Annotated in this window: 207 protein-coding genes, 7 tRNA genes, 3 rRNA genes and 1 riboswitch (2 of these 218 running past the window's edge); of the genes, 157 read left to right on the forward strand and 60 right to left on the reverse strand. The window is 56.9% G+C overall.

Features of this window, described 5'->3' with window-relative positions; translation table 11 throughout:
- From ACO06L_RS17570 to dksA, 5 genes are all read right to left on the reverse strand, one after another.
- Positions 1–1,385, reverse strand: partial view of a sigma-54-dependent transcriptional regulator gene (locus ACO06L_RS17570; RefSeq protein WP_064228546.1) — the 5' portion only. Its footprint begins 19 nt before the window's first position; only the first 1,385 of its 1,404 coding nucleotides appear in the window; it begins with the start codon at positions 1,383–1,385; its stop codon lies off the left edge, out of view.
- A 7-nt stretch (positions 1,386–1,392) separates the two neighbouring features.
- Positions 1,393–4,356, reverse strand: coding sequence for a sensor histidine kinase (locus tag ACO06L_RS17575; RefSeq protein ID WP_064228547.1), 2,964 nt, complete (start codon positions 4,354–4,356; stop codon positions 1,393–1,395).
- Positions 4,346–4,522: a hypothetical protein gene (locus tag ACO06L_RS17580; protein ID WP_048497702.1), complete on the reverse strand. Its 177-nt coding sequence runs from the start codon at positions 4,520–4,522 to the stop codon at positions 4,346–4,348. The genes ACO06L_RS17575 and ACO06L_RS17580 overlap by 11 nt, the downstream gene beginning before the upstream one ends.
- 50 nt (positions 4,523–4,572) lie before the next feature.
- On the reverse strand, positions 4,573–5,445 hold the full coding sequence (gluQRS, locus tag ACO06L_RS17585; RefSeq protein ID WP_064228548.1) for a tRNA glutamyl-Q(34) synthetase GluQRS: 873 nt from the start codon (positions 5,443–5,445) through the stop codon (positions 4,573–4,575).
- 61 nt (positions 5,446–5,506) lie between these two features.
- Positions 5,507–5,947 (reverse strand): RNA polymerase-binding protein DksA, encoded by a 441-nt coding sequence (dksA, locus tag ACO06L_RS17590; protein ID WP_008940629.1) that lies wholly within the window; start codon positions 5,945–5,947, stop codon positions 5,507–5,509.
- 179 nt (positions 5,948–6,126) lie between these two features.
- On the opposite strand from dksA, the gene sfsA reads away from it, so the two are divergent.
- The gene (gene sfsA / locus ACO06L_RS17595) at positions 6,127–6,858 is read left to right on the forward strand and encodes a DNA/RNA nuclease SfsA (RefSeq protein ID WP_202347933.1); all 732 of its coding nucleotides are present in this window, start codon (positions 6,127–6,129) and stop codon (positions 6,856–6,858) included.
- Here sfsA and ACO06L_RS17600 read toward each other — a convergent pair.
- Genes ACO06L_RS17600 through ACO06L_RS17610 form a run of 3 tightly spaced genes read right to left on the reverse strand, consistent with a single transcriptional unit; the run spans position 6,842 to position 9,170 of the window.
- The gene (locus tag ACO06L_RS17600; protein WP_104323324.1) at positions 6,842–7,213 is read right to left on the reverse strand and encodes a Rieske (2Fe-2S) protein; all 372 of its coding nucleotides are present in this window, start codon (positions 7,211–7,213) and stop codon (positions 6,842–6,844) included. The genes sfsA and ACO06L_RS17600 overlap by 17 nt on opposite strands.
- Positions 7,210–7,578: a pentapeptide repeat-containing protein gene (locus ACO06L_RS17605; RefSeq protein ID WP_064228551.1), complete on the reverse strand. Its 369-nt coding sequence runs from the start codon at positions 7,576–7,578 to the stop codon at positions 7,210–7,212. Before ACO06L_RS17605 ends, ACO06L_RS17600 begins: the two co-directional genes overlap by 4 nt.
- 41 nt (positions 7,579–7,619) lie before the next feature.
- The gene (locus ACO06L_RS17610; RefSeq protein ID WP_227716047.1) at positions 7,620–9,170 is read right to left on the reverse strand and encodes an AAA family ATPase; all 1,551 of its coding nucleotides are present in this window, start codon (positions 9,168–9,170) and stop codon (positions 7,620–7,622) included.
- Between the two features lie 187 nt (positions 9,171–9,357).
- Between ACO06L_RS17610 and mrcB the strand changes: the two genes are divergently transcribed.
- Both mrcB and ACO06L_RS17620 read left to right on the forward strand, forming a co-directional pair.
- Entirely contained in the window at positions 9,358–11,658 is a 2,301-nt protein-coding gene (mrcB, locus tag ACO06L_RS17615) for a penicillin-binding protein 1B (protein ID WP_413816177.1), read from the forward strand.
- Positions 11,655–12,236 (forward strand): tetratricopeptide repeat protein, encoded by a 582-nt coding sequence (locus ACO06L_RS17620; protein ID WP_202347930.1) that lies wholly within the window; start codon positions 11,655–11,657, stop codon positions 12,234–12,236. Before mrcB ends, ACO06L_RS17620 begins: the two co-directional genes overlap by 4 nt.
- A 59-nt stretch (positions 12,237–12,295) precedes the next feature.
- Here ACO06L_RS17620 and ACO06L_RS17625 read toward each other — a convergent pair whose 3' ends face one another.
- Positions 12,296–13,231 (reverse strand): DUF4382 domain-containing protein, encoded by a 936-nt coding sequence (locus tag ACO06L_RS17625; protein ID WP_064228554.1) that lies wholly within the window; start codon positions 13,229–13,231, stop codon positions 12,296–12,298.
- 224 nt (positions 13,232–13,455) lie between these two features.
- Between ACO06L_RS17625 and ACO06L_RS17630 the strand changes: the two genes are divergently transcribed.
- From ACO06L_RS17630 to ACO06L_RS17645, 4 genes are all read left to right on the forward strand, one after another.
- Positions 13,456–14,043 (forward strand): RNA polymerase sigma factor, encoded by a 588-nt coding sequence (locus ACO06L_RS17630; protein WP_162841251.1) that lies wholly within the window; start codon positions 13,456–13,458, stop codon positions 14,041–14,043.
- A gap of 10 nt (positions 14,044–14,053) precedes the next feature.
- Positions 14,054–14,746, forward strand: a complete 693-nt coding sequence (locus ACO06L_RS17635; RefSeq protein ID WP_202347929.1) for an anti-sigma factor family protein — start codon at positions 14,054–14,056, stop codon at positions 14,744–14,746.
- On the forward strand, positions 14,743–15,117 hold the full coding sequence (locus tag ACO06L_RS17640; RefSeq protein WP_064228556.1) for a hypothetical protein: 375 nt from the start codon (positions 14,743–14,745) through the stop codon (positions 15,115–15,117). Before ACO06L_RS17635 ends, ACO06L_RS17640 begins: the two co-directional genes overlap by 4 nt.
- A gap of 104 nt (positions 15,118–15,221) precedes the next feature.
- Positions 15,222–16,493, forward strand: a complete 1,272-nt coding sequence (locus tag ACO06L_RS17645) for a tetratricopeptide repeat protein (protein WP_227716039.1) — start codon at positions 15,222–15,224, stop codon at positions 16,491–16,493.
- 34 nt (positions 16,494–16,527) lie between these two features.
- Here the strand turns inward: ACO06L_RS17645 and ACO06L_RS17650 are convergent, their stop codons facing one another.
- The 6 genes from ACO06L_RS17650 to ACO06L_RS17675 form a co-directional block, all read right to left on the reverse strand.
- Positions 16,528–17,448 carry a lipase family alpha/beta hydrolase gene (locus tag ACO06L_RS17650; protein ID WP_064228558.1) on the reverse strand — a complete coding sequence of 307 codons (921 nt, stop codon included), beginning with the start codon at positions 17,446–17,448 and terminating at the stop codon, positions 16,528–16,530.
- A gap of 329 nt (positions 17,449–17,777) precedes the next feature.
- Positions 17,778–19,058 carry a glutamate-1-semialdehyde 2,1-aminomutase gene (gene hemL / locus ACO06L_RS17655; protein WP_202347927.1) on the reverse strand — a complete coding sequence of 427 codons (1,281 nt, stop codon included), beginning with the start codon at positions 19,056–19,058 and terminating at the stop codon, positions 17,778–17,780.
- Between the two features lie 15 nt (positions 19,059–19,073).
- The gene (thiE, locus tag ACO06L_RS17660) at positions 19,074–19,733 is read right to left on the reverse strand and encodes a thiamine phosphate synthase (RefSeq protein ID WP_227716038.1); all 660 of its coding nucleotides are present in this window, start codon (positions 19,731–19,733) and stop codon (positions 19,074–19,076) included.
- Entirely contained in the window at positions 19,730–20,488 is a 759-nt protein-coding gene (gene thiD / locus ACO06L_RS17665) for a bifunctional hydroxymethylpyrimidine kinase/phosphomethylpyrimidine kinase (protein ID WP_202348038.1), read from the reverse strand. The genes thiE and thiD overlap by 4 nt, the downstream gene beginning before the upstream one ends.
- A 41-nt stretch (positions 20,489–20,529) precedes the next feature.
- Positions 20,530–20,952: a protoporphyrinogen oxidase HemJ gene (hemJ, locus tag ACO06L_RS17670; protein WP_064228562.1), complete on the reverse strand. Its 423-nt coding sequence runs from the start codon at positions 20,950–20,952 to the stop codon at positions 20,530–20,532.
- A gap of 3 nt (positions 20,953–20,955) precedes the next feature.
- Positions 20,956–22,731: a chloride channel protein gene (locus tag ACO06L_RS17675; protein WP_064228563.1), complete on the reverse strand. Its 1,776-nt coding sequence runs from the start codon at positions 22,729–22,731 to the stop codon at positions 20,956–20,958.
- Between the two features lie 154 nt (positions 22,732–22,885).
- Here ACO06L_RS17675 and argC point away from each other — a divergent pair, with 154 nt between their 5' ends.
- From argC to erpA, 4 genes are all read left to right on the forward strand, one after another.
- Positions 22,886–23,923 carry an N-acetyl-gamma-glutamyl-phosphate reductase gene (argC, locus tag ACO06L_RS17680; RefSeq protein ID WP_202348037.1) on the forward strand — a complete coding sequence of 346 codons (1,038 nt, stop codon included), beginning with the start codon at positions 22,886–22,888 and terminating at the stop codon, positions 23,921–23,923.
- 16 nt (positions 23,924–23,939) lie between these two features.
- Positions 23,940–24,680, forward strand: a complete 741-nt coding sequence (locus ACO06L_RS17685; RefSeq protein ID WP_202347925.1) for a DUF6776 family protein — start codon at positions 23,940–23,942, stop codon at positions 24,678–24,680.
- Position 24,681: 1 nt separating this feature from the next.
- A complete protein-coding gene (locus ACO06L_RS17690; protein ID WP_064228565.1) occupies positions 24,682–25,167 on the forward strand; it encodes a bactofilin family protein in 486 nt (161 codons plus the stop codon).
- Positions 25,168–25,251: 84 nt separating this feature from the next.
- The gene (gene erpA / locus ACO06L_RS17695) at positions 25,252–25,584 is read left to right on the forward strand and encodes an iron-sulfur cluster insertion protein ErpA (protein ID WP_198412821.1); all 333 of its coding nucleotides are present in this window, start codon (positions 25,252–25,254) and stop codon (positions 25,582–25,584) included.
- 12 nt (positions 25,585–25,596) lie between these two features.
- Here erpA and ACO06L_RS17700 read toward each other — a convergent pair whose 3' ends face one another.
- Both ACO06L_RS17700 and ACO06L_RS17705 read right to left on the reverse strand, forming a co-directional pair.
- A complete protein-coding gene (locus ACO06L_RS17700; RefSeq protein WP_202347924.1) occupies positions 25,597–26,694 on the reverse strand; it encodes an anhydro-N-acetylmuramic acid kinase in 1,098 nt (365 codons plus the stop codon).
- Between the two features lie 7 nt (positions 26,695–26,701).
- Complete coding sequence (locus ACO06L_RS17705; protein WP_202347923.1) at positions 26,702–28,111, reverse strand: OapA family protein; 1,410 nt, start codon at positions 28,109–28,111, stop codon at positions 26,702–26,704.
- Positions 28,112–28,415: 304 nt separating this feature from the next.
- Between ACO06L_RS17705 and tyrS the strand changes: the two genes are divergently transcribed.
- The 60 genes from tyrS to rplQ all read left to right on the forward strand — a co-directional run bounded on the left by tyrS (position 28,416) and on the right by rplQ (position 75,569).
- Entirely contained in the window at positions 28,416–29,618 is a 1,203-nt protein-coding gene (gene tyrS, locus ACO06L_RS17710) for a tyrosine--tRNA ligase (protein WP_064228569.1), read from the forward strand.
- Positions 29,619–29,683: 65 nt separating this feature from the next.
- Positions 29,684–29,890 carry a hypothetical protein gene (locus ACO06L_RS17715; protein WP_064228570.1) on the forward strand — a complete coding sequence of 69 codons (207 nt, stop codon included), beginning with the start codon at positions 29,684–29,686 and terminating at the stop codon, positions 29,888–29,890.
- Positions 29,891–30,091: 201 nt separating this feature from the next.
- Positions 30,092–31,631: ribosomal RNA gene (locus ACO06L_RS17720) — 16S ribosomal RNA — on the forward strand.
- Positions 31,632–31,871: 240 nt separating this feature from the next.
- Positions 31,872–31,948, forward strand: a tRNA-Ile gene (locus tag ACO06L_RS17725).
- A 133-nt stretch (positions 31,949–32,081) separates the two neighbouring features.
- Positions 32,082–32,157 (forward strand) — tRNA-Ala (locus tag ACO06L_RS17730).
- Positions 32,158–32,479: 322 nt separating this feature from the next.
- Positions 32,480–35,372 (forward strand): 23S ribosomal RNA (locus tag ACO06L_RS17735).
- Positions 35,373–35,458: 86 nt separating this feature from the next.
- Positions 35,459–35,573: ribosomal RNA gene (rrf, locus tag ACO06L_RS17740) — 5S ribosomal RNA — on the forward strand.
- The 16S, 23S and 5S rRNA genes sit together here with 2 tRNA genes alongside, the layout of an rRNA operon.
- Before the next feature lie 319 nt (positions 35,574–35,892).
- Positions 35,893–37,005, forward strand: a complete 1,113-nt coding sequence (locus ACO06L_RS17745) for a hypothetical protein (protein ID WP_227512741.1) — start codon at positions 35,893–35,895, stop codon at positions 37,003–37,005.
- 10 nt (positions 37,006–37,015) lie between these two features.
- Positions 37,016–38,095, forward strand: a complete 1,080-nt coding sequence (locus tag ACO06L_RS17750; protein WP_064228501.1) for a hypothetical protein — start codon at positions 37,016–37,018, stop codon at positions 38,093–38,095.
- Positions 38,092–38,640 (forward strand): hypothetical protein, encoded by a 549-nt coding sequence (locus ACO06L_RS17755; RefSeq protein WP_202348129.1) that lies wholly within the window; start codon positions 38,092–38,094, stop codon positions 38,638–38,640. The genes ACO06L_RS17750 and ACO06L_RS17755 overlap by 4 nt, the downstream gene beginning before the upstream one ends.
- Positions 38,641–38,660: 20 nt before the next feature.
- On the forward strand, positions 38,661–41,063 hold the full coding sequence (locus ACO06L_RS17760) for a DUF6160 family protein (protein ID WP_202348128.1): 2,403 nt from the start codon (positions 38,661–38,663) through the stop codon (positions 41,061–41,063).
- Positions 41,064–41,165: 102 nt separating this feature from the next.
- The gene (locus ACO06L_RS17765; RefSeq protein ID WP_202348127.1) at positions 41,166–42,131 is read left to right on the forward strand and encodes a biotin--[acetyl-CoA-carboxylase] ligase; all 966 of its coding nucleotides are present in this window, start codon (positions 41,166–41,168) and stop codon (positions 42,129–42,131) included.
- Positions 42,128–42,862, forward strand: coding sequence for a type III pantothenate kinase (locus ACO06L_RS17770; RefSeq protein ID WP_202348126.1), 735 nt, complete (start codon positions 42,128–42,130; stop codon positions 42,860–42,862). The genes ACO06L_RS17765 and ACO06L_RS17770 overlap by 4 nt, the downstream gene beginning before the upstream one ends.
- Positions 42,859–43,527, forward strand: a complete 669-nt coding sequence (locus tag ACO06L_RS17775; RefSeq protein ID WP_064228497.1) for a hypothetical protein — start codon at positions 42,859–42,861, stop codon at positions 43,525–43,527. Before ACO06L_RS17770 ends, ACO06L_RS17775 begins: the two co-directional genes overlap by 4 nt.
- Before the next feature lie 31 nt (positions 43,528–43,558).
- Positions 43,559–43,634 (forward strand) — tRNA-Thr (locus ACO06L_RS17780).
- A 39-nt stretch (positions 43,635–43,673) separates the two neighbouring features.
- Positions 43,674–43,758, forward strand: a tRNA-Tyr gene (locus tag ACO06L_RS17785).
- 11 nt (positions 43,759–43,769) lie between these two features.
- Positions 43,770–43,844, forward strand: a tRNA-Gly gene (locus tag ACO06L_RS17790).
- Positions 43,845–43,858: 14 nt separating this feature from the next.
- A tRNA-Thr gene (locus ACO06L_RS17795) sits at positions 43,859–43,934 on the forward strand.
- A 51-nt stretch (positions 43,935–43,985) separates the two neighbouring features.
- Positions 43,986–45,182: an elongation factor Tu gene (gene tuf / locus ACO06L_RS17800; RefSeq protein ID WP_202348125.1), complete on the forward strand. Its 1,197-nt coding sequence runs from the start codon at positions 43,986–43,988 to the stop codon at positions 45,180–45,182.
- Positions 45,183–45,219: 37 nt separating this feature from the next.
- Positions 45,220–45,295: transfer RNA gene (locus ACO06L_RS17805), tRNA-Trp, on the forward strand.
- Between the two features lie 33 nt (positions 45,296–45,328).
- Positions 45,329–45,697, forward strand: a complete 369-nt coding sequence (gene secE / locus ACO06L_RS17810; protein WP_064228582.1) for a preprotein translocase subunit SecE — start codon at positions 45,329–45,331, stop codon at positions 45,695–45,697.
- A gap of 12 nt (positions 45,698–45,709) precedes the next feature.
- On the forward strand, positions 45,710–46,243 hold the full coding sequence (gene nusG / locus ACO06L_RS17815; RefSeq protein ID WP_202348124.1) for a transcription termination/antitermination protein NusG: 534 nt from the start codon (positions 45,710–45,712) through the stop codon (positions 46,241–46,243).
- 118 nt (positions 46,244–46,361) lie between these two features.
- Positions 46,362–46,793, forward strand: coding sequence for a 50S ribosomal protein L11 (gene rplK, locus ACO06L_RS17820; RefSeq protein WP_064228580.1), 432 nt, complete (start codon positions 46,362–46,364; stop codon positions 46,791–46,793).
- Position 46,794: 1 nt separating this feature from the next.
- Positions 46,795–47,493, forward strand: coding sequence for a 50S ribosomal protein L1 (gene rplA, locus ACO06L_RS17825; protein WP_064228579.1), 699 nt, complete (start codon positions 46,795–46,797; stop codon positions 47,491–47,493).
- Between the two features lie 225 nt (positions 47,494–47,718).
- Entirely contained in the window at positions 47,719–48,249 is a 531-nt protein-coding gene (gene rplJ / locus ACO06L_RS17830; RefSeq protein WP_064228578.1) for a 50S ribosomal protein L10, read from the forward strand.
- A 40-nt stretch (positions 48,250–48,289) separates the two neighbouring features.
- A complete protein-coding gene (rplL, locus tag ACO06L_RS17835; RefSeq protein ID WP_008174836.1) occupies positions 48,290–48,667 on the forward strand; it encodes a 50S ribosomal protein L7/L12 in 378 nt (125 codons plus the stop codon).
- Between the two features lie 241 nt (positions 48,668–48,908).
- Positions 48,909–52,988: a DNA-directed RNA polymerase subunit beta gene (gene rpoB / locus ACO06L_RS17840; protein ID WP_064228583.1), complete on the forward strand. Its 4,080-nt coding sequence runs from the start codon at positions 48,909–48,911 to the stop codon at positions 52,986–52,988.
- A gap of 76 nt (positions 52,989–53,064) precedes the next feature.
- Positions 53,065–57,279: a DNA-directed RNA polymerase subunit beta' gene (gene rpoC / locus ACO06L_RS17845; RefSeq protein ID WP_008174840.1), complete on the forward strand. Its 4,215-nt coding sequence runs from the start codon at positions 53,065–53,067 to the stop codon at positions 57,277–57,279.
- Positions 57,280–57,446: 167 nt separating this feature from the next.
- Positions 57,447–57,821, forward strand: a complete 375-nt coding sequence (rpsL, locus tag ACO06L_RS17850; protein ID WP_008174844.1) for a 30S ribosomal protein S12 — start codon at positions 57,447–57,449, stop codon at positions 57,819–57,821.
- A 114-nt stretch (positions 57,822–57,935) separates the two neighbouring features.
- Positions 57,936–58,406, forward strand: a complete 471-nt coding sequence (gene rpsG / locus ACO06L_RS17855; RefSeq protein WP_008174847.1) for a 30S ribosomal protein S7 — start codon at positions 57,936–57,938, stop codon at positions 58,404–58,406.
- Between the two features lie 18 nt (positions 58,407–58,424).
- Positions 58,425–60,530, forward strand: a complete 2,106-nt coding sequence (fusA, locus tag ACO06L_RS17860; protein ID WP_064228577.1) for an elongation factor G — start codon at positions 58,425–58,427, stop codon at positions 60,528–60,530.
- A gap of 35 nt (positions 60,531–60,565) precedes the next feature.
- Positions 60,566–61,762, forward strand: coding sequence for an elongation factor Tu (gene tuf, locus ACO06L_RS17865; RefSeq protein ID WP_202348123.1), 1,197 nt, complete (start codon positions 60,566–60,568; stop codon positions 61,760–61,762).
- A 185-nt stretch (positions 61,763–61,947) separates the two neighbouring features.
- Positions 61,948–62,259 (forward strand): 30S ribosomal protein S10, encoded by a 312-nt coding sequence (rpsJ, locus tag ACO06L_RS17870; RefSeq protein WP_004580743.1) that lies wholly within the window; start codon positions 61,948–61,950, stop codon positions 62,257–62,259.
- A 76-nt stretch (positions 62,260–62,335) separates the two neighbouring features.
- On the forward strand, positions 62,336–62,974 hold the full coding sequence (gene rplC, locus ACO06L_RS17875; protein ID WP_104322380.1) for a 50S ribosomal protein L3: 639 nt from the start codon (positions 62,336–62,338) through the stop codon (positions 62,972–62,974).
- Positions 62,975–62,985: 11 nt separating this feature from the next.
- Positions 62,986–63,591 carry a 50S ribosomal protein L4 gene (gene rplD / locus ACO06L_RS17880; RefSeq protein ID WP_064230340.1) on the forward strand — a complete coding sequence of 202 codons (606 nt, stop codon included), beginning with the start codon at positions 62,986–62,988 and terminating at the stop codon, positions 63,589–63,591.
- A complete protein-coding gene (rplW, locus tag ACO06L_RS17885; protein ID WP_064230339.1) occupies positions 63,588–63,881 on the forward strand; it encodes a 50S ribosomal protein L23 in 294 nt (97 codons plus the stop codon). Before rplD ends, rplW begins: the two co-directional genes overlap by 4 nt.
- A gap of 17 nt (positions 63,882–63,898) precedes the next feature.
- A complete protein-coding gene (gene rplB, locus ACO06L_RS17890; RefSeq protein WP_421846065.1) occupies positions 63,899–64,726 on the forward strand; it encodes a 50S ribosomal protein L2 in 828 nt (275 codons plus the stop codon).
- Positions 64,727–64,749: 23 nt separating this feature from the next.
- The gene (rpsS, locus tag ACO06L_RS17895) at positions 64,750–65,025 is read left to right on the forward strand and encodes a 30S ribosomal protein S19 (RefSeq protein WP_007154011.1); all 276 of its coding nucleotides are present in this window, start codon (positions 64,750–64,752) and stop codon (positions 65,023–65,025) included.
- A gap of 16 nt (positions 65,026–65,041) precedes the next feature.
- Positions 65,042–65,374 carry a 50S ribosomal protein L22 gene (rplV, locus tag ACO06L_RS17900; RefSeq protein WP_069185081.1) on the forward strand — a complete coding sequence of 111 codons (333 nt, stop codon included), beginning with the start codon at positions 65,042–65,044 and terminating at the stop codon, positions 65,372–65,374.
- 11 nt (positions 65,375–65,385) lie between these two features.
- Complete coding sequence (gene rpsC / locus ACO06L_RS17905; RefSeq protein WP_064230338.1) at positions 65,386–66,069, forward strand: 30S ribosomal protein S3; 684 nt, start codon at positions 65,386–65,388, stop codon at positions 66,067–66,069.
- A 12-nt stretch (positions 66,070–66,081) separates the two neighbouring features.
- Positions 66,082–66,495 (forward strand): 50S ribosomal protein L16, encoded by a 414-nt coding sequence (rplP, locus tag ACO06L_RS17910; RefSeq protein WP_008174875.1) that lies wholly within the window; start codon positions 66,082–66,084, stop codon positions 66,493–66,495.
- Entirely contained in the window at positions 66,495–66,686 is a 192-nt protein-coding gene (gene rpmC, locus ACO06L_RS17915) for a 50S ribosomal protein L29 (protein WP_008174877.1), read from the forward strand. Before rplP ends, rpmC begins: the two co-directional genes overlap by 1 nt.
- A gap of 1 nt (position 66,687) precedes the next feature.
- Positions 66,688–66,954 (forward strand): 30S ribosomal protein S17, encoded by a 267-nt coding sequence (gene rpsQ / locus ACO06L_RS17920; protein WP_008174879.1) that lies wholly within the window; start codon positions 66,688–66,690, stop codon positions 66,952–66,954.
- Positions 66,955–66,969: 15 nt separating this feature from the next.
- The gene (rplN, locus tag ACO06L_RS17925; RefSeq protein ID WP_007154005.1) at positions 66,970–67,338 is read left to right on the forward strand and encodes a 50S ribosomal protein L14; all 369 of its coding nucleotides are present in this window, start codon (positions 66,970–66,972) and stop codon (positions 67,336–67,338) included.
- 17 nt (positions 67,339–67,355) lie between these two features.
- Entirely contained in the window at positions 67,356–67,676 is a 321-nt protein-coding gene (gene rplX / locus ACO06L_RS17930; protein ID WP_008174881.1) for a 50S ribosomal protein L24, read from the forward strand.
- 15 nt (positions 67,677–67,691) lie between these two features.
- On the forward strand, positions 67,692–68,231 hold the full coding sequence (gene rplE, locus ACO06L_RS17935) for a 50S ribosomal protein L5 (RefSeq protein ID WP_064230337.1): 540 nt from the start codon (positions 67,692–67,694) through the stop codon (positions 68,229–68,231).
- Positions 68,232–68,243: 12 nt separating this feature from the next.
- Positions 68,244–68,549, forward strand: coding sequence for a 30S ribosomal protein S14 (gene rpsN, locus ACO06L_RS17940; RefSeq protein WP_008174884.1), 306 nt, complete (start codon positions 68,244–68,246; stop codon positions 68,547–68,549).
- 88 nt (positions 68,550–68,637) lie between these two features.
- Complete coding sequence (gene rpsH, locus ACO06L_RS17945; protein ID WP_008174886.1) at positions 68,638–69,030, forward strand: 30S ribosomal protein S8; 393 nt, start codon at positions 68,638–68,640, stop codon at positions 69,028–69,030.
- A 9-nt stretch (positions 69,031–69,039) separates the two neighbouring features.
- The gene (rplF, locus tag ACO06L_RS17950; RefSeq protein ID WP_064230336.1) at positions 69,040–69,573 is read left to right on the forward strand and encodes a 50S ribosomal protein L6; all 534 of its coding nucleotides are present in this window, start codon (positions 69,040–69,042) and stop codon (positions 69,571–69,573) included.
- Between the two features lie 9 nt (positions 69,574–69,582).
- Complete coding sequence (rplR, locus tag ACO06L_RS17955) at positions 69,583–69,930, forward strand: 50S ribosomal protein L18 (protein ID WP_008174890.1); 348 nt, start codon at positions 69,583–69,585, stop codon at positions 69,928–69,930.
- 12 nt (positions 69,931–69,942) lie between these two features.
- A complete protein-coding gene (rpsE, locus tag ACO06L_RS17960; protein ID WP_008174892.1) occupies positions 69,943–70,443 on the forward strand; it encodes a 30S ribosomal protein S5 in 501 nt (166 codons plus the stop codon).
- Positions 70,444–70,447: 4 nt separating this feature from the next.
- Positions 70,448–70,636, forward strand: a complete 189-nt coding sequence (rpmD, locus tag ACO06L_RS17965; RefSeq protein WP_008174894.1) for a 50S ribosomal protein L30 — start codon at positions 70,448–70,450, stop codon at positions 70,634–70,636.
- A 1-nt stretch (position 70,637) separates the two neighbouring features.
- The gene (gene rplO / locus ACO06L_RS17970; RefSeq protein ID WP_008174897.1) at positions 70,638–71,072 is read left to right on the forward strand and encodes a 50S ribosomal protein L15; all 435 of its coding nucleotides are present in this window, start codon (positions 70,638–70,640) and stop codon (positions 71,070–71,072) included.
- A gap of 17 nt (positions 71,073–71,089) precedes the next feature.
- A complete protein-coding gene (gene secY, locus ACO06L_RS17975) occupies positions 71,090–72,412 on the forward strand; it encodes a preprotein translocase subunit SecY (protein WP_064230335.1) in 1,323 nt (440 codons plus the stop codon).
- A 30-nt stretch (positions 72,413–72,442) separates the two neighbouring features.
- Entirely contained in the window at positions 72,443–72,556 is a 114-nt protein-coding gene (gene rpmJ, locus ACO06L_RS17980) for a 50S ribosomal protein L36 (RefSeq protein ID WP_008174902.1), read from the forward strand.
- A gap of 142 nt (positions 72,557–72,698) precedes the next feature.
- A complete protein-coding gene (rpsM, locus tag ACO06L_RS17985) occupies positions 72,699–73,055 on the forward strand; it encodes a 30S ribosomal protein S13 (RefSeq protein WP_008174904.1) in 357 nt (118 codons plus the stop codon).
- A 13-nt stretch (positions 73,056–73,068) separates the two neighbouring features.
- Positions 73,069–73,458 carry a 30S ribosomal protein S11 gene (rpsK, locus tag ACO06L_RS17990; RefSeq protein ID WP_007153992.1) on the forward strand — a complete coding sequence of 130 codons (390 nt, stop codon included), beginning with the start codon at positions 73,069–73,071 and terminating at the stop codon, positions 73,456–73,458.
- Positions 73,459–73,476: 18 nt separating this feature from the next.
- On the forward strand, positions 73,477–74,097 hold the full coding sequence (gene rpsD / locus ACO06L_RS17995; RefSeq protein WP_008174909.1) for a 30S ribosomal protein S4: 621 nt from the start codon (positions 73,477–73,479) through the stop codon (positions 74,095–74,097).
- Between the two features lie 35 nt (positions 74,098–74,132).
- Positions 74,133–75,137, forward strand: coding sequence for a DNA-directed RNA polymerase subunit alpha (locus tag ACO06L_RS18000; protein ID WP_008174911.1), 1,005 nt, complete (start codon positions 74,133–74,135; stop codon positions 75,135–75,137).
- 33 nt (positions 75,138–75,170) lie between these two features.
- Entirely contained in the window at positions 75,171–75,569 is a 399-nt protein-coding gene (gene rplQ, locus ACO06L_RS18005; protein WP_064230334.1) for a 50S ribosomal protein L17, read from the forward strand.
- Positions 75,570–75,791: 222 nt separating this feature from the next.
- Here rplQ and uvrA read toward each other — a convergent pair whose 3' ends face one another.
- Positions 75,792–78,614, reverse strand: a complete 2,823-nt coding sequence (gene uvrA, locus ACO06L_RS18010; protein ID WP_202348121.1) for an excinuclease ABC subunit UvrA — start codon at positions 78,612–78,614, stop codon at positions 75,792–75,794.
- Positions 78,615–78,799: 185 nt separating this feature from the next.
- On the opposite strand from uvrA, the gene ACO06L_RS18015 reads away from it, so the two are divergent.
- The 19 genes from ACO06L_RS18015 (at position 78,800) to ACO06L_RS18105 (ending at position 98,577) form a co-directional block, all read left to right on the forward strand.
- Entirely contained in the window at positions 78,800–80,170 is a 1,371-nt protein-coding gene (locus ACO06L_RS18015) for an MFS transporter (protein ID WP_064230332.1), read from the forward strand.
- Between the two features lie 57 nt (positions 80,171–80,227).
- Complete coding sequence (ssb, locus tag ACO06L_RS18020) at positions 80,228–80,752, forward strand: single-stranded DNA-binding protein (protein WP_008174919.1); 525 nt, start codon at positions 80,228–80,230, stop codon at positions 80,750–80,752.
- Between the two features lie 230 nt (positions 80,753–80,982).
- Positions 80,983–81,915 carry a biogenesis protein MshI gene (locus tag ACO06L_RS18025; RefSeq protein WP_202348120.1) on the forward strand — a complete coding sequence of 311 codons (933 nt, stop codon included), beginning with the start codon at positions 80,983–80,985 and terminating at the stop codon, positions 81,913–81,915.
- Positions 81,912–82,517, forward strand: coding sequence for a PilN domain-containing protein (locus ACO06L_RS18030; RefSeq protein ID WP_227716069.1), 606 nt, complete (start codon positions 81,912–81,914; stop codon positions 82,515–82,517). The genes ACO06L_RS18025 and ACO06L_RS18030 overlap by 4 nt, the downstream gene beginning before the upstream one ends.
- A complete protein-coding gene (locus ACO06L_RS18035; protein WP_202348119.1) occupies positions 82,517–83,206 on the forward strand; it encodes a type II secretion system protein GspM in 690 nt (229 codons plus the stop codon). Before ACO06L_RS18030 ends, ACO06L_RS18035 begins: the two co-directional genes overlap by 1 nt.
- Position 83,207: 1 nt before the next feature.
- Entirely contained in the window at positions 83,208–83,555 is a 348-nt protein-coding gene (locus tag ACO06L_RS18040; RefSeq protein WP_202348118.1) for a hypothetical protein, read from the forward strand.
- Positions 83,556–83,572: 17 nt separating this feature from the next.
- Positions 83,573–85,285: a pilus (MSHA type) biogenesis protein MshL gene (mshL, locus tag ACO06L_RS18045; protein ID WP_082905247.1), complete on the forward strand. Its 1,713-nt coding sequence runs from the start codon at positions 83,573–83,575 to the stop codon at positions 85,283–85,285.
- A gap of 1 nt (position 85,286) precedes the next feature.
- Positions 85,287–86,126 (forward strand): ExeA family protein, encoded by an 840-nt coding sequence (locus tag ACO06L_RS18050; protein WP_202348117.1) that lies wholly within the window; start codon positions 85,287–85,289, stop codon positions 86,124–86,126.
- Positions 86,123–87,265, forward strand: a complete 1,143-nt coding sequence (locus ACO06L_RS18055) for an MSHA biogenesis protein MshN (protein ID WP_202348116.1) — start codon at positions 86,123–86,125, stop codon at positions 87,263–87,265. Before ACO06L_RS18050 ends, ACO06L_RS18055 begins: the two co-directional genes overlap by 4 nt.
- Positions 87,265–89,034: a GspE/PulE family protein gene (locus ACO06L_RS18060; protein ID WP_064230324.1), complete on the forward strand. Its 1,770-nt coding sequence runs from the start codon at positions 87,265–87,267 to the stop codon at positions 89,032–89,034. The genes ACO06L_RS18055 and ACO06L_RS18060 overlap by 1 nt, the downstream gene beginning before the upstream one ends.
- Positions 89,034–90,263, forward strand: a complete 1,230-nt coding sequence (locus ACO06L_RS18065) for a type II secretion system F family protein (protein ID WP_064230323.1) — start codon at positions 89,034–89,036, stop codon at positions 90,261–90,263. The genes ACO06L_RS18060 and ACO06L_RS18065 overlap by 1 nt, the downstream gene beginning before the upstream one ends.
- Positions 90,264–90,302: 39 nt before the next feature.
- A complete protein-coding gene (locus ACO06L_RS18070) occupies positions 90,303–90,845 on the forward strand; it encodes a hypothetical protein (protein ID WP_227512881.1) in 543 nt (180 codons plus the stop codon).
- A gap of 36 nt (positions 90,846–90,881) precedes the next feature.
- Complete coding sequence (locus ACO06L_RS18075) at positions 90,882–91,391, forward strand: type II secretion system protein (protein ID WP_202348115.1); 510 nt, start codon at positions 90,882–90,884, stop codon at positions 91,389–91,391.
- A gap of 41 nt (positions 91,392–91,432) precedes the next feature.
- Positions 91,433–91,915 carry a type II secretion system protein gene (locus tag ACO06L_RS18080; protein ID WP_064230320.1) on the forward strand — a complete coding sequence of 161 codons (483 nt, stop codon included), beginning with the start codon at positions 91,433–91,435 and terminating at the stop codon, positions 91,913–91,915.
- Between the two features lie 103 nt (positions 91,916–92,018).
- Positions 92,019–92,480, forward strand: a complete 462-nt coding sequence (locus tag ACO06L_RS18085) for a type II secretion system protein (protein ID WP_138103213.1) — start codon at positions 92,019–92,021, stop codon at positions 92,478–92,480.
- Positions 92,477–92,968: a type IV pilus modification PilV family protein gene (locus ACO06L_RS18090; protein WP_064230318.1), complete on the forward strand. Its 492-nt coding sequence runs from the start codon at positions 92,477–92,479 to the stop codon at positions 92,966–92,968. Before ACO06L_RS18085 ends, ACO06L_RS18090 begins: the two co-directional genes overlap by 4 nt.
- Positions 92,968–93,753, forward strand: coding sequence for a PulJ/GspJ family protein (locus ACO06L_RS18095; RefSeq protein ID WP_202348114.1), 786 nt, complete (start codon positions 92,968–92,970; stop codon positions 93,751–93,753). The genes ACO06L_RS18090 and ACO06L_RS18095 overlap by 1 nt, the downstream gene beginning before the upstream one ends.
- Positions 93,743–94,156 carry a hypothetical protein gene (locus ACO06L_RS18100; RefSeq protein WP_064230316.1) on the forward strand — a complete coding sequence of 138 codons (414 nt, stop codon included), beginning with the start codon at positions 93,743–93,745 and terminating at the stop codon, positions 94,154–94,156. Before ACO06L_RS18095 ends, ACO06L_RS18100 begins: the two co-directional genes overlap by 11 nt.
- Positions 94,153–98,577, forward strand: coding sequence for a DUF2341 domain-containing protein (locus ACO06L_RS18105; protein WP_202348113.1), 4,425 nt, complete (start codon positions 94,153–94,155; stop codon positions 98,575–98,577). The genes ACO06L_RS18100 and ACO06L_RS18105 overlap by 4 nt, the downstream gene beginning before the upstream one ends.
- A 61-nt stretch (positions 98,578–98,638) precedes the next feature.
- Here ACO06L_RS18105 and ntrC read toward each other — a convergent pair whose 3' ends face one another.
- From ntrC to glnA, 4 genes are all read right to left on the reverse strand, one after another.
- Positions 98,639–100,066 carry a nitrogen regulation protein NR(I) gene (gene ntrC, locus ACO06L_RS18110; protein ID WP_202348112.1) on the reverse strand — a complete coding sequence of 476 codons (1,428 nt, stop codon included), beginning with the start codon at positions 100,064–100,066 and terminating at the stop codon, positions 98,639–98,641.
- The gene (glnL, locus tag ACO06L_RS18115; RefSeq protein WP_202348131.1) at positions 100,063–101,157 is read right to left on the reverse strand and encodes a nitrogen regulation protein NR(II); all 1,095 of its coding nucleotides are present in this window, start codon (positions 101,155–101,157) and stop codon (positions 100,063–100,065) included. Before glnL ends, ntrC begins: the two co-directional genes overlap by 4 nt.
- 254 nt (positions 101,158–101,411) lie before the next feature.
- The gene (locus ACO06L_RS18120; RefSeq protein WP_064230313.1) at positions 101,412–101,936 is read right to left on the reverse strand and encodes a DUF4124 domain-containing protein; all 525 of its coding nucleotides are present in this window, start codon (positions 101,934–101,936) and stop codon (positions 101,412–101,414) included.
- A 174-nt stretch (positions 101,937–102,110) separates the two neighbouring features.
- Positions 102,111–103,514, reverse strand: a complete 1,404-nt coding sequence (gene glnA / locus ACO06L_RS18125) for a glutamate--ammonia ligase (protein ID WP_064230312.1) — start codon at positions 103,512–103,514, stop codon at positions 102,111–102,113.
- A 561-nt stretch (positions 103,515–104,075) separates the two neighbouring features.
- Between glnA and typA the strand changes: the two genes are divergently transcribed.
- From typA to ACO06L_RS18150, 5 genes are all read left to right on the forward strand, one after another.
- Positions 104,076–105,887, forward strand: coding sequence for a translational GTPase TypA (gene typA, locus ACO06L_RS18130; protein ID WP_104322402.1), 1,812 nt, complete (start codon positions 104,076–104,078; stop codon positions 105,885–105,887).
- A gap of 113 nt (positions 105,888–106,000) precedes the next feature.
- Positions 106,001–106,963 (forward strand): prolyl aminopeptidase, encoded by a 963-nt coding sequence (gene pip, locus ACO06L_RS18135; protein ID WP_064230310.1) that lies wholly within the window; start codon positions 106,001–106,003, stop codon positions 106,961–106,963.
- A 92-nt stretch (positions 106,964–107,055) separates the two neighbouring features.
- A complete protein-coding gene (gene dtd / locus ACO06L_RS18140) occupies positions 107,056–107,514 on the forward strand; it encodes a D-aminoacyl-tRNA deacylase (protein WP_202348111.1) in 459 nt (152 codons plus the stop codon).
- Positions 107,515–108,002: 488 nt separating this feature from the next.
- The gene (locus ACO06L_RS18145; protein WP_064230308.1) at positions 108,003–109,016 is read left to right on the forward strand and encodes a porin; all 1,014 of its coding nucleotides are present in this window, start codon (positions 108,003–108,005) and stop codon (positions 109,014–109,016) included.
- A 100-nt stretch (positions 109,017–109,116) separates the two neighbouring features.
- Positions 109,117–109,980, forward strand: a complete 864-nt coding sequence (locus ACO06L_RS18150; RefSeq protein ID WP_202348110.1) for a CYTH domain-containing protein — start codon at positions 109,117–109,119, stop codon at positions 109,978–109,980.
- A 27-nt stretch (positions 109,981–110,007) separates the two neighbouring features.
- On the opposite strand, the gene ACO06L_RS18155 is transcribed toward ACO06L_RS18150, so the two are convergent.
- Entirely contained in the window at positions 110,008–111,186 is a 1,179-nt protein-coding gene (locus ACO06L_RS18155; RefSeq protein ID WP_202348109.1) for a potassium channel family protein, read from the reverse strand.
- Between the two features lie 80 nt (positions 111,187–111,266).
- On the opposite strand from ACO06L_RS18155, the gene glnE reads away from it, so the two are divergent.
- The 3 genes from glnE (at position 111,267) to ACO06L_RS18170 (ending at position 115,673) form a co-directional block, all read left to right on the forward strand.
- The gene (glnE, locus tag ACO06L_RS18160) at positions 111,267–114,173 is read left to right on the forward strand and encodes a bifunctional [glutamate--ammonia ligase]-adenylyl-L-tyrosine phosphorylase/[glutamate--ammonia-ligase] adenylyltransferase (RefSeq protein ID WP_202348108.1); all 2,907 of its coding nucleotides are present in this window, start codon (positions 111,267–111,269) and stop codon (positions 114,171–114,173) included.
- A 77-nt stretch (positions 114,174–114,250) separates the two neighbouring features.
- Entirely contained in the window at positions 114,251–115,177 is a 927-nt protein-coding gene (locus tag ACO06L_RS18165) for a branched-chain amino acid transaminase (RefSeq protein WP_202348107.1), read from the forward strand.
- Positions 115,178–115,265: 88 nt separating this feature from the next.
- Positions 115,266–115,673 carry a DUF6165 family protein gene (locus ACO06L_RS18170; protein WP_202348106.1) on the forward strand — a complete coding sequence of 136 codons (408 nt, stop codon included), beginning with the start codon at positions 115,266–115,268 and terminating at the stop codon, positions 115,671–115,673.
- Between the two features lie 88 nt (positions 115,674–115,761).
- Here the strand turns inward: ACO06L_RS18170 and ACO06L_RS18175 are convergent, their stop codons facing one another.
- Positions 115,762–116,826: a glycosyltransferase family 9 protein gene (locus tag ACO06L_RS18175; RefSeq protein ID WP_202348105.1), complete on the reverse strand. Its 1,065-nt coding sequence runs from the start codon at positions 116,824–116,826 to the stop codon at positions 115,762–115,764.
- A gap of 121 nt (positions 116,827–116,947) precedes the next feature.
- Between ACO06L_RS18175 and ACO06L_RS18180 the strand changes: the two genes are divergently transcribed.
- Genes ACO06L_RS18180 through ACO06L_RS18195 form a run of 4 tightly spaced genes read left to right on the forward strand, consistent with a single transcriptional unit; the run spans position 116,948 to position 120,976 of the window.
- Positions 116,948–117,700 (forward strand): 3-deoxy-D-manno-octulosonic acid kinase, encoded by a 753-nt coding sequence (locus tag ACO06L_RS18180; protein ID WP_320407646.1) that lies wholly within the window; start codon positions 116,948–116,950, stop codon positions 117,698–117,700.
- A complete protein-coding gene (locus ACO06L_RS18185) occupies positions 117,697–118,815 on the forward strand; it encodes a glycosyltransferase (protein WP_202348103.1) in 1,119 nt (372 codons plus the stop codon). The genes ACO06L_RS18180 and ACO06L_RS18185 overlap by 4 nt, the downstream gene beginning before the upstream one ends.
- The gene (locus ACO06L_RS18190) at positions 118,816–119,895 is read left to right on the forward strand and encodes a CDP-glycerol glycerophosphotransferase family protein (protein WP_202348102.1); all 1,080 of its coding nucleotides are present in this window, start codon (positions 118,816–118,818) and stop codon (positions 119,893–119,895) included.
- A 34-nt stretch (positions 119,896–119,929) separates the two neighbouring features.
- The gene (locus ACO06L_RS18195; RefSeq protein ID WP_202348101.1) at positions 119,930–120,976 is read left to right on the forward strand and encodes a polysialyltransferase family glycosyltransferase; all 1,047 of its coding nucleotides are present in this window, start codon (positions 119,930–119,932) and stop codon (positions 120,974–120,976) included.
- On the opposite strand, the gene ACO06L_RS18200 is transcribed toward ACO06L_RS18195, so the two are convergent.
- The 3 genes from ACO06L_RS18200 to ACO06L_RS18210 are packed head-to-tail and all read right to left on the reverse strand — an operon-like array spanning position 120,935 to position 125,261.
- Positions 120,935–122,944, reverse strand: a complete 2,010-nt coding sequence (locus ACO06L_RS18200) for an O-antigen ligase family protein (protein WP_202348100.1) — start codon at positions 122,942–122,944, stop codon at positions 120,935–120,937. The genes ACO06L_RS18195 and ACO06L_RS18200 overlap by 42 nt on opposite strands.
- Positions 122,938–123,843 (reverse strand): lysophospholipid acyltransferase family protein, encoded by a 906-nt coding sequence (locus ACO06L_RS18205; protein ID WP_202348099.1) that lies wholly within the window; start codon positions 123,841–123,843, stop codon positions 122,938–122,940. Before ACO06L_RS18205 ends, ACO06L_RS18200 begins: the two co-directional genes overlap by 7 nt.
- A complete protein-coding gene (locus ACO06L_RS18210; protein ID WP_064230296.1) occupies positions 123,840–125,261 on the reverse strand; it encodes a mannose-1-phosphate guanylyltransferase/mannose-6-phosphate isomerase in 1,422 nt (473 codons plus the stop codon). Before ACO06L_RS18210 ends, ACO06L_RS18205 begins: the two co-directional genes overlap by 4 nt.
- Positions 125,262–125,393: 132 nt before the next feature.
- On the opposite strand from ACO06L_RS18210, the gene ACO06L_RS18215 reads away from it, so the two are divergent.
- Entirely contained in the window at positions 125,394–126,188 is a 795-nt protein-coding gene (locus ACO06L_RS18215) for a glycosyltransferase family 2 protein (RefSeq protein WP_202348098.1), read from the forward strand.
- A 17-nt stretch (positions 126,189–126,205) separates the two neighbouring features.
- Here ACO06L_RS18215 and ACO06L_RS18220 read toward each other — a convergent pair whose 3' ends face one another.
- Genes ACO06L_RS18220 through lpxL form a run of 4 tightly spaced genes read right to left on the reverse strand, consistent with a single transcriptional unit; the run spans position 126,206 to position 130,366 of the window.
- Positions 126,206–127,267, reverse strand: a complete 1,062-nt coding sequence (locus ACO06L_RS18220) for a glycosyltransferase (RefSeq protein ID WP_202348097.1) — start codon at positions 127,265–127,267, stop codon at positions 126,206–126,208.
- Entirely contained in the window at positions 127,264–128,379 is a 1,116-nt protein-coding gene (locus tag ACO06L_RS18225; protein WP_064230293.1) for a glycosyltransferase family 4 protein, read from the reverse strand. The genes ACO06L_RS18220 and ACO06L_RS18225 overlap by 4 nt, the downstream gene beginning before the upstream one ends.
- Positions 128,380–128,381: 2 nt before the next feature.
- The gene (locus tag ACO06L_RS18230) at positions 128,382–129,371 is read right to left on the reverse strand and encodes a mitochondrial fission ELM1 family protein (protein WP_202348096.1); all 990 of its coding nucleotides are present in this window, start codon (positions 129,369–129,371) and stop codon (positions 128,382–128,384) included.
- A gap of 47 nt (positions 129,372–129,418) precedes the next feature.
- Positions 129,419–130,366: an LpxL/LpxP family Kdo(2)-lipid IV(A) lauroyl/palmitoleoyl acyltransferase gene (lpxL, locus tag ACO06L_RS18235; protein WP_202348095.1), complete on the reverse strand. Its 948-nt coding sequence runs from the start codon at positions 130,364–130,366 to the stop codon at positions 129,419–129,421.
- 121 nt (positions 130,367–130,487) lie between these two features.
- On the opposite strand from lpxL, the gene waaA reads away from it, so the two are divergent.
- The gene (waaA, locus tag ACO06L_RS18240) at positions 130,488–131,741 is read left to right on the forward strand and encodes a lipid IV(A) 3-deoxy-D-manno-octulosonic acid transferase (RefSeq protein WP_202348094.1); all 1,254 of its coding nucleotides are present in this window, start codon (positions 130,488–130,490) and stop codon (positions 131,739–131,741) included.
- Between the two features lie 49 nt (positions 131,742–131,790).
- Here the strand turns inward: waaA and ACO06L_RS18245 are convergent, their stop codons facing one another.
- The gene (locus ACO06L_RS18245) at positions 131,791–133,173 is read right to left on the reverse strand and encodes a TolC family outer membrane protein (RefSeq protein WP_202348093.1); all 1,383 of its coding nucleotides are present in this window, start codon (positions 133,171–133,173) and stop codon (positions 131,791–131,793) included.
- Positions 133,174–133,355: 182 nt separating this feature from the next.
- Positions 133,356–133,478: riboswitch (TPP riboswitch) on the forward strand.
- Between the two features lie 88 nt (positions 133,479–133,566).
- Between ACO06L_RS18245 and thiC the strand changes: the two genes are divergently transcribed.
- From thiC to cpdA, 4 genes are all read left to right on the forward strand, one after another.
- Positions 133,567–135,444, forward strand: coding sequence for a phosphomethylpyrimidine synthase ThiC (gene thiC / locus ACO06L_RS18250; protein WP_202348092.1), 1,878 nt, complete (start codon positions 133,567–133,569; stop codon positions 135,442–135,444).
- 61 nt (positions 135,445–135,505) lie between these two features.
- Positions 135,506–136,129, forward strand: coding sequence for an NUDIX domain-containing protein (locus ACO06L_RS18255; protein ID WP_202348091.1), 624 nt, complete (start codon positions 135,506–135,508; stop codon positions 136,127–136,129).
- On the forward strand, positions 136,122–136,607 hold the full coding sequence (locus tag ACO06L_RS18260) for a DUF1249 domain-containing protein (protein ID WP_064230287.1): 486 nt from the start codon (positions 136,122–136,124) through the stop codon (positions 136,605–136,607). The genes ACO06L_RS18255 and ACO06L_RS18260 overlap by 8 nt, the downstream gene beginning before the upstream one ends.
- A gap of 202 nt (positions 136,608–136,809) precedes the next feature.
- Positions 136,810–137,616, forward strand: coding sequence for a 3',5'-cyclic-AMP phosphodiesterase (cpdA, locus tag ACO06L_RS18265; protein ID WP_064230286.1), 807 nt, complete (start codon positions 136,810–136,812; stop codon positions 137,614–137,616).
- On the opposite strand, the gene metE is transcribed toward cpdA, so the two are convergent.
- The gene (gene metE / locus ACO06L_RS18270; RefSeq protein ID WP_202348090.1) at positions 137,610–139,889 is read right to left on the reverse strand and encodes a 5-methyltetrahydropteroyltriglutamate--homocysteine S-methyltransferase; all 2,280 of its coding nucleotides are present in this window, start codon (positions 139,887–139,889) and stop codon (positions 137,610–137,612) included. The two genes, cpdA and metE, sit on opposite strands and share 7 nt — an antisense overlap.
- Before the next feature lie 118 nt (positions 139,890–140,007).
- Here metE and ACO06L_RS18275 point away from each other — a divergent pair, with 118 nt between their 5' ends.
- The 3 genes from ACO06L_RS18275 (at position 140,008) to ACO06L_RS18285 (ending at position 142,739) form a co-directional block, all read left to right on the forward strand.
- Positions 140,008–140,898 carry a LysR family transcriptional regulator gene (locus tag ACO06L_RS18275; protein ID WP_202348089.1) on the forward strand — a complete coding sequence of 297 codons (891 nt, stop codon included), beginning with the start codon at positions 140,008–140,010 and terminating at the stop codon, positions 140,896–140,898.
- A gap of 46 nt (positions 140,899–140,944) precedes the next feature.
- Positions 140,945–141,337 carry a glycine cleavage system protein GcvH gene (gene gcvH / locus ACO06L_RS18280; RefSeq protein WP_064230283.1) on the forward strand — a complete coding sequence of 131 codons (393 nt, stop codon included), beginning with the start codon at positions 140,945–140,947 and terminating at the stop codon, positions 141,335–141,337.
- A gap of 205 nt (positions 141,338–141,542) precedes the next feature.
- Positions 141,543–142,739 carry a class I SAM-dependent rRNA methyltransferase gene (locus ACO06L_RS18285; RefSeq protein WP_202348088.1) on the forward strand — a complete coding sequence of 399 codons (1,197 nt, stop codon included), beginning with the start codon at positions 141,543–141,545 and terminating at the stop codon, positions 142,737–142,739.
- A gap of 54 nt (positions 142,740–142,793) precedes the next feature.
- Here the strand turns inward: ACO06L_RS18285 and ACO06L_RS18290 are convergent, their stop codons facing one another.
- Positions 142,794–143,450 carry an HAD family hydrolase gene (locus ACO06L_RS18290; RefSeq protein WP_202348087.1) on the reverse strand — a complete coding sequence of 219 codons (657 nt, stop codon included), beginning with the start codon at positions 143,448–143,450 and terminating at the stop codon, positions 142,794–142,796.
- 172 nt (positions 143,451–143,622) lie between these two features.
- Between ACO06L_RS18290 and ACO06L_RS18295 the strand changes: the two genes are divergently transcribed.
- The 3 genes from ACO06L_RS18295 (at position 143,623) to ACO06L_RS18305 (ending at position 147,838) form a co-directional block, all read left to right on the forward strand.
- On the forward strand, positions 143,623–144,153 hold the full coding sequence (locus tag ACO06L_RS18295) for an RNA pyrophosphohydrolase (protein ID WP_064230280.1): 531 nt from the start codon (positions 143,623–143,625) through the stop codon (positions 144,151–144,153).
- Between the two features lie 15 nt (positions 144,154–144,168).
- Positions 144,169–146,475 (forward strand): phosphoenolpyruvate--protein phosphotransferase, encoded by a 2,307-nt coding sequence (ptsP, locus tag ACO06L_RS18300; RefSeq protein ID WP_202348086.1) that lies wholly within the window; start codon positions 144,169–144,171, stop codon positions 146,473–146,475.
- Positions 146,476–146,596: 121 nt separating this feature from the next.
- Entirely contained in the window at positions 146,597–147,838 is a 1,242-nt protein-coding gene (locus ACO06L_RS18305) for a patatin-like phospholipase family protein (protein ID WP_202348085.1), read from the forward strand.
- Between the two features lie 53 nt (positions 147,839–147,891).
- On the opposite strand, the gene hslU is transcribed toward ACO06L_RS18305, so the two are convergent.
- From hslU to ACO06L_RS18335, 6 genes are all read right to left on the reverse strand, one after another.
- Positions 147,892–149,220 (reverse strand): HslU--HslV peptidase ATPase subunit, encoded by a 1,329-nt coding sequence (gene hslU, locus ACO06L_RS18310; RefSeq protein ID WP_064230277.1) that lies wholly within the window; start codon positions 149,218–149,220, stop codon positions 147,892–147,894.
- 12 nt (positions 149,221–149,232) lie between these two features.
- Positions 149,233–149,763: an ATP-dependent protease subunit HslV gene (gene hslV / locus ACO06L_RS18315; RefSeq protein WP_202348084.1), complete on the reverse strand. Its 531-nt coding sequence runs from the start codon at positions 149,761–149,763 to the stop codon at positions 149,233–149,235.
- A 90-nt stretch (positions 149,764–149,853) separates the two neighbouring features.
- Positions 149,854–150,492 (reverse strand): SPOR domain-containing protein, encoded by a 639-nt coding sequence (locus ACO06L_RS18320; protein ID WP_202348083.1) that lies wholly within the window; start codon positions 150,490–150,492, stop codon positions 149,854–149,856.
- Positions 150,493–150,497: 5 nt separating this feature from the next.
- The gene (gene argS, locus ACO06L_RS18325) at positions 150,498–152,183 is read right to left on the reverse strand and encodes an arginine--tRNA ligase (RefSeq protein ID WP_202348082.1); all 1,686 of its coding nucleotides are present in this window, start codon (positions 152,181–152,183) and stop codon (positions 150,498–150,500) included.
- Between the two features lie 140 nt (positions 152,184–152,323).
- Positions 152,324–154,201: an Ig-like domain-containing protein gene (locus tag ACO06L_RS18330; protein WP_202348081.1), complete on the reverse strand. Its 1,878-nt coding sequence runs from the start codon at positions 154,199–154,201 to the stop codon at positions 152,324–152,326.
- Positions 154,202–154,398: 197 nt separating this feature from the next.
- Entirely contained in the window at positions 154,399–156,573 is a 2,175-nt protein-coding gene (locus ACO06L_RS18335) for a primosomal protein N' (protein WP_202348080.1), read from the reverse strand.
- 265 nt (positions 156,574–156,838) lie between these two features.
- Between ACO06L_RS18335 and rpmE the strand changes: the two genes are divergently transcribed.
- Entirely contained in the window at positions 156,839–157,060 is a 222-nt protein-coding gene (gene rpmE, locus ACO06L_RS18340; protein WP_064230272.1) for a 50S ribosomal protein L31, read from the forward strand.
- 215 nt (positions 157,061–157,275) lie between these two features.
- Positions 157,276–158,541, forward strand: coding sequence for a malic enzyme-like NAD(P)-binding protein (locus tag ACO06L_RS18345; RefSeq protein ID WP_064230271.1), 1,266 nt, complete (start codon positions 157,276–157,278; stop codon positions 158,539–158,541).
- Positions 158,542–158,608: 67 nt separating this feature from the next.
- On the opposite strand, the gene ACO06L_RS18350 is transcribed toward ACO06L_RS18345, so the two are convergent.
- Positions 158,609–161,137 carry a penicillin-binding protein 1A gene (locus ACO06L_RS18350; RefSeq protein ID WP_202348079.1) on the reverse strand — a complete coding sequence of 843 codons (2,529 nt, stop codon included), beginning with the start codon at positions 161,135–161,137 and terminating at the stop codon, positions 158,609–158,611.
- Positions 161,138–161,332: 195 nt separating this feature from the next.
- Between ACO06L_RS18350 and ACO06L_RS18355 the strand changes: the two genes are divergently transcribed.
- The 12 genes from ACO06L_RS18355 to ACO06L_RS18410 all read left to right on the forward strand — a co-directional run bounded on the left by ACO06L_RS18355 (position 161,333) and on the right by ACO06L_RS18410 (position 177,713).
- Positions 161,333–162,394, forward strand: a complete 1,062-nt coding sequence (locus tag ACO06L_RS18355) for a pilus assembly protein PilM (protein ID WP_064230269.1) — start codon at positions 161,333–161,335, stop codon at positions 162,392–162,394.
- Positions 162,394–162,957, forward strand: a complete 564-nt coding sequence (locus ACO06L_RS18360; protein WP_064230268.1) for a PilN domain-containing protein — start codon at positions 162,394–162,396, stop codon at positions 162,955–162,957. Before ACO06L_RS18355 ends, ACO06L_RS18360 begins: the two co-directional genes overlap by 1 nt.
- Positions 162,957–163,568 carry a type 4a pilus biogenesis protein PilO gene (locus ACO06L_RS18365; RefSeq protein ID WP_064230267.1) on the forward strand — a complete coding sequence of 204 codons (612 nt, stop codon included), beginning with the start codon at positions 162,957–162,959 and terminating at the stop codon, positions 163,566–163,568. The genes ACO06L_RS18360 and ACO06L_RS18365 overlap by 1 nt, the downstream gene beginning before the upstream one ends.
- Positions 163,569–163,570: 2 nt before the next feature.
- Positions 163,571–164,119: a pilus assembly protein PilP gene (locus ACO06L_RS18370; RefSeq protein WP_064230266.1), complete on the forward strand. Its 549-nt coding sequence runs from the start codon at positions 163,571–163,573 to the stop codon at positions 164,117–164,119.
- Positions 164,120–164,184: 65 nt separating this feature from the next.
- Positions 164,185–166,251 (forward strand): type IV pilus secretin PilQ, encoded by a 2,067-nt coding sequence (gene pilQ / locus ACO06L_RS18375; RefSeq protein WP_421846092.1) that lies wholly within the window; start codon positions 164,185–164,187, stop codon positions 166,249–166,251.
- Between the two features lie 136 nt (positions 166,252–166,387).
- On the forward strand, positions 166,388–166,954 hold the full coding sequence (gene aroK, locus ACO06L_RS18380; protein WP_064230264.1) for a shikimate kinase AroK: 567 nt from the start codon (positions 166,388–166,390) through the stop codon (positions 166,952–166,954).
- Complete coding sequence (gene aroB, locus ACO06L_RS18385) at positions 166,947–168,041, forward strand: 3-dehydroquinate synthase (RefSeq protein WP_202348076.1); 1,095 nt, start codon at positions 166,947–166,949, stop codon at positions 168,039–168,041. Before aroK ends, aroB begins: the two co-directional genes overlap by 8 nt.
- Before the next feature lie 55 nt (positions 168,042–168,096).
- Positions 168,097–169,629: an AAA family ATPase gene (locus tag ACO06L_RS18390; protein ID WP_421846095.1), complete on the forward strand. Its 1,533-nt coding sequence runs from the start codon at positions 168,097–168,099 to the stop codon at positions 169,627–169,629.
- Positions 169,630–169,841: 212 nt separating this feature from the next.
- Entirely contained in the window at positions 169,842–174,290 is a 4,449-nt protein-coding gene (gltB, locus tag ACO06L_RS18395) for a glutamate synthase large subunit (RefSeq protein WP_202348074.1), read from the forward strand.
- Positions 174,291–174,363: 73 nt separating this feature from the next.
- The gene (locus ACO06L_RS18400) at positions 174,364–175,782 is read left to right on the forward strand and encodes an FAD-dependent oxidoreductase (protein ID WP_064230260.1); all 1,419 of its coding nucleotides are present in this window, start codon (positions 174,364–174,366) and stop codon (positions 175,780–175,782) included.
- A gap of 128 nt (positions 175,783–175,910) precedes the next feature.
- Positions 175,911–176,975 carry a uroporphyrinogen decarboxylase gene (gene hemE, locus ACO06L_RS18405; RefSeq protein WP_104323170.1) on the forward strand — a complete coding sequence of 355 codons (1,065 nt, stop codon included), beginning with the start codon at positions 175,911–175,913 and terminating at the stop codon, positions 176,973–176,975.
- Between the two features lie 369 nt (positions 176,976–177,344).
- Positions 177,345–177,713 carry a PilZ domain-containing protein gene (locus ACO06L_RS18410; protein ID WP_202348073.1) on the forward strand — a complete coding sequence of 123 codons (369 nt, stop codon included), beginning with the start codon at positions 177,345–177,347 and terminating at the stop codon, positions 177,711–177,713.
- A 6-nt stretch (positions 177,714–177,719) separates the two neighbouring features.
- Here ACO06L_RS18410 and radA read toward each other — a convergent pair whose 3' ends face one another.
- Entirely contained in the window at positions 177,720–179,096 is a 1,377-nt protein-coding gene (gene radA / locus ACO06L_RS18415) for a DNA repair protein RadA (protein WP_202348072.1), read from the reverse strand.
- A gap of 117 nt (positions 179,097–179,213) precedes the next feature.
- Entirely contained in the window at positions 179,214–180,875 is a 1,662-nt protein-coding gene (gene ettA / locus ACO06L_RS18420; RefSeq protein ID WP_202348071.1) for an energy-dependent translational throttle protein EttA, read from the reverse strand.
- A gap of 311 nt (positions 180,876–181,186) precedes the next feature.
- Here ettA and glyA point away from each other — a divergent pair, with 311 nt between their 5' ends.
- The 8 genes from glyA (at position 181,187) to ACO06L_RS18460 (ending at position 187,812) form a co-directional block, all read left to right on the forward strand.
- On the forward strand, positions 181,187–182,440 hold the full coding sequence (glyA, locus tag ACO06L_RS18425) for a serine hydroxymethyltransferase (RefSeq protein ID WP_202348070.1): 1,254 nt from the start codon (positions 181,187–181,189) through the stop codon (positions 182,438–182,440).
- Positions 182,441–182,517: 77 nt separating this feature from the next.
- Positions 182,518–183,036, forward strand: a complete 519-nt coding sequence (gene nrdR / locus ACO06L_RS18430; protein ID WP_202348069.1) for a transcriptional regulator NrdR — start codon at positions 182,518–182,520, stop codon at positions 183,034–183,036.
- Positions 183,033–184,148: a bifunctional diaminohydroxyphosphoribosylaminopyrimidine deaminase/5-amino-6-(5-phosphoribosylamino)uracil reductase RibD gene (gene ribD / locus ACO06L_RS18435; RefSeq protein ID WP_202348068.1), complete on the forward strand. Its 1,116-nt coding sequence runs from the start codon at positions 183,033–183,035 to the stop codon at positions 184,146–184,148. Before nrdR ends, ribD begins: the two co-directional genes overlap by 4 nt.
- A 64-nt stretch (positions 184,149–184,212) precedes the next feature.
- Positions 184,213–185,328 (forward strand): bifunctional 3,4-dihydroxy-2-butanone-4-phosphate synthase/GTP cyclohydrolase II, encoded by a 1,116-nt coding sequence (gene ribBA, locus ACO06L_RS18440; RefSeq protein ID WP_202348067.1) that lies wholly within the window; start codon positions 184,213–184,215, stop codon positions 185,326–185,328.
- Between the two features lie 47 nt (positions 185,329–185,375).
- A complete protein-coding gene (ribE, locus tag ACO06L_RS18445; protein WP_008170762.1) occupies positions 185,376–185,852 on the forward strand; it encodes a 6,7-dimethyl-8-ribityllumazine synthase in 477 nt (158 codons plus the stop codon).
- Positions 185,852–186,328 carry a transcription antitermination factor NusB gene (gene nusB / locus ACO06L_RS18450; protein ID WP_202348066.1) on the forward strand — a complete coding sequence of 159 codons (477 nt, stop codon included), beginning with the start codon at positions 185,852–185,854 and terminating at the stop codon, positions 186,326–186,328. Before ribE ends, nusB begins: the two co-directional genes overlap by 1 nt.
- 3 nt (positions 186,329–186,331) lie before the next feature.
- Positions 186,332–187,288 carry a thiamine-phosphate kinase gene (gene thiL, locus ACO06L_RS18455; RefSeq protein WP_202348065.1) on the forward strand — a complete coding sequence of 319 codons (957 nt, stop codon included), beginning with the start codon at positions 186,332–186,334 and terminating at the stop codon, positions 187,286–187,288.
- Complete coding sequence (locus tag ACO06L_RS18460) at positions 187,285–187,812, forward strand: phosphatidylglycerophosphatase A (protein WP_202348064.1); 528 nt, start codon at positions 187,285–187,287, stop codon at positions 187,810–187,812. The genes thiL and ACO06L_RS18460 overlap by 4 nt, the downstream gene beginning before the upstream one ends.
- A gap of 17 nt (positions 187,813–187,829) precedes the next feature.
- Here ACO06L_RS18460 and ACO06L_RS18465 read toward each other — a convergent pair whose 3' ends face one another.
- Positions 187,830–188,033, reverse strand: a complete 204-nt coding sequence (locus ACO06L_RS18465; protein ID WP_064230225.1) for a DUF6316 family protein — start codon at positions 188,031–188,033, stop codon at positions 187,830–187,832.
- A gap of 405 nt (positions 188,034–188,438) precedes the next feature.
- Between ACO06L_RS18465 and ACO06L_RS18470 the strand changes: the two genes are divergently transcribed.
- On the forward strand, positions 188,439–188,999 hold the full coding sequence (locus ACO06L_RS18470; RefSeq protein WP_413772197.1) for a DUF2057 family protein: 561 nt from the start codon (positions 188,439–188,441) through the stop codon (positions 188,997–188,999).
- 33 nt (positions 189,000–189,032) lie between these two features.
- Here ACO06L_RS18470 and ACO06L_RS18475 read toward each other — a convergent pair whose 3' ends face one another.
- Together ACO06L_RS18475 and ACO06L_RS18480 are read right to left on the reverse strand one after the other, a co-directional pair.
- Complete coding sequence (locus tag ACO06L_RS18475) at positions 189,033–190,562, reverse strand: WS/DGAT/MGAT family O-acyltransferase (protein WP_064230224.1); 1,530 nt, start codon at positions 190,560–190,562, stop codon at positions 189,033–189,035.
- Between the two features lie 116 nt (positions 190,563–190,678).
- A complete protein-coding gene (locus tag ACO06L_RS18480) occupies positions 190,679–191,590 on the reverse strand; it encodes a LysR substrate-binding domain-containing protein (protein ID WP_064230223.1) in 912 nt (303 codons plus the stop codon).
- A 115-nt stretch (positions 191,591–191,705) separates the two neighbouring features.
- Here ACO06L_RS18480 and ACO06L_RS18485 point away from each other — a divergent pair, with 115 nt between their 5' ends.
- Positions 191,706–192,692 (forward strand): glutathione S-transferase family protein, encoded by a 987-nt coding sequence (locus ACO06L_RS18485; protein WP_202348063.1) that lies wholly within the window; start codon positions 191,706–191,708, stop codon positions 192,690–192,692.
- 128 nt (positions 192,693–192,820) lie between these two features.
- Here the strand turns inward: ACO06L_RS18485 and ispB are convergent, their stop codons facing one another.
- Entirely contained in the window at positions 192,821–193,789 is a 969-nt protein-coding gene (gene ispB / locus ACO06L_RS18490) for an octaprenyl diphosphate synthase (RefSeq protein ID WP_064230221.1), read from the reverse strand.
- Between the two features lie 243 nt (positions 193,790–194,032).
- Here ispB and rplU point away from each other — a divergent pair, with 243 nt between their 5' ends.
- From rplU to proB, 4 genes are all read left to right on the forward strand, one after another.
- Positions 194,033–194,344: a 50S ribosomal protein L21 gene (gene rplU / locus ACO06L_RS18495; RefSeq protein ID WP_008170744.1), complete on the forward strand. Its 312-nt coding sequence runs from the start codon at positions 194,033–194,035 to the stop codon at positions 194,342–194,344.
- A 36-nt stretch (positions 194,345–194,380) separates the two neighbouring features.
- On the forward strand, positions 194,381–194,641 hold the full coding sequence (gene rpmA, locus ACO06L_RS18500; RefSeq protein WP_064230220.1) for a 50S ribosomal protein L27: 261 nt from the start codon (positions 194,381–194,383) through the stop codon (positions 194,639–194,641).
- Between the two features lie 144 nt (positions 194,642–194,785).
- On the forward strand, positions 194,786–195,979 hold the full coding sequence (gene cgtA, locus ACO06L_RS18505) for an Obg family GTPase CgtA (protein ID WP_202348062.1): 1,194 nt from the start codon (positions 194,786–194,788) through the stop codon (positions 195,977–195,979).
- Between the two features lie 36 nt (positions 195,980–196,015).
- Positions 196,016–197,140: a glutamate 5-kinase gene (gene proB, locus ACO06L_RS18510; RefSeq protein WP_202348061.1), complete on the forward strand. Its 1,125-nt coding sequence runs from the start codon at positions 196,016–196,018 to the stop codon at positions 197,138–197,140.
- A 63-nt stretch (positions 197,141–197,203) separates the two neighbouring features.
- On the opposite strand, the gene rpsT is transcribed toward proB, so the two are convergent.
- On the reverse strand, positions 197,204–197,473 hold the full coding sequence (rpsT, locus tag ACO06L_RS18515) for a 30S ribosomal protein S20 (protein WP_064230217.1): 270 nt from the start codon (positions 197,471–197,473) through the stop codon (positions 197,204–197,206).
- 261 nt (positions 197,474–197,734) lie between these two features.
- Here rpsT and murJ point away from each other — a divergent pair, with 261 nt between their 5' ends.
- From murJ to ispH, 6 genes are all read left to right on the forward strand, one after another.
- Positions 197,735–199,315: a murein biosynthesis integral membrane protein MurJ gene (murJ, locus tag ACO06L_RS18520; RefSeq protein ID WP_202348060.1), complete on the forward strand. Its 1,581-nt coding sequence runs from the start codon at positions 197,735–197,737 to the stop codon at positions 199,313–199,315.
- 81 nt (positions 199,316–199,396) lie between these two features.
- Entirely contained in the window at positions 199,397–200,368 is a 972-nt protein-coding gene (ribF, locus tag ACO06L_RS18525; protein ID WP_202348059.1) for a bifunctional riboflavin kinase/FAD synthetase, read from the forward strand.
- A gap of 74 nt (positions 200,369–200,442) precedes the next feature.
- Complete coding sequence (gene ileS, locus ACO06L_RS18530) at positions 200,443–203,262, forward strand: isoleucine--tRNA ligase (protein ID WP_202348058.1); 2,820 nt, start codon at positions 200,443–200,445, stop codon at positions 203,260–203,262.
- Positions 203,262–203,786 (forward strand): signal peptidase II, encoded by a 525-nt coding sequence (lspA, locus tag ACO06L_RS18535; RefSeq protein WP_202348057.1) that lies wholly within the window; start codon positions 203,262–203,264, stop codon positions 203,784–203,786. The genes ileS and lspA overlap by 1 nt, the downstream gene beginning before the upstream one ends.
- 5 nt (positions 203,787–203,791) lie before the next feature.
- Positions 203,792–204,244: an FKBP-type peptidyl-prolyl cis-trans isomerase gene (gene fkpB, locus ACO06L_RS18540; protein WP_064230213.1), complete on the forward strand. Its 453-nt coding sequence runs from the start codon at positions 203,792–203,794 to the stop codon at positions 204,242–204,244.
- An 18-nt stretch (positions 204,245–204,262) separates the two neighbouring features.
- Positions 204,263–205,216 carry a 4-hydroxy-3-methylbut-2-enyl diphosphate reductase gene (ispH, locus tag ACO06L_RS18545; RefSeq protein WP_064230212.1) on the forward strand — a complete coding sequence of 318 codons (954 nt, stop codon included), beginning with the start codon at positions 204,263–204,265 and terminating at the stop codon, positions 205,214–205,216.
- 31 nt (positions 205,217–205,247) lie between these two features.
- Here the strand turns inward: ispH and ACO06L_RS18550 are convergent, their stop codons facing one another.
- From ACO06L_RS18550 to ACO06L_RS18595, 10 genes are all read right to left on the reverse strand, one after another.
- Complete coding sequence (locus ACO06L_RS18550; RefSeq protein ID WP_064230211.1) at positions 205,248–205,679, reverse strand: type IV pilin protein; 432 nt, start codon at positions 205,677–205,679, stop codon at positions 205,248–205,250.
- A gap of 31 nt (positions 205,680–205,710) precedes the next feature.
- Positions 205,711–206,076 carry a hypothetical protein gene (locus tag ACO06L_RS18555; protein WP_202348056.1) on the reverse strand — a complete coding sequence of 122 codons (366 nt, stop codon included), beginning with the start codon at positions 206,074–206,076 and terminating at the stop codon, positions 205,711–205,713.
- A gap of 31 nt (positions 206,077–206,107) precedes the next feature.
- On the reverse strand, positions 206,108–209,605 hold the full coding sequence (locus tag ACO06L_RS18560) for a pilus assembly protein (protein WP_202348055.1): 3,498 nt from the start codon (positions 209,603–209,605) through the stop codon (positions 206,108–206,110).
- 65 nt (positions 209,606–209,670) lie between these two features.
- Entirely contained in the window at positions 209,671–210,180 is a 510-nt protein-coding gene (locus tag ACO06L_RS18565) for a pilus assembly PilX family protein (protein ID WP_064226920.1), read from the reverse strand.
- Positions 210,180–211,304, reverse strand: a complete 1,125-nt coding sequence (locus ACO06L_RS18570) for a PilW family protein (RefSeq protein ID WP_202348053.1) — start codon at positions 211,302–211,304, stop codon at positions 210,180–210,182. Before ACO06L_RS18570 ends, ACO06L_RS18565 begins: the two co-directional genes overlap by 1 nt.
- Entirely contained in the window at positions 211,301–211,792 is a 492-nt protein-coding gene (gene pilV, locus ACO06L_RS18575; RefSeq protein ID WP_192875803.1) for a type IV pilus modification protein PilV, read from the reverse strand. Before pilV ends, ACO06L_RS18570 begins: the two co-directional genes overlap by 4 nt.
- On the reverse strand, positions 211,789–212,271 hold the full coding sequence (locus ACO06L_RS18580) for a GspH/FimT family pseudopilin (protein WP_082905125.1): 483 nt from the start codon (positions 212,269–212,271) through the stop codon (positions 211,789–211,791). Before ACO06L_RS18580 ends, pilV begins: the two co-directional genes overlap by 4 nt.
- 163 nt (positions 212,272–212,434) lie before the next feature.
- Positions 212,435–213,007, reverse strand: a complete 573-nt coding sequence (locus tag ACO06L_RS18585) for a GspH/FimT family pseudopilin (protein ID WP_202348052.1) — start codon at positions 213,005–213,007, stop codon at positions 212,435–212,437.
- Positions 213,008–213,126: 119 nt separating this feature from the next.
- Complete coding sequence (locus tag ACO06L_RS18590; protein ID WP_202348051.1) at positions 213,127–214,515, reverse strand: sigma-54-dependent transcriptional regulator; 1,389 nt, start codon at positions 214,513–214,515, stop codon at positions 213,127–213,129.
- 56 nt (positions 214,516–214,571) lie between these two features.
- Positions 214,572–216,227, reverse strand: coding sequence for a sensor histidine kinase (locus ACO06L_RS18595; RefSeq protein ID WP_064226924.1), 1,656 nt, complete (start codon positions 216,225–216,227; stop codon positions 214,572–214,574).
- A gap of 93 nt (positions 216,228–216,320) precedes the next feature.
- Here ACO06L_RS18595 and ACO06L_RS18600 point away from each other — a divergent pair, with 93 nt between their 5' ends.
- Positions 216,321–217,991, forward strand: coding sequence for an NAD+ synthase (locus ACO06L_RS18600; protein WP_202348050.1), 1,671 nt, complete (start codon positions 216,321–216,323; stop codon positions 217,989–217,991).
- A 60-nt stretch (positions 217,992–218,051) separates the two neighbouring features.
- On the opposite strand, the gene ACO06L_RS18605 is transcribed toward ACO06L_RS18600, so the two are convergent.
- Positions 218,052–218,885, reverse strand: a complete 834-nt coding sequence (locus tag ACO06L_RS18605) for an outer membrane protein assembly factor BamD (protein WP_064226926.1) — start codon at positions 218,883–218,885, stop codon at positions 218,052–218,054.
- Between the two features lie 134 nt (positions 218,886–219,019).
- Between ACO06L_RS18605 and rluD the strand changes: the two genes are divergently transcribed.
- The 3 genes from rluD to clpB all read left to right on the forward strand — a co-directional run bounded on the left by rluD (position 219,020) and on the right by clpB (position 223,641).
- Entirely contained in the window at positions 219,020–219,997 is a 978-nt protein-coding gene (gene rluD, locus ACO06L_RS18610) for a 23S rRNA pseudouridine(1911/1915/1917) synthase RluD (protein ID WP_202348049.1), read from the forward strand.
- Complete coding sequence (pgeF, locus tag ACO06L_RS18615; RefSeq protein WP_202348048.1) at positions 219,987–220,745, forward strand: peptidoglycan editing factor PgeF; 759 nt, start codon at positions 219,987–219,989, stop codon at positions 220,743–220,745. The genes rluD and pgeF overlap by 11 nt, the downstream gene beginning before the upstream one ends.
- 319 nt (positions 220,746–221,064) lie before the next feature.
- Positions 221,065–223,641 (forward strand): ATP-dependent chaperone ClpB, encoded by a 2,577-nt coding sequence (gene clpB / locus ACO06L_RS18620; RefSeq protein ID WP_202348047.1) that lies wholly within the window; start codon positions 221,065–221,067, stop codon positions 223,639–223,641.
- Between the two features lie 59 nt (positions 223,642–223,700).
- Here clpB and ACO06L_RS18625 read toward each other — a convergent pair whose 3' ends face one another.
- Positions 223,701–224,162 (reverse strand): DUF4124 domain-containing protein, encoded by a 462-nt coding sequence (locus ACO06L_RS18625; protein ID WP_202348046.1) that lies wholly within the window; start codon positions 224,160–224,162, stop codon positions 223,701–223,703.
- 521 nt (positions 224,163–224,683) lie between these two features.
- Between ACO06L_RS18625 and ACO06L_RS18630 the strand changes: the two genes are divergently transcribed.
- From ACO06L_RS18630 to msrP, 5 genes are all read left to right on the forward strand, one after another.
- Complete coding sequence (locus tag ACO06L_RS18630) at positions 224,684–226,402, forward strand: acetolactate synthase 3 large subunit (RefSeq protein WP_202348045.1); 1,719 nt, start codon at positions 224,684–224,686, stop codon at positions 226,400–226,402.
- Between the two features lie 2 nt (positions 226,403–226,404).
- Complete coding sequence (gene ilvN, locus ACO06L_RS18635; protein WP_008170692.1) at positions 226,405–226,896, forward strand: acetolactate synthase small subunit; 492 nt, start codon at positions 226,405–226,407, stop codon at positions 226,894–226,896.
- A 64-nt stretch (positions 226,897–226,960) separates the two neighbouring features.
- A complete protein-coding gene (gene ilvC / locus ACO06L_RS18640; RefSeq protein WP_202348044.1) occupies positions 226,961–227,977 on the forward strand; it encodes a ketol-acid reductoisomerase in 1,017 nt (338 codons plus the stop codon).
- An 89-nt stretch (positions 227,978–228,066) separates the two neighbouring features.
- Positions 228,067–228,885, forward strand: a complete 819-nt coding sequence (gene pssA / locus ACO06L_RS18645) for a CDP-diacylglycerol--serine O-phosphatidyltransferase (RefSeq protein WP_153637182.1) — start codon at positions 228,067–228,069, stop codon at positions 228,883–228,885.
- Between the two features lie 97 nt (positions 228,886–228,982).
- Positions 228,983–229,824 carry the 5' portion of a protein-methionine-sulfoxide reductase catalytic subunit MsrP gene (msrP, locus tag ACO06L_RS18650; protein ID WP_202348043.1) on the forward strand. It continues 133 nt past the right edge of the window, so the window shows 842 of its 975 coding nt (coding positions 1–842); it begins with the start codon at positions 228,983–228,985; its stop codon lies beyond the right edge, outside the window.

The following is a 229,824-nucleotide window of genomic DNA, read 5'->3' on the forward strand; positions in this document are numbered from 1 at the left end:
TTCCGGGGGATGCCGAGACGCTGGCGACGCTCCCACAAAGATTTTCGGCTGATGCCCAATTTCTGGGCCAGCTCTGTTTCACTCATGCGATCCTGGTTTTCCAGAACGAAATGCTGGAAGTAGTCCTCCAGGGAAAGGTCGTTGGAGGAATCCACCTCTCGGGTGCGAGTCTGCTCGTTGTTGCCGTCTACCAGGGTTTCGGGAATGTGTTCGTCGCCAGCTTCGCTGTCCAGGTCCAGCAGGGCGGGCGTAATAACGTCGCCATCGCACAGGATAGTGGCGCGCTCGATCGCATTCTCCAGTTCCCTCACGTTGCCCGGCCAGCGGTGGCGTTCGAGGACGCGCATGGCCTCCGGGCTGAGATTGAGATTGGGTTTGCCCATTCTCTCGCCCTGGCGTTTCAGGAACCGGCGGGCGAGCCCGAGGATGTCGCTTTGGCGCTCACGTAAAGGAGGGATCCGGATCTGCATAACGTTCAACCGATAATACAGGTCCTCACGGAACTCCCCGGTTCGTGTCATGGCTTTGAGGTTACGGTGAGTGGCCGCAATCATCCGCACATTCACGGTGCGGCTCTGGGTCGAGCCAACTTTCCGGATCTCGCTCTCTTGCAAAACCCGTAGCAGCCGGGCCTGGGCTTCGGCCGGCAGTTCGCCGATTTCATCCAGAAACAGGCTGCCGCCATCGGCGGCCTCTATCAGACCGGTTCTTGCCGAGACCGCGCCGGTGAAGGCGCCTTTTTCATGGCCGAACAGTTCCGACTCAATCAGGCTCTCCGGGATGGCCGCGCAGTTTACCGAAATCAGTGGTTTGGCTGCGCGTGGGCTCAGCAGGTGCAGGGCGCGGGCGGCCAGCTCCTTACCGGTACCGGATTCGCCCTGAATCAGCACGGTGGTTTCTGTCGGAGCCACCTTCCGGATCAGGGTAAATACCCGCTGCATTGGCTCGCACTGGCCAAACATGATGTTGGCCGGATCACTGCTTTCGGGCGTTTCTGTGGCTGGTGCCGAGTCATCATCCGCGTTGCGGGCAGAGGGCCGCCGGGCCAGAATGTTCTCCACAGCGGCCAGCATCTCATCATGGTCAAACGGCTTGGCGATGTACTCAACGGCGCCCATTTTCATGGAGTCCACGGCGGATCGCAGGCTGGCGTAGCTGGTCATGATCAGCACCGGTGTATTGGGTGCACGGTTGATCAATTCGGTGCCTGCCGCTCCTGGCAGGCGAAGATCGGAAATGATCAGATCAAACTGATCCGGTTCGTGGTGCTGTTCGGCTTCCTCAACGGAGGCCGCATCGGCGACTTCATAGCCGGCATGCAGCAACAGTTTGCGCACTGCCGAGCGAATAATGTCTTCGTCTTCCACGATCAGAATGCGAGGCATAGGAGTCTCAAGACCTTTGGTTCTGGCTGATGGCAATGTTGCCGGTTTCCGGTTCGTAGGCTGGCAATCTCAGCCTCACGCAGGTTCCTCGGCCGGTGTCGGCGTTCGCCGGGCTGTCCACCTGAATGTTGCCATAGTGCTCTTCAATAATGCTGTACACCAGCGACAGGCCAAGACCGGTTCCTTTGTTGGGGGCCTTGGTGGTGTAAAACGGCTCGAAGATATGATCGAGCTGATCCCCGGGGATGCCGGAGCCTTCATCAACCACTTCGATAATAGCGGAGTAGCCATCGCCCTTTCCACTGACCCGGATGGTGCCGCCTTCCGGTGACGCATCCCGGGCGTTTGCCAACAGGTTGACGAAGACCTGGACCAGACGCTGCTCATCGCCCAGTACCTGTAACGAGGGTGGGCAGTCATTGATGTAGTGAATGCCCAGCCCCTTGTCACTCAGGGAAAGCAGGTTGATCGATTCTTCGACACAGCGGTGTATCGTCACCGGCTCGTACCGGTTGGCCTGGGCATGATTGCCGGTGCGGGCAAAGTTCATCAGCGACTGCAGGATGGTGGAGATACGCCGGGTCTGCTGCTGGATCTGGTCTGCCGTGTCGAGAATATCCGGGTTATCGGTTTCCAGTTTCAGGTTCTGGGCCAGCGATGAGATACCGGTCACGGGGTTCCCTATCTCATGGGCGACACCGGCCGCCAGCCTGCCCACCGATGCCAGCCGTTCGCTGTGCATCAATTCATCTTCCAGCAGCCGGGTTTCGGTCTGGTCTTCCACCAGGATGATGCTTCCGCCTTCGGTGTGGTCCGGTCCGCTCAATGCGGCTTTGTGAAGGTTCAGCCAGTGGGGCTTGCCCCGCAGGTCCAGTCGGTGCTTGTAGCGATGCAGGTCCGGCCCACGGTTGAAGTCCTCAAGCAGCAGGTGCCAGTGCTCGGGCAGGGCCATCAGCCTGGCGCCGACCACATCATCGGCGGTAATGCCGGTGAGTTCCTCCATGGCGTGGTTCCACATCAGAATTTCACCGTCTTCGCCCACCGAACAGGCGGGAATGGGCAGGTTCTGCAGGGTCTGGCGGTAATGCCGGCGAAGGTTGTCCAGCTCACCGGCCAGTCCGGTCAGTCGATTCTGGTAGTCACCGAGGGCGCGTTCGACATAGCGAATGTCCTGAGCCGTGCCACCCTGGGCCATGGGCTTGAAGCCGAGGTGGCGTTTGACCATATCCCGGGCGACAGAAGGGCCGAGCAGGCCGGACAGGTTGATTTCCACCTGGTCCCGTAGTCGTCTGAGCTGATACGGCCGGTACTCCACATTGGGCAGTTTCAGTTGACCCAGTGCCCGCTCCACTTCCCGCCGGGCGACGCCATAGCCCAAAGGCTCCGCCAATTGCCGGACAAAATCAGAGGAGGAGGTGGCCAGCAGTTCACGGCGTTGCGGGCGCGAAAGGGCACCCAGTGAACAGGCCTGGGCTGCGCTGTTCTCTTCACTGGTACTGGTGCTGAGGATGGAAATCAGCGCGAACACGGTAATGTTGGCGGTCAGGCTGACGAACGTGAAGATATGCCAGTTGCTGTAATCCGGTATCAGTGGAGCATCGAGCCAGGCCAGCAGGTTGGCGGTATGTGAGAACGGCAGTACCAGAGTAACCACCCAGATGGTCAATCCGACAATCAGGCCGGCAATCAAACCGCGACGGTTGCCCTCCGGCCAGTAAATCACCCCCAGGGCACCCGGCAGTAGTTGCAACGTGCCCGACAGGGAAATAGCGCCGAGAATGGACAGATCCAGATTCTTGCCCACGGCCTCATGAAACAGCAACGCCAGGAAGATGATCACCGCGATGAGCAGACGTTTGATCCACTGCAGCCAGCGATAGATGTCGCCCTGGTCTTTCGGGGTTTTCAGTGGCAACACCACGTGGTTCAGGGCCATGCCCGCCAATGCCAGGGTGCTGACGATCATCAGGCCGCTGGCTGCGGACAGGCCGGCGATGTACATGAGCAGTGTCAGTGCAGGGCTTTCCAGTGCCTGGGCGGCCCCGATGGCGAAGAAGCCGGGCCCTGTCGTGACTTCCAATGCCTGGCCGCCCCAGAGGATGAGGGGCACCGGCAGGCCGAGCAGTAACAGGTACAACGGCAGGCCCCAGCTGGCTTTGGCCAGTGCCTTGGGCGAGGGGTTTTCGCTGAAGGTCATGTGATACATGTGTGGCAGTACCAGGGCTCCTGCAAAGGACATCAGCATCAGTGCCCGCCAGCTGCCGTCGTCAATGCTCAGGGTCATGGTGGCGGCTGGCGAGGTGCGGTTATCCAGCCAGCGCTCCAGGCCGTTCATGCCGTCAAAGACCCCGAACAGGATCACGCCCCCAAGCACCAGCAGGGCTGTCAGCTTGACCAGGGAATCGAAGGCGATGGCCAGGACCAGGCCCTGGTGGTTTTCGGAATTTTGGTCACGACGCGCCCCGAACAGCATGGCGAACAGCACCACGATCATGCTGAACATCACACTGATCAGCTTGGGGGAAGTGTCCGGCGCCAGGATGCTGGCAGAGGTGGCGACCGCCTGAATCTGCATGCTCAGCAGAGCCAGAATGGCGCCGCCGGAGCAGAGGGTGACCAGGGTTCCCGCCCACTGGCTCCGGTAGCGGTAGGCAAACAGGTCGGCCAGGGAGGTTAGCTGGTAGGCGCGGCCAATCCTCATGACCGGGTTCAGAAGTACCGGTGCTAGCAGAAAGGCGCCGCTGATCCCCAGGTAGTAGGCGAGGAAGCCGTAGCCGGATTCGGCGGCCATGCCAACGGCGCCGTAGACTGCCCAGATGCCGGCGTACACGCCCAGGCTGAGCACGTAAACCAGAGGGTGGCGAACCCAGCGTCTGGGCACCATGCCCCGCTCGGTAAGCCAGGCAATTCCGAACAGCAGAATCAGATACAGCAGGCTGGCGAGCAGCAGGCCGGAGGCACTAAAACTCATTGGGGTCCCGCCGCCATTCCAGCCAGAAACCGATGGCAATCAGCCCTGCCCAGATAATGTAGGGGCTGTACCAGACGTTTCCCGGCGAAGTCCACCAGTCAAGGATGTTGGGCGAAAAAATATAGATGGCCAATACCAACAGGAAGACCAGACGGTAGATATACATCAGGCATGCTATCCGCGCTGAGGTGTGAGAAGGGCTTTATACCATGTCCCTCACCGGGATGTCAGGTGGATGGCGCCCCGTTGCCAGTTCTTCCGGCCCCATTCCAGCAGGGATTCCAGCGAGCCGGTTGCCAGGTCAGCAGGCGGATTCTGGCCAAGGGCAACAAGCGCACCGAACAGGTTCTCGACAGGCGTTGTGTCGTTCAGAGCCGGGGCATGGGTCTGCTTGCTGAGTTTCTGGCCCTGCTCATTGAGTATGACCGGGATGTGCAGCCAACGTGGGGGATGGGCGCCCAGGGCCCGGTAAATCTGCTGCTGTTGCGCCGTCATGTCCAGCAGGTCGGAGCCACGCACCACGTCCGTGATGCCCTGATCAATGTCATCAACGACCACAGCAAGCTGATAGGCGTAGAATCCTTCCTTGCGGAGGATTACCGGGTCATCAAGCTCTGCCTTTACGACCTGCTGTTGTGGCCCGAGCAGCAGATCCTGCCAGTGGCAGTCCTCGTCTTCGAGGGCAAAACGGATGGCGTATGGGCGGTCACCGTCCAATGCTGTGCGGCTACGGCAGTGATTGGGGTGGCGCCCCGCGTTGGCTTGCAACTCCTTGCGTGAGCATTGGCAACGATAGGCGTGGCCGCTTTCGAGCAATCGGTCGATGGCATCCTGATAGGCGTCGTGGCGTCTGGACTGGAACCGCACCGGCTCGTCGGGAAACAGGCCGTGGGCGTCCAGGCTAGCGAGAATTTGCCCGGTAGCTTCCGGCGGCTCTCTCAGAGGATCCAGGTCTTCCAGGCGGATAAACCACTGGCCGCCCTGACTGCGGGCTTCCAGGAAACTGGCAAGTGCGGTAACCAGTGAGCCGAAATGCAGCGGGCCGGTCGGGGAGGGCGCAAAGCGGCCCCGATACAAAGGGTTGTTCATGGCGGTCAGTCAGCCGGCGGGGCGGGAATTGCCCACGGCCGGCAGCTGTTGAGTGGTTGGCTCAGATGCCGGTCTGGCGTTCGCGAATCTCGGCCAGAGTCTTGCAGTCGATGCACAGGGTTGCAGTCGGGCGCGCTTCCAGACGGCGGATACCGATTTCCACACCGCACTGATCGCAGAAGCCGTAGTCGTCCTTGTCGATGCGGTCGATGGTCTGGTCAATCTTCTTGATCAGTTTCCGCTCCCGGTCGCGGGTGCGCAGTTCCAGGCTGAATTCTTCCTCCTGGGTTGCGCGATCGCTGGGATCCGCGTAATTTGCGGCGTCTTCCTGCATGTGGTGCATGGTGCGGTCGACTTCTTCCATCAGCTCCTGCTTCCATTGCAGCAGCAGATCCTTGAAGTGCTGGAGCATTTCCGCACTCATGTACTCTTCACCCTTCTTCATTTCATAGGGGGTGAAGTTGGTAAAACGTTCGCGTGGTTGTTCTGCAGTATTTGCCATTGAACCCGGCCTCTTGTTTGTACTTCACAAGAACGGTTTGCTTCCCTCCGCTTGAGCCCCCGTGGCTGCGCGGTTATACCCTGGATGAAGCATTCGTCCTGAAACGGGAATTTGCGGAAAATAGCAGATTAGTCACGGGGGTGCCAGCCTTGTGACATCGACTTTTGTACGGAGATCACATGAAGTTTCCAGAACCCCTCGTTGAAGGCCGGCTTATCCGCCGCTACAAACGCTTCCTGGCAGACGTGCGGCTGCCGGATGGCTTGGAGGTAACCGCCCACTGCCCGAACACCGGCTCCATGCTGGGCTGTCAGCCGGAGGATGCCCGGGTCTGGCTCAGCCGAAGCGACAACCCCAAGCGCAAGCTCCAGTACACCTGGGAACTGGTAGAGACGTCGCCGGGGCAGCTGGCCTGCGTCAACACCGCCCGGCCTAACAATCAGGCCCGGGAGGCCGTGCTGGCGGGTACTGTGGTTGAGTTGGCCGGTTATCCGGAGTGCCGCGCCGAGGTCAAATATGGCACGGAGAAAAGCCGGATTGACCTGCTGCTTTCCGGCCATGACACGGCGGCCGAAGCCTGGGTGGAGGTCAAGAATGTCACGCTGGCGGAGGATGGTCAGGGCTTCTTCCCCGATGCGGTGACGGAGCGCGGCCAGAAACACCTCCGTGAGCTGATGGCCCAGGTCCAGCAGGGTGATCGCGCGGTGTTGTTTTTCGTGGTCAATCACACCGGCATTCAAACCGTCCGTCCGGCCGACCATATCGATCGCAAATACGGTGAGCTGCTGCGGCAGGCCTGCGATGCGGGTGTGGAAGTGATCGCCTATCGCGCCGACTTGAGCGAGAGCGACGGCACGCCAACGGGCGTGTTGACCCTTACCGAATCGGTGCCGGTTATTCTGGAAGTCTGATTTCGATCTGCCCATCCCGCTCTCGCAGGTCCAGCTGGGTGAGTGCATCGCCCTGGCAGGGGCCGGCAATGCATTCGCCGTCGGCGGGCTTGAACAGGGCGCCGTGGGTCGAGCACTGGATGAACAGGTTGTCGGAATCCATGAACCGGCCCGGCATCCAGTTCAGCTCGACGCCCAGATGCGGGCAGATATTCAGATAGGCGCGGGGCGTACTGCCATCGAGGAACAGGAAGCCGGTTAACGGCATGCCTTCGGGCTCCCGGGCCTTCTCCCGGAGCCGGAATTCGACAAACTGGCCCGGTGCCAGTTCGGATGCGGGACAGACGGGCTGCCAGGCGTTTGGGTTACTGCTCATTTTGGCAAGATGGCGTAGCGCATGCGCGTCCCGTGGTTCAGGGACATGACGATTTCATCGGCGTCCAGGCGGTGCGGGAAATAGCAGCCGGAAATCTTGGCGCTGGCGATGCTTGAGCCTTCCATCCTGGATTTCGAGAAGTCCACACCCCGCAGGTCGGCTCCGCGAAAGTAGGCGTGACGGAAATCCAGCCCTTTGGCGTCCATCCCCCTCAGATCCAGGCCCCGGAAATCGCCATGGGCAAAACTGGGCAACTCTGTGAGCTTTGCCTTTTCGGCATTGAATGCCTGAATGTCCTCGCTACGAAGAATATCGTAGAGCGGGTGGCTGATCTGATGTACTTCGTGTTCGCTTTTATCGTCCATACCGAACCTCGCACTCGCCCCATAGGCGCCTGATGTTGTTCTTAACTGGCTTTGCCGCCGGGAATGCCCAGATGTTGCCGGATACGGTCAGCCACGGCTTCCGCAACATGCTCCTGATCGGTGTGAAGATGGATGGTGTGGCTCTTCTCATCCGCGGTCAACGGTTCAAACCAGGTTTGCTGGGCGTCCAGCAATTCCTCGGTTGCCTCGGAGGCATCACCCTTGCGATTGCGGATCCATTCCCGGCGCAGATCTTCCGGTGCCTCGCAATGAATAAGGGCAAAGGGTACACCTTGATTTTCGGCTACGGATGCCAGCAATGACCGCTCTTTCTGTTTCAGGCTGGCGGCGTCCACAATCACCGGGAAGCCGGCTGCCAGAACGTGACTGGCAAGCTCGGCCAGCCGCTGATAGGTCTTCTCTGTTGCTTCCTCGGTGTACAGGTTGCCACCGCTCGGTGAGCGCGAGCTTTCCAGCGGCGCCAGCCCGTGCAGGCGCTTGCGCTCGACATCGGAGCGCAGGCGTATCAGCCCCAGCTCGTTTGCCATGGCGGCGCTGACACAGGTCTTGCCGCTGGCGGACAGGCCGGTGGTTGCCAGCAAGTAGTGGTTGGGAATAGTGCCGTAATCCTCTGCCAACTGGGCGTAGGCTCGATAGCGCTGCATCAGGTCGGCTTTTTCTGTGTCGGTGATTCCGGGATTGCCCATGGTGAACAGGGCGATCTTGGCGCGGACCATGGCGCGGTAGGCCTTGTAAAGAGGCAGCAACGGCAGCGCCTCGAAGTCGTCGCGGTATTCCAGGTAGGTATTGAGTACCTGATTGGCCAGGGCACTTTCCCCACGGGACTCCAGATCCATCAGCAGGAAGGCGAGATCGTTGATGACATCGATCCAGCGGAAGGGTTCGTTGAATTCGATGCAGTCGAAAACGGTGACCTCGCCCTCGAACCGGGTGATATTTGCCAGATGCAGGTCGCCGTGGCACTCCCGGACCATACCGCTGGCGCGGCGATGGGCAATCAACTCCCGGTGCCGCTCGAAGGTGGATTCGGTCCAGGCCTTTAGGTTGTCGAGCTGCATAAGCAGATCCGAATCGTCAATCATCGGACGGATCTGGTCGAAGTTTTCTTGCATGGCGGCAAACACCGCTTCCGGGGTGCCGAGCGGTTTGTCATCCGGGACTGGCGGCAACTGGTCGTGGAAGGTGGCGACCTGACGGGCAAGATCGGTCAACAGTTCGGGTGCCAGATACCCCTGTTCCTGCAGGCGATCGAAAAGCTGATCCTGGCCGAACTGGCGCATCTTGATGGCGTATTCGAAAGCTTCGCCCTCGCCACCGAGGACCGGGTTTTCCGGCGTACCAGTGATGGGCACAACCTCTAAATACAGTTTTTCGGCGAGCCGTCGATTGAGCCTGAGCTCCTCCTCGCAGAAATGCTTTCGGCGATCAAGGGTGGAGAAGTTCAGGAAGCCGAAATCCATGGGCTTCTTGATTTTGTAGGCGTAGTTACCGGTCAGGATCACCTGAGAGATGTGAGTTTCGATAACCTGAAAGCCATCGACAGGATGGTCGTACAGGTCTGGATTCTGCATCGACAGAATCAGATTGCCTGGGGATGTCTCACTCACCGTGTTCTCCTCGCGTTCCCTGAACTCATTGATTTTTCTTGCCCTATCATAACGGGCAGATTACAGAAATAACACATGGTTGGCCTGCCTTACTCACCGCTCCCTTCGTTATAATCGCGCCATGAAAAAATCTAAAGCATCCTCCAGCCCCATGCGAAAGCCCTCCAGACGCTCTTCAAACAACGGTCGTCGGCCGTGGTTCTGGCGTTTTATGTTCCGGTTATGTGCCATCGGTCTCGTTTTGCTGGCAGGCTGGATGGTTTACCTTGATGCCGTGGTGACCTCCCGTTTCGAGGGCCGGCGTTTTGAAGTCCCGTCCCGGGTGTACGCCCGTCCGCTGGAGCTTTTCGATGGTGCCAGCGTCAGTGCCAGTGCTCTCGAACGGGAGTTGAGCCTCTCCGGTTTCCGCAAAGGCGACGGAAAAAAATCCGGCAGTTACCAGCGCAGTGGCAATCGCTTCGTCATCAGTACACGGGGCTTTTCGTTCCCGGACGGCGATGAGCCTCGGCGCCGGATCTCTTTGTCGATCTCGGGCGATCGGGTTCAGGGCTTTTCGGTGATTGAAGGCGACAACGCCCCGATTGTCCGGCTTGAGCCCGCCCAGATTGGCGGTATTTATCCGGCACATAAAGAAGATCGGGTACTGGTTCAACTGGATGAAGTGCCTGCGTTATTACCAACCACCCTGATGGCGGTGGAGGATCGCAACTTTTACGATCATTTCGGCATCGCCCCCCTGTCTATCGGCCGGGCCATGCTGGCCAACATCCAGGCCGGGCGAATCGTTCAGGGTGGCAGCACGCTGACCCAGCAGTTGGTGAAGAACTTCTTCCTTACTCGCGAGCAGACGCTGGTGAGAAAGGCCAACGAAGCCCTGATGTCGGTGTTGCTGGAGTTGCACTATGAAAAAGACGACATCCTGGAAACCTACCTGAATGAGGTCTACCTCGGACAGGCCGGCACACGCAGCATTCATGGTTTCGGTCTGGCCAGCCAGTTCTATTTTGGTGAATCCCTGAAGGATTTGGATGTGCATCAGATCGCGTTGCTGGTTGGCATGGTAAAGGGGCCCAGCTACTACAATCCGCGCCGTCATCCGGAGCGTGCTACAGAGCGGCGGAATCTGGTGATTTCTGAAATGGAACAGGCAGGCCTGATTGAGCCGGGCCGCGCGGCCAGGGCCCGTGGATTGCCGCTGGGCGTCAGCGAGAGGCCGTCTTACTCAGAAAATCGTTACCCCGCCTACATTGATCTGGTCAGAAGGCACTTGGCGCGTGACTACAAGGAAGAGGATCTCCGCAGTGAAGGTCTGCGAATCTTCACTACCTTGAACCCCGCTATCCAGTATGCGGCGGAGTATGCGGTAACCGATACCCTCCCGAGGCTGGGCGGCGGGCAGAATGCCGAAGCGCTGGAGGCCACTCTCGTGGTAACCGCGAAGGATTCCGGGGAGGTGCTGGCCCTGGTGGGTGGCCGGGACCCGCAATTCGCCGGTTTCAATCGGGCACTGGATGCCAACCGCCCCATCGGCTCGCTGATCAAGCCGTTTATCTACCTGTCGGCCCTGCAGGAGCCGGAAAGGTATACCCTGACCACGCCGGTGCTGGATAAGAGTTTTACCCTGGAATTCGATGATGGCAAACGCTGGCAGCCCAAGAACTACGATGGTGAGGAGCGGGGCGAAGTTCCCTTGCATAAGGCTCTGTCACACTCCTATAACCTGCCGGCCGTGCGCGTCGGGCTGGATATTGGTGTGGACCGGGTGCGAGAGACTCTGACGGCGTTCGGGGTTGATACCCCGATTTCCCGTTACCCGTCGATGCTTCTGGGCTCGGTTTCAATGAGCCCGGTGACGGTTGCGCAGATCTATCAGGGGCTGGCGACCTCAGGCTTCAATACCCCGCTGCGAACCATCCGGGAAGTGACGGATGCCGGCGGTGAGGCCTTATCCCGTTACAGCCTGGAAGTTGAGCAGGTTGCCGATCCCTCCGCCGTGCACCTGGTGCAATACGCTATGCAGGAAACCATGCAGGAAGGGACGGGCCGTTCTGCCTACTACACAGTGCCCCAGGAACTCACCCTCGCAGGCAAGACCGGAACCACCGACGATGGCCGGGATTCCTGGTTTGCCGGATTCAGTGGCGACCTGCTTGCAGTGGCCTGGGTCGGGCGCGATGATAACGGCCCCACATCATTGACCGGGGCCAGTGGCGCCTTGCCGGTTTGGTCGAGGTTTATGGCGCAGGTTCCACAGCACGGCTTTTCGCCTGTGGTGCCCGACGGAGTAAATTATCACTGGGTGAATTCGGAGCAGCAGGCACTGACGGACGAATACTGCGATAATGCCCGACTGTTGCCGTACATTGCCGGCAGCGAACCCACGCAGACAATTTCGTGCTCCGGAAATCTGGAACGTCGTATCCGGGGCTGGTTTGAAGGACTGTTTCAATGATTGACCGTATTTCGTTCAGGGCCGCCCTGATTACTTTGCTGCTGTCAGTGGCCGGCTGTGCTTCCGGGCCGGGAGGCGGAATCTACGTGCCGGCTGGTGGTGAGCCGGCCAAGGCACCCGAACCGCCCAGAACCAGTACTGATGCCGAAGAGAGCGAAGCCCCGGTCTGGCGCAAGAGCGAACAGCCGGAAGCGACGGAGGAAACCCGGGAACCTTCCCGTTCCAGTTCCCCCAGCTATCGGGAAACCGGGGATGGCCTTTCGCCTGCGGCGCTCAGCCTGGTGCGTGAGGCCGACCAGCTGTTGGCACAAGGTAACGTCTCAGGGGCCATCGCCCGTCTGGAGCGTGCACAGCGGATTGCTCCCCGTTCTGCCGAGGTGTATTTCAAACTGTCTGAAGCCTATGTGGCGGGTGATCAGCTGGGCTCAGCAGAGCAGTTCACTTTGAAGGGCTTGTCGCTGGCCGGAAGTGATACCCGATTGCAGAGAGCAGGTTGGCTGTTGCTGGCGGATATCCGTCGGGCTCGCGGGAATGTGGCGGGTGCGGATCAGGCGGAGGCGAGAGCCGCCGCGCTGTGACTCTTTTTTGCTCGGCAGGCGGTGCCCGTTGTTCAGAGACCGCCTGCCGGGGAAGCGGCTTATTCTACAAGAGGAATCAGCTCGGCTTCGGTTGTCTGGTTGGCAACAACCTCAAGGCTCTGTGTTCCCTCGAAGTCTAGGTTGTCATCCTGCTCGTTGTTATCCTCTTGGCAGCTGTAACTGATGGTGTAGTTACCCTCTGGCAGGAATGCTGCCGTGTAGCTGTAGAGGCTTGATTCATCGTCGAGCTCAACCGGTACAATCATCAGAGGATTGCCTTCCTCGTTGTTTACGTTCAGATCCGAGGTTTCGGCATTCTCACCGGAGAAGACGTAAACAGCGCCGTCGTACTGACAGTCAGCCAGAGTTTCATCCGCCATACGAGTGGAAGTGATTTGGGCGACGTCCACCTCACCACGTATAGAGCCAACCTCAAGGTTATTGACCAGTCTCAGGGACGGTTTCAGCATATAGTTAGCCAGGGCGTTACCCTGCGGGTCGACGATGGACTTGCGCACGTCGAAGTCGATGGTGAAATTGGTAGTTGTGTCTGCGGCCACCAGGAAATTGCCCTTCAGCTTTAGGCCACTTTGCTCGCCAGACGGCACTGCCAGTGTGTACTCGCTGTCACCTGTAGATTCGAGCTTTACGAAGGAGTTGTCCGTGTCGACAATCAGCCGAAGCTCGGTGTAGGTGCCGGCAGGTACTTCTTCATCCGTAATCAGTGGTTCGCTCAGGCCACCCTGAAGATCCAGCAGGTTTACCTGTTCGAACCCCTCAAGAGGAAATTCCACCCATTGACCATTCTCGGGCTTCAAACGAATTTCCGTGAACGCAATGGTGACATTGCTCAGGTCCATGGCCGGGGCATCGGTAATTCCGAAGGAAACCGTGCCGGTGCCCGAAGACGCTGAACTGTCGCTACCACTGCCACCACAGGCCGCCATGCCTGCAGCAAGCGTCGAAATGGCAAGAAGTTGGATCGAACGTTTCATATAAACCTCCAAGGTTTATTTGCTGGAATCATAGCGAAGCAACATCGCTACCTGACCCCTATACCACGCACTTGTTGGGAGCAGAGTTCCGGGATTTTTGTTAACGTTCCCTAATGTCCCGGCAATCGTTGAATTGTCAGATCGGGAATTCGGCAAATGCATCGGCCCAGCTATTTGATATAGACTGCGCCGCTGGCATGAACCCACGCAGGTAAACAACGGCTTTGGCAATTTTTCCTTTCAAGCCCTCGAAGTCCCGGCGTTTTGACGCCCTGGTGAAGCCCCACTTGGACGCCATGTACCGGTTTGCCTACCGTTTGGCCGGTCAGCAACAGGATGCCGAGGATCTGGTTCAGGATGTCGTGGTCAAGCTATTCCCAAAGCTTGATGAGCTGGAAAGCGTTGACCAGTTACGGCCCTGGTTAAACCGGGTGCTCTACCGGCAGTTTATCGACCAGGTTCGGCGTAAGAACCGTCAGAGTGACCGCCCGTTGACCGAGTTGGTCGGTACGGAAAGCCAGGCTGACTGGCTGGACAGTCTTGAGTCGGACAACGTTGGACCGGATCTGCAACTGGAGCAGTCTCGCCTGGGGCCGGTTTTGGACCGGGTGATGATGACCCTGACACCCGATCAGCGAACCCTGTTGTTGCTTCATGATGTGGACGGCTGGCGCCAGGAGGACATCGCGGAGGTGCTGGACATCCCGCTGGGGACCGTAAAATCGCGGCTACACAGGTGTCGGGCGGCCCTGCGAAAGAAATTGCAGCGGGAGCTGGAACCAATTGAACCGGCTGGACGTGTGGGGGAGTGAGGTGAAGACAATGTCCTGCAACGAAATCCGGGTGGATCTACCTGCCTACATCAACAACCAGCTTTCTGCCCCCGCTCATGACCGGGTGGAAGAGCATATTGCTGGCTGCCTGGCGTGTCGCGAGTGGCTTGCCTCGGAGCGCGATCTGAACCGGGCGTTGCAGGAGCAATTTAGCATCCCTGAGCCGTCTCCTGATTTCCACAACCGTGTCTTGTCGTCTGCCCGAGGCGCAGCCAATCCGAAGTCTGGATGGAGTCACGGGGTGTTGGGTGGTGCCATTGCGGCGGCTCTTGCCCTGGGTATTGGCCTGGGTTTTCTGTTCCAGCCCGATAAAGTGAATGACAACGCCGAGCCTGTTGTCGCGTCGTCGGAAAATGCCGCTGAAAACCCGGTATCCGGCATTACCGAACCTGTTGAGAAAACCGTGCGCCTTGCCTTCCGTTCCGGTGAAGCCCTGGAAAACGTTACGCTTACCCTGGAGCTACCACCGAATGTGGAGCTGGCCTCCTGGCCAGGGCATCGTGAACTTAGCTGGAAGGTAAGCCTCAATGCAGGGGAGAACGTCTTGTCGCTACCCCTGAAGCTCCTCTTTCCCGGTGCCGGTGAGTTGGTGGCCCGACTGGACACCGGAGATCGCCAGAAAACCTTTCGGGCCCCGATTCCCGACTACCCACAACGAACGGGCGAGGATCCCGAATCATGACAGGTGACAGGTTTGCAGTGAGCGTAAAAGTGGTCGGGTTGCTGGTGATCGGGTTTGGGGTGCCAGCGACAACACTGGCTAATGATGATCTGGATGTTACCATGCGCATGGTGACTGACGATGCAGAGCTCACCGATTCGGTCGTGCGGGAAATTGAGTTGCCCCGTGCTATTGAAAGACCCGACAATCCGGGTAAGTCTGGCTCCCCGGGGCTGGATGCGGCGAGTGAAGCCCGAGAAAGGGGGCGCGAGTTTGGTGAATCCATGTCCGAAAAAGCCAGGCAATCCCGGGAACTGATCAAGGGTAAGCCTGAGTTGCCGGAGCGTCCGGAACGCCCGGAGCTGCCGGATGCACCAGGGCTGGATCGCTGAAGCCGGAGATGTAACCGTTCCTGCCCCGCGTGGATTAATCCGGAGAAACCTGTTTGCTGGTATTTTGGCGCGCCCTGTCCCTGTTCCTTTTTTTAGTGCCCACAATGAATCTTCAGGCGGCGGAAACAGAAGCCGGCATGGAGGATTTCCGTGCCGGCGTTGAAGCCTTTGAAGCAGGAGACCTGAACGCTTCGAAACAGCGCTTCCAGAGCGCCATTGATGCAGGCCTCTCATCCCCCTCTCTTTTCTACAACCTCGGCGTTGTCTGCTATCAGCTGGGCGATTATGTCGCCGCTGAATCGGCCTTCCGTGCCTTGCTGGATGACTCCGACGGCGCCCTGGCGCGTTATAACCTTGGTCTGGTCGCGCTTGCCCGGGACGAGCCTGTCGAAGCCCGGCTCTGGTTCGAACAGGCATCGGCGGAGAGTGCTCCGGATAAAATCCGGGCGTTGGCCCGGGCCCAGCTGAATAAACTGGCCGGCGGAGTCCCGCCGTCGGCCAGCGAGCCCTCCTTTCGTGGCTATCTGGGCATCTCCGGCGGTTACGATTCCAATATTGCCGGCTTGCCCGAGGATACGGCGTCCAGTGAGGGTGGCGGTTTCCTCGAAGCACTGGCTGCGGGAAACTACGAACGACCAGTCGGCGCCCGCTCCAGAATCGCGCTCGATGTGGCCGCCTATTCCCGCGAACACCCATCCAACCACGAATACGATACCGAGGTATTGCAGGGACGGATAGGCTGGTCTGAGACCCTGACAGCCGTTGAGCGAGGGGCGCTGGTGTCGTTGGTGAAATCCTGGTTCGACAGTGAATCCCTTGAAACCCGATCCGGCATTGAGGGGTTTTATCGTTGGCGGCAGTGTTCGCTACCGGCAGCCCCTGACCAGTGCGGAATAATTCTGGCCGCCGCTACCGTGAACGGTGGTTCCGGTTTCGAGGCCTATGACGGCCAGTGGTATCGGGCGCGCCTCCATGCGCTCAAGCACCTTGGATCCTGGCGGTTCGACGGCGAATACTCCCTGGAGATCAATAACCGTCGGGATCTGCGAACCGCCGATGAATTTGTCAGTGTCTCTCCCACCCACCACACCCTGGAGGTTGCCGGTCGCTATCGCTGGCATCCTGACCTGGCTCTCGGAACAACAGGCTCGGTTCGCCACAGCCGATACCAGGATGCCCATCAGGTGGTGACCGCAGTTGGTGAGAGCGGCCTCCGGGAGGATAGCCGTCTGGAGATCGGATTGCTGGCGGAGAAGTCTCTGGACAGCCGTTGGCTGGTCCGGGGGGAGTGGCTGGTTCGGGACAACAGAAGCAGTCTGTCCCAGTATGATTATCAGCGCCAGACGCTGATGTTGACCCTGGAAGGGGCCTTCTAGCTCTGCAACGCAAAGCCAGAAGGCCAGCTAACCATTACAGTCCGGCGTTCCTCAGGCGATTGGCGTGTTGCTTGAAAACCGCTTTCGGGTCTGTCTCGAACAGGCTGTGCAGCCCCAGCGCCTGATTCACTTCGTCCAGATGGTTCATGAAGTAATTATCCCGGATCACCTTGCCAAATCGACTGCTGCAGCGGCCCACCAGGCCGTCGTTCTGGCTGAAGCCGAAGGCCAGGCTGGTGGTGCCCAGAAGCGCGTCGGACGGATCCAGGACGTTGGTCAGAACCCCCGTACCGCCCCAGGAATAGAAGCGGACGCCGTTTGCCGAGTAGGCACCTTCACCGCAGGCGGTGGTTGGAATGCCGGCAGGGGCAAAATTGTTGAACTCGGCGCTGCCCTGGGTGGTCAGGGACTGCAGGCTGGAACGCAGGTCCTGGTTGTAACCGCCACCTGAGAGCAGGTCGATCAGCCCGCCCAGTGCATTACCCAGACTGGCTGCGAGGCTTTCGGCAGGGGAGCCGTAGATCAGGTCGGCAACCGGCGAGCCTTTATGGGGCGAGCCAACGGACGTTACCGAGGCAACCAGATCCGGCCGCACCCTGGCAATGTAACGGGCCGTGGGGCCACCATGGCTGTGGCCAATCAGATTGACCTTGCCATGCACCGCGGCGATGGCCTGTACCTGCGGCAGCAGGGCTTCCCCGCGAGCGATGGTGCTGTCCAGGGCCGGCACCTGGGTGGTGTAGACATCGGCGCCGTATTTGCGGAGATCCTCCGCGACCCCGTACCAGTAATCCACGCCGGCAATGGAGTCAAAGCCGAACATACCGTGCACCAGCACAACCGGGTAACGGGTATCTGTGTAGTTTGAAGGGGTAGAGTCCCACCACCAGGCGGCAGAGGGTGCGGACCAGGCCACAGTGAGGGCGAGGGCCAGTGCTTGGATCCAGAGTTTCATTGTCGTTCCTACAGTTTGATGTTGTGTTTGTTATTCAAACTGCGGCTCAACCTAACGGGTTGCTCCAGAGACTATCTTCTCGTACTGCATCTGCAACATGGCAGATCGAGTGCTTCCGTGCGCTGACTTGATTCTTGTCTTTGTTAGATTGGTGCCGTCAGAGCATCTCGGTAGAGATTAGATCAACATTTGATCAGTCGGGGTGGTAAGTCAACGGCAGAAGAGGCCAGGAGGGTGTGTTCGCCGTAGAAGTGTGACGCTCGTCACTGAGGTGGCCCCGCAGGACAGGCTGAGACCTGCGGGGTCGTCGGTGGGGAAGAGTCGAAAGATCAGAGCGTCGCCATAACCTTTTTTGCTGCCGCTATGGTATCGGCGATGTCCTGTTCTGACAGTGCAGCCGTGGTGAAGCCGGCCTCAAAGGCTGAAGGTGCCAGATAGACGCCTTCCTTCAGCATGCCCTGGAAGAACTTCTTGAAGCGTTCGACATCACAGGCCATTACCTGGTCAAAGCGGGTGACAGAGGTTTCCTCGGTGAAGAAGAACCCGAACATGGCGCCGGCACTCTGCACCGTCAACGGGATGCCGGTGGCGTCAGCGGCTTCTTTCAGGCCATCGCGAACGGCATTGGTTTTCTCGGTCAACCGGTCGTGGAAACCGGGTTCGGAGATCGCATTCAGCGTTGTCAGGCCGGCACACATGGCCAGGGGGTTGCCGCTCAGGGTACCTGCCTGGTAAACCGGGCCGAGTGGCGAAATGTGCTCCATGATTTCCCGTTTGCCGCCAAAGGCGCCGACCGGAAGGCCGCCACCGATCACCTTGCCCAGGGCCGTGAGATCGGGGGTAACACCGTAGAGTCCCTGGGCACCGCCGAGGGAAACCCGGAACCCGGTCATCACCTCGTCGAAGATCAACACAGTGCCATGCTCGTCGCACACTTCCCGAAGCCCTTCCAGGAAACCCGGAACCGGCGGAATGCAGTTCATGTTACCGGCCACCGGCTCAACGATAATGGCAGCGATCTGGTCGCCCATCTCCCGGAAGCATTCCCGAACGCTGTCCATGTCGTTGTAAGTCAGCGTGATGGTGTGCTCGGCCAGGTTGGCTGGGATGCCCGGGGAGTTCGGTACACCCAGGGTGAGCGCGCCGGAGCCGGCTTTTACCAGAAGTGAATCCACGTGGCCGTGGTAATTACCCTCAAATTTCACGATCTTGTCGCGACCGGTGTAGCCCCGGGCGAGTCGAACGGTGCTCATGGTGGCCTCGGTGCCGGAGTTGACCATGCGTACCAGTTCGATGGAGGGCACCAGTTCGCACACCTTCTTGGCCATCTCGGTTTCGAGAGCCGTGGGTGCGCCATAGCCAACGCCCAGGTCGACCTGCGCGTGCAGGGCATCCTTGATGCGTTGGTCGCCGTGACCAAGAATCATGGGGCCCCAGGAGCCGATGTAATCGATGTAGCGTTGATCGTCTTCGTCGTACAGATAGGCGCCCTGGGCGTGCTTGAAGAAAATGGGCGTACCACCGACACCGCGAAACGCCCGGACCGGAGAATTCACGCCACCGGGGATGTATTTCTGGGCCTGCTCGAACAGGGTTTCGGAGTGCGTCATGGATCTGGGCTCCTGTTATTCGGGAAGTGAAAAAAGTGGGTGATGGCTTGCGAACAGGCGTTCAAAACCTTTGGCTCGCAGCTCAATGTCATCAGTGGTTCCGCCAAACAGGCCGCCAACCACGGCAAGCATGTCGGCCCCGGCGCGAATCAGGGGTTCGCCGTTTTCCACAGTCACACCGCCAATGGCGGTCAGCGGGCGCCCGAAATTCTTGGCTTCGGTCAGCACCCCGGGGGATGCTGCCGGTGCACCGGGTTTGGTCGACGACGTATAGAAGCGCCCGAACGCCAGGTAGTCGGCGCCTGCCTTCAGTCCGGCTCGTGCCAATGCCAGATCGGCGTGGCAGGTTATGCCGATAATGGCCTGGTCACCGAGTAGTTCGCGGGCGGCGGTCAGCGAGCCGTCCGTCTGCCCCATATGGACTCCGGCAGCGCCCACGCGTTTCGCCAGCTCCGGATCGTCGTTGATCAGCAACGGGACGCCTGCGTTCTGGCAAACTGCCTGCAGGTTCCTGGCCTGGCTAAGTCTCTCGGCCATCGGCGCGTGTTTCTCGCGATATTGTACCATGACCGCGCCGCCGCGAAGCGCTGCCTCAACCGATTCGATCAGTGTTTCCGGTGGAGTGAGCGCGCTGTCCGTGATGGCGTAGAGGCCCGGACAAAGCCCTTTACTCATCGTTCCCACAGAATACCTCGATCCGGGACCGGCTGGCCTTTGCCCACTTCCAGAGCGTGCAGTATGGCGCGATGAACGTAGTTCTGGGCCTGGGAGATGGCGGCGCGTGGGGACAGACCGGAGGCCCTGCCGGCGGCAATCGCCGCGGCCAGGGTACAGCCGGTGCCGTGATACTCGCCGCCGATACGTTCAACCTCCCAGCGCATGGGTTCAGGCGCGTGATTGTACAGGGTGTTGATAATGTGAACGCCAGTGCCGTGCCCTCCGGTGGCCAATACCGATTCACAACCGCCTTGCAACAGGTTGTCGGCGGCCTGATCAGGGGTATCGCTGCCCCCGAGCATCGCCAGCTCGATACCGTTTGGCGTAATCATCTCTGCCAGAGGAAACAACTTCTCTTTCATGGCGCTGACCAGTGCGTCATCGGCCAGGTCACCTCCACCTGCGGCCTTGATCACCGGGTCGGTAATCACTGGTATACCGGGGTGTTCACGGATGAACTCCACCAGCACATCCACCACCGCTGCGTTGCCCAGGGCGCCGGTTTTAATGGCGTGAATGGGGGTGTCTTCAGCAAGGCACTGGAGTTGCTGGCGAATCAGGTCTGCGGATACCGGCTCGGCGCCATACACGTTGCGGGTATCCTGAACGGTGAGGCACGAGAGAACCGGCAAGGGATGGCAGCCCAGCGAGGTGACTGCCTGAATGTCGGCCTGAATCCCGGCGCCGCCGGATGGGTCGAGGCCGGAAAGAATAAGAACCTGGGGTCGGGTAAAACGTTTAATGACTCAGCTCCTCAAAACGGTTTGACAACTGCCAGGATAACAACGGCCAGCAGGATCAGGACCGGCAGCTCATTGAACCAACGGTAAAACACGTGGCTTCTGGTGTTCTGGTCGTCCCGGAAGACCTTTACAAGGTGTCCGCAATAAAAATGGTAAACAATCAGAATTGCCACCAGTAACAGCTTGGCATGCATCCAGCCCTGGCTGAAATAGCCGGATGCATTGTAACTGATCAGCCAGACGCCGAAGACAAAGGTTGCGACCATCGAGGGTGTGGTAATGCCGCGGTAAAGCTTGCGCTCCATGATCTTGAAGCGCTCACGACCGGGCTCGTCCTCACAGGCGGCATGGTAGACGAACAGCCTGGGCAGGTAGAAGATGCCGGCGAACCAGCACACCAGTGAAATAATATGGAAGGCTTTCACCCAAAGCATTCGTCAGCTCCGTCGGTATTGGTAGTAACTCTCGATATCGGCTTTCAGCACCACGCCATAAACCCGCTGGATCATGGGCGCCACGTGACGTTGTACGTAAAGGGCCTCGGCGTTAGTTGCATCGAACTCATTCAAGGCTTCCTCCAGGGTGGCCTGGTACTGTACCGGGGCAACGTCACGACGATTGGCGGGAATGTCCATCAGGTCGATGGACTCCGGTGGTTCGACTTCCTCCTCGGCCACCAGCTTTTCCGTATCCTCCAGGTATCTCGCCAGATCGACGGCCGGTAACAGGGCGGTGGGCCCGCTACTGCCTTCAACGACCAGCCACTTTGGCTCGGATTTCAGGGCCTTTCGTGCCTCTTCGACGCTCAGGTGCCGCTCGGTGCGTAGTATACTTCGGTCCATGATGGCACCAACCGATACCCGCCGGAGGGCCTGAATTACCGGGGAATTCTGGTAGCTCAGCCCCTGGTTCTTGAGGATGGTCAGGAACAGTGATTTCTTGCCGAAGGCCTCGCTGGTGACCAGGCTCGAGGTGGTAATGATAAGCATACCCGGAAGGATGATGTTGGGATTTCGCGTGAGTTCCATCAGCGCCATCAGGGCAGCGAGCGGCGCCTGAAGCACGGCACCCATCATGGCGCCCATTCCCAGCATGGCGTAAAAGCCAACCGATGATGCGTGTTCCGGCAGAATCTGTGCGCCAATCAACCCCATGGCACCGCCCAGGGTTGCCCCCATGAACAGCGTGGGACCAATCACTCCACTTGGCATGCCCAGGCCAATGGAAAGCGAGGTGATCACCAGCTTGGCGGCGCCAGCTCCGAGCAATAGCCAGAACCCCAGCTCACCGTTAATGGTTTCGTTGACGGTGTCGTACCCGATACCCATGGTTTCCGGAATGAAAATGGCGAATGGCACCATCAGAAGGCCCGCAATGGTAATGCGCAACAAAACCGGACGGTGGTGGTGCTTGCCCATGGTGTCGACCAGCTGGATAAACAGCGCCGCAGCGATGCCGATAATCACGGCAATGGCCAGTATCCAGGGGATCTCTGTCAACGAGTTCATGGTCAGCGCCGGCACGCTGAAGGCCGGTTCCGCGCCATACACCGCCTGGGTAACAATCGCTGCGCTTACCGCCGCCAGAATGATTGGTGTGAAACCCGCAATGGTGTATTCCATCATCACCACTTCCATGGCGAAAATGACACCTGAGATCGGCGTGTTGAATGACGCTGAAATGGCCGCCGCACAGCCGCAGGCCACCAGTGTCCGGATGCTGTTGTTCGGCAGGCGCATCCATTGTCCCATCAGGCTCGAAAAGGCCGCGCCCAGGTGCACGGCCGGCCCCTCACGACCTGCCGACTGGCCGCTGACCACGGTGGCCACCCCCGAGATAAACTGCACAATTGCGCTGCGTATGGAGATGTAGCCCTGATGGTAGTTCAGGCGCTCCATAACGTGAACGATCCCGACCTTGCGGTCGTGGGTGGCCAGGCGGTGCATCAGCAAGCCCAGGCCGAGCGCCCCGGCGAGCGGGAGAAGCCCCCGGGTCAGCAGATTCAGTTCCTCGAAGGATTCGGAGCCATTGCCTGGAAGAAAATGCTCGAGCGGCCACTCAATGGCCAGGCGGAACACCAGGATGACGCCACCGGTAATCAACCCGGACAGCAGGCCGAGCACGGCCAGTTGCGGCAAAGCATCAACACCGGATAACCGGCGCCGGAAAACAGGGATCAGATGCTCGGTAATCTGGTGCCAGATTTTCTGCATGAGGCCAGAGGTCCGGTGGATTTGGGTGGACTGTCAGAAGGATTCTGACAACATTGTAACGGTCGCCCTGAGGGCTGCAATAAGTCATTGGTTTATCATGGTAGACTACGGCGTTAAAGCTCTTAATTCTGATACGACGTCGCTGGAGAAAATGGTGATTAAAGTAGGCATCGTTGGTGGCACCGGCTACACCGGTGTGGAACTGCTGAGAATCCTCGCGGTTCACCCTGAAGTTTCGGTCAGTTGCATTACCTCAAGGTCTGAGGCGGGCATGCCGGTAGCGGATATGTACCCCAATTTGCGAGGGCACTACGACGTGGCGTTTTCTGAGCCCGACGTAGCCGTGCTTGGAGCCTGCGATCTGGTGTTCTTCGCAACACCCCATGGCGTAGCCATGAGAATGGTTCCGGAACTGATGTCGGCCGGCGTGCGTGTAGTGGATCTGTCCGCCGATTTTCGTCTGAAGGATCTGGATGTCTGGGCTAATTGGTACGGCATGGCCCATGAAAGCCCGGAATGGGCTGAAAAAGCGGTCTATGGTCTGCCGGAAGTGGTGCGGGACGAAATACGTGCGGCTCAGCTGGTTGCCAACCCGGGTTGTTACCCCACCGCGGTTCAACTTGGTTTCCTGCCTTTGCTGGAGCAAGGGTTGGTAGATCCTGCCCGGTTGATTGCGGATGCCAAATCCGGCGCCAGCGGCGCCGGCCGGCAGGGCAAGATTGGCATGCTGCACGGTGAGGTTGGTGAAAGCTTCAAGGCCTATGGTGCCTCTGGCCATCGCCATCTGCCCGAGATCCGACAGGGACTGTCCGGCGCGGCCGGCGGCGATGTGGGCGTGACTTTCGTTCCCCATCTGATTCCAATGATTCGTGGCATTGAAGCAACACTCTACGCCGAGCTGAAAAATCCGGCCGATTTTGATCGGCTGCAGGCGTTGTTTGAGGAGCGTTTTGCCGACGAGCCCTTTGTCGATGTGATGCCTTTTGGCAGCCATCCGGAAACCCGCAGTGTGCGCGGGGCGAACCAGTGCCGTATGGCGCTGCACAGGCAGGAACAGAGCAACATCGTGATTGTCTCCTCTGTGATCGACAATCTGGTGAAAGGCGCGGCGGGGCAGGCGGTTCAGAATATGAACATCATGTTCGGCCTGAAAGAAACCATGGGGCTTGAGGCCCCGGCGCTGCTGCCTTGATGCACAGGGAAAGATTGTGAGCGAACAGCGAAAGCCTGCTGAAGAGTATGTCGTTATTCGCCATCGCCCCGGTTATCGCCTGCGCAGAACGGCCATTCTGCTGGTTTTTACCGTTGTTGCGGCGATTGCCGGCTATGCAACCGGTCTGGCTCAGGGTGGTTTCCGGTTCTCCAGTGCTGAGGAGTCCAACCAGGTACTGGAGAATGAAGTCGAAACGCTGCGAGAGGATTTCCGCAAGGCCCGGCAACAGCTGATCAACCTGGAACGAGGGCGTGCAATTGATGAGCAGGCTCTCAACCAGGCGCGAAAAACCATCGTCGATCTGGAAACCCGCATTGGATCACTGCAATCGGACCTGACCTTCTATAAAAACATCATGGCGCCTTCGGAAACCAGCAAGGGGCTCCAGGTTGACAGTTTTACGCTGGTTCCGGCCCGTAATCGGGATAGCTATGACTTCAAGTTGGTGCTGACCCAGGTCGGCAACAACAAGAGCTACATTTCCGGTGTGGTGGCGGTCAATGTCATCGGTTTGCGTGATGAAGAAAAAGAGGTCATCGCTTTGCGTGATCTCTCGGAGGATATAGCCGATCTCGGTGTGAAATTCCGTTTCCGGTATTTTCAGGACGTTGAAGGTTCTCTGAAATTGCCGGAACAATTTGAGCCGCTTGAGATCCAGGTGGTAGCCCAGGCGGAGGGAAGAAAATCCTCGCAAGCCGAGCGCACCTTTAACTGGGACGATTTAACGGAGAACTGACATGCTTGGCAAGAAAAAGCAGAAACCGCGCCGGCCCACCGGCCATTTTGACACTCTGATTTCCTCTCGGACTACCGTGGAAGGGGATGTGCATTTCAGCGGTGGGCTTCACGTGGATGGCCGTATTCGCGGGAAGGTAGTTGCTGATGAGGGCACTGACGCGGTGCTCAGGGTTTCGGAAGTTGGCGAAGTGACAGGCGATATCAACGCGCCCCACGTCATTATTAACGGTACTGTGAACGGTGATGTTTACGCATCGGCGCATCTTGAACTGGCGGAAAAAGCCTCTATCAATGGTAGCGTGTACTACAACCTGATCGAGATGGCGATGGGTGCCTCGGTGAACGGAAATCTGGTACATCAGCGGGAACCTGTCGGTCTGCTATCCCAGGATGCCAAATCTGCCGGATCCGGGCACAAGCAGGTTGCCAACGGTGATGAGGACTCGGGATCCGAGGAGTCGGCCGATGGTGGAAAGTCCGAATAGTTGATTGTTTTAGTCAGGAATACCATAATCGCCTGAGTTGTTCACGATAATCCGGAGGCGAACTTGAGCGCAGTTCAGCAACAAATGGCCACACCGCTGTTCTTTAGTGACAGTGCCGTTGCCAAAGTACGTGAGTTGATCGAGGAAGAAGAAAACCCCGAACTCAAACTCCGTGTCTTTGTCACGGGCGGGGGCTGTTCCGGATTTCAATACGGCTTCTCGTTTGATGAAAACCAGGATGAGGAAGACACTGTGATTGAGCGCGATGGCGTCTTTCTTCTGGTTGATCCGATGAGCTACCAGTATCTGGTGGGCGCCACCATTGATTATCAGGAAGGCCTGCAGGGGTCTCAGTTTGTGGTCCAGAACCCCAATGCCAGCTCCACTTGCGGGTGTGGCAGTTCCTTCTCGATCTGATTGGAAAAGGCTTCAGGCCGGGTAGATGGCTCCCAGGATGCGAGGGCCGGCCGCCCCGGTCACGTCCGGCAGGTTCCCGGGCTTCCCTTCGAGCGCCTGCTTTGCCAGCCATGCGAACGCCACAGGTTCCACCATTTGAGGGTCCACACCCAGTTCCGAGGTTAGTGAGAGTCGGGCTTCAGGCAGTGCCTTGCCCAGCTCTTCCATCAAGAGCGGGTTTCGCGCCCCACCGCCGCATACGTAAACCCGAAGGTCTGCGGTCTCAGGCAGCTGATTAACGACGCTGGTAACGGTCAGTTGTAGCAACGTCCTCTGGATATCTTCCGCTGGAATGCCCGGGTGGCGACTTACCAGTGTTTTGACCCAATCAAGATTGAACCGCTCTTTGCCCGTGCTCTTTGGGGGTGCCTTCGAGAAGTAGGCATCGGAAAGCATGTCTTCAAGCAGCTCCTGGTTGACTGAACCTTCTTTGGCCCAGTGGCCATCGCTATCAAACGGAAGCCCGGTCTGGTCCAGACACCAGGCATCCATCAATGCATTGGCTGGGCCCGTGTCGAATCCGGTTGCCGGCAGGTCCGCGCTTGCCGGAAGCCAGGTGATGTTGGCAATGCCCCCGAGGTTGAGAATGCAGCGGTTCTCGGTATCCAAACTGAAAAAGGCCTTATGGAAGGCTGGAACCAGCGGAGCACCCTGGCCTCCCGCGGCCATATCCCTTCTTCGGAAATCTGCGACCGTTGTGATGTTTGTGGCTTCGGCAACCACGGAAGGATTGCCGATCTGGATTGAGAAAGGGGCTGTGCCGGAGGGTTGGTGGCGAATCGTTTGGCCGTGGCTGCCAATGCCGCGAATCGTCGTTCGGTCAAAGCCGGAAGATTGAATAACCTCATGCGCCGCCTCGGAAAACAGCGTGCCGACCAGAGTGTCTAGCTCACCGACCTCGTCGGGTGCGGCCTGATTCTGGCTGGCGGCAAGCAGGCGATGGCGAATATGATCGGGGTAGGGGGTGGTGTGCGAGGCGTGGATCTTAACGGTGTTGTTCTGGAAAGACACCAGCACGGCATCAATGCCATCCATGCTGGTGCCCGACATCAACCCTATCCAGGCTTCCATTCTTAGTTCAGTCGTCTGAAGCCAGTGCGAGTTGCTGGTAGCTCTCGCGGAAAACGTCAAACTGGGCGATTCGTTGTTCGGTGAACTTCTTGAATCGAGCCATTTCGGAAGAAGGAATGGGCTTGGCGTCCGGTAACTTAACGGTGCGTGAGTTACGTGGCGACCCGTTCAGCCTGAACTCGTAATGCAGGTGTGGGCCAGTGACCATCCCAGAGGAGCCGACGTGGCCGATAGTCTGGCCCTGCTTGACCCGGGTGCCATTCTTGATGCCTTTACCCAGGCGGCTCATATGAGCATACAGCGTAGTGATGTTGTCACCGTGCTGGAGGATAACGGTTCTTCCGTAACCACCCTTCCAGCCGGCGAATTTCACCCGACCGGAACCTGCCGCCTTGATGGGGGTGCCGGGAGGTGCTGCGTAATCGGTGCCTTCATGCGGGCGCACAACGTCCAGAACGGGATGGCGGCGCTGAAGGTTGAATGGAGAAGAAATCCTGGCATTGATGGGGGTTCGCAGGAATGCCTTGCGCATGCTTTTGCCATCGGGGGCGTAGTAATCGCTGTCGCCATTGCTGTCGGTATAAAGCAGTGCGAGATTTTCTTCGCCGCGGTTAACAAATCGTGCAGACAGGATCCGACCGGTGTCGAACTTTTCGCCGTCCAGGTAGAGCTCTTCATAAACCACTTCGAACTGGTCGCCCTTCCGGACATCGTAAACAAAGTCGATATCCCAGCCAAAGATGCCTGCCAGCTCCATTGTCAGGCGGTCATTGAGACCCGCATCACGAGCGGCAAGATACAAAGAGCCGTCTATAGTGCCGGACGCAAAGGCCGGCCGTGCTTCCGGTTTGCGAACTTCAGTCTCGCCGCTGAAGCTATCACCCTCTTTCGTAATCTTCAGAGTCTCCAGAAGGTTTCGTTGCAGATCAATGGCTGCTAGTGAGCCGTCTTCGGAGGTGGCAAAGCGAATAGTTTCGCCAGCGTACAGTCGCTGTAGCTTGTCCGCCTCGCCGTCGCCGTGAATCACGGAGAGCATAATGCCGTCATTGAAACCGGCTTTCTTGAACAGAGAAGAAAGGGTGTCGCCGGACTTGACTGCGAAGGTTTGCCAGTCGAGCTCGGGCTCTTTCGGGGCGGCGGGCAATTCCGGCGCAGCAAGGTTCGCCTGCTGGCTGGCTTCTGTCGCAACCTCTGATTCGGATACTTCCGGCTGGGTTTCTGTGACAGGGGCGGCCGGGGTTGTCGCCTGCACTGTCGAGGCGCCTGTTTCAGAAACGGTGCCCTGCTCCAGATCCAGAGCGTAGGACATCCTTTTCGCTTCAACGTTGCTGCTTGGGCTCATAAGGACGGCGGCGGTAACAACAACCGTGGCCGCAGCAGCAATGGTAATGTGAGTTTTGGGAAACATTTTTAGCACGTATCGCACCCGTTTTAATCGGCATTACGGCAGCTTGTACTACCTAATTAAAGCTGTTGTTCAAGTATAGTCCAACAGATTACCGTATAAAATGCATGCGGGACAGCGTGGAACATTACGGTTACTGTTCCATCCTCCGGATTTCTTTTGACAGCGTTGTTATAATGCGCCGCCCTGCAAACTCGGTGTTGGTCAATTTCTGGTCAGCTTACTGTAGCAGGGGGACAGGTAACTCACAGATTTCTTTTGTTGAAGTCTGTAACTGACAGAATCTTTCCAAGATCAAAGCGGGGACGTGTTGTTCATGGCATCCATTGATGAAGCGTTGGCGATAATCAAGCGAGGCGTAGACGAACTCATTCCGGAAGATGAGCTTATCGAGAAACTGAAGGAAGGTCGTCCGCTCCGGATCAAGGCGGGTTTCGATCCCACGGCGCCCGACCTTCATCTTGGGCACACGGTTCTTATTAATAAGCTTCGCCAGTTCCAGGATCTCGGTCACGAAGTGATGTTTCTGATTGGAGACTTCACCGGGATGATCGGGGATCCCACTGGCAAGAGTGCCACACGCCCTCCTTTAACGGAGCAGCAGGTTGCCGAGAACGCAGTTAGCTATAAAGAGCAGGTGTTCAAAATCCTGGATCCTGAAAAGACGCGCGTCATGTTCAATTCCGATTGGATGAACAAGATGAGCGCCGCCGATATGATCAAGCTGGCGGGGCAGTACACCGTTGCCCGCATGCTGGAGAGGGATGACTTTACCAAGCGTTACAGGGCTGAGCAGGCGATCGCGATTCACGAGTTCCTCTATCCGTTGGTTCAGGGGTATGACTCTGTTGCCATGGAGGCCGATGTTGAGCTGGGTGGGACCGACCAGAAGTTCAATCTTCTGATGGGGCGAATTCTTCAAAAGCACTACGGCCAGTCGCCCCAGGTGATTCTTACCATGCCGATTCTGGAGGGGCTCGACGGTGTTCAGAAGATGTCCAAGTCTCTGGGCAACTATGTGGGCGTGAATGACTCGCCAGGTGAGATGTATACCAAGCTGCTTTCCATGCCGGATGATCTTCTATGGCGTTACTTCGAGCTGTTGAGCTTCCGGCCGCTTGCGGAGGTGGAGGAGTTCCGTAAGGCTGTCGCCGATGGTGCCAACCCGCAGGACTATAAGAAGTTGCTGGCGGAAGAGATTATTACCCGGTTCCACGATGAGGAGGCAGCGCGCACTGCCCACAAGTCTGCCGGTAATCGCGTTGCTCTTGGCGAGATTCCTGATAATGTGCCGACTGTGGAGGTGCCACTGGAAGGGCAGTCAGAGATTCCGATGGCGTCAGTGCTTCGTCTGGCAGGTTTGGTAAAGAATGGCGCGGCAGCCAGAGACGTCCTGGGCCGTGGTGCGGTCTTTGTGGATGGTCAGAAATTCGAAGGCGATCGGATGTTTGTAGAGGGTGATGATTGTGTCATCCAGGCGGGCAAGAAGAAGATCGCCCGCGTTCTGATTACTGCGTGATCGATTTTGGGCGATTTTGAGTTTTTTTCAGAATCGCCGTTGACACCCCCAGGCAGGTCTGTAGAATGCGCATCTCTTTCGAGGGGAGCACCGCTGAGGTGGCTCAGAAATCGAAAGATAACTGTTTGAAAGCGCTGAAGAAAATGAGTTTTAAAAATCTTCAGAAAGCAGTTGACAGGCAAGCAGTTCGCTGTAGAATGCGCGCCTCGAAACAAGCAGTAAGCCGGGTCATTTTTCGGCGCTTTCCGGAAGCGGAAAACATCGAAAAATAAACGGTTGACAAGGCAGCGGAACGATGTAGAATACGCGGCCTTGATTGAGCAACAGCTCAAACGCTCTTTAAAAAGTTGACCAAGTAATTCGTGTGGGCGCTGGCCGAGGTATTTCGGATACGAAATATCAGGACAGTGACTCGTCGAAATTGAGTTTTGTCTTGAGCAAGAATAGAGAATCTTCGGATTCTTGTATGATTTAAACTGAAGAGTTTGATCATGGCTCAGATTGAACGCTGGCGGCAGGCTTAACACATGCAAGTCGGGCGGTAACAGGGGGTGCTTGCACCCCGCTGACGAGCGGCGGACGGGTGAGTAATGCATAGGAAACTGCCCAGTAGTGGGGGATAGCCCGGGGAAACCCGGATTAATACCGCGTACGCCCTTCGGGGGAAAGCAGGGGATCTTCGGACCTTGCGCTATTGGATGTGCCTATGTCGGATTAGCTAGTTGGTGGGGTAAAGGCCTACCAAGGCGACGATCCGTAGCTGGTCTGAGAGGATGATCAGCCACATCGGGACTGAGACACGGCCCGAACTCCTACGGGAGGCAGCAGTGGGGAATATTGGACAATGGGGGCAACCCTGATCCAGCCATGCCGCGTGTGTGAAGAAGGCTTTCGGGTTGTAAAGCACTTTCAGTGAGGAGGAAAACTCTGCGACTAATACTCGTAGGGCTTGACGTTACTCACAGAAGAAGCACCGGCTAACTCCGTGCCAGCAGCCGCGGTAATACGGAGGGTGCAAGCGTTAATCGGAATTACTGGGCGTAAAGCGCGCGTAGGTGGTTTGATAAGCGAGATGTGAAAGCCCCGGGCTTAACCTGGGAACGGCATTTCGAACTGTCAGGCTAGAGTATGGTAGAGGGTAGTGGAATTTCCTGTGTAGCGGTGAAATGCGTAGATATAGGAAGGAACACCAGTGGCGAAGGCGGCTACCTGGACCAATACTGACACTGAGGTGCGAAAGCGTGGGGAGCAAACAGGATTAGATACCCTGGTAGTCCACGCCGTAAACGATGTCTACTAGCCGTTGGGACTCTTGAAGTCTTAGTGGCGCAGCTAACGCACTAAGTAGACCGCCTGGGGAGTACGGCCGCAAGGTTAAAACTCAAATGAATTGACGGGGGCCCGCACAAGCGGTGGAGCATGTGGTTTAATTCGACGCAACGCGAAGAACCTTACCTGGCCTTGACATGCAGAGAACTTTCCAGAGATGGATTGGTGCCTTCGGGAACTCTGACACAGGTGCTGCATGGCCGTCGTCAGCTCGTGTCGTGAGATGTTGGGTTAAGTCCCGTAACGAGCGCAACCCCTATCCCTAGTTGCTAGCAGTTCGGCTGAGAACTCTAGGGAGACTGCCGGTGACAAACCGGAGGAAGGTGGGGATGACGTCAGGTCATCATGGCCCTTACGGCCAGGGCTACACACGTGCTACAATGGTGCGCACAGAGGGCTGCAAACCCGCGAGGGGGAGCCAATCTCACAAAACGCATCGTAGTCCGGATCGCAGTCTGCAACTCGACTGCGTGAAGTCGGAATCGCTAGTAATCGTGAATCAGAATGTCACGGTGAATACGTTCCCGGGCCTTGTACACACCGCCCGTCACACCATGGGAGTGGATTGCACCAGAAGTGGTTAGTCTAACCTTCGGGAGGACGATCACCACGGTGTGGTTCATGACTGGGGTGAAGTCGTAACAAGGTAGCCGTAGGGGAACCTGCGGCTGGATCACCTCCTTAAACGAAGCCGAATGCTTCGGTCAGAGTCCACACGAATTACTTGGTTGGCTAATAAAGAGAGCAAAAGGGTCTATGCAGGCCCGATGGCTGCGGCACTTTAAAGTGAAGCAGGCATTAGCGCTGTAGGTTGTGACAGCTGACAAGGCGCAGGCTGAGAGAGCGAGGGAGCGTACATAAGTACGTGACCGAGTGAACGAAGACTGCAACGCAGCTCAGGTGGTGCAAGATGCAGTGATAATTGGGTCTGTAGCTCAGGTGGTTAGAGCGCACCCCTGATAAGGGTGAGGTCGGTGGTTCAAGTCCACCCAGACCCACCAAAATCGCTCAGCTCGTCGTTGCTTCCAGGCTCACGTGCTACTCGCACGCTACACCTGAAAGCGCCTAGATCTGAACGATTTTCCGAGTTCGGCGAGAATGGTAGGGCGCCGAGTCGGTGAGTGGTTTCGATGAGGGGCTGTAGCTCAGTTGGGAGAGCGCCTGCCTTGCACGCAGGAGGTCAGCGGTTCGATCCCGCTCAGCTCCACCAAAAGCCTGAACGATCGATGCTTTAAACTGACTAACTCCGGTTAGTAGTGTACAGAAACGAATGTTTCACGTTGATGAAGCCTTCCTTTCTGATCACTGGGTCAGATTTGCTCTTTAACAAATTGGACGAGATAGAGCACGATTGATGGATTCCATTATCTCCGGAATTCATTGATCAGAGTGATAACGATTTCAAGCGTTATCCGGTGTTGTCGTTGAAGTGGTTGTTCTATTGCTTCAAGTGGCTGTCTCGAAACAGGGTTCTTTATCAGGCTTGCCTGGTGAGGGATGTTGAATCGTGATCAGTTGTCTTGGGGTTATATAGTCAAGCAACTAAGCGCATACGGTGGATGCCTTGGCAGTCAGAGGCGATGAAAGACGTGGAAGCCTGCGATAAGGTTCGGGGAGCTGGCAAACAAGCTGTGATCCGGGCATTTCTGAATGGGGAAACCCACCGACTTTCGGGTCGGTATCTTACACTGAATCCATAGGTGTAAGAGGCGAACCGGGGGAACTGAAACATCTAAGTACCCCGAGGAAAAGAAATCAACCGAGATTCCCTAAGTAGCGGCGAGCGAACGGGGACTAGCCCTTAAGCTAGACAACTGGTAGGAGAAGGCTCTGGAAAGTGCCGCCATAGTGGGTGATAGCCCCGTATCCGAAACCTGAGTCTGGTGAAATCGAGTAGGACGGGACACGTGATATCCTGTCTGAACATGGGGGGACCATCCTCCAAGGCTAAATACTCCTGACTGACCGATAGTGAACCAGTACCGTGAGGGAAAGGCGAAAAGAACCCCTGTGAGGGGAGTGAAATAGATCCTGAAACCGTATGCGTACAAGCAGTCGGAGCGGACTTGTTCCGTGACGGCGTACCTTTTGTATAATGGGTCAGCGACTTATGTTCAGTGGCGAGGTTAACCGTTTAGGGGAGCCGTAGGGAAACCGAGTCTGAATAGGGCGATTTAGTCGCTGGGCATAGACCCGAAACCGGGCGATCTATCCATGAGCAGGTTGAAGGTGCCGTAACAGGCACTGGAGGACCGAACCCACTGTCGTTGAAAAGCCAGGGGATGACTTGTGGATCGGAGTGAAAGGCTAATCAAGCCCGGAGATAGCTGGTTCTCCCCGAAAGCTATTTAGGTAGCGCCTCGGACGAATACCACAGGGGGTAGAGCACTGTTTCGGCTAGGGGGTCATCCCGACTTACCAACCCGATGCAAACTCCGAATACCTGTGAGTACTATCCGGGAGACACACGGCGGGTGCTAACGTCCGTCGTGAAGAGGGAAACAACCCAGACCGCCAGCTAAGGTCCCCAAGTACCAGTTAAGTGGGAAACGATGTGGGAAGGCTCAGACAGCTAGGAGGTTGGCTTAGAAGCAGCCATCCTTTAAAGAAAGCGTAATAGCTCACTAGTCGAGTCGGCCTGCGCGGAAGATGTAACGGGGCTCAAACTGGTCACCGAAGCTGCGGCTGCATACTTTGTATGCGGGGTAGGGGAGCGTTCTGTAAGCCTGCGAAGGTGTGTTGAGAAGCATGCTGGAGGTATCAGAAGTGCGAATGCTGACATGAGTAACGACAATGCGGGTGAAAAACCCGCACGCCGGAAGACCAAGGGTTCCTGCGCAACGCTAATCGGCGCAGGGTGAGTCGGCCCCTAAGGCGAGACCGAAAGGTGTAGTCGATGGGAAACGGGTTAATATTCCCGTACCTTGGATAGCTGCGATGGAGAGACGGAGAAGGCTAGGTGAGCCGGGCGACGGTTGTCCCGGTTTAAGCGAGTAGGGAGTGGACTTAGGCAAATCCGGGTCCACAATCTCGAGACGCGACGACGACTGCTCTTAGAGCGGGAAGTCATTGATGCCATGCTTCCAGGAAAATCTTCTAAGCTTCAGGCTATTCGAGACCGTACCCCAAACCGACACAGGTGGTCAGGTAGAGAATACCAAGGCGCTTGAGAGAACTCGGGTAAAGGAACTAGGCAAAATGGTGCCGTAACTTCGGGAGAAGGCACGCTGGTGGTAGGTGAGACCCCTTGCGGGTGGAGCTGACGCCAGTCGAAGATACCAGGCCCCTGCGACTGTTTATTAAAAACACAGCACTGTGCAAACACGAAAGTGGACGTATACGGTGTGACGCCTGCCCGGTGCCGGAAGGTTAATTGATGGGGTTAGCGCTTGCGCGAAGCTCTTGATCGAAGCCCCGGTAAACGGCGGCCGTAACTATAACGGTCCTAAGGTAGCGAAATTCCTTGTCGGGTAAGTTCCGACCTGCACGAATGGCGTAACGATGGGGGCGCTGTCTCTACCCGAGACTCAGTGAAATTGAAATCGCCGTGAAGATGCGGTGTATCCGCGGCTAGACGGAAAGACCCCGTGAACCTTTACTATAGCTTCACAGTGAACTTTGAGCATGTTTGTGTAGGATAGCTGGGAGGCTTTGAAGTGGGAACGCCAGTTCTCATGGAGCCAACCTTGAAATACCAGCCTGACATGTTTGAGGTTCTAACTTGGTCCCCTTATCGGGGATGAGGACACTGTGTGGTGGGTAGTTTGACTGGGGCGGTCTCCTCCCAAAGCGTAACGGAGGAGCACAAAGGTGGGCTAAGCATGGTCGGACATCATGCGGTTAGTGTAATGGCACAAGCCCGCTTAACTGCGAGACAGACACGTCGAGCAGGTACGAAAGTAGGTCATAGTGATCCGGTGGTTCTGTATGGAAGGGCCATCGCTCAACGGATAAAAGGTACTCCGGGGATAACAGGCTGATACCGCCCAAGAGTTCACATCGACGGCGGTGTTTGGCACCTCGATGTCGGCTCATCACATCCTGGGGCTGAAGCCGGTCCCAAGGGTATGGCTGTTCGCCATTTAAAGTGGTACGCGAGCTGGGTTTAGAACGTCGTGAGACAGTTCGGTCCCTATCTGCCGTGGACGTTGGAGATTTGAGGAAAGCTGCTCCTAGTACGAGAGGACCGGAGTGGACGAACCTCTGGTGTTCGGGTTGTGACGCCAGTCGCATTGCCCGGTAGCTATGTTCGGACAGGATAACCGCTGAAAGCATCTAAGCGGGAAGCCCCTTCCAAGATGAGATCTCCCTGGACCCTCGAGGTCCCTGAAGAGCCGTTCAAGACCAGGACGTTGATAGGTCGGGTGTGTAAGCGCTGCGAGGCGTTGAGCTAACCGATACTAATTGCTCGTGCGGCTTGACTATATAACACCCAAGACAATTGCGGATAACGCAGCAAAGAAATCAATATCACTCAGCTCCATCTCGTCCCCCAGTGATCAACCGTTTTGCCTGACGACCATAGCGGTCTGGAACCACCTGATCCCATCCCGAACTCAGAAGTGAAACAGACCAGCGCCGATGGTAGTGTGGCGTTGCCCATGTGAGAGTAGGTCATCGTCAGGCTCCTAATACCAGAAACCCCAGCATCCTCGATGCTGGGGTTTTTTATTGCCTGAAATTTGGCAAATGCCAAAACCATGACGCTGCGCACAGTGACAACATGTAACTGGAGTTACACTTCTGTAAAAGAACTGGCTAAAACAACATCAAAAATCCAAGCCAGCCTCAGAGACGCTCATCAGTCATCTTTAAATCAGCCGCCAACAACAAAAAGCGGCAGCGGTGAGATGTGACTATGAGTAAAATAATTCCTTCGCTTCTCCTCCTGCCTTTACTGGCCTCGGGGGTCAACGCCGAACTGCGCCCGATTTCAGATCAACAAATGTCTGAAGTCACGGGTCAGGCATTTGTCTCGGTTGACCGCCAGTATCATCCTGATGCCAACGACAATACCGCCTATACCCGGATCAATCTTGGAATGGATATCGACATCCAGACCAATGTGGATGTCCTTGAAATGGGCCGTTACGAACGGGATGGAGAGAAGCCGGGCACTTCGGATGTCTATATCGAGGATTTCGCCCTTGGCTATATAAACAACCAGGCCTACTTTGACGCTAACCCCAAAGCCCCGAAACAACGAAAGCCAGATGGCAGTACCTATGCCGAGGGTGAGATAGTCCCGTTTACTATCGAGAATCCGTTCCTGGAGTTTGCCTTCGACGAACAGACGGAAGAAGTTGTCGGTTTCCGTCTGGGCTTCGGCGAATCCATGGGTGTCCTCTCTGGCAAGATTGAAACCCTGACCGGCAATGTAAACGTGGATATCATTGATCGTGGTGAGGGGCTTTCCCAGGCAAACTCCTCCGGTAACCTATTTGATCAACTGATTGTTCTATTGACGCCTCTCCTTGAGGGTGGAAGTCCCTTATCTACCAAAGCTGAGTTGGTCTATGGCGCGGAGGGTGATCCAAACATTGGCGAGCTGGATCCCATAAGAGCCGAATACATTGGCATTCCAAATGGTGAGCGTTTCATTCTTGAGGGCGCTAGCGGTTTTACCCGATGGTCGGTAAAGAACCTGATCGGCTGGGGATCGAGCTCCCGCATTGAAGTTCCCGATTGTTCCTTTTTCAGCTGTTCCGGCGGTGACATATACGTCTATGCCCAGGACTGTCTTGTGCTGGGAATAGACTCCTGCTTCGACCTGGATATCTACAACAGCTTCCCGGTAGGCGAAGTCGGCGAGGTGAACGGCGAGCGACGTATTACAGGCCCGGTCGATGGCGCCTTTATTTCATTCCAGACCAAGGATCTGGACTGGCTGAAAGATGTAAAGAAAACAGACTTCACGCCGGAGGATTTCATCAGGGCAACATCAGGAGCGTTCTTCAATATCCCGAACGGAGCGACTGAAGTGAATCTCAATGAAGCGCTCTATGGTACCCAGCGTTACCGCACCGAATACATCGACCGCGGCAAGGGTCTGTTCTAAGGAGTTTCTTATGAAATGGTCCGCTTTCAGTCAGCTTCCCGTTTCCGCGCGCGTCCTTTTCATGATGGCGGCCGTTCTGACTGTGCCCGAGCAGGTTGAGGCAGAGCTTCAGGGCCTTTCGGAAACTGAAATGTCCGCGATTGATGGAGCCGGCATCGGCCTGGTGTTGGAGAATTTCAAATTCTCCCATGGAACGGATGAGCCGGATGCCTCCGGAGAGCAGGCACGGATTTTTCGAATCGGGGGAATCAAGAGTACAGATGGACGTGATGTCGATATTACGGTGAACCACCTTTACATCTCCGGGGCCAATAGCAACTACGGCGAGACTTTGGGGCCGGTCAATCTGGGGAGGCTTCTCAATCCCTGGCGCATTGATGTGGTGGATGGCAATGATATTGGAATCGCCAATAAGGCGGTTCTGGAGTTTGCGGCCAGTACCAAAGTTGCTGCCGGGCAGGGTTACGATTGCATGGATTCCGCCGCTGGTCCCGGAAGTGGTACCTGTTCGAGCCGCCCGGCGACGGCGGATTACATCGGAGAGCGTGCGGATGTTGGCATGCAGATGAACGTGGCGGTTGGTGACGACCGATCTGCCAATATCAACATTCACGCAAAGAGTGCTGTCATCGACGGTAGCTATCTGCGTCTCTGGGGCGACAACGATCGGCGTCAGATGGTGGGGCAGTTCAAGCTCAATTTTTATTCTCCGGAGCTTTCGATAAACGCCTGCGCCCAGGACGGCTCCAGCTGCGGCTCCCGAATTCGGATGAGCGATTTTGCGCTGGAGCTGGCGATTGGCAACCAGCTTCAGCCGGTATTCTTCGACGTTGATGGCAGTGGAAACTTTGTAGTGGAAGTGGCTGCGATCCGGCGTCCCCAGCCGGGCGAGATTGGCGCCGACGGTCTCAGGGCAAGCAGCGATGCTGAAGCCTGGGATTTCTACGAGTCCTATTACACCAATCCGGAATTCCGCAGCAACCTGAAGATCGGGAATTTCAGTGTTGGCGACCGTGATTTCGGCTCTGCCCGTGTACAGGGAATGCTTATACAGCATCTGAACATCAAAACGAGGGATCTGAGCCAATGATAGCCATCCTGCAAAGAACGTCGCTCGCTCTCTATGTTTTGCTGCTTCCACCACCGACCCTTGCGGAACTCTCCCGTCTCGGTGATGAAGCGCTTTCAGGGATCTCGGGCCAGGGGGGGATCTACCTGTCCGGCGACATCAGCATCAATGAAATGGGTGGTCCGGTTGAAAACAGCTATTTCGGACGCTGTGACGATGCCGACAAAAAGTGTGGCGCCCGCTTCGCCTACCGGTTGAAGGAAAACGGGGGATGGATGGTTCTTGATGATATCCGCGGCAATTTCGCGTTTGAGGGGCTGACACTGAGGGTACGCAAAGTTGATTCGGGGTTTGGCGGCGATGGGGAGCTGTTCAATCGGGATGTCCTGGAGCTGGGGCTGCCCAATACCGTCCGGTTTAACGATGTTCAATTCAAGATATCCGCAAGCAGCACCGCTCGCCCCACCGATCCGGGTTTTCAGCAGACCGACATATTTTCTGTAGATATGCGGGGGGAGGTTGTGATGGAAGGCAACCTGCTCGTGTTTCCGGCAGGTAATCCGTAATCATGGAGGGGGTGAGGGCTGTGAGTGCTTCAAACAGAATCAAGCCAGCTGCCTTGATAGCCAGTGGGCTGGTCTGGGTGATCATCACCCCGTCGGTGGTTGCCGACATGAAAAGCCTGGACGATTCTGCGCTGGCCAACATCAGTGGCCAGAGTGGCTTGACCATGGAGTTGGACCTTGGCCTGGCCGCCGATCGGTTATCGTACTTTGACGATGGTAACGGCATTCATCTGGAAGGGTTCCGGGTTGGTTCAGCAATCGATTCTTCAGGGCAGGCATTTCATCTGGTTCGAGTCGATATTGAGGAAGATGCGTCCCTCAACCTCGACTACCTGGTTGAGGACCGGAGAATCGAGTTCGGCGATATCCGCCTCGCCGGTGCGCCGGGAGTCAGCATGGGAAGTGTCTTCTTCGACCATTCCCTGGCGGGTTATCTGAATATCAGCCAGGGTGGCTCCGTTGGAGGCGGCGGGTATACCTTTGATTCTGCCTACACCATGACCGGTGGTCGTCTGGGATACCGCACCAACGGCAATGAAGTTTTCCTGGACGATATCACCATGAACGTGGAGGCGCTGGGGATAACGCTGGATGTGGTTGGCGACACTCTGGCCTTGAATGCGCCCAGGATTACGGGAGAGTGGGCTGTCGGTGCAATTCGTTTCAGCGGCAACCCTCTGAACCATGGAGTATCCGTCGATTCCGGCACCGGTCAGCTGCTACCCAGTTATGGCAGTCTGAGTGGAAGCTATGACCTTTCATCCAACACCAGAATTACTGCCGGCGGGCGCTCCGGTGAGGGCCTTCGAATCGATAATGAGACCGTTATTCATTCGGCCTCCTTTCTCTATAAGGATGACGGGAGGGCCCTTGCGCTTCGGGACATCACCGGCGCCTACCGCATCAATGATCTCAGGCTCGATGTGGCGACCGACTGGGAGAATCGGCCGGCACTTGCCCTGACCCTTGGCTCCATGGATGGGCAGTTCAACATCGGTGCCATTGAGATGGGCGGCAATGGACAAAGTATCGGAGAGGTGAATGTCAGCTTTCTGCTTGAGGACCAGGTGTTCAATGGCCGCAATTACTCCAATGCGATCTATCTGCAGGGGGGTGGCCACCCTGATGCCGGCCCCCAGGGCTTGCGGCTTGCGACGGAATGGAGTCTGCGCCTGGCCGATTTCAGCTATACGGAAGACGGAAACAGGGTGATCTTCAGCGGCCTGCAGTCGTGGGGGCAGGGCGATGTAACGGTCAACGTGACTCGGGATGGCGTAATCAACGGCACAGAATTCTTCGATGGTCTGCGCATCGGCTTTGAGGGCATCCGTGCGGGTTACCGGATCAATGGCCTGCGGATAGGCAGTGAAGATGCCCCCTTGCAGGGGGGCACGGAACTGCTGCTCGCGCTGGGCTTCTATCCCGCCTATGAGTTCGAGCTGGATGGCCATATGACACTTGGTGCGGGTGGTGCCTCAGGTGAGGGTATTACCATCAATTCCGATGTCCGGATTCGGGATGGCAAGGCCGCAATTATCGCAGTGCCCTATGATGAGGGTAACGGTGAGGTCCCCCAGAAGGGTCTCTGGATTACCGAGCTGGATTACGACTCCCACGTTAGGGATATGACGGTCGATGTCACTCAGGAGGGGCTTGCGATTATCAAAGGTGAAGCCTGGAGCACCATGGACATCGGCAACCTGCGGATCGGCGACAAGGAATCAGGCCGGAGTTTCGGTCGTTTCGTGGTTCAGAAATACGAGACCGGCAGCAGTATGACGGTCGTGCCCGGAGGTGCCGGTGATGTCTGTGCCGGTGGCATGGGCGATAGCCCATCGGCCTGTGCCGACTCCGGAGGCGTCTGGGAAACTCGGGGTGAGGAAGGGCTGACTGTCCGCCTGAAGCAAGTATTTGCCAAGGCCGCCGGAGAGTCCCGGAAAAACGCCCTGACGTGGGAAACCAATCGGCAAACCAATGGCGCTGGCGAAGCCATGAACGGAACGGGCACGCGTCTGGTTCTGAATGATATCCACACCAGCGACGGCGGCGACTTCGATGGTGACGGTGTCGACGACAACTCGTTTGGCGTGCGCACCGATCTCTCCGTGGATGTCTACCAGACCCGGGTCGTGAAAAAGGCAGACGGCCCGGACGCTATGGGCGTGGTTGGCAATCGGGGTGACGAGAAAATCATGGATGGCTCATCAGCGGCCGGTTACCGCTATGTCGCCAATCCGACCCTCCAGGAAACCGAAAATCGACCGCTCGGTTTTGCGGTGAAAGCGAGGAGCCAGTTCAAGGAACTCTCCATCAATAATATCGATCTGGTCCATCCGGTTGGTGGTGCACAGACTGCCGTATATGGTGTGAAAATGCAGAACTTTGATATCAAGGCGAACCTCACCGCAACACCGATTCCCTGATTTGTCGGCAGCCATTTCGCAAAGGCCGGCTGCCGACTTTGTCTTTTTCCTTCCCCTGGTGTTTAATCCGGCCTTACCCACTCTCATGGCTGGATGCGTGTTATGAAATCCAAAGCACTTATAGAGTTGCTCAGTGACGGACAGGTCCACTCGGGGGCTGCGTTGGCCGAAAAACTCGGGGTCAGTCGCACGGCGATCTGGAAGCAGATCCGTCGCGCAATGGAGGAAGGTGCTGATATTGCCACGATCCGTGGGCGCGGGTATCAGCTGGTATCGAGGGTTGACCTGCTCGACCGTGTGGCGGTGCTTGATGGAATTGCTTCCGGCCGGGAAGAGGAACTGGCGCTGACCGTGCTCGATGAAGTGGATTCAACCAATGCCGAAGTGGTCCGGCAGATTACGGCCGGGACAAAAGGTATTCCGGTGGTCATGGCCGACTGCCAGACCTCGGGGCGCGGGCGACGAGGGCGAGTATGGCAAAGCCCTCGGGGCGAGAACCTGTACCTCAGTATGGGGCTGACTTTCCACGGTGGCTTCGGGGTACTGGATGGATTGAGCCTGGTGCTGGGTGTTGCAGTAGCCAATGCACTTGAGCGACTCGGTGTGCCAGAGGTTGGGCTCAAATGGCCAAACGATATATTTCTGCCCGACGGAAAGCTTGGCGGCATTCTGGTGGAACTGCAGGGCGAGCTGGAGGAGGGGGTTGTGCAAGTGATTGCCGGCATTGGCCTGAATGTCCACATGTCCCGGGCCGACGGTGTCGATCAGCCCTGGAGCAGCCTTGCCAGGGTTTGCCCCGAAACGGACTGGTCGCGGAACCAGGTCGCCAGCGCCATTATCGACGCCGTTCTGGATGTGGTACCCCTGTTTTCAGATGTCGGTTTCGCAGATTTCCGGGAGCCCTGGCAGCGCCGGGACATCTTTATGGGAAAACCGCTTCAGGCTCGAGGCGGTGATGTGGAAGGCGTCGGCTGCGGTATTGATGACGCCGGGAATTATCAGATCCGGACCCAAACCGGAGTTGTTCCGGTACGCGCAGGGGAAATCAGTCTGCGAGTGATGCCATGAAGCTTTTTATTGATGCAGGCAATACCCGGTTGAAATGGTGTCTCGATGATCAGGGCCGCACCCTGGTATCAGGCACAGGTTCACTGGAAGAGGAGAATCCAGTGAGCTCAGTCGGAGAGCTCATCAGGCACGTCAGCAGTGTTGCCATATCCACCGTTGCTTCCGAGGAACGACGCGCTTATTTGCTGGATTCTCTTGCAAAGCTCTGCCCTGCGCCGGTGCAGTTTTACTGGTCCGAGCAGGCCCGTAACGGTCTGGTAAATGCCTACCAGGATGTCTCGAGAATGGGGGCAGATCGATGGCATGCCATGTATGGCGCCTGGCTCGACCACAAACAGGGCTTCGTGGTGGTAGATGCCGGCAGTGCCGTCACCGTCGATTATGTGGATTCGCGTGGCCGGCATCTGGGCGGTTATATCCTTCCTGGACTACAGATGATGTTGCGGAGCCTCAGGACCGATGCGGCGCGAATCTGGTTCGACCCCGATCAGGGGCTGGCGACAGACCCGGGCAGAAGTACCGGCGAATGCGTGAACCACGGTCTTGCCTGGCTTTCGGGTGCCATGGTCGAGCGGGTTATCGCTGACGTTCGTAAGCACAGCCTGTCTGATGTGTTGGTGACTGGCGGCGACGCGAACCGCCTGATCGGTCTTGGCCTGTCTGGTGTCCATCGCCCTGACCTTGTGTTGTCTGGCTTGCGTGCGATCCATGCCGAGGATACATCCGAATGAGGTGGTTGGCGTTTGTGCTGGTCCTGGTGAGTATTGGTATTTATTACCTGCCAGACTTCGCCGGGCCTTCGGGCGGAATGGCCAAAGTCGCCAGTGGCAGTTTGCCGAGGGTGGCCAGCCTGAAATCATCGGAGCCCCGGAATGTCGAGGTTGGCGAGGCGACGGGCCAGTCTGGGCCCTCCTGTGTGCGCCTTGGCTGGATAGAAAGTGCGGAGCGCGCTCACAGGCTCGTGGATAATCAGCCCCTTGCTGAAGAGGCAGGTTTTACCGTTGAGGAAGTCGAGAGAGAGTTGCCGCCCTTGCACTGGGTTCTTATCCCGCCCCAGCCTGAAGATGTTGCGTTGCGGCAGTTCCGCGACATTCAACGTCAGGGCATTGATTCCTACCTGGTTACTGAGGGAGAGAATCGCAATGCCATTTCCCTGGGCCTGTTCGAGTCCCGGGAATCTGCAATTTCCGTGCTGGAAGAAAAAAAACGCCAGAATCTTAATGCGGTACTGGTCAACTTCCCCCGAAATCAGATAAGCTACGCGCTCTCTTTTGAGGCTGAACCGGAACTCGCTGAGGAACTGGTTCAGGCGGTGAAAGCGGATTACGGCAGCAATTTTGATTTCGTTGAAATCAGGCCTTGTGAAGGTGTTGCAACGCCAGAAAAAAATCCGTAGTATACCGCCCTCGCTGACGAGGCGAATGTGAGCTGGCGTAGCTCAGTTGGTAGAGCAGCTGACTTGTAATCAGCAGGTCGGGGGTTCGATTCCGTCCGCCAGCTCCACTTTAAGTTTTGACGGATTTGCGTAAGCAAATTCGACTCGGAGGGGTTCCCGAGTGGCCAAAGGGATCAGACTGTAAATCTGACGGCATCGCCTTCGCAGGTTCGAATCCTGCCCCCTCCACCACTAAATTGCTCGCGGGCATCGTATAGTGGCTATTACCTCAGCCTTCCAAGCTGATGACGCGGGTTCGATTCCCGCTGCCCGCTCCAATTTGTTTTGCAATGCTCATGTAGCTCAGTTGGTAGAGCACACCCTTGGTAAGGGTGAGGTCGGCGGTTCAAATCCGCCCATGAGCTCCATTATTTATCCGGTCAACGTTACGATCCTGGTTGATTAGGGAGATTGGTCGAATGTCTAAGTCAAAGTTTGAACGTAATAAGCCGCACTTGAATGTGGGCACCATTGGTCACGTTGATCATGGCAAGACCACTCTGACCGCAGCTCTGACTCGTGTATGTCACGAAGTTTTCGGTACCGGTGAGAGCCGTGCGTTTGACCAGATCGATAACGCACCGGAAGAGCGTGCGCGTGGTATCACCATCGCCACCTCCCACGTTGAGTACGATTCTCCGACCCGTCACTACGCTCACGTAGATTGCCCGGGCCACGCTGACTATGTGAAGAACATGATCACTGGTGCGGCGCAGATGGACGGCGCGATCCTGGTTTGTTCCGCAGCTGACGGCCCCATGCCGCAGACTCGTGAGCATATCCTGCTGTCCCGTCAGGTTGGTGTACCTTACATCGTTGTGTTCCTGAACAAAGCGGACATGGTAGACGATGAAGAGCTGCTCGAGCTGGTCGAGATGGAAGTTCGTGATCTGCTGAGCCAGTACGACTTCCCGGGTGACGACACCCCGATCGTTACCGGTTCCGCTCTGATGGCGCTGGAAGGCAAAGACGACAACGAGATGGGTACTACCGCTGTCAAGAAGTTGGTAGAAGCTCTGGATGCTTACATCCCTGAGCCGGAGCGTGCGATTGATCAGCCGTTCCTGATGCCGATCGAGGATGTCTTCTCTATCTCTGGTCGTGGTACCGTGGTAACCGGCCGTGTTGAGCGTGGCATCATCAAGGTTGGTGACGAAGTGGAAATCGTGGGTATCAAGGATACCGTGAAGACCACTTGTACCGGTGTTGAGATGTTCCGCAAGCTGCTGGACGAAGGTCGCGCGGGTGAGAACGTTGGTGTTCTGCTGCGTGGTACCAAGCGTGACGACGTTGAGCGTGGTCAGGTTCTGGCGGTTCCGGGCTCCATCACTCCGCACACCAAGTTCGAGTGCGAAGTGTACGTACTGTCCAAAGAAGAAGGTGGTCGTCATACTCCGTTCTTCAAGGGCTACCGTCCGCAGTTCTACTTCCGTACCACCGACGTAACCGGTTCTTGCGAGCTGCCGGAAGGTGTGGAAATGGTTATGCCGGGTGACAACGTCAAGATGAGTGTTACCCTGATTGCTCCGATCGCCATGGAAGATGGTCTGCGCTTCGCGATTCGTGAAGGCGGCCGTACCGTTGGTGCCGGCGTAGTCTCCAAGATCATCGAGTAATAGGCTCGAGAGTAAGTGCGCTGAGTTGTTTCGGTGCAGGCCAGTAGCTCAATTGGCAGAGCAGCGGTCTCCAAAACCGCAGGTTGGGGGTTCGATTCCCTCCTGGCCTGCCATTTTTTAACATCCGGATACATAAGTTGATTCCTATGGAGTCAAAAGCCGTTCAGTCAGCCAGCCGTTTCGATTTCCTGAAGTGGCTGGTTGTTTTCGTTCTGATCGCCATCGGTGTGGTGGGGAATCAGTATTTTAGTGCCGAGTCTCTGCTGTATCGGGTTCTGGCTCTTGTAGGTCTCGCCATTGTGGCGGCGCTTGTTGCCCTCCAAACCGACCGCGGCCGTCGTTTCGCGACGCTGTTGAAGGAAGCGAGAGTAGAGATCCGGAAAGTGGTATGGCCCACCAGGCCTGAGCTCGTGCAGACGACAGCTATCGTTGTAGTGTTTGTGCTGGTTGTGGCTCTGTTGTTGTGGGGTATGGACTCGCTGATCAGTTGGCTGGTCGCCGGGTTTATCGGTTAACAGGAGTGGGCAATGGCTAAGCGCTGGTACGTCGTTCATGCGTATTCTGGCTTTGAAAAGCAGGTAATGCGCACTCTCAAGGAGCGCGTTGCGCTGCACGAGATGGAAGACCGTTTCGGCGAAATCCTGGTTCCGACCGAGGAAGTCGTCGAGATGCGAGAAGGGAAGAAGCGCAAGAGTGAGCGCAAGTTCTATCCCGGGTACGTACTGGTCCAGATGGAAATGGACGATGCGACGTGGCACCTTGTGAAGAATACTCCGCGAGTCCTTGGCTTTATTGGTGGTACCAAGGATAAGCCCGCGCCGATCACCGAGAAGGAAGCGGAAGCGATCCTGCGTCGGGTGGAAAGCGGTGCGGATAAGCCCAAGCCGAAGACTCTGTTCGAGCCGGGTGAGGTTGTTCGCGTTGTTGAAGGTCCCTTTGCGGACTTCAATGGTGTGGTTGAAGAAGTCGACTACGACAAGAGTCGGGTCAAGGTTGCCGTTCTTATTTTCGGGCGTTCAACTCCGGTAGAGCTGGAGTTTGGGCAGGTCGAAAAAGACTGATCGGTAACGAGAAATCTGAAAGCTCGCGCGCTAAAGCGACGCGGGCTTTTTGTGTCTGCTGTTAGCAGTTGTAAAAACCGGGGAGCCGAAAGGCGTTTGAACCCATAGGAGAGCTATCATGGCAAAGAAGATTGAAGCGTACATCAAGCTTCAGGTTGCTGCCGGTAAGGCCAACCCGAGTCCCCCCGTTGGTCCCGCACTGGGTCAGCGTGGCGTGAACATCATGGAATTCTGTAAGGCGTTCAACGCCCAAACCCAGGACATGGAGCCTGGTCTGCCGATTCCGACTGTGATCACCGTCTACAGTGATCGTAGCTTTACCTTTATTACCAAGACTCCGCCTGCACCGGTTCTTCTGTTGAAGGCTGCTGGTATCAAGAGTGGCTCTGGTCGTCCGAACACTGACAAGGTCGGTACCGTGACCCGTGAGCAGCTTGAAGAGATTGCCAAGACCAAAGAGCCGGATCTGACTGCAGCCGATATGGACGCAGCGGTACGTACCATTGCAGGAACAGCCCGCAGCATGGGCCTGAACGTGGAGGGCCTGTAACATGGCAAAGCTGAGCAAGCGTCAGAAGCTTATTCGTGAAAAGGTAGACTCTACCCGTTCCTACTCTGTAGACGAGGCAGTTGCACTGCTGGTTGAACTGGGCCAGAACGTGAAGTTCAAGGAGTCTGTCGACGTTGCTGTCAATCTGGGCGTTGATGCACGTAAATCCGATCAGGTTGTTCGTAGCAGCACTGTTCTGCCTCACGGCACTGGCAAGACCGTTCGTGTTGCTGTGTTTACCCAGGGCGCCAACGCTGAAAAAGCAACGGCTGCTGGTGCAGACATCGTGGGAATGGACGATCTGGCGGACGAAGTTAAAAAAGGCAACATGGATTTCGACGTAGTTATCGCTACTCCGGACGCCATGCGTGTTGTTGGTCAGCTGGGCCAGATTCTTGGTCCCCGTGGCCTGATGCCGAACCCGAAGGTGGGTACTGTGACCCCTGACGTCGAGACTGCAGTCAAAAACGCCAAGGCCGGTCAGGTTCGTTACCGCACCGACAAGAACGGCATTATCCACGCTCCGCTGGGTAACGTTGAATTCTCTGCCCAGAACATCAAGGAAAACCTTGAAGCTCTGGTAGCAGATCTGAAAAAGGCCAAGCCGTCGTCGGCGAAAGGTGTGTATCTCAAGAAGATCACCATTTCCTCGACTATGGGTCCTGGCCTGACTATCGATCAGAGCGGTCTCGCTATTTGATCCTTTGATTGGTGGTTACTTTGTAGTCTGGGCGGAAGCCAAGGCTGTCAAAGACCGCAGGCCCCCGAAGCACTTCCGGTCTGACCGGAAGTGCTGCAAGGGTTAAAGCAACGCCTGCGCAGACGGTGTGAAGACGTTCTCTCTGAACCCAAACACCGTTAGGAGCCCCGCGAGGGGTATATGTGGGTTTGCCGGGAAGACCCGGCGAAATCGAGGAGAAATCCAGTGGCAATTAGACTCGAAGACAAGAAAGCGATCGTCGCTGAAGTCAACGAGACTGCCGGTGGTGCTCTGTCTGTGGTGATGGCTGACTACCGTGGTGTTACCTCTGGTGACATGACGGCGCTTCGTGCCAAAGCTCGTGCCGAAAACGTGCGTCTGAAGGTTGTTCGTAACAACCTGGCGAAGATCGCGATTCGCGGTACCGAGTTTGAGTGTATCGACGAAGCTCTGGTTGGTCCTACCATTCTGGCATTCTCTATGGAAGATCCGGGCGCGGCAGCGCGTCTGCTGAAGGATTTTGCCAAAGAGAAAGAAGCGTTCGAGATTAAAGGCCTGGCCGTCGGCGGAGAGCTGATGGGTGCAGACCAGATCGACCGTCTTGCCAAGCTGCCAACACGTCACGAAGCGCTGACGATGCTGGCTGCTGTAACACAGGCACCGATCACCAAGCTGGCACGGACACTGAACGAAGTTCCTTCGAAAGTGACTCGTGCTGTAGCGGCAGTTCGCGACCAGAAGCAAGAAGCTGCTTGATTCTGTTGAACACCATTTTTTATATTTTTGGGAGAAAGTCATGGCTCTGTCTAACGAAGACATTTTGAACGCAATTGCTGAAATGAGCGTAATGGACGTTGTTGCGCTGGTTGAAGCAATGGAAGAGAAATTCGGTGTTTCTGCCGCTGCAGCCGTTGCTGCTGCTCCGGCTGCTGCTGGTGGTGGCGAAGCCGCTGCTGAAGAGCAGACCGAGTTTGACGTTGTACTTACCGGTCCTGGTGAGAAGAAAGTAAACGTAATCAAGGCCGTTCGTGAACTGACCGGCCTGGGTCTGAAAGAAGCCAAGGAAATGGTCGACAGCGCTCCTTCCGTGATCAAGGAAGCAGCTAGCAAAGACGACGCTGAAGAAGCCAAGAAGAAGCTCGAGGAAGCAGGCGCTTCTGTTGAGCTCAAGTAAGAGTCGGCTGTTGATCGAAACCGTGCGATAAGCATGGACAGGCTGGTGGCTTTGGGCCACCGGCCTTTTTCTGTTGTATATGCTATAGAGTCTGGTGAGCAATTGCAGGTTGATGTCAGATCTATAACCTACAGCCAGAGTCTTGTTCAAGACGGCGCGATAAGCCGAGCAATTCGGCCCCGAAGCAGAACAATGGTTGCTTCTTGATACCAGGTATCAGGTCTAAAGCTGGGGAATGCAGATGACTTACTCCTACACTGAGAAAAAGCGGATTCGCAAAGATTTTAGTAAATTGCCTTCCGTGATGGACGTCCCCTATTTGCTGTCTATTCAGCTGGATTCGTTCCGGGACTTCCTCCAAATGGAAGCCGCTCCTGAAGACCGCCGGGAAACCGGTCTTCACGCAGCATTCAAATCCGTATTCCCGATTGTCAGTTACTCTGGCAATGCCGCGCTCGAATACGTTAGTTACCGTATTGGCGAGCCGGTTTTTGATGTCAAGGAATGCCAGCTTAGGGGCGTAACCTATGCAGCGCCGCTGCGGGTGAAGGTCCGCCTTATCATTTACGATAAGGAATCGTCCAACAAGGCGATCAAGGACATTAAAGAGCAGGAAGTCTACATGGGCGAAATGCCCCTGATGACCGAGAACGGTACCTTCGTTATCAACGGTACCGAGCGCGTTATTGTTTCCCAGCTCCACCGTTCTCCGGGTGTGTTCTTCGATCACGACAAGGGCAAGACCCACTCCTCAGGCAAGCTGTTGTATTCTGCCCGGGTGATTCCTTACCGTGGTTCCTGGCTGGACTTCGAGTTTGATCCGAAGGACTCCGTGTTCGTTCGTATCGACCGTCGTCGTAAGCTCCCGGCATCCATTCTGTTGCGTGCCCTGGGCTACACCTCTGAGCAGATGCTCGAGATGTTCTTCGAAACCAGTAAATTCAGCCTGGGCGCGGAAGTGTGCAAGCTGGAGCTGGTACCGAGCCGTCTGCGTGGCGACATCGCGACCTTCGATATCAAAGACAATGACGGTAACGTGATTGTCGAGGAAGGCCGCCGTATTACCGCTCGTCACATCAAGCAGCTTGAAAAAGCCGGAATCAACGAGCTTGAGGTTCCAACGGAGTACCTTTACGGCCGCGTACTGGCCAAGGACATGATCGATCAGGCTTCCGGTGAAGTTCTGGTTGAGTGTAACTCCGAGCTGACGGAAGAGCTGGTTACCAAGATCCTGGACGCTGGCGTGAAGGAAATTGAGACCCTTTACACCAACGATCTGGACTGTGGTCCGTTCATGTCCGATACCCTGCGCATCGATCCGACCCGCACGCCGCTGGAAGCGCTGGTTGAGATCTACCGTATGATGCGCCCGGGTGAGCCGCCCACCAAGGAGTCGGCTGAAAATCTGTTCAATAACCTGTTCTTCTCCGAAGAGCGGTACGACCTGTCTGCGGTTGGCCGGATGAAGCTGAACCGTCGCCTGCGCCGTGAAGAGAGCACAGGTGAGGGCACGCTGACCCACGAAGACATCATCGATGTTCTCAAGACCCTGATCGATATCCGTAACGGCCAGGGCAATGTCGATGACATCGATAACCTGGGTAACCGTCGTGTTCGTTGCGTTGGCGAAATGGCTGAAAACCAGTTCCGTGTTGGTCTGGTGCGGGTTGAGCGTGCAGTTCGTGAGCGTCTGAGTCTTGCTGAAAGCGAAGGCCTGATGCCGCAGGATCTGATCAACGCCAAGCCGGTGGCTGCTGCGGTTAAAGAATTCTTTGGCTCCAGCCAGCTGTCCCAGTTCATGGACCAGAACAACCCGCTGTCCGAGGTCACGCACAAGCGTCGTATCTCTGCGTTGGGCCCAGGTGGTCTGACCCGTGAGCGTGCGGGCTTTGAGGTACGTGACGTACACCCGACCCATTACGGCCGTGTGTGCCCGATCGAGACGCCGGAAGGTCCGAACATTGGTCTGATCAACTCGCTGGCGACTTACGCCCGCTCCAACTCCTACGGCTTTCTTGAGAGCCCGTACCGGAAGGTTGAGAACGGCGTGGTAACCGATGAAGTGGTTTACCTGTCCGCTATCGAGGAGAGCAACTACGTCATCGCCCAGGCCAGCGCCGCCATGGACGAAAAGACCAAGCGTCTGACCGACGAGCTGGTTACCGTCCGGCATCAGAACGAATTTACCGTTACTCCGCCGGAAAGCGTCAACTTCATGGACGTTTCACCGCGCCAGGTAGTGTCGGTTGCCGCATCGCTGATTCCGTTCCTGGAACACGACGACGCCAACCGGGCCCTGATGGGTGCGAACATGCAGCGTCAGGCAGTTCCGACCCTGCGTTCCCAGGTCCCTCTGGTAGGTACCGGCGTTGAGCGCACGGTGGCACAGGACTCCGGTGTCTGTGTAACGGCCCGTCGTGGCGGTGTGATTGAGAGTGTCGACGCGGCCCGTATAGTGGTTCGTGTCAACAATGAGGAAACCGAAGCGGGTGATGCAGGTGTGGATATCTACAACCTGACCAAATACACCCGTTCGAACCAGAACACCTGTATCAACCAGCGCTCCATCGTGCGTCAGGGCGACGTAATCGCCCGTGGTGACGTGCTGGCTGACGGTCCGTCCGTGGATCTGGGTGAGCTGGCTCTGGGGCAGAACATGCGCATAGCGTTCATGCCCTGGAACGGTTACAACTTTGAGGACTCCATCCTCATCTCCGAGAAAGTGGTTCAGGAAGACCGGCTGACCACCATCCACATTCAGGAACTGACCTGTGTGGCTCGGGATACCAAGCTGGGTAGCGAAGAAATTACCGCGGATATTCCGAACGTTGGTGAAAGTGCGCTGTCTAAGTTGGATGAGTCCGGGATTGTTTACATCGGTGCCGAGGTGGGCCCGGGCGACATTCTGGTAGGCAAGGTAACACCGAAAGGTGAAACCCAGCTGACACCGGAAGAGAAGCTGCTGCGTGCCATCTTTGGTGAGAAGGCGTCTGATGTGAAGGACACCTCCTCCCGTGTGCCGACTGGCACCCGCGGCACCGTTATCGACGTGCAGGTCTTTACCCGCGACGGTATCGAGAAGGATCAGCGTGCCCAGTCCATCGAGAAAGAGCAGTTGGACCAGTATCGCAAGGACCTGAAGGACGAATACCGGATTGTTGAAGGTGCGACTTTCGAGCGTCTGAATAGTGCGTTGAAAGGACAGGAAGTGATCAGTGGGCCGGGCCTGAAGAAAGGCGCCACCCTCGAAGAGAGCTACCTGGCCGAGCTGCCGCGTTCTGACTGGTTCAAGCTCCGGATGAAAGACGAGAGCCTGAACGAGCTGCTGGAGAAATCCGAGCAGGGTCTGGAAGACCGCAAGAAGGAACACGAAGCACGCTTTGACGACAAGAAAGGCAAGCTTCAGCAGGGCGACGACCTCGCACCGGGCGTACTGAAGATCGTCAAGGTATACCTGGCTATCAAGCGTCGTATCCAGCCGGGTGACAAGATGGCCGGTCGTCATGGTAACAAGGGTGTTATTTCCTCGGTTATGCCGATCGAAGACATGCCTTACGACGAGCACGGCAACACGGTTGACGTGGTTCTGAACCCGTTGGGTGTTCCCTCGCGGATGAACGTAGGTCAGGTGCTTGAGACTCACCTGGGTGCTGCAGCTAAGGGTCTGGGTGAGCGTATCAGCCAGATGCTGGACGAGCAGCGCAAGGTGGCTGAATTACGCAAGCTGCTGGATGAGATCTACAATCACTCAGACGAAGTGTTCAAGGTGGACCTGGATTCCCTGTCCGACAAGGAAATCCTGGAGATGTGCCACAACCTTCGCGGCGGTGTACCCATGGCAACGCCGGTATTCGACGGTGCCAAGGAAGCCGAGGTCAAGCGCATGCTTGAGCTTGCGGGACTGAGCACCACCGGTCAGACCATGCTGTATGACGGTCGTACTGGTGATATGTTCGACCGCCCGGTGACGGTTGGCTACATGTACATCCTGAAGCTGAACCACCTGATCGACGACAAGATGCACGCTCGTTCCACCGGCTCTTACAGCCTCGTTACCCAGCAGCCGCTGGGTGGTAAGGCGCAGTTCGGTGGCCAGCGCTTCGGTGAGATGGAAGTGTGGGCTCTCGAGGCCTACGGTGCAGCTTACACGCTGCAGGAGATGCTCACCGTCAAGTCTGATGACGTGAACGGTCGGACCAAGATGTACAAGAACATTGTCGATGGCGATCATCGGATGGAGCCGGGCATGCCCGAATCCTTCAACGTTCTTGTCAAGGAAATCCGCTCGCTGGGTATCGACATCGAGCTGGAATCCGAGTGAGCCGAATTGTTTTTGGCAGCGTGAGCGGGCACGACCAGTGCCCGCCCGAGATTAACGCCATCCGGAGCTTTTACTGATGAAAGATTTGCTGAATCTTCTCAAGAGCCAGAACCAAAGCAAGGAATTCGACGCCATCCGCATTGGCCTGGCGTCGCCTGACATGATCCGTTCCTGGTCCTTTGGCGAAGTGAAGAAGCCTGAGACCATTAACTACCGTACCTTCAAGCCGGAGCGCGACGGTCTTTTCTGTGCCAAGATCTTCGGCCCGATCAAGGACTACGAGTGTCTGTGCGGTAAATACAAGCGCCTCAAGCATCGCGGTGTCATCTGCGAGAAGTGTGGCGTTGAGGTTGCGCTGGCCAGTGTCCGCCGTGAGCGGATGGGCCATATTGAGCTGGCCAGCCCGGTCGCGCACATCTGGTTCCTGAAGTCACTGCCGTCCCGTATCGGTCTGATGCTGGACATGACCCTGCGCGATATCGAGCGGGTCCTGTACTTCGAATCCTTTATTGTTATCGATCCGGGGATGACCACCCTGGAGAAGGGCCAGTTGCTGAACGATGAGCAGTACTATGAAGCTCTGGAAGAATTCGGTGACGAGTTCGACGCCCGCATGGGTGCCGAAGCGGTCAAGGAGCTCCTTGAAGGTATTGACCTGCAGGAAGAGGTCGATGCCTTGCGTGAGGAGATTCCGCAGACCAATTCCGAAACCAAGATCAAGAAGTTCAGCAAGCGTCTGAAGATTCTTGAGGCGTTCCTGTATTCCGGCAACAAGCCAGGCGACATGGTCATGACCGTGCTGCCGGTGCTTCCGCCGGATCTGCGCCCGCTGGTACCGCTGGACGGTGGCCGCTTCGCGACCTCTGATCTGAACGATCTTTACCGTCGGGTGATCAACCGGAACAACCGTCTCAAGCGCCTGCTGGAGCTGAACGCTCCGGATATCATCGTGCGTAACGAGAAACGGATGCTGCAGGAAGCCGTTGACGCGCTGCTGGACAACGGACGCCGTGGCCGGGCCATTACCGGCACCAACAAGCGCCCGCTGAAGTCCCTGGCTGACATGATCAAGGGTAAGCAGGGTCGTTTCCGTCAGAACCTGCTTGGTAAGCGTGTGGATTACTCCGGTCGTTCAGTGATCGTGGTCGGTCCTTACCTGCGCCTGCACCAGTGTGGTCTTCCAAAGAAGATGGCACTGGAACTGTTCAAGCCGTTTATTTTCTCCAAGTTGGAGCACCGCGGCCTGGCGACCACCATCAAGGCCGCCAAGAAAATGGTCGAGCGCGAGGAAGGCGTGGTCTGGGATATCCTGGACGAAGTCATCCGTGAGCATCCGATCATGCTGAACCGTGCGCCGACCCTGCACCGTCTGGGTATCCAGGCGTTCGAGCCGGTTCTGATCGAAGGCAAGGCGATCCAGCTGCATCCGCTGGTGTGTGCGGCCTACAACGCCGACTTTGACGGCGACCAGATGGCGGTTCACGTACCGCTGACCCTGGAAGCCCAGCTCGAAGCCCGTGCGCTGATGATGTCCACCAACAACGTACTGTCGCCGGCCAACGGCGAGCCGATTATCGTGCCTTCCCAGGACGTGGTGCTCGGCCTGTACTACATGACCCGTGAGCGCAAGAGCGCCCTGGGGGAGGGTATGGTGTTTGCCGACGTCAAAGAGGCGCATCGTGCCTACGGCGCTGGCAAGGTCGACCTTCAGGCGATCGTCAAGGTTCGCGTGAAGGAAGTGGCGATTGCCGAAGATGGCTCCCGTACCGAGCAATACAAGATTGTTGATACCACGGTTGGTCGTGCTCTGCTGTTTGACATCGTGCCTGATGGCCTGTCCTACGAGCTGGTCAACAAGCCGATGGTCAAGAAGGCAATCTCTAACCTGATCAACACCTGCTACCGTGATGCCGGTCTGAAAGACACCGTCATCTTCGCGGATCAGCTGATGTACATGGGTTATCACTATGCGACCGTGTCCGGGATCTCCATCGGTTTCAACGATTTCGAGATTCCGCCGGAGAAGTACGAGCTGGTCGATGCCGCATCCGCTGAGGTGAAGGATATCGAAACCCAGTACGCGTCCGGTCTGCTGACCCAGGGCGAGAAGTACAACAAGGTTATCGATATCTGGTCACGTGCCAACGACAAGGTTTCCAAGGCCATGATGGAACGTCTGGCCAAGGAACAGGTTATCGGGCCCGACGGACAACCGGTGAAGGGTGAGGACGGCGAATACCTGATGCAGGAGTCGTTCAACTCGGTTTACATGATGGCCGATTCCGGCGCCCGGGGTTCCGCGGCCCAGATCCGTCAGCTGGCCGGTATGCGTGGCCTGATGGCCAAGCCGGATGGCTCTATCATCGAGACACCGATCACCGCGAACTTCCGTGAAGGTCTGAACGTACTGCAGTACTTCATCTCGACCCACGGTGCTCGTAAGGGTCTGGCGGATACCGCTCTGAAGACCGCGAACTCAGGTTACCTGACCCGTCGTCTGGTGGATGTCTCCCAGGATCTGGTCGTTACCGAGCCTGACTGTGGTACCGATGAAGGTCTGCTGATGACGCCGCACATCGAAGGTGGCGACGTTGTAGTACCGCTGGGTGACCGGGTTCTGGGTCGTGTGACCGCCCGTGATGCGTTTACTCCGACCGACAAGGACAACGCTGTTATTGAAGCCGGCACCCTGCTGGACGAGAAGGCCGTTGAGACCCTCGAACGGGCTGGTGTGGATGAAGTCTGGGTTCGCTCTGCGATCACCTGTGAAACCCGTCACGGTATCTGCTCGAAGTGCTACGGCCGTGATCTGGCTCGTGGCCACGAGGTAAACGTTGGTGAAGCTGTGGGCGTTATCGCTGCGCAGTCTATCGGTGAGCCGGGCACCCAGCTGACCATGCGTACCTTCCACATTGGTGGTGCGGCCAGCCGGGCGTCCGCGGTCGACAATATTCAGGTCAAGCATGGCGGGACCGTCCGTCTGCACAACATGAAGTCGATCGAGAAGGCCGACGGTACTCTTGTAGTAATCTCCCGCTCCTCCGCGCTGGCCATCGCCGATGACCAGGGTCGTGAGCGTGAGTGGTACAAGTTGCCCTACGGCGCTGTTCTCTCCGTCAAGCACGGTGATGCGGTTGAAGCGGGCGTTGTGGTCGCCAAGTGGGACCCGCACACCCACCCGATCATCGCCGAAGCCGGTGGTACCGCAAAATTCGTCAACATGGACCAGGGCATCACTGTCCGCACCCAGACCGACGAACTGACCGGCCTGTCCACCATGGAGGTCATCGATTCCAAGGAGCGTCCTGCCGCTGGTAAGGATATCCGGCCGGCGATCCAGCTGATTGACGAGAAGGGTGAAGAAGTGGAGCTGCCAGGTGGCGGCACTGCAATCTTCTTCCTGCCGGCGAACGCTCTGGTGACCATGGCCAACGGTGCTCGGATCGAGCTGGGTGACGTGGTAGCACGTATCCCGCAGGAAAGCTCCAAGACCCGGGACATCACCGGTGGTCTGCCACGGGTTGCCGACCTGTTCGAGGCCCGTCGTCCGAAGGAGTCGTCCATTCTGGCCGAAATCAGCGGTATGGTGTCGTTCGGCAAGGAAACCAAAGGCAAGAAGCGCCTGGTGATCACGCCGAAGGATGGCGATGCCTACGAAGTGCTGATTCCGAAGCACCGCCAGCTCAACGTCTTCGAAGGTGAGACAGTTGAGAAGGGCGAGGTGATCTCCGATGGTCCGTCCAACCCGCACGACATTCTGCGTCTGCTGGGTGTGGTCGAGCTGGCGAAGTACATCACCAACGAAATCCAGGATGTTTACCGTCTGCAGGGCGTTGTCATCAACGATAAACACATCGAGGTTATCGTCCGTCAGATGCTGCGCAAGGTCGAAATCACCGATCCGGGTGATACGACTCTGTTGTCCGGTGATCAGGTGGAAATCACCCAGGTGCTGGAAGAGAACGAGAAGGCCGACGCCGCCGACAAAGAGCCTGCACGGTTCGAGCGTCTGTTGCTGGGTATCACCAAGGCTTCCCTGGCCACCGAGTCGTTCATTTCTGCGGCTTCGTTCCAGGAAACCACCCGGGTACTCACCGAAGGTGCGGTTACCGGTAAGCGTGATTACCTGCGCGGCCTGAAGGAAAACGTTGTGGTTGGTCGACTGATTCCGGCCGGTACCGGTCTGGCATACCACAACGAGCGTCGTCGTAAGCGCGATCTGGAAGAGCAGGGCGTAACCGCGGCCGACGTGGAAGAAGCTCTGAGTGCCGAGCTCAACCGCGAAAGCTGAGTTGGGACGGCGCGCCGCCTCCGGGTAGTTACCTACCCGGGAGGTGGTCAAAAAGAGACCAGTCATCTTGACTGTCCGGGGGCGCAGGCTTACACTTGCGTCCCTTAAATTTTACCCCCTGCACAGGGGGTAAGTTTCATTGATATGGTTTTTTGGAGTTTGCTTACATGGCAACGATTAATCAGTTGGTGCGTAAGCCTCGTAAGCGCAAGGTAGCCAAGAGCGATGTTCCTGCTCTCCAGGCCTGCCCTCAGCGCCGTGGTGTGTGCACTCGTGTGTACACCACAACGCCGAAGAAGCCGAACTCAGCACTGCGTAAAGTGTGCCGTGTTCGTCTGACCAACGGCTACGAGGTTTCCTCATACATTGGTGGTGAAGGTCACAACCTTCAGGAGCACAGTGTTGTGCTTATCCGGGGCGGTCGAGTAAAAGACCTTCCGGGTGTGCGCTATCACACTGTTCGCGGAACGCTGGACACCCAGGGTGTGCAGAACCGTAAGCAGGGCCGCTCCAAGTACGGTGCAAAACGACCCAAGTCCTGATGTCCCGAGCGGGTGTCTTTTATCGTTGCTTGTCAGAACGGTAAGAGTAAGGCTGAGTAGCATTTGCTATCTCAGGGGTTCCTGAAGACCTTTTAGATATATAAGGGCTTATCGATGCCTAGAAGAAGAGTTGCAGCTAAACGGGAAATTATCCCGGATCCGAAATTCGGCAGTGCACGTCTTGCCAAGTTCATCAACCACGTGATGGAAAGTGGCAAGAAGTCTACCGCAGAGCGCATTGTTTATGGCGCTCTGGACATTGTTGCCGAGAAATCCAAGGAAGAGCCGATCGACATGTTCGAGAAGGCCCTGGAGAACATCCAGCCGATGGTTGAGGTTAAGTCCCGTCGTGTGGGTGGTGCTACTTACCAGGTGCCTGTCGAAGTACGGCCTTCCCGTCAGAACGCGCTGGCAATGCGCTGGCTCGTCGAATATTCACGGAAGCGCGGTGAGAAGTCCATGGCTCAGCGTCTGGCTGGTGAAATCCTGGACGCCGCTGACAGCAAAGGCTCCGCTGTTAAGAAGCGTGAAGATGTTCACCGCATGGCAGAAGCCAACAAGGCGTTCTCTCACTTCCGTTTCTAATCAGCCGAGGTTTATACAGTGGCACGCAAGACTCCTATCAAGCGTTACAGAAACATTGGTATTTGTGCGCACGTTGATGCGGGCAAAACCACGACCACCGAGCGGGTCCTGTTCTACACAGGTATCTCCCACAAGATCGGTGAAGTTCATGATGGTGCAGCTACCATGGACTGGATGGAGCAGGAGCAGGAGCGTGGTATTACCATCACCTCTGCTGCGACTACGACATTCTGGCAGGGTATGGACAAGCAGTACCCTGAGCACCGGATCAACATCATCGACACCCCGGGGCACGTTGACTTCACTATCGAAGTAGAGCGCTCGCTGCGCGTACTCGACGGTGCGGTTGTCGTGTTCTGTGGTTCCTCCGGTGTTGAGCCCCAGTCCGAAACCGTATGGCGTCAGGCTAACAAGTACGAAGTTCCCCGCATGGTGTTCGTCAACAAGATGGACCGTGCCGGTGCCAACTTCCTGCGCGTTGTTGACCAGATCAAGAAGCGTCTGGGTGCGAATTGCGTTCCCATTCAGCTGCCGATCGGTTCTGAAGATAACTTCGCCGGCATTGTGGACCTGATTCGTAACCAGGCGATCTACTGGAACGAAGCTGACTCAGGTGCGACCTACGAGCAGAAAGATGTGCCTGCGGAGATGGTCGACGAGGTCGCCATGTACCGTGAGCAGATGATGGAAGCTGCGGCGGAAGCCAATGAAGAGTTGATGGAGAAGTACCTCGAGGAAGGCGAGCTGTCCAATGACGAGATCAAGCAAGGGCTGCGTCAGCGCACTCTGGCCAATGAAATCGTTGTTGCGACCTGTGGTTCTGCCTTCAAGAACAAAGGTGTTCAGGCGGTTCTGGATTCTGTTATCGAGTTTCTCCCGGCGCCGGACGAAGTCAAGGCCATCCGTGGTGAAGTTGACGACGAAGGCACCGAAGAAACCCGTCCGGTTGATGACGAAGCTCCGTTCGCCGCTCTGGCGTTCAAGATCGCCACAGACCCGTTCGTTGGTACGCTGACCTTTTTCCGGGTTTACTCAGGCAAGCTTGAGTCCGGTAATGCCGTCTACAACTCGGTAAAAGGCAAGAAAGAGCGCGTCGGCCGGATGGTTCAGATGCACTCCAAGGATCGTCAGGAAATCAAAGAAGTACTGGCGGGCGATATTGCTGCCGCTATCGGTCTCAAGAGCGTGACCACCGGTGACACCCTGTGTGACGAGAACCACAAGATCATTCTCGAGCGCATGGAGTTCCCGGAGCCGGTAATTTCCGTTGCTGTTGAGCCGAAGTCCAAGGCCGACCAGGAAAAGATGGGCGTTGCTCTGGGCAAGCTGGCTCAGGAAGACCCGTCGTTCCGCGTTCGTACCGACGAGGAATCCGGTCAGACCATCATCTCCGGTATGGGTGAGCTTCACCTGGATATCATCGTTGACCGTATGCGTCGCGAGTTCAAGGTAGAGGCCAACATCGGTAAGCCGCAGGTTGCCTATCGTGAGTGCATCCGCAAGCCGGTAGACGTCGAAGGCAAGTTTGTTCGTCAGTCCGGTGGTCGCGGTCAGTACGGTCACGTCAAGATCAAGCTTGAGCCGCTGCCGCTGGATGATGAAGATGGCGAAAACTTTATCTTCGTGAATGAGATTGTTGGTGGTGTTGTTCCCAAGGAATACATCCCGGCAGTTCAACAGGGTATTGAAGAGCAAATGCAGAACGGCTGTCTGGCCGGTTATCCGCTGCTGCGTATCAAGGCAACCCTGTATGACGGTTCCTATCACGACGTCGACTCCAACGAAATGGCCTTCAAGGTCGCCGGTTCCATGGCAATGAAGAAGGGTGCCCTCGAGGCGAACCCGGCACTGCTCGAGCCGATCATGCGTGTTGAAGTTGTGACGCCGGAAGACTACATGGGTGACGTTGTTGGCGACCTTAACCGTCGTCGTGGTGTCATCCAGGGTATGGACGAAGGTCCTGCCGGTAAGGTCATTCGTGCAGAGGTTCCGTTGTCGGAAATGTTCGGTTACGCCACCGACCTGCGTTCTGCAACGCAAGGCCGGGCGTCCTACGCGATGGAGTTCTCTGGTTATTCAGAGGCGCCTTCGAACATTGCCGAAGCGATCATTAAAAAGGGTTGATCCCCAGGACTTAAGAAACAGGAAGAGGTGTAACCGTGTCTAAAGAAAAATTTGAGCGTAGTAAACCGCACTTGAACGTAGGCACCATTGGTCACGTAGACCATGGTAAAACCACTTTGACTGCCGCCCTGACCCGTGTATGTCACGAAGTCTGGGGTACAGGAACTGCAAGCGCATTCGATCAGATCGATAACGCGCCGGAAGAGCGTGCGCGTGGTATCACCATCGCCACCTCCCACGTTGAGTACGATTCTCCGACCCGCCACTACGCTCACGTAGACTGCCCGGGCCACGCTGACTATGTGAAGAACATGATCACTGGTGCAGCACAGATGGACGGCGCGATCCTGGTTTGTTCCGCAGCTGACGGCCCCATGCCGCAGACTCGTGAGCACATCCTGCTGTCCCGTCAGGTTGGTGTACCTTACATCGTTGTGTTCCTGAACAAAGCGGACATGGTAGACGATGAAGAGCTGCTCGAGCTGGTCGAGATGGAAGTTCGTGATCTGCTGAGTCAGTACGACTTCCCGGGTGACGACACTCCGATCATCACCGGTTCCGCGCTGATGGCGCTGGAAGGCAAAGACGACAACGAGATGGGCACTACCGCTGTCAAGAAGCTGGTAGAAGCTCTGGATGACTACATCCCCGAGCCGGAGCGTGCGATCGATCAGCCGTTCCTGATGCCGATCGAGGACGTCTTCTCTATCTCTGGCCGTGGTACCGTAGTAACCGGTCGTGTTGAGCGTGGCGTTATCAAGACTGGTGACGAAGTTGAGATCGTTGGTCTGAAAGACACCGTCAAGACTACCTGTACTGGTGTTGAGATGTTCCGCAAGCTGCTCGACGAAGGTCGTGCGGGTGAGAACATTGGTGCACTGCTGCGTGGTACCAAGCGTGACGACGTTGAGCGTGGTCAGGTTCTGGCGGTTCCGGGCTCCATCACTCCGCACACCAAGTTCGAGTGCGAAGTGTACGTACTGTCCAAAGAAGAAGGTGGTCGTCATACTCCGTTCTTCAAGGGCTACCGTCCGCAGTTCTACTTCCGTACCACCGACGTAACCGGTTCTTGCGAACTGCCGGAAGGTGTGGAAATGGTTATGCCGGGTGACAACGTCAAGATGAGTGTTACCCTGATTGCTCCGATCGCCATGGAAGATGGTCTGCGCTTCGCGATTCGTGAAGGCGGCCGTACCGTTGGTGCCGGCGTAGTCTCCAAGATCATCGAGTAATCTGCTCGTTTGATCAGGAAAAAGGGGCTGATTCTTCAGCCCCTTTTTCTGTTTCAGCCGCAAAGCCCGCCTGGCCCGGTCAATCAGCATTGCTGTTGACAGGGTTGGGTATTATGCATACAATGCGGCTCCTTTTTTTGAAGGTCGGCTAACTAGTAGCTGCTACGAGTGGAGTTTGGTGCAACATGCAAAGCCAAAAAATTCGAATCCGGTTGAAGGCGTTTGATTATCGCCTGATCGACCAGTCCACGCAGGAGATCGTCGATACCGCCAAGCGGACCGGCGCTCAGGTGCGTGGCCCTATCCCTCTGCCGACGCGGAAGGAAAAGTACACGGTATTGATCTCTCCGCACGTCAACAAGGACGCGCGTGATCAGTATGAAATTCGTACGCATAAGCGTTTGCTCGACATCGTTGAGCCGACGGAAAAGACAGTAGATGCTTTGATGAAACTGGACCTGGCAGCAGGTGTAGACGTTCAGATCAGCCTCGGCTAATACCGCCCGGTATCAGTCTGTGTAACTGTCATAAGGCCATAGAGGGTGAGAGCCCCGTACACTTAAGAGGTGAAACATGGCAATTGGTATTGTCGGTCGCAAGGCCGGTATGACCCGTATTTTTACGGAAGATGGGCAGGCGCTGCCCGTAACGGTAATCGAGGTTGAGCCCAACCGCATTACCCAACTGAAAACTCTTGAAAGCGATGGCTACCGCGCCGTACAGGTGACTGTCGGTACTCGTCGTTCCTCTCGTGTTACCAAGAGCGAAGCGGGCCACTATGCCAAGGCGGGCGTTGAAGCCGGTCGTGGTATGTGGGAATTCCGTCTTGCCGATGGCGAAGGTGAAGACCTGGCCGCCGGTGGCGAGATCACGGCTTCTGTATTCGAAGACGGTCAGGTGGTTGATGCCATCGGTCAGTCCAAGGGTAAGGGCTTCCAGGGCGGTGTAAAGCGCTGGAACTTCTCCATGCAGGATGCCACCCACGGTAACTCTCTGTCTCACCGTGCTCCGGGTTCCATTGGTCAGAACCAGACTCCGGGCAAGGTATTCAAGGGCAAAAAGATGGCGGGCCAGATGGGTAATGCTCAGGTAACTGTGCAGAACCTGAAAATTGTCCGTGTCGACGCCGAGCGCAACCTGCTGCTGGTAAGTGGTGCCGTTCCCGGCGCAACTGGCGGCGATGTTGTCATCAAGCCTGCAGTTAAAGCCTGAGGAGCGGTGCGATGGAATTGACTATTACAGGTAGCGGCAAGGGAATTTCTGTTTCCGACGCTGCATTCGCCAAAGATTTTAACGAGTCGCTGGTTCACCAGGTAGTGACTGCCTACATGGCAGGCGCCCGCCAGGGTACCAAGGCTCAGAAGACGCGTTCCGAAGTAAGCGGTGGCGGTAAGAAGCCATGGCGCCAGAAGGGCACCGGTCGTGCCCGTGCCGGTACTATTCGTAGTCCGATCTGGCGCGCCGGTGGTGTTACCTTTGCGGCCAAGCCTCGTGGCTTCGAGCAGAAGGTTAACCGCAAGATGTACCGCGCAGCGATGCGCTCCATTTTTTCCGAGCTGGTTCGCCAGGAGCGTCTGGTTGTTGTTGACGACATGAATGTTGACAGCCCGAAGACCAAGGCATTCAACGCCAAGCTGAAGGATATCGGTGTGACCAACGCGCTGATTCTGTCCGACAACGTCGAGCAGAACCTGCATCTGGCCTCGCGCAACATTCCGCACGTTGACGTGCGTGATATTGCCGGTCTGGATCCGGTTAGCCTGGTTGCCTTCGAGAAGGTCGTTGTGACCGTTCCCGCTCTGAAGAAGATCGAGGAGATGCTGGGATGAATCAGGAACGTATTTACAAGGTCCTGCTTGGGCCGCACGTATCGGAAAAAGCGTCTCTGGCAGCAGAGCGTGGCCAGGTTGTGTTTCGTGTAGCACCTGATGCCACCAAGCCCGAGATCAAGAAAGCCGTTGAGCAGCTGTTCAACGTCACCGTAGAAGGTGTTCAGGTTCTGAACCGTAAAGGTAAGCTTAAGCGTACCGTTCGCGGCTTCGGCAAGCGTAATGACATTCGTAAGGCTTATGTAAAGCTGGCAGAAGGTCAGGACATCGATTTTCTGGATGTGGAATAAGGTAAAGGGGTCGTAATATGCCGATCGTCAAAACCAAACCAACATCTGCCGGACGCCGTCACGTTGTAAAGCTTTACAACCCGGATCTGCACACTGGGCGCCCTTACGAGCCGTTGGTAGAAAGAAAGAACAAGACGGGTGGTCGTAACAATGTAGGCCGCATCACAACCCGTCACACGGGTGGTGGCCACAAGAAGCACTACCGCGTCATCGATTTTAAGCGGACCAAAGATGGTATCCCGGCGACTATTGAGCGCCTGGAATACGATCCGAACCGCTCTGCGCACATTGCACTGCTGAAGTATGCCGATGGCGAGCGTCGTTACATTATCGCTCCCAAAGGTATGCAGATCGGTGATCCTGTGCGCTCCGGTATCGACGCACCGATCAAGGTGGGCAGCACGTTACCGCTCCGGAATATTCCGGTCGGTTCTGTGATCCACTGCGTCGAACTCAAGCCTGGCAAAGGTGCACAGCTGGCTCGCTCTGCGGGCGCATCCGTACAGCTGGTTGCCCGGGAAGGTGCTTATGCCACCATCCGCCTGCGCTCAGGTGAAATGCGAAAGGTGCTTGTAGATTGTCGTGCAACGCTGGGTGAAGTATCCAACAGCGAGCACAGTCTCAAGCAGCTTGGTAAAGCGGGTGCATCACGTTGGCGCGGTAAACGTCCAACAGTACGTGGTGTTGCTATGAACCCAGTTGACCACCCACATGGTGGTGGTGAAGGGCATACCTCTGGCGGGCGTCACCCGGTTACTCCGTGGGGTGTTCCGACCAAAGGGCATAAGACTCGTAAGAACAAGCGTACTGACAAGATGATAGTACGTCGTCGTTCGGCCAAGTAAACGACTACATAGAGGTAATTGCTGTGCCACGTTCTTTAAAGAAAGGTCCTTTTATAGACCTGCATCTGTTGAAGAAGGTCGAGGCAGCTCTGGAAGCTAACGACAAGCGGCCGATCAAAACCTGGTCGCGTCGGTCAACAGTTTTTCCGGAGATGGTAGGCCTGACCATTGCAGTCCACAACGGCAAGCAGCACGTGCCGGTTTATGTCACCGAAGATATGGTTGGACATAAGCTGGGTGAGTTCGCGGCAACGCGTACTTATCGTGGTCATGCGGCCGACAAGAAAGCTAAACGCTGATTCTGAGGTAATCGAAATGGAAGTAGCAGCCAAGTATAAGGGCGCTCGCCTCTCAGCTCAGAAAGCACGTCTTGTCGCTGACCAAGTACGCGGCAAGGCTGTTGAGGACGCCCTAAACATTCTGACTTTCAGCCCGAAGAAGGCGGCGGTCGTGATCAAGAAAGCTCTTGAATCCGCCATCGCCAACGCTGAGCACAACGAAGGTCTGGACGTTGACGAACTGCGGGTTTCCACCGTGATGGTGGATGAGGGTCCGACGCTCAAGCGAATCAAAGCTCGAGCCAAGGGGCGCGCTGACCGTATTTTCAAGCGCACCTGCCATATCACCGTCAAGGTCGCCGACAAGTAGGAGATGCTCAGATGGGTCATAAAGTAAATCCAACCGGCATTCGCCTGGGTGTGATCAAAGAGCACAACTCAGTCTGGTATGCCGACAAGAAGGAATACTCCAGGAACCTGCTGAATGACATTCAGGTTCGTGAGTTCCTCGACAAGCGTCTGGTTAAGGCGTCTGTCAGCAAGATTGTGATCGAGCGCCCTGCTCAGAACGCCCGTATCACGATCCATACTGCCCGTCCCGGTATTGTTATCGGTAAGAAGGGTGAAGATGTTGATCGTCTGCGTCGCGAAGTCAGCGACATGATGGGTGTGCCTGTGCACATCAACATCGAAGAAGTCCGCAAGCCGGACCTCGATGCCCGCCTGGTAGCGCAAAACGTTGCCGGCCAGCTGGAGCGTCGTGTGATGTTCCGTCGCGCTATGAAGCGTGCGGTTCAGAACGCCATGCGCCAGGGTGCCAAGGGTATCAAGATCCAGGTTGGCGGTCGTCTCGGGGGTGCTGAAATCGCGCGTTCCGAGTGGTATCGCGAAGGTCGTGTTCCGCTGCACACACTGCGTGCAGATATTGATTACGCAACCTACGAAGCGCATACCACTTACGGCGTAATCGGCGTCAAGGTATGGATCTTCAAAGGTGAGATTCTTGGTGGTATGGAGCAGGTCCGTGCTGACAAGAAAGCCTCTGGGAAGAAAGGTTCTAAGTAAAGGGGCACTCTTATGCTGCAACCAAAACGCACCAAATTTCGCAAGGTAATGAAAGGCCGTAACACCGGTCTTGCTCACCGCGCCAACAAGGTGAGCTTCGGTGAATACGGATTGAAGGCTACGAGCCGTGGGCGTATAACTGCGCGCCAGATTGAGGCAGCGCGTCGTACCATGACTCGTCGCATCAAGCGGGGCGGTAAGATCTGGATCCGGGTGTTCCCGGACAAGCCGATCACCGGTAAGCCGCTTGAAGTTCGAATGGGTAAAGGTAAGGGTTCTGTCGAGTATTGGGTGGCTGAAATCCAGCCGGGCCGCATGCTCTACGAGATGGAAGGTGTTTCCGAGGAAATCGCTCGTGACGCATTCACTCTCGCGGCGGCCAAACTGCCGGTACAGACCACCTTTGTAACGAGGACGGTGATGTGATGAAAGCAACAGAGCTGCGTGAAAAGTCAGTCGAGGAGCTGAACAAAGAGCTGATCGACCTCCTGAAGGAGCAGTTCAACCTGCGCATGCGTAAGGCGACAGGTCAGCTGAATCAGTCTCACCTTCTCGGCAAGGTGAAGCGCGACATCGCTCGCGTGAAAACAGTATTGAACGAAAAGGCAGGACAGTGACATGACCGAAGCTACCCAAACTGCCAGAACTCTGAGCGGCAAGGTCGTGAGCAACAAGATGGAGAAATCCATCGTGGTGCTGGTCGAGCGTCAGGTGAAACACCCGCTGTACGGTAAGTACATGAAGCGTTCAACCAAGATCCACGCTCACGATGAGAGCAATCAGTGCAACATCGGTGACACTGTGACCATTCAGGAAACCCGTCCGGTCTCCAAGACCAAGAGCTGGGCCCTGGTGGAAGTTACCGAACGTGCATCCAAGGTGTAACGCCGGAGAACAACCATGATTCAGACTCAAACAATGCTTGAAGTCGCGGACAACAGCGGTGCGCGTCAGGTGATGTGCATCAAGGTCCTGGGCGGTTCACATCGGCGTTATGCCAGCGTAGGGGATATCATCAAGGTGACCGTCAAGGAAGCCATCCCCCGCGGTAAAGTGAAGAAAGGCCAGGTCCTGAAAGCTGTCGTGGTGCGCACCCGCAAGGGTGTTCGTCGTCCCGACGGTTCGCTGATCCGTTTCGACGGAAACGCGGCAGTACTTCTGAACAATCAGGACGCTCCTATTGGTACCCGTATCTTCGGACCGGTTACCCGTGAACTGCGTAATGAGAAGTTCATGAAAATTATCTCACTGGCACCCGAAGTACTTTAAAGGACCAGAGGCCGGTTATGAAAAAGATCAAACGAGATGACGAAGTAATCGTCACTACGGGGAAAGATAAAGGCAAACGTGGTAAAGTCCTGAAGGTTCAGGACGATGGCCGTATGGTTGTTTCAGGGATCAATATGATCAAGAAACACACCAAGCCTAACCCGATGCTGGGCTCCCCAGGTGGCATCGTCGAAAAAGAAGCACCTATCCAGGCTTCCAACGTGGCTATTTTTAATCCGCAGACCGGCAAAGCCGATCGTGTAGGCTTCCAGATCAAGGAAGACGGCGCGAAAGTGCGGATCTTCAAGTCCACGAACGAAGCTGTCGATAACCAGTAAGCGGTGGTGGTTACGATGCTTAACATGAAAGAGCAGTACAGTAAGGAAGTGGTACCCGCCCTGCAGAAGGAGTTCAGCTACAAGAACGTCATGCAGGTGCCGCGTATCGAAAAGATCACCCTGAATATGGGTGTCGGCGAAGCGGTCGGTGACAAAAAGCTGATTGAAAATGCCGTGGCGGATCTCGAGCGCCTGGCAGGTCAGAAAGCAGTGGTCACCCTGGCTCGTAAATCCGTCGCGGGTTTCAAGATCCGTGAAGGTTGGCCGATCGGTTGTAAGGTTACCCTGCGCGGCGAGCGTATGTGGGACTTCTTTGATCGTCTGGTTCACATTGCGGTACCCCGCATTCGTGACTTCCGCGGTCTGAATCCCAAGTCGTTCGACGGTCGTGGTAACTACAGCATGGGCGTGCGTGAGCAGATCATTTTCCCTGAGATCGAGTACGACAGAGTCGACAAGATCCGTGGTCTGGACATCACCATTACCACCACTGCCGGTACCGACGATGAAGGTCGCGAACTGTTGAAAGCCTTCGGCTTTCCGTTCAAGAAATAAGGAACGAGTGTAATGGCTAAGGTTTCCATGAAAAACCGTGAGCTCAAGCGCGAAAAAACCGTTGCGAAGTTTGCAGCGAAGCGTGCCGAGCTCAAGGCGATTATCAAGAACCCGAATACCAGCGATGATGACCGTTGGGACGCACAGATGAAGCTTCAGCAGCTTCCTCGCGATGCATCTCCTTCGCGTCTTCGTAATCGTTGCCAGGTGACTGGTCGTCCCCACGGCGTTCTGCGCAAGTTTGAGCTTTCACGGATCAAACTCCGTGAATACGGCATGCGCGGTGACGTTCCGGGCCTGACCAAGGCAAGCTGGTAAGATAGGTACCCTGACTTCGGTCAGGTGCCTGTTGGTAAGCGGTGCGGCAAGCCGCTGCACAACTAAAAAGATCAGGAGCCTCATACCAATGAGTATGCAAGACACGCTTGCGGATATGTTTACCCGTATCCGTAATGCACAGATGGCATCAAAAGCAGACGTTACGATGCCGTCTTCAAAGATGAAGATCTCCGTAGCCCAGGTCCTGAAGGACGAAGGCTACGTCGACGATTTCTCCGTTTCAGCCGACGCGAAGCCCGAGCTGACGATTACTCTGAAATATTTCGGTGGTAAGCCGGTTATTGAGGAGATCAAGCGGGTCAGCCGTCCGAGTCTGCGCCAGTACAACGGCGCTGGGGAACTGCCGAAAGTATCCGGTGGTCTGGGGGTCGCGATTGTCTCAACGTCCAAGGGCGTTATGACAGACCGCGCCGCACGAGCTGCTGGCGTGGGTGGCGAAGTCATCTGCACCGTATTCTAGGAGATACACATGTCCAGGGTTGCCAATAATCCTGTCGTGCTGCCTTCCGGTGTTGAGGTTAAGCTGAACGGACAGGAAATTAGTGTGAAGGGTTCCAAGGGAGCGCTTCAAATCACCATTCACCAAGCGGTTGAAGTAAAGCAGGAAGAGAATATTCTGCGCTTTGCGGCCCGCGATGGTGCTACAAAGTCCCGCGCTCTTGCTGGTACTACTCGTGCACTGGTCAACAACATGGTGACCGGTGTAACTACAGGCTGGGAACGTAAACTCCAGCTGACGGGCGTAGGTTACCGTGCCCAGGCGCAAGGTAAGAAGCTCAACCTGACGCTGGGTTTTTCGCACCCGGTTGAGTATGAGCTGCCCGAGGGGATTACCGCAGAAACTCCGTCCAATACGGAAGTTGTGATTCGCGGTATCGACAAGCAACAGGTTGGCCAGGTCGCTGCGGAAGTCCGCGCGTTCCGTCCGCCCGAGCCTTATAAGGGCAAGGGTGTTCGTTATGCGGATGAGCAGGTCAGACGCAAAGAAGCCAAGAAGAAATAAGGCGGGACTATGAGCGCGAATAACGAAAGATTGCGTCGCGCACGCAAAGTGCGCATGAAGATCCGTGAACTGGGTACCACTCGTCTGTGCGTTCACCGCACACCGCGTCATATGTATGCCCAGGTCACCACTGCAGACGGCAGCAAAGTGCTGGCTTCTGCCTCCACGTTGGATAAGGAACTGCGCCAGGGTGCAACCGGTAACGTGGACGCTGCCAAGAAGGTTGGTCAGCTGATCGCTGAGCGTGCCAAGGCGGCAGGTGTTGAGCAGGTTGCTTTTGACCGCTCCGGTTACCGTTATCACGGCCGTGTCCAGGCTCTGGCCGACGCAGCCCGTGAAGCTGGCTTGCAATTCTAAGAGGTGGAGAAGATGAGCGTTAACGAACAGAAGGCGCCTGAGCTCCAGGAGAAGCTGGTCCAGGTCAATCGTGTCGCCAAGGTTGTTAAAGGTGGCCGTATTTTCGCCTTCACCGCACTGACTGTAGTGGGTGATGGCAAAGGTCGCGTTGGTTTCGGTCGTGGCAAGGCGCGTGAAGTGCCGGTCGCCATCCAGAAGGCCATGGAAGCTGCACGCAAGAACATGGTAGAAGTTCCGCTTGACGGCACTACCCTGCAATACCCGGTCAAGGCTCAGCATGGCGGCTCCAAGGTCTACATGCAGCCGGCGTCCGAAGGTACTGGTATCATCGCCGGCGGTGCGATGCGTGCAGTACTGGAAGTGGCGGGTGTTCAGAACGTACTGTCCAAGTGTTACGGGTCTACCAACCCGGTGAACGTTGTACGTTCCACCATCAAGGGTCTCCAGGCGACACAGGCGCCTGAAGATATTGCAGCCAAGCGCGGTAAGACCGTGGAAGAGATTCTGGGTTGAAGTCATGGCGAACGCAAAAACGATCAAAGTAACTCTGACCCGCAGCCCGATCGGCTGTCAGCCCAAGCACAAGTTGTGTGTGAAGGGCCTGGGTCTTCGTAAAATCGGTCACACCGTGGAAGTGGAAGACACACCGTCCATCCGCGGCATGATCAACCGGGTTAACTACCTGGTTCGGGTTGAGGAGAACTAAGATGCGTCTGAACGAACTTAGTCCAGAGCCCGGTTCACGTCCCGCCGCACGGCGCGTCGGTCGTGGTATCGGTAGCGGTCTCGGTAAAACCGGTGGTCGCGGTCACAAAGGTCTGAAGGCACGCTCCGGTGGCAGTGTAGCGCCCGGTTTCGAGGGCGGTCAGCAGCCGTTGGCCCGTCGTCTGCCGAAGTTTGGCTTCACGTCCCGTCAGCAGCGCTACGTCGCTGAAATTCGCCTGAACGAACTGGCGAAGGTCGAGGGCGATGTGGTTGATCTGGAGGCCCTGAAAAAGGCAGACATCATTCGCGGAGAGATTCGCGAAGCCAAGGTTATCCTGTCCGGCGAACTGAGCCGTGCGGTAACCGTGAAGGGACTTCGGGTAACCAAAGGCGCGCGCGAGGCAATTTCTGCCGCGGGTGGTAAAGTCGAAGACTAAGGCGAGTCGAGGACTAAATGGCCAAGAACGCATCATTGCCTGCGGGCGCGGGTAAAGGACTGGCGGAGCTGCGATCGCGGCTCTGGTTTGTCTTCCTGGCATTGCTGGTGTACCGGATCGGTGCCCACATTCCGGTGCCGGGTATCAACCCCGACCGTCTGGCGGCACTGTTTGAACAGAACCAGGGCACAATCCTGAGCATGTTCAACATGTTTTCCGGTGGTGCGCTTGAGCGCATGAGTATCTTCGCTCTCGGTATCATGCCGTACATCTCTGCCTCTATCATTATGCAGCTCATGACTGCGGTTAGCCCGCAGCTTGAGCAGCTGAAGAAAGAAGGCGAGGCTGGCCGTCGAAAGATCAGCCAGTACACTCGGTATGGTACGGTTATCCTGGCCCTGGTTCAGGGTTTTGGTATTTCTGTCGGCCTGGCATCACAGGGTGTCACCTTCAATGACAGCTTCAGCTTCCACTTCGTGGCGGTTGTGTCATTCGTCAGTGGCGCTGTGTTCATGATGTGGCTTGGCGAGCAGATCACTGAGCGGGGTGTCGGCAACGGCATCTCCCTGTTGATCTTCGCCGGTATTGTTGCCGGGTTGCCCGGCGCTATCGGTCAGACGCTCGAACAGGCCCGTAATGGCGAGATGAGCCTGCTGGTGGTTCTGGGTATTGGTGTTCTTGCGGTTGCTGTCATTGGTTTTGTGGTCTTCATGGAGCGCGGTCAGCGCCGGTTGACGATCAACTACGCCAAGCGGCAACAGGGTCGCCGGGTGTTTGCCCAGCAGTCCAGTCATCTTCCCCTGAAGGTGAATATGGCCGGTGTTATTCCGCCCATCTTCGCGTCTTCCATCCTGCTCTTCCCGGCATCGCTGGGTCAGTGGTTTGGTCAGGGTGAGGGGATGGAGTGGTTGAGTGACATCTCCCAGGCTCTGGCGCCAAGCCAGCCGTTGTACATTATCCTGTTTGCAGCAGCAGTGGTTTTCTTCTGCTTCTTCTACACAGCGCTGATGTACAACCCGAAAGAAGTTGCGGATAACCTCAAGCGCTCTGGAGCGTTTATTCCGGGCATTCGTCCAGGTGATCAGACCGCCAAGTATATCGATGGTGTTCTGACTCGACTGACGCTGTTCGGTGCAATGTACATTGCAGCAGTTTCCCTGTTCCCACAGTTCCTGATGGTTGCCGGGAATGTACCGTTCTATTTGGGCGGCACCTCTCTGCTGATTGTTGTAGTCGTGGTGATGGATTTCATGGCGCAGGTTCAGTCGCACCTGATGTCTCATCAGTATGAATCGCTGATGAAGAAGTCCAATCTCAAGGGCTATGGTCGGAACGGTTAATCCCGTTCCCCTTGAAAACTGGAGTCGACAATGAAAGTACGCGCTTCGGTAAAGAAAATTTGCCGTAACTGCAAAGTAATTCGTCGCAATGGCTCGGTACGGGTCATTTGCTCGGAGCCTCGTCACAAGCAACGCCAGGGCTGATCCTCAAAGGATCCAGAACTGACATTGTAGAGGGTACGAATAATAGCGCTTGACCCCGGCAGGGGTCAGGCGCTATTATTTCGCGCCCTTTTATAGTGGCGGAAAATTCACACAGCAAAGCTTTGAACGCGGAGTAATTTGGATGGCACGTATAGCCGGTGTCAATATACCCGATCACAAACATGCTGTTGTCTCGCTGACCTACATCTTTGGTGTTGGCAAGACCACAGCCCAGAAGCTTTGCGACGCTACCGGTGTCAAGCCGGACCTTAAGGTCAAAGACCTGAGCGACGAGCAGCTTGAAGCACTTCGTACTGAAGTGGGCAAGGTGTCTGTCGAAGGTGATCTGCGTCGTGAAGTACAGATGAACATCAAGCGTTTGAAGGATCTCGGATGTCACCGTGGTCTGCGTCATCGTCATGGCCTTCCGGTCCGTGGCCAGCGCACCAAGACCAACGCACGCACCCGTAAAGGTCCACGCAAACCTATTCGTAAGTAACAGGTAGGCAAACATGGCAAAGCCAGGTACACGTACCCGTAAAAAGGTGAAAAAGACGGTTGTTGATGGCGTCGCGCACATTCACGCGTCCTTCAACAACACTATCGTGACCATTTCTGACCGTCAGGGCAACGTCCTGTCCTGGGCCACCTCTGGTGGTTCCGGTTTCCGTGGGTCACGCAAGAGTACACCTTTTGCTGCGCAGGTAGCAGCTGAAAGAGCCGGTAATGCGGCTGCTGAATACGGCCTTAAAAACCTGGACGTAGAGGTTAAGGGTCCTGGGCCCGGACGTGAATCTGCAGTTCGCGCGCTGAACGCGTGTGGCTACAAGATCACCAACATCACAGATGTGACGCCGATTCCCCACAACGGCTGTCGTCCGCCCAAGAAGCGCCGCGTCTAACACAGGAGACAGTGAATTATGGCTCGTTATATAGGCCCGAAGTGCAAGCTGTCTCGTCGTGAAGGGACAGATCTTTTTCTGAAGAGCGGTGTTCGCGCGCTCGATTCCAAGTGCAACATCGAGACTCCGCCGGGTATGCACGGCGCGCGTCGCGGTCGTCTGTCCGAGTACGGCGTACAGCTTCGTGAGAAACAGAAAGTTCGTCGTATCTACGGCGTTCTCGAGAAGCAGTTCCGCAACTATTACAAAGAGGCCGCCCGAGGCAAAGGTGCAACTGGTGAAAACCTGCTGCAACTGCTGGAAGGCCGTCTCGATAACGTTGTATATCGCATGGGCTTTGGTTCTACCCGTGCAGAAGCCCGTCAGCTCGTCTCTCACAAGGCGATCCTGGTCAATGATAAGCCGGTTAACATTCCGTCCTATCAGGTACGTCCGGGTGATGTTGTGAGCTTGCGTGAAAAGGCGAAGAATCAGCTGCGTGTTAAAGGCGCACTGGATCTGTCTGCAAGCCGTGCACCGGTGAGCTGGGTAGAGGTCGACGCCAACAAGATGTCCGGCGTTTACAAGTCAGTACCTGAGCGTACTGAGCTGCCGGCCGACATCAACGAGAACCTCATCGTCGAGCTTTACTCCAAGTAAAGCCCAGTTAGCAACGATAGCAGATAGGGGCGTCTATGCAGCGTTCAGTACATGAGTTATTGACACCTCGTACCATTGACGTGAAGGAATCAAGCGCCACACGTGCCAAGGTTACGCTTGAGCCTCTGGAAAGGGGCTTTGGTCATACCCTGGGTAGTGCACTGCGCCGGATTCTCTTGTCTTCGATGCCGGGCTGCGCCGTGACTGAAGCGCAGATTGACGGTGTCCTGCACGAGTACAGCGCCATTGAGGGTGTCCAGGAAGACGTCATCGAGATTCTGCTGAATCTCAAAGGCGTTGCCGTAAAAATGAACGGTCGGGACGATGCCGAGCTCACGCTCAGCAAGAAAGGCCCGGGCGTTGTGACAGCCGGTGATATCAAGCTGGATCATGACGTCGAGATTGCCAACCCGGAGCACGTGATCTGTCACCTTAGCGAGAATGGTGAAGTGAACATGCGTCTCCGTGTTGCTCGCGGTCGCGGCTATGAGCCGGCGGACCAGCGTGGTCTTGACGAGGACGAAACTCGCGCCATCGGACGCCTGCAGCTGGATGCAACATTCAGCCCGGTTCGTCGTGTGGCTTACGCCGTGGAAAGTGCACGGGTAGAGCAACGGACCGATCTGGACAAGCTGGTTATCGACCTGGAGACCAATGGCACCATCGACCCGGAAGAAGCAATTCGCCGGGCGGCGACCATTCTCCAGCAGCAACTGGCGGTGTTTGTTGATTTCGATCATGAGAAAGAGCCCGAGCGTGTTGAGGAAGAGGAAGAAATCGATCCGATCCTGCTGCGTCCGGTTGATGATCTGGAATTAACAGTGCGTTCAGCTAACTGCTTGAAGGCTGAGAACATTTACTACATCGGCGATCTTATTCAGCGCACAGAAGTTGAGCTGTTGAAGACGCCTAACCTTGGTAAAAAGTCGCTGACCGAGATCAAGGACGTTCTGGCGTCCCGTGGTCTGTCACTGGGCATGCGTCTTGATAACTGGCCGCCGGCTAGCCTTCGTGGCGACGACCGGGTTCTGGGCGGTTAATCGCCGATTAGTTTAAGGTAAGGAATCAGAGCAATGCGTCATCGTAAGAGTGGTCGTAAGTTCAGCAGGACCAGTGCGCATCGCAAGGCCATGTTCCGTAACATGACTGCGTCACTGGTTGAACACGAGCTGATCAAAACAACGCTGCCGAAAGCCAAAGAGCTTCGTCGGGTAGCTGAGCCTTTGATCACGCTCTCCAAGAATGATTCGGTCGCGAATCGTCGTCTGGCGTTCTCACGCCTGCGTGACGATGCTGCGGTTGCCAAGCTGTTTGATGAGCTTGGACCCCGTTACAGCGAGCGTCCGGGTGGATACCTTCGTATCCTGAAGTGTGGCTTCCGTGCTGGCGACAATGCCCCTATGGCATTTGTTGAGTTGGTCGGTCGTCCGCTGGATATCGAAGCGGAAGAGGTGGACGAAGACGAGGATTAATTGCCTCGGTTTCGGCCAACGATGAAAAAACCGGGTTCCGAGAGGTTCCCGGTTTTTTTGTGTCTGGATTTCAGGAAATTCGTGGCCTTCCAGGTTAGGTGGCAGGCCCGGGGGTGAGGGTGTATTTTCTTTGGGAAAATAACTCGCTTCGCTCAGACATCTTTTCCCGGCAGAAAATACACCCTCACCCCCGGGCCGACCGAGTTTTGCATTGCTCGCCAATTACTTCGTCAGCATTGGCTTCAGATATCGGCCTGTGTGAGAAGCGGCGTTCTCCGCAACCTCCTCCGGCGTTCCCTCGGCAATGATCTGGCCACCGCCAGAGCCTCCTTCCGGGCCCAGGTCGACAATCCAATCTGCGGTTTTTATTACATCCAGATTGTGCTCGATCACCACGATGGTGTTGCCGTGATCACGTAGCCGCTCCAGAACGTTGAGCAGTTGCTGGATGTCATAGAAGTGCAGGCCGGTGGTGGGTTCGTCCAGAATGTAGAGGGTTTTGCCGGTATCCCGTTTCGACAATTCCTTGGCCAGCTTCACCCGCTGGGCTTCGCCGCCTGAGAGTGTCACTGCGCTTTGCCCCAGACGGATATAGGAGAGGCCCACATCCATCAGGGTCTGGAGCTTGCGGGCCAGGAAAGGCACGGCATCGAAGAATTCGCGCCCTTCCTCAACGGTCATTTCCAGCACTTCGTTGATGTTCTTGCCCTTGTAGCGCACTTCGAGGGTTTCACGGTTATAGCGCTTGCCCTTGCAGACATCGCAGGGAACGTAGACATCCGGCAGGAAGTGCATTTCTACTTTGATCACGCCGTCACCCTGGCAGGCTTCGCATCGGCCACCTTTGACGTTGAAGGAAAACCGCCCGGGCTTGTAGCCGCGGGAGCGTGCCTCCTGGGTTCCGGCGAAAAGTTCGCGGATGGGGGTGAACAGGCCGGTATAGGTGGCCGGGTTGGAGCGTGGTGTGCGACCGATGGGGCTCTGGTCAATGTCGATGACTTTGTCCAGGTTATCCAGTCCCTTGAGTGACTGGTACGGCGCATGATTCAGGCTGGTGGCCTTGTTGAGTTTGGCGGCGGCCACCGGATACAGGGTGCTGTTGATCAGAGTGGACTTGCCCGACCCGGACACGCCGGTGATACAGGTCATGATTCCCAGGGGCAGGTTCAGGGTAACGTCTTTCAGGTTGTTGCCGGTGGCGCCAGCCAGCGTTAACGACTTTCCGCTGCCCTTATTGCGCTGCTTGGGAATGGCTATTTCCCGGGTGCCATTCAGATACTGGCCGGTGAGAGAGTCGGGGTTGTCGATGATCTGTTGCGGTGTGCCCTGGCCGATGACGTGGCCGCCATGGACGCCGGCGCCGGGCCCGATATCGATGACGTGATCGGCGGCGCGGATGGCGTCCTCGTCGTGTTCGACGACAATTACGGTGTTGCCCAGGTCCCGCAGGTGGGTGAGGGTGGCCAGCAGCCGGTCATTGTCCCGCTGGTGCAGCCCGATGGACGGTTCGTCGAGAATGTACATGACGCCCACCAGCCCGGCGCCAATCTGGCTTGCCAGACGAATACGCTGGGCCTCGCCACCGGACAGGGTGTCGGCACTGCGCTCGAGGGTCAGGTATTCCAGGCCCACGTTTACCAGGAACTGGAGTCTCTGGCGTACTTCCTTCAGTATTTTCTCGGCAATTTCGCCTTTCCGGCCCGGCAGCGCCAGGGTTTCGAAGTAATCGTGGGCCTCGCCAACCGGCAAGTGGGTAACATCAGAAATATTGTTTTCTTCAATAAAGACATGGCGGGCGCTTCGGCGCAGCCGGGAACCTCCGCACTCCTTGCACGGTTGGGTGCTGAGGTTGCGAGCCAGTTCCTCCCGCATGCTCTGTGAGTCGGTCTCACGGTAACGCCGCTCAAGGTTAGGCAGAATGCCCTCGAAGGGATGAGCCTTCTCCATGATATGGCCACGGGAGTTCACGTAGCGGAAAGGAATGTCTTCATCGCCTGAGCCAAACAGCAGTACGTTGCGGAAGTCTTCGGGTAGGTCCTCCCAGGGTGTTTCGAGGTCGATACCGTAATGGTCTGCCACACTGCCCAGCATCTGGAAGTAATAGACGGCCCGGCGATCCCACCCCTTGATGGCCCCGGATGCCAGCGTCGCCTCCGGGTGATGGACAATTTTCTCTGGATCGAAGAACTGTTTGACGCCCAGGCCGTCGCAGGTTGGGCAGGCGCCTGCGGGATTGTTAAAGGAAAACAGTTTTGGCTCGAGTTCGCTCAGGGCGTAGCCGCATTGGGTGCAGGCGTAACGAGCGGAGAAGGTGTGTTCTTCGCCTTCGCCGGCCATTGGGGCTACCAGGGCAATACCGTCCGCCAGCTGCAGGGCGGTCTCGAAGCTCTCTGCCAGGCGCTGCTCCAGGCCCGGTTTAACCTTGAACCGATCAACGACCACATCAATCTGGTGTTTGCGTTTCTTGTCCAGGGCCGGGACATCGTCAATGTCGTAAACGGTTCCGTCCACCCGCAGGCGGATGAAGCCCTGGCTGCGCATGGTTTCGATAACCTGGAGGTGCTCACCTTTCCGGTCCCGGATCACCGGTGCCAGGATCATCAGCTTGCTGTCTTCCGGCATGGCAACCACCTGGTCCACCATCTGGCTGACGGTCTGAGCTTCCAGGGGTTGGCCATGGTCGGGGCATCGGGGCTCGCCGGCTCGGGCAAAGAGCAGGCGCAGGTAATCGTATATTTCGGTGATGGTGCCGACTGTCGAGCGCGGGTTGTGGGAGGTGGACTTCTGCTCGATGGATATGGCGGGCGACAGGCCTTCGATATGGTCCACATCCGGCTTCTCCATCATCGAGAGAAACTGGCGGGCATAGGTGGACAGCGATTCCACGTAGCGGCGCTGACCCTCGGCATAGAGGGTGTCGAAGGCAAGGGAGGATTTACCGGAACCGGAGAGGCCGGTGATCACGATGAGCTTGTCCCTTGGCATATCCAGGTCGATGTTCTTCAGGTTGTGGGTTCGCGCCCCTTTGATCTGGATATGGTCCATAACACCTCGCTCGGATAAAAACGAAAATTATACCGCGTTGGGCCCGCTGCGGCGAAAATGATACCTGGGCCCGGGCCACGCCACCTGTCCCCCGTGAGGGCGCCTTCTGCTACAATGCGCCGCCTGCGAAGGGTATCTGCCCTCAATCTGACCGCTTTCAACCCCGGCTGAGGTACGTAATTGCCATGAATGCGCTGGAAAAACGCTCCGTATCGGCCCTGGCGTCTGTCTACGCCATGCGCATGCTCGGACTGTTCATGGTGCTGCCGGTTTTCATGCTGCTTGGCGAAGACCTCAAGGATGCAACGCCGGCTCTCCTGGGGTTTGCCATAGGCGCCTACGGCCTGAGCCAGGCGCTGTTACAGATTCCCTTTGGCATGCTGTCTGACCGGGTCGGCCGTAAGCGCATGATCTACATCGGGCTCGTATTATTTGCCGCTGGAAGTCTTCTGGCCGCGGCCACGGACTCCATATACGTTGTGATTGCCGGTCGGATTCTTCAGGGCGCCGGTGCCATCGCCAGTGTTCTGATGGCGTTGCTCAGTGACCTGACCCGAGAGGAAGAGCGGACCAAGGCCATGGCGACGGTGGGCATCACGATTGGCTTGTCCTTTTCGGTCTCGTTGGTGCTTGGCCCCCTTCTTGGCGCCTGGTGGGGACTGTCCGGGATTTTCTATGCGACGGCGGCGCTTGCGGTGGTCGCTCTAGTGATCGTCAACCGCCTGGTTCCAACTCCCCACCAACATAAAACCAGCGCCGACACTCATCCCGCCAGGGAGATGCTGGGGCGGGTGCTTTCAGACGGGCGCCTGCTGAGGCTGGATTTCGGTATTTTTGCCCTGCACCTGGTCTTGACCGCCCTGTTTCTGGTGTTTCCTTCCATGCTGCAGAATCAGTTCGGGCTTGCCACCAGTTCTCACTGGTGGTTCTACCTGAGCGTGATGGTAATGTCTTTCTTTGCGATGGTGCCCTTCATCATCATTGGTGAGAAAAAGCGCAAGATGAAGCCGGTTCTGGTTGGGGCGATTGCACTGCTTACATTGGCAACCGCCGGATTTAACGGCGTGTCTGGTAGCCTGGTTGCTGCCTGGGCCGTTCTGTTTTTCTTCTTCATGGCTTTCAATCTGCTTGAGGCCAGCCTGCCGTCGCTGATCAGCAAGGAGTCGCCGGCCGCCAGTAAGGGAACGGCGATGGGTGTCTATTCCACTTCCCAGTTCATGGGCGCGTTTCTGGGGGGCGCCCTGGGCGGCTTTCTATTGGAGAGTGGCGGAATCCAGAGTGTGCTCTGGTTTATGGTGGTGGTGCTTGGTCTTTGGTTGCTGGTGGCGTTCACCATGCCGGCGCCCGGTCATACCACCAGTTTCGTGGTACAGTTGCAGCAGGTAATGAACGAGCAGTACGACGACATCGATGACAATCTCCGCCGCCTCCCCGGCGTGCAGGATGTTGTGATTGTGGAGGAGGCTGCCACCGCTTATCTTAAGGTGGATCGGCAGCAATTTGATGAAGCGTCACTTGCGGACTTTTCTTTTGTCCGGCAGGCTAACAATTCTTGAAATCCGGAGGCACGCACGGAGCGCGGGCGTCCCTGAAAACAGAGTCAGGAGCAGAAAATGGCACGAGGCGTAAACAAGGTAATTCTCATCGGTAATCTGGGACAGGACCCGGATACCCGCTACACCCCTAACGGCAATGCCGTTGTGAACCTGAACCTTGCAACGGACGAAAGCTACAAGGATCGTCAGACCGGTCAGCTGGTGCCGAAAACCGAATGGCATCGGGTTGTCATGTTCGGCAAGATCGCCGAAGTGGCCGGCCAGTACCTGCGTAAAGGCTCAAAGGTCTACATCGAGGGCAAGCTGCAGACCCGCAAATGGCAGAACAAGGAAGGGCAGGATGTATACACCACCGAGGTTGTGGTGGATATCAATGGCCAGATGCAGATGCTGGACAGCCGTGGCGGCGAAGGCGGAATGAGCCAGGGCGCGCCGGCAGGACGGCCCCAGCAGTCTGGCTACAATGCACCGGCGGGACAGCAGAACAACCCGCCGCCGCAGTCCGGTGGCTACAGCAATCAGCCCTCGCAGGGCAGTATGCCCGAGCCGGTTGACGACTTTGACGATGACATTCCCTTCTGACGCATAGTGCAACGGAATCTGACCATCCGAAGTGAATAAAGCCTCCGCTTTGCGGGGGCTTTATTGTTACGGACTTGCAAAAACGATGTGAAATCAATCAAAAAAACGTGGAGTTACGTTCAGTTTCTCATCTATCATGTAATCCATTGTAAAAAGCGCCTGTTTTTTGGGCAGCATAATAATGACTTTAGGCTGGCGAGTGGCCTTCGGATCCTTTTTCAACGGACTCCATGACAAAGACACCAATACTGAGAAAACTGACCGGTCTGTTCAGACGCTCCGGGGCACGGCTGCGGGTGTGTCTGGAGATTCGTCCCGACGGCATTGCCTGGTCGGAATCAGGTGGGCCCGGTGCCGCGAGGTCGGGATTTACTGATTGTCTGCCTGCCAGGCGTCAGGCGGCGCTTGGTGAGTTGGTGGAGAATCATAGCTGGGCTGGTGCTGCGACGACTCTTGTTCTGCCTCTGGATCAGTACCAGGTATTCCAGATGGATCGTCCGGAAGGCATCGAGGAATCGGAGCTGGGCGATGCGCTGAAGTGGAAGCTGAAGGATTTTCTGGATTTCAGCCCGTCTGAGGCGGTCTCCGATGTATTCCCGTTTCCGAAGGACGCTTCTCGAGGCCGTGGTGAACTGGTCAACGTGGTAGCCGCCAGAAGAGCTCTGGTCTCGGAGCTGATTGCGCTGGTGCAGGAAGCTGGCCTGGAACTGGTGCGAATTGATATTGCCGAACTGGCGTTGCGAAACCTGGTTTGCAGGCTGGATGAAAACCGGCGCGGCGCGGCGCTGGTCCATCTGAAAGAGAACTACGGCCAGATGGTGATTTGCAAGGACAACACGTTGTACTTGTCCCGTCGGCTTGATGTCACCTCCGAGGACCTCCGTGATGCTGCTCGCCAGGAGTCGGCCGTTCAGTCGTTGGCTCTGGAAATGCAGCGTTCGCTGGACTATTACGAAAGCCAATTGGGCCAGGTTCCGCCGGCGATGATCCGTCTTGTTGCCCGTGACAGCGTCCTTCCGCTCGCCTCGATGCTTTCCTCCTATGTGGCCGCTGGAATTGAAACCCTCGATTGGGGGGCTCTCGGTCTCCAGGCTGATCTGGACAGTCGTTGCCTGCCGGCCTGGAGCGCAGGGCTGCCAATTCTGGAGGATGCTCACCGATGATTCAGCAGGTCAACCTGTACACCGATGAGCTTCGCCCCAAAAAGGAAAGACTCCAGGCGGGAACGGCGGTTGGTGTTCTGCTTATGGGATTGGTGCTGGTTGCGCTCGTGGCCGGTTTCCTGACCTATGAGAATTCCGTAATGGCCAATAAGGCCTCGCGCCTGGATCGACAGAATCAGCAGCTCGAGCAGGCTGTGGCGGAGCTTTCGGCAGCGGTTCAAGCTCGTCAGCCGGATGCAGAAGTGGAGGTGGCTCTGAATCGAGTAACCCAGACCCTTGCACGTCGCCAGCGTTTGCTGGAACGGGTGGAGAGCCTGGTACTCTCGGAAGGCCGCAATTTCTCGCCACAATTGTCAGCATTGGCCCGGCAGATCCCGAAAGATGTCTGGCTAACCGAAGTCACTCTCGAGTCGGGCCCGGACAAAGTCACCATTGCAGGGCGCAGCCGTGATAGTGCTCTGGTACCCCTATACCTTGAAAATCTGGGCGACGAAGCGGACTTTGCCGGAAAAACATTTGGTGTGTTCCGGTTGTCACGGTCGGAGGAAGGCAGGTGGATCGATTTTCATGTCTCCAGTAAACGCGACGGGGAGGGCGACTGATGGCGGATGCGCCCAACACCTCCCTTGCACGGGCGGCGCAGTGGTATAACCTGCGCCCGATTCGTGAGCGGGCACTTATACTGCTGACGGCGATGGTGCTTGTCCTGGTTCTGGTCTGGGAGCTTGCGGTTACGCCATTGCAGCAACGGCACCATAGCCTGGAGAATCGCCTCCAGACCCTGTCCGCCAGTCGCGATGACCTGCTGGCACAGCAGCAGACGCTCAATGCCCAGCTCGCGACCGATCCCTCCCGGGAACTGCGCAACCAGTTAAACGCCCGGCAACAAAGACTGGAACGGCTCAATCAGCAGATTGCGGATACCACTGGGCAATTGATCGCACCCACGGCTATGGTGGCATTGCTCAGGAATATTCTGGCCGCCCAGGAGTCGCTGGAGTTGCAGGTCCTCGAATTACAGACTCCGACCCCGGTCTTCGCACCGGGAGCAACCGAGCAGTCTGCTCAGGAACAGCAGGCGAGGCCTGAGCCACTGCTGTATGCCCACGATGTCGAGCTCCGGATCAAGGGAAGCTACCTTGATGTGCTGAGTTACCTGCAGCGGCTCGAGGCGATGGATGAGCGGCTCGGCTGGATCAGGCTGGAGTACAGCGCGGGAGACTGGCCCTCGGGTGAGGCCATCATCAGGGTGCAAACACTGAGCCTGGATCAGGCCTGGCTGGGGGTGTGAGATGAGCAAGCGCTTGAGTGTCCTGACTTGCAGGTGGGTGTTCCTGGCCGTAGGCTCGCTGGTTTTTTTTCCGGGCGCGGCCCAGGGGTTGCAGGATCCCACGCGGCCACCTGGTCCTCAGGCAACAGTGGCCAAGCCGGCGCCAGAGAGGGCTCTGGCTCTGGATTCCATTCTTTTCAGCAAGGACAGACGAGTCGCCGTTATTGAAGGTGAGGCCCTCAGGGAAGGCCAGGGTTTTGACAACGTGCGGGTTATCCGGATTTTTGCCGATCGGGTTCTGGTAACGGATAACGGCCGCGAACGGGTGTTGTACCTGGAGAGACTTCCGCAGGTTCGGGGAACTCAATGACAGATAATCGGATACTGATGACAACGTTTAAAATCACCGGTGCACTGGCTCTTAGCCTGATGTTGTCGGCCTGCAGTAACAACCCGTTGATGCGCTCGGCAACGGCCACCTCAACCGATGCTGCCGATGCCATTGATCGAAGCCTCGAAGAGGCTGCGCAGACAGAACCGGCAGCGACTACCGCGGGCCAGGTTTCTACGCCTTTGCCTGCGGACGTAAGCGCAGCATTGCTGCCGCCACTGTCCGGCGGCGCCGATCTGGACGAACGTTTCGACGTCAATGCCCGGGGCGTGCCGGCGGCAAGCTTCTTTGAATCGCTGGTGGAGGGGACCCGCTACAACGTGGTGGTTCATCCCGATGTCAGTGCCAGTATCGATCTCCGGCTGGGTGATGTCACCGTACCGGAAGTGATGGATATTGCCGGTGATCTTTATGGCCTGGATGTCCGCCGCAGTGGCCGGTTGTTCCGGGTTCAGGCAGACCAGATCCAGACCCGGCTGTTCCCAATTGATTACCTGCATTTCAAGCGCAAGGGCGGCTCGGAGACCAGGGTAAGCTCCGGTCAGGTGACAGGTGCTCGCAGTGGCAGTTCCGGTAGCTCTAACAGTAATGGAGACAGCACTGGTTCGGGCGAGACCCGCAACCTGGTGGGAACAACCATTTCCACGGAAACGGCTTCGGATTTCTGGCAGGACATTCAGAGCGCGTTGACCATGATTGTCGGTGGCGATGATGGCCAGCAGGTTATCGTCAATCCGGGCGCAGGCCTGGTGATGGTCCGGGCTGGTTCCGAGGATTTGCGCATGGTTGAGGAGTATCTGCGCCGCACCGAGTTGATTATGCAACGCCAGGTGATCCTGGAAGCGAAGATCCTGGAGATCGCGCTTAACGAGGGCTACCAGCAGGGGATCAACTGGTCGGATATCCAGAGTGCGTCGAGCATTACCGCCTCGGACGGTCTGCCTGAGGACTTCACCGCGCAGGCTTTGGCCGGCCAGGTCATTCAGACCTCCGATATTGGAGGCCTGTTTTCTGCCAGCGTGCGGGCTGGCGACTTCACCGGCCTGATTGAGTTGCTTGGCGAACAGGGCAACGTGCAGATTCTTTCCAGCCCCCGCATCTCAACGGTGAACAATCAGAAAGCCGTGATCAAGGTGGGCACCGACGAGTTCTTCGTGACCGACATTGATTTTGATGACAACAATTCCGCCGTAACAGCGACGGATTCGACATCCACCTCGGTGGAGCTCACCCCGTTTTTCTCCGGCATTTCGCTGGATGTGACCCCTCAGATTTCCGAAAACGGCGTCATCACCCTGCACGTGCATCCCTCTGTCAGTGAGGTGAACGATCAGGAAAAGGTGATCACCATCGGCGAGCGGGACGTTACGCTGCCCCTGGCCAGCAGCACGGTTCGTGAAACCGACAGCGTGATCCGTGCCGAGAGCGGGCAGATCGTGGTCATCGGTGGTCTGATCCAGAACTCCAGTGAGGACAACAATTCCGCGGTTCCTTTCTTCAGCGAGATCCCGCTGGTGGGGGAATTGTTCAAGCAGCGGCGGTTCCAGTCGCGCAAGAGCGAGCTGGTCATCCTTCTTCGCCCGGTTGTGGCCGGAACGCCGGAGATGAACGCGGATGTTTCTGCCAGCCGGGAGCGCATGAATGTGCTGCGCGAGTTGCTGCAATCGTCTGAATCCGTCACACCGGAACCGGAGAAAGCCGTTCGATAGCATGTACGAAGCCCATTTCGGACTGCAGGAAGCACCGTTCGCATTGACGCCCAACACCCGCTATTTTCTGCGGGCGCCTAGCCATGGCGATGCGCTGGAACTGTTGCTTGTGGCCTTGAAAGAGCGGGAGGGCTTCATCAAGATCTCCGGAGAAGTCGGCACAGGCAAAACCCTGTTGTGCCGGCTTTTGCTCAATGAACTCGAGCAGAATGCCTACACAGCCTATATTCCCAATCCCCAGCTTACCCCGGATACCCTTTATGAAGCGGTGGCCGAAGAGCTGGGTGTGGATATGTCCGGGTGTGTCAATGCCCACCAGGTTCTCAAGGCCATCAACGAACGGTTGATTGCCCACGCCATGGAGCAGAAGCCGGTCGTCCTGGTGATCGATGAGGCCCAGGCAATGCCGGAAGAGACCATTGAGGCGTTGCGCCTGCTCACGAACCTCGAGACCGAGAGTGTCCGGCTGCTGCAGGTGGTCCTGTTTGGCCAGCCCGAGCTGGATGTCTTGCTCCGGAAGCAGAGCCTGCGCCAACTGAACCAGCGCATCACGTTCCACTATCGCCTTGCTCCGCTGGACCGCAACTCGGTTGCCCAGTATCTGCGCCATCGCCTGGCCCAGGCCGGTTACAACGGCGCCGATCTGTTTGCCCCGGCTGCGCTTCGGCTGATCACCCGGGCCTCCGGCGGTATTCCAAGGCTGGTAAATATTCTTGCTCACAAATCCATGCTGGCGGCATGGGGCAGGGGTGACCGTCTTATTGAGCGAGGCCATGCCCTGCAGGCTATCCGCGATACCGAGAGCGTCCGTTCCCCGGGCCTGATCGGGAGGTGGTTATGAGCCTCCTGAACGATGCCCTGCGTGCTGCAGAACAACGTCAGAACCGACCGGAGGTGGCCGCGACCTATGCGGGGCAGTCGCAATCGCGGGGCCGCCCACGTTCCGGGTTGTGGGCCGTCGTATTGCTCTTCGCCGCGGGCTTGGTTGGCGCGTCTGTCTTCTGGTTCATGACTCGGACCGGCAGTGAAGAGATGCCTGTCGAGGTGAGCGCCTCGCCAGTGCCGAAAACCGTCATGGCACCGCCAATTGATCAGGATGCCGGAACCGAAAAGAGTTCAACTGATTCTCAGTCTGTGGGTGGTGGGCAAGAAACCATCGAGCCAGCTGTGTCCGGGGTCGAGAATGAGCCGGTCAGCCAGCTGCCACCAGCTCCTGAGCCCCCTGCCGTGGTACAGCCTGAACCCAAAGCTATGGAAGCAGCCGAGACGGTCGTGTCAGAGCCAACGCCCGAACCGGTTAGACGCCAGACTTCCAACCATGAAGACGCTGTCAGTGAGCCCGTGGTGGCAGAGAGCAAGTCTGCCCAGGAGACAGAGGCACCAACGCCGTCGGTGAAGCAGGTCCGTGAGACGTCCGAAGCTATCGATCGCCGGGTTAGCCGCGAACTGGCGTCTTTACTCAGAAGCGGGGATACCCTGGAAGCCGAGCAAAAATTGCAGGAACTGGCCGCGACTCAGGCGGCGATTGCCAGCCGGGAAGTGTTCGCGCGTCAGATGTTGGTTCAGGAAATGCCGGACAGGGCACTGGCATGGCTTCCGGAATCGGTGACGAACGGTGATGCCGGTCTGCGGCTTCTCAGGGCCCGGGCGCTTCACGCCAAGGGCAGGTTGCCTGACGCAATCACTGCACTTGAGCTCAGTGTGCCCGCTGTGCGCCAGAACGTGGAGTATCGGGTAACCCTGGCGACCCTGCTGCAGCAGGCAGGCCGCAATACCGACTCGGCCCGACACTGGTCGGCTCTCATTGCCGAGGACGACAGCCGTGCAGCCTGGTGGGTGGGCCTGGCGATTGCCCTGGAGACAGGGGGCGAGATCATCAGTGCGGTCCGGGCCTACAGCCAGGCTGCCCAGCTACCCGGGCTTTCGCCGTCCCTGGCGGATTATGTTCGTGAACGACTGAAAGCGTTGCAGGCGGGATGATGACGACAGAGCCGAAAAAGAAAGTCCGGTTAGGCGACCTGCTGGTTCAGAATGATGTCATTACTGAACAGCAGTTGATGACCGCCCTGCGCGAGCAGAAAAGCACCGGACGCAAGCTTGGCAAGACGCTGACGGATCTTGGCTACGTGGACGAGGACAGCCTGCTCAATATCCTGTCCCGTCAGCTCGATGTGCCTTTCGTGCAGTTGCGCCACTATCAGTTCAACAACGAGCTGGTAAAAAAACTCCCGGAAGCCATGGCCCGTCGGTTCCGCAGTATTGTGCTGGCGGAGCATGGCGGCGAATTGCTGGTGGGCATGGCCGACCCCCTGGACATCTTTGCCTACGATGAGCTGGTCCGCATTCTCAAGCAGCCCATCAAACAGGCGGTGGTGCGGGAAAGCGAGCTGCTGAGCACCCTGGATCTGGTATACCGGCGGACCGATGAGATCGCGTCCCTGGCGGAGGAGCTGGAAGACGAACTGGGCGACGATGCCTTCGATCTGGCGGATCTGTCCGCCGAATCTGAAAGCGCTGAGGCGCCGGTGGTCAAGCTTCTGCAAACACTGTTCGAGGACGCCGTTCAGGCCCGCAGTTCGGACATTCACATCGAGCCGGACGAAACAGTGGTCCGCATCCGGCAGCGGGTGGATGGCGTGCTTCAGGAACAGGTAATGAAGGAGAAGCGGGTCAATGCCGCGCTGGTCCTGCGCCTGAAGCTGATGGCCGGCCTGAATATCTCCGAGAAGAGGATGCCCCAGGATGGGCGCTTCAACGTCCGGGTGAAGGGCCGCAGTATCGACGTGCGGGTGTCCACCATGCCGGTTCAATACGGCGAATCGGTGGTGATGCGTCTGCTGGACCAGAGCCAGGGCATGCTGAACCTCGACGGCACCGGGATGCCGGGTCAGTTGCTGGAACGGTTCCGCAGGATGATCAAAAAGCCCCACGGCATGATTCTCGTTACCGGTCCTACCGGTAGTGGTAAAACCACCACGCTCTATGGTGCCCTCACGGAACTGAACCGCCCTGAAGTGAAGATCATCACTGCCGAGGACCCGGTGGAATACCGACTGCCCCGGATTACCCAGGTACAGGTGAACCCGAAGATCGGTCTGGAGTTCGCCAATGTTCTCAGGGCCGCCCTGCGACAGGACCCGGACGTGATCCTGGTGGGCGAGATGCGGGATCGCGAGACCGTGGAAATTGGCCTGCGGGCGGCCATGACTGGCCACCTGGTGCTCTCCACCCTGCACACCAACGACTCCATCAGCAGCGCCATGCGGCTGATCGATATGGGCGCGGAACCCTTTCTGGTGGCCAGCTCCCTGCTCGGTGTTGTTGCTCAGCGTCTGGTACGGCGGGTCTGTGATAACTGCGCCGAGGCCTACGCGCCCACTGAGCAGGAGTTGGTCTGGCTGCGCAGCTTTGATCTGGATCCCCTGGATATGGAAGCCGGGTTCGTGCATGGCCGAGGTTGCTACCAGTGCAGCAACACGGGCTACAAGGGCCGGATTGGCGTTTACGAAATGCTCGAAATGAACGAGGCCATGCTTGATGCCCTGCGTCGCCAGGATGTCTCGGAGTTCACTAAAGCGGCCCGCCTGAGCCCTCTGTACCGGCCGCTGGGGCAATGCGCCATGGACTTTGCGTTACAGGGCACCACCACGCTGGAAGAAGTGGCAAGGGTGGCAGCAACCTCAGAAGGCGAATTCTCGCCAGACGATGAGATTCCCTTGCCAGATGAACCTGTTGGGGGAGGTGCCTGATGCAGTTCAGCTACCGGGGCAAAGATGATCGTGGCAGTGTCCAGCAGGGTTTGCTGGGCGCTCCCAATGCCGATGCCGCTGCCACTGAGCTGATGCGCCGGGGTATTACCCCGCTTTCTATCCGGGAGGTTGAGGAAACAGAGTCGGTTGTTGATCGACTGAACCGGCTACCGATCTTCCGTAAGAAGGTCACCCTTGATGAATTGATAGTGTTCTGCCGACAGATGCATGCGCTGACCAAGGCTGGCATCCCCCTGATCCGAACCATGCGCGGCCTGGCGGAGACCACCCGCTCACCGGTGTTGGCGGAAGTGCTGGAGGATGTGACCACCCGGCTTGAAGGCGGCACAACCATGGCGACGGCGATGCAGGCGCACCCGAAGGTTTTCTCGGAGCTGTTCATCGCCATGATCCACGTGGGTGAGAACACCGGGATGCTGGACGACGCTTTCCGGCGCCTGTCAGAAATCCTTGAGCTGGAGCGGGACACCAAGCGGCGCCTCAAACAGGCCATGCGTTACCCGACCTTCGTCATCATTGCCCTGTTATCGGCTTTGATGATCGTGAACTTTCTGGTTATCCCGAAATTCGCTGCGGTGTTCAACAAGCTGGGGGCGGACCTGCCGTTCCTGACACAGGTCCTGGTGGGTACTTCCAATTTCCTCCTGGCCTACTGGTACGTGATGCTGTTCGCCGTTGCCGCTGGCGGCCTGTTGCTGCGGCAGTGGAAACAGTCGGAACAGGGCCGGCTTACCTGGGATCGTTACAAGCTCAGGTTGCCGATTATCGGACCGTTGCTGGAATTGATCACGCTCAGTCGGTTCGCGAGGAACTTTGCTACCATGCTGTCCGCCGGCATGCCCGTAACAACCGCGTTAACCGTGGTGGCTGACACAACGGATAACGCCTGGATCTCGATTCATATTAAAGATATGCGCGCCGGCATCGAGCGGGGCGAGAGCCTTCTCAGAACAGCCAGACACAGCGAAATGTTCACCCCGCTGATTCTGCAGATGATTGCGGTGGGGGAGGAAACCGGTTCTGTGGACGACATGCTCAACAACGTGGCGGATTTTTACGATGAGGATGTGGATTACGGCCTCAAAAGGTTGGCGGAGTCGATTGAACCGATACTGATTGTGGCCATGGGCATCCTGGTATTGATTCTGGCACTGGGCGTGTTCCTCCCGATCTGGGACCTGGGGGCCGCCGCCATGGGGCGGGGCTGAGTGCCAGCGGCACGGATTTCAGACGCCACCGGACTGGCGATGTCGCGCAGGTTCCGCTTGGCGGCAGTGCTGGCCGTTCTTGGAGTGCTCTGGTGGTTTTTGCTCGGCGTGCTGGAACGGGAAGCCCGAAACGCCGAAGAACGGGCCGCCAACATGGTAATCAGTCAGCTGAGATCGGCCCTGGTGATCAAGGGCGCAGAAGTGATGCTGAGCCGTGACGGCCGTCTTGCCGAGCACCGGGGTATCAACCCGTTTGAACTGGTGGAACACCAGTGGGGCAATTACGGAGGGCGATGCCAGCCCGAACAACTGACCCCAGCAACTTGGTGTTTCCGGGTTGGCGAACAAAAAGAGACAGAAAACGGGCCCAAAGGCTGGTTAATTTATAACCCGGGGCAGCCGATAACCATAGACAGTCGGCAAGCCAATGAAGAGCAGCCTCTGGCCTGGACAGTGACAACGGAATTTGCAGACCGCAACGGGAATGGTGCGCGGGAGCAGGAAGAACGGCTGACGGGGCTAAAACTGGCCCCGGTGTCGTTGACAGAAGAAGCAGCGCAAACGCAGGATGCGCAACGCTGACCAGACGGATGAAGAAACCGTAAAGAGGCCGATGCTATGAAGCGGGATACGAGAACGAAAAAACAGCAGGGTTTCACCCTCATTGAGCTGGTGGTTGTCATTGCCATACTTGCGATTTTGGCAGCGTTTGCATTGCCACGATTTGCTCAGCTTTCCGAGCAGGCGCATCAGTCCAGTATTCGGGCAACTGCGGGGGCTCTGGCAGCGGGTGTTGCATTGGCAAAAACCCAGTGGGTATCCAACGGCTTCACCGCTGCGGAAACGAATGTGGTGGGCTTTGGTAACGACAATGTGGATGTCAGTGATGATGGCTGGCCGACCTCCGTTGCCTCAGACGATACCAGCCCCACGATGGATGCCACCAAGTGCGAGGAAGTCTGGCTGGGTGTTCTGCAATCCAATGCCCCCACTGTGAACGGCACCAATCCCGAATACGCGATTTCGATCACGGGTGGAAACTGTGTATTCACTTATCAAGCCGACAACCAGGGCAGCACCATTGCTTATGATGCTGATACTGGCGAAATAACCACAACCATCAACTGATAAACCTCAAAGCCAATTGGCGATAAAAACGGAGTAATACCATGAAAGCGATGACAGCCATTGCGGCAAGAAAAGAAAAAGGTTTCACCCTGATCGAGCTGGTCATGGTGATTGTAATTCTGGGAATTTTGGCGGCGTTTGCTTTGCCGCGGTTTGCGGATTTTGGTGGCGATGCTGAGTCGGCCACTCGGCAAGGTATATTAGGAGCCATGAAGTCCGCTAGCTCAATAACACGGGCAGCGTGTTTGGCGAGCTCAACTTGTGATCAAACAGCGGCTACTTCTTCAGTAGCGTTGGATGGCGCGAGCGTAAATCTTGAGTTTGGTTATCCTGCTCCGTCCGCCGGTGGGATTACATCTGCTGCACAAATTGATGTTTCCAATGCGCCTGCTTACACCGCAACGGCTGGTGGTACTCCGGGAACAGCAACGTTCACGATCGATAGTGATTGTACTGTAATCTATACGGCGGCTGCGGATGCATCTACGCCCCCCACATATACCGGCGACGATACCTGTAGCTAAAGCACGATAGGCAAATGCTTCGGTAGCCTGGGTCTTTTCAGATTGGGGCTCGCCTTAAGTATTTGAGAGGGGTGGCTGAGCTGTGAATCCTGCCAGAGGAGCAATGATGGAGGTCAGCGTTCCGAGATTATCGGGATTTACCCTGGTAGAGCTGGTAATGGTCATCATCCTGATCGGAGTCCTCTCCGCTGTGGGCATTGGCCTGTTCGCCAGCCGCTCGGCCTTCTCCCCCTTGCTGGCTACCCAGCAACTTGCCTCCGCCACGCTGCTTGCTCAACAGGCAGCTCTGGCGGGGAATCCCGCCAACACCCTCACTATCGAGCAGGGTGGAGATAGTTTCCGATTTATCGTGGGTGCCGGTTCCGGCAATCCACGTACTTTCGAGATAGCCCGAGAGGGCACCAGCCTTTCAGCACCGGGCGGGTTGCCATTGACGCTGACCTTTGACAGCAAAGGAGCGCCTTCAACCGGCACCAATCTGCAGTTTACTTTTTCGGGCGACAGTACCTTCCAGACGTGTCTCAGTTCATTGGGCGCGGTATACGCCGGGAGCTGCCAGTCATGAGGTCTACTCAAACCGGCGCAACCCTGGTGGAGCTGGTGATCACAATCGTGATTATCAGTGTGGCCATTGCCGGTGTGGTTGGTGCGTTCGCGCTCATCACTGGGCGCAGCGCGGATCCGCTGAATCAGACCCGCGCGGTTAAGCTCGCCCAGCTCTACATGGATGAGATTCTGACCCAGAAATACGATGATCAGACGCCCCAGGGCGGATTTCCCAAGTTTTCGGGGGCCTGTTCCATTGGTCCGGAAGGTTCCGAGGGCCGAGCCACTTTTGACGATGTTGATGATTACGACGGTCTTACCGGGGCGCCATCGACAGCCACAGGTTCTGCGCTGAGTGGCTATTCCGGTTTCTCCATCTCGATCGCTGTTACCTGCGCTGGAACGGAAGTTGGCTTGCCCACAGATGAAGCCAAGCGGATTGATCTCGAGATCACCGCCCCGGGCAACCAGACTTTTTCATTCACCGCATACCGGGCCAACTTCTGATGCATCGGTATCGCGGTTTTACCCTCGTTGAACTTGTCATAGTGATCGTATTGCTGGCCATTGTGGCCACGATCTCGGTCCGCTTTGTCAGTCTGTCCACGCAGGGTGCACTGGATGTCAGCTCCCGGCAACAGCGTTCGCTGGCGGGTGTGGTGATCAGCGAGCAGATCAGTCGCGAGGTTCGGGAGGCACTGCCAACATCAATCAGAACCAATTCAAGTGGCAACTGCCTTGAGTGGATGCCTATCCTGGCCGCCTCCAACTATCTCGATCTTCCCCGGGGTGCAAATCCGGATTCATTTCAGGCTGTCCCACTGCCAGCCGGAGCATCTGCCTCTGGGCGGGTGGTGGTGTATGGCTACGGGTCAGACGTATACAGCCCGGGCAGTCCCGGGCCGATCTCGCCACTGGCGACTATGCCCTCCGGTGCTTCGCCAGTGACCGTTACCTTCGATTCGGGGGCAACACACCGTTTTTCGGCGCAGTCGCCGGAGCGCCGATTTTATATTGTGGGCGAGCCGGTTTCTGTTTGTCAGGTAGGGGTGTATCTGTATCGCTACCGGAACTACGGTATCAACGCCTCACCCGCATCGGGCCTGCCGTCGAGCTATCCGGATCGGGAAGTCATGGCCGCGACACTGGCCAACAACTCGCTGAATTTCCAGGTAACGCCGCCAAGCCTGCAGCGAGGCGCGGTGGTGTCGTTCGGCTTTGTGCTGGCGGATCCGGATTCTGGTGAGACTACCGATATCAGCCAGGAGGTTCAGATTCGCAATGTACCCTGAACCTCGCAATCTGGTTAATCAGGGCGGCGCTGGTCTGCCCGTTGCCTTGTTCATTATCACCGTCCTGGCTCTTCTGGTGATTGGTATGGCTCAACTGCAGCAGGCCAGCGGTGACTCTGTCAGCCTGCAGATTCAGTCCCAGAGGGCATTCTATGCAGCCGAGAGCGGCGCGCAGGTGGCCGTGAGGGATGTGCTTGAGGCGGGTAATTGCAGTGCTTTGACAACGCCCCTGTCCTTTTCCGCATCAGCGCTCAATGGTTGCAGCGCTGTGCTGAGCTGTGAATCCGTTACAGAGAACATCAGTGGCCCCGGTGGCAACACGGTTTTTTCGATTGCCAGTACGGGGCAGTGTGGCAGCGGACCTGATCGGGCTGTCCGGACAATTGAGGTGCGTGTCAGATGAAGTGGACCAGAACCGACCGCCCAATTTCCCGTATATTCTTTCTACTGGTTTTACTGGCCTGGACAACAGTTTCTGAGGCCGCCTGGTTTGACCCTGACTGGAATTACCGCAAGGCGATCCAGATCCAGGCCAGCCAGGTGGTGGGTGATCAGTCAGATTTCACCGTTATGTTCAGGGCAATAGACTCAGATCTGGCCAGCTACGCACAAGCAGACGGCGATGACATTGTTTTCGCCCTTGAGGATGGAACCAAACTTGACCATGAGCTGGAGCGCTATGATGGAAATACCGGTGAGCTGGTGGCGTGGATCCGGATTCCAACCCTGCCAGCATCCGCCAATTCCAGTTTCTACCTTTATTACGGCAACCCATCGGCGGGAAACCAGGAGAGTCCGGCAGGCACTTGGGACAACGACTTTCAGATGGTTCACCACCTGGAAGAGTCAGGGGACCGGCAAACCACGTTAGAAGACTCGACCGCCAACCTGAATAATGGAGATCTGCTAGGGCAGGGCAACAACTACCCGACGTACCTCAATAATGGCATTGTCGCCGGTGCAAGAGCGCATCCGGGGCAGTTCGCTAACGGACAATCTGAAGATCCGGCGGTACGATTTTTCGATTTCGGTGACCCGGGGCTTTCAACGAGTTTCACTGCCGAAGCCTGGGCAAGGGTATCCGGCAACCAGTCAGGAAGCGATCATCACCCGATTCTCTGGAAAGGTAATGTTATTGGCTGGGGTGCCAACTACTTTTTTCGAATTGCCGTCAGGCAGAACAACGGTATTACGTGGGGCGTGACCTGCGGCAACACCGAGGCCTGGTTCGATGGCGGTAGTGCAAGTACCGGGTGGGCTCACTACGCCATCAGTTTCGACGGAACCACCACTCGTGCTTACATTAACGGGCAACAGGTTGCATCCGATAACGACTGTGCAGGCAGAACCCTCAACGTAACGTCTCAGCCCTATAGATCTGGTTATGGCATCGTTCAGGGCAACGGTGAAACCATTCTGAATGGCGACGTTGATGAGGTCCGAATCTCTTCACTGCCCCGCTCTGGTGGCTGGTTGAGAACCCACTACAACAACCTCTCTGATCCGGGAGCCTTTTTTGTTGTAGGTAATGAAGAGACGGGCGGGTTCTGCAGAACAGTGACGGCCCTTTTCTGCGACGATTTCGAGCGCGGCTCCCTTGGCCCCGATTGGTCTGTGGTGACAGCGTCCGGCGGTGATGCCGGCATCAGTGCGCAAACCAGCAAGAGTCCCGTACGTTCTCTGTATACCTCCAGCGGCTTTGCCGAGGTTACGCTTGCGCCTATCGATCTTTCCGGGCTGACATCGGGCACCGTCGCTTATTGGTGGAGGCGGGGTGATGATGCTTTCAGTGAAGATCCGGATGGCGGTGAAGACCTTCGGATCGAGTATCTTGATGATGCCGGCAATTGGGAACCGATTGATCGATATCCCGGTAACGGGACAAATGGCGAGTCCGGTGACGTCGTCTTCACACTGCCGCCCGATGCATTTCACAGTGATTTCCGGATACGTTTTGTTCAGGAATCAGGCAATAGTGGTAACTTCGATTTCTGGCACATTGATGATGTTGTCATTGACGGCAGCTCCTCCCCATTGACTTGCGCAGGCGATACCTTTGGTACTGGCACTCTGTCGCCGGATGACTGGATCACCAATGTTTCCAGCGGCAGCTTTACACCCGGTGTTGTCAACGGTCGTCTCCGTATGACAGAGGCCTCCGGGAACCAGGCGACAGCCGCAACGTTCCAGAATCTGATTCCGGGAGCGGACAACTATGTGAGACTTGAGTTCGACTATTTTGCGTACGGCGGCAATGGTGCTGATGGTCTGACGGTTGTGCTGTCGGATGCCTCTGTTACCCCTCAGCCCGGGAGCTTCGGGGGCTCGCTTGGATACGCCCAGCGCAACAATGGCGATCCCGGTTTCGCGGGCGGTTGGCTCGGGATTGGTCTGGACGAATTCGGAAACTTTTCCAACGCCACTGAAGGGCGCGTGGGTGGTATCGGTTTTGTTCGGGACGCAGTCGCAATCCGTGGTGCCGCCCAGAGTAATTACCAATACCTCGGAGGGACCGGCTCCCTGAACCCGGGGATTGACCAGCCCGGTAATAATCCGACACCTCACCGCTATCGGATTATTGTTGACTCGAGAGGCGGTGTTGGTCCGATTGTCTCCGTCGAGAGGGATGTTTCAGGAACAGGCAACAACTTTCAACAGCTTGTTCAACTGGACCTGAGCAGTTTTCCGAATCAACCGGTGACCCCTCAGAATTTCTATCTTTCGTTGACTGGCTCAACGGGTGGTTCCACCAATATCCATGAGCTCGACAATTTGCAGCTTTGTGCAGAAAAGCTGAATCCCGTCGGGAAGTTGGTTGATCACTTCGAGTTTGTGCATGATGGCACAGCACTGACCTGTCAGCCGGAAACAGTAACGGTCAGGGCCTGTGAAAATGCCGATTGCAGCGTGCTTTTCACGGACCCGGTGGACGTGACATTAAGCCCTTCGGGATGGGTTGGTGGTGACAGCTTCGCATTCAGTGGCGGCCAGGCTACCCGCCAACTGCAGATCACGACGGCGGGAACGGCGAGCCTGGCCATTGCATCCTCAAATCCTTCAACGAAGGCCTTTACCCAGACTCTCTGTGATAATGGAGGCGGCAGCGTTTCCGCCGCCGCTTGCGATCTACCTTTCCTTGATGCGGGTCTGGCCTTTGATATACCAGACCTGATTTCTCACCAACCAGCGACCTCAATCCAGATAAGCGCCGTGCGCCGGGATAACCAGACTGGCGCCTGCGTTCCGGCGTTTGAAAATGTGCAGCGGGAGGTGAATTTCTGGTCGACCTATGTTGATCCGGGACCGACCGGTCGTCCCGAGAGTCGTCCGGTGTTCGTTGAAAATACGGCGGTTGGATCCGGCCAGTCGAACGCCACGCCGATCAGCCTTCAGTTCGGTGCTGGCGGTATTGCAGAGGTGGATGTTCTCTACCCCGATGCAGGCCTGATAAATCTCGACGCCGTCTATCTCGGTTCAGCAGCAACCAACGATGACGGTTTGCAAATGCCGGGAGCAGACAGCTTTGTCAGTGTTCCAGCCGGCTTCTGTGTTACATCGGCGGGTGATTGTCCGGCCGGAGACTCGACCTGTCCTGCATTCAGGAAAGCCGGACAGTCGTTTGATCTCTCGATTACCGCTGTAGGCTGGGAGCAGGGTGGTGATGGTGACCTGTGCCAGGGTAATCCGGTCACGCCGAACTTCCGATTACTGGATATTCCGTTGTCCACTACGCTGGTTCAACCTGCTGGCGGGGCATCCGGTTCCGTATCGCCGGTCAGCTATTCCCATACGAGGTCCTCATCGGCAGAAGAAATTGTGGGAACAGAGGTCTCGGAGGTCGGTGTCTTCCGTTTTGAGGCTTCTCCCGTGCCGGGAAGCTATCTGGGGCGAGATGTCCCCGGTGGGAGTAGTCTGCCGATCGGACGCTTTTATCCTGATCGTTTTCGCGTATCCGTCGACCCCGGCGAGTTTGAAGCGCAGTGCTCGACAGGCTCTCCTTTTGTTTACACCGGAGAGACCTTTGACTGGCTGGTCACGCCGTCGTTGACCATTGAGCCGCTTTCTGTGCAGGGAACTCGCACCCTGAACTACACATTCACTGGCTTCCAGAAGCTTGTGGCATCTGATATCAACCGCTTGTATCCAACCTCCGACACTGCAGCCGTCGACAGGGCTGGCGCTTTTATGGCGCTCTCTCCAACCGAGTTTGGCGGCAGCCTCACAGCTCCGGTGTCTTCTCTGGGCTCCGGATTGATGCGTTATGATTTCTCTGCGTCTGACAGCTTCGCGTATAACAAAACCACTGATGCCCAGATTGCGCCATTCGTTCCCCAGCTTGAATTTTCTGTGACCAGCCTGGTTGACTCTGATGGTGTCGCGGCCGCCGCTGCTCCCTACCCGTTCACACCGGTGGCCGCGTTCGATATCCGGTTTGGCCGGTTCGCTCTGGAAAATGTCTACGGTCCTGAAAACATTGGATCGCTGGCAATGCCGTTCAGACTTGAATACTGGGACGGATCCCGTTTCATGACCCACGTGGACGATAGCTGCACAACCTGGAATACAGCTGATTTGACCAATTCGGCAAACCATCATTCGCTCAGTGCCAGTGCGCCTTCAAGCGGCCCCTTCTCCATGGGTGAGGCTGCGCCGCTGGAACTTGTGCCAAACGGAACCCGTGGAACCGATTCGTTGCTCTGGAATGTCGACGCCTGGTTGGAGTTTGATTGGAATGATGATGGCACTCTCGAAGATCCGGTTGGGCTGGCAACCTTCGGCGTCTATCGGGGCCACGACAGAGTGATCTACTGGCAGGAACGATAAAAAAGGGCAGGACCTGAGTCCTGCCCCAAAACATCAACGAACCCCGGCGGTTCGCCAATCGTCAGTCGTCTTCGTGCTCCGGATGATCCATCCCCAGTTCGTTGATCTTCCGGGTCAGCGTGTTTCGCCCCCAACCCAGCAGAATCGAGGCATCACGGCGTCGGCCGCCGGTGTGCTTCAGGGCTGTTTCGATCATGATTTTCTCGAACTCGGGCACGGCCGTATCGAGAATGCCTTTCTTGCCCCGCTTGAGTTCCTGTTCGGCCCAGTTTTGAAGACCCTCCTGCCAGGTCGTTCCCGTGGTCGGCGTCTCCGCTTGGTGCAGCAGTTCCGGCGGCAGGTCATCAATGTGGATCTCCCGGCCACTGGCCATCACGGTCAGCCAGCGGCAGGTGTTCTCCAACTGGCGGACGTTGCCCGGCCAGGGTAGGGTGGTTAGGTATTCTTCCGCTTCTTCACGCAGGATCTTCGGCTCTACGGCCAGCTCTTTTGCGGCCCGTTTCAGGAAGTGCTGCATCAGGCGGGGGATGTCTTCCCGGCGCTCGGCCAGCTTGGGCAGGTGCACGCGAATAACGTTCAGGCGGTGGAAGAGGTCTTCCCGGAAGGTGCCCGCCTGCACCAGTTTTTCCAGATCCTGGTGTGTTGCGGCGATGATGCGTACGTCCACCTTGATAGGCGTCGTGCCACCCACCCGGTAGAACTCGCCATCGGCCAGAACCCGCAAAAGGCGGGTTTGGGTGTCGGCGGGCATATCACCGATTTCATCGAGGAACAGGGTGCCGCCGTTGGCCTGCTCGAAGCGGCCCTGGCGGGCGGCGCCTGCGCCGGTAAAGGCGCCTTTTTCGTGGCCAAACAGTTCGGATTCAATCAGGTCCTTTGGAATAGCAGCCATGTTCAGGGCAATGAATGGGTGGTTTGCCCTGGGGCTATGGTTGTGCAGTGCCTGGGCCACCAACTCCTTGCCCGTGCCGCTCTCGCCATTGATCAGAACGGTGATGTTGGAGTGGGAAAGCCGGCCAATTGCCCGGAAAACTTCCTGCATGGCTGGCGCTTCACCGATAATTTCGGCGTTACGCTGGGCCATTTCGGCCTGAGGCTCAGCACTGGCACGTTTTTCATGGCTGTGGGCAATGGCCCGTTTCACGAGCGCTACCGCATCATCCACATCGAACGGCTTGGGAAGGTACTCGAACGCGCCGGTCTGGTAGCTGGTCACCGCGCTTTCCAGATCCGAGTGTGCGGTCATGATGATCACGGGCACGTCCGGGTGAACGTCCACAATCTGGGAAAGCAGGGTGATGCCGTCGACCCCCGGCATCCGGATATCGCTTACGATGGCATCCGGCTGTTCGTGTTCCAGCCGCATCATGATGCTTTCACCACTGTCAAAAACTCGGGGCTGCATACCGGCCTGGTTAAGGGCGCGCTCCAGCACCCAGCGAATACTACGGTCGTCGTCTATGATCCAGACGTTTGCCGGTTGGCTCATGGGGTGTCCTCCAGAGGCAGGAAGATGATGAAGTCGGTTCGGCCTGGTTCGCTCTCGCATTCAACCAGTCCATGGTGTTGGCCGATGATGCTTTGGGTAATGGAGAGGCCCAGGCCGGTGCCGCTGGCACGGCCACTGATCATCGGATAGAAAATATTCTGTAGAAGCTCCGGCGGTATGCCGGGGCCGTTGTCGATAACGTCGACCCGGCACACCAGCCGATGGCGTCGGTTGCCAATGGTGAACTGACGCAGGGTGCGGGTGCGGAAGGTGATCGTAGGCGCTTCCTCGGAACTGTGGCCCGCCTGGTTTTCGAAGGCCGCTTCCATGGCGTTTCTTGCGATATTCAGGAACGCCTGGATCAGTTGCTCCTTGTCGCCCTTGAACTCTGGAATGCTGGGGTCGTAATCCCGTTCGAAATTCAGTCGTCCTTTGCTTTCTGCCTCAAGCAGGGTGCCCACTCGTTCGAGGATTTCATGAATGTTGGTCGGGGCCAGCTTCAGAGCCTTGTTCGGGCCCAGCATCCGGTCAACCAGGCTTCTGAGGCGGTCCGCCTCGTCAATGATGACCCGAGTGTATTCCCGCTGGTCTTCACTATTGAGTTCCCGGTCAAGAAGCTGCGCCGCACCCCTTATGCCCCCAAGGGGGTTCTTGATCTCGTGGGCCATGCCCCGGACCAGAATGCGGGTGGTCTCCTGCTGGGAAATGATGTCTTCCTCGCGGCTGATCCGCATCAGCCTGTCTCTCGGCTGGATCTCGATCAGGAGTTCTGTCGGCTCCAGGCTTATAGGCGTTACCGAATAATCAACCGTAAGTCGGGAGCCGCTTGTGAGGAGAAACTCGGCCTCCCTTCGGGTGTAGGACTGTCCGTTCCGGACGGCGGCAAACAGGGTTTTCAGGGCATCTTCGGACTCCACCAGAATGTCCTGGAAGGGCTGGCCCTGGCTTCGAGTCATACTGGTTTCGAACAGGCTTTCGGCGGCCGGGTTGAGATACCGGATAGTCAGGCTATCTTCGAGTACCAGGACAGCCGTAGTCAGGCTGTCGAGAATGCTCTTGTATCCGTTTTGCTGGGCCGAAGGCAGTGCCATGCGTGAATCCCGTTGGTTCGACATAGTGTGACCTCCGGAGTTTTGCAAAAAGCGAACCACTTTGAGCCAGGTTCATGAATGAGTGGGCAAAGTGCGGGCAGACGGGCGTATTGGCGCTGAAAAGTGCCGTAAGCTGGTGCAAATGGCAAGAAAGCCTCTGATCAGTCCGGGAAATGCGCCCCGTTGCTGATCAGAGTATGGCTTTTTTCTGGTGCGAGCGCACCAAAATAGTGCGGTCTATTTGGTTGGCTTGGCTAGTTCAGAGCGGAAGGGCGGTGAACCGTGAAGGTAATCGGTGAACCGGTTTTTACCTGAACCCCGTTTTCGTCCACGATATGGACTCGGGCTTCGTGGGTTCCACGGAAGACGTTATTGACGGTGATTGAGCCGGATGTGCTCTGTCCCACGGGCTGTCCGTCCAGCGTCACTTCGTATTTGTGGCCGGGCTGGAGGCCAGGTGTGCTGCGCACCTCGAACTGGACATCTCCGCTGCCACTGTGAAACGCCTGGTTGTTATCCGGATAGGCGAAAGAGACGCTGTCGTAAGCGGCGCCTTCCCGCTGCACTTCCTCGCGCAGCTTTTCTGTTTCCTGCACAACTTCTGGCTTGGGCAATGTGATGGTCGTGACCGGCTTGACCTGTACCGCTTCCGCGCCCTCACTGGGCTCGTCAGAATAGGTGACGTTGCCGTAGGCATCGACATTGCGGTAAACCTCAGCAGAGGCTGGAACCGCCAGAAAAAACAGAAGGCCGGTAACCAATCCAGACTTTGGATTCATAAGCTCACCTGTTATTGGGTTTCCTCGATTATCGGCGGCGCCCCGGGTCTTTTCAACGCCTGTAGCCCCGGATGTTGGTTACATATCGTTAAGGGCTGCAGGCACTGTGCTTTTGCTCACAAAAAAGCCCCGCACGAGGGCGGGGCTTGTCTGCTTGTCCTCTAAAGAGAGGTTTTAGCAGGAGTAGTACAGATCGAACTCAATCGGGTGAGTGGTCATGTTCAGTTTCTCGACTTCACCACGCTTCAGATCGACGTAGCCTGCGATCATGTCTTCGGTGAATACGCCGCCGCGAGTCAGGAACTCGTGATCCGCTTCCAGGCAATCCAGGGCTTCGGACAGGGTTTCAGCTACTGTCGGAATGCTCAGGGCTTCTTCCTTCGGCAGGTCGTACAGATCCTTGTCCATGGCATCGCCCGGGTGGATCTTGTTCTGGATGCCGTCCAGGCCGGCCATCATCAGTGCTGCGAAGGCCAGGTACGGGTTGGCAGACGGGTCAGGGAAGCGAACTTCGATACGACGCGCCTTCGGACTGTTCACGTACGGGATACGGATAGAAGCAGAACGGTTACGGGCAGAGTAGGCCAGCATAACCGGCGCTTCGAAGCCCGGAACCAGACGCTTGTAAGAGTTGGTTGAGCTGTTGGTGAAGGCGTTGATGGCTTTGGCGTGCTTGATAACACCACCAATGTAGTACAGAGCGGCTTCGCTCAGGCCAGCGTAGCTGTCACCGGCAAACAGGTTCTTGCCGTCTTTGCTCAGGGACATGTGAACATGCATGCCGGAACCGTTGTCACCGACAACCGGCTTGGGCATGAAGGTCGCAGTCTTGCCATAGGCATGAGCGACGTTGTGGACGCAGTACTTCAGGATCTGAACTTCGTCAGCCTTCTTGGTGAGCGTGTTGGCGCCAACACCGATTTCACACTGGCCGGCGGTGCCCACTTCGTGGTGGTGTACTTCGATTTCCAGGCCCATGGATTCCATGGCTGCACACATGGCGCCACGCAGGTCGTGAAGGCTGTCCACCGGCGGAACCGGGAAGTAGCCGCCTTTAACGCCCGGGCGGTGGCCGATGTTGTTGCGGTCGAAGTCTTCGCCGGAAACCCAGGCAGCTTCCTCAGAGTGGATGTGGTACATCGCGCCCTGCATGTCTACATTCCATTTAACAGAATCAAACACGAAGAATTCCGGCTCCGGACCAAACAGCGCGCCATCGGCGATGCCGGTGGACTTGAGGTATTCCTCTGCGCGACGGGCAACGGAGCGCGGGTCACGCTCATAACCCTGCATGGTAGAAGGTTCTACGATGTTGCAGGTGATGTTTACTGTGGTCTCTTCGGTGAACGGATCGAGTACAGAAGTCTCGTCGTCCGGCATCAGGATCATGTCGGATTCGTTGATGCCTTTCCAGCCCGCAATGGAGGAGCCGTCAAACATCTTGCCGTCTGCGAAAAAGTCTTCATCTACTTCGGTGGCAGGCAGTGTAACGTGCTGCTCTTTACCGCGGCTGTCAGTGAAGCGCAGGTCAACCCATTTGACTTCGTGTTCTTTGATCAAATCAACTGTCTTGGACATTGTGCATGCTCCGTAAGTTATACCGCACAGGCGGCTGTATTCATGTTCGTGGTGCCGGATCGCCCGGGTTAACGGGTTCCGATCTGTTTCTCAGGTTCGCGCAGCTTAGCAAATGCCGTTGCGTCTTACCTGTAAATTTCGGCTGATTTCGATAAAGCAAGGCGCTTGCCAATTTTTAGGGCATGCTCCAGAACGGCGCAACTGCAAGGGTTTGGGGCATGTTAATGAGAAATCAGTAGCTCTGGGGTGATCGCTTGCACTCAATTGGTGCACTGCATTGGTGCGTTTATCGGCTTTCCGCCCTAAATGGGTGCGGTTGCTTCCTAAAAAAGAATAGGCGTTTTTCTTCATATTAACGACACAGACTTTTCGCTATACTGCGCGCCGCTTCATTTTTTACCCTGCCATTTTCGGATCCCGGATCGGAAATCGCCATGCAGGGTGCCGGGCAGTCAGCTCCGGTGAATGAGTTCATTTTACGGATTTGAGACGGCATGTGCTGGGATTCCCCCTGCGAACGACCTTCTCAGGTCATTGAGTGCATGCCGCAGGAATATTTTTGTGATTGAAAAACTTCGTAATATCGCCATTATCGCCCACGTTGACCATGGTAAAACCACGCTTGTCGACCAGCTTTTGCGCCAGTCAGGCACTTTGGAGCGCAAAGAGCTCGATAGCGAGCGGGTCATGGATTCCAATGACCAGGAAAAAGAGCGGGGCATCACCATCCTGGCGAAGAACACCGCTTTGAAGTGGAATGGCTACGACATCAATATTGTAGACACACCGGGCCACGCTGATTTTGGTGGTGAGGTTGAGCGGGTCATGAGCATGGTGGATTGTGTGCTCCTGGTGGTTGATTCCATCGACGGCCCCATGCCCCAGACCCGTTTCGTTACCCAGAAGGCTTTTGCCGCGGGTCTGCGTCCGATCGTGGTGGTTAACAAGATCGACCGTCCCGGTGCCCGTCCGGACTGGGTTGTGGATCAGGTGTTTGACCTTTTTGACAACCTGGGTGCCACCGACGAGCAGCTGGACTTCCCGATTGTCTACGCCAGCGCCCTGAACGGCATTGCCGGAATGGATCACGAAAAGCTGGATGACAACATGGATGCCGTATTCCAGGCGATTGTTGATCATGTGCCGGCACCGAATGTTGATCCGGACGGCCCGTTCCAGATGCAGATTTCACAGCTGGACTACAACAGCTTCCTCGGTGTGATCGGCATCGGCCGTATCATGCGGGGCAAGATCAAGACCAATTCGCCGGTAACCGCGATTGGCGCCAACGGCAAGAAGCGCAACGGCCGCATCCTCAAGATCATGGGGCATTCCGGTCTGCAGCGTGTTGAGGTGGATGAAGCCCAGGCTGGCGACATTGTCTGCGTCAGCGGTATGGATGAGCTGTTCATTTCCGACACCCTTTGTGATCAGGCCAATGTTGAAGCGCTGCCGGCACTGACGGTGGACGAGCCGACCGTGTCCATGACCTTCCAGGTCAATGACTCGCCCTTTGCCGGAAAAGAAGGCAAGTACGTTACCAGCCGGAACATCAAAGAGCGCCTGGAAAAAGAGCTGCTGCACAACGTTGCGCTGCGCGTCGAAGAAGGTGACTCCGCGGACAAGTTCAAGGTGTCCGGTCGTGGCGAATTGCACTTGTCAGTTCTGATCGAGAACATGCGCCGCGAGAACTTTGAGCTGGCCGTTGGCCGCCCGGAAGTGGTTATCAAGGAAGTGGATGGCGTAAAGCAGGAGCCGTACGAGAACGTCATCGTTGATATCGAGGAGCAGCACCAGGGTGCCGTCATGGAGCAAATGGGGCTGCGCAAGGGCGATCTGACCAACATGGTGCCGGATGGCAAGGGCCGGATGCGTCTGGACTACACCATTCCGGCACGTGGTTTGATTGGTTTCCGGAACACCTTCCTGACCATGACCTCAGGCACTGGAATCCTGACTTCGACCTTCAGCCACTACGGCCCGATCAAGGTTGGTGATGTAACCAGCCGCCAGAACGGTGTCATCGTGTCCATGGCTACGGGTACCGCGCTGACCTACTCGCTGGAAACCCTGCAGAGCCGCGGCAAGCTGTTCCTGGATCCGGGGCAGGAGATCTATGAAGGGCAGTTGTGTGGTATCCACAGCCGGGATAACGACCTGGTGGTTAACCCCACCAAGGCCAAAAAGCTCGACAACATGCGTGCCTCCGGCAAGGATGAAGTCATCGGCCTGGTACCGCCCATCAAGTTCACCCTTGAGCAGGCGCTAGAGTTCATTGACGATGATGAGTTGGTAGAAGTGACGCCGAAGTCGATCCGACTGCGGAAAAAGCTTCTGACCGAGAACGAGCGCAAGCGCGCCAGCAAGAAGTAACCTGCTGACTCTTTTGGAGTCTGATCAGAAAAGGGCCGGATGAATGATTCATCTGGCCCTTTTTTTATAGGCTTAAGCTAAACTCCGGGTAAATCCCCTGAACGGAGCGTTCCATGCTCACCCTGTATCCGGAAATCAAACCCAACGCCCAGCACCGTATTGCCGTTGATCCGCCCCACGAACTCTACATTGAGGAAAGCGGGAACCCTGACGGAATACCGGTTCTTGTCGTTCATGGTGGCCCGGGTGGTGGGTGCGAGGATTATCACCGGCGTTTTTTCGATGCTGAAAGATTCCGGATTATCCTCATGGATCAGCGGGGTGCCGGTCGGTCCACTCCGCTGGCAGAGCTTGAGGGCAACAGCACGGACAAGCTGGTTGAGGATATGGAGGCGGTACGTTCGTTCCTGGGTATCGACAAGTGGCTTCTGTTCGGTGGCAGTTGGGGATCGACCCTGAGTCTGGTTTATGCCCAGGCGCACCCGAATCGAGTCTCGGGGCTGGTTCTGCGTGGCATATTTCTCTGTCGTCCCCGTGATATTCAGTGGTTCTACCAGGAGGGTGCCAGCCGCGTTTTCCCGGATTACTGGTCTGATTTCGAGGCGCAAATTCCGGAAGCCGAGCGGGATAATATGGTGGCAGCCTATTACCGAAAATTGACCAGTACCAACGAGCTGGAACAAATCCAGGCGGCCAAGGCCTGGTCGGTCTGGGAGGGGCGATGCGCAACCCTGCATCCGAACCCCAGGGTGGTTGAGCACTTTGGCCATCCTCACGTTGCCATCGCGCTGGCCCGCATCGAATGCCACTATTTCATGAACTCCGCCTTTCTTGAGCCAGACCAGATCATTCGCGATGCCCATCGCCTGGCGGACATTCCTGGAGTTATTGTTCACGGACGGTACGATATGGTTTGCCCGCTGGACAATGCTCTGGCGCTCAGCAAGGCCTGGCCGGAGGCGGAATTCCAGATCATTCGCGATGCGGGCCACTCCGCGTCGGAGCCTGCCATAATCGATGCCCTCATCCGTGGTGTTGAGTCCGTTGTCGCCAAAACTGAGAAAAGTGCTGGCTGAATTGCGTTTTCGGGGTTGCGGCCGGTAACCGCCATGGATACACTCTTGCCCGATCTTAATTTTTGCCTGTTCAATCGTCCTCAAGGCAGTTGATGAAAGGATTGATCCAGCGAGTTTCGCAAGCCAGTGTTACCGTGGACGGTGAGCAGATAGCCTCGATCGACACAGGCCTTCTGCTGTTGCTGGGTGTCGAAAAAGGAGATAGCGAGCGCGAGGCAAGGGAACTTTGCCGAAAAATCCTCACTTACCGAGTGTTTCCCGATGACGCAGGGCGGATGAACCGCAGCCTGCTGGATATCGGTGGTTCCCTTCTTGTTGTTCCACAGTTTACTTTGGCGGCTGATACGTCATCTGGAACCAGGCCCGGTTTCTCCCTTGCAGCGGGCCCGGATGTCGCCAACCGGCTCTACGAATTGTTTGTGGCAGACGCAAGAACCCATTTGGGTTCGAGCAAGGTGGGTGAAGGACGGTTTGGCGCGGATATGAAGGTTGGGTTGACGAATGACGGGCCTGTCACCTTCATGCTTGAGATTAAACAAAGGCGCGTATAGGTAGTTGCACTAGTATTGTGCGCGGCCCGTCATGCTGGACTGCAATGGTGCGAAAATGCCATGAGAGACGTTGGTTTTGTGCAGCTTGTTGGGGCTAAGGTGCTGTTAATAAAAGGTTAATGATAATCTGGCCTCGGATTTGAAATGGAACTGTAACGCAGCTCACGAGCGCTAAATTGCATAAATAATTGCGTTTCTGGTGCCAAAAGAGCTAAAAATGCAGCGCAGTTAATTTGCAAAATGAGAATGATTGTATTAAAACAGTTTCATCATCCAGAGCTTTAAGAAAGCTCGATAAGTGATTGAGCTGTATAGGTCTGGATTCTTTTAGATTTATTCGAAAAAGAAGAAAAGTTGCTTCTTTGTCATAAAACTGACATAGGGGTGATGCAGAATCGGCCTCATCCAGCCTGACTGGTGAAGCCTTACAAAATCGGGATAAGAACCCGTCGCTAAAACCTGAGTTAACTCAAAAAGGAAGACGCAACATGAAAAAAACGCTCCTCGCATCTGCTATCGCAGTCGCAACCTTCTCTGGCTCCGCGCTGGCCCAGGAAACCATGTCTGCTTCCGAGCTGGCAGCCAAGATGGATTCCATGCCTACCGTTTACGGTAACATCCAGTACGTCCTGTATCATGACAGCGTAAAAGGCGGCGAGTCTGTTGTTGAGCACGCTGACAACGGTTCTACCATCGGCGTCAAGCACGACCACGAGATTGCTTCTGGCATCACTGGTTTCTTCAAGCTTGAGCTCGAAGGCCTGGCGGCGGACGACAAGGATCGCGAGAGCGGTCTGGAAGACGTCGATGAAGCTTACATCGGTATCAAGGGTGACAGCTTCGGCCAGATCTGGGTTGGTTCTGACGACTCTACCTACGAGCGCGCCGTAGACGAAATCTCCCAGTACTACGAAGTCGCTACCCTGAACATCGGCGCTGACTACACCACTGGCGAAGGCGACATGATTCAGTACAGCAGCCCGAGCTTCGGTGGCCTGACCCTGATGGGCGCTGTTCAGATCAACGGCGACGGCGACGACCAGACACTGTCTGACAAAGGCGGCAAGAAGTCCTACCCGTACCAGCTGGCAGCTGTCTATGAAATGGACGCTCTGGAACTGGCCTTCGCTATGGACTCCAACGACGGTGGCGGTTCTGCCAGCAACGAAAACACCTACGGTCTGCGTGCCAGCTACGACATGGGTGATCTGCGTGTAACTGGTGAGTACCACACCACCAAGGACGCTTCTGACACCTACGGCGTTATCGGCTACTACACCATGGGTGCCAATCAGTTCGCTCTCTCCTACGAGATGAACGTTGCTGATGACGCTACCGACACCGAAACCTCCACAGTAACCTTCCAGGCGCTGCACAACCTGTCTGACCACATGTATGTGTACTTCGAAGGCTACCTGGGCGGCGGTGACGACGGCGTATACGGCGTTGCTGATGAGAGCGAGCGTTCTATCGCTTCCGTTGGTGGTGTTTACTACTTCTGATCAGCCAACCGGCTAATCCTGTAGTACTGTAGTATGAAAACCGGCGACCTCAGGGTCGCCGGTTTTTGCGTTTCTGCGAACTGAAAAATAAGGCATTGGTATGGCAACCGAACTGGAAATCAAACTCAGTGTTTCTGAAGCCGCGCAGGCGCAGGCTTTGGAGTGGCTTTCCTCCCGTCCTGAGGTGCGAGTCGGAAAAAACAAATCGCTTATCAATCGCTATTTCGACACGCCCAATGCCGATCTGAATCGGGCCAAAGCCGCGCTGAGGGTTCGTAAAGCGGGCGATGACTATATCCAGACCCTGAAAACCCGGGGTGAGTTCGTTGATGGCGCTCACCGGCGCGAAGAGTGGGAGTGGCCGGTATTCGGTCCTGAACTGGATCTGTCTTTACTCGAAGGAACACCGCTGAATTCCGAACTGGATCTCCGCAGTCTCGAGGTGGTGTTTGAAACCAACTTTCAGCGTCAGGTGCTCTGGCTGGAACAAGGTCAGAGTGTCATCGAGATCGCCGTCGACTCCGGCACTGTGGCGGGCAAAGATGCCAGATGGCCACTGCATGAAGTGGAATTTGAACTCAAAAGCGGGGAAGGCGGAAAACTGGTGGCCTGGGCGCTCGAACTGGCCCGAGAAGTGCCGGTCTTCCTGAATCTCGTCAGTAAGGCTGAGCAGGGTTATTTAATTGCGGGCCTGTATTGCCCGGAGATTGTTCATAAGAGTAAGCCAATTACAGTGACTGAATTTCTGCAGGCGTTGGGCGCCTGCTGGCTGCTCGACAAGCCGTTTCCTGTGGACCAACTGGATCTCTCGCAAGTGCAGAGGGCCGCTGCTACCGCAGGGTGTGGCGAACTTTATGAGTGCGTGATTGCTGAGGTGGCTAATGGCGCTGCTGTTCGTGATCTTTCCGAAGGCTCCACTAAGCTGGGCGTTCTCCAGTTGCAGCTTGCCGCTGCAGGGCAGTAACTGTTTGATTGTGTAGCCTGGTGCTTTTCAACCGGGCGTGTTGTTTTTTTCTGGCTCTGCTTCGCCGGTTTCCTGTGCGGCGGAATGGGCGCGCCACTGTTTCAGGAATACCCGGTATCTCTCCAAAGCCTCCTCCACTACCGACACCTCCGGCGTTTCTGCAGATTTTACCAGCACAATGAGCCCCTTACCTTCAATTTCCTCGTTGGTCGGCGGATGGCAGATGACCTCATTGTCGTCGTCAATATAAGCAAGTGCAGTCCCTATACCGTGTCGTACCAGGGCGCTGACAATATCCGCCCAGTTCAGGTCGTCCAGCTTCAGGTCGTACCGGTGGGGGTGGTCATGTTCGTAATTGAACAAATCTTCCAGGACCTTCTCCGAGCCGGGCGCTACTACCGAGCGGACCATTATTTCGGGATAGGTTCGAACCGGGCGGATGATAGTTCGCACACCAAGTGCCTTGAATCGTCCCCGGTTTTGATCGTTAACGCATTCGACAATGGTGTGATTACCGAGATTCAGTTCCGTTAACCGATGGGCGATGTCAAAAGTCAGGCTATCGGAATAGGGATCGGCCTCGTCGGCCGCGAGCACGATGATATGCCTCGCACTGCCGGCGTGAACTGCTTTTAAGGCTTCCGGGTCAAAGCCTGCACCGTGATAGTGCACAACACCAATATCGGACAGTTCTGTGGGCAGTCCCATTGGAAACTGGCGAGTCAGGATCATGATGGGAATGGTCTCATAGCCCGGAATCGCCCGAATCTGGGAAGCAAACCTCATGAAGTACTGGTCGCCGCCATGCTGGGGTGTGTTGATGATGATGATGTGGTCATTCATTTTATAGATCCACCTTCCTGACAAAATGCGTTCCCGGCGGTAGAACCGGTACTCGATATAGTCGCTGACGATCAGGGTCAGCAAGGTAATTGAAGTGATAAACATCAGCACAATGGTGCTGAACCGACCGATCATGGTCTGGGGCGCATAATCGCCGTAGCCAACGGTCACCAACGTGGTCATGGTCAGCCAGGCGGCCTCAAATAGTGAGAGTTCCTCGACCGCCCAGATGATCAGAACCTGTACCGAGAGCAGCACGCCCAGTATCGCGAACAGGCGCTTCATCCGGCTCCGAATCAGTCCCCCCATGGGCAGGTGGGTTTCCTGATGCTCCGGATTCAGTGGGCGGCGGTTTCGTTGCATCCGTGTCGGCGGCCTGTTCAGTTGCGGGGAAGTTCGTTATACAGTACCGGAAATATAACAGAGAGACAGGGGTTTGCATTATGTCCGAGCCGTGGCACAGCCTACCGAAACCGCTGGCGGATGATGTCGCCGGAAGTTGGGGATCGGTGTTTCCGGACGGAGTTCCGGCCTGGTTAACCTCATCGGAGGGTATGGATGACGCCGTGGTGGCCACTGCAATCTCCCGAAGCCTGTTCCTGCGCCAGACTCTGGAGCGCCATCCCGGGCAGATTCAGGCACTGACAGCCTCCCTTTCACTGACGGAACCCACCACCTCTGAATACCTTCAAAAGCGTTGGCAGGACTATCTTTCCGAGGTCGATAGCGAGTCGGCACTGCATTCGGCTCTCAGGCAATTCCGCATGGAGTCTCAGTTCCGGATTATTTGGCGGGATTTGATGCGGTGGGCGGACCTGGCCGAAACCATGGCAGCGACCAGCGCGTTTGCCGATATCTGTATTGATGGAGCACTCAGCTGGTTGTACCGCGATGCTTGCGAGCAATATGGCACGCCTCGCGGTGCTGATCCGGTTACCGGTCAGGAAGCAGACCAGAAAATGGTGGTTCTGGGCATGGGCAAGCTCGGTGGTCGGGAGTTGAATGTGTCCTCGGATATCGACCTGATCTTCGCCTTTCCGAGCAAAGGGGAAACCGTTGGTGGTCGGCGCTCGCTCGATAATCAGCAGTTTTTCGTCCGCCTGGGGCAGCGTCTGATTCAGGCTCTGGACCAGATAACGGCGGACGGTTTCGTGTTCCGGGTTGACATGCGCCTCAGGCCTTACGGCCAGAGCGGTGCACTCGCGCTAAGTTTTGCCGCTCTGGAAACCTATTACCAGGATCAGGGGCGTGACTGGGAGCGCTATGCCATGGTCAAGGCTCGAGTGGTGGCCGGCGACCAGAGAGCCGGTGAGGTTCTGATGGAGAGTCTGCGCCCCTTTGTCTATCGAAAGTACATCGATTTCAGCGCCTTTGAATCCCTGCGCAGTATGAAGGCCATGATTGGTCGGGAGGTGCGCCGCAAGGGGCTCGAAAACAATATTAAGCTGGGCAGCGGTGGTATCCGCGAAATCGAGTTTGTGGTTCAGGCTTTTCAGCTAATTCGAGGTGGTCGGGACCGGGAACTTCAGCAGCGAGAGCTGCTGGTGATTCTCAAAGAATTGGAAGAGCTCGAGCTGTTACCTTCGTCTGTGGTTGGTGAACTGCGCGACGCCTATGTGTTCCTGCGGAACCTGGAGCATGCGCTTCAGGGCATGGAAGACAAGCAGACTCAACTGCTTCCGGAGGATGAGCTATCCCAGGCGCGGGTCGCCACCATTATGGGTTTTGAGAGCTGGCGGGATTGTGAGGGGTGCCTCAGGGAGCACAGGGAACGCGTGGCCACCCATTTTGCCAATATCATCGCAACCGAGGATGAGGAGGATGAGGGGCAGGCGTCTCTTGATGAGGGTTGGTTTGAGCTTTGGTTGGCTGAAACGGAAGACCGGGCGGCCATCGACTGGCTAAGGTCTCGGGGCTACGAGAACCCTGAGGGCACCCTGGCCGAGTTGGTCGACTTGCGTGATAACCGGACCGTGCAGACGCTTCAGACCCAGGGCCGGAAAAGACTCAATCAGTTCATGCCCATGCTGCTTGAGGCTCTTACCCAGGTTGATAACCCCTCCGAGACTCTGTCGAGGGTGTTGCAGCTGGTAGAGGCCATTTTGCGCCGAACCGCCTATATGGTGTTGTTGCTGGAGAACCCGGGCGCCTGTACCCAACTGGTCCGGTTGTGCAGTGAGAGCCCCTGGATTGCCCGGCAACTGGCAGAAACGCCGCTGCTGTTGGATGAACTTCTGAATGCTGAAAGTTTGTACCACCCACCAGCCAAGGCCGAATTGCAGGATGATCTGCGCCAGCAGATGCTGCGGATTCCGTTTGAGGATCTGGAAGAACAGATGGAGTCCCTGCGCCATTTCAAGAAAGCCCACATCCTGCGGGTGGCGGCGTCTGAACTGAAAGGCACGCTGCCGTTGATGAAGGTCAGTGACTACCTGACCTGGATTGCCGAGGTTGTGCTCGACCATGTAGTGGACGTAGCGTTCGCCAACCTGGTCAGCCGTCATGGCTACCCCCGAAGGAAGGATGGCTCTGCCTGTGAGACTGATTTCGCCATCCTTGGCTATGGCAAGCTGGGTGGGATCGAGCTTGGCTATACCTCCGATCTCGATCTGGTGTTTGTGCATCAAGCCGATCCGGAGCTGGCTACCGATGGTGAAAAGCCCATCGATAATGCGGTCTTCTACACCCGGCTGGGGCAGCGGATTGTCCACATTCTCAATACCCAGACGCCGTCAGGGCAACTCTACGAGGTGGATATGCGCCTGCGGCCCTCCGGCAACTCGGGTCTGCTGGTAAGCACATTGCAGGCTTTTGAAAAGTATCAGCGTGAAGATGCCTGGACGTGGGAACATCAGGCGCTGGCCCGTGCCCGGGGCGTTGCAGGATGTAGTGAGACTCTTGAGGCCTTCGAATCGATACGCCATGACATCCTTTGCCAACCCCGTGACCGTGAAAAGCTTCGCAAAGAGGTGGTCGACATGCGGGAGAAAATGCGCGCCAGCCTCGCCACGCCGGAAAGCCGGCAAGCCGAGGTGTTCCATATCAAGCATGATACCGGCGGCATCGTGGATATCGAGTTCATGGTGCAGTACCTGATGTTGGCCTGGTGCGCCGAACACCCGGAGCTGACCCAGTGGTCTGACAATATTCGCCAGATGGAAGAGTTGGGACGTGCCGGTGTGATGGCTGTGGAAGATGCCGAAAAACTCAGGGAAACCTTCATTGCCCTTCGCTCCACCATTCACCGTCGGGCGCTTCAGAACCTCAATAGCCAGGTGGACGGCGATGCCTTTACCGAGGAGCGTGACTACATCCGCGCCATGTGGAAAAAAGTGATGATTGATGCCTGAGGCAAATTCAATTCCGGCAGATTTTCCTGCTAGAATGCCGGTTCCCCCGAAAAACGCTTTTTTAGGAGCAATGAAGAATGTCGATGGCTGATCGCGATGGCGTTATCTGGATGGATGGTGAAATGGTTCCCTGGCGGGATGCCAAGACCCACGTCCTGACTCACACTCTGCACTACGGCCTTGGCTGTTTTGAAGGTGTGCGGGCCTACAACACCGCGAATGGACCGGCTATTTTCCGCCTGAAAGAGCATACGGACCGTCTTTTCCGTTCCGCCCACATCCTGAACATGAAAATGCCGTTCAGTAAGGACGAGATCAACGAGGCCCAGCGTGCAGCGGTACGGGAAAATAATCTCGACGAGGCTTACCTGCGCCCGATGGCGTTTCTCGGGTCCGAGGGCATGGGGCTCAGGGCTGATAACCTCAAGGTTCACGTGATGGTTGCTGCCTGGAGTTGGCCCTCCTACATGTCCCCGGAAGCCAAAGAGATGGGGATCAAGGTGCGCACATCCTCCTACACGCGCCACCACGTCAATATCACCATGTGTAAGGCCAAGGCCAACGGCAACTACATCAACTCTATGCTGGCCCTGAACGAAGCCATTTCAGGTGGTGCCGAGGAAGCCCTGCTTCTGGACAACGAAGGCTATGTTGCAGAAGGCTCCGGGGAAAACATCTTCATTATGCGCGACGGTGTACTGCATACGCCAGAGCTCACCTCCTGCCTGGAGGGTATTACCCGCGCCACGATCATGGATTTCGCCCGTGAGCTCAATATCCCGATCAAGGAGCGCAGAATCACACGTGACGAGGTCTATATCGCTGATGAGGCCTTCTTCACAGGCACGGCCGCTGAGGTGCTTCCGATCCGTGAGCTGGATGGCCGTGTTATCGGTGCCGGCAAGCGTGGTCCAGTGACCGAGAAGCTTCAGGGTATGTACTTTGATGCGGTCAAGGGCAAACTGGCTGAGCATAGCGGCTGGCTGACTCACGTCAAAGGCTGATTCAAGAAAAAGTCGCAAGCCGCCGTTGACTGTTCCAGCCCGGCGGCTTTGTTGTTTAACACACCCTGTTTACTGGCGGGACGAGCAAATGGCAGACGTTATCAAGGTACCGGTATCCTTCGGCGAGGTGCTGGACAAAATCACCATTCTCGAGATCAAGTCCGAGCGCATCAAAGATGCAGCTAAGGTCAAGAACGTTCGGCTTGAGCTGGACGAACTGAGCGCCACCTGGGACGAGGCGGTGAAGGACAAGGCCGCTGAAATTGCCGATCTTCGTAAGCAGTTGAAAGCAGTAAATGAAGAGCTGTGGGTGATTGAAGACGACATTCGTGATCAGGAAGCCGCCCAGGATTTTGGCCCGAAATTCATTGAGCTGGCCCGCGCCGTGTACGTCACGAACGACAGGCGCGCCGCCATCAAGAAAGAGGTCAACCTGGCTCTCGGCTCACGTTTCGTGGAAGAAAAGTCCTACCAGGACTACACCGCCCGAAAGTGAGATGAATGCGTCGTCTCAGCCTTCCTGCAGTGCCGGTAGGTCGGATTAGCTAAGCGTAATCCGACAACACCCCCAAACGGCGCCCAAGTCAACCAGACTTCGGCGCCGTTTGTGTACCCGGAGCCGGATGAGCTTCAACCCACCGATCCAGCATCTCCGTTGCATCCTCCACCGTAATCAGCTCCATCGCCCCCTCGAACTCTGCTTTCGCCCCCCATCGAGCCTGTTCCACCGTTTTTCCAGTGAACTTCTCCAGAGCTTCTGGATACCGGTTTACACACCAATCCAGCGAATTGTAGGGGCCTGAGCGGTAGGGGTTGCTTGCGGCAAACAACCCTAGCACATCGGTACCCACCGCACTGGCAATGTGCGCCGGCCCGGTATCAGGGGCCACCACCAGATCGGCGCGGGCCATCAGCGCCGTGAGTTGTTTGAGGGTGTCCTTGCCGCAGATATTGTGGGCGTTCTCTTTCATGGCGGCTTCTATGGTTGCGCAATACTCGGCCTCGAATGGCGCAGGGCTGCCCACGAGGATTACCTTCATTCCGTGTTTGCTAACGGCGTGATCCGCCAGCTGCGCGTAGCGCTCAGCCGGCCAGTTGCGCAGCGTATGGCTGGCGCAGGGGCTGATTACCAGGTTTCTGCGATCAGTTGCCAGTTGCGCACCGGCAAACTCATGGTCTGAGTCGCTTAAAGGGATCTGCCATCGCGGTGGGGCTGCCTTGAGTCCCAGAGGCTCCAGGAAACTGGCGAGGCAGTCGCGAACATGTTGCTGGGGCGCCGGCTTGATTCGGCGGTTGATGAAGAGGCCGTGAAGATCCTTGCTGCGTGCCTTGTCATAGCCAATCCTGACCCGGGCCGGGATGCACGCGGCTGCGAGGTTGGCGCGAAAGGCCACCTGCATATGAAGCAGGGCATCGAATTTGCGGCCCCGCATCAGACTGCGAAGCTCGGCGTAGCCCTTGCGGCCGGCCTTCTTGTCGAAAACAATAAATTCGACGCCGGGGAGATCGCCCACCAGCTTGGCTTCGATTTTGCCGATAACCCAGGTGATCCTAACGCCGGGAAGTTGCTCCTGAAGGCTCAGAACGACAGGTATCACATGGGTTACGTCGCCAATGGCGGACAGGCGAAGAATGCAGATGGAGTTCATCAGAGTTTGATCCGGTTCAGGTTGTGGCCTGGGGCTGTGGAGCTTTGTCGGCAATCATTGGTAAACTGGCCGCCATTCTAACGCACTCGCGCGTGTCCGTCCTGGCGTGAGCGGGTCAGGTGTGTCTTCTTTCAATTACGGTGACCGGGTGCCCAGCATGGTGGAGTCTGAAATCTGTATTCGGGAAAGGGCTTCGGCAATGCTGATTCATCCCGATTACCAGGGCAGGGTTACCCAAGACTGGTTCAATGCCGCCTCCTGGGGCGATCAGGCGCGGCCGGTAAGCAGCGGAGGCCGCGGCGGCGCCTGGTTTTTGCAGGCCGGAGACGACAAACTGGTGCTTCGGGAATATCGCCGGGGCGGGTTGATGGCGAAATTTGCTCGAAATGCCTATGCCTTCACTCGAGAGGCGGATGTGCGATCCTTTGCAGAGTTCCGTTTGCTGAACAAACTGGTTAGCCAGGGGCTTCCCGTGCCCCGTCCGGTTGCAGCCTGGTATCGGAAACTGTCGCCAATTCAGTATCGGGCCGCCATCATCATTGAACGGTTGGAGAACACCACGCCCCTGGCTGACCTTATCTCTGAGTTGGATAATGAGGCCTGGACGTCCATTGGAGAAACCATTCGTCGATTTCACGACGCCGGCGTCATGCATGCGGATTTGAACAGCTTCAATGTACTGGTACGGGGCAACGAATACTTTCTGATTGATTTCGACAAGAGCAGGTTGATGACTGTTAGTGCTCCGGCGCGCTGGAAAGAGGCCAATCTGGATCGTTTTGCGCGGTCGTTGGTAAAGGTCGCCGGAGAGGACGCCCGGGCGAAGATTTGGAGTTATTTCATGAACGGATATAACAGGGGAATGGCCACTTGACCAATCCACAACAGGACGGATCGCTTCCGTCAGTACTTTGCCTTACGGATGCCTGCGATCGTCCGGAAACTGAACTCTTTATCGGGCTCAGAAAGGCCGGGTTTGACCTTGACGTCATGTGCAACCCCAAGGGCAGGAATTATCAGCGTCTTGTCGACGAGGGCATGGTCGCCAGTCCCATAGCCCTGAAGAACCGCTTCGACAAAGAAGGCACTGAGGCTATCCGCCAACAGCTGGCGAAGAAAAAATACGACGTCATCCACGCTTACAACCCCCGAGCCCTGGCCTGCGGCCTGCGGGCTTCCCGGGGCACCAATATCAAGATCGTCGCCTACCGTGGTGTGATCGGTAACATCAGTTTTCTCAATCCGGAGTCCTGGATTACCTTCCTGCACCCGCGTGTCAGCAAGATTGTCTGTGTCGCCGATGCCATCAAGGATTACCTTGCAAGCCTTCGGTTCCTGTGGATGCACATTCCAGAGAGGAAGCTTCAAAGAATCTATAAAGGGCATGACCTGGACTGGTATCAATCGCCCAAGGCTGATCTCACCCAGTTTGGCGTGCCTGAGGACGCCTTTGTGGTGTGCTGTACCGGACGCAATAGCCCTCGAAAAGGCTTCGACGACCTCATAGTGGCTATGGATAAGCTGCCAGAGGATGTGAATGCCCATTTGTTGCTGGTCGGGGATGTCATCGAGAACGATGAGATTCAGGCGCAAGCTGCCGCCGCGTCTTATCCAGAACGGATCCATTTTACGGGATTCCGTACCGACGCGCCGGCCATTGCCGCAGCTAGCGATGTGTTTGTGCTTCCTTCCAAGGAAAGGGAAGGGCTGCCTCGAGCGGTTATCGAGGCTATGGTCTACGGTGTGACGCCGGTGGTAACCAATGTCGGCGGCATGCCTGAACTGGTGGAAGATGGGGTCAGTGGTATTGTGGTTCCACCGAAAAATACCACAGAGCTGTCAGCAGCTATCGAGCGGCTTTACCGCGATAAAGAACTGGCGGCCTCGCTTGGGCAGGCTGCGCGGCAAAGGATAGCCCGGGATTTTCACACCTCACAGACCGTCAGAGAGACGGGTGAGCTATACAAAGCACTCGCGGGCAGGGCCTGAATGCGGCGGTATCTGTTTTTTGTAAACCAACCTTATTCCTATTCCATCTTGCGCCCCTTGCAGGACGAGATTCGTCGCCGGGGTGATGAGGCGGCCTGGTTCATTGCGGGGTGCTCAACGGCGCCGCTACGGCCCGACGAGCGTCGTCTGTGCAGTGTCAAAGAGGTTATGGACTACAACGCCGACGCGACCTTTGTGCCCGGGGACTGGGTGCCTTATTTTTTTCCCGGAATCAAGGTCGAGGTGTTTCACGGCATGGCTCGCAACAAACGTGGCCACAGCAGTGAGGATGAAAGCGATCATTACCGCATTCGCGGATGGTTTGACCTCTACTGTACGCATGCCCTGAAAGACACGGAAAAATTCCGTGAGCTGGCGGCCCAGTACGAGCATTTCGGGGTTGCACATACCGGCTGGCCCAAGCTGGATCCTCTGCTATCACAGCCCGAGGAGGGGAAGAGAAACCGCTCGGAAAACGAGGTGCCGGTTGTGTTTTACGCCTCAACGTTCAGCCGCTCCGTAACTTCTGCTCCGGATCTGGTGGAGAAAATCGGTGAGCTGTCCAGAAATGGGCATTGGAAGTTCATTGTGACCCTGCATCCGAAGATGGATCCCGAGGTAGTGGATCAGTATCGCAAGCTGGGCGGCGAGAACCTTCGTTTTGTCGAGAGCGATGAAGATCTGTTGCCTCTGCTGCCGCAGGCTGATGTGATGCTCTGCGACACCTCGTCCATCATGTTCGAATTCATGTTCCTTGATCGCCCGGTGGTCACCTTCAGGACCAAAATGCCCGGTCCTTATCTGATCGACGTCCATGAAGTTGAGAATGTTGAGTCAGCGCTGGAAGAGGCAGTGCAGTATCCCGATACCCTGATGAAAGAAACACGAGCCCTTTGCGACCAGCTGCACAGCTTCAGGGATGGTCGTTCCAGCGCGCGGGTTCTGGATGCGGTTGAGGATTTCCTGATCAACAAGCGCAGTGAGCTCAAACGCAAGCCGATGAATCTTTTGCGCAAGCTGAAAGTCAGGCGCCGCCTGCGTAAGGAACTTGCACGCATGGCACCGGAAAGCTCAGGATAGATTTTTCGAGGATCCAGATCGGGAAACGAATGATTTGATCAGCGCCGCCAATCCAATCAATGTCTTTGTTGCGAGCACGCCCCTCCAGCTGATCAGTTGCTCCGAGGCTCGCCACCATTATGGCTGCAGTGCGGAAACATCACTTCTCGTCATTGCCCGACCTGATAACCGGGAGACTGAGGGACAAATTGCCTTCCTGGCCGAGGCTCTGGGCTGGCAGGGTATTGAAACCATCTACCTGAAAAAGAGTTCGTTTTATCTTCGTCTGGGGGCGGTCGCCAAGAGTCTTACGCGACGTAAAATCAGAAGATTGTTCATCGGAAACAAATCCAGCTGGATCCACGAAGTATTCTATCGTGGATTCGATAGTGAGCAGCTTATTTTCGTGGATGACGGCCTGGCGACAGTGACTTACTACCACGCCATTCACGATGAGGGTATCGCCTCCCGGATTTCACCGGCAAAAAAACGGCTTTTGAGAACCATGGGTATCCGGATTCATCGCGTTGTTCCGGAGGTGATCGCTTTCTTCACGTTCTTCCCGTTACAGAGCTCCGAGCTCGTTCAGGTGCAGGTTCATGATTTCCCGGTGTTTCGCAGAACCTTCAAAACATCCGCCCGTGACAGTAGCCAGATGCCTATGGTCGGGTTCCTTGGCCAGCCCTTCGGCGGTGAGGATCGGCTCCAGCAACTGAAACTGCAAATTCAGCACGTGGTTGAACGCCATCCTGAAAGCCGCGTGGTGTACTTTATGCACCGAAAGGAAAGCCGGGAAGAGTTGGAGAAGTTGCTGGCAGAATTTCCGCTCGAAATACGACAGGCCGGTCGTCCGATAGAGGTCGAGGTAGCTCTGTCAGGAGAAACGTACTTGGCTTTCTACAGCTTTGCTTCGACCGCTCTGTTCACTTTGAAAAAGATTTTCCCGGAGATCCGGGTTTTCCAGATTGACGATGCCGCACTTGGAGCGCGGCTACCCTACTATGATGAAATAAGGAATATGTTCAGGAGCGTCGGCGTGGAAACAACGCTCCTTCGGGGGTCACGGCTTTTCAGAGCGGGCCGGTCGGTCCAGAGTCCATAACCCGGCATACTTGTTGAACGTTACCTGCGCATAGGTGACCGCCGTCAGATAACCCACAGCGCCGTCCAGAAAGCCGAAACGGATGAAGTACACCTGCACGAACGTCATCAGCCCTCGCAGGGTGGGGTAGATCATGGTGCGGGTCTTCTTGCCTTTACGATGCTTCTCCAGAGAACCAAGCCAGGCGTATTTCGCGCTTTTTTCCAGAGAGTGGCCGAAATCCCGGTGTGTGTAGTGCGTCAGGCGGCCTCTGAGGGTTTTAATCTTGCGTCCGGATGGAATCAGTATCCGTTCGTGTACCAGAGCGTCGGAAAAGCTCACACCTTCCCTGCGGAACAGACGTAGTGGGGCTCGCCCGCTGCGGCCGAAATCCAGGCGGCTGCCATAGATGGTTACCGCCCAGGGAAGCTTATAGGCGTCCGCGTCAGGGTCTGCCAGGTTATCGTTGATCTCTCTTGCCAGCTCTGGTGTGACCCGCTCATCGGCATCCAGTGACAGCACCCACTCACCGGTCGCTTTCTCAAGTGCGCGTTGCTTCTGGATTCCAAAGCCGGGCCAGTCAGTCACTTCAACAACATCGGCCAATTCTTTGGCCAGTTCTACAGTCCTGTCAGTACTGCCGCTATCCAGAACGATGATTTCGTCTGCGACCAGCCTCGCTGACTTGAGGCAGTCGGCAATATGGTCTTCTTCGTTTTTCGTGATAATGGTCGCTGAGACCTTCCGGGCCCTGTTTCGAACATAGGACGCGCTCAACTCGGTGAACATAGCCGAGGCGATAGAGGCCACCGCAAGCAGGTAGAAGGTAAGGAACAGGGTTCGATTGAATGTGGCTTCGGTCAGGCCAAAGAAAAAGTACCCAAGGGATACCATACAGCCAGCCGCCGCAAGGTGCGCCGTGGCTGCGTGGCGGCTGGACAGGCTTCTGGCAAAGATGGCCAGCGGTATGAAAATAAGCAGGGCCCAGCTTAGAATGCCGGGAATACCGCTGGTGGCAGCATTATTGAGCAGATCGTTATGGGCATGTCCCGTGCAACAGTCCAGGAAGTGTTCCGGCAGATTTCCGGTAGCAACTTCCGATTCTATGTGGTGGGTGTAGCCACCGAGGCCAGCGCCCGTCCAGGGATTGTCGCTGAGCATATTCAAGGCCTGCCCCCAGACTTCCAGCCGAATTTCCATGCCTGAATCCAGGTGCCCGTTGTGAAGCAAGCCATTGAGTGAACTGGACATGCGGTCGCTGGTGATAATCGCGCCGGCGACGAGCAGTGGCACAGCAATCAATCCGGCAATTCGAAGCCTTTTGCTGAGCAGTGGCAAGAGTACGACCAGAAGAAATGGCAGAGCAACCAGGTTGCTACGGGTTTCAGACAGCATGGATATCAGGACCACAGCCGTTCCACCGGTGAAAAACAGTATCGCCAGGCCCGCCCGTTTGTCCCGGATAAAAAACATGGCAGCAACGATCGTCAGCATGCCGCCCAGAAGGGCGAGATTGCCAAAGCTGATGGGGTTGATCCCGCCACCGAAACGGGAATTCAGCACCTGACCAAGCGCGCCCTGGCGGGCGGCAATAGTCACGAGAAAAATCCCGATGACGGACACGGCCATCAGTCCGATGGCAGCAAAAGTCGTTCGGGCGCCGATCCGCGCATAGCTGATGGCAACGATCAGAGGCCAGAACAGGATGAACCGGGCGTGCGTGCCAAACGTTTTTCCACCCTCATAATCAAAGCCTTCCAGGGCCCAGGACAGAAAGCTCACCAGAACGAAGAACCAGAAGGAAAAGTGCAGCAGCCTGAGCTCTTTGGGCTTGTCCCAGCCGGCTTTATACAAAGATTTACGGGCACTGAGCACCATTCCGGCAATGGCAAGCAAGAGGGTCGCGCCTGCCAGGATGCTTGAGGACAGGAGCGCGCCGCCGAGCCCGATGATCAGCAGTGCATGGAAGGCCATTCTAGGGTTCAACATACTCGGTCCGGGTTATAGGGGTTGATTTCGCCGGGCGGCCGATGGCGCATACGCTTGTATTCCCACTGATATTGCTCGGGGATCTCTCGCACGCATTGCTCGATGGCGTGATTCATGGCCGTGGTTGCGGCCACAGGGTCCTTGTCGCCAAGGCCCGGGCCGGTCTCGCGCACGACGATCCGGAATCCGGAAGCATCGGGCAGGCGTTCCGCATAGGTGATCAGTACGTTGGCGCCGGTGCGCTGGATAAGCTTGGACACCAGGGTCATGGTCTTCACTTCCATGCCGAAGAAAGGTGCAAAGGCGTTGCCTTTACCCCGGGGTGACTGATCCGGCAGAATCCCGGCAACACCGCCTTCCCGGAGAATCGAGGCAAGTCGGGCCAGGCCACGACGGTCGCCCCGGACCAACTCTGAGCCAAGCCGGCCGCGAACCTTGATCATGTAGTCCTCGAATTCGGGCATATTCGGTGGGCTGTAAAGAGCTGCCATTTTGTAGCGCGATGAGAAGAACAGCCCGGCCAGTTCCCAGTTGCCCAGGTGTGGCGCGAGGAGAATCAGGCCCTTGTCGCCGGCCATGGCCTTGTCGATCAGTTCCAGGCCCTCGGTTTCCCGGATCAGGCCAAGGCATTTCTCCACCGGCCATTCCCACATCAGGGGGACCTCGAGCATGGTCATGCCGGTCTGGGCCAGTGATCTTTTTGACATGGCCGCGCGTTCGGTGTCTGAGAGCTCGGGGAGGCAGATGGACAGGTTAATGTCGGTTACCTGGCGTGACTTGGTAGGCAGTCGCCATGCCAGATAACCCACGAAACGACCCACCCGCTGGGCGCCGGCAAGGGATAACCAGCCGGCAATCCTGAGCAGCCCGGCAATGACGAAATACTTGAGCTTGCTCATTTCCGGCCGTACCGATCCTCGTAACGAACAATGTCGTCTTCACCAAGATAAGAGCCCGACTGGACTTCGATCAGTTCCAGGTCGATGACCCCCGGATTCTCCAGCGAGTGCACCTGGCCAATCGGAATGTAGGTGGACTGGTTCTCGGTGACCAGATAGGTTTTCTCGCCGTTGGTGACCCGGGCGGTGCCACTGACCACGATCCAGTGCTCGGCTCGATGGTGATGCATCTGCACAGAGAGCTTGGCGCCGGGTTTTACCGTGATGCGTTTGACCTGGTAGCGGGCGCCGTTGTCGATGGAATCGTACACTCCCCAGGGTCGGTAGACTTCCCGATGGTTCATGTGTTCGTGGCGGCCATCGGTCTTGATTCGCTCCACCACGGTTTTGACGTCCTGAACGCTGTCTTTATGGGCAACCAGCACGGCATCCTTGGTTTCGATAACCACCAGGTTGTCCACGCCAACCGTTGCCACCAGCCGGCTATCGGCACGGATCAGGGTGTTGGCGGTGTTATGGGTAATTACGTCGCCGGTCAGGCTGTTGCCGTCCGCGTCCTTGTCACTGACTTCCCAGAGCGCGGACCAGGAGCCGATATCGCTCCAGCCGGCATCCAGGGAGACCACGGCGGCCTTGTCGGTCTTCTCCATGACGGCGTAGTCCACCGAGTCTGACGGGCATTCGGCGAAGCGTTCGGCGTTGATTCGCGTGAAGTGCAGGTCATCGGCGGTGTCTGCGATGGCGGCACGGCACGCGGCCAGGATATCCGGGCGATGGGCTTCCAGCTCCTCGAGGTACTGACGGGCACCAAACAGGAACATCCCGCTGTTCCAGAGGTACTCGCCGGAATCCAGGTAGCCATTGGCGGTCGCCTGGTCCGGCTTTTCGACAAACTTGTCCACCAGGTAGCTGTCAGGGCCCAGTTCGGTGCCACGATGGATGTAGCCGTAGCCGGTTTCCGGATGGTTCGGGACAATGCCGAAGGTGACCAGTTTCCCTTCCCGCGCCAGCGGAATGGCTTTCTTCACCCCTTCCTGAAAAGCCGTGACGTCCTTGATCAGGTGGTCGGCTGCCAATACCAGCATCAGAGGATCGTCGGCGTCGTTTTCGGCGGCCTCGGTCAGCTGCAGTGCAGCCAAGGCAATCGCCGGTGCTGTATTACGGCCGCAGGGCTCCAGGATGATCCGCGTATCTTCGTGACCGGATTGCCGCATTTGTTCCGCAGCCAGGAACCGGTGTTCCTCGTTGCAGATCAGTAGAGGGTTTGCTGCGTCCATGCCCTCAAGCCGCGCAACGGTGGCCTGCAACATCGACAGGGGGCCGTTGGTCAGTTTCAGGAACTGCTTCGGATTCAGCTGGCGCGACATCGGCCAAAGGCGTGAGCCGGTACCGCCAGCCATAATGACGGGGTGAATCATCTGTACACTCCGGGCTTGAGTTAAAGAATGCCAAGTAAAACATCAAAATCAGGCGCGTCATCTTATCATAAGGCAACCATGATATTGTTCTGACCAGTCCGTAAACTGATTGCCTTGACACCAGGAATTGTGATGAAGCTGCCGTTGTCCGTTTATTACATCACCCAGAACGAAGAACTGCGATTGCCGGAATCCCTGGCGAAGGTTTCTGGCTGGGTCGATGAGGTTATCGTAGTTGATTCCGGGAGCACTGACCGAACCCGAGAAATTGCAGAAGCGGCGGGCGCCCGGTTTGTTCATAACGACTGGCAGGGGTTTGCCTGCCAGAAAGCTTTTGCCGCGAGCCTGTGCCGAAATGACTGGGTGCTGGATCTGGATGCGGATGAGGTGCTTTCGGACGAACTTGTGGCCAACATCAAGGCCCGGTTCTCAACGCCGGTTGACCCGGATGTTGCGGGGTTCCGGATGCGCTGGGTGCTGTCCCAGCCAAATCCCCGGCATCCGTTCCGTCATGATAAATCCAAGAGAATCCTCAGGCTCTACAATCGCAACAAGGCGGTGATTGAGGCCGAAAAGGACAGCAACAATGACCGACCCCAGGTGAAATCAGGCCGGGTCGTGGATCTCAAAGGCGACGTGTTGCATCGCACGCTGATTTCCCTGGAGCAGATGGAGCGCAAGTACTGCCAGTTGTCTACGGAGCAGGCTCGCTTTATTGCCGCAAAGGGGCGACGAATCTCAAGTGCCCGTCTGTTCGCCGAGTTTCCCCTGAAGTTCCTGAAGTATTATCTGCTGCACCGACAGATTCTGAACGGCTGGTTTGGCCTTAGCGTTGCCATTACTGCGGCCAACCGGAATTTTATGCGGTTGGCGAAGGCTCGCGAGATACAGATGCTGTCTGAGTTTGAGGAGGAAAGTGCCCGTTAGGAATCAGCGTGCCCAGATTATTTTCCAGTGGCCCGGCGCTCAGTAATGGCTTTTCGATAAAGGGCCTCTGTTTGTTCAGCCATGGCTTTCAGTGTGAGGGTTTCACGTGCAAACGCCATAGCGGACCGCTGGCTCTGTTTCAACGCTTCCAGATTGGCGAGCGCCCGGGCCATGAGATCGGCAAGGTCTCGGTCGTTGTGTCCAGCGCTGAGAGAGGAAGGTGGGAGAAGATCGCGAGGCCCGGACACCGGAGTGGAGACAACCGGGCAACCGTAGATGAGCGACTCAGCCAGCACATAGGGAAAACCTTCCCGCTCGGAGCTGATCACTGCCAGTTCGGCTTTGCAGTAAACCGGTGCCAGGTTCCGACTGAACCCTGCCAGGGTGACCGATTCTCCGAGACCTGATTGTTGAATTAGACGCGCCAGCTGTTCCCGCTGGCTTCCTTCGCCGAATATGGTCAGGTGGCAGTCGTCGGCAGAGGGGCCAAGTATAGCCCAGGCCCTGATCAGCGCATCAAAGCCTTTTACGGGTTCCAGGCGCCCCACGGCTATCACATTGGTGACACCTGCCGGAAGCTCGGGGCCATCATTGGCTGGAATTCGTGGGCGCTCTGAGTCCACGCCGTTGTAGATCAGGTGTTTGTGTGGGTGACGCAGAGATCCCAGGATCCGTGGGCTTACTGCAACGATCTCGTCGAGGCGATCAAATGCCTTGTGGCTGGACTTGGTGCCGTGCACTGTGCCGATGCGCACACGGGCAAGCTTTCCGGTTTTACCGGCCAGTTGCGCTGCCTTATTGCCCTGGGCGTGCAGGATATCGGGCGATAATTCTCGAAGTCGCCGGCGGAGGGCCAGTTGGAGCCAGAGGTTCCGTCGCCCGAGTTGAACCGGCAGTGGATGAAACTGTACGCCGGCAGGGAACTTGTCCCGATAGGTTTTATGGCCCAGCACATGGACGCTATGCCCGCGTACCGCCAGTGCACCCGCCAGATCCGCGGTGTGCTGTTCCATGCCGCCCCAGGTGGTTCCGGGTGTGGCGACAAGAAGGACAATGGTTAATTTGCCGGGAGAAGTCATGATCGGCCGGCTGCGTTTTTCAGCACGTTCTCATAAACCCGCAATGTTGCCTCGGTTTGCGCTTCCAATCTGAACCGATAGGGGATCTCGATGGCCGGCGGTTTGGCATCCAGCAGCCGGGAAACCGCCTGGGCAAATTCCTCCACGTTATCCGGTGTCACCAGCCCCTCCCTGAAACAGGCCTGCAGGGTTTCTGCTGCACCGCCCCGATTATAGGCCACGACCGGTGTTCCGGAGGCCAGCGCTTCGGTCACCGTCCGGCCAAAGGGTTCCGGTTTGGTGCTCATATGACAGACCACCTCGGCGAGCAGGTAAAGGTTGGTCATGTCATTGCGCTGGCCAAGGAAGCTGACCTTGTCGGTCAGATCCAGGCGCGCCCGTTCCTTTTCCAGTTCATCCAGGAAATGCTCTTTGCCGGGTTCCGCTCCACCGACAATGATGCCATGGCAATCTGGCCGGTCCCGCACCAGTTTCGACATCATGGCCAGGAAGTCCAGTTGCCCTTTCCAGCGGGAAATCCGCCCGGGCATCATGATGATTTTCTTCCCGGCAAGCTGCGGATATTGACGGAACCAGCGGTCCAGCCATTGCTGTGTAAGCTCCCGTTGATGGAAGGCATCCACATCGACACCCCGCTGGATGACAGTGAGCTTTTCCTCGGGGACCGGGTAGTTGTTTATCACGTAATCCCGGACACACTGGGACACCGCAATGATGTGATTGGCGCGGGTCATGATGGCACTGTAGGGCGTTACCGAGTACATACCATGGAAGGTAGATACGACCGCCGGGCGTTGCTGCTTCGGTATGCTTTTCAGGGCCAGGAAGATGATCCAGGCGGGCATGCGCGAGCGGACATGAACGATGTCCGGCTTCAATTCAAGAAGCAGTTTTCGCATCGGCAGAATCTGACCGAAGGATGCGGGGGTTTTCCGGTGAATCGGCATGAAAATATGCTTCGAACCCTGTCCCCGCAGTTGTTCCGCCATGGGGCCGCCCTTGGAGACGACAAAAGATTCGTGGCCGCGTTTGACGAGGTCGGCGGCGAACTCGACGGTACCTCTTTCCACGCCGCCGCTGTACAGCGCTGGAAGTGCCTGGAGAATTCTCAAGGTTAGGCCCCCTGGTGCAGGCGTTGATTGGTTTTGTGGCTCTTTGGCAGAAACCCGTTCTCGAGTACCCATCGGGCTGCGCGGTTGGCTTCCCAGAGGGACCGGTCGTGGTCGGCCCGGCCTGCCATGACGCTGGCGTGGTCCGTCCACTGGGCAACATACCCGTCCCGTACCAACCGTTCCACACCTTCCACAACCCGGCTGCCGGATCTGGCCGGTAGCTCGAAAAGTCCCGTTGGCACACCGGAGGTTGCTGCCTCGCAGACCATGGACATGCTGTCCGGGGTCACCCAGGCCGCCCGTGAGGCGGAAAGTTGGTGGCTTAGCCAGTCCTCGTGGGTCTGCTGGGGGTGAACAACGGTAATCCGCAGTCCGGCCATGTCGTCGAGGCGGTCCTGCAGGGGCTTCGGTGTTCGGCGTGAGGTACTGATGGTCCAGCGCCAGTCTGGGTACTGACCGATCAGGTGTGATATCTGGCCCAGGACGACATCATCGTCCCAGTCGAAGTGCGGCGAAGGCCCACCAATGAGTAATAGCGCTTCTAGTTTCTCAGTGATTCTGGCGAGGGGTGTGATGGTATTCAGAGCGCCCTCGGTTAACAGCACCCGCGGGCCCGGTTGGACGCGATCGTGGGCCGGAATCAGGGCGCCGCTGACCAGAGACAGCGGAAACGCTGGCTTCATAATGATCAGCGTTCGGGTTCCGCGAAGTTTCCGCAGTGCAAGCAGTAGGCGATGAGTGCCAGACCCGGCCGCGATGACCAGATCAGGGCGAGGCAGTGACGCCTCCATGCGTGGTGCGGAACCCAGCAATGCACGCCACAGCGGCACCTGTGCAGCGGAAGCATCAACCCAGTAGGTGCTTGCCCCGGCCAGGACACGAAGCCGATTGCCAAGCCCCTTCAGCTGATTCCGGTGGCCCGGCTTGTTGTCGGTGAGAAGCCACACCACGGGTGTGGATGCATCCTGGGTTCTGGGGTCGGGTGTGGCCATGGTGTTCCGGCATGCACTGCCGGCCTCCGTGTTGCCTGAATTCTTCGTTACCGGCGTTTGTAGAATCCCGGATCGTTCTTATCCGGGCGCGTTTTGAAGCGCCGATGCATCCACAGATATTGATCAGGGGCGCGCCGCACTTCCCGCTCGATAGCCTGGTTGATCAATGTTGCATCCTTGAGATCATCCCCGCTGGGAAAGTTCTCAAGGGCAGGGTGGAAGTAAATGTCGTAACCCGGGCCATCCTCGCGCCGGAAATGACTGAACGGAACCACTGCGCATCCGCTACGCTCGGCAATCCTTGACGTAGCGGTAATCGTGCCCGCTGGTATTCCGAAGAACGGCGCAAAGACAATATCCTTGCGGCCGTAATCCTGGTCGGTGGCATACCAGACCGCCCGGTTTTTCTTCAGGCTGCGAAACAGGCCCCGCAGGTCTCTTGCGCCCAGCACAGTGCCATAGCGGCGTTCACGGGCTCTCGTCATCACGGCGTTCATCAGCGGATTATTATGATCGCGCTGCATGACGTCTGCCTCAATAAATTCGGTCACCAGGCTCCCGCCCAGGTCCAGGGTGCTGTAATGGCCCCCCAATAATAAAACGCCTTTGCCCTGGGCCAGAGCATGCTCGAAATGCTCAAGGCCATGGACTTGCGTGATGCCTGTCAGTTTGGCTGGATCGCGAAACCAGGCGATGCCCAGTTCCAGCAAACCGATGCCATTGGCAATAAACGCATTCCGAACCAGCGCCGATTGCTGGGCGGCAGTAAGTTCCGGAAAACAAAGCTGGATATTTACCTCGGCGATGTGTCGGCGACTGCGGGCAAAGCGTAGCGCTAGCAGTCCCGCCAACTTGCCCAGCCACCACTGAACGCGTATCGGCAACCGGGACACACACCACATCAAAAAGATTCCCAGCCAGGTGGGCCACCAGCGGGGATGGCGGTAGGCCGAGTAATCCGTGTTGCGCGGTAATTTGCGGTATTTCTTTTTCACGTAGAGCACGTCCTGAAAGTTCTGAATTAATCGGTGGCGGCACAATGGCCCGAGCGATCAATCGGAAGCAAATCAATAGGTTTTGCGATATGATAACGCACTGTTTTGCCCGGAGTCCTGTGTGCTGCAATTTATCTATTCCCAGCTTATTCGGCTGATTCTGCCGTTCATCCTGCTGCGCCTATGGTGGAACGGACGTCGAGCTCCGGAGCTCAGGCGTAACTGGTACCAGCGCCTGGGTGTTGTGCCCCGGGCAAGCGGCACGGTTGTGTGGGTACATGCGGTTTCGGTGGGTGAAACCATTGCGGCGGCGCCGATGGTTCGGCGTCTTCTGGTCCGGAACCCGGGTATTACTATCCTGATGACTGCCATGACCGACACCGGTCTGTCCCAGGCGCGCAAGATGTTCGGTGATCAGGTGCAGTACGCCTACGCACCCTATGACACGCCCGGTGCCATCCGACGCTTCCTGGACCGGGCCAATCCGCGGATCCTGGTTATCATGGAGACCGAAATCTGGCCGAACATGATTCGCCAGTGCCGGGCCCGCCGGGTTCCCGTGTTCCTTATCAACGCCCGTCTGTCAGAGCGATCCGCTCGGGGGTACGAGCGCATCCGTGGCCTCGCCGCTCCCATCATGCGGAGTATCAGCTGGGTGGCTGCCCAGGCCGAGAAAGACGCTGAGCGCTTCCGGCGAATAGGGGTTGCGCCTGCCAAAGTGGCCGTCACAGGTAGCGTTAAATTTGACGTGGATATTCCAGAGGATTTGCGGGCATCGGCCACGAGGCTTCGGCAGAAACTGGCACGTCGGCCAGTCTGGATTGCCGGCAGCACCCACGGCAGCGAGAATGAGCAACTCCTCGCAGCCCATGGAAAAGTTTTGATTGAACATCCGGACGCCCTGCTTATCCTGGTTCCGAGACACCCCGACCGCTTTGAGCCGGTGGCGGAGAAAGCGGTGAAGGAAGGGCTGACTCTGGCCCGCCGATCGCGCGGAGAGGACCCAGCCCAAGCCCAGGTGTATCTGGGAGATACCATGGGGGAGCTGATGATGCTTTACGGAGCCAGCGATCTGGCGTTCGTTGGCGGCTCGTTGATCGAGCGCGGTGGGCATAATCCCCTGGAGCCTGCCGGATGGGGAATTCCGGTGTTTTCAGGCCCCCACATCTTCAATTTCGAGACGATTTACCAGCGCCTGCTGGATGACCGGGGCGTGAAACTGGTTTCTGATGCAGATGATCTGGCCGCTCACGTGTCGTCCCTCTTTAGCGATAGCAGGGAACGCGAAGCGATTGGTCAACGAGCGCTGGAGGTTGTGAACAAGAACCGCGGGGCGCTGGACAAGGTAGTCGATGGTATCATCGAGCGGGTGTAACACATCTGTCGAAAAATATGAGGGCGAGCCTTCAGGCCCGCCCTCATCGTTACTGAGTAGGATCGTCCAGTGTTTCTGTTTCGTTTGCCAGTGCTTCAATGCCGGGTGCGGCAGCGCTCAGCCAGTTGTTCAACTCGATCAGATCCTGAGGGCTTAGAGTGCCGGCGGCCTGTTTCAACTGAAGTGAGTTGATTACATAATCGTAGCGGGCGTTTGCATAATCCAGCAGGGCAACGTAGTAGGCCCTTTCTGCATCCAACACTTCGACAATGTTCCTTGTTCCCACCTCATAACCAGCTCGGGTAGCGTCCAGAGCACTTCGCCGGGAAATGATCGTCTGCTCCAGCGCAGAGGCTGTCTCAACATTATTGTTGACGGTCAGAAACAGGCTTCGAGTAGTAACCCGAACATCCCGCCGAACGGTGTTTAGTGACTGTTCCGCGACCGTTACAAGTGAACGTTGTTGGCGAACGCCCGCCTGCGTGCCACCACCTGAATAGAGGGGGACGTTGAGCGTAAGACCGATAGTCCCGCGGGTCGTAGTACCATCCTGCTGGCTGGTAATCGGAGCGTTGGAACCATCAATTCCATTCAGATCTGTTTTGCCGTAAGACGCGTTCAGATCCAAAGTCGGATAGTGCCCGGCTTTTGCTTCCCTGAGGCTGGCTTCGTTGGCATTCAGCTCATAAAGAGCTGACTGGATAGACCAGTTCTGTTCCAGGGCGGTTGTTTCCCAGGCCGAAGGGTCCATTGGATCCGGGCGACCTAGTGGGAAATTCTGGCGCAGGTTGTCCAGCTTTTCAGCGTACTCCCCAGTCAATCGGGCCAGTTGCTCTCTTGCGACATTCAACCGGTTCTCTGCCGCAATACGCTGACTCTTGGTGTCGTCAAAGCTCGCTCGAGCCTCATAAACCTCAGTAATGGCAATCAGCCCTACATCAAAACGCTCCTGAGCTTGTTCATATTGGCGCTGAATCGCTGCTTCGGCGGCCTTGGCAGTCGAAACGGTATCCTTGGCTCTCAGAACATCGAAGTAAGCGGTTGCAACATCCAGGATCAGCTGCTGCTGGGCGAGGTTGTATTCGGCGCGAGCCGATTCTGTTTGGAATTTGCTGGCGTCATACCGGAACCAGGCATCGGCCCGGAACAGTGGCTGGCTAAGCTGAACGCCGTAATTCAGTTCCTGGTAGCTGTTGTCCTGGCTGGGACCATCCACATCGATGTAGTTGCCCTCACCGAAGGCGCCGATCTGTGGTAGCAATGCGCTCTGGCTGACATCGCTGGCCGCCTGTTGGGCTTCAAAGCTTGCCTGGGCTGCGGCAATGCCGGAGTCGTAGGAAAGTGCTTTCTCATAGGTCTCGACCAGATCCATGGAAAGAGCGGGCTGGGCCGCCATGAGGCCAATAAGTCCGGAAAGCAGTCGCTTCTTCATCGTGTCTCCTGAATACAGTTACGCATCTTTGCCCGGTAGTCGAGGCTCGTGTCGGGCTGGCGGGCACGCGACTTTGCCCCGTTTTGTGGGCCGACGGGTCTGGTTGGCCATTATGGACAATAATTGCCCGCAGCTCTACACTTGCAAATGGCACCCATTATGGGTGTCATGCTTTACAGATTCGCGTCTTGACGGGGTGCTGGTCTGCTTTCCGAAGAAATGGGAGCAACCGGCTGAGATTGCATCGCAGAACCCGCGACCTGATCCGGATAATACCGGCGTAGGGATTTAAGACCACAGTGCTGACAGACCAGTGTTCTCCCCGGAGGGAGCCCGCGTCGAAAGCTCCGTCATACGCGACCCGAAATCCCAAAACTGTTCCGGGAGCGAATGATGACTAACTTGCCTGATTACCTCAGCGATTCCGCCAAGGTGGATTCCGCCGCCATTAAACCCCTGCCAAGTTCACGTAAAATCTACGTACAGGGTAGCCGACCCGATCTACGCGTGCCCATGCGGGAAATTACCGTGCAGGATACGCCGACGGAGATGGGCGGTGAAAAGAATCCCCCGGTGGTAGTGTACGATACGTCCGGCCCCTACACCGATCCGGAAGCGACCATTGACCTGCGCAAGGGACTCAAGCCTTTAAGGGCTGCATGGATTGAGGAGCGCGGTGATGTGGAACAACTCCCCGGTTATTCCTCCGAATTCACCCGCCGCCGCATGAAGGATCCGCAGCTCGACCCGCTGCGCTTTATGGATGAGCGCAAACCCTTGCGTGCCAAACCCGGTCATAACGTCTCCCAGATGCATTACGCCCGTCAGGGCGTTATTACTCCGGAAATGGAGTACATCGCCATTCGGGAAAATATGAAACTGCAGGAAGCCCGGGAGCAAGGGCTGCTGAAAGACCAGCATCCCGGTCAGTCCTTCGGCGCTAATCTGCCTCCGGAAATTACGCCGGAGTTTGTCCGTGACGAGGTGGCTCGCGGCCGCGCTATCATTCCGGCAAACATCAATCATCCGGAAACCGAGCCAATGATCATTGGCCGTAACTTTTTAGTAAAGATCAACGGCAACATCGGGAACTCGGCAGTCAGTTCCTCCATTGAGGAAGAAGTGGAAAAGCTGACCTGGGGCATCCGCTGGGGCTCGGATACGGTGATGGATTTATCCACCGGCAAGAACATTCATGAAACCCGGGAGTGGATTATTCGCAATTCGCCGGTTCCCATCGGCACTGTGCCGATATACCAGGCACTGGAAAAAGTCGGCGGTGTGGCCGAGGACCTGACCTGGCAAATCTTCCGGGATACGCTGATCGAGCAGGCCGAGCAGGGAGTGGACTATTTTACGATTCACGCGGGCGTTCGCCTGCATCATGTGCCCATGACCGCAAAGCGCACCACTGGAATCGTCTCCCGTGGCGGTTCCATCATGGCCAAATGGTGCCTGGCGCATCACAAGGAAAGTTTCCTGTACGAGCACTTCGAGGATATCTGCGAAATCATGAAAGCCTATGATGTGTCGTTCAGTCTTGGCGACGGCCTGCGCCCCGGCTCCATTGCCGATGCCAACGACGCAGCGCAGTTCGGTGAATTGGAAACCCTCGGTGAACTCACCAAGATTGCCTGGAAACACGATGTGCAGTGCATGATTGAAGGCCCCGGCCATGTGCCCATGCATCTGGTGAAAGAGAATATGGACAAGCAGCTCGAATGCTGCGACGAAGCGCCGTTCTACACCCTGGGCCCGCTGATTACCGATATTGCGCCGGGCTACGATCACATCACGTCCGGCATTGGTGCCGCCATGATCGGCTGGTTCGGCTGTGCCATGCTTTGCTACGTCACACCCAAAGAACACCTGGGGCTGCCCAACAAGGACGATGTGAAAACCGGAATCATTACTTACAAGATCGCCGCCCACGCCGCCGACCTGGCGAAGGGGCACCCGGGTGCCCAGATTCGCGATAATGCGCTCTCCAAGGCCCGTTTCGAATTCCGTTGGGAAGATCAGTTCAACCTCGGTCTGGACCCGGATACGGCTCGCGCCTACCACGATGAGACCCTGCCGAAGGAATCCGCCAAGGTGGCGCATTTCTGTTCCATGTGCGGTCCGAAGTTCTGCTCCATGCAGATTTCCCAGGAGGTTCGGGATTATGCGAAGGAGCACGGCCTGGATGAGGTATCCGCAGTGGATGCCGGCATGCAGGAGAAATCCCGCGAGTTCGTGGAGTCCGGGAGTAAGCTTTACGACAAGGTTTGAACTTGAAGTAATACCCAACTAAAGGCTATCGTTCCAAGTCGATTCAACGACCGGATGAAAAATGGCCAAACCGTTCCAGTTCAACGCCAACGACGTCAAAGTCGAGAAACGTGAAACCGTCTTCCAGGGCTTCTTCCGCATGGATAAGCTCTGGTTGACCCACCCGCGTTTTGATGGACGGGAGATGCCCATTTTTACCCGGGAGCTGTTCATCCGGGGAGATGCCACCTGCGTGCTGCCCTACGATCCGGAACGGGACGAAGTGGTTCTGCTGGAGCAATTCCGCCTCGGTGCCCTGGGCCGCGACCAGTCGCCCTGGCTGCTGGAGCTCGTAGCGGGGATGAACGAAGATGGTGAGAGCCCGGAAGAGGTGGCGCAGCGGGAAGGCCAGGAAGAGGCGGGGCTAACATTTGAACCGCTGGAAAAAATCTGCGATTACCTGGTATCCCCGGGCGGCAGCACCGAGATGATTCATCTGTACTGTGGCCGCGTGAGCACCGAAGATGCCGGCGGGCTCTATGGCATGGAACACGAACACGAGGACATCCGTGCCCATGTGGTGTCTTCGGATGATGCCATAGCGATGATCCACGATGGTCGTATCAACAACGCTGCCGCCATTATTGCCCTCCAGTGGCTCGAACTGAATCGTGCCCGTTTGAGGAAGGGTGGCAGTGATGGGTGAGTGGAGCATGAAGCCCAAGCGGTACGTTCCTGATCTGAGGCAACTTGGTGCCCTGTGTGATGGGAACTATCAGCGGCTACAGAAATTGCGGCAGCTGGAAGTGGACGGCAAGCCCGTCTGCGAATTTGAGCTGCACCGTGAAAACCTTTATCTGGGACGAGTCCGGATTCAGGTGCTTCAGACAGCCAAATTCACCGAAACCCTGCTTCTTGAACAGGTCCACAATTCCGGGCGCTGGCTCAATAATCCTCAAATGACCGTGCGGGTCTACCACGACGCCACTATGGCAGAAGTGATCAGTTGCTACCGTGATCGCCAGATTGCCCCCGTCAATGATTACCCCAATCGCTTCATGCACCACCCGGATGAGAAGGTTCAGGTCAACGGTTTCCTTGCCGATTGGCTGGATTACTGTCTTCGGTTTGGTCACCTTCCCATGGAGCATGCCGCCTGGTCTGCCGGTGAAGGCGTCGACTGAGGCGGGCTGTCATAGGCTTATCCCGTACTAAAGTGGTGTGGCTATGGCTCTACGATGTGCCATAGTTGTCAAAAATTGCAATATTTCGCCAAAGTCTGGCCAGAATGTGACTCCGGTTCGATTCCAAAGTGATAAATCCGCGAACCGGCGTCGTACACTTGGTTTAACACCACGTATTGCCAGTGAGTAGATCCAGAAAGCCATGACCATAAAGGAACAAGCCCGGCCACTGCGGGTACTGCAGCTGACTGATCCCCACCTGATGGCGCGTGCCGATGGAGACCTGTTGGGCGTCAGAACCCGGGAAAGCCTGCAAGCGGTTATTGCAGAGGTACTGAAAGTACACGGCCAGCCGGACCTGATTCTGGCCACCGGAGACCTTGCCCAGGATGGGTCGGTGGAAGCCTACCGTGTGTTTGGCGAGAGCCTGAAAGTATTTTCCTGCCCATCAGTCTGGATTGCCGGTAACCATGATCATGCGGCTAACCTGGTGACAGTCGCTGGCGAGTATGATGCCTGCGCCCGGCATGTGATCCGGGGTGGCTGGCAGTTCATCATGCTGGACTCCTCCGTGCCCGGTAGGGTTTTTGGGGCTCTGGCCGATTCAGAGCTGGATTTCCTGGCCCAAGCCCTGGAGCGGCACCCGGATATGCCAGCGGTCGTTGCTTTGCATCACCACCCGGTGGATATTGGTTCTGACTGGATGGAAAAAATTGGACTTACCAACCGGGACGCGTTCTGGCAGGTGGTCGATCGATTCCCTCAGGTAAGGATCGTGTTGTGGGGGCACATTCACCAGGAGCATGAGCGCGAACGTAACGGCGTGCAACTTCTGGCCACGCCGTCCACCTGTATCCAGTTTACCTCAGGTTCCAGCAAGTTTTCGGTTGAGGACCTTCCGCCTGGCTACCGTTGGCTCGAATTCCACGAGTCCGGGGACTTCACCACGGAAGTCCGCCGGGCGAAAGATTTCCAGTTCGAGCTGGATCAGAACAGTACGGGTTACTGAAGGCTTGTCCGCAGTTCCCGAGCAGCAGCGACCATGCTTCTCAAGGCGGGAAGCACCTCCTCCCATTGGCGAGTCTTCAGGCCACAGTCCGGGTTAACCCATAGCCGCTCCGCCGGTATCCGCTCTGCTGCTTTCACCATCAATGATCGGATCTGCTCGCTGTCCGGAATGTTGGGTGAGTGGATGTCGTAGACTCCTGGGCCGATGTCGTTTGGATACTGGAAGCCACGGAAGGCATCGAGAAGTTCCATGTCCGAGCGGGAGGTTTCGATGGTGATAACGTCCGCATCCATTCGGGCGATGGCTTCAATAATGTCGTTGAATTCCGAGTAGCACATGTGGGTGTGGATCTGGGTTTCGTCGCGAACGCCATTTGCAGCAATCCGGAAGGCTTCGATGGCCCAGCCCAGGTAGTCGTTCCAATCGGATTGCCTTAGCGGCAGGCCTTCCCTCAGGGCGGCTTCATCAATCTGGATAATGCCAACCCCGGCGGCCTCCAGATCAAGTACCTCCTCCCGGATTGCCAGTGCCAACTGAAGACAACTCTCCCGTCGTGGCTGATCGTCTCGTACGAACGACCAGTTAAGAATGGTGACGGGGCCCGTCAGCATGCCCTTCAGAGGCTTTTCGGTGAGCGACTGGGCGTAGCGGATCCACTCGACGGTCATGGGGTTCGGGCGTGAGATGTCACCGAACAGGATGGGGGGCTTCACGCACCGGGACCCGTAGGACTGTACCCAACCGAATTGGCTGAAGGCATAGCCGTCCAACTGCTCGCCGAAATACTCGACCATGTCATTGCGCTCGGCCTCGCCGTGGACAAGAACATCGAGCCCGAGGGCCTCCTGCTCGGCGACGCAGCGACGCACTTCTTCCCGAATCCGACGGGTGTAATCCGCTTCTGTCAGCTCGCCCCTGCGGAACTGTAGCCGGGTCTGGCGAATATCCCGCGTCTGGGGAAAGGAGCCGATGGTGGTGGTAGGGAAGCGTGGTAAACCAAGCTTCTGCTGTTGGGTGTTGATGCGGTCCGGGTACGGGCTTTGGCGCTGTCCGAGTACCGGGCTGATGTCAGCGATTCGGGCCCGGACAGAGGCATCGTGCACTCGTGCGGACGTTTTCCGGTTATTCACGGCGACCGTCGATTCTGCCAGCTGTTTGCGAACGGCTGCTCTGCCGTGATTCAACGCCGTGGAGAGAGTATTCAGCTCGTCCAACTTTTGAATTGCAAATGCCAGCCAGCTGCGGATTTCCGGATCCAGCTTTTCTTCGCTCGCGAGATCGACAGGCACATGGAGCAGAGAGCAGGATGGCGCGAGCCAGAGACGATTCCCCAACTTTTCGTAGACCGGTTCCAGCCAGTCCAGGACTTTCTCCAGATCCGTTTTCCAGATATTCCGGCCATTAATGACGCCCAGAGACAGATGCTTGTGCGGAGGCAGCCAATCGACCACCCGGGCGACTTCCTGCGGGGCGCTGATGGCGTCCAGATGCAATCCCGCCACAGGTAGCTCACAGGCCAGTTGCAGGTTTTCACGCAACTCACCGAAGTAAGTGGTTACCAACAGCTTTGGAGCGCTGGTTTTAAGGTGGTGGTAGGCCAGGCTGAAGGCGTGGCGCCAGTCTGCGTCCAGGTCGGTCACAAGCGCGGGTTCGTCTACCTGAACCCACTCAATGTCATGCTCTGCCAGTAGATCCAGAAGCTGTGAGTAAACAGGCAGCAGCGATTCCAGCAGCGAAAGCCGATCACTCTCATCTTTGGCTTTGCCCAGCCAGAGGTAGGTGACCGGTCCGATGATCACCGGCTTCGGGGTGAGCCCCTGAGCCCGGGCCTCGGTGATCTGTTCGATCAGCCGGTTGCCATTGAGTTGGAAACGTGTGTGCTGGTGAAACTCGGGCACGATGTAGTGGTAATTGGTGTCGAACCATTTGGTCATTTCCCCGGCCTGAACACCACAGCATGCTGATTCCCGCCCGGAGCGGCCCCGGGCCACTCGAAAATAGCGGTCAAGCTCATTGCCGCCGGTGTCGCCCACCCGCTCGGGCACATTGCCCAGGGTGAAGCTCATGTCCAGTACCTGATCGTAAAAGGAGAAGTCGCCGACGGGCACCTGGTCAAGTTGGTGTTGGTTCTGCCAATGCCTGCGCCGAAGATCGGCACCGGTAATCTGCAGTTCCTCCTCGCTGATCTGGCCTTTCCAGAAGGCTTCCTGGGCAAATTTCAACTCGCGGCGGGCGCCAATACGGGGGAAGCCGAGAGAGTGTGTAGTTACCATGATGTGTCCTCTGCTTGGTTCTTTGGTTTGCAACAAGGGCAGAGTATCTGTCTGGGTAGATGAAAAATAATGGTATTATTTCAGACAACGATGAATATTAGTCATATATGGGGTGTCGATGATCGAGCGGAGCCATCTGGAAATTCTCAGGGCGGTCAATCAGCAGGGTTCTCTGACGTCAGCCGCCGAACGCCTGCATCTGACCCAGTCTGCTCTCAGCCATTCCATTCGTAAGCTGGAACAGCTGCTGGGTACCGACATCTGGGTGCGGGAAGGGCGGCAGCTCAGGCTCACTCAGTCTGGTGAGTATTTGCTGTCACTCGCCAACAGACTGTTGCCGCAGATGGAGCATGCGGAAATGCTGATTGGTCAGTTTGCCAGGGGGCAGCGTGGCACGCTGCGTATCGGGATGGAGTGTCATCCGTGCTATCAATGGTTGCTGAAAGTGGTCGGGCCCTACCTGGAAGACTGGCCCGGGGTGGATGTGGATGTGAAGCAGAAATTTCAGTTCGGCGGCATTGGCGCACTGTTTGGTCACGACATCGACATGCTGGTGACTCCGGACCCGTTGCACCGCCCGGGCCTGGTTTTCGAGCCTGTGTTCGACTACGAGCAGGTGCTGGTGGTGGCAGCGGACCACGTGCTGGCAGAAAAAGCGTGGGCTGAACCCGAGGATCTGGAAAAAGAAACCCTGATCACCTACCCGGTAGAGATCGAGCGTCTCGATATCTACACGCGGTTCCTGTTGCCGGCCCATGCCAGTCCTGCGCGACATAAAACTATCGAGACCACCGATATCATGTTGCAAATGGTTGCCGCAGGTCGTGGGGTAGCTGCGCTTCCGCGGTGGCTGGTTGAGGATTACGGGGGCCGGATTCCGGTTCGGCCGGTGCAGTTGGGTGAGGCGGGGATTCCCAAACAGATCTTCCTGGGCCTTCGTGAACGGGATCGGGAGGTAGATTACCTGAATTCGTTCATGAAGCTGGCAAGTGAGGTTCGCTGGAGTTAACGTCTTCAGTTAAACTGCGCAAAAAATTCGTTCAGGAAACCAGACTATGAGTGAGATACCCGCAGACCTGAAATACATTGAGACCCACCAATGGGTTCGCGTGTCAGATGATGGCACGGCGACTGTCGGCATTACCGATTTTGCCCAGGAGCAGCTGGGTGATGTGGTTTATATCGGGGTTCCGGATGTGGGCGCGACGGTGAATGGTGGCGAGGAAGCCGGTGTGGCGGAGTCGGTCAAGTCGGCTTCGGATGTGTTCAGCCCTGTGACTGGTGAGGTTATCGAGGTGAATGAGAGCCTCGAGGATGAGCCGGAGAAGGTTAACGAAGATCCTTATGGTGACGGCTGGCTTTACAAAGTCCGGCTTGAGGATGCTGGTGAGCTGGATGGCCTGATGGACTCTGCGGCTTATGCGGAGCATGTAGCTGCCGAGGAGTAACGGTTGTCCGCCGGAGCATGAGCAGTCGGGCAGGGCTTTCGAAAACACGCTCCTTGCGGCACATCCATGTGACGCTTGGGCTCCGCCATCCATGGCTCCGCACAGTTTTCGAAAGCCCTGCCCGACCGCTCCCGTAGCTTGGGTGTTGTCCTCACCCGTTCATGTATAATCCTCGCCCCGAATTCTCCTCTGCCTGGTGGTCCCTATGAACTTCCCTGTCCTCTATCTACGAAAAGGCGCAGAGCGCCGTCTCCGTGCTGGCCATCTATGGGTTTACAGCAATGAGGTGGACGCCCGCCGCAGCCCGCTGACGGATTTCGAGGCCGGGGCTCAGGCGGAGCTTCGGGCGTCGAATGACAAGCCTTTGGGGACGGTGTTCGTGAACCCCCATGCGCTGATTTGTGGCCGGCTGATCAGTCGCGACCCGGGCCACGGTATGACGCCGCAGCGGTTAACCCAGCGGATGGAGGCTGCGCTTGCGCTGCGGGAGCGCCTCTTTGACAAGCCGTTTTACCGCTGGGTGTTTGGCGACAGTGATGGGCTTTCGGGGCTGGTGATTGACCGGTTTGATTCCATCGTGGTGGTGCAGATTTCCACGGCCGGTATGGAGGCCATGAAGGACGCGGTTGTTCGGGCGGTTCAGCGTCTGGTGCACCCTGAGGCGATCATCCTCAAGAACGATGGCAAGATGCGCAAGGTGGAGGGGCTGGATTCCTACGTGGAGCAGGCCCATGGCGCTGAAATCAGTCTGCTGGAAGTTGAGGAGAACGGGGTCCGTTTCGAGGTGCCCCTGGAAGGCGGGCAGAAGACGGGCTGGTTCTATGATCATCGGATGAATCGTGCCCGTTTGCAGGCTTATGCGCCGGGTAAGCGGGTACTGGATGTGTTCAGTTACGTTGGTGGTTGGGGTATCCAGGCAGCCTGTGCGGGGGCCACCCAGGTTACCTGTGTGGACAGCTCGGCCAGTGCCATTGATTCGGTCCACCACAACGCCAGGCTCAACGGCCTGGACAATGTGGAAACGATAGAGGGCGACGCCTTCGAAGCCCTGAAGGCGCTGGCGGATGACAAGGAGAAGTTTGATGTGGTGGTGCTGGATCCGCCGGCACTGATTCCCCGGCGCCGGGACCAGAAAGCGGGGGAAGAGGCCTATGCACGGCTGAATCAGCTCGGTCTGCGGTTGCTGGAGCGCGACGGCATACTGGTGTCCGCATCCTGTTCCATGCACCTCTCGCAGGAGAAGCTGGTGGACATCATTCGTGGCAGCGGCCGGAAGATCGACCGCTTTGTCCAGTTGTTGGAGCAGGGGCATCAGGCTCCGGATCATCCAGTGATCCCGGGTATTCCCGAGACCGATTACATCAAATCCTGCTTTGTCCGCTCACTGACAGGCTTCTTCTGAAGCATTTGAAGTCGGGGTCAGATGAAAGCTTTCATCTGACCCCATACTCACGTTTCAGCCTCTCAGTGACATCACCTTCCAGCCGTTGTCCCGGGCAAATTGCTCCAGGGTCGGGTCCGGGTCGACGGCTACCGGGTTATCCACTTTCTTCAGCAGCGGCAGGTCGTTGTGGGAGTCGCTGTAAAACCACGCCCCCTCAAGTGTCCTGTTATGGGCGGTCAGCCAGTCATCCAGTCGTGTGACCTTGCCGTCCTGAAAGCTTGGAGTGCCGGCCACTTCGCCTGTATAACGGCCGTTGACCAGTTCCGGTTCGGTGGCAATCAGGTGTTCAATGCCAAGGGCTTCTGCGATCGGCTCTGTCACAAAACGGTTGGTCGCGGTGATTATCATCAGGGTATGACCCTGCTCCCGGTGGCTGTCCAGCAGCGCATTGGCACTGGTCTGCATCATGGGACGCACCTTTTTCTCCATGAAGGCTTCCCGCCAGGTCAGTAGCTCCTCCATGTTGTGGCTGGCTAGCGGCTGAAGCGCAAAGCCCAGGTAATGCAGGATATCCAGCTCGCCGTTCAGGTATTCCTGGTAGAAGCGGTCGTTGGCCCGGCGGTATTCCTCGGCATCGACGATGCCTTCCTCTACCAGAAATTCGCCCCAGGCATGGTCGCTGTCGCCGGCCAGAAGGGTGTTGTCCAGATCAAAAATTGCGAGCGTCAAGCGGCTACCTCCGGTGATCACAGGGCTTGCAGGAAAACGCCAAGTCTACCACGACCTGTCCCCAACGGCTCCGTTTGCCGAACCCTTGGGATTCTGTAAGAATGAGAGCAACTTGGACAAATCCGACCGGTGAATTTTTGACCGGTCCACCGACTTTTGAGAGGACTGTGCCGTGATCGATTCAGACGGTTTCAGACCCAACGTCGGAATCATTCTGGCCAATCACAGAGGAGAAGTTCTCTGGGCAAGGCGAATAGGGCAGGACTCCTGGCAGTTCCCTCAGGGCGGCATCAAACATGATGAATCCCCCGAGGATGCACTGTACCGGGAGCTTGGAGAGGAAATCGGCCTGTGTGCAAACGATGTGGAGATCATCAGTTGCACCCGAGGCTGGCTGAGGTATCGACTCCCGAGGAGGATGGTACGCCAAAACTCCCACCCCGTTTGTGTGGGCCAAAAACAGAAATGGTTCCTGCTGAGGATGTTATCTCCGGACGCGCAGGTTTGCGTGGACGGTACGGATTCACCGGAGTTTGATGGCTGGCAATGGGTAAGTTACTGGTATCCGTTGGGCCAGGTGGTCTCATTCAAGCGAGAAGTGTATCGACGCGCGCTGAGAGAGCTTGCCCCGCGGCTGTTCTACAACATGGAGCAGTGGCACAGGGCAGAGCATAATCAGCGTTTACAGGAACACCAGAAATGACGGACTGACACCGCCATGCTGAGCATTCTGCGAAGTCTAGTACAAGAGGTAAACAGCGCCCGCGATCTGCAGGAGGCGCTGGATATCATTGTATCGCGGGTGCAGAAAGCCATGGGGACCGAGGTCTGTTCCGTTTATCTGCTCGACCCGGCGACCAACCGCTACATTCTGATGGCCACCGAGGGCCTTTACCGCAAGGCGGTTGGCCAGGTGAGCCTGGCTTATTCCGAGGGCCTTGTCGGGCTCGTGGGTTCCCGCGAAGAACCCATCAACCTTGAAGATGCGCCGTCTCACCCGCGCTACCGCTATTTCCCCGAGACCGGGGAGGAACGGTTCCGCTCTTTCCTGGGTGTTCCTATCATTCACCATCGCCGGGTGCTGGGCGTGCTCGTTGTCCAGCAGCGGGAAAGTTCCCGGTGCTTTGATGAAGGCGAAGAGGCCTTTCTGGTAACTGTTTCCGCCCAGTTGGCGGGGGTTATTGCCCACAGTGAGGCCACCGGAGCCATAAGCGGTCTGTCCCTGACCGGTGAGGAGGCTCATGATGTCAGTTTCAATGGCGTCCCCGGGGCGCCGGGCGTAGCCATCGGCAGTGGCGTTGTGGTTTATCCGTCCGCTGATCTTGATGTGGTTCCGGAAAAGCCCACCGACGATATCGATCAGGAGCTGGCGCTGTTCGGAGCTTCGGTGAAAGCGGTCAGGGAAGATATCGAACGCGTTGCCAAACGGTTGGCATCACAATTGCGTCCCGAAGAGCAGGCCTTGTTTGATGTTTACCTCAGAATGCTGGGTGACGATGCCATGCCCGGTGAGGTGGCAAACAAGATCCGGGAAGGCATCTGGGCACAGGGTGCCTTGAAACAGGTGGTTCAGCAGTATATTCGTCATTTCGAGATGATGGATGATCACTACCTGCAGGAGCGTGCTGTTGACATACGTGATCTTGGCCGCCGCCTGTTGTCCCACCTGCAGGAGGGTGAGCAGAAACACCTGAACTACCCCGAGCGCACGGTACTGGTCAGCGAGGAGCTCACTCCTGCCATGCTTGGTGAGGTTCCCAAGGGGCAGTTGGTTGGATTGGTGTCGGTCAAGGGGTCCAGTAACTCCCACGTAGCCATCCTTGCCCGTGCCATGGGCGTTCCTACCGTCATGGGTCTGGTCGATATTCCCGTAAACCAGCTTGATGGCAAAGAGCTGATCGTCGACGGTTTTGAGGGTCAGATCTTTGCCTCACCCTCCGCAGATCTGCGCTCCTATTATCAGGCGATCTGCGATGAAGAAGACGAGCTCATCCGGGGGCTTGAGGTCCTCAAGGATAAGCCCTGTGAAACCACCGATCACCACCGGGTCTCGTTGCTGGTGAACACCGGACTGATGACCGATGTGGTGCGCTCGCTCTCGCACGGTGCCGAGGGTATCGGCCTGTACCGTACCGAAGTGCCCTTCATGATCAAGGACCGCTTCCCCTCGGAGCAGGAACAGCGAGAGTATTACCGGGAGCAGCTCGAAGCCTTTGCGCCGAGTCCCGTTACCATGCGTACGCTGGATATTGGCGGCGACAAGGCACTGACCTATTTCCCGATCCAGGAGGAAAACCCTTTCCTGGGCTGGCGGGGTATCCGGGTTACCCTCGACCATCCGGAGATTTTTCTGGTTCAGGTCCGGGCCATGCTCAAGGCCAGCGAGGGGCTGAACAACCTCCAGATCATGCTACCGATGATCTCCAACATCTCGGAAGTGGAAGAGTCCCTGCATCTGATTTACCGGGTGTATCACGAGGTTCGCGAGGAAGGCTATGACATTCACATGCCCAAAGTGGGTGTGATGGTCGAGATTCCCGCTGCGGTCTACCAGATCCGGGAGCTGGCGGACCGGGTGGACTTCCTCTCTGTTGGTTCCAACGACCTGACCCAATACCTGCTGGCAGTGGATCGGAACAACCCTCGGGTAGCCCAGCTCTATCATTCTTACCATCCTGCGGTGCTCCAGGCGCTGGTCCGGATTGCCCAGGATGCTCACTCTGTCGGTAAACCGGTTGGTATCTGTGGCGAGCTGGCGGGGGATCCCGGTGGTGCGCTGCTGCTGATGGCCATGGGGTACGATTCCCTGTCCATGAACGCGGCCAGTTTGCCCAAGGTCAAGTCGGTGATTCGCAGTGTCAGCCGGGAATGGGCCATCCAGTTGCTGGAAGATGTGCTGCTTCTGGATTCGCCTCACGTCATCAAGAGCTGTGTCGATCTGGCGTTGCGAAATGCCGGTTTTGGCCGCTATCTGCGCCCCGGTAAATCGACGGCCATGGCGGTATCCGAGGCCGCCGTTTCCTGATTACGGGACGGATTTCGGCAATATAGGGTGTGCACTCTAAATACGGTTGTTATCTTGATAACTGAAGTATCCGGCGGTCCGTACAGCGGACCCGCATTTTTTATCCGGAAAAGGGAAGGCTATGAGCTCGCCAACTGATCATAAACCCGCTCCCCGTATCGGGCTTGCCCTTGGTGGCGGTGGTCCTTTGGGCGGGATTTATGAAATCGGGGCGCTCCGGGCGCTGGATGAGGCGCTTGATGGTCTCGATTTCAACAACATTGATGTTTATGTTGGCGTTAATGGCGGCTCTTTTGTGGCGGCGAATCTTGCCAATCAGATGACCACGGCGCAACTCTGCCGGATCTTCGTGCGCAATGAGGCGGAAGTGCACCCGTTTCATCCGGAAGTGTTCTATCGCCCGGCTTTCCGGGAGATCGGCAGTCGATTGCTGGCAATTCCGGGCCTGGTTTCGACGGCGGTGAGTCGCTTCATCAACAACCCCTACGATCAGAGCCTGCTGGAAGCCATGACCATCCTGGCCCAGGCAGCCCCGGCCGGATTGTTTGATAACGAGGGCCTGCATGAGTATCTCAAGCGGGCCTTTACCATGCTTGGCCGTACCAACGATTTCCGTCAGCTAAAGCGCAGCCTCTACATAGTGGCTGCCGATGTTGAGAGTACCGAAGCCGTTTGCTTTGGCGCTCCCGGCTTTGACCACGTGCCCATTTCCAAAGCCATTCAGGCCAGTACTGCCTCGCCGGGTCTGTATGTGCCAGTGGAAATTGATGGCCGCTATTATGTGGATGGCACGCTGCGTAAGGGGCTGCACGCCTCTGTGGCCTTTGAAGACGGTGCCGATCTGGTTTTCGCCGTGAATCCGCAGGTTCCTATCGATGCCAGCGCCGCGGTCCGGGCCGGCTCCATGAAACCCGGCGAGCTGACCCGCTCAGGCATGCCGAATCTTCTGTCACAAACCTTCAGGACCATGGTGTACTCGCGGATGCAGTCGGGCATTGCCCAGTATGCCCGGGATTATCCCGACAAGGACATTCTCCTGTTTGAGCCGACCCGTGACGACGCCAAGCTGTTCTTCTCTAACGTTTTCAGCTTTCAGTCCCGAAGAATGGTGTGTGAGCACGCCTATCAGATGACCCGGCGGGATCTTCTGAACCGTGCCGATCAACTGGAGCCAAAGCTGGCAAAATACGGCATCACGCTGAGACGGGATCGTCTTGAAGACGAACAGCGGACGATCAGTACCAGCCTTTATGGCGAAATGCTGCCACTGTATGTGGCCAAGGGCAGGAAGAAAAAAGCCGAGAAGGGCCGATTGGCGGGTAGCTTGAGCAACGTGTCGCACCTCTTCTCGAAGGCGCAATAATTCTCAGTGGGTGAGGGGCCAGATGAGCTTTTCACCTGACCCCTCGTTCACGCTTACAGGATATACCGGCTCAGATCCTCGTCTTCGGACAACTCTCCAAGTTTTTCATCCACGTATTCAGCGGTTACCTCGAAGCCATCGGTAACCTTGTCGCCGGCATCAAAGGACAGGGTTTCAAGCAACCGCTCAAGGACGGTATGCAGCCTACGGGCACCGATGTTTTCAGTGCTTTCGTTCACCTTCCAGGCAACCTCGGCAATGCGCGCAATGGCATCTTCCCGGAAGGTCAGTTTTACGCCTTCGGTCAGCATCAGTGCTTCGTATTGCTGGACCAGGGAGGCATCCGGTTCGGTCAGGATGCGCTTGAAGTCCTCGGGTGTCAGTGCCTGAAGCTCAACGCGGATCGGCAAGCGGCCCTGCAGCTCCGGAATGAGATCCGAGGGCTTGGACAGATGGAACGCGCCGGAGGCAATAAACAGAATATGATCGGTCCGCACTGAGCCGTATTTCGTGCTCACGGTGCTGCCCTCGATCAACGGGAGCAGGTCGCGCTGGACGCCCTCGCGGGAAACATCTGACGAGGTGTTCTCGGACCGCTTGGCCACCTTGTCGATCTCATCCACGAATACGATGCCATTCTGCTCCACCGCCTGGATGGCTTTCTGCTTGATCTCTTCTTCGTTGACCAGCTTGGCAGCCTCTTCTTCTTTGGCGCGCTTGAGTGCGTCCGCAACCTTCATCTTCCGGGTCTTGCGCTTGTCGGAAGACAGGTTTGAGAACATGCTCTGTAGCTGGTTGGTCATCTCTTCCATGCCTGGAGGGGCCATGATTTCCACCCCGGCGCTGGAGTTGCGAAGGTCAATCTCGATCTCCTTGTCATCCAGCTCGCCTTCCCGGAGTTTCTTCCGGAACAGTTGGCGCGTGGATGAATCGGAGGTGCGCTGGCTGTCCTCACCAAAATCTCGGGGCGGCGGAATCAGTGCGTCCAGAATACGCTCTTCCGCAGCATCCAGTGCCCGTTCTTCGTGGCGTTTCATCTCTGCTTCGCGCAGCATTTTGACGGCCATATCCGCCAGATCGCGGATAATGGATTCCACGTCACGGCCGACATAACCGACTTCCGTGAATTTCGTGGCTTCCACTTTCAGAAACGGTGCGTCGGCCAATTTGGCGAGGCGTCGGGCAATCTCGGTTTTACCCACACCCGTTGGGCCGATCATCAGGATGTTCTTGGGTGTGATCTCTTCGCGCAGGCTGCTGTCCAGCTGCATCCGGCGCCAGCGATTTCTCAGGGCGATGGCCACCGCCCGCTTGGCTTCTTCCTGGCCCACGATGTGTTTGTTGAGCTCGTGGACAATCTCACGGGGAGTCATTGCAGACATGGTCGCTCCGGATCAGTCGTTTTTGGAGAGCACTTCTAGTGTGCGATTGTGATTGGTGTAGATGCAGATGTCGGCGGCGATATCCAGACCTTTCTCGACAATCTCGTGGGCGGACAGAGCGGTATTTTCCAGCAGAGCGCGGGCCGAAGCCTGGGCAAAGGGGCCGCCCGAACCGATGGCAATCAGGCCCTGTTCCGGCTCTATCACATCGCCGTTGCCGGTGATGATCAGCGAGGCAGTTTTGTCCGCTACAGCCAGTAAGGCCTCGAGCCTGCGCAGCGCTCGGTCTGTGCGCCAGTCTTTCGCCAATTCCACGGCGGCTCTGGTGAGGTTGCCCTGGTGTTTCTCAAGCTGGGCTTCGAATCGCTCAAACAGGGTGAAAGCATCCGCGGTGCCGCCTGCAAAACCGGCGATCACCTGGCCGTTGTACAGGCGGCGAACCTTTCGGGCATTGCCTTTCATTACGGTGTTGCCCAGGGAAACCTGGCCGTCGCCACCCATGGCAACTTCGTCATCGCGCCTGACGGAAAGAATGGTAGTCATTTGGGCTCCAATTGCCTGATTGAAATTGGTATCCCGTTGTTATGGAGGCTTCTGGTGCGAATTCAAGGTGTTCGCACCCGGCCCGAAAGATCAGCCTTCCTTGGGGATCTTCCGGACCAGTGGCTGGATATTCAGGGAAACCAGTTTGTCGATGGCGGAGTTCATCTGGCTTCGGGAGGTGAAGGGGCCAACGTTGACGCGGTACCAGACCGAACCGTTGTCCAGGTCAATTCTCTGGGTACTTGCCCGCAAACCCTGGAAGGCAATCTGGGCCCGCTGTCGTTCGGCGTCCTCTTTGCTGCGGAAGGAGCCGGACTGAAGCAGATAATTGAAATCCGTTTGTGTCGGTCCGGGTGTGTATTCTTCGACTTTCGGTGGCACCACCTCCGATTCCGGCAGCATCTCGTAGAAGCGGAACCCGGGTTTGTCTTCTTCCTTGGCGGTCTCTGTGGGCGTCTTCGCAGGTTTCTGGGCCGGCTTTTCAGTGACCGGTTGTTGCTGCGAACCGGGACTCGTTGGCAAAGAGTTCAGGTAGACGATAAACCCGATAAAACCACCCACCGCAGCCAGGGACAGTATCCACTTGAGCGACAGGCCGCCGTGCTGGGAGCGAGCGCTGGCTGCAGGCTTGGGTCGGGCAGCCTTCGGCTTCGCCTGTTTCGCAGTTTTTTTGCGCGAAGTGGCTGACGCTTTGGCAGGCCTGTCCTTCCGGGCATAATCTCGGGACATTCGTCTTACATCTCTTCCGGTGCGCTGACGCCCAGCAAGTCCAGACCGTTGGCGATAACCTGCCGGATGGCAAGGTAAAGGCTGACCCTGGCATCACGAACGGCGGTATCTTCAATCAATACCTTATGGGCGTTGTAATACGTATGGAACTGGCCCGCCAGGTCCCGCAGGTAGTGCGTGAGGTGGTGCGGTTCACGTTGCGCGGCGGAATTGGCAATGAGCTCCGGATACTTGGCCAACTGGTTGGCCAGATCCTTTTCCTCGTCAAGCGTTAACAGTGAGAGGTCGCCGATGCATTCGTTGCGGCCGCGCTCTACACCTTCCTCGGCCAGTTTTCGAAGCACGCTGCAGATGCGCGCATGGGCATACTGCACGTAATAAACCGGGTTTTCATTGGTCTGGGAGCGAGCCAGATCGATATCGAAGGTCAACTGGGAATCCACCCGGCGCGCGGCCAGGAAGAACCGGGTCGCGTCGCGGCCAACTTCATCAATCAGGTCCCGGACGGTCACGTAGCTGCCAGCGCGTTTGGATATTTTCACCTCCTGGCCGGAGCGGGTCACCATCACCATCTGGTGCAGCACGTAGTCCGGCCAGCCTTCCGGAATACCGGCATTCAGCGCCTGCAAGCCGGCGCGAACGCGGGTTACGGTAGAGTGGTGGTCGGCACCCTGTTCGTTAATTACGGTGGTAAAGCCCCGTTGCCACTTGTCCAGGTGATAGGCGACATCGGGCAGGAAGTAGGTGTAGCCACCGTCCTTCTTGCGCATGACCCGATCCTTGTCGTCGCCGAACTCGGTGGTTTTCAGCCACATGGCGCCATCCTGCTCGTAGGTGTAGCCATTTTCCTGCAGGCGTTTGACCGTGGCTTCAACCTTGCCGTCCTCATACAGGGAGGATTCCAGGAAATAGACATCAAACTGAACGCCGAAGGCTTTCAGATCCAGGTCCTGCTCCCGGCGCAGGTAGGCGACGGCGAATTCGCGGATGGCGTCACGGTCTTCCGGGTCCGCCTTGGCGGTCACTTCCCGATCGTCCGCGGTGACGGTGTCGCCAGCAAGGTAGGCCTTGGCGACATCAACGATGTAGTCGCCCCGGTAACCGTCCGTTGGCCAGCTCTCGTCATCCGGCGTCAGACCTTTCACCCGCGCCTGAACCGAGCGCGCCAGGTTGTCAATCTGAGCCCCGGCGTCATTGTAGTAGAACTCCCGGGTCACATCGTAGCCGTTTGCTTCCAGCAGCCGGCAAAGGCAGTCGCCAATCGCCGCGCCACGGCCGTGACCAACGTGGAGGGGGCCTGTGGGGTTGGCCGAAACAAACTCCACCTGAACTTTTTCGCCCTGGCCCTGGTTGTTGCGGCCGAAACGGTCGCCTTCATCCAATATGGTGTTGACCACTTCAAAAGCACTGGCCGTGCTCATAAAGAAGTTGATGAAACCGGGCCCGGCAATCTCCACTTTCTCCACCGCGTTGCTCTGCGGCAGCTTCTCGATCAGCGCCTCCGCCAGTTTGCGAGGCGGGCAACCGGCAGCTTTTGAGGCAACCAGGGCAATGTTGCAGGCATAGTCGCCGTGGGACTTGTCCTTGGTATTGCCCACCTGTGGAGTGAAGGACTGGTCCGCAGGCAACGCGCCATCGGCTTGGAGTGCTGCCAGTGCAGACTGGAGCAGATCGGAAACGGTCTCTTTCATGCTGTCAGATGACTCGGTTTACAGGAGAATTAGGTTCGGGGCAGGTGCCCTTTGAAAAATAAGGCCGTTATTATCGCGGAAAGGTGTTGCGCACTCAAACACAGTGAGAAAAAAGCCCCGCGGTTGCGGGGCTTTTGGGGTCAATTCTCTACTGTGCAGTCTTGGGCACTTCCATACAAGCCTTCTATGCCGCCGGGGGGGGGGATGTCCGTATTATCCAGATCAGATGCCGCGCAGGACAAGAAGAACTCTGATGACTCAACGCTTTCTGAGCCACCTACGCGTACCGTGGCAGTCAGCTCGACTCTAACCCAATTGCAGTGACTTTGAGGGTAGATCAGTGAGAAATCGGCCGATCCATCCGTTGCTGAAACTATTGAGGAAGCACTGGTTGTGGCTGAGTTGGTCGGCTCAAGTGACATACTGCCGTTAGTGTCCTCTCCTGCGTCCAGTTGTCCATTACGGTTTACGTCCTCAGCATCGCAGAACACAGGGTTGCCCGGAGAGATTGCCCAAGTGTCTTCAATTGTTGGCACATAGCTGCCTTTGATATAACCAGTAGGTAATACACTCAGTTCGATATTGGCATTCTCGACAGGCGCGCCGTTGGCATCTGTGACAATCGCGACGTAGTCTTTTTGATAACGAACTGTGTCCGGTTCGATGATCTCATTGCCGGTCCCGATTGCGAGTCGCAACGCTTGACGTGCAACTGTAAGCGTAACCGTGTCAGAAATGGCTCCCCCGACAGTTGCCTGGATTTCTACGCCATCTCGACCGCTGGTATTCGCCCCGGCTTGGTAGATAGTTGAGGCACGGCCCTGGGAGTCAGTGACATCTCGGCTTGAATTCAGGCTACCGCCACTGCCATCCTCTCGAATGCTGAAAGTAACCTCTTGATTTTTTACCAAGTTGTTGTCGGCATCGCGAATAACCGCAATTATTTCCGAGGTTTCTCCAAAATCAAGTTGGGTTTTTGTCGCCTGAAGGTTGATATCGTCGGGCATGGTGGCGACAAACTCGAACGTAAGGTCTGCGGATAGGCCAGAATTCGGATCCGATGCTGTAATAGTTGAGATGCCTGCGTTTGCTGATGAGATATCGATGCTGGCGATGCCGCCCGTTGTCGTTGCTACACCATTTGCAGGGTCTAACGTCCCGCGTGTGGCGGAGAACTGAATTTGTGTGCCATCTGCGACCGGGTTGCCATTGACGAGCCACTCCATAGTCAGTGTTTGAGGCGTGTTAAGGTCTACTTCGGTGTTGGGAGCTGGTGATGTGAAGCCGAAACTGTCTCCAGCAATGACAATATTCTGGGTGGTAGATACAGTGCTGGACCCGCTGTAGGCAGAGGCGGTTACCGTAGCGGTGCCGCCGGTCGAGCCGCTATTCAACTGGACATCTACAAAGCCATTAGCGCTGGTAGTCAGGGTCGAAGCAGAAAGAGTGCCCAAATCTGTTGAGAGGTTTATTGGTTCGTTGGGAATGCCGTTGCCGTCCGCGTCAACAAGAGTGACTCTGAGAGCGGCGCTGGCTCCCAGGGAAATAGAGGATGGGCCAGCTATTGCGATGGAAGTGCCGGAGATGGAGATATTCACAGAGTCCGAGAAACTACCGCTTTCGGCGGTTACCGTTACTGTTCGATTTCTTGGGTCTCCATCAGTTGTCAGAGTCGCAGTCGCGACGCCTGCTTCATCAGTTTCGCCCTGAGACACAGCAAGTGTGCCGCCATTTGTTGCACTAAAACTGACGGGGACTCCTTCGAGTAACACGCCACTCGCATCTTTAACACGAGCCGTGATGGAAGATTGGGCGTTTGTTGAAGTGTCCAGACTGACAGGGCTTGCAACAATTTCAATCGAGCCGACTTGGACTGTACCTGGATCTGTAGTGGTATCTCCGGTTCCGCTACCTCCACCGACACCCGACAGTGAGCTCGATCCACTATCTCCTCCGCACGCAGCAAGCACGAGGGTCAGCAACAGGGCTGTAACTCGTGCAAATAGTTTCCCTGACATTATTTTTTCTCCAGTTTCCGTTTACAGCGAAAGCTTTTATGCACATTCCCAAACAAGAACGGCAAGCTCAGGTATTTTCACAAGATTGGTATTTAGTTTGCTGAAAATCATAGCACAGGATATTGCCGCGCAATGATGATTAGTATTCATTTATGAAAAACTTTGTAACCTGCATATGCATCCAGATCTACTGATCGTTAGCCCGTTTCCTGAGGATCAACATCAATCATCCATTTCACCCCGGCAGGCAGCTTTCTCTGGTCCAGTTCCTGGCAAATTCCGGTCAGCAAGCTGTTCAGCTTTTTCCGGTTGCGGGCGTTGAGGATGAGTTGTGCCCGGTGCTTGTCGGCGCGTCGGGCAATCATGGCTGGCAGTGGGCCCCAGGTTTCGATGCCTGTGGTATTGGTAAGAGGCTTTATTGTATCCAGCACCTGCAGGCTCTTTTCCATGGTGTCGGCCTCAGCCCTGAAGATGGCCATGGCGCGGAATGGCGGGAATTGTCCTTCTTCCCGTTCTTTGAGAAGTTGATCGGCGATATCGAGATACTGGCCTTCGCAGAGCGTTTTCAGTAACGGGTGGTCACTGTGGCAGGTTTGCACCAGAACTTTGCCGGATTTTGTGCCGCGGCCGGCGCGGCCGCTGACCTGCAGAAGGGTCTGAATCAGTTGTTCGGGTGCCCGGAAGTCCACGCTGAACAGTCCGCCGTCGGCGTTGACCACCACCACGAGGGTAACGTTGGGGAAGTCGTGCCCCTTGGCTAACATCTGGGTGCCGACAAGCACGCACGGCTTTCCACTGTTCACCTGCTTCAGAATGCCCTGGATGCTGCCTTTGCGCTGTGTGCTGTCGCGATCCACTCGCACAACCGGCGTATCCGGGAAAGCGTTGGCGAGAATATCTTCTGTTCTTTCTGTGCCCTGTCCAACAGGTTTGAAGGCCTCGCTTTGGCACTTCGGGCAGTGTTCTGTAGCTGCCGTCTGGTAGTCGCAGTGGTGGCATCGCATTGCCCGGTCCCGGCGGTGGTAGGTCAGCCGCGTGTCGCAACGGGGGCACTCAACCATGTGGCCGCAGTCGAAGCACATCATGATCGGGGCAAATCCGCGACGATTGACAAAGACGAGTGCCTGCTCACCTCTGGCCAGGGCTTGCTCGATGGCATTCAGGGCGGGCCGTGACAGGCCGCCTTCCAGTGGGCGACTTCGTATATCCAGCAGACTGATGATTGGTGGCGCCGCATTGCCGGCACGTTCTTCAAGTTTCACCAGGTGATATTTGGCCTGCTCGGCGTTGTGCGCGGATTCCAGTGACGGAGTCGCCGACCCGAGGATTACGGGGCAGTTGTTCAGGTGCGCGCGATAGACAGCCAGGTCGCGGCCGGAATAACGGAAACCTTCGCCCTGTTTGTATGAGCTGTCGTGTTCCTCATCGACAATGATGGTGCGCAAGTTGGTGAAGGGCAGTAAAACAGCCGATCGGGTGCCTACCAGGATAACCGGTTCACCGTTGCGGACTTTCAGCCAGGTTGTCAGGCGCTCACCGTCGTTAAGCGCTGAGTGCCATACTACAATCCGGCTGCCGAAGTAGTGTTGGAATCGGGCAACCGTTTGCGGCGTAAGATTGATCTCTGGAACCAGTACCAGGGCCTGATCCTGGGCGCCGAGGTGTTGTTTCAGATAGTGCAGGTAGATCTCGGTTTTTCCGCTGCCGGTGATGCCGTATAAGAGAAAGGCACCAAACCCTTCGCCTGGAGCAGCCAGCTCTTCTGCGGCTGAAGCCTGGGCCGTGGACAATTCCGGTCTGCGAGCAAGAAGCTCAGGTTCCTCACCGCGTGAATTCGTCCGGGGCGGCGAAACGGCCTCAATCAGTTGCTTCTCGTGCAGTGCGTTGAGCTGTGCCCGGGCGAAACCGGCCTGCAGAATATCCTTTGTCGGGGCACCCCTGGAGTGCTGGCTTAGCCAATCGAAAAGCGCCTTCTGTTTATAGGCGTTTGCAGGAAGTGTTGCTGCGTCGTCGAGTGCACGCCACCAATGTTCCGTTTTTTCTTCGGCGATTCGCCCTCGTCTGAGAGCCGGGGGTAGGGCAGTGAACAGGCATTCGCCCAAGGGGTGTTGATAATAGTCGCTGGCCCAGCTGAGAAGTTTGAACGTTTCTTGCGGTAATGCGGGCCAGTCCTCCATAACCGATGACAGCGGCTTGAGCTTTATTCCCGGAGGCGGCTCAACGCCGACCTCTACAACCAGGCCCGTTGCCTGCTGCCGGCCGAAGGGGATCCGCACTCTCTGACCCGGCGCCAATTCGAGGTCTTCTGGAATGATGTAATCAAAGAGTCGACGCAGAGGACGATTCAGGGCGATGCGTGCAATCAATGGCACTGAGTGCTCCACTGGATGACGGGTGTCACGGTTTTTCCTTATCCTGTTTCAGTCGGCGGCCTGCCGCGAAATCCGGGGAGGGCGAGTCCGGAAGTCAGGTGTGGTGCTTGCCTGCAGCAATAATTGCAAGTAAGATTCGCGGTCTGTTTCCGGCAGGGCATGATTGTGCCCCGTCTTCTCAATTGATTCAAACATGCGGTGCCTGGCGCCTGGGTAATCAAGATACCCCGCGATCAGGTAGCGGCATGACCTAACGAGGTTCGCCATGAAAGAAGGTATCCACCCCAAGTACGAAGAAATTACCGCCACCTGTTCCTGCGGTAACACATTCAAGACCCGTTCTACTTACACACATGATCTGCAGCTGGATGTTTGTTCGCAGTGCCACCCTTTCTACACCGGCAAGCAGAAAGTTATGGATACCGGTGGTCGTATCGACCGTTTCCAGAAGCGTTTCGGTGGCCGTATTGGCGGCAAGAAAGACTGATCGCAGTGGATTCGGGAAAGCGCCTTCGGGCGCTTTTTTTGTGTCCGAAATTCATAGTGTATTCATAAGATACATACGCAATTAGCACTATTGACTGTTCACAAAATGTTCATGGCCCACTTGTCGTTTCGGGTCTGGCGGGCCATAATGGCGCGCTCCGCTGGGCAAGCTCCGGCGGTTCATTACCTTTAAACGTGACAAACGGAACAGTGGCAATGTCTCAAGATCTGAAAGAAGCAGCCCTTGAATATCACGCCAAGCCGCGGCCTGGTAAGCTGAGTGTTGAAATCACCAAGCCAACCAAGACTTCCCGCGACCTTTCCCTGGCGTATAGCCCCGGGGTTGCCGAACCGGTCCGCGAGATCGCAAAGGACCCGGAGAACGCATACAAATACACCGCCAAGGGCAACCTGGTGGCTGTTATCTCTGATGGTTCCGCGATTCTTGGTCTGGGTAACCTGGGTCCGCTGGCAAGCAAGCCGGTTATGGAAGGCAAGGGCGTACTGTTCAAGCGCTTTGCCGGAATTGATGTCTTCGATATTGAAGTCAATTCCGAAAGCCCGCAGGCGTTTATTGAAACAGTTGAGCGTATTGCAGACACCTTTGGTGGAATCAACCTGGAAGACATCAAGGCGCCCGAGTGCTTTGAGATTGAGCGTGCTCTTATTGAGAAGTGCAACGTGCCGATCTTCCACGATGACCAGCATGGTACTGCTATCGTAACTGCGGCCGGCATGATCAATGCCCTTGAGCTGCAGGGTAAAAAGATTGAAGAGGCGAAGGTGGTGTGCCTGGGTGCCGGTGCCGCCGCTATTGCCTGCATGAAGTTGCTGATCAGCTGCGGTATTCGCTCTGAGAACATCTTCATGCTCGACCGCAAGGGTGTGATCCATTCTGGTCGTGATGATCTGAACCAGTATAAGGCGATGTTTGCCAACGATACTGACAAGCGCACTCTGGATGATGCTATTGATGGCGCTGATGTATTCCTGGGTCTGTCTGGTCCGGATCTGCTGACCGCTGACCAGCTCAAGAAAATGGCTCCAAAGCCTATCGTTTTTGCCTGCTCCAACCCGGATCCGGAAATCAGTCCGGAAGTTGCCCTGGCAACCCGCGATGATCTGATCATGGCCACCGGCCGCTCTGATTATCCGAACCAGGTTAACAACGTGTTGGGCTTCCCGTTCATTTTCCGTGGAGCGTTGGATGTACGTGCCACTGCGATCAATGAGGAAATGAAGGTGGCGGCTGTCAATGCAATCCGCGAGCTAGCGAAAGAGCCCGTGCCCCAGGAAATCTGTGAGGCTTATGGCGTGGATAGCTTTGAGTTCGGGAAAGAGTACATCATTCCCAAGCCGATGGATGTGCGCTTGCTTGAAGTGGTGCCCGCGGCGGTTGCCCGCGCTGCTGTAGATTCCGGGGTTGCCCGTAATGCATACCCTGCGCACTACCCGCTCAAGTCCATGGACGACATTATCTGATTTGTCGTTCAGGGTAATAAAAAAACCGGCGGTGATCCCGCCGGTTTTTTTGTGCCTGTCCAGGGTGTCAAAAGATTCTTCGTGACAGGTCGTCTTCCTCAGAACCGCCGTTACCATCATTCTCGGTTTCTGATGTCAGCGGCGGTGGCGCGTCTTCTTCCCGGAAGACCTCAAATACGCCGTCTTCACCGGGCCTTGCCCGCTGTCCGGTCTCTGGGTTGATCCGGATATTTACGATGCCGTTGGGACGAGGCATAAGGGAGGAGGGTGCTCCTTCGAGAGCCACTTCCATGTAATCCAGCCAGATGGGTAGCGCGGTGCTGGCGCCGAACTCACGTCTGCCAAGCGGCGCCGGTTGGTCGAATCCTACCCAGGTAGTTGTGGCCACTTCATGATTGAAACCAGCGAACCAGGTGTCTTTTTGCTCGTTCGTGGTACCGGTTTTACCGGCAATGTCATCCCGGCCGAGAGCCAGTGCCCGGCGACCGGTGCCGCGGCGAATTACATCCTGCATCATCGAGTGCAGAATGAAGACGGCGCGCTCGTCTGCCAGTCGGCGCATCACGCGAACTTCTGGCGACTCGTCGTTGCTCTCGGAGGAATCCGCCGCCGTAGCTACGTCGCTTTCTTTCTCATCTGAAGTCGCTTGTTCTGAAAGCTCATTGCAGTTTTCGTCGCACAGAACGGTTTCAGGGGCCTGGTAGATGATCTCACCGTTGAAGTTGCTGATGGTCTCGATCAGGTAAGTTTCAACGTCATAACCGCCGTTGGCGATTACGGCCATGCCTCTCGCCAGTTCCATGGGGGTAAGCTGGCCGCTTCCGAGCGACAGCGACAGGTTGTCGGGCATGTTTTCGGTCGGAATTTCCAGCTGCGCCAGGTAGTCGAGAGTTTTCTCTATGCCCAGATCGCGCAGGAGCCGGATTGAAACCAGGTTGCGTGAGCGATAGAGCGCTTCCCGAAGCCGGGTCGGACCATAAAACTGTCCGGAGGAGTTCTGGGGCCGCCATGCGGTCTCAAGTTCGGAGTCGTCGAATACGATTGGCGCATCATTATAAATAGTGGCTGGCGTCATGCCGCTTTCGAGGGCGCTCAGGTAGAGGAAGGGCTTGAAGGTTGAGCCTGGCTGTCTCCGTGCCTGAGTGGCCCGGTTGTATTTGCTCTGACCAAAGCTGTAGCCCCCTGTCAGTGCCTCAATGGCTCCGGTTTTGGCTTCCAGTGAGATCAATGCGCCCTCCACCCTCGGAATCTGGGCGAGTGCGACGTTCACTGCTGCGGGCTGCTCCGGCTCGTCAACCTGTGGCTGTTGCTCGTTGGTGTCAGCTTCCGGGGAAGCCTGGAGCGGGTCCTGGGCGCGCACATAGATAACATCGCCTGGCGAAACAACATCTGAAGGTTTCTCGGGCTCCGGGCCAGTGAGGTTTTCGGTCTTGTAGCGCTTTGCCCAGGTCATGGTTTCAAAGGGCATGACGGCGGAGCCGATGCGGCGTGCGTGTACACTCACTTCGCCAGATTCGTCGTCAACATCCTTGACGATTGCGGGCAGCAAGGACTCGATCCGAGGGTAATTCAGAATCAGGTCGGACAATTCGCTGTTGGCGAGTGTTTCCTGGTCGATCTGCCCGACGGGGCCACGGAAGCCGTGGCGTCGATCATAGGCTTCGAGGCCGTTCCTCAGCGCTTCGGTGGCAACTTGTTGCTTTTTGCCATCAACTGTAAGGGTGACGGTGTAGCCATCTGTGTAGGCGTCTTCCCCAAATCGCCGAACCATCTCAGATCTTGCCATTTCAGCAACGTAGTCGGCGTCGACTTCCGTTTCTGTACTGTTATAACTGGCGGTAATGGGGGCTGAAACCGCAAGCTCATGGGCATCCGGAGTGATATATTCCAGATCTCGCATGCGCCCGAGAATCCAGTTCCGGCGAATCATCGCACGGTCCGGGTTGGCCAGGGGATTGAACGCCGATGGCGCTTTGGGAAGGCCGGCGAGCATGGCCATCTGGGCCAGTGACAATTCTGATACCGGCTTGTTGTAATAAACCTGCGCGGCAGCGGCAATCCCGTAGGCCCGATTGCCCAGATAGATCTTGTTCAGATAGAGCTCGAGAATGCGGTTTTTATCCAGTTCACGTTCGATCTGAAGAGCCAGAAGTATCTCGTTGAACTTCCGGATAAAGGTTCGGTCCCGTGACAAAAAGTAATTTTTTGCAACCTGCATTGTGATGGTACTACCTCCGGACTGGATCTCGCCGGTAGAGACCAGTTCGATTGCAGCCCGCGCCAGGCCTTTGATGTCGACCCCGAAGTGCTCGTAAAAACGCGAGTCTTCAGCCGCCATAAAGGCTTGTAACTGAATTGTTGGGATCTGTTCGATTGTGATGGGTGCCCTTCTCTTTTCACCGAATTCTGCTATTAATCTGTTGTCTTTGCTATAGACCCGTAGTGGCGTCTGAAGCTTGATGTCCAGAAGCTGGTGTACCGGCGGAAGGCCAGGGCGAAGGTAAAGATAAAAGCCTGAGGTTACGATAACGGCGACACTCAGTCCGGTAAGAAACAACCAGGCAAAAAGGCGAGATGTGCGCAACAAATGAGACATTTTTTTCTGACAACTGTTGGATATAGGTCTATCATTTGAGAAATTGCTTTAGGATGGAAGAGTCTCCTCACCGCCGCAAAAGTTCTCAATTAAAGAAGAACAGGCATTGTAGACGGAATGGTGAAGAAATTCTCTTAAATAAAAAACACATAAGTTACGTAACCGGGTGCATCTAACCAGGTATAGGGTGAGCGCGTGTTTGGATTAGGAAAGAAATCCAGTGCAGTGCTGGGCGTGGATATAAGCTCCAGCTCGGTCAAACTTCTGGAGCTGTCAAAGCAGGGCGACCGCTATAAGGTCGAGAGCTACGCGGTAGAGCCATTGCCGGCCAATGCCGTAGTGGAAAAGAATATTACGGACGTTGAGGCCGTGGGCGAAGTGATGAAGCGAGTTGCTTCCAAGTCCCGCTCAGGCGTTAAACAGGTTGCAGTGGCGGTCTCAGGCTCTGCGGTTATTACCAAGGTCATCCAGATGGATGGAGGTCTCAACGAATTCGAAATGGAAGACCAGATTGCCCTTGAGGCCGATCAGTATATTCCATACCCGCTGGATGAAGTGGCTATCGATTTCGAAGTTCAGGGACCTTCTGAAAGCAACCCCGACCAGGTAGATGTGCTTTTGGCTGCGTGCCGGAAGGAAAACGTCGATATTCGAGAAGATGCGCTCGAGATTGCTTCTCTGACGACCAAGGTAGTTGACGTTGAGGCTTACGCCCTTGAGCGCGCCTACGCTCTGATTGAGCCTCAGCTGGACTCGCAGGGCGAGGAGCTGGTAGTGGCGATTGTGGATATCGGTGCAACCATGACCACGCTGAGCGTTCTGGCAGGTGGAAAAACCGTCTACACCCGTGAGCAGATATTTGGCGGTAAGCAGCTGACCGAGGAAATCCAGCGCCGCTACGGTCTTTCTCTGGAAGAGGCCGGCCTTGCCAAAAAGCAGGGCGGGCTGCCCGATGACTACGAGTCTGAAGTGCTGACCCCGTTCCGCGAGGCTGTGGTGCAGCAAGTTGCCCGAGCACTTCAGTTCTTCTTTGGCGCCAGCCAGTACAATGCTGTCGATTATGTGGTTCTGGCAGGAGGCACTGCCTCGATTCAGGGGCTGACGGAGATGGTCGAAGAAAAGACGGGAACGCCGACCATGGTCGCGAATCCTTTTGCAGACATGGCAGTAGGGTCACGGGTCAACGCATCGGCACTGGGTAATGATGCGCCTTCCCTGATGATTGCCTGCGGCCTGGCAATGAGGAGCTTCGACTGATGGCAAAGATTAACCTTCGACCGTGGCGCGAGGAGCTTCGCGCCGAGAAACAGAAGCAGTTTGTGGTCATGATTCTTGGCGCCGCGATCATTGCCGGCGGCCTGGTTTTCCTGTGGAAGACCGATATGGACAGCCGGATTGCTTACCAGCAATCCCGGAACGCCTATATCGAGACAGCCACGAAGAAACTGGACCAGCAGATCAAGGAAATCGAGAATCTCAAGCGCAAGCGGGATGAGCTTCTTGCCCGGATGCAGGTGATCCAGGATCTTCAGGGCAAGCGCCCGGTTATTGTACGCGTCTTCGATGAGTTGGTGAGAACTCTGCCTGATGGTCTCTTCTACACGGATCTGACCCGGTCAGGCGAGCGTGTTGATATTGTTGGAATGGCTGAGTCTAATAGCCGGGTTTCGGCCCTCATGCGTCAGTTCGAGGAGTCCGAGTGGTTTACGGATCCCAACCTCTCAAATGTGTCAGCTGCTGATAGTCGCCGGGCCGGTTACAGCCAGTTCAACCTGTCAGTTAAACAGAAAACGCCCGAGCCCGAAGGGGAGGATGAGTAATGAGCCTCGCGGACTCTCTGAAAAGCCTTAATGAATTTGATATAAACGATCTCGACGTTAACAACGCTGGTATATGGCCTGCACCAATCAAGGCGATCGTCGTACTGATCATTTTTGGACTTATCGCCGGAGGTGGTTACTGGTTCTTCATCAAGGATCAGTACGCCCAACTTGAACGGGTGGAGCGCACCGAGCAGGAACTGCGCAAGAAATATGAGGAAAAAGCTTATCAGGTAGCCAATCTTGAGGTCTTTAAGGCCCAGATGGCTGAAATGGAAGAAACCTTTGGCGCTCTGGTAAGACAACTTCCGAGTGAGACAGAAGTGCCTGGGCTGCTCGAAGATATAACCAACACGGCTCTAGGCAACGGCCTCGCACTTCAGGAAGTGAAGCTGCAGCCAGAGCAGCGCCGGGACTTCTATTCCGAGCTGCCAATCAACATTCGTGTGTCTGGCTCGTATCATGAGTTGGCATCTTTCGTCAGCAGTGTTGCGAGCCTGCCACGGATTGTGACGCTGCACGACTTGACCATAAAACCAACTGGCGGAGACGGAGAACGGCTTGATATGCAGGTTGTGGCTCGTACTTACCGCTACCGGGCTGGAGAATGAGCATGACAGGAAAGCATGCGGTAAAGGCCTGGCTGGGTGTTTGTCTGGTGTCTCTCCTGACAGCATGTTCCCAGGGCAGTGGATTCTCAGATCTTGATCAATTCATGGCCGAGACGAGGGCGAAACCGAGAGGCTATGTTGAGCCCTTGCCGGAGTTCAAAGCTTACGAGGCTTTCAGCTATTCCGCAGCAGATCGCCGCGCGCCGTTTGAACCTCCCATCGACGTTCAACTGACCATGGTGGACCAGCAACCGGTCAGCGATGTTGAACCGGATATGGATAGACCGAGAGAAGTTCTTGAGAATTTTGACCTGAAAACGCTTGAAATGGTCGGCACACTTCAGGGCGCATCGGGTAACCTTTTTGCCCTGATTGAAGATGAGACCGGCGGAATCCATAGGGTCCGTACCGGAAATTACATGGGGCAGAACTACGGCCGCATTGTGGGCGTCAGTGAAACCCGTATCGAGCTTATTGAAATCGTTCCCAATGGCCGGGGTGGCTGGGTTGAGCGTCCTCGCTCCCTGACCCTGGAAGAGGGCGCAGGCTAAGGAGCGGCTGGATGAAAGTTGAAAGAAACATGCACGTACAAAAAAGTTTAGGGTCGAGGCTAGCGATGTTCAGAAAACTCAATGTATACGTCAGCGTGATTGCTTTTGGGTTGTTCTCCGGCCTGGCCAACGCGGTCACGCTGGAAGACGTGTCGTTTTCGTCGCTACCGGGCGAGCGGCTTGAAGTTACACTGCAATTTGATGGAGCGCCGCCGGAACCCTCCGGTTACACCATTGAGCGTCCTGCTCGTATCGCGGTGGACCTTCGGGACACGACCAGTGGTCTTGAAAGTCGCAGTGTTCCTCTGGGATCAGGCAACGCCCAGAGCATGACCGTGGTGGAAACCAAGGACCGCACCCGGCTGATATTCAACCTGGTCGAGCTGGTGCCCTATGACACAGTTCGTTCGGGCAACTCCCTGGTCATGACAATTGGCGGCCAGGCCGATGGCGTTGTCGCGAGTTCCTCTGCTCCCGCGTCTCAAAGTAGTTCAACATCGGGCTCCATGTCTGCCAACGCTCTGGCCGGTGTGGATTTCCGTAGGGGCAAGGACGGTGAAGGTCGCGTTCTTGTTGATCTGGGTAGCTCCAGCACGCCGGTGGACCTGATAGAGCGCGCCGGCAAGATCCGCCTGACAATGGATGATATTGAAGTTCCCTCGGATCTGCGGCGCCGGCTCGATGTTACAGACTTTGCAACACCGGTGACCCGTATTGACACCTTTGTGGAAGATGGCAATGCCGTAGTCGAGATCACCCCCGAAGGCAATTACGACTACATCGCCTACCAGTCTGGTAGCCAGTTTACTGTGAGTGTTGAGGAACTGAGTCAGGAAGAAGCGGAGTCCCGTAGGGAAGAGAAATTCCCGTACACCGGCGACAAGCTGTCCCTGAACTTCCAGGATATTGAAGTTCGCTCGGTTCTTCAGCTGATTGCAGACTTCACAGGCTTGAACCTGGTGGCCAGTGATACGGTAGGCGGCAGCATTACCCTGCGGCTTCAGAACGTTCCCTGGGATCAGGCGCTGGATCTGATTCTCAAGACTAAAGGGCTTGATAAGCGTCAGATCGGTAACGTGTTGCTGGTAGCGCCTGCCGATGAGATAGCCGCGAGGGAGAAATTGGAGCTCGAAACTAACAAGCAAATTGCCGAACTGGCTCCGGTTCGTCTGGACATTATTCAGGTCAACTACGCCAAGGCGGCTGACATTGTTGCCTTGATCAAGGAAGACGAAGAGCTGATCTCTGACCGCGGCTTTGTCTCCTCTGACGTCCGCACCAACACTATCAGTGTTCGTGAAACTGCGGAAAAGCTTGATGAAATTCGCCGCCTGGTATCGACATGGGATGTGCCGGTACGTCAGGTATCTAATGAGGCCCGTATTGTTCGGGCTCAGACTAATGTGGCTGAGAACCTGGGTGTTCGCTGGGGTGGAGCAGCATACGATGTAAGCGGCGACAACGTTTTCTCCATAGGTGGCTCTCAGGGCGCGGTTGAGGAGGCTCGGCAGGCCGCTGGCGGGACAAACAATACTATTACTTTCCCTGGAGCGCTGGCAGTTGATCTTGGCGTTACAGGTGAAGGTGCGTCATCCTTCGCTATCGGTTGGGGCAGCGACGACTTCCTGGTGGATCTGGAACTCTCAGCTCTTGAGAGCGACGGTCAGGCCGAGGTGGTCTCCCAGCCGAGAGTTGTGACTGCCGATCGTCAGACGGCGTCCATCAAGTCTGGTGAGGAAATTCCCTATCAGGAAGCGTCCTCAAGTGGTGCAACGTCGGTTTCGTTCAAGGAAGCCGTGCTCTCTCTGGAAGTAACACCGCAGATTACTCCGGATGACAAGATCATCATGGACTTGGTGGTTAATCAGGACTCCCGAGGTGAGGTGACTGCCGGTATTCCTTCGATCAATACCAATGAAGTCACCACGCAGGTTCTGGTTGGGAATGGCGAGACGGTCGTTCTGGGCGGTATCTTCCAGTCGGAAGTCGCGACCCAGACTACCAAGACGCCGTTCCTTGGAGATATCCCTTACCTGGGTCGTATCTTCAAGCGCACCGAGCACATCGATGAGCGCAGCGAGTTGCTGATCTTCATCACCCCCAAGATCATCAAGAACGATCTACTTCGCTAACCGGTGAAGTTCAAAGGCCGCCGCTTAAAACCGGCGGCTTTTTTGTGCCTGAAACAGGCTCGAGTCGGGTCCTGAACTTATGCAATCACCGGCCCTGTGATATTCTCACCCGCCTGAACAAAACTGAGCGGAAGTTATGTCTTTGCCGAAACGCGTTGTCCTCGTTGGCCCAATGGGAGCAGGGAAAAGCACGATAGGCCGGATGCTCGCCAAAGAGCTCGGCTATCGTTTTCTCGATTCTGATCGCATCATTGAAGAACGATGCGGGGCCAACATCCCGTGGATTTTCGATGTTGAGGGGGAGGATGGCTTTCGTCTGCGGGAAACGGCCATGCTGGATGAGTTGTCCCGCGAGGATAACACCGTGCTGGCCACAGGGGGCGGGGCGGTCATGCGCCAGGAAAACCATCCTATCCTGAAGAGGGATGCGATGGTGATCTATCTGAAAACGTCGATAGAGCAACAGGTAGAGCGAACGCGCAAAGACCGAAATCGACCCTTGCTTCAGAACGACGATCCGGAGGCGGTTCTTCGGAAACTTTTCTCGATCCGCGATCCGCTTTATTCGAGCCTGGCAGACATAATCATGTACACAGACAGGAAAAGCCCGAGGCTTGTCGTTCGTCAGTTGGTCAATCGGCTGAACCCGAAAACCCCACGTCATAAAAGGCAGGTCCGGAAGGAAGGTCGTAATCATGTCTGATCGGTATCGCGAACTCTCGGTGGAGCTCGGTGAACGCAGCTATCCCATTTTTATCGGCGAAGATCTTCTCGGCAGCCTGGATCTGTCATCTTACGTGTCCGGGGCACAGGTCATGATTGTCACCAACGAGACGGTGGCACCGCTCTATCTTGACCGGGCGAAGGCCTGTTTCCCGGGGAAGCGGGTTGATACCGTCACCCTTCCAGATGGCGAGAAGTTCAAGGACTGGCAGACCCTTAACAGTATTTTTGATGGTCTTCTCGAGCAGCGACATACCCGGAAAACCACTCTGGTTGCACTCGGTGGCGGTGTCGTTGGTGATATGGCCGGTTTTGCTGCCGCCTGCTACCAGCGGGGTGTTCCTTTTATCCAGATCCCGACTACCCTGCTTTCCCAGGTGGACTCTTCTGTTGGAGGTAAAACCGGCATCAATCATCCCCTTGGCAAGAATATGATTGGCGCTTTCCATCAGCCACAGGCGGTACTGATAGACACGGCAAGCCTGCAGACCTTGCCTTCTCGGGAGGTTTCGGCGGGGCTGGCAGAAGTCATCAAGTACGGGCTGATTCGGGACCAGGCCTTTCTTGCCTGGCTTGAGGAGCATATGGATTCTCTGGTCAGCCTCAATCCGGAAGCGCTCGCAGAGGCTATCTTCCGGTCTTGCGCGTGCAAGGCAGAGGTTGTTGCCCTCGACGAACGTGAAGGTGGTCTCAGGGCCATACTGAATCTGGGTCATACCTTCGGGCATGCGATAGAAACCTATGCGGGCTATGGCAACTGGCTGCACGGAGAGGCAGTAGGAACCGGTATGCTCATGGCCGCTGAATTGTCCGCTCTTGAGGGGATGATCAGCCGTGAGGATTTTGACCGGATAAACCGACTTATCTTGCGCGCCGGGTTGCCTGATAAGCCTCCGGTCGGAATGACTGCAGATGACTTTATGAGCTTGATGGCTGTCGACAAGAAAAACGTGGACGGCCTGCTCAGGCTGGTCCTGCTTCGCTCGGTTGGCGATGCGGTTGTCACATCCGACGCAAGCCCTGAAAACCTGGCTTTGACGTTTGCCCGTTTTTGCAGCTCGACATGATGCCGGCCTGAAGGCTTCATTGATTTGGTAACGGACCAGCGAACAAGGAAGACCCGTGACTGAAGAAAGCTTGAACAGTCTTGATGGCGGCGGCCTTTTCCCCAGGCTTCAGCAACGTTACAGCCTCCGTGCCAATCCCCTGGAGATGGAGACTCCGTTTTTTCCGGATGCGATGCGTCATCATGCTCTGGAGGCGTTACGCCATCTTTGCGGTTTTGGCGATATGGCTCTGCTACTCACCGGTGCTGCCGGTGCGGGCAAAACCCGGATACTCGCGGAGCTGGTTCGCAGCGAGTCGTCCAGGCTTGATTTTCACCGCATCCCTGCTGCAGCGTTGACCAGCGCCCAGGCGCTTGCCCGGGACCTGAAAGCGGTGGCTCGTTCTAACCTCGGCCCGGAGGACACCCCACGAGATCTGGTTTATCACTTCTTCAGATGGTCGGAGTCCCGGGTTCGAAAGGGGCAGCGTATGGTCCTTTTGATTGACGATGCAGACCGTGCACCGACGGAGTTGCTCCGGCTGATTCTATCCGCGTATTTGGCTTCAGAGCGCAGTTCTTCCGCGGTTCCTGTATTTTCCGGCACCGACAACCTGGTCCAGATGCTTGGCCTGGATGATTCCAGCACAAGTGTTCATCAGATACACCTTCGGCCCCTGACGAAAGACGAAATTCTTGCCTATCTTGAGCCAAGGGTTCATGCAGCCGGCGGTAAGGTGGGCGAGCTTCTCAGTCCGGCCCGGGTTTCGAAAATTCACGCATTGAGCCAGGGGAGTTTTTCGAGGCTGAAGCGTGTAACGCCAGGCGTTTGGCTGGACATGGTGTCGGCACCGAGTGCGGGTCGATCGCGTGAAGTGCCCTGGAAAAGGCTTCTGTGGCCGTCGTTGGCCCTGGTTCTGCTTGCGGGCTCCTGGTGGTTCGTATCGCGCCAATATGATGAGTCGGTTGCCGAAGAGGTTGTGAAAGCGCCAGAGCCGGTGAGAAAGAGCATTACCATTGGTCCGGAAACCGGGGATACCGAGCCCGCTCCCAATGATCCACCGATTGCGACCGAAACTCTGTTGACAGAGCCGGCAACCGAGCCGGACCCTGTCCAGCCAGAGCCAGAGCCAGAGCCAGAGCCAGAGCCAGAGCCAGAGCCAGAGCCAGAGCCAGAGCCAGAGCCAGAGCCAGAGCCAGAGCCAGAGCCAGAGCCAGAGCCAGAGCCAGAGCCAGAGCCAGAGCCAGAGCCAGAGCCAGAGCCAGAGCCAGAGCCAGAGCCGGAGCCGGAGCCAGAGCCGGAAGCCGCGCCCGAGTTCACTCCGGCCGATCCGGAGCATTTTGCAGCCATCGACCAGGTTCGGGCGCGAGGAGGCTGGACTATACAGCTGGTCGCCGGCAATCTGGAGCAGACTGCACTAAATGTCATATCCAGCTATTCAGAGCTCGACGATCTGGTGTATACCCGAGGGGAAAGGCAGGGCCAGCCCTGGTTTATGGTATTCTATGGCGAGTTCCCTAGCCGAGAGGCAGCGAATGCCGCAGCATCCGGTTTGCCGGAAGAGCTGGCTTCCCGGTCGCCCTGGGTGCGTCCGGTCGACAATTTATAACGCCGTCATTTCCGGCGCTAACTTGTTGTTCCATAACCTTGTCGATTGGTAATTCCGGTTTCGGCTTCCCACAATAACTCCACGCCGATTTGAGTACGTATTTCTACGTGTGTAAAATAGCCAGCCCCCATTTTCAGTGTCAAAGGGTGGTTGTATGGCTGCGCGCCAATTAACTCTTTGATTGAAAAGCATTTCTACGTGAGAGAACGCTTATGATGACAGGTTTGTATCATCCCGATGAATTCAGGGACAACTGTGGATTCGGTCTGATTGCCCACATGAAGGGCGAGGCCAGCCATAAGTTGTTGCAAACTGCCATCGAGTCTCTGACCTGCATGACCCACCGAGGTGGTATCGCTGCAGACGGCAAGACCGGCGATGGTTGTGGCCTGCTAATCCAGAGCCCGGATGGCTTCCTGAAAAAGGCCGCCAAGGCAGCCTTTGGCAAGGAGCCAGGCGACCTCTTTGCCGTGGGCCAGGTGTTTCTTAACCCCGACGAGAACAAGGCTGCCGCCGGTCGCGCGGCTATTGAAAAAAGGCTAACCGAACAGGGTCTGGAAATCCTCGGCTGGCGTGAAGTACCGGTGGATGACAGTTGCCTGGGCCCTATGGCGCTGGATTGCCTGCCCCGAATTGAGCAGGTGTTTGTGGTGCCTGATGGCAAGGAAGAGCGTGACTTTGCGATCAGTCTGTTCGTCGGTCGCCGGCACGCCGAAAGCGATATGGCCGACGATCCGGAATTCTATATTTGTAGCCTGTCGCACCGCACTCTGGCCTATAAGGGCCTGATGATGCCGGCGGATCTGGCCAATTTCTACAAGGATCTGGGTGACCCGGATCTTGAGACCGCTATCTGTGTATTCCATCAGCGGTTCTCGACCAACACCATGCCCCGGTGGCCGCTGGCCCAGCCGTTCCGGTATCTGGCCCATAACGGTGAGATCAACACCATTGACGGCAACCGCAACTGGGCCATCGCCCGAGCCGCCAAGTTCAGCTCTCCGGAACTACCGGATTTGCAGACCCTGCAGCCGCTGGTGAATCTCACCGGTTCCGACTCCTCGAGTATGGACAACATGCTGGAAGTGCTGCTTGCCGGAGGTGTAGATCTTTTCCGTGCCGTTCGCATGATGATTCCGCCGGCCTGGCAGAATGTCGACAGTATGGACTCGGAGCTGCGAGCGTTTTACGAGTACAACTCCATGCATATGGAGCCCTGGGATGGCCCCGCTGGGCTGGTCATGTCGGACGGCCGCTATGCTGTGTGCATGCTGGATCGGAACGGCCTGCGCCCGGCTCGCTGGGTCATCACCAAGGATGACTTTATTACTCTGGCATCAGAGATTGGTACCTACGGGTACCAGCCTGACGACGTGGTTGCCAAGGGCCGTGTCGGGCCAGGTCAGATGCTGGCAATCGACACTGAATCCGGTGAAGTCCTGCACACCAAGGACATCGATCAGCGGCTGAAGACCGCCCAGCCGTACAAGCGCTGGTTGCGTGAGAACGCGCTGCGCGTGGAAACCACGCTGAACCAGGATACCCCGGATTTCAGGCTGATGGACTCCGACGAACTTCTGGTGCATCAGAAGATGTTCATGGTCTCCTTCGAGGAGCGTGACCAGGTGTTGCGCCCGCTGGCGGAAAACGGCCAGGAAGCCGTTGGCTCCATGGGTGACGATACCCCGATGGCCGTGCTTTCAAGCAAGGTCCGCCACGTTGCTGACTACTTCCGCCAGAAGTTCGCCCAGGTGACCAATCCGGCCATCGATCCTTTGCGTGAGTCGATTGTCATGTCCCTGGAGACCTGTCTGGGGGCTGAGCGCAACGTGTTCGAGGAAACTGCCGATCACGCAGATCGCATAATTCTGACTACGCCCGTACTGTCTCCGGCCAAGTTCCTGAAGATCGCCAACAACGAACGTCCCGGATTCGAGGTGGCTCGTATCTCCATGAGCTACCGTCCAGAGCAGGGGCTGGAGCAGGCGATTCGTCAGGTATGTGACGAAGCGGAGCAGGCCGTCCGTGATGGCAAGGTACTGCTGATCCTCACCGATAAAGATCTGAAAGAAGGTGAACTGCCGGTCAACGCCCTGATGGCTACCGGTGCGGTTCACCATCACCTGGTCCAGAAGGGGCTGCGCTGCGATTCCAATATCATTGTTGAAACCGGTTGGGCCCGGGATCCCCACCATTTCGCTGTGCTTTTCGGTTTTGGTGCGACGGCGGTGTATCCGTATCTTGCCTACCAGGTGCTGAATGATCTGATTCGCACCGGCGAACTGCTGATGGATCCGATTGACGCCAAGAACAACTATCGGAAGGGCATCAACAAAGGGCTGCTGAAGATCCTCTCCAAGATGGGTATCTCGACCATCACCTCCTACCGGGGCGCCCAGCTTTTCGAGGCGATCGGTCTGGCTGACGATGTCGTTGACCTGTGCTTCAAGGGTGTGCCGAGCAGGATCCAGGGTGCTGGCTTCTACGATTTCCAGCAGGACCAGGAGCAACTGGCCTCTGCAGCCTGGAAGCCGCGCAAGCCGATTGTCCAGGGTGGTCTGCTGAAGTATGTCCACGGTCAGGAATATCATGCCTTTAATCCGGATGTCGTCGGCAAACTGCAGGAAGCGGTAACCAGTGGCGACTATGGTCACTACAAAGAATATGCCGGTCTGGTCAATGAACGTCCGGTAGCAACCCTGCGGGATCTCCTGGGCTTCCGGAAAGACCTCAAGCCGATTGACCTTTCCGAGGTTGAGCCGGCAGAGAACATTTTCCCGCGCTTTGATTCTGCGGCCATGTCCCTGGGTGCGCTGTCTCCAGAGGCTCACGAGGCCCTGGCAGTCGCTATGAACACTCTGGGTGGTCGCTCGAACTCCGGCGAGGGCGGTGAAGATCCGGCCCGCTATGGCACCGAAAAGCGCTCCAAAATCAAGCAGGTGGCTTCCGGGCGTTTCGGCGTCACTGCCGAATACCTGCGTAGTGCTGATGTCATGCAGATCAAGGTGGCCCAGGGCGCCAAGCCCGGCGAGGGTGGCCAGTTGCCGGGGGGCAAGGTCAACGATCTGATCGCCCGCCTGCGCTATTCGGTGCCCGGTGTAACACTGATTTCACCGCCACCGCACCACGATATCTATTCTATTGAGGATCTGGCTCAGCTGATTTTTGACCTCAAACAGGTCAATCCCCAGGCCCTGGTGTCAGTGAAGCTGGTCTCCGAACCAGGTGTCGGTACGATTGCGGCGGGTGTGGCCAAGGCCTACGCCGACCTGATCACCGTTTCAGGTTACGATGGCGGCACCGCAGCAAGCCCGCTGACGTCCATCCGCTACGCTGGCTCCCCCTGGGAGCTGGGGCTGACGGAAACCCAGCAGGCTCTGCGGGCCAACGATCTGCGTGGCAAGATCCGTCTGCAGACCGATGGCGGCATCAAGACCGGTCTGGATGTCGTGAAAGGTGCGATCCTGGGTGCCGAAAGCTTTGGTTTCGGTACCACGCCGATGGTGGCGCTGGGCTGCAAATACCTCCGAATCTGCCACCTGAACAACTGCGCGACCGGTGTGGCTACCCAGAACGATCACCTCCGTGAAGAGCACTTCAAGGGCACGGTGGAAATGGCCATGAATTTCTTCCGTTTCGTGGCTGAGGAAACCCGCGAGTGGATGGCGAAGCTGGGCGTGCGCAGCCTGGAGGAACTGGTCGGTCGCGTTGATCTGCTGGAACGTCTGCCGGGCGATACCGAGCGCCAGAAGAAGCTGGATCTCAGTCGCCTGTTGTCCAATGACCATATTCCGGCGGACAAGCCTCAGACCTGTCAGGTGGAGCGGAACCATCCGTTCGACGAGGGCAAGCTGGCGGAACAGATGGTTCAGGATACCGCTGCAGCCATCAAGGAAAAGAGTGGTGGCGCCTGGTCCTACCGGGTAACCAATTGCGACCGCTCCATTGGCGCGCGTCTGTCTGGCGAAATCGCCCAGCTGCATGGGAACCAGGGCATGGTCGATGCGCCCATTACCCTGGACCTTACCGGCACCGCCGGCCAGAGCTTCGGTGTCTGGAACGTGGGTGGCCTCAACCTGATCCTCGAGGGCGATGCCAACGACTACGTCGGTAAGGGCATGACCGGTGGCAAGCTGGTGGTCAAGCCTCCCCGGGGCAGTGTCTTCAAGAGCCAGGAAACCTCTATTGTCGGCAACACCTGCCTGTACGGGGCAACTGGAGGCAAGCTCTTTGCGGCAGGAACCGCTGGTGAGCGCTTTGCCGTTCGTAACTCTGGCGCCCATGCGGTTGTGGAAGGCGCTGGTGATCACTGTTGCGAGTATATGACCGGCGGTCTGGTGACCGTTCTTGGCTCTACCGGGCACAATTTCGGTGCTGGTATGACCGGTGGCTTTGCCTATGTGATGGATCTCAACAACACCTTCGTGGACAAGTACAACCACGAGCTGGTCGAGATTCAGCGGATTTCCAGTGAAGATATGGAGTCCTACCGTAATCACCTGCGGGGTGTGATCCGTGAGCATATCTCGGAAACCGGCAGCGAGTGGGCTGAGCACATTCTTGAGAATTTCGACGACTACATTGGCCGTTTCTGGCTGGTGAAACCCAAGGCGGCGAACCTGCGCAGCCTACTGGCCAGCACCCGGGCGCGTCCGGAATAAGAAGCTGAGAGGGTTTTGGGGTGTGCAGCCTGGCTGCGGCCCTTGTCGAAATTGAGTTGATGAGAGCATCCTGATGAAAGAACGACTGAGTAACGACTTCCAGTTTGTTGAAGTAGGACGGGTTGACCCGAAGAAGGTCCCGGCCAAGAAGCGGAAAAAAGAGTTTGGTGAAATCTACCACCCTTTCACGGCAGATAGCGCGGCATCCCAGTCCCACCGCTGTCTTGAATGTGGTAATCCCTATTGCGAGTGGAAGTGCCCGGTTCACAACTACATCCCGAACTGGCTCAAGCTGGTTTCCGAAGGCAATATCATGCGGGCCGTCGAGTTGTGTCATCAGACCAACTCCCTACCTGAGGTTTGTGGTCGCGTATGTCCGCAGGATCGCCTGTGCGAGGGTGCCTGTACGCTGAACGACGGCTATGGTGCGGTCACCATCGGGTCTGTCGAAAAGTACATTACCGACACCGCTTTTGCCCTTGGTTGGAAGCCGGATATGTCCGCGGTGAAGTGGACAGACAAGAAGGTTGCGGTTATCGGCGCCGGCCCTGCGGGTCTGGGGTGCGCGGACGTTCTGGTTCGCAATGGCGTCAAGCCGGTGGTATTCGATATCTATCCGGAAATCGGCGGTCTGCTGACGTTCGGCATTCCCGAGTTCAAGCTGGAAAAATCCGTTATGACCCGCCGCCGCAAGGTGTTCGAGGAGATGGGCGTGGAATTCCGCCTGTCTACCGAGGTGGGCAAGGACGTTCAGCTGAAGGAGATCATTGACGAGTACGATGCCGTTTTCATGGGCATGGGCACCTACACCTACATGAAGGGCGGTTTCCCGGGCGAGAACCTGCCGGGCGTTTACGACGCGCTGCCGTTCCTGGTTTCCAACGTCAACCGCCGCCTTGGCTTCGAGAAAGACGAAGCGGACTTCATTGACATGAAAGGCAAGCGGGTTGTTGTCCTGGGTGGTGGTGACACGGCCATGGACTGTAACCGCACGTCGATCCGTCAGCAGGCCGAGAGCGTCACCTGTGCCTACCGCCGGGATGAGGCCAATATGCCTGGGTCCCGTCGTGAAGTGGCCAACGCCAAGGAAGAGGGCGTCAAGTTCCTCTTCAACCGTCAGCCCATTGCCATCATCGGCGAAGACAGGGTTGAAGGTGTGAAAGTGGTTCAGACCCGACTGGGTGATCCTGATGAAAATGGCCGTCGCCGTCCGGAAGTGGTTCCGGGCAGTGAGGAAGTCATTCCTGCCGACGCGGTTCTGGTGGCCTTTGGCTTCCGTCCGAGCCCGGCCGACTGGTTTGATGAACTGAAGGTGAATACAGACGATTCGGGCCGGGTAACCGCGCCGGAAGAGTCCGAGTTCATGTTCCAGACCAGCAACGAGAAAATCTTCGCAGGCGGTGACATGGTCCGCGGTTCGGATCTGGTCGTAACCGCTATCTGGGAAGGCCGTCAGGCTGCCGAAGGTATCATGGATTACCTCGATATCTGATCGCGGGATTGATCCTGATCAGAAGGGCGGTTTCCTAAGGGAAAGCCGCCCTTTTTTATTCCCGCAAACCGGGTATTATGGCTCCCCATCCAAATTTGCCCTTTTGTACAGAACACGCTGGATTTCCTATGACAGAGCTGAAAAATGATCGTTTCCTGCGCGCCCTGATGCGCCAGCCCGTGGACCGCACACCGGTTTGGATGATGCGACAGGCAGGGCGATACCTGCCGGAGTACCGTGCGACCAGGGCAAAAGCCGGCGACTTTCTCAGCCTGTGCAAGAACACGCCGTTGGCCTGCGAGGTAACGCTGCAGCCTCTGGAGCGTTTCCCACTGGACGCCGCAATCCTGTTTTCAGATATCCTGACGATTCCGGACGCTCTGGGTCTCGGCCTGTACTTCGAAACCGGCGAGGGCCCGAAATTCCGGAACACGATCCGCTCCGAAGCCGATGTTGCCGCTCTGCCGAAGATCAACGCTGAGGTGGACCTGGATTACGTCATGAACGCGGTCTCCACCATCCGCGGTGCGCTGAATGGCAGTGTTCCCCTGATCGGCTTCTCCGGAAGCCCGTGGACCCTCGCCACCTATATGATTGAAGGGGGCTCTTCCAAGGATTTCCGAGAGGCCAAGAAGCTCATGTATGGCCAGCCAGAGGTTATGCACCGCTTGCTGGATCATCTGGCGGACGCGGTCATTGACTACCTCAACGGCCAGATCAAGGCCGGTGCCCAGGCCGTGCAGATTTTTGATACCTGGGGCGGCGTGTTGAGCAGCTGGGCCTATGAGGAGTTCTCGCTTCGCTACATGAAGAAAATCGTCGATGGCCTGATTCGCGAGAGCGACGGTCGCCGGGTGCCGGTGATTCTGTTCACCAAAAACGGCGGCCAGTGGCTGGAATCCATTGCCGATTCCGGTGCGGATGCCGTTGGCCTGGACTGGACCACGGATATCGGCAACGCCCGCGCCCGCATTGGCGACCGGGTGGCCCTTCAGGGCAACATGGACCCGGCCATGCTGTATGCACCGCCTGAGCGGATTCGCCAGGAAGTGGCCGATATCCTGAGGCGCTTCGGTTCCGGCCCCGGCCATATCTTCAACCTTGGTCACGGGATTACGCCGGATGTGGATCCGGAGCATGCCAAGGCGTTCATTGAGGCCGTGGTAGAATTAAGCCCGGAATATCACCGCTGATTTAGGAGTCATGTCTCTCCTAGCCTGCTGATCTAGCGGGCTGGGTCGTTGTGGGAGCCTTTCCAAAAACCGCTACGAGCACATCCATGTGCGCTTGTCCTCGGCCATCCCTGGCCTCCGACATTTTTGGAAAGGCTCCCACAACGACCCCCATCAGGCGATGGAGATATATCCTTCCAATTACCCTCGCTTACTCACAAATCCTCTGAATGCAATCTCCTGTCCGGTCTATAGTCCCGTAGGTCGGATTAGGCGCGCAACGCGCACCGTAATCCGACAACCGAAGCCCCACTCAAAAACTCCTCTGGATGCATTCTCCTGTCCGGTCTATAGTCAGGTGACACAAGACTGGTAAACAGGAGTAACCCGTTGCCCACCAAAGCCCCCGAAAAGCGCCGGTTCCACCGGATCGAGTTTGATGCGCCCTGCGAGCTACATTGCCAGGACTCTGTCTGGAAGACTGAAGTGCTGGATATTTCCTTGAAAGGCGTTCTGGTAAAGCGGCCGGAAGGGTGGGACGTGCCGTTAAAGCAGCCCTGCGAGGTGATTATTCACCTGAATGATCATGAGGCAGGCATTGTGATGGCGGTGGAGCTTCGTCATATAGAGCCGCACCGGTTGGGGTTTAAGTGCCAGTACATTGACCTAGATAGCGCCACTCATCTGAAACGTCTGGTTGAACTTAATCTCGGTGATCAAGCTCTTCTGGAGAGGGAGTTTGCGCATCTTATTGATTAGGTAGGCCTAGAGGTCCGCGAGGGCCGTCAGCGCATCACTGAGCTTGGTTACCGGAATCACCTTCATGCCCTCGATCGCCTTGCGCGGTGCGTTCGATTTCGGCACCAGCGCCCGCGTAAAGCCGTGCTTGGCTGCTTCGTAGATTCGTTCCTGGCCGCTGGGTACCGGGCGGATCTCGCCGGAGAGGCCGACTTCGCCGAAGATCACCAGGTCCTGAGGCAGGGCGCGGTCGCGGAAGGAGGAGACGATGGCGGCCAGAAGGGCCAGGTCGGCGCTGGTTTCGTTCACCTTTACACCGCCCACAACGTTTACGAACACATCCTGGTCGGACACATGCATGCCGCCGTGGCGGTGCAATACGGCAAGGAGCATGGCCAGCCGGTTCTGATCAAGGCCGACCGCGACCCGTCTGGGGTAGCCGCCCTGAGCCATATCCACCAGAGCCTGGATTTCCACCAGCATGGGGCGGGTACCTTCCCAGACCACCATCACTACGCTTCCCGGGGCCGCCTCTTCGCCGCGGTTCAGGAAGATCGCGCTGGGGTTCTTCACTTCCTTCAGGCCCTGTTCCAGCATGGCGAACACGCCCAGCTCATTCACCGCACCAAACCGGTTCTTGATCCCCCGAAGGGTTCGATAACGGCTGTCGCTGGAGCCTTCCAGCAGGATCGAGCAGTCAATCATGTGTTCCAGGACTTTCGGGCCGGCGAGGCTGCCGTCTTTGGTGACATGGCCGACCAGGAACAGGATGGTGCCGGTCTGCTTGGCGAAACGGGTCAGGTAGGCTGCGCTTTCCCGCACCTGTGAGACGCTGCCAGGGGCGGACTCGATATCCGCCATGTGCATCACCTGAATACTGTCTACCACCAGAATCCGGGGCTTTTCCGCCTCAGCCACCTGCATGACTCGCTCGACACTGGTTTCGGATAGCATCTTCAGGTCTTTGGTGGGCAGGCCCAGCCGTTTGGCGCGCATGGCGACCTGTTGCAGGGATTCCTCACCGGTGACATATAAGGCAGGGACGCTGGCGGCAAGATGGCAGACGGCCTGTAGCAGCAGTGTGCTCTTGCCGGCGCCCGGATGGCCGCCCATCAGTACGGCAGAGCCTTCGACCAGGCCGCCGCCCAGGACCCGATCGAACTCCTGCATGCCGGAGCTGATGCGGGGCTGCTCGGCGAGGCTGACGTCGTCCAGGCTTTGAACCTCGGATAGGCTTCCGGCGAATCCCTCAAAGCGGGCACCGCGGGCGCCTTTGCTGTTGCTGCTGACGCCGCGGACTTCGCTGATGGTGTTCCAGGCCTGGCACGCCGTGCATTGGCCCTGCCATTTGGAATAGTCTGCACCGCATTCGGTGCAGACAAAGGCGGTTTTGGTTTTTGCCATGAAGGGTCGTTGCCTGATTGTTCGTCGGATTACGGCTTTGCCTAATCCGACCTACGGTCTGGTTCTGGCGTTTGTAGGTCGGATTAGGCCCCCAAGGCCGTAATCCGACAAAGGGCCTTACGCAAGCTTCTTGTACTTCATGCGCTTGGGCTGCATGGCTGAATCGCCCTTACGCTTCTTGAAGTCCTCATCGTACTCCGTGAAGTTGCCTTCGAAGTACACCACCTCGCCATCATCTTCGAACGCCAGAATGTGGCTGGCTACGCGGTCGAGGAACCAGCGGTCGTGCGATATGACTAATGCAGAGCCCGGGAAGTTCAGCAGGGCTTCTTCCAGGGCCCGGAGCGTTTCCACGTCCAGATCGTTGGTCGGCTCATCCAGCAGCAGCACGTTGCCGCCCTGTTTAAGCAGCTTGGCCAGGTGCAGGCGGTTGCGCTCACCGCCGGACAGGTCGCCAACCCGCTTCTGCTGGTCGCTGCCCTTGAAGTTGAAGCGGCCAACGTAGGCCCGCGATGGCGTCTCGTAGTTGCCCACCTTGATGATGTCGTTGCCGTCGGAGAGTTCCTCCCAGACAGTTTTGCTGCCGTCGAGGTCCCGCATCTGGTCGACGTAGGCCAGTTCAACAGTTTCGCCAACGGTAATGTCACCGGAGTCCGGCTTGTCGAAACCGGCAATCATCTTGAACAGGGTGGATTTACCGGCGCCGTTACCGCCGATGATGCCCACGATGGCACCGGGCGGTACGCTGAAGGACACGTCTTCATAAAGCAGGCGGTCACCGAAGGACTTGCTGATGCCGTCCACCTCGATCACCTTGTTGCCCAGGCGAGGTCCGGGCGGAATGTAGAGTTCGTTGGTTTCGTTGCGCTTCTGGAATTCTTGGGAACTCATCTCCTCAAAGCGGGCCAGACGGGCCTTGCTCTTGGACTGACGGCCCTTGGCATTGCTGCGAACCCACTCCAGTTCCTGCTTGATGGCTTTCTGATGAGAGGCTTCCTGCTTGGATTCCATCTCCAGGCGCTTCTCCTTGTTTTCCAGCCACTGGCTGTAGTTGCCTTCAAACGGAATGCCGTGGCCACGGTCCAGTTCCAGGATCCAGCCAGCGACGTTGTCGAGGAAGTAGCGATCGTGGGTGATGGCGACCACGGTGCCTTCGTAGTCATGCAGGAAGCGCTCGAGCCAGGCCACGGATTCGGCATCCAGGTGGTTGGTGGGCTCGTCCAGCAGCAGCATATCCGGGCCGGACAGCAGCAGACGGCACAGTGCGACCCGGCGGCGCTCACCACCGGAGAGAACGCTTACTTTCTGATCCCAGGGTGGAAGACGCAGGGCGTCCGCGGCAACTTCCATCTTGCGTTCAATGTCGTGGCCATCGGTGGCCTGGATATAGGCCTCCAGCTCGCCCTGCTTCTTGGCCAGGGCGTCAAAGTCGGCATCCGGTTCGGCGTAGGCTGCGTACACCTGGTCCAGTTCGGCCAGGGCGTCGTGGACGCCGGAAACCGACTCGTCGACGATCTCCTTGACGGTTTTTTCTTCGTCCAGCTCCGGCTCCTGGGGCAGATAGCCCACGTTGATGCCAGGCTGCGGACGGGCTTCACCGATGTAATCCTGGTCTACGCCCGCCATAATGCGGAGCAGTGTGGATTTACCGGCACCGTTGAGGCCCAGAACGCCGATCTTGGCGCCGGGGAAGAAGCTCAGGGAGATGTCTTTCAGAATCTCGCGCTTGGGCGGGACCACCTTGCCCACGCGGTTCATGGTGTAAACGTATTGGGCCATGTTGGCAGAATCCTTTTATCAAACAATCGCTTGAGAAATGAATACACGTCAGGTGCCTGATCAAGGCCTTCCCCGAAGGCCGACGCCTCGGGTGCCGGTACCTGAGAACAGTAATCGGCTAAGGTAACGAAACGTACCTTTGATAGCAATTGAGCAGAAACCGGAGTTGGCCGCATGCCGGTATCTGCGGACGGTATAAAGGGTGATTTTTCACCCGTTTGTAAGATAGAATAGCGGCCCAATTTTTCAGGGAGCCTGCGGAGATCGCCAAAGCTCTCCGGGCCAGCCAAGCACACAGGGGCAGCGCATCCATGTTTAATCGTGAAATGAAAATCGCCGGCTTTGACGACGAACTCTGGAACGCCATGCAGGCGGAAGAGAAGCGTCAGGAAGCTCACATCGAGCTGATCGCGTCCGAGAACTATACCAGCCCCCGGGTGATGGAAGCCCAGGGCAGCGTGCTGACCAACAAGTACGCGGAAGGCTATCCGGGCAAGCGCTATTATGGCGGCTGCGAGTTTGTGGATATTGCCGAAGATCTGGCGATTGAGCGCGCCAAGGAACTGTTTGGTGCTGCCTATGCCAACGTTCAGCCGCATTCCGGCTCCCAGGCCAACTCCGCTGTCTTCATGGCTCTTCTCAAGCCCGGTGACACTGTTCTGGGCATGAGTCTCGCCCATGGTGGGCACCTGACTCACGGCGCCAGTGTCAACTTCTCGGGCAAGATCTACAACGCTGTGCAGTACGGTATTAACACCGACACCGGCCTTCTGGACTACGATGAAATCGAGTCGCTCGCTCTGGAACATAAGCCAAAGATGATTATCGCCGGGTTCTCCGCGTACTCTCAGGAGCTTGATTTTGCCCGGTTCCGCGAGATTGCGGACAAGGTGGGTGCCTACCTGTTCGTAGATATGGCCCACGTGGCTGGTCTGGTAGCCGCCGGCGTTTACCCGGATCCGGTTCCCCACGCCCACGTGATTGCAACCACCACCCACAAGACCCTGCGCGGTCCCCGTGGTGGCCTGATCCTGGCCTGTGACGACGCCGACCTGCAGAAGAAACTGAACTCTGCGGTTTTCCCTGGTGGCCAGGGCGGCCCGTTGATGCACGTGATTGCCGCCAAGGCCGTGTGCTTCAGGGAAGCCATGAGCGACGAGTTCAAGACTTATCAGCAGCAGGTTGTGAAGAACGCCTCCGCCATGGCTCAGGTGTTCGTTGATCGCGGTTATGACGTTGTCTCCGGTGGCACCAAGAACCACCTGTTCCTGGTCAGCCTGATCAAACAGGACATTACCGGTAAAGATGCGGATGCGGCACTGGGCCGTGCCCACATCACCGTGAACAAGAACGCGGTTCCCAATGATCCCCGTTCCCCGTTCGTCACTTCCGGTCTGCGTATCGGTACCCCGGCGATCACCACTCGCGGTTTCGGCGAGTCCGAGTGTCGTGACCTGGCTGGCTGGATCTGCGATATCCTCGATAACCTGGACGATGAGGCGGTCAACAGCCGGGTTCGCGAACAGGTGAGTGCGCTCTGCGCCCGTTTCCCTGTCTACGGCTAATCGTTTTATAGCTAGACTACAGGCATGACCTGCCGGGCCGATCTTTCGGCCCGGCTTCCTCTTCGGAGTTCCTGACTATGCATTGTCCCTTCTGTGGTGAAGCAGATACCAAGGTGATTGACTCCCGGCTGGTGGCCGAGGGAGATCAGGTGCGTCGCCGCAGGGAATGCCTGTCCTGTCGGGAGCGGTTCACGACCTTCGAGTCTGCGGAGCTGGTGATGCCCCGTGTGGTCAAGCAGGATGGCACCCGGCAGCCGTTTGATGAGGAAAAGCTGCGTTCGGGGTTAATGAAAGCCCTCGAGAAGCGACCGGTCAGCATCGAGCAGATTGATGCGGCCCTGAACCGGATCAAATACCGTTTGCGGGCGACCGGCGAGCGGGAAGTGAAATCCATGCAACTGGGCGAGGAGGTGATGACCGAATTGCGTCAGTTGGACAAGGTCGCCTATGTCCGCTTCGCTTCCGTGTATCGCAGCTTCCAGGATATCAACGAATTCAAGGAAGAGATTGAGAGGTTGTCGGCAAGCAACGGCGAGGCGGCTGTCGATGTTGCCAAAGCGCTGGCGGATAACCACGCCCCAAAAGGAAAGGCATGATCGAGAACCGCGACAGGGCCATGATGGCGCGGGCTGTCCAGCTTGCCTGGCGCGGTCGGTACTCTACCCATCCCAATCCCCGGGTTGGCTGTGTCATTGCCCGCGGCGATCTGATACTCGGTGAGGGCTGGCATGAGCGTGCCGGAGAAGCCCACGCTGAGATCCGCGCCCTGAGTCAGGCCGGTCCGGACGCCCGGGGAGCGACAGCCTATGTAACCCTGGAGCCGTGCAGCCACTTTGGTCGTACACCGCCCTGTGCCAGGGCGCTGATTGATGCCGGTGTCGCCCATGTGTATGCCGCCACCAAGGATCCGAATCCCTCGGTATCGGGACGCGGGCTGGATATGCTGAGGGAGGCTGGCGTTCAGGTTACCGAAGGCTTGCTGGCGGAAGAAGCTGTTCGCCTGAATCCGGGTTTCATGAAGCGCATGAACACCGGGCGGCCCTGGGTGCGGCTGAAAATGGCAGCGAGCCTGGATGGTCGTACTGCCATGGCTTCTGGCGAGAGCCAGTGGATAACCGGTGCTGAGGCCCGGCGGGATGTCCAGCGCCTCCGAGCGATCAGCGACGCCATCCTGACCGGTGTTGGCACTGTGCTCGCCGATGATCCTTCGCTGACAGTCCGTCGCGAGGAGCTCGGAGACATTGGCGATGCCACCGAGCCGTCCAGGCAGCCGCTGCGGGTAATTGCCGACCGGGATGCGCGCACGCCCTCCACGGCGAATATTCTCCAGGGCGGCAATGTGCAGGTGTTCTGTGCATCATCAACTCTGGCCACAGCGCCGGCCCAGGATCTGGCGGCACTGGGCATCAGCCTTACCGGCGTCGCCTGGAAAGACAACGGCATTGATCTGGCCGAACTGCTGGACTCGCTGGGGGAGCTGGGTATCAACGAGCTGCTGGTGGAGGCGGGACCGACTCTGGCTGGAACCTTCATTAGCGAAAATCTGGTCGACGAACTCTGGCTCTACCAGGCGCCGGTTTTCCTGGGCAGTACGGGGAGGCCGACCGCCCACCTGCCGCTGGAAACCATGGCAGATAAAGTACAATGGAACGTGCTGGATCGACGTCAGGTGGGTGAGGATCAGCGCCTGATTCTCACTCGCCGGTAATTCATAAACTCAGGATGTTCCGGAAGCCAACATTTGCCGGAGCGCCGCAAGGGTAAAAAACCACATGGCACTGAACAGCATTGAAGACATCATAGAAGATATCCGTCAGGGCAAAATGGTCATACTGATGGATGACGAGGATCGCGAGAATGAGGGCGATCTCGTGATGGCTGCTGAGCATTGCACAGCCGAAGCCATCAACTTCATGGCCCGGTTTGGTCGTGGCCTGATTTGCATGCCTATGACCCGGGACCGCTGCGAACAGCTGGGTCTTCCACTGATGGTGCAGCAGAACGCATCCGGCTTCGGAACCAAGTTTACCCTCTCCATTGAGGCCGCTGTAGGCGTGACGACTGGCATCTCGGCTGCGGACCGTGCCCGTACTGTTCAGGCGGCAGTGGCGCGCAACGCCAAGGCCAGTGATCTGGTCCAGCCCGGCCATATTTTCCCGTTGATGTCTGATCCCGGCGGTGTGCTGAGCCGCGCCGGGCACACGGAAGCATCCTGTGATCTTGCGGCGCTGGCCGGCTGCGAGCCGGCGGGTGTGATCTGCGAGATTATGAATGACGATGGCTCGATGGCCCGTCGGGAAGATCTGGAGCGGTTTGCCGAAGAGCACGACCTCAAGATCGGCACCATTGCCGACCTGATTCATTACCGCACCATGAACGAACGCACCGTGGAGTGTGTGGAAGAGAACGACCTGGACACCGAGTACGGCGTGTTCAAGCTTCGGACCTATCGCGACAACATCCAGGGAGCCACTCATCTGGCCATGTTGATGGGAGATATTTCCCCCGACGAACCGGCCTTTGTACGGGTCCACATCACCGATACCCTTCGGGATCTTCTGGGGGCCCGTCGCAAGGATTCACGTAGCTGGCCTCTGCATCACGCACTGGAAAAAGTGGCGGAAGAAGGCAAGGGCGTGGTTGTCCTGCTGAACAGTGCCGAGGACAGCTACAATCTGGAAGACCGTATCCAGGAATTCTTTGATGAGGGTAAAGGCTCCTCTGGCAAGGGCAGCTCAGGCGTTTACTTCACCGTAGGCACTGGTTCCCAGATTCTCCGGGATATCGGTGTCGGCAAGATGCGTCTGCTGAGCCCGCCGATCAAATTCTCGGCCATTTCCGGTTTCGACCTGGAAGTTGTTGAATACGTTCCCTATACCCCCGAATGATAAACCCGGTCGTGGCCCTGATGCCGCGACACGTGAAGGAGCCATCGATGGCAGATATCAGAGTAATTGAAGGTGATTTTACCGAGTGCAGTGGGCGCTATGCGCTGGTGGTGGGCCGTTTTAACGGCTTTGTTGTAGAAAGCCTGGTTGAGGGCGCGTTGGACACCCTGCGCCGTCACGGTATTTCCGATGATGACGTCACCATTGTTCGCGTGCCTGGGGCCTATGAAATGCCCCTGGCGGTTAAGCGCGTTGCAGAAACCGGCGAGTACGATGCGATTATCGCCCTGGGTGCTGTCATCCGTGGCGGAACGCCCCATTTCGAGTACGTTGCCGGCGAAGCCTCCAGTGGTCTTGGCGCTGTCAGTCTTGATACTGACGTGCCGGTGACTTTCGGTGTCCTGACGGTGGACTCCATCGAACAGGCCATCGAGCGTTCGGGCACCAAGGCCGGTAACAAGGGTGCGGAAGCGGCGATCACCGCCCTTGAAATGGTCAGCCTTTTCAAGAAGCTGGGTGAGTAATGAGTGACACTGAAGGTACATCACCGCAGCCGGCCCCGTCCGGCAAACCGAAAGCCGGTGATCGACGCCGTGCCAGGGCCCTGGCCATGCAAGGGCTCTATCAGCGCCATTTCAGCAAGACGGCGATTTCTGACATTGAAGCCGAGTTCATGGTCGACAATGACATGACCAAGGTTGATCTGCTGTATTTTCGCGATCTGCTCCGTGGTGTCCATCGCGAGCAGGGCGAGCTGGACAAATTGATCGAGCCTTTTCTTGATCGGCCCATTCACGAGGTGGATCCGGTGGAGCTGGCTATCGTGCGCCTTGGGGCCTATGAGCTGAAGCATCGGCTGGATGTGCCCTATAAGGTGGTTATCAACGAGGGCATTGAAATGGCCAAGCGCTTCGGCGGCACCGAGGGCCATAAGTTCGTCAACAGCATCCTCGACAAGCTGAGCGGCCGACTCCGGCTCGCTGAGACCCGCTCCCGCTAGCCCATGGGCGAGTTCGAGCTGATTCGGCGTTACTTTCTGCCGCTCGCCGGGCGGCAGAAATCCCGAGCCTTGATTCTCGGGCCGGGGGATGACTGCGCGATTCAGCGGATACCCGCCGGCCGGGATCTTGTCTTTTCCGTGGATGCTTTTGTTGAAGGCGTCCATTTCCCCCGAAACTATCGCCCGGATTACCTGGGTTGGCGTGCGCTCGCCGCAGCAGCCAGTGATCTCGCCGCCATGGGTGCCGACCCGGAATGTTTCACCCTTGCGCTGACCCTGCCGGCCCTGGATGAGCAGTGGCTTGAAGACTTCTCGAGAGGGCTGAGAAGTGCCAGCGAGGCGTTCGGTCTTGAATTGGCGGGTGGGGACACCACCTCCGGACCGCTTACTTTGAGCCTGCAGGTGCATGGCACCGTGGAGCAGGGGGCCGGGATTCGACGCTCGGGCGCCCGTCCCGGCGACCTGATTGCGGTGTCGGGAACCCTGGGTGACGCCGGAGCTGCCCTCGATTATCTCTCGGAACCTGCCCCCTCCGCTGACATGCTCGCCGTGCTGGAGCATTATCACCGGCCCCGGCCCAGGCTGGATCTTGGGCGAGGGATTCGCCAGTATGCCAGCGCCGGAATTGATATCTCTGATGGTTTGCTGGCTGATCTTGGGCATATTCTGGATGCTTCCGGGGTGGGGGCCCGGATTGAGAGTGCCAGGTTGCCGCTTTCGCCTGAGCTTGTCAGGCTCAAGGGCGAGAAGGCTTTGGACTACGCATTGCGTTCAGGAGACGATTACGAGCTGTGCCTGTGTTTCCCCCGGGAAAACTGGGACCGCGCACCGGCCTCTCTCACGAGCGGGCTTACCGTGATCGGTTCGGTCGAGGCCGAGCAAGGGCTGTATCTGGATGGCGCCGACTGCAGTTCGGAGGCGCTACCTGCGGGTTTTGATCATTTCGGGAGTGAATCATGAGTCAGGAAGGCCCGACTCCGGAGCCGGAGGCCCCTGCAGTCATACTGCCGCCGGGCTTTTTGCGGAACCCGGTACACTTGCTCGCTTTTGGTTTTGGCAGTGGCGCAACGGCGAGGGCACCTGGCACCTGGGGAAGCCTGGCAGCCATCCCGCTCTGGTACAGTTTTGCCTGGTTACCGCCCGTGGGCTACTGGCTGGTGGTCTTGGTCGCTTTTATCGTAGGCATCTGGCTCTGTGGCAAGACCGCCGACGACCTCAAGGTTCATGATCATGGCGGCATTGTCTGGGATGAATTCGTCGGGATGTGGATCGCCCTTGGCCTGTTCCCCGACAATATCTATGGAGTTCTGGGGGCTTTCGCTCTGTTCCGGCTTTTTGACATTGCAAAACCATGGCCCATCAGTTGGCTGGACCAGCACCTGCCAGGCGGTTTGGGTATCATGGTTGACGATGTTGTTGCCGGCGTCATGGCCCTGATCTGCCTGTGGGCAGTGGACGTGTGGCTGGTGCCCGTCATGGTCTAGACGGGCACAAAGGCCTGTCAGTGAAGCTGTTGTTCTTCCGGCAGCATACGGACCACGTGCAAAAAGCGCTTGAGGCCTGTTTCCGCGCGCTCCCGTGAAGCGAACGGGCCACTGTCAAACCCTTCCCGGGTGGTGAAGTACCACTTGCTCCCTACGCAGAAGAATCGACTACTGCGAAAGGGAACCGGCCCTTCTTCTCCGGTCCTGCGTTGGGTGTCCATGGCGTCTCCTGTACTGCCCGCTTTTCGTTTTTGCTTTTCGGGCGCCGCGTTAATATCTGCCGATCTGTTTAAAATTAACCCAATTCAGGGCGAATTCAACATTTTTTTACAATTTTACGGGTTGGGTCTCAATCGGGATCATGGATTAAAAATCCGGAATGGTGCCGGCGAAGCGCGCGGTTGTCTTGCCCTTGTCAGATGCACTCGTCAGAATGCTACGAAACTGGCGCCAGCCTGACGCCATTTCCATCCTCATGCCAAGGAGACTAAATGAACATTTCTCATCTGATCCGTGTTTTCCAATCAACAGGACAGGGCTGGCGCCGAGGCGTCGCACGCGTTCGCGCCGCACTGGGTGCAATGGTTGTAATGTCTCTGGTGGGATGTGCTTCCAGTGTCAGCGTTGTGGAAACCTGGGAAGGCAACCCAGCGGCAGCGTCCAATGCCGCCACGCTTGAGGCACCAGGTGAAATCCGGGTTACCCGGGTGAATGGCCGGGCCATGACTAACTTCCTGATGGACGATCTGGCACTCGACTACGCCCTGCTTCCCGGTGAAAACGAGGTTGTTTTTGTCTACAAGACCATCTGGGCGAAAAGCGGTGTGGTCAGAAACGGAGAATCGAAAGTTCACGTGATCGAGAGCGAGCCTCAGGTTGTTCGTTTCGAAGCAGAAGCCGGTGAAACCTATCGTTTCGACTTTGATCAGCCGGAGTCTCGTCAGGAAGCCGAGCAGGAAATGCCGGAGTTCTCCGCAGAGATCGTCTCGTTGGCGGGAGCGTCTGTGGCAACTTCAACCGTTTGGGATCCGAGTGAGCGGATGACCGCTGCCCGCACGCCGATTCCGGAATCTACCTCCGGGAGCTCTCTGGTAAGTGGTGATAACGCGCTTGAACAGCTGAAAACCATCTGGGAAACAGCGAGTGACGAGGAGAAAAAGGCGTTTCTTCGTTGGGCGTTTGAGTAACCTGAGTCTTGCTTGACCGTTTCCGGGGCCGTTTCAGGCCCTGAAACGTTTCAGGGCTTTCTTCAGAAGTCCCTCCAGTGCGGTCATGGCGTCATCCGCAAGGGTCTGTGTTGGGGAAGCCGCTATGGGCTCCTTGTCAGCGTCCGCTCCGAGCCGCTGCATGGCGTTTTCGATGGCACTGAGGCTGTCATCCACGTGAGCCTGCAGCGACTCTCCGTTAGCCACCACGTCCGGACAGGTGGTGAAGTTAAGTGTCAGTCTTCCCTCATAGCTTACCGCAACAATGACCAGCCCCATGCTGTCGAACAGCGGCGCCGTATTGTATTGCTGAACCAGGCGTGCGCCCTGCAGATAAAGTGACACCTGTGGTCCGGGAACGTTGGTGATTGGCAGATTGAACACTGGCTGGTAACGCTGGGCAATTTGCAACTCCGAGTAAAGTCTCGCGGACAGCGCCAGCATGGTGGACGGTAGGAGTTCCGTCAGCCGATCGGCAGCAATGGCCTCCCGGTAGGGCTCCGAAGCAACCGCGTTCCAATGTATCCGGCGAATGCGGTGGGCAGGATTGGTTTCATCGGTGGCCAGATCCAGCAGCATGGCGGACATCTGGTTTCCGGTTGCCCGGCGCAGGCTGCTGGAACGCACCGAAATCGGTGTCATTGCCACCAGGGACTTGTCAGCATTGGCGCCCTCGCTGATCAGATAGCGCTTCAGGGCCTCGGCGCAAAGGCCCAAAACCACATCGTTCAGTGTTACATCCCCCAGGAAGGCTTTGATCGCCTTAAGTCTCGAAAGATCCACGCTGGCGGCGACAATCTGCCGATTTGCCGTAATCTGGCGGTTGAAGGGGCTGTGGGGGGCTGAGAACAGCGGAAGCGGCAACGGCAGCTTGCGCAGCTGCTTCTGGATCAGGCCGCGGGCAGTAGCCTCGGCGGCGTTGAACGCCAAAGACGTGATCTGTAGGGGCGTGCGAATGATGTTCGCGCCCGCCTGAAGCATGACCCGCTCTTCCGAGGGTTCTGGTCTGGGCTGCCAGGGTCGCGGTGGCGTAATTGGGCTGGGCTCGGGTGTGTACTCGAGTAGTTTGCCAATAATCTCCTCTCCGCTGAAGGCGTCGATAGCAGCGTGGTGCAATTTGACGATGAGAGCGAAGCCGTCGCTGCCGGTGTTCTCCTCGTCCAGTTTGAAACCGTCAACAAAGGTGATGTGCCACAGGGGTCGGTCCCTTTTAAGCGGTTCCTCCAGAATCCGTGAGGCCAGCGTCATCAGGCTTGCCTTGCGACCGTGTTCGCCCAGGTTAACGTAGGCGAGGTGGCGCTCGATGCTGAAATCGGGATCATCAATCCAGTAGGGGCGGCCCAGGCGCAGGGGGATTTCTTTCAGGCGTTGCCGGAAAACCGGCACGACATGCAGGCGGCTTCGAAGGTAGGCGACAAAGGTGCTGAAGGCCAGCGGTTGCTCCCGCTCGGAGGCATCGAAGAGATAGATGCCTCCGATGTGCATCGGTGTGGTTTCCGACTCCAGATACAGGAACGAGGCATCCAGTTCCGACAGTTGCCGCATCAGAGAGCTCCCTTCGGCGTTGGTTTCAGCTGCAGTATAAACGAAGTGTCCCGGTAAACGGTTGACTCATTTGCCTGGTTTGACTCCGAGTTGAAGTCATATCATTTGCTTTATTTTCAGCCTGTTAGCCAGTCGGAAACGGCTCCCTCCGAGCTAAGTCGGTCCCAGAACCACATCAAGGCCTTGCCCTGGTCTTCGGCATGCCGGGCCAAGTGCAGTTTAATTGGCTGGCGCGATTCCTGAACGTCCTTGATGACCAGTTTTCCTTCGTTCAGCTCTTCGCTGATTCTTGCCCTGGGTAACCATCCCACGCCAAGGCCGGCGACCTGTATGGCGATCTTCTGATCAATGTTGGCCACAGTCAGGGTTCGCTGACGGTGGAATATGCCGGCGTGGCCCGGGGGCAGGGACCTTGATGTGTCTGCAGCGACGGCTGCCGGATAACGGGAGATGTCGTCCTCGGACAGCGGCGCTTCAGCATCCGCCAGGGGGTGATCGGAGGCAACGGCAAAAACGAACGGCATGTCGCCCAGGGATTTGGTCGTGTAGTTTCCGGCCGGCTTGCTGAAATTATCGGCGCCTATAATCAGGTCCACCCGGCGGCTTTGCAGCGCATCCCAGGTACCGGCGAATACCTCTTCCACAATTTGCACATCCACCGGCACGCCCAGCTCATAGAATTCCTGGATTGCCGGAAACAGGCATTCCGCAGGCAGGAGAGAGTTGAAGCCGATCCTTAAACGGGTTTCCCAGCCCTGGGCGACCTGGCGGGTGGTGTGCGCGAGGTTCTCTGCTGCTTCCAGGAGGGTACGACCCTCTTCCAAAAGATACCGGCCGGCCGGTGTCAGTCGCGCGCGGTGGCCAGTGCGGTCGTAAATGGCCACGTTCAGATCCTCTTCCAGTTTCTGCACGGTGTAACTGATGGCAGAAGGAACCCGGAACAGTTCGTTGGCAGCACCGGCAAAGCTGCCTTTGCGGTCTATGGCATCAAGGACTTTGAGGGCGTCTATGGTGATGGCTGTATGCATGTTCGAATAATCTGAGGTTGTTGGCCAGAAATGCTTGTTTGAGAGCGTAGCAGGGTCCCCGGTATTCTGCCCATATTGATTTCATCATGTTCAGGAATTTTAACGGGAGGGCATCATGGGCCTGCTGATTGACGGCAAATGGCACGACAAGTGGTATGACACCGACAAGACCGGTGGCAAATTTGAACGGGAGGCGGCCCGGTTTCGGAACTGGGTGACCGCCGATGGCTCGCCGGGGCCGGATGGCGAAGGCGGTTTCAAGGCGGAATCCGGGCGCTATCACCTGTATGTATCCATGGCCTGCCCCTGGGCGCACCGGACTTTGATTTTCCGGAAGCTCAAGGGGCTGGAGAAGCACATTTCGGTGTCAGTGGTGCACCCGGACATGGTGGAAAACGGCTGGGAGTTCCGGCCCGACAGTGAGCAGCATCGGGATCATCTCCACGGATTCCGTTTCATGCACCAGGTCTATACCAAGGCCGCCCCCGAGTACTCCGGCCGGGTAACGGTGCCGACCTTGTGGGACAAGCAGAAGGAGACGATTGCGAGCAACGAGTCTGCCGAGATTATCCGGATGTTCAATTCGGCGTTTGATGGCCTTGAGGGTGTTCGCACCGACCTGGATTTCTACCCCGATGATCTGCAAGACGATATTAATGAAGTAAATGCCCGGGTCTATGAGACGGTCAATAACGGTGTTTACAAGGCGGGTTTTGCCACGGCGCAGGACAAATACGAGGAGGCGTATAACGCGTTGTTCAACTCACTCGACTGGCTTGAGGAGCGGTTGTCTGGCCAGCGCTATCTGGTGGGTGGTCAGCTAACCGAGGCTGACTGGAGGTTGTTCACCACATTGATCCGGTTTGATGCGGTGTACTACAGCCACTTCAAGTGTAACCGCCAGCGGATCAGTGATTTTCCGGCGCTTTCCGCCTACGTTCGGGATCTCTACCAGGTGCCTGGCGTGGCGGAGACCGTAGATATCGATCAGATCAAGCGTCATTACTATGTAAGCCAGAGAACCATTAACCCGACGCAGATCGTGCCAGTCGGGCCGCAGCTGGACTTTGATTCGCCCCATGGCAGGGAAGTCTTGGGGTGAGTTGCTGGTGACCAGTGTCGGATTACGGCTTCGCCTAATCCGACCTACCCGGGGTCAACCAGCTGCATGAAAACGTAGGTCGGATTAAGCGAAGCCGTAATCCGACAAACCGCTAGCGAAAAGGCTCACTAGCTAACCCGCGCAACCGCAATGTCAGTCAGCAATACCATCGCTTCCTTGTGCGCCGATTCGGGAAGGCATTTCAGGCAGCCGGCGGCCAACGCGGCCTGCTCCCGGGCCTTGGTCATGGTGTATTCGATCGCACCTGAGCGCTCAACGATATCGAGGATGCGGGGCAGATCATCCAGGCCGCCTTTTCGGATCGCCTGACGGATAAGCTGCCGCTCGTCCTCGGTCCCGTGGGTCATGGCGTGGATCAGGGGTAGAGTAGTTTTGCCTTCAGCCAGGTCGTCGCCGACATTCTTGCCCATGGCTTCGGCATCGCCCCGGTAATCCAGCACATCGTCAACCAGCTGGAAAGCAAGGCCCAGGTGCTTGCCGTAGTCTTTCAGCCCCAGTTCCTGCTCCTCACCGGCAGCGGCGAGCAGGGCGCCGGTGTGAGAGGCGGCTTCGAACAGCATGGCGGTCTTGTTGTGGATGACCTTCATGTACTGGTCTTCCGTGAGGTCCGGGTTTTTCACGTTCATCAGCTGCATGACCTCGCCTTCAGCGATTACCGCCGTGGCATGGGACAGGACGTCCATTATGCGCAGGCTTTTCAGCTCCACCATCATCTCGAAAGCACGGGCGTAGAGGAAATCACCTACCAGAACGCTTGGCGCGTTGCCCCAGCGGGCGTTGGCGGTGCTCCGGCCCCGGCGCATGTCTGAGGTGTCCACTACATCGTCGTGTAGCAGGGTGGCGGTGTGCAGGAATTCGATCACGGCGGCGAGCTTGAGATGGTCGTTTTCCTCGTAGCCGGCGGCCTGGCTGGAAAGCAGAACCAGCAACGGTCTCAAGCGCTTGCCGCCGCTTTCAATGATGTACTGGGCAATTTTCTCCACCAGGGGAACATCTGAGGAAAGCCGCTGGATGATCAGATCATTAACGCGGCTGAAGTCGTCGGCCACGGTGTCGTAAATGCGCTGGGCTGTCATGCGGCTTGTGGATCCCTTGCTGGTGTTATCGTCGTTACGATCGTTGATATTAAAGGCAGGTCGCGGCAATGCTAGGTATTGCCGAAGGTAGTGTCAACTTGGCTTGTGTTGCGGTGCGTCTTTTCGTACAATCACGCGCCCAACTCATCCCAACCTGCGCTCCCTGCTATAGGGTCGCCAGAGCGCCTCCCTTAGAACCAGGTGGATAAGAGCAGGGATGGGTCAATCGTGGAGAACGAGTGAATGTACGCAGTTATTGTTAGCGGTGGTAAGCAGCACCGTGTAAAGGAAGGCGAAACCCTGAAGCTGGAAAAGCTGGAAGTTGAAACCGGTGGCAACGTTGAGTTCGATCGCGTTCTGCTGATCGCCGACGGCGACAAAGTTCAGGTAGGCGCGCCGGTTGTTGATGGTGCCAAAGTGACAGCGGAAGTGGTTAGCCACGGCCGTCACGACAAGGTTCAGATCATCAAGTTCCGTCGTCGTAAGCACCACATGAAGCGTCAGGGCCACCGTCAGTGGTTTACTGAAGTCAAGATCACGGGTATCAAGGGCTGAGGCTCTCGAATTACCCCTTAAATAAGGAGGCTGGTAATGGCTCATAAAAAGGCAGCAGGTAGTACCCGTAACGGTCGCGATTCCGAGTCGAAACGACTTGGTGTGAAGCGCTATGGCGGTGAGACCGTATCTGCAGGCAGCATCATCATTCGTCAGCGTGGCACTCGTTTCCACGCTGGTAGCAACGTTGGCATTGGCAAGGACCACACCCTGTTCGCGAAAGCGGAAGGTCAGGTGAAGTTCGAAGTCAAAGGCCCGCAGAGCCGTAAGTTCGTGAGCATCGTTCCGGCTGCGTAAGCAGCGGCGATCCGGTTCTGTCGAACCTTGGGTGGCGCTGATATCCTGATATTATCAGGTGTTCAGAGCCATCCGGAGCCCCGCAAAGCTTCCTAGAGGCTGCGGGGCTTTTTAGTTTATGCGCATGGCGCAAAGGGTTGATTCATGAAATTCGTAGACGAAGCCACCATCATTGTGGAAGCCGGCAAGGGCGGTCACGGCTGCCTAAGCTTCCGGCGTGAAAAATACGTTCCCAAGGGTGGCCCCGATGGTGGCGACGGGGGCGATGGTGGTTCCGTGTATCTGGAAGCCGAGGAGTCGTTGAACACGCTGATCGACTACCGGTTCCAGCGCAAACACAAGGCCCAGAATGGCGAGCCAGGCTCCGGCCGCAACTGTACCGGCAATAAAGGCGAGGACCTGGTTCTGCCTGTTCCGGTCGGTACCACGGTGGTCGATATGGACACCCATGAGGTTCTGGGCGATCTGACCCATGCCGGCCAGCGCCTTAAGGTGGCTCAGGGCGGGTTTCACGGTCTTGGCAACACCCGTTTCAAATCGTCGGTGAATCGCGCCCCGCGCCAGACTACCAAAGGCTCTGAGGGCGAGCTGCGTAACCTGAGGCTGGAGCTGAAGGTGCTGGCAGATGTGGGGCTGCTGGGTATGCCCAATGCCGGCAAGTCTACCTTCATCCGTTCGGTATCGGCGGCCCGCCCGAAAGTCGCGGACTATCCATTTACCACGCTGGTGCCCAATCTTGGTGTGGTCAGCGTTCAGGCGCACCAGAGTTTCGTGATTGCCGATATTCCCGGTTTGATTGAAGGTGCCGCCGAAGGTGCGGGCCTGGGTATCCGCTTCCTGAAGCATCTTGTTCGTACCCGGCTGCTACTGCATCTTGTGGATGTGGCGCCATACGATGGCTCGTCGCCCGCCGATGCGGTAAGAGCGATCGAGCATGAGCTGGAGAAATTCAGTGAAACCCTCGCCAACCGCCCAAGGTGGCTGGTGCTGAACAAAGTGGACATGGTGGCCGAGGAAGACCGCGATGCCCATTGTCAGGCGATCATCGATGAGCTCGGGTGGCAAGGGCCGGTGTTCCGGATTTCCGCGCTCAGCGGCGAGGGCACCAAATCCCTGGCTCAGGCTGTCATGCGCTGGATTGAAGAGCAGGCCGAAGAAGAAGCCCAGAATCCGGAATTTGCCGAGCGGGAAGCGCAGCGACGCCGGCAGATGGACGACGAGGCTCGCGCCCGTATTGAAGCCGAGCGCCAGGCCCGGCGCGCGGCCCGTGAAGAAGACGATGACGACGACTTTGACGATGATGATTACGACGTCGAAGTGGTCTACGCCCCAGAGTAAAAGCAGGACTGACACCAGAGAGATTGCTCACGTACCATGACTGAACGCCTACAGCTGCGCCAGGCCCGCCGCCTGGTTATCAAGATCGGAAGCGCCTTGCTGACCAACGACGGCCGTGGCCTGGACGTGGCTGCTCTCGGTTTATGGGTGGATCAGATCGCAGAGCTGATCGAAGACGGCGTTGAGGTGGTTGTTGTCTCCTCTGGCTCGGTAGCCGAAGGGATGAGTCGGCTTGGCTGGACCGTCAGGCCGGAGCAGCTCCATGAGCTTCAGGCGGCGGCAGCCGTCGGTCAGATGGGGTTGGTGCAGACCTGGGAGGCTCAGTTCAAGCTGCATAACATCCATACCGCCCAGATTCTGCTCACCCATGACGACCTGTCGGACCGCAAGCGTTACCTTAACGGCCGTGGCACCCTCCGCGCCTTGCTGAACTTTGGTGTGGTGCCAATCGTTAATGAAAACGACACCGTGGTCACCGACGAGATCCGGTTTGGCGATAACGACACCCTGGGCGCGCTGGTTGCCAATCTGATTGAGGCCGATGGCCTGATTATCCTGACTGACCAACTGGGCTTGTTTGACAAGGATCCGAGGAAGCATGCGGATGCCCGCCTGGTGACCGAGCGTCGGGCCGGAGATCGCGAGTTGGATGCCATGGCCGGAGGTGGCGCCGGTGTTCTTGGTCGTGGCGGTATGCAGACCAAGTTGCGGGCTGCCCGGCTTGCTGCCCGTTCGGGGGCTTTCACCGTCATTGTAGGTGGCCGCATTGAAGATGTGATTGGCCGGTTGAGGCAGGGTGACGTGATCGGCACTCTGTTGTTGCCGGAGCAGGGTCGAATTGCTGCGCGAAAGCAGTGGCTCGCCAGTCATCTGCAGACTCGTGGCAGGCTGACATTGGATGACGGCGCCGTAAAAGTGCTCTGTCTTGGTGGGCGCAGTCTTCTCCCGGTGGGCGTTAAAGGGGTTTCAGGGCAGTTCCGGCGTGGGGAGATGGTGTCCTGTTTCGATCAAAGTGGCCGTGAAATTGCCCGGGGGCTGGTGAATTACGACGCCGATGAGGCCAGGGCCATTGCTGGCCGGTCCAGTGACCGGATTACCGAAATTCTTGGCTATATGTCGGGTGAGGAGATGATCCACCGCGACAATCTGGTGATTGTGTGATGATCGCTCGCCCATAAAAAAACCGGCCAAACGGCCGGTTTTTTTATGCCTGAGTCTAGCGACTTATGCGCTCTTCAGGGCCTTGATCCTGGCGCTAAGGCGGCTCTTGCTACGAGCAACCTTGTTCTTCGCGAAGATGCCTTTGTTAACCATGCTGTCCAGAATCGGCTGAGCCTGCTGGAAAGCGGCCTGGGCTTCTTCGTAGTTGCCGGATTCGATCTTGGATTGAACCTTTTTCATGTAAGTACGAGCCATGGAACGCAGGCTTGCATTGTGCTTGCGGTTCTTCTCGTTCTGACGTGCGCGCTTCTTGGCTTGCGGGGAATTTGCCACCGTAAAACTCCTGAAAATCTCAAATTCGTTGCTGAATGATTCGTTACATCGCGGGCGCGCCAAAACCAGCGCGTCGAAATAAATGACGCGGAACTATGCCGCTCAAACCTCCAAATGTCAAGGCTAAAACCCATTTCATCCCCCGACACAGAAGGCCTGTGGTAAACTCGCGGCTCACTGACCACGGACTGAACCGGGAAGCTAGTAATTCCCGAAATACCCGCGCCAAAAGGATGTCCAGAATGCCAGACAAGGGCCTGCATGTCGTCGGAACCTGAATCAACGCCTGAACAGAAGCAATTGCCCAGGGCGCCCGGCCTGCTCAGGTCGTCGGGGCTTGTGGGTATCATGACCATGCTGTCCCGGGTGTTGGGTCTGGTTCGGGATATGGTCATCGCCCGCTATTTCGGCGCCGGTGCCGGGGCGGATGCCTTTTTCGTTGCGTTCAAGATCCCGAATTTCCTGCGCCGGCTATTTGCTGAAGGCGCCTTCTCCCAGGCTTTTGTGCCGGTACTCTCATCCTATCGGGAGAATCAGTCACTCTCGGACGTCCAGCGGCTGGTCAATGCTGTGGCAGGCTCCCTCGGTTTGGTGCTGTTGGGCGTCACGCTGGTGGCCATTCTCGGGGCGCCGGTTCTGACGGCGGTTTTTGCCCCTGGCTTCCTGGATGATGATGTGAAATTTGCGCTTACCAGCGATATGTTGCGCATCACCTTTCCGTACCTGTTGCTGATCTCGCTGACCGCTTTCGCGGGCGGCATCCTCAATAGTTATGATCGCTTCGCCGTGCCAGCGTTTACCCCGGTTCTCCTGAACCTGGCGATGATTGCGGCGGCCATCTGGTTGACGCCGCTGATGGATGAGCCGGTGATGGCTCTGGCCTGGGGTGTTTTCATTGCCGGCGCTCTGCAGTTGTTTTTCCAGTTGCCGTTTCTGATGCGGTTGGGCCTGTTGCCGCGGCCTCGGGTGGATTATCGCCACGAAGGCGTCAGCCGGATTCTCAAGCTGATGGCGCCTGCGCTGTTCGGGGTGTCGGTCAGCCAGATCAACCTGTTGCTTGATACGGTTCTGGCGTCCTTTCTTCAGACCGGCAGCGTGTCCTGGCTGTATTACTCTGACCGGTTGTCGGAACTTCCCCTTGGGGTGTTCGGCATAGCCATTGCCACGGTAATCCTGCCGAGCCTTTCCCGCAAACACGCCACGGCGTCAGCGGACCAGTTCGCGGCCACCCTCGACTGGGCGGTTCGGGCGGTTCTGTTGATCGGTTTGCCGGCCGCCCTGGCGCTTGCGCTGTTGGCCGAGCCGCTGATTGCCACACTGTTTCACTATGGCGCGGTAACTGACCGGGATGTGGCCATGTCGGCCCAGAGCTTGAGGGCCTATTCCGCCGGTTTGCTGGCGTTCATGCTGATCAAGGTTCTGGCCCCGGGGTTTTTCGCAAGAGAAGACACCAGAACGCCGGTCAAGATCGGCATCATTGCCATGGTGGCAAACATGGTGTTTAACCTGATTCTCATTTTTCCGCTGGCTCACGCCGGTCTCGCGCTGGCCACCTCCATATCGGCCTGGTTGAATGGCTATCTTCTTTGGCGCGGACTGCGGAAGGAGGGGGCCTGGCAGAGTCAGCCCGGCTGGCCCCGTTTCCTGGGGCAGCTGCTGTTTGCCAACGGTGCGCTTGCGGCCATCATTGTCTGGCTCAACGACCCGGTGTCGGTGTGGCTGGCAAACGGCGGTTATCAGCGGGCGGCGGATATGGGGTTGCTGGTGGGGGCCGGCGTAGCCGTCTACTTTGTTGCACTGGCGCTGGCCGGGGTTCGGGTAAGACATTTCCGCCACAGGTAAGGTATAATCGCGCGTTTTCTCACCAGCGTTGCGGTAAAAGTGAGCGCTGAAAGCTAGCTGGCAATTGAAGGTTCGCATTGCATGCGTCTGATCCGGGGCCTGACCAACCTGAAAATGCTTTCCCGTCGGGAGGACTCGCCGCTCGCCAACGGGTGTGTCGCCACCATTGGTAACTTCGACGGTGTGCATCTTGGGCACAAGACCATTATTGATCAGGTCAAAAGAAAGGCTGAAGCTCTGGGTGTGCCCTCGGTGGTGATGATTTTCGAGCCTCAACCCCGGGAGTTTTTTCAGGGCAAAGAAGCGCCACCCAGGCTGATGGGATTTCGTCAGAAGTTCGAGGCCCTGCTGGCGGAAGGCATCGATATTGTGCTGTGCCTGCGCTTCAATCAGGCGTTTCGCAGCTATTCGGCCATGGGTTTTATTGACGATGTCCTTATTCAGGGGCTGGCTGTCCGGCATCTGGTGGTGGGAGACGATTTCCGTTTTGGCTGTGATCGTGCGGGCGATTTCGCACTTCTCGAGAAGGTTGGCAACGACGCCGGGTTTACCGTTGAAAATACCCTTACAGTGACGGTAGGCGGAGAACGGGTGAGCAGTACCCGGGTTCGGGACTTGCTGACGGTGAATGGACTTGAGAAGGCTGAATCGCTTCTTGGCCACCCCTATCGAATCCGGGGCCGGGTCGTGTATGGCCGTCAACTGGGGCGCCAGATTGGCGCACCGACTGCGAATATTTTGCTGCACAGAACGCCGGCCCTGCGCGGTGTCTATGTGGTGGCCGCCACCCTGGATGACGGCTCCCGATTCGATGGCGTTGCCAATATCGGTGTACGCCCGACCGTTGACGGCAAGCGGCCTTCACTGGAAGTGCACCTGTTTGACTTTGCTGGCACACTTTATGGCCAGCATCTGGAAGTGGTATTCCGTCACGGCCTGCGGGACGAGGAAAAATTCGGTTCCGTGGATGAGCTGAAAGATCAGATTGCCCGGGATTTCGAGCATGCCCGGGCGTGGATTGCCGAAAACGGCGCTGTGAAAAGCGCGGATTGAAACGCCCGGCTGCGCCCCAACGAATAAACGACTGACCAAAACTGACCAAGACCAAAAGAGTACGCACACAAACCATGAGCGACTACAAGCACACCCTGAATCTGCCGGAAACCGCCTTCCCCATGCGCGGCAACCTGGCCAAGCGCGAGCCGGAAATGCTCAAGCGCTGGCAGGATCTCGACGTCTACGGCAACCTGCGCAAGCAGCGTGAAGGGCGGGAAAAGTTCATCCTCCATGATGGCCCTCCCTACGCCAACGGCAGCATTCACATTGGTCATGCGGTCAACAAGATTCTCAAGGACATGATCGTCAAGTCCCGCAGTTTCATGGGCTACGACGCGCCTTACGTGCCGGGCTGGGACTGCCATGGTCTGCCCATCGAACACAAGGTGGAGCAGGAAATTGGCAAAGCCGGTGTGAAGGTGGATTACAAGACCTTTCGCCAGGCGTGCCGGGACTATGCCACCAAGCAGATCGCCGGTCAGAAGGCCGATTTTATCCGTCTGGGTGTCATGGGGGAGTGGGACAAGCCCTACCTGACCATGGATCCCAGGGTTGAGGCGGGTATCGTTCGTGCCCTGGGCAAGATTGTCGCCAAGGGTCACCTGGTGCGTGGTTACAAGCCGGTTTACTGGAGTGTGGTAGGTCAGTCCGCACTGGCAGAAGCCGAGGTTGAATACCAGGACAAAACCTCTACCCAGATCGACGTGCGCTTTACCGCGGTTGATCAGGCAAAAGCCCTGACACTGTTCGGCACTGATAATGGCAGTGGCGATGTGTCCGTTGTGATCTGGACCACTACGCCTTGGACCATTCCGGCTAACCAGGCCGTTTCCCTCAATGCGGATCTGGACTACGCACTGGTGCAGGCCGATGTCGGGCAGGGACCTGAGCGCATGATTCTGGCCGCCGACATGGTCGATGGCATCATGGCGCGCTGGCAGGTCGAGAGCTACGAAGTGCTGGCAACCTGCTCTGGTGCAGCCCTGGAAAACCTGGTTCTCCAGCATCCGATCTACGACAAGCAGGTGCCGGTCATCCTGGGTGATCACGTGTCTACCGATGCCGGTACCGGCGCTGTTCATACCGCGCCCGATCACGGTATGGAAGACTTTGAGGTGGGCAAGGCCTACGACATCGGCACCATCAATCTGGTTCAGGCGGATGGTACCTACACCTCGGCCGCCGGTGAGCTGGCAGGTGTGCATGTTTACAAGGCGGATGAGCCAGTTTGCAGTGCGCTCGAGCGCGAAGGCAAACTGGTCCGCTCCGAGAAGTTCCGGCACAGCTATCCCCATTGCTGGCGTACCAAGACCCCGCTGATCTACCGGGCAACGCCCCAGTGGTTTATCAGCATGGACAAGGAAAACCTGCGCGCTGATGCTCTTGAAGCTATCCAGGGTGTGCGCTGGGTGCCTTCCTGGGGTAAGAACCGTATCGAAGCCATGTTCAACCAGTCTCCGGACTGGTGCATCTCCCGGCAGCGGACCTGGGGCGTGCCCATCACCCTGTTTATCCATAAGGAAACCCAGGAACTGCACCCGGACACCCAGAACCTGATCGAAAAGGTGGCCCAGCAGATCGAGGAGGGCGGTATCGACGCCTGGTACGAGCTGGATGCGTCTTCCCTGTTGGGCAGTGATGCCGAACAGTACGAGAAGGTGACGGATACCCTGGATGTCTGGTTCGATTCCGGTGTCACCCACGAGTCGGTCCTGCGGGTTCGCGAGGAACTGGGCCAGTTCCCGGCGGATATGTACCTCGAAGGCTCAGACCAGCACCGTGGCTGGTTCCAGTCGTCCCTGAAGACCTCCATTGCCATGAATGGCGTGGCGCCTTACAGGCAGGTTCTGACCCACGGCTTTACCGTCGATGGCAAGGGCCACAAGATGTCCAAATCCCTGGGCAACGTCATCGCGCCCCAGGAAGTCATGAACGAGCTGGGCGCCGACATCCTGCGCTTGTGGGTGGCCGCAACCGACTACAGCGGCGAAATGACCGTGTCCAAGGACATCCTGCGCCAGACCGCCGATGGTTACCGCCGGATCCGGAACACCTCCCGCTTCCTGCTGAGCAACCTGACCGGATTCGATCCGGAGCAGCATATGGTCGCGCCGGAAGACATGATCGCGCTGGATCGCTGGATGGTGGACCGTGCCCTGCAATTGCAGGAAGAACTGCATGAGGACTATGGCAACTACGCCTTCCTGCGGATTTACCAGAAGGTGTACAACTTCTGTGAAGCCACCCTGGGCGGCTTCTATCTGGATATCATCAAGGATCGCCAGTACACCACCCAGGCCGACAGTCTGGCGCGTCGTTCCTGTCAGACGGCCCAGTACCATGTGGCCGAAGCCCTGGTTCGCTGGATCGCCCCGATTCTCAGCTTCACCGCTGATGAAATCTGGCAGCATCTGCCGGGTAAGCGCAGCGATACCGTGTTCTATGAAACCTGGTACGAAGGCCTCACTGCGCTGCCGGACAACGCAGAGTTCGGCCGCGACTACTGGCGCGAGATGTACAGTGTGAAAGAGGCCGTCAACAAGTGCCTTGAGGAAGCCCGGGCTCGGGGTGAAATCAAAGGTTCGCTCAGTGCCGAGGTGACTCTGTTCTGCGAAGGCGACCTGGCTGCCGATCTGAAGCACCTGGGTGAGGAGCTGCGGTTTGTTCTGATTACTTCCGAGGCCAGTGTCAAACCGGTTTCAGGAGCGGGCGATGCGGAAATGACCTCCCATGAAGGTCTCCGCGTGAAGGTGACGCCCGCCGCTCACACCAAGTGCGAGCGCTGCTGGCACCACCGGGAAGACGTCGGCCGTAATGCCAAGTACGACGATCTCTGTGGTCGCTGTGTGACCAACGTGGAAGGGCCCGGCGAAGCCCGCGCCTACGCCTGATGGACGCGACCATGACGGAGCAGGTCATCGGAAGCAAACTGAAGTGGCTTTGGCTGGCGGTACTGGTGATCGTTCTGGATCTCGGCACCAAGGCCATGGCCACCGCTATGCTGACCTATGGCGACCCTGTACCGGTCATACCCATGTTCAATCTGACGCTGCTCCACAACACCGGAGCAGCGTTCAGCTTCCTGGCCGAAGCTGCTGGCTGGCAACGCTGGTTCTTTGTAACTCTGGCGCTGGTGGTCAGCGTGGTACTGATCTACTGGCTGAAAAACCTGCAGCGTCATGAGACCTGGACCGCCATTGCCATCGTACTGATACTCGGCGGCGCCCTTGGCAACGTCTACGATCGGGTGGTGCACGGCTACGTGGTCGACTTCCTGCACTTTTACTGGCAGGACTGGCACTTTCCCGCCTTCAACCTGGCCGACACCGCGATCACCATCGGTGCCGCCATGATGATACTTGATATGTTCCGCAAACCCGCCGATTCGGACGGGAATGCTGAAAGGAGTGAGTAACTCTTATGAATGAACTGCCTGTCGACAAGGGTACCCGGGTGAAGCTCCATTTTGCCCTGAAGTTCCCGGATGGCGAAGTGATTGACTCGACCTTTGAGAAAGAGCCGGCTTCCCTGGAAATCGGCGATGACAATTTGCCGGAAAACTTTGAAGCCTATCTGATGGGCATGAAGGCGGGGGAAAAGGACAGCTTCCAGGTGCCGCCCGAGAAAGCCTTTGGTCAGCACAACCCGAATAACGTCCAGACCTTCAAGCGCCACGAGTTCAGCCCTGATATGGTGCTGGAGCCCGGTGTGATGATCTCCTTCGCCGATGCGCGCCAGAGTGAGCTGCCGGGTGTTGTCAGCCGCGTAGAAGGTGACGAAGTGGAGGTGGATTTCAATCACCCCCTGGCAGGGCGTACACTGACATTTGAAGTAGAAATCATTGATGTGGAGCCGGTCGGCCCGGCCCACTAACCAGAGCAGCAGGTTGATATGCAGATCCGACTCGCCAATCCCCGAGGTTTTTGTGCCGGCGTGGACCGCGCCATTGAAATTGTAAACCGGGCGCTGGACGTGTTCGGAGCGCCCATCTACGTAAGGCACGAGGTGGTCCACAATAAATTTGTGGTGGATAACCTCCGCAACCGTGGCGCCATTTTCGTGGACGAGCTGGACGAGGTGCCAGACGACAAGCTGGTTATCTTCAGCGCCCATGGCGTCTCCCAGGCGGTGCAGAATGAAGCCGCCCGCCGTGGCCTGAAAGTGTTCGACGCCACCTGCCCGCTGGTCACCAAAGTCCACCTGGAAGTCATGCGCTACAGCCGCGATGGCCGGGAATGCGTACTGATCGGCCACCACGGCCACCCGGAAGTGGAAGGCACCATGGGACAGTACGACCACAGCAATGGTGGCGAGATTTACCTCGTGGAGAACGAGGACGATGTGGCCAACCTTGAAGTGAAAGACCCCGCAAAGCTGTCCTACGTGACCCAGACCACTCTGTCCATGGACGATACCGCCCGGGTCATCGACGCCCTCCGTGCAAAGTTCCCGGACATTCAGGGCCCGCGCAAGGACGATATCTGCTACGCCACCCAGAACCGCCAGGACGCCGTCAAGCAGCTGGCTGGCGACTGTGACCTGATGCTGGTGGTAGGTTCGCCGAACAGCTCCAACTCAAACCGCCTGCGTGAGCTGGCAGAGCGAATGGGCACGCCAGCCTATCTTATCGATGAGGCTTCCCAGATCGATGCCGCCTGGCTGGAAGGGAAGACTTCGGTTGGCGTTACCGCCGGCGCCTCGGCACCTGAAGTGCTGGTCAATGATGTGATTGCCCGCCTCAGGGATCTGGGTGGCAGCGTTCCGGAGGAGATTGCCGGGCGTGAGGAGAATATTGTGTTTTCTATGCCGCGTGAACTCAGAATCGATGCAGTAGATCTTAGCTGAACTCTCCAGCATCGATTCCGAGTTGGGACTGCTACCAGCAATTAGCTATCGCTGCCCCCCGATTGCCCTGCTCATCCAGCGTTAACGTGCCACAATCGTCATTGGCTTGCGCGGCGGTAGGTACTGCTTGAAGAGTGTACGTATCCCTAGTCGCGTTCCCAACGAAACTTATGTTGTAGAAGGCCGTTCCCTCCTGGGGTGATTGGGTAAAGGGAAGCGCAGGATTGGCACCAGCGTCCCGGTAATCGAATCCGTTCGAGTAACGTCGTTCCATCCACTGGCTCAGTTCCAGCAGGTCGGCTTGGGCCGTGGTGCGCCGGGTTTGCTCTACTTGGTTTTGATACAGTGGAAACGCGATGACTGCAATAATGCCGATAATCGCGACGACGATCACCAGCTCAATAAGTGTGAAACCTCGATTTGCGCTGGGTGAAATTGATCTGACATCCTGAATTCGTTGCATTAACAAGCCTCGTTCAATCGAAATAAAATCGTCAATCTCGGGACCGAATTGAGATGATGCGTAGCGTTTTCCCCTTGGCCTCAGGATCCACCTCAAAATAGATCTTTTGCCCTTCATCCAGCTCCTTAACCAATCTCTCTCTGGACCAGAACGCGCCGTTGAACCTCACTACAGCGGCGAGCTCAGCAAGCTGGTCGTCAATAACCACTGCTCGCCCATCTTCCGACACTCGGTTTACCACCCCGGCCAGTTCGCCGAGATTACTCTCGCCAGCGCCGACTACGACAGGGGTTTGAATCGTCCTCTCAGCAATGGAAGGCCCAGCGAAAAAGAGGGCGGCCAGAGTCATTGACAGCACCAATACGAATTTGCTGTGTTTGGATTCTGAATCACGCATAGCAATTACCTTTAAGTTAGATGGGCAGCTCCTAGCGGAGCTGCTCCCAGGTTTGCCTACCAATGTTGTTTTCCAAGGCCTTGCCACAGAGTGCTGTCTTGCAGGGATCACCGCTGTCGATCTTGTTGGGATCAGTGATGAATGCTTCTGTATCGCCCTCGGTTATAGTCCGGACCTCGGCGCCTTGGCCAATATTGATGCCGCTGGGAGCGTCGCCGCCGCCACCGCCGCCACCGCCGCCACCGCCGCCGCCGGAACCGCCGCCTGAACCACCGGAACCACCAGAGCCGACTAGATCTCCCGTAGTGAACTCGCCATCACTGTCGAGATCGAAGACTGGATCAGTCGGAGCCGCGCCGGAAATGAGATTAAGATCCATAATGAAGCCGGTCCGGCCACTCCCGCAAGGGTTTGAATCTGGTATCAAGGTGCTGAATCGAACCCGATCCGGGAAAATGCCGAACGGATAACTGGATCGACTGACTACTCGTTCACCCGTTTTCTGAGAGTTGTAGATTAGGTCGAGATACCAGCCTTGCTCGGATGTCAGCACGTTACTGGAGGTTTCCCGAACGATATAGCTGTTGTTGCCCGTTCCATCAGTACGAGCGACCTGCACACCGTTTTGGGAGGTAATGGTTTGTTCAAGTAAGTCGCCGCGATCAAGCCCAGACTGATTGAGATCGTCCCTGATTGCGTAGAGGCTCTGAATCTGGTCTGTTGTATCATCGCCGGTTTGTATAAAACTGCCCGTTCCGAAGGTAAGTATCAGTTCGTCAAGATCAGACGGGTTTACGGTCAGGCGAGGCGCTGAGGTAATAGGTTGAGGAGTTCCGGATTGATCAGTAGCTGTGAACAGCTTCGTAACCGACCAGGAACTGACTTGCTTCTCAACGAAGCTGAATCGCCAGATGTTACCTTTTAGGTCGCCGGCATACGCATACTGGGAAATGGCGCCGCCGTCGGGAAAGCTGGTCAGGACCGGTGCCGCAAGGCCGTTCGAATTGCCGCTCCCACCTACACCGGTCTCAAACTGCTTGAGAAGCGCTCCATCCGAAAGGCGAACGACGAATAGGCTGGCAGAATCATCAGTACCGTTGTAGCCATTGCCGAATACAGCCGCCCACTCGCCGTTGGGAAGGCGTGCTATTTCAGCATTACTGACGCCATACCCCAAGTCTGGATGACTGAATTCCCAAAGGACGCTATTTTCGGTTACAGCGGTTGGGTCCGTGATATCAATGGCGAAGACACTGCGTCCACCGGCACCCATAGTCCCTACCAAGATTGTTCTCCATTGGCTTGAGCCATTGATGTCAACGTAGGCATCGAGGGCCGTCGGCGTACCATCTACGAAGTAGCGGTGGTCGTAATCCGATTCGATAAGGGAGGAAATTTGTGCATGGGTTTTGCCGGGTCCCGGGCGTAGGAGCTCACCCGGCATGAACGCAAACAGCTCGTCACCGGTTTCACTGTCGAAAGCATGCAGCATGCCGTCGTTTGCAGCGACATACAGTGCTTTGGTTCGGCTTTGATAGTCTGTAGAGGAACGGAACGCCCCATAACTTGTACCCTCATTGCCAGGTAAGCGACGGAATCCATAGTTGGGGTTGCCGACGAAGAGCGGATTTGCGTTCACGATATCGCCGAGCAAGCGGCGGACCGTTGTGCCGGATTCGTTAGTGAAGCTGCGATCTCGGAAAGTCGGGTGAACGTTGGCGGCACCTCGAAGCCAGCTGATCCTGTCGCTGCCAAGGTTGTCTAGCTGGCCAGGGTTCTCTGGGTCTGCATTCAGCGCCGTGATCTGAGCTGCGGAAAGATCCTGAATGTCCTTGAGCGCAACTGCCTTACTGCCATTAAAAGTAAAGATGTTACGGTTGGCTGGCAGAGTCTGGCGCAACTGTTCTTCAGCATCCCAAATCTGGGATCCTGAATCGAAGTTGAAGCCGATTAAGGTGCCTGACCAATCCTCGCTGCGGAAGCCTGCGAAGAAGCCAGCGGAATCGGTTCTCAGTACCGCAGAGCTCACCGCAGCAGCGGATGATGAGGTTTCTGCTCGTGCGATTACCGTGTCAAGAAACCCGGAGATTTCTCGTGAAAACTCATCCGGATTCTGGGCGCTAGCGAATCCTCCACGTCCATTAACCGCTGCGTGGAGCAAATCATCAATGTTCTGTGAGCCTGCATCCGAAAAGGGTTGCGGCCAATTGATGGTGTTTCCATTGCTAATTGCAGCAAAGGCATCTGACTCGCTGACGGAGCCCTCGACACCCAACCCGATGGTGAAAGTCGTCATGTGCTGCCAAAACGCCTCATCAATCCCTGCCGTCGGCACCTTATCGTCCAGATCGGGGCGGAGGTCGTTTTTCCAGTACTCCATGGCAACGTCTGCCAGAGTGTTAGAGTGACCATCGCTGAATGGGGACACGGCTTTATAGTCGAAATCGCTCCCGGTGGGGTCTGGATTGGTATGGGAAGGCCCAGGTGTCCCGTCGGAGTTTCCGACAGAGGGGTTGCTTCCGTTCCAGATGCCGTCCGTCATCAAAATGGCGTAGCTCGGACGACATTCCACATGCGAGTTGGTGTCGTTGGTACCTGGTGTATTCCCCCAGGGGCCGGGGTTGTCTGTTCGCGAGTAGTATGTGCCAACATCTTTCAGAGCCGTCCGCAGCGGTGTTCCACCCGATACGTTCTTGGTTTGCAGCCAATCCAGGAATTGTTCCCGGCGGTTTGTGTTAAACGGCCGAACGCCACTGATGAGTGTGTCACCTGTAACTCCATCAATAGTGTTGTTGTTGGAGTTTATTGCACCGTATCCAACCCGGATATTCTCGGGGAGATCAAAGAAGGCCTCACTGATACCGGCACGTGATGCAAAGTATCGGAGCCGGTAATACGAAAACCAGTTTGCAAAGTTCTGTTGTTGTTCAGCGCTTTCGTTCGCCAGGAAAACCAGAGAGTAGCAACTGTTGTCCTTTGGGTTGGTATCGCACGAGGCGGATGAATTGAACTGGTAGTAAAAAGCGCCATTGCGAAAATCGAAACGTGATGTCTGGTACCTGTTGGCCAAGTCGATCGAACCGGATTGGGAGTACCCATTGACCCAGGCACTACTGAAGTTCGAATCCGGCCGTCGACCAGTTCCGTCCGGTTTGAATGGTGGGCGGTAGGTTATGTTCGGATCGTAATAGACGGTATTGACAGCGCTACTATAGTACCAATAATTCCGAATATTAATGGATCGGAAGTTGCCGTTTCCATCGCGGTAGGTAAACGGGCCATTGTTATCGATGTAAAGCCCCAAGTCGGAACCGACACTGTCAGGCATATATTCCCAGCCCATCGACCCAGAATCATCGAAGACGAAAACCAGGTTCGGATCCACGGATTCTTTGAGAAAAACCGGCGCGGAAGCAAGGTTCACATTGGCGACGGCGGCATTCATTGTCCCCGCGGACAGAGCAAAGGCCAGAGCGGCATGTCCAATCTTGCTCACGCGCCTGGAAAAACGAGGGCTGGTAATTTTCATAACATCTCCTCCTGTTGGGAGAAATAAATCAAAAAAGTGCCTATGGGTTCGCTCCCGCGCAACGGTCATTCTGGAGGCAGCAGCGCGGTTGACTGAAGAACTGTAATGGCTTCTGCACTGCCACCTTCAGCCCGGCTCGTAATCTGGAAGCGCTCAAAACACGGTTCCGTTGGATCGATAGAGCAAACATCCGCCAAACGTGCCTGGTGGTAAACTGGCTCGGAATTCACTTGAATGCCGACATTGCCATTGCCTGATGGGGCTGGGTTTGCACCATCCCAATCCCAGGCCGTTGTCAGCCTTGCGGTTACAGTCGCTGCCTGACGAGTTGCCAAGGTGTTCAGAATATCGGCCTCACCCTGTCTCAAGGCAGTTTCTGCGGCCTGAAAGGAAATTGATCCATCGTGGGCATTGCTCGCCATGCGCTCCTGCATGATCGAACCTTGCATACCGCCGACAGCCAGCAATGAGATCAGAAGCAGCATAACCAGTGCCACGATGAGCGTGGCTCCACGCTCACGATGAGATGGATGGTTCGCTTTGGGTGCACTGAAAAGGTTCTGGAAACTTGCCATCACATTCTCCCCCGGATCGCGGTTGTTCCGACGGACACCAGTCTCACTCGACGATCCCCGTTGTTAGCTTGCGCAACTTGGCTCCCAAGCATGTCGAAGTTCCGATTATTTGGTTCGTCCAGTACCTCATCCTGGCTCCGGGTCATTACCGAGAAACGCACACTCACGACCGTGTTCCAGTTGGCGATCTGGTCGGCAGGAAGGTAGTCGTCGGCTGCATTTGTTCCTGCGGTGTCGACGCCGTAGAGGATCTGCAGTGTTTCAACGCCTGAAACCATTTCTTGCGGTGCCTCAAGCGGCGTCAGTAGACGACGGAACAGCGCAGGCTCCCCGTTCGTGCCCTGACCTATGTAGTAAGCGGTTGAAGTGAACTCGTAAACTCGGGTTTGCGGGTCGTATGTTAGGTTGAAATTATTACCGTTATTGCCGGGATTTACGTTTCCACCTGCCATAACGATTGACTGGGAATTTTCGGCGTTGGCTTTTTGAAAAAGCTCTCCGGCCGCGCAGTCTCCGCGCGTCGCGAGCACCACCCTGTTGACCGGGACACCGGAGTTGTCGCTCAACCTGATGCTGTTGCCGATTTGTGGATTCGCGGGATTCACTGGTACGCCTATAGGGGCCATCGAATTGACAACGATGACATCCGAATTCGTCAACACAGAACCAGCAAGGTTGGCCGGCAAGTTTGCTCCTGCCGTACCTGATGCCCAGTTGCCCGCACCTGGTGTCGCCATCGCGCCAGCCAGAGTTACATTGTCGCCTGGTCCGGTATTATTGTACTCCCATCCTTGAAGAGCCTGAGCAAGCGGAACTGTCAGGCCGCCGTTGAGGCGGTTGTCAACAACCTGGTCCAGGGGCCTTCCCATCTCGGCCAGGCAGCCAAAACTACCCGCCGAACGAAGGTCCGGTGCCATGATGGCGGACACGAATCGTGTGCTTTCCTGGGCATGAGCCAGCCCCTGAGTCTGGCGATAGGTTTCATTTCCGCTCAGGTATATTTGGGTAACTCCGAGTGTCAGGATAAGGCCAAGGGCCGTTGCGATCAGAAGCTCAACCAAAGAAAGGCCCGATTGCGCCGAGACGAATAGCTGCCGAGTCTGGATTGATGATGAAGTGCTCAAATCTGGGTCCTCACTACAACAGGATTCATGTTCGCGTCGTTCTGGTCCCAATCAATGGTGACCGTGACAACGTTGCCGTTGACTGTAACCGCGCGAGTAGCTTCCGGCAGCAGGCAGGCCAGGCTGTTTTCCCAGGCAGCAATGTCATTGGCTGCTACCGTTGCGTTAGCGGGTACGAAGGACGTGGCACATCCACCATTGTTTGCCCCTTGTGCATCTCCCTGTGCCAGTGCGTAGTCATTCGGCGTGTCAGGATTAGCTCGAATACGGTCGAACAGATCTTCTGCCAACAGAACCGCCTGGCTCCTGCTCTGTGATTGGGTGTTCATCTGGAGAGAAACGACCTGTGTCGATGCCACGCCGAGAATGCCGATACCTAGAATGAGCACGGTAATCAGGATCTCGATCAAACCCAGTCCGCGTTGGCTAGTAATGCAAAATGGATGTTGTTGCCGTTTCAGCATCATCAGGGGTGTTACTGGGGTCACGGGCATACTCCATCTTCTATTTCAGTTCTTCCGACAGGGCTGATACGTAAGGTACGGAACGTTATGTCGCCGGAGGCGCACCCATTCGGGGCTACTGTGAAGGTCTGGGCATTTTGGGGAACTAAAAAGCCACGCCTGTCGAAGACCAGGTCGCCAGTTGTCTCTGTAAAGGTGAGGTCATCTGGGGCTTCGAAGCGGCGGATCTGATCGTTGGCACAGTCACCCCCCGCATCGCCGGCATGCACGCACCATCCCGTCTCAAGTCCGCCATCGGTACTAAATGTGACATTAGTGCCGCGTTTGATGGCTTCTGCTCGTGCAAGCTTTATCGATGAGGCAAGAAGGTTAGTACCCGTCATCAGCCTGTTGCTTTCAATCAAACGACCAAAGCCCGGAATCGCGACCGTTGCAATAATCACGAGGATGACCATCGTGATCAACAGTTCGATAAGCGTAAAACCCTCATCTTTCTTCAACATGCCATGTCCTGTCAGTGAGCTCCATTCTAGTTAACCAAAGGTGTTGGTTGTATTCACTACCCGCGCGACAAGCGGTTCAAGATCTGGAATAAATGGTCTTCTGCTGGCAGTTTCGTGATGGGGATCACGTTTTCAGGTGTTAACGGATTGCTCTGGCAGGCGTTCACGGATTCGGGCAAGCAACATTCGCGCCCCAGGGAAGACGAATTTCTCCGTCGCCGTCATCGTCATGGACCACGCGAATTCTGCCCCCGATATTCAGCGCTAGATAACTCATCTGAATTCCCCCATCGGCTTGTCGGGAGCAGGCAATCAAACTGCCCATAGTACCGTGGCTCATGGCATCCGCTGCTAGTTGAAAGTAGCCTCTTCCAGCCGTCCGGGAATATACGTTGGAGTGCCCATTGTGTAGCTTGAAGATATGGTGAACGTGGTCATTGTCGGGCCGCTTGTCGTTGTTGCGATCCGGGAAAACGGCGACTGGTAATGTCCAATCATCGGTGCATCTGCGCTTTTGCGATAGGGGGCATATAGTCGTCAACGTTTTGCTATGAACGGCATGGGATCGAGCCATGGCGAACATGCGCTGAATGTCTTGAGTAAGATCCCTATGGCGATTTGAGACCAGCAATTGTGTCCAGGAAGTGTGGGCAAGGCCTGCCAGGAGGGCAACCAGAGTTAGGGTGACGATTAGCTCCACCAGAGTAAATCCCCTGGTTTTGATATAGATCTGCATGTTTTGACTTCCGTGTCGGTTTGCGAGGCGCTTTTCACTTCCTGTGAAAAGCAGGATGTTACCTTCGTGAACGTAGGCTTTATTGAGTTAAGGTCCAATCGAGGCCTGTGAAATACTATTTATTCCATACCGAGTTTTTTAAGTCGATAACGAAGCGCCCTGAAACTAATCCCGAGCCTTTTCGCGGCTGCTGTCTTATTCCACCGAGTCGCCTCTAGCGCCTTCTCGATAGCCTGTCGCTCAATTTTTTCCAGATACCCTTCCAGATCGATTTCTCCATCAGGCACAGCAATGCTCTCTCCCACGCCAGCCTGGCCTTCGGCAATAATCTGGGTTGCGGAGGCCGCATGCTGTACTCCATTCCCAAGATGAAGATCATCCGCGTCTATCTGGTCAGCGTCACATAAGGTAAAAGCTCGTTCCAATACATTCTCCAGTTCTCGAACGTTGCCAGGGAAGTCATAGCCGCTCAGCCGCTCGACTGCCGCTGGCGTTAACGAGGCAGGGTCGCACTCATACTCTTTCGCGATCCGTTCAAGAATATGGTTCGAGAGCAGCGGAATATCATCCGGACGCTCTCTCAGGGGTGGGACTGCGAGTTCGATCACGTTAATCCGGTAGAAAAGATCCTGGCGAAAACTGCCCTCCTGAACCAGTTCCGGCAGGTTCTTGTGGGTGGCGCTCAATACCCGGATGTCTACAGGCACTTCCTTGGTATCGCCAACCGGTCGCACGGCTTTTTCCTGTATGGCGCGGAGCAGTTTCACCTGCATGGCCAGGGGCAGGTCTGCCACTTCATCAAGGAATAGGGTGCCGCCGTTGGCAGAGCGGAACAGGCCGTCTTTGTTCTCCACGGCCCCGGTAAAGCTGCCTTTCTTGTGGCCGAAGAATTCGCTTTCCATCAGTTCCGAGGGAATCGCACCGCAGTTAACAGCGATGAATGGTCCTTCGCGGCGGGGACCCTGCAGATGGATCATTCTGGCTACCAATTCCTTGCCGCTGCCAGACTCGCCACTGATAAACACGGGGGCTTGGCTTCGGGCCAGTTTTCGGGTCTGGTTTCGGAGTTTGCGAATCTCCGGCGACTTACCCAGTAGCAGGCCTGGCTCGTCGACTGTATCTTCCGCGTCCGGCTTGGGCTCAGCGAGTTTGAGGGCGCTATTGACCAGTTCCCTTAGTCGGGGTAGCTCCACCGGTTTGGACACGAAATCAAAAGCCCCGGCTTTAAGCGATTCAATCGCGGTGTCCATATTGCCGTAGGCTGTAATCACGGCGACCGGCGTGGCGGGCGAATGTTTCTGAATCCACTGCACGAGTTCGATGCCGTTCCCGTCTGGCAGGTTCATGTCGGTCAGGCAGAGGTGGGTGGTGTTCTGTTTCAGCAATTTCCGGGCGCTGGTGAGGTCGGGTGCCGTGAGGGTTGTTATGCCCATCCGGGTGAGGGTGATCTCAAGCAACTCCCGGATGTCCGGTTCATCATCAACGATCAGCGCTGTGTATGTGGTCATCTTGTGTCGTCGGTTCCATGTCGTTGTTCAAGCGCCCGATATCCGCCTGCGCCGGTTCAGATCATCCGCCCCGGATGAGCAAATGTAATGCGAAAACAGCAGCCGGGTTTGTTATCTTCTACCAGCGAAAGATGGGCCTGATTAGCCTCGCACAGTTCCCGTGCCAGATAAAGCCCGAGCCCAGTTCCGGTCTTGTCTGTGGTAAAAAAGGGTTCGAACACAGAGTTTCTGTGCTCGGGTGCAATGCCTGGCCCCTGGTCACGGACATCGATATAGGCCCGCTCGCCATCTTCGGTTGCACCGGCATGAATGCCGATCTTTCGCTGTCCCGAGTGTTGTTCACTGTAGCGTAAACCGTTGTCGCAAAGATTCACCATCACCTGTTCAATCTGGCTTCTGTCGAATCGGGCCGGTGGCAGTTGCGGATCGATTTTCAGAACGATGTTGGCTGTGGTGCAGTCATCGTCCTGCGTTTGCAGGAAGTCTTCCCGAAATTCCTGAAGCCAGGGAGCCACTTCGATCAGGTCCGCATTGGCGGCCCGGCGCCTGGAAAGATCAAGAACGTTTTCGATAATTCCATTCACCCGTCGGGAGTGGCGTCGGATGATCTCCAGCATCTGGCGGTCGCCGGGTTCGAGGTTGGGGGATTCTTCCATCAGTTGGGCCGCGTGACTGATTGCGCCTAGCGGATTGCGGATTTCATGGGCGATGCCGGCCGTCAGTCGGCCCAGCGATGCCAGTTTCATCTGCTGGGCCTGTTGGGTGACTTTGCTCATGTCCTCAATAAACACAAGAATCTGGTCGCCCCGCTCCTGGTCCAGCTGGGTGAAATTGGCCTGCAGCAACGGCGAGGTCGGTGAGGGCTGAAACGGCTCAATTCGCAGTGTAGGGTCCTTGAGCCATGCATCCAGACCCTGCTTGAGGGGTTTGGGTAACACGTTTGCGCGCTGGTTAATCGGTACCGAGGTTTTGGGTGCGCCGTATAAAAGCTCTTCGGCGGCGGCGTTGGCAACGCGGATCTGGCCGAAACGGTCCAGTACGAGTATGCCGGTACGCATGCGCTGGATAATCTGCTGATTGATCTGCTCCAATTCGGCAATGCTGCGAGCCCGGCTACTAGCCAGAGCCTCGCTGCGCATCATTCGCCGAGAGATGCTTTGCAGGACGAAAGCTGCCGCAAAATAAAGTATGCCCAGTGAGCCGGCCCGGACGATATCGTCGGCGGACTCACCCAGCGCCAGCACGGCCCATCCGGATATGCCCAGGGAACAGATTGCAGCCAGAGCCGCGTAGAAGGTTCCCATGCGACTCGGGGTAAGGATGTTGCCCGCCGCGACAGACACAATAACCAGGTTGGCCAGCCCGTTGGTAATGCCTGTACTGGCAAGCAGCAGGCCGTGCATGATGAGAATGTCCAGCAGGATCGAAAGCGTTATATGGCGCTGGCTGGGGTGAAAGCCGGCCACCAGAAGCAGGGCAATGAAGGCGTTCAGGCCCAGGTAAGCGGAGACGCCCGCCTGGTAGTAATCCAGCAGCCGGAACCGCATGTCGAAATTAACGGGATCCACAAATAACAGTGCCACCAGCATCAGGCTCACCACCAGTCGGTAGTGGTTGTAGATCCTGAACAGCTTTGCCTGTTGCATACCGGACGGTGTCGAAGGGGCCTGGCCGAGCGCTTCGGCCGATCGTACTGGTGTATCTGCTGCCATGATTTACAGGAATCCGCTGTTGGTCGGAAGAAATCCACGCCTATGCCGGGTTATAATAGCCTTTTCATGGCAATGAGTTACAGGAGCCGATTTATGTCCGTGTCCGGAAACCAGGCAGCAACCGGGGTGTCTGCCAGAAAACTGCGGGTGGTGATGGCCCAGCTGGATTTTCTGGTAGGAGATATTCCTGGCAATACCGAGCTGGTTTTGGACGCAGCCCGCCGGGCATCGTCCGAGCATCAGGCGGACGTGGTGGTGTTCCCTGAGCTTTGCCTGACCGGCTATCCGCCTGAAGATTTGCTCTTGAGGCCCAGCATGGAAGTTCGCGTAAACGAGGCGCTGGAAAAGCTGCAGGCGGAAAAACTGGATCCGGTGATCGTTATCGGTGCTCCCCTTCGTCATGGCGCGCTCCTGTATAACGCGGCGGTGGTCATCGACGGCGGTGAAATTACTGGTCGGTATTTCAAGCGGTTCCCGCCCAACTATCAGGTCTTCGACGAGAAGCGTTACTTTGCCGAGGGCCGGGATGTCCTGACTCTGGATATCCGGGGCGTTCCGGTGGGAATTACCGTGTGTGAGGATCTCTGGAAGGAAGGGCCGGTGGAAGACTGCGCCGCTGCAGGCGCCCGTCTGATCCTGAACCTCAATGCCTCGCCCTATGATATCGATAAACAGGCCCGTCGGAAGGCGTTGCTTGAGCGGAAGTCCCGGGAGAATCTGGTCAGTATCGTGTACGTGAACCTGGTGGGTGGTCAGGACGAGCTGGTTTTTGATGGGGGTTCCATGGTGTTCGACCATTCCGGAGTGCTGACTGCAGAGGCCCCGCAGTTTGGTGAGGGGTTGTACCCGGTCGACTTTCTGTGCGAGCACCATTGTCAGCCGGTATCCCAGCCGTTGCCGGGAGAGCCTACGCTGGAGGCCAATGTCTACAGCGCGTTGGTGACCGGTGTTCGGGATTACGTCAACAAGAACGGATTCAAATCGGTGGTTCTGGGGCTTTCAGGCGGTATCGACTCGGCCGTGACTCTGGCGGTTGCCGTCGATGCACTGGGCAAGGATCGGGTACGCGCGGTGATGATGCCGTTTCGCTACACCTCCAGCATGAGCCTTGAGGATGCTGAAGCTGAGGCTGTGGCTCTCGGTGTTCAGTACGATGTGTTCTCCATTGAGCCCATGTACGACGCCTTCATGGAAACCCTGGCCGCGCCTTTCGAGGGCACCACGCCGGACACAACCGAGGAAAACCTGCAGGCGCGTCTCCGTGGTGTTCTGCTCATGTCCCTGTCCAACAAGTTCGGTTCACTGGTGCTGACCACCGGGAACAAGAGTGAGATGGCGGTGGGCTATTCAACGCTTTATGGCGATATGGCTGGCGGCTTTGATGTGCTCAAGGATGTGCCCAAAACCCTGGTATTCCGTCTGGCCAAATACCGCAACATGCTTTCGGAGGGAGAAGTGATCCCCGAGCGTGTGATTACCCGGCCGCCGTCGGCAGAACTGGCGCCGGACCAGAAAGATGAAGACAGCCTGCCCGGCTACGATGTGCTGGATCAGATACTGAATCTGTATGTAGAGCGGGATTTCAGTGCCGATGCGATCGTTGCGGAGGGTTTTGAGCGGGTCGACGTCGAGCGGGTAATCCGCCTGGTGGATATTAACGAGTACAAACGTCGACAGGCGCCGATTGGCGTGCGAATTACCGAGAGAGGGTTTGGCAAGGACCGGCGCTATCCGATTACCAACGGCTGGAAGAGTGGCAAATAGTTGAAGTATTCGGGGTCAGATGAACTTTTCATCTGACCCCAATTTCAGCTGTTTGAGCCCTTACTCGTCGCCCATCAAACCGAAGGTAACAACGTTCGTCAGTGAGCGGTTTTCTCCCTTCAGCAGATCCACCTCAAACTCACCGTTGTCATTGAATGCATCGCTTTCCGGGAAATTGGTGCGGAGCATGGCGACTGCGTCCTGTGAACCTTTTTTCAGATCCAGGAAGCGAAAGGTTTCTGCCAGGATAACCAGGGCCTCTTCAGTAACCGTTGCGGTCGGATAATTCTCGATGATGTATCGTGCCCGGTTGTTGGCCGCCACATAGGCTTGGCGTTTGACGTAATAGCGGGCCGCGTATAGTTCCAGCTCGGCCATGCGATTGCGCACCGCGATCATCCGCTGGCGGGCATCCGCGACGTATTGACTGTCCGGATAGCGGTTCAGAAGTTCAGAAAAGTCACGGAAAGACTGCAACTGCTCGCCAGGATCGCGCGCCGCTACATCAATCGGGAAGTAGCGCGCGGCAAGCCCGATGTCCAGATTATAGGAGGCGAGGCCGCGCATATAGAGTGCATAGTCCGCGTGGTCGCTTTGCGGGTTAAGGCGCAAAAAACGGTCGGCGGCAGCACGGGAACCTTCAAGGTCCAGGTTCTGATAGCGGGCATAAATCAGGTCGAGCTGGGCCTGTTCCGCATAGCGCCCAAAGGGGTAGTAGGTTTCCAGGGCATCCAGGTTCTCCTCTGCTTCGTTGAAATTCCCAGAGGTCATGGCCTGGCGGGCATTCTCATAGTAGGTCTTCTCCGGAAGTACTTCCTCCTGCTTGTTGGAGGCGCAGGCACTGACCAGAACAACCAGTGTGGAAAGTAGCAGCAAACGAAGACCTGATCTCATTCCGGAATCCCGTATAATGTCGATTAATTCAAGGGCAGTCATTGTAGCGGGGAAGTGGCTCCATGTGCAGAGCAATGCCTCGCTGTTTCCAATAATCTGACCGAAACGTAACACACACAGGCCCTGGGGGCTTAATGTCATCTGAAAAACGAATCATCGCCAACTTTGTTGTGCCGCCGGAACTGAGTGATCGGCGCCTTGACCAGGCCGCGGCAGAACTGATGCCCGAACACTCCCGTTCCCGCCTGCAGTCCTGGATCAAAAGCGGCGCGTTGACGGTGAATGGTGAGACGCGAAAGCCTCGGGACAAAGTGATGCTGGATGATCGACTGGCGCTGGATGCGGAGCCGGAAGCCCAGGTGAGCTGGCAGGCCGAGGAAATCTCCCTCGATATTGTCTATGAGGATGAACACTTGCTGGTCATCAACAAGCCCGCGGGCCTGGTGGTGCACCCGGCTGCCGGCCATGCCGATGGAACCCTGGTCAATGCTCTTTTGAACTACGCCCCGGAAGTCGAGAATTTACCGAGGGCGGGCATCGTGCACCGCCTCGACAAAGACACCTCCGGCATCATGGTCGTTGCTCGCAGCCTGATTGCGCACACGTCCCTGGTCGATCAGCTGCAAACCCGAACCATGGGCCGCGAGTATGAGGCCGTCGTGGTTGGCACCCTCACCGGCGGTGCAACCGTTGATGCGCCCATTGGCCGGCATCCGCGGGAGCGCAAGAAAATGGCGGTGGTAGCCTCCGGCAAACCTGCAGTCACCCATTATCGTCTGGTGGAGCGTTTTGCCGCCCACACCCATGTTCGCTGCAAACTGGAAAGCGGCCGAACACATCAGATCCGGGTTCATATGGCTCATGTAAAACACCCACTGGTCGGAGACCCCCTTTACGGAGGCCGGCTCAGGCTGCCCAAGGGAACCACCGAAGAGCTTCGAGAGGCCCTCTCGGCGTTCAACCGCCAGGCCCTCCATGCTCGGCAGCTCACCCTTGAGCATCCGGAAACCGGTGAAATCCTGAGCTGGGAGGTGCCCCTGCCTGAGGATATGGTTGCGTTGATAGAAGCCCTGCGCAAACACGCCCGGGAGCTGGAAACCCGTGACTATTGAAGATAACGCCCTGAAACCGGACTGGTCCGCGCCCCATAGGGTACGGGCCATCAGCACAACTCGCGTCGGCGGTGTCAGCGTTCGCCACTGGAACAGTCTTAACCTCGGTAGTCACGTCGAAGACAACCCAAAACACGTCCAAGAGAATCGGCGAAGACTCGCCGAGTCGACAGGACTGGATAGCGCCCGGATTGGTTGGCTCAACCAGGTGCACGGCACCGAGGTTGTTGAACTGAACGCGAATAACGTCGGACAAACCGTCAAAGCTGACGCCAGCTTTACCCGCGATCCGGGCATCGCCTGCGCCATCCTCACCGCTGACTGCCTGCCCGTTATCCTTGCTGATACCGAAGGAACTGTCGTCGGCGCCGCCCACTGCGGCTGGCGAAGCCTGTGTGGCGGCGTTATCGAGAATCTCGTGAGCGAGATGGCCGTTGCGCCCGAAACCCTGCAAGCCTGGCTCGGCCCGGCCATTGGCCCAGAACGTTTCGAGGTCGGCCCGGAAGTGCGTGACGCCTTTATCAAGCACGATCCGGAAGCCGCCCACGCCTTCAAAGCGGAAGACGCTCGGCCGGGGCATTTCATGGCAGATATCTATGCCCTCGCCACCTTACGGTTAAACCATCTCGGCGTTTACAGGGTTACTGGCGGTGGCCTGTGTACCGTTCAGGATCCAGATCGGTTTTTTTCGTACCGCAGGGATGGTCAAACCGGGCGGATGGCCACGCTGGTCTGGCTAACAAGTTAAATTTCCAGCTTGAATTGGCGGATCAAGGCGGTTACAGAAAAGTCCGGTGGCTGGTGCGAGGTTGCTTTCCAGAACTGTCTGCAGCATGGATGCTGCAGCCAAGCCTACATGGATGTATTCACGGCGTGTTCTGGAAAGCAACCTCGCGCCAGCCTTGCACCCAGCACCAAACTCAAACCTGACGGCCGTCAATTTTCTGACGAATACACCGAAGCTCCGCTTGAAGTCGCTCTACTTGCCCCTACATTAACTGTCAAAGCAATCGAATATCCGCCACCCACGGCACCATGGTATTCGCAGAAATTTGGGGAAAGTACACATGAGAATCGACAAGCTGACCAGCAAGTTGCAGACCGCCCTCGCGGACGCACAATCCATCGCGGTCGGAAGAGATCACAACTTCATTGAGCCGGTGCACCTGATGCAGGCGCTGCTTGATCAGGAAGGCAGCGCCATCAAGCCACTGCTCAAACAGGCCGGCGCAGAACCCGGTCGCATTCGCCAGGCGATCGCCCGGGAAATCGAGAACCTGCCGGAAGTGCAGGGATCCGCCGGCGACGTCTCCATGTCCAATGACATGGGGCGCCTGTTCAACATTGCCGATAAACTCGCCCAGAAGCGCAAGGACCAGTACATCTCCAGCGAGCTAATGCTGCTGGCCGCCCTGGAAGACCGGGGCACACTCGGTCGAGTGCTCCGGGAGCAGGGCGTTGATAAAGCTGCCCTGGAAAAAGCTATCGACGACGTTCGCGGTGGTGAAGCCGTCAACGATGCCAGCGCCGAAGAAAACCGTCAGGCCCTGTCCAAATACACTATCGACCTAACCGAGCGAGCCGAGGCCGGCAAGCTGGACCCGGTAATCGGCCGCGATGATGAAATTCGCCGCACCATTCAGGTATTGCAGCGCCGCCGGAAGAACAACCCGGTCCTCATTGGTGAGCCCGGCGTTGGTAAAACCGCCATCGTCGAGGGGTTGGCCCAGCGCATCGTCAACGGCGAGGTGCCCGATGGCCTCAAGGACAAGAAAGTCCTGTCACTCGACATGGGCGCCCTGATTGCCGGAGCCAAATTCCGGGGCGAGTTTGAAGAGCGCCTGAAAGCGGTTCTGAACGAGCTGTCCAAGCAGGAAGGCCAGATCATCCTGTTCATCGACGAGATTCACACCATGGTCGGTGCCGGTAAGGCCGAAGGCTCCATGGACGCCGGCAACATGCTCAAGCCGGCGCTAGCTCGCGGCGAACTGCACTGCGTGGGCGCGACTACCCTCGATGAATACCGTGAAAACATCGAGAAAGACGCCGCCCTTGAGCGTCGTTTCCAGAAAGTGCTGGTCAGCGAGCCCAGCGAAGAAGATACAATTGCTATCCTGCGCGGCCTGAAAGAGCGTTACGAGGTGCACCATGGGGTTGAGGTGACAGACGGCGCCATCATCGCCGCAGCCAAGCTGTCTCATCGTTACATTGCCGACCGGCAGTTGCCGGACAAGGCCATTGATCTGGTAGACGAGGCCGCTTCCCAGATCCGTATGGAAATGGACTCCAAGCCTGAACCCCTGGATCGGTTGGAGCGGCGCCTGATTCAGCTGAAAATTGAACGGGAGGCTCTGAAGAAAGAGACCGACCCGGCCTCGAAAAAGCGCCTGTCCGAGTTGTCGGACGTGATTACCGGTGTCGAGCGTGAGTACGCGGATCTGGAAGAAGTCTGGAATACCGAAAAGGCTGCGTTGCATGGTTCCCAGAAGATCAAGAGCCGCCTGGAACAGGCCCGGATTGATCTGGAGAACGCCCGTCGCGCCGGCGACCTTGGCAAGATGTCCGAGCTCCAGTACGGACAGATCCCCGAGCTGGAGCGCCAGCTGGATATGGCCAGCCAGGCCGAGATGATGGAGATGAAGCTGCTCCGGAACCGGGTAACCGACGAGGAAATCGCCGAGATCGTCTCCAAGTGGACCGGCATCCCGGTGTCCAAGATGCTCGAAGGTGAGCGCGATAAGCTGATGCGCATGGAAGAGGCGCTTCATGGTCGGGTTATCGGCCAGGATGAGGCGGTTGAAGCTGTTTCCAACGCGGTGCGTCGTTCCCGGGCCGGATTGTCCGACCCCAATCGCCCCAACGGTTCGTTCCTGTTTCTCGGCCCGACCGGTGTGGGTAAGACCGAGCTGTGTAAGGCCCTGGCGTCCTTCCTGTTCGATACCGAGGAAGCCATGGTTCGCATCGATATGTCCGAGTTTATGGAGAAACATTCCGTCGCTCGTCTGATCGGTGCGCCTCCGGGCTATGTCGGCTACGAAGAGGGTGGCTACCTGACCGAAGCAGTTCGCCGTCGGCCGTATTCAGTATTGCTGCTGGATGAGGTGGAAAAAGCCCATCCGGATGTGTTCAACATCCTTCTGCAGGTATTGGAGGATGGCCGTCTGACCGACGGGCAGGGCAGGACAGTCGACTTCCGGAACACGGTCATTGTCATGACCTCAAACCTCGGCTCGGACATCATCCAGCAGAAAGCGGGCGAGGAGAACTATGAGGCTATGAAGAATGCCGTCATGGAAGTCGTCAGCACCCATTTTCGCCCCGAGTTCATCAACCGGGTGGATGAAGTGGTGGTGTTCCACCCGCTGGCGGAGAGCCAGATCCAGGGTATTGCCCGGATTCAGATCGAATCGCTAAGCAAGCGCCTGAAAGAACAGGATATGAAGCTTGAGCTGGATGATGCGGCGATGGAATTACTGGCGGAAGTCGGATATGACCCGGTCTACGGTGCGCGGCCTTTGAAGCGGGCTATTCAGCGAATGATCGAAAATCCGCTGGCTCAGCGGCTTCTGCAGGGAGAGTTTGTGCCTGGGGATGTCATTAAGGGGACGGTGGAGAACCACCACCTGGTGTTCGCCAAGGCGTAATAAAGAAAAGGGGGGCAGATGAAACATCATCTGCCCCCTTTTTCATTTGATCGTGTTATTCATTCTTCTGCCGGACCGCAGTTCTCTTCGGCGATTCGCTCGAATTCAGCCCGTTTCTCGGCAATTTCCTCTGGGCTAAGGTAGCGTTGTTCTCCGTTTTCTTCGATCCGGATACGGGCGTTGGTGTCAATCACTTCCAAATTTGAGCGAGCGGCTTCGCAGTTCGCCTCCCGCTGTTTTCTGCGCGCTTCCTCAGCTGCCGTTTCCTTGCGCTGCTCCGCCTCATCCGCTTGCTGTTCCTGCATATTCTGCAGTCGCTCCTGAGGGCTCTTTCGATTGCCGGATGCGTCGGTAGAGGTTCCGGAGCGAACATTGACACGTTCGGCCTTTGAGCCCGTAGGCTGCCGGTCTCCGAAGTGGGTAACCCCGTTTTCATCGGTCCATTTATAGACGGAGGCGCTCATGGCGACACCTGGTACAACGGCCAGTAATAAGGTCAGCGTCAGGATTTTTCTGTTCATGGCTCTACTCGCGTATGTTCACTGCTCCCGGGCAGGCAGACAACCTGAATAAACCGGGCCCGTTTTTTCTCAGCTTATTATTGCCTATCATGCCATCGGTGTTGCGGATTTTCTTCTGTCTGGTTCAAATCTTTGTGTCGGATTTGTGTCAAGTATGGCAGACCTTCGGCCAGTATAGGCACAGAAACCTGCAGCGGCTATTGACAGGGAGTTTCGCGCTGTCAGAATTACCGATTGCCTGAAGACTGGGGTCAATACGGCAGGCAATCCCGAGCGAGTATCCCCCATCAATTACCACACTGAACGCGCCGCGCATCCGTCGCGGGATGGTTGTTGCTTACGTGCAACCCGTTGATTGGCCGTTCTCCGCAACCCTCAGGAGGGCGGCTGGCCAGGAGACAACCTCTTAACAAGGTGTGGAGGAGCAGCCGGTTCCGCTTTCAAAAGAAGCATGGACACCGTGAATCCAGGCAACCGGGACCTGTCCCGGCTCATTCACTCGTAGAAGAGGGTAGAAAATCGTGGAGTTATTGTCTGGCGCCGATATGCTGATCCGGTCCCTTCAAGATGAAGGTATCGAATACATATACGGCTATCCGGGTGGTGCAGCCCTTCATATTTATGATGCGCTGTTCAGGCAGGACAAAGTCAAGCACATTCTGGTAAGGCACGAGCAGGCGGCGGTCCATATGGCCGACGGCTATGCCCGAGCGACCGGAAAACCAGGTACCGTACTGGTGACCTCGGGTCCTGGAGCCACCAACACGATCACCGGCATTGCCACCGCATTCATGGATTCCATCCCCATGGTGGTTCTGTGCGGTCAGGTTGCGTCCACTCTCATCGGCGAGGACGCGTTCCAGGAAACCGATATGATGGGTGTTTCCCGTCCGGTGGTTAAGCACAACCTCAGTGTCCGTCATCCCGAGGAAATTCCGGAGATCATCCGCAAGGCGTATTATATTGCCGCGACCGGCCGCCCTGGTCCGGTTGTTGTGGATATTCCCAAGGATATGACCTCGCCGAACGAGCGGTACGAGTATGCTTACCCGAAGAAGGTCAAGCTTCGTTCCTACAACCCCGCTATTCGCGGCCACGCTGGTCAGATAAAGAAAGCGGTCGACATGATGCTGGCCGCCAAGCGACCGGTTATTTATGCCGGTGGCGGCGTTATTCTCGGCAAGGCATCGGATCAGTTGACGGAGCTTGTCCGGATGCTGGGCTATCCAATCACCAATACCATTATGGGCATTGGTTGTTACCCGGCCAGCGATAAGCAACATCTCGGTTGGCTCGGCATGCACGGCACCTACGAAGCGAATATGGCCATGCACCACTCGGATCTGATTCTCTGTGTCGGGGCTCGCTTCGACGATCGAGTCACCAATGCCACCGAGAAGTTCTGTCCGGGTGCTCGCATTATCCACATCGACATAGATCCGGCATCGATTTCCAAGACGGTGGATGCGGACGTGCCGATCGTGGGCCCGGTAGATGCCGTGCTCAAGGAAATGCTGGCCCTGGTCAAGGAAGCGAAGGAAAAGCCCGACGCGGACGCAATCGCCTCCTGGTGGAAGCAGATTGACGAATGGCGGGCATTCCACGGCATGCGCTATGAGACCAGTCCGGATGTGATCAAGCCCCAGGAAGTGATTGAAATGCTGTGTCGCTTGACTAACGGCGAAGCCTTCGTGACTTCCGATGTTGGTCAGCACCAGATGTTTGCGGCCCAGTACTACAAGTTCGACAAGCCCAACCGCTGGATCAATTCCGGGGGTCTCGGCACCATGGGCTTCGGTTTACCGGCGGCTATGGGTGTCAAGCTGACCCATCCGGACGATGAAGTGCTGTGCATTACCGGTGAAGGCAGTATCCAGATGAACATCCAGGAACTGTCCACCTGCAAGCAGTACAATCTGCCTGTGAAGATCATCAATCTGAACAATCAGGCGCTGGGTATGGTCAAGCAGTGGCAGGACATGAACTACGAGTCCCGTCATGCCGAGTCCTACATGGAATCGCTGCCCGACTTCATCAAGCTGGCGGAGGCCTATGGGCACAAGGGTGTCCGGATTGAGAAGAAAGAAGATCTGGAAACCAGGCTGAAAGAAGTGCTGGCCATGAAAGACGACCTGGTATTCGTGGATATTCTCGTGGACCGCTTTGAGCATGTCTATCCGATGCAGGTTGCCCGGGGTTCCATGAAGGATATGTGGCTTAGCAAGACGGAGAGGGTCTGATCATGCGTCGAATCATTTCTGTTTTGCTTGAAAACGAGCCCGGTGCCCTGTCACGGGTTGTTGGTCTGTTTTCCCAGCGTAACTACAACATCGAAACACTCACCGTGGCGCCAACCGAGGACGAGACCTTGTCCCGTCTTACCGTTACCACCACGGGTTCGGACAAGGTGATCGAGCAGATCACCAAGCAACTGAACAAGCTGATTGAAGTCGTCAAGCTGGTGGATCTGACAGAAGGTGCCCACATTGAGCGTGAGCTGATGCTGGTAAAGCTGAAGGCCACCGGTTCCCAGCGTGCCGAGATCAAGCGTACGGTGGACATTTTCCGCGGCCAGATCGTGGATGTGACCAGCTCCGTCTACACGGTTCAGTTGGCCGGGGACAGCGAGAAGCTGGACGGCTTTATTCAGGCCGTTGGCACGTCGGGCGTGCTGGAAGTGGTGCGCAGCGGTGTATCCGGTATTGCCCGGGGCGAGAAGGTGCTCAGCCTTTAACGACTTCAAACAGGGTTTGAACATTGTGGCCCTCCGGGGCCATCACAAATAACAGAGGTTTCTCATGCAGGTTTATTACGATAAGGATTGCGATCTTTCCATCATCCAGGGCAAGAAAGTTGCCATCATCGGTTTCGGCTCCCAGGGCCACGCTCACGCGTGCAACCTGAAAGAATCCGGCGTCGACGTAACCGTGGGTCTGCGCCCGGGTTCTTCTTCCATTGCCAAGGCGGAAGCCTACGGCCTGAAGACCAGCGACGTGCCCTCTGCCGTTGCTGCCGCCGACGTGGTCATGGTTCTGACTCCGGACGAGTACCAGGCTCAGCTGTACAAGGCGGAAATCGAGCCGAATCTGCAGCAGGGCGCTACCCTGGCGTTTGCGCACGGTTTTGCCATCCACTATAACCAGATCGTTCCGCGCAAGGATCTGGATGTCATCATGATTGCCCCGAAGGCACCGGGCCACACAGTGCGCACCGAATTCGCCAACGGCGGTGGTATTCCTGACCTGATCGCCATCTTCCAGGACTCCTCCGGCAACGCCAAGAACCTGGCGCTGTCCTACGCCAGCGGTATTGGTGGCGGTCGTACCGGCATCATTGAGACCACGTTCAAGGATGAGACCGAAACCGATCTGTTTGGTGAGCAGGCCGTTCTTTGCGGTGGTACCGTAGAGCTGGTTAAAGCGGCGTTCGAAACGCTTGTGGAAGGCGGTTACGAGCCGGAAATGGCTTACTTCGAGTGTCTGCACGAGCTGAAGCTGATCGTGGACCTGATGTACGAAGGCGGTATCGCCAACATGAACTACTCCATCTCCAACAATGCGGAGTATGGCGAGTACGTGACTGGCCCGGAAATCATCAACGAGCAGTCCCGCGAAGCCATGCGCAACGCACTCAAGCGTATCCAGACCGGCGAGTATGCCAAGATGTTCATCTCTGAAGGTGCCCTGAACTATCCGTCCATGACGGCGCGTCGTCGCCAGAACGCGGAACACCAGATCGAAGTCGTGGGTGAGAAGCTGCGCGGTATGATGCCGTGGATCTCCGCGAACAAGATCGTGGATAAGGACAAAAACTAAGCGGAATTCCGCCTGGTTTTGAAAAACGCGGCCCGGGTGGCCGCGTTTTTCGTATATACTCCGCCCAAACGCTTTCCGGAGTAATGGGAATGACTGAAGAAAGAAAAACCGCCGACGGCAAGCAAAACCCGGACTATGAGGTAGAGGCCGGGGAAGTGGTTGAAGAAGAGCTGGTGGAAGGTGCGCCGGTTCGCCGCAAGGGTATCTACCTGCTCCCCAATGCGCTTACAACGGCTTCGCTGTTTTCAGGTTTCTACGCCATAGTTTCTGCCGCAAACGGCGTGTTTGATAATGCCGCGATCGCCATTTTTGTCTCCATGATCCTGGATGGTCTTGATGGCCGGGTTGCCCGGATGACCAATACCCAGAGCAAATTCGGTGAAGAATACGACAGCCTTGCCGACATGGTGGCTTTTGGTGTGGCCCCCGGACTTGTCGCTTTTTTCTGGTCGCTGAACGCCTTCGATAAGGTCGGTTGGGCCGTTACGTTCATATACGTGGCTGGCGCTGCACTTCGTCTGGCCCGCTTCAACACCCAGATCGGTTCGGTCGACAAGAAATTCTTTGTTGGTTTGCCCAGCCCGGCTGCGGCAGCGTGCGTTGCTGGCCTGGTCTGGTGCTTCCATCTCTTTGAACCCGCTGCCTGGCTTACGTTGCTGACAATGGTGGTGGTTGCAGGTACGGGCGTGCTGATGGTCAGCAACATCCTTTATCGCAGTTTCAAGGATCTGGATCTGCGTGGTCGGGTGCCTTTTGCTGCTATTCTGCTTGTGGTCCTGGTGTTTGTAGTGATCGCGCTGGATCCGGCCACCGTACTCTTTACCGGATTTCTGATATACGCGTTGTCCGGCCCTGTTCGTGCGCTGTTCCGTGGCAAGCCCCGGAAAGCTTCAGGCGCCGCTGACTGAGCTCTCGCTTCCCGGGCCTCCTCAGCGAGGTCCGGGAATTTCCACCGCAGTCTCCGGTCAACGCCTTAGCTGGCTGACGCCCTGACGGAGACTTTCCATGTTCATCAAGAAGCGCCCATCCTGGGCTTTGCCTCACTCAGAAGTTACCCCCGAATCTGTCTACCTCAACCGACGGCAATTCATGTCCGGCACTGTGGCCTTCGCCGCTGGTCTCTCAATGCCGGGGCTATTATCCGCTGCAGAGCTTCCGGTCCCTGGGGAATCGCTGGACTACGTTGCAATGCCCGGTTTCTCAACCGATGAGAAAAAGACGCCTTTCGAGGATGTCACTCGCTATAACAACTTTTATGAATTTGGCACCGGCAAAGGGGATCCTGCCAGGTACGCCGATGAAATGAGCGTTGATCCCTGGTCTGTCGTGGTTGAGGGGGAGTGCGGACGGCCCGGTGAGTATGCGCTGGAGGACCTGCTCAAGCCACATGAATATCAGGAACGGGTGTACCGACTTCGTTGTGTCGAGGCGTGGTCGATGGTGATCCCCTGGATCGGGGTTCCACTGGCCGACATCATTAAACGGCTTGAGCCCAACTCCCGCGCAAAATACGTCTATTTCGAGACCCTTTATGATCCGGATCAGATGCGAGGGCAGCGCTCATTGTTCAGCACCATCGACTGGCCTTACCAGGAGGGTTTGAGGATGGATGAGGCCATGAACGAGTTAAGCTTCCTCGCGGTCGGGCTGTATGGCAAAACCATGCCCAACCAGAATGGCGCGCCTATCCGGCTGGTTGTTCCCTGGAAATACGGATTCAAAAGCATCAAGTCGATCGTCAAGATACGGTTCCAGGAGGAGCGGCCGAAAACCACCTGGGAGATGCTTGCGCCCCAGGAGTATGGATTCTATGCCAACGTTAACCCGGAGGTTGACCATCCAAGGTG

The organism is Marinobacter sp., assembly GCF_965229985.1.
Lineage (GTDB): Bacteria > Pseudomonadota > Gammaproteobacteria > Pseudomonadales > Oleiphilaceae > Marinobacter.

What these genes read in the sequence shown, in the direction of transcription:
- ACO06L_RS17575 (WP_064228547.1), bottom strand. Translation starts at nt 4,356, where the DNA reads ATGAGTTTTAGTGCCTCCGGCCTGCTGCTCGCCAGCCTGCTGTATCTG.
- ACO06L_RS17580 (WP_048497702.1), bottom strand. Translation starts at nt 4,522, where the DNA reads ATGTATATCTACCGTCTGGTCTTCCTGTTGGTATTGGCCATCTATATT.
- gluQRS (WP_064228548.1), bottom strand. Translation starts at nt 5,445, where the DNA reads ATGAACAACCCTTTGTATCGGGGCCGCTTTGCGCCCTCCCCGACCGGC.
- dksA (WP_008940629.1), bottom strand. Translation starts at nt 5,947, where the DNA reads ATGGCAAATACTGCAGAACAACCACGCGAACGTTTTACCAACTTCACC.
- sfsA (WP_202347933.1), top strand. Translation starts at nt 6,127, where the DNA reads ATGAAGTTTCCAGAACCCCTCGTTGAAGGCCGGCTTATCCGCCGCTAC.
- ACO06L_RS17600 (WP_104323324.1), bottom strand. Translation starts at nt 7,213, where the DNA reads ATGAGCAGTAACCCAAACGCCTGGCAGCCCGTCTGTCCCGCATCCGAA.
- ACO06L_RS17605 (WP_064228551.1), bottom strand. Translation starts at nt 7,578, where the DNA reads ATGGACGATAAAAGCGAACACGAAGTACATCAGATCAGCCACCCGCTC.
- ACO06L_RS17610 (WP_227716047.1), bottom strand. Translation starts at nt 9,170, where the DNA reads ATGCAGAATCCAGACCTGTACGACCATCCTGTCGATGGCTTTCAGGTT.
- mrcB (WP_413816177.1), top strand. Translation starts at nt 9,358, where the DNA reads ATGCGAAAGCCCTCCAGACGCTCTTCAAACAACGGTCGTCGGCCGTGG.
- ACO06L_RS17620 (WP_202347930.1), top strand. Translation starts at nt 11,655, where the DNA reads ATGATTGACCGTATTTCGTTCAGGGCCGCCCTGATTACTTTGCTGCTG.
- ACO06L_RS17625 (WP_064228554.1), bottom strand. Translation starts at nt 13,231, where the DNA reads ATGAAACGTTCGATCCAACTTCTTGCCATTTCGACGCTTGCTGCAGGC.
- ACO06L_RS17635 (WP_202347929.1), top strand. Translation starts at nt 14,054, where the DNA reads ATGTCCTGCAACGAAATCCGGGTGGATCTACCTGCCTACATCAACAAC.
- ACO06L_RS17640 (WP_064228556.1), top strand. Translation starts at nt 14,743, where the DNA reads ATGACAGGTGACAGGTTTGCAGTGAGCGTAAAAGTGGTCGGGTTGCTG.
- ACO06L_RS17645 (WP_227716039.1), top strand. Translation starts at nt 15,222, where the DNA reads ATGAATCTTCAGGCGGCGGAAACAGAAGCCGGCATGGAGGATTTCCGT.
- ACO06L_RS17650 (WP_064228558.1), bottom strand. Translation starts at nt 17,448, where the DNA reads ATGAAACTCTGGATCCAAGCACTGGCCCTCGCCCTCACTGTGGCCTGG.
- hemL (WP_202347927.1), bottom strand. Translation starts at nt 19,058, where the DNA reads ATGACGCACTCCGAAACCCTGTTCGAGCAGGCCCAGAAATACATCCCC.
- thiE (WP_227716038.1), bottom strand. Translation starts at nt 19,733, where the DNA reads ATGAGTAAAGGGCTTTGTCCGGGCCTCTACGCCATCACGGACAGCGCG.
- hemJ (WP_064228562.1), bottom strand. Translation starts at nt 20,952, where the DNA reads ATGCTTTGGGTGAAAGCCTTCCATATTATTTCACTGGTGTGCTGGTTC.
- ACO06L_RS17675 (WP_064228563.1), bottom strand. Translation starts at nt 22,731, where the DNA reads ATGCAGAAAATCTGGCACCAGATTACCGAGCATCTGATCCCTGTTTTC.
- ACO06L_RS17690 (WP_064228565.1), top strand. Translation starts at nt 24,682, where the DNA reads ATGCTTGGCAAGAAAAAGCAGAAACCGCGCCGGCCCACCGGCCATTTT.
- erpA (WP_198412821.1), top strand. Translation starts at nt 25,252, where the DNA reads ATGGCCACACCGCTGTTCTTTAGTGACAGTGCCGTTGCCAAAGTACGT.
- ACO06L_RS17700 (WP_202347924.1), bottom strand. Translation starts at nt 26,694, where the DNA reads ATGGAAGCCTGGATAGGGTTGATGTCGGGCACCAGCATGGATGGCATT.
- tyrS (WP_064228569.1), top strand. Translation starts at nt 28,416, where the DNA reads ATGGCATCCATTGATGAAGCGTTGGCGATAATCAAGCGAGGCGTAGAC.
- ACO06L_RS17715 (WP_064228570.1), top strand. Translation starts at nt 29,684, where the DNA reads ATGCGCATCTCTTTCGAGGGGAGCACCGCTGAGGTGGCTCAGAAATCG.
- ACO06L_RS17745 (WP_227512741.1), top strand. Translation starts at nt 35,893, where the DNA reads ATGTCTGAAGTCACGGGTCAGGCATTTGTCTCGGTTGACCGCCAGTAT.
- ACO06L_RS17750 (WP_064228501.1), top strand. Translation starts at nt 37,016, where the DNA reads ATGAAATGGTCCGCTTTCAGTCAGCTTCCCGTTTCCGCGCGCGTCCTT.
- ACO06L_RS17755 (WP_202348129.1), top strand. Translation starts at nt 38,092, where the DNA reads ATGATAGCCATCCTGCAAAGAACGTCGCTCGCTCTCTATGTTTTGCTG.
- ACO06L_RS17765 (WP_202348127.1), top strand. Translation starts at nt 41,166, where the DNA reads ATGAAATCCAAAGCACTTATAGAGTTGCTCAGTGACGGACAGGTCCAC.
- ACO06L_RS17770 (WP_202348126.1), top strand. Translation starts at nt 42,128, where the DNA reads ATGAAGCTTTTTATTGATGCAGGCAATACCCGGTTGAAATGGTGTCTC.
- ACO06L_RS17775 (WP_064228497.1), top strand. Translation starts at nt 42,859, where the DNA reads ATGAGGTGGTTGGCGTTTGTGCTGGTCCTGGTGAGTATTGGTATTTAT.
- tuf (WP_202348125.1), top strand. Translation starts at nt 43,986, where the DNA reads ATGTCTAAGTCAAAGTTTGAACGTAATAAGCCGCACTTGAATGTGGGC.
- secE (WP_064228582.1), top strand. Translation starts at nt 45,329, where the DNA reads ATGGAGTCAAAAGCCGTTCAGTCAGCCAGCCGTTTCGATTTCCTGAAG.
- nusG (WP_202348124.1), top strand. Translation starts at nt 45,710, where the DNA reads ATGGCTAAGCGCTGGTACGTCGTTCATGCGTATTCTGGCTTTGAAAAG.
- rplK (WP_064228580.1), top strand. Translation starts at nt 46,362, where the DNA reads ATGGCAAAGAAGATTGAAGCGTACATCAAGCTTCAGGTTGCTGCCGGT.
- rplA (WP_064228579.1), top strand. Translation starts at nt 46,795, where the DNA reads ATGGCAAAGCTGAGCAAGCGTCAGAAGCTTATTCGTGAAAAGGTAGAC.
- rplL (WP_008174836.1), top strand. Translation starts at nt 48,290, where the DNA reads ATGGCTCTGTCTAACGAAGACATTTTGAACGCAATTGCTGAAATGAGC.
- rpoB (WP_064228583.1), top strand. Translation starts at nt 48,909, where the DNA reads ATGACTTACTCCTACACTGAGAAAAAGCGGATTCGCAAAGATTTTAGT.
- rpoC (WP_008174840.1), top strand. Translation starts at nt 53,065, where the DNA reads ATGAAAGATTTGCTGAATCTTCTCAAGAGCCAGAACCAAAGCAAGGAA.
- rpsL (WP_008174844.1), top strand. Translation starts at nt 57,447, where the DNA reads ATGGCAACGATTAATCAGTTGGTGCGTAAGCCTCGTAAGCGCAAGGTA.
- rpsG (WP_008174847.1), top strand. Translation starts at nt 57,936, where the DNA reads ATGCCTAGAAGAAGAGTTGCAGCTAAACGGGAAATTATCCCGGATCCG.
- rpsJ (WP_004580743.1), top strand. Translation starts at nt 61,948, where the DNA reads ATGCAAAGCCAAAAAATTCGAATCCGGTTGAAGGCGTTTGATTATCGC.
- rplC (WP_104322380.1), top strand. Translation starts at nt 62,336, where the DNA reads ATGGCAATTGGTATTGTCGGTCGCAAGGCCGGTATGACCCGTATTTTT.
- rplD (WP_064230340.1), top strand. Translation starts at nt 62,986, where the DNA reads ATGGAATTGACTATTACAGGTAGCGGCAAGGGAATTTCTGTTTCCGAC.
- rplW (WP_064230339.1), top strand. Translation starts at nt 63,588, where the DNA reads ATGAATCAGGAACGTATTTACAAGGTCCTGCTTGGGCCGCACGTATCG.
- rplB (WP_421846065.1), top strand. Translation starts at nt 63,899, where the DNA reads ATGCCGATCGTCAAAACCAAACCAACATCTGCCGGACGCCGTCACGTT.
- rplV (WP_069185081.1), top strand. Translation starts at nt 65,042, where the DNA reads ATGGAAGTAGCAGCCAAGTATAAGGGCGCTCGCCTCTCAGCTCAGAAA.
- rpsC (WP_064230338.1), top strand. Translation starts at nt 65,386, where the DNA reads ATGGGTCATAAAGTAAATCCAACCGGCATTCGCCTGGGTGTGATCAAA.
- rplP (WP_008174875.1), top strand. Translation starts at nt 66,082, where the DNA reads ATGCTGCAACCAAAACGCACCAAATTTCGCAAGGTAATGAAAGGCCGT.
- rpmC (WP_008174877.1), top strand. Translation starts at nt 66,495, where the DNA reads ATGAAAGCAACAGAGCTGCGTGAAAAGTCAGTCGAGGAGCTGAACAAA.
- rpsQ (WP_008174879.1), top strand. Translation starts at nt 66,688, where the DNA reads ATGACCGAAGCTACCCAAACTGCCAGAACTCTGAGCGGCAAGGTCGTG.
- rplN (WP_007154005.1), top strand. Translation starts at nt 66,970, where the DNA reads ATGATTCAGACTCAAACAATGCTTGAAGTCGCGGACAACAGCGGTGCG.
- rplX (WP_008174881.1), top strand. Translation starts at nt 67,356, where the DNA reads ATGAAAAAGATCAAACGAGATGACGAAGTAATCGTCACTACGGGGAAA.
- rplE (WP_064230337.1), top strand. Translation starts at nt 67,692, where the DNA reads ATGCTTAACATGAAAGAGCAGTACAGTAAGGAAGTGGTACCCGCCCTG.
- rpsN (WP_008174884.1), top strand. Translation starts at nt 68,244, where the DNA reads ATGGCTAAGGTTTCCATGAAAAACCGTGAGCTCAAGCGCGAAAAAACC.
- rpsH (WP_008174886.1), top strand. Translation starts at nt 68,638, where the DNA reads ATGAGTATGCAAGACACGCTTGCGGATATGTTTACCCGTATCCGTAAT.
- rplF (WP_064230336.1), top strand. Translation starts at nt 69,040, where the DNA reads ATGTCCAGGGTTGCCAATAATCCTGTCGTGCTGCCTTCCGGTGTTGAG.
- rplR (WP_008174890.1), top strand. Translation starts at nt 69,583, where the DNA reads ATGAGCGCGAATAACGAAAGATTGCGTCGCGCACGCAAAGTGCGCATG.
- rpsE (WP_008174892.1), top strand. Translation starts at nt 69,943, where the DNA reads ATGAGCGTTAACGAACAGAAGGCGCCTGAGCTCCAGGAGAAGCTGGTC.
- rpmD (WP_008174894.1), top strand. Translation starts at nt 70,448, where the DNA reads ATGGCGAACGCAAAAACGATCAAAGTAACTCTGACCCGCAGCCCGATC.
- rplO (WP_008174897.1), top strand. Translation starts at nt 70,638, where the DNA reads ATGCGTCTGAACGAACTTAGTCCAGAGCCCGGTTCACGTCCCGCCGCA.
- secY (WP_064230335.1), top strand. Translation starts at nt 71,090, where the DNA reads ATGGCCAAGAACGCATCATTGCCTGCGGGCGCGGGTAAAGGACTGGCG.
- rpmJ (WP_008174902.1), top strand. Translation starts at nt 72,443, where the DNA reads ATGAAAGTACGCGCTTCGGTAAAGAAAATTTGCCGTAACTGCAAAGTA.
- rpsM (WP_008174904.1), top strand. Translation starts at nt 72,699, where the DNA reads ATGGCACGTATAGCCGGTGTCAATATACCCGATCACAAACATGCTGTT.
- rpsK (WP_007153992.1), top strand. Translation starts at nt 73,069, where the DNA reads ATGGCAAAGCCAGGTACACGTACCCGTAAAAAGGTGAAAAAGACGGTT.
- rpsD (WP_008174909.1), top strand. Translation starts at nt 73,477, where the DNA reads ATGGCTCGTTATATAGGCCCGAAGTGCAAGCTGTCTCGTCGTGAAGGG.
- ACO06L_RS18000 (WP_008174911.1), top strand. Translation starts at nt 74,133, where the DNA reads ATGCAGCGTTCAGTACATGAGTTATTGACACCTCGTACCATTGACGTG.
- rplQ (WP_064230334.1), top strand. Translation starts at nt 75,171, where the DNA reads ATGCGTCATCGTAAGAGTGGTCGTAAGTTCAGCAGGACCAGTGCGCAT.
- uvrA (WP_202348121.1), bottom strand. Translation starts at nt 78,614, where the DNA reads ATGGACCATATCCAGATCAAAGGGGCGCGAACCCACAACCTGAAGAAC.
- ACO06L_RS18015 (WP_064230332.1), top strand. Translation starts at nt 78,800, where the DNA reads ATGAATGCGCTGGAAAAACGCTCCGTATCGGCCCTGGCGTCTGTCTAC.
- ssb (WP_008174919.1), top strand. Translation starts at nt 80,228, where the DNA reads ATGGCACGAGGCGTAAACAAGGTAATTCTCATCGGTAATCTGGGACAG.
- ACO06L_RS18025 (WP_202348120.1), top strand. Translation starts at nt 80,983, where the DNA reads ATGACAAAGACACCAATACTGAGAAAACTGACCGGTCTGTTCAGACGC.
- ACO06L_RS18030 (WP_227716069.1), top strand. Translation starts at nt 81,912, where the DNA reads ATGATTCAGCAGGTCAACCTGTACACCGATGAGCTTCGCCCCAAAAAG.
- ACO06L_RS18035 (WP_202348119.1), top strand. Translation starts at nt 82,517, where the DNA reads ATGGCGGATGCGCCCAACACCTCCCTTGCACGGGCGGCGCAGTGGTAT.
- ACO06L_RS18040 (WP_202348118.1), top strand. Translation starts at nt 83,208, where the DNA reads ATGAGCAAGCGCTTGAGTGTCCTGACTTGCAGGTGGGTGTTCCTGGCC.
- mshL (WP_082905247.1), top strand. Translation starts at nt 83,573, where the DNA reads ATGACAACGTTTAAAATCACCGGTGCACTGGCTCTTAGCCTGATGTTG.
- ACO06L_RS18050 (WP_202348117.1), top strand. Translation starts at nt 85,287, where the DNA reads ATGTACGAAGCCCATTTCGGACTGCAGGAAGCACCGTTCGCATTGACG.
- ACO06L_RS18055 (WP_202348116.1), top strand. Translation starts at nt 86,123, where the DNA reads ATGAGCCTCCTGAACGATGCCCTGCGTGCTGCAGAACAACGTCAGAAC.
- ACO06L_RS18060 (WP_064230324.1), top strand. Translation starts at nt 87,265, where the DNA reads ATGACGACAGAGCCGAAAAAGAAAGTCCGGTTAGGCGACCTGCTGGTT.
- ACO06L_RS18065 (WP_064230323.1), top strand. Translation starts at nt 89,034, where the DNA reads ATGCAGTTCAGCTACCGGGGCAAAGATGATCGTGGCAGTGTCCAGCAG.
- ACO06L_RS18070 (WP_227512881.1), top strand. Translation starts at nt 90,303, where the DNA reads ATGTCGCGCAGGTTCCGCTTGGCGGCAGTGCTGGCCGTTCTTGGAGTG.
- ACO06L_RS18075 (WP_202348115.1), top strand. Translation starts at nt 90,882, where the DNA reads ATGAAGCGGGATACGAGAACGAAAAAACAGCAGGGTTTCACCCTCATT.
- ACO06L_RS18080 (WP_064230320.1), top strand. Translation starts at nt 91,433, where the DNA reads ATGAAAGCGATGACAGCCATTGCGGCAAGAAAAGAAAAAGGTTTCACC.
- ACO06L_RS18085 (WP_138103213.1), top strand. Translation starts at nt 92,019, where the DNA reads ATGATGGAGGTCAGCGTTCCGAGATTATCGGGATTTACCCTGGTAGAG.
- ACO06L_RS18090 (WP_064230318.1), top strand. Translation starts at nt 92,477, where the DNA reads ATGAGGTCTACTCAAACCGGCGCAACCCTGGTGGAGCTGGTGATCACA.
- ACO06L_RS18095 (WP_202348114.1), top strand. Translation starts at nt 92,968, where the DNA reads ATGCATCGGTATCGCGGTTTTACCCTCGTTGAACTTGTCATAGTGATC.
- ACO06L_RS18100 (WP_064230316.1), top strand. Translation starts at nt 93,743, where the DNA reads ATGTACCCTGAACCTCGCAATCTGGTTAATCAGGGCGGCGCTGGTCTG.
- ACO06L_RS18105 (WP_202348113.1), top strand. Translation starts at nt 94,153, where the DNA reads ATGAAGTGGACCAGAACCGACCGCCCAATTTCCCGTATATTCTTTCTA.
- ntrC (WP_202348112.1), bottom strand. Translation starts at nt 100,066, where the DNA reads ATGAGCCAACCGGCAAACGTCTGGATCATAGACGACGACCGTAGTATT.
- glnL (WP_202348131.1), bottom strand. Translation starts at nt 101,157, where the DNA reads ATGGCACTGCCTTCGGCCCAGCAAAACGGATACAAGAGCATTCTCGAC.
- ACO06L_RS18120 (WP_064230313.1), bottom strand. Translation starts at nt 101,936, where the DNA reads ATGAATCCAAAGTCTGGATTGGTTACCGGCCTTCTGTTTTTTCTGGCG.
- glnA (WP_064230312.1), bottom strand. Translation starts at nt 103,514, where the DNA reads ATGTCCAAGACAGTTGATTTGATCAAAGAACACGAAGTCAAATGGGTT.
- pip (WP_064230310.1), top strand. Translation starts at nt 106,001, where the DNA reads ATGCTCACCCTGTATCCGGAAATCAAACCCAACGCCCAGCACCGTATT.
- dtd (WP_202348111.1), top strand. Translation starts at nt 107,056, where the DNA reads ATGAAAGGATTGATCCAGCGAGTTTCGCAAGCCAGTGTTACCGTGGAC.
- ACO06L_RS18145 (WP_064230308.1), top strand. Translation starts at nt 108,003, where the DNA reads ATGAAAAAAACGCTCCTCGCATCTGCTATCGCAGTCGCAACCTTCTCT.
- ACO06L_RS18150 (WP_202348110.1), top strand. Translation starts at nt 109,117, where the DNA reads ATGGCAACCGAACTGGAAATCAAACTCAGTGTTTCTGAAGCCGCGCAG.
- ACO06L_RS18155 (WP_202348109.1), bottom strand. Translation starts at nt 111,186, where the DNA reads ATGCAACGAAACCGCCGCCCACTGAATCCGGAGCATCAGGAAACCCAC.
- glnE (WP_202348108.1), top strand. Translation starts at nt 111,267, where the DNA reads ATGTCCGAGCCGTGGCACAGCCTACCGAAACCGCTGGCGGATGATGTC.
- ACO06L_RS18165 (WP_202348107.1), top strand. Translation starts at nt 114,251, where the DNA reads ATGTCGATGGCTGATCGCGATGGCGTTATCTGGATGGATGGTGAAATG.
- ACO06L_RS18170 (WP_202348106.1), top strand. Translation starts at nt 115,266, where the DNA reads ATGGCAGACGTTATCAAGGTACCGGTATCCTTCGGCGAGGTGCTGGAC.
- ACO06L_RS18175 (WP_202348105.1), bottom strand. Translation starts at nt 116,826, where the DNA reads ATGAACTCCATCTGCATTCTTCGCCTGTCCGCCATTGGCGACGTAACC.
- ACO06L_RS18190 (WP_202348102.1), top strand. Translation starts at nt 118,816, where the DNA reads ATGCGGCGGTATCTGTTTTTTGTAAACCAACCTTATTCCTATTCCATC.
- ACO06L_RS18200 (WP_202348100.1), bottom strand. Translation starts at nt 122,944, where the DNA reads ATGTTGAACCCTAGAATGGCCTTCCATGCACTGCTGATCATCGGGCTC.
- ACO06L_RS18205 (WP_202348099.1), bottom strand. Translation starts at nt 123,843, where the DNA reads ATGAGCAAGCTCAAGTATTTCGTCATTGCCGGGCTGCTCAGGATTGCC.
- ACO06L_RS18210 (WP_064230296.1), bottom strand. Translation starts at nt 125,261, where the DNA reads ATGATTCACCCCGTCATTATGGCTGGCGGTACCGGCTCACGCCTTTGG.
- ACO06L_RS18215 (WP_202348098.1), top strand. Translation starts at nt 125,394, where the DNA reads ATGAAGCTGCCGTTGTCCGTTTATTACATCACCCAGAACGAAGAACTG.
- ACO06L_RS18220 (WP_202348097.1), bottom strand. Translation starts at nt 127,267, where the DNA reads ATGACTTCTCCCGGCAAATTAACCATTGTCCTTCTTGTCGCCACACCC.
- ACO06L_RS18230 (WP_202348096.1), bottom strand. Translation starts at nt 129,371, where the DNA reads ATGGCCACACCCGACCCCAGAACCCAGGATGCATCCACACCCGTGGTG.
- ACO06L_RS18245 (WP_202348093.1), bottom strand. Translation starts at nt 133,173, where the DNA reads ATGAAGAAGCGACTGCTTTCCGGACTTATTGGCCTCATGGCGGCCCAG.
- thiC (WP_202348092.1), top strand. Translation starts at nt 133,567, where the DNA reads ATGACTAACTTGCCTGATTACCTCAGCGATTCCGCCAAGGTGGATTCC.
- ACO06L_RS18255 (WP_202348091.1), top strand. Translation starts at nt 135,506, where the DNA reads ATGGCCAAACCGTTCCAGTTCAACGCCAACGACGTCAAAGTCGAGAAA.
- ACO06L_RS18260 (WP_064230287.1), top strand. Translation starts at nt 136,122, where the DNA reads ATGGGTGAGTGGAGCATGAAGCCCAAGCGGTACGTTCCTGATCTGAGG.
- cpdA (WP_064230286.1), top strand. Translation starts at nt 136,810, where the DNA reads ATGACCATAAAGGAACAAGCCCGGCCACTGCGGGTACTGCAGCTGACT.
- metE (WP_202348090.1), bottom strand. Translation starts at nt 139,889, where the DNA reads ATGGTAACTACACACTCTCTCGGCTTCCCCCGTATTGGCGCCCGCCGC.
- ACO06L_RS18275 (WP_202348089.1), top strand. Translation starts at nt 140,008, where the DNA reads ATGATCGAGCGGAGCCATCTGGAAATTCTCAGGGCGGTCAATCAGCAG.
- gcvH (WP_064230283.1), top strand. Translation starts at nt 140,945, where the DNA reads ATGAGTGAGATACCCGCAGACCTGAAATACATTGAGACCCACCAATGG.
- ACO06L_RS18285 (WP_202348088.1), top strand. Translation starts at nt 141,543, where the DNA reads ATGAACTTCCCTGTCCTCTATCTACGAAAAGGCGCAGAGCGCCGTCTC.
- ptsP (WP_202348086.1), top strand. Translation starts at nt 144,169, where the DNA reads ATGCTGAGCATTCTGCGAAGTCTAGTACAAGAGGTAAACAGCGCCCGC.
- ACO06L_RS18305 (WP_202348085.1), top strand. Translation starts at nt 146,597, where the DNA reads ATGAGCTCGCCAACTGATCATAAACCCGCTCCCCGTATCGGGCTTGCC.
- hslU (WP_064230277.1), bottom strand. Translation starts at nt 149,220, where the DNA reads ATGTCTGCAATGACTCCCCGTGAGATTGTCCACGAGCTCAACAAACAC.
- hslV (WP_202348084.1), bottom strand. Translation starts at nt 149,763, where the DNA reads ATGACTACCATTCTTTCCGTCAGGCGCGATGACGAAGTTGCCATGGGT.
- ACO06L_RS18320 (WP_202348083.1), bottom strand. Translation starts at nt 150,492, where the DNA reads ATGTCCCGAGATTATGCCCGGAAGGACAGGCCTGCCAAAGCGTCAGCC.
- argS (WP_202348082.1), bottom strand. Translation starts at nt 152,183, where the DNA reads ATGAAAGAGACCGTTTCCGATCTGCTCCAGTCTGCACTGGCAGCACTC.
- ACO06L_RS18330 (WP_202348081.1), bottom strand. Translation starts at nt 154,201, where the DNA reads ATGTCAGGGAAACTATTTGCACGAGTTACAGCCCTGTTGCTGACCCTC.
- rpmE (WP_064230272.1), top strand. Translation starts at nt 156,839, where the DNA reads ATGAAAGAAGGTATCCACCCCAAGTACGAAGAAATTACCGCCACCTGT.
- ACO06L_RS18345 (WP_064230271.1), top strand. Translation starts at nt 157,276, where the DNA reads ATGTCTCAAGATCTGAAAGAAGCAGCCCTTGAATATCACGCCAAGCCG.
- ACO06L_RS18350 (WP_202348079.1), bottom strand. Translation starts at nt 161,137, where the DNA reads ATGTCTCATTTGTTGCGCACATCTCGCCTTTTTGCCTGGTTGTTTCTT.
- ACO06L_RS18360 (WP_064230268.1), top strand. Translation starts at nt 162,394, where the DNA reads ATGGCAAAGATTAACCTTCGACCGTGGCGCGAGGAGCTTCGCGCCGAG.
- ACO06L_RS18365 (WP_064230267.1), top strand. Translation starts at nt 162,957, where the DNA reads ATGAGCCTCGCGGACTCTCTGAAAAGCCTTAATGAATTTGATATAAAC.
- ACO06L_RS18370 (WP_064230266.1), top strand. Translation starts at nt 163,571, where the DNA reads ATGACAGGAAAGCATGCGGTAAAGGCCTGGCTGGGTGTTTGTCTGGTG.
- pilQ (WP_421846092.1), top strand. Translation starts at nt 164,185, where the DNA reads ATGTTCAGAAAACTCAATGTATACGTCAGCGTGATTGCTTTTGGGTTG.
- aroK (WP_064230264.1), top strand. Translation starts at nt 166,388, where the DNA reads ATGTCTTTGCCGAAACGCGTTGTCCTCGTTGGCCCAATGGGAGCAGGG.
- aroB (WP_202348076.1), top strand. Translation starts at nt 166,947, where the DNA reads ATGTCTGATCGGTATCGCGAACTCTCGGTGGAGCTCGGTGAACGCAGC.
- gltB (WP_202348074.1), top strand. Translation starts at nt 169,842, where the DNA reads ATGATGACAGGTTTGTATCATCCCGATGAATTCAGGGACAACTGTGGA.
- ACO06L_RS18400 (WP_064230260.1), top strand. Translation starts at nt 174,364, where the DNA reads ATGAAAGAACGACTGAGTAACGACTTCCAGTTTGTTGAAGTAGGACGG.
- hemE (WP_104323170.1), top strand. Translation starts at nt 175,911, where the DNA reads ATGACAGAGCTGAAAAATGATCGTTTCCTGCGCGCCCTGATGCGCCAG.
- radA (WP_202348072.1), bottom strand. Translation starts at nt 179,096, where the DNA reads ATGGCAAAAACCAAAACCGCCTTTGTCTGCACCGAATGCGGTGCAGAC.
- ettA (WP_202348071.1), bottom strand. Translation starts at nt 180,875, where the DNA reads ATGGCCCAATACGTTTACACCATGAACCGCGTGGGCAAGGTGGTCCCG.
- glyA (WP_202348070.1), top strand. Translation starts at nt 181,187, where the DNA reads ATGTTTAATCGTGAAATGAAAATCGCCGGCTTTGACGACGAACTCTGG.
- nrdR (WP_202348069.1), top strand. Translation starts at nt 182,518, where the DNA reads ATGCATTGTCCCTTCTGTGGTGAAGCAGATACCAAGGTGATTGACTCC.
- ribD (WP_202348068.1), top strand. Translation starts at nt 183,033, where the DNA reads ATGATCGAGAACCGCGACAGGGCCATGATGGCGCGGGCTGTCCAGCTT.
- ribBA (WP_202348067.1), top strand. Translation starts at nt 184,213, where the DNA reads ATGGCACTGAACAGCATTGAAGACATCATAGAAGATATCCGTCAGGGC.
- ribE (WP_008170762.1), top strand. Translation starts at nt 185,376, where the DNA reads ATGGCAGATATCAGAGTAATTGAAGGTGATTTTACCGAGTGCAGTGGG.
- nusB (WP_202348066.1), top strand. Translation starts at nt 185,852, where the DNA reads ATGAGTGACACTGAAGGTACATCACCGCAGCCGGCCCCGTCCGGCAAA.
- thiL (WP_202348065.1), top strand. Translation starts at nt 186,332, where the DNA reads ATGGGCGAGTTCGAGCTGATTCGGCGTTACTTTCTGCCGCTCGCCGGG.
- ACO06L_RS18460 (WP_202348064.1), top strand. Translation starts at nt 187,285, where the DNA reads ATGAGTCAGGAAGGCCCGACTCCGGAGCCGGAGGCCCCTGCAGTCATA.
- ACO06L_RS18465 (WP_064230225.1), bottom strand. Translation starts at nt 188,033, where the DNA reads ATGGACACCCAACGCAGGACCGGAGAAGAAGGGCCGGTTCCCTTTCGC.
- ACO06L_RS18475 (WP_064230224.1), bottom strand. Translation starts at nt 190,562, where the DNA reads ATGCGGCAACTGTCGGAACTGGATGCCTCGTTCCTGTATCTGGAGTCG.
- ACO06L_RS18480 (WP_064230223.1), bottom strand. Translation starts at nt 191,590, where the DNA reads ATGCATACAGCCATCACCATAGACGCCCTCAAAGTCCTTGATGCCATA.
- ACO06L_RS18485 (WP_202348063.1), top strand. Translation starts at nt 191,706, where the DNA reads ATGGGCCTGCTGATTGACGGCAAATGGCACGACAAGTGGTATGACACC.
- ispB (WP_064230221.1), bottom strand. Translation starts at nt 193,789, where the DNA reads ATGACAGCCCAGCGCATTTACGACACCGTGGCCGACGACTTCAGCCGC.
- rplU (WP_008170744.1), top strand. Translation starts at nt 194,033, where the DNA reads ATGTACGCAGTTATTGTTAGCGGTGGTAAGCAGCACCGTGTAAAGGAA.
- rpmA (WP_064230220.1), top strand. Translation starts at nt 194,381, where the DNA reads ATGGCTCATAAAAAGGCAGCAGGTAGTACCCGTAACGGTCGCGATTCC.
- cgtA (WP_202348062.1), top strand. Translation starts at nt 194,786, where the DNA reads ATGAAATTCGTAGACGAAGCCACCATCATTGTGGAAGCCGGCAAGGGC.
- proB (WP_202348061.1), top strand. Translation starts at nt 196,016, where the DNA reads ATGACTGAACGCCTACAGCTGCGCCAGGCCCGCCGCCTGGTTATCAAG.
- murJ (WP_202348060.1), top strand. Translation starts at nt 197,735, where the DNA reads ATGTCGTCGGAACCTGAATCAACGCCTGAACAGAAGCAATTGCCCAGG.
- ribF (WP_202348059.1), top strand. Translation starts at nt 199,397, where the DNA reads ATGCGTCTGATCCGGGGCCTGACCAACCTGAAAATGCTTTCCCGTCGG.
- ileS (WP_202348058.1), top strand. Translation starts at nt 200,443, where the DNA reads ATGAGCGACTACAAGCACACCCTGAATCTGCCGGAAACCGCCTTCCCC.
- lspA (WP_202348057.1), top strand. Translation starts at nt 203,262, where the DNA reads ATGGACGCGACCATGACGGAGCAGGTCATCGGAAGCAAACTGAAGTGG.
- fkpB (WP_064230213.1), top strand. Translation starts at nt 203,792, where the DNA reads ATGAATGAACTGCCTGTCGACAAGGGTACCCGGGTGAAGCTCCATTTT.
- ispH (WP_064230212.1), top strand. Translation starts at nt 204,263, where the DNA reads ATGCAGATCCGACTCGCCAATCCCCGAGGTTTTTGTGCCGGCGTGGAC.
- ACO06L_RS18550 (WP_064230211.1), bottom strand. Translation starts at nt 205,679, where the DNA reads ATGCAACGAATTCAGGATGTCAGATCAATTTCACCCAGCGCAAATCGA.
- ACO06L_RS18555 (WP_202348056.1), bottom strand. Translation starts at nt 206,076, where the DNA reads ATGCGTGATTCAGAATCCAAACACAGCAAATTCGTATTGGTGCTGTCA.
- ACO06L_RS18560 (WP_202348055.1), bottom strand. Translation starts at nt 209,605, where the DNA reads ATGAAAATTACCAGCCCTCGTTTTTCCAGGCGCGTGAGCAAGATTGGA.
- ACO06L_RS18565 (WP_064226920.1), bottom strand. Translation starts at nt 210,180, where the DNA reads ATGGCAAGTTTCCAGAACCTTTTCAGTGCACCCAAAGCGAACCATCCA.
- ACO06L_RS18580 (WP_082905125.1), bottom strand. Translation starts at nt 212,271, where the DNA reads ATGTTGAAGAAAGATGAGGGTTTTACGCTTATCGAACTGTTGATCACG.
- ACO06L_RS18585 (WP_202348052.1), bottom strand. Translation starts at nt 213,007, where the DNA reads ATGCAGATCTATATCAAAACCAGGGGATTTACTCTGGTGGAGCTAATC.
- ACO06L_RS18590 (WP_202348051.1), bottom strand. Translation starts at nt 214,515, where the DNA reads ATGACCACATACACAGCGCTGATCGTTGATGATGAACCGGACATCCGG.
- ACO06L_RS18595 (WP_064226924.1), bottom strand. Translation starts at nt 216,227, where the DNA reads ATGGCAGCAGATACACCAGTACGATCGGCCGAAGCGCTCGGCCAGGCC.
- ACO06L_RS18600 (WP_202348050.1), top strand. Translation starts at nt 216,321, where the DNA reads ATGTCCGTGTCCGGAAACCAGGCAGCAACCGGGGTGTCTGCCAGAAAA.
- ACO06L_RS18605 (WP_064226926.1), bottom strand. Translation starts at nt 218,885, where the DNA reads ATGAGATCAGGTCTTCGTTTGCTGCTACTTTCCACACTGGTTGTTCTG.
- rluD (WP_202348049.1), top strand. Translation starts at nt 219,020, where the DNA reads ATGTCATCTGAAAAACGAATCATCGCCAACTTTGTTGTGCCGCCGGAA.
- clpB (WP_202348047.1), top strand. Translation starts at nt 221,065, where the DNA reads ATGAGAATCGACAAGCTGACCAGCAAGTTGCAGACCGCCCTCGCGGAC.
- ACO06L_RS18625 (WP_202348046.1), bottom strand. Translation starts at nt 224,162, where the DNA reads ATGAACAGAAAAATCCTGACGCTGACCTTATTACTGGCCGTTGTACCA.
- ilvN (WP_008170692.1), top strand. Translation starts at nt 226,405, where the DNA reads ATGCGTCGAATCATTTCTGTTTTGCTTGAAAACGAGCCCGGTGCCCTG.
- ilvC (WP_202348044.1), top strand. Translation starts at nt 226,961, where the DNA reads ATGCAGGTTTATTACGATAAGGATTGCGATCTTTCCATCATCCAGGGC.
- pssA (WP_153637182.1), top strand. Translation starts at nt 228,067, where the DNA reads ATGACTGAAGAAAGAAAAACCGCCGACGGCAAGCAAAACCCGGACTAT.